Origin of the sequence: Cellulosimicrobium sp. E-16 (assembly GCF_049913115.1) — a bacterium.
Classification (GTDB): Bacteria; Actinomycetota; Actinomycetes; order Actinomycetales; family Cellulomonadaceae; genus Cellulosimicrobium.
Window position 1 is genome coordinate 1,250,603 of record NZ_CP183974.1, and the last position, 229,592, is coordinate 1,480,194.

202 protein-coding genes, 1 tRNA gene, 2 pseudogenes and 3 riboswitches (2 of these 208 running past the window's edge) are annotated in these 229,592 nt (G+C 73.9%); of the genes and pseudogenes, 135 read left to right on the forward strand and 70 right to left on the reverse strand.

Translation table 11 applies throughout. The annotated features are described in order from the left end of the window. Positions 1-332: the 3' end of a 50S ribosomal protein L1 gene (rplA, locus tag ACN9MS_RS05435; protein WP_389278957.1), read on the forward strand. The gene continues 385 nt to the left of window position 1, outside the view; 332 of the gene's 717 nt are visible here — the last part of the coding sequence; its start codon lies beyond the left edge, outside the window; it ends in the stop codon at positions 330-332. Between the two features lie 99 nt (positions 333-431). Here rplA and ACN9MS_RS05440 read toward each other — a convergent pair whose 3' ends face one another. Next, positions 432-1,709: a glycosyl hydrolase family 18 protein gene (locus ACN9MS_RS05440; protein WP_426311060.1), complete on the reverse strand. Its 1,278-nt coding sequence runs from the start codon at positions 1,707-1,709 to the stop codon at positions 432-434. A gap of 453 nt (positions 1,710-2,162) precedes the next feature. Between ACN9MS_RS05440 and ACN9MS_RS05445 the strand changes: the two genes are divergently transcribed. The 44 genes from ACN9MS_RS05445 (at position 2,163) to ACN9MS_RS05660 (ending at position 40,773) form a co-directional block, all read left to right on the forward strand. Then, positions 2,163-2,798 carry an RNA polymerase sigma factor gene (locus ACN9MS_RS05445; protein ID WP_047233802.1) on the forward strand — a complete coding sequence of 212 codons (636 nt, stop codon included), beginning with the start codon at positions 2,163-2,165 and terminating at the stop codon, positions 2,796-2,798. Continuing rightward, a complete protein-coding gene (locus tag ACN9MS_RS05450; protein WP_426311061.1) occupies positions 2,795-3,292 on the forward strand; it encodes a hypothetical protein in 498 nt (165 codons plus the stop codon). The genes ACN9MS_RS05445 and ACN9MS_RS05450 overlap by 4 nt, the downstream gene beginning before the upstream one ends. Before the next feature lie 147 nt (positions 3,293-3,439). Then, positions 3,440-5,260 (forward strand): S8/S53 family peptidase, encoded by a 1,821-nt coding sequence (locus tag ACN9MS_RS05455; RefSeq protein ID WP_426311062.1) that lies wholly within the window; start codon positions 3,440-3,442, stop codon positions 5,258-5,260. A 7-nt stretch (positions 5,261-5,267) separates the two neighbouring features. Beyond that, a complete protein-coding gene (locus ACN9MS_RS05460; protein ID WP_426311063.1) occupies positions 5,268-7,814 on the forward strand; it encodes a CHAT domain-containing protein in 2,547 nt (848 codons plus the stop codon). A gap of 152 nt (positions 7,815-7,966) precedes the next feature. Next, positions 7,967-8,290 carry a hypothetical protein gene (locus ACN9MS_RS05465; RefSeq protein ID WP_426311064.1) on the forward strand — a complete coding sequence of 108 codons (324 nt, stop codon included), beginning with the start codon at positions 7,967-7,969 and terminating at the stop codon, positions 8,288-8,290. Between the two features lie 319 nt (positions 8,291-8,609). Next, entirely contained in the window at positions 8,610-9,140 is a 531-nt protein-coding gene (rplJ, locus tag ACN9MS_RS05470; RefSeq protein ID WP_021483443.1) for a 50S ribosomal protein L10, read from the forward strand. A gap of 114 nt (positions 9,141-9,254) precedes the next feature. Then, positions 9,255-9,644, forward strand: coding sequence for a 50S ribosomal protein L7/L12 (gene rplL, locus ACN9MS_RS05475; protein WP_021483444.1), 390 nt, complete (start codon positions 9,255-9,257; stop codon positions 9,642-9,644). Between the two features lie 523 nt (positions 9,645-10,167). Continuing rightward, entirely contained in the window at positions 10,168-13,680 is a 3,513-nt protein-coding gene (gene rpoB, locus ACN9MS_RS05480) for a DNA-directed RNA polymerase subunit beta (protein WP_426311065.1), read from the forward strand. Between the two features lie 116 nt (positions 13,681-13,796). Beyond that, entirely contained in the window at positions 13,797-17,678 is a 3,882-nt protein-coding gene (locus tag ACN9MS_RS05485) for a DNA-directed RNA polymerase subunit beta' (protein ID WP_154799248.1), read from the forward strand. A 455-nt stretch (positions 17,679-18,133) separates the two neighbouring features. Continuing rightward, complete coding sequence (gene rpsL / locus ACN9MS_RS05490; protein WP_021479869.1) at positions 18,134-18,508, forward strand: 30S ribosomal protein S12; 375 nt, start codon at positions 18,134-18,136, stop codon at positions 18,506-18,508. Then, the gene (rpsG, locus tag ACN9MS_RS05495) at positions 18,508-18,978 is read left to right on the forward strand and encodes a 30S ribosomal protein S7 (RefSeq protein ID WP_047233808.1); all 471 of its coding nucleotides are present in this window, start codon (positions 18,508-18,510) and stop codon (positions 18,976-18,978) included. The genes rpsL and rpsG overlap by 1 nt, the downstream gene beginning before the upstream one ends. 117 nt (positions 18,979-19,095) lie before the next feature. Next, positions 19,096-21,198, forward strand: a complete 2,103-nt coding sequence (gene fusA, locus ACN9MS_RS05500) for an elongation factor G (RefSeq protein ID WP_141388476.1) — start codon at positions 19,096-19,098, stop codon at positions 21,196-21,198. Between the two features lie 128 nt (positions 21,199-21,326). Continuing rightward, positions 21,327-22,523 carry an elongation factor Tu gene (gene tuf / locus ACN9MS_RS05505; protein ID WP_053369624.1) on the forward strand — a complete coding sequence of 399 codons (1,197 nt, stop codon included), beginning with the start codon at positions 21,327-21,329 and terminating at the stop codon, positions 22,521-22,523. A gap of 490 nt (positions 22,524-23,013) precedes the next feature. Further along, entirely contained in the window at positions 23,014-23,322 is a 309-nt protein-coding gene (gene rpsJ / locus ACN9MS_RS05510; protein ID WP_012867945.1) for a 30S ribosomal protein S10, read from the forward strand. Positions 23,323-23,336: 14 nt separating this feature from the next. Continuing rightward, positions 23,337-23,999 carry a 50S ribosomal protein L3 gene (gene rplC / locus ACN9MS_RS05515; RefSeq protein WP_426311066.1) on the forward strand — a complete coding sequence of 221 codons (663 nt, stop codon included), beginning with the start codon at positions 23,337-23,339 and terminating at the stop codon, positions 23,997-23,999. A gap of 5 nt (positions 24,000-24,004) precedes the next feature. Then, positions 24,005-24,709 carry a 50S ribosomal protein L4 gene (rplD, locus tag ACN9MS_RS05520; protein ID WP_426311067.1) on the forward strand — a complete coding sequence of 235 codons (705 nt, stop codon included), beginning with the start codon at positions 24,005-24,007 and terminating at the stop codon, positions 24,707-24,709. Further along, complete coding sequence (rplW, locus tag ACN9MS_RS05525) at positions 24,706-24,996, forward strand: 50S ribosomal protein L23 (RefSeq protein ID WP_021479876.1); 291 nt, start codon at positions 24,706-24,708, stop codon at positions 24,994-24,996. Before rplD ends, rplW begins: the two co-directional genes overlap by 4 nt. A gap of 31 nt (positions 24,997-25,027) precedes the next feature. Continuing rightward, positions 25,028-25,864, forward strand: a complete 837-nt coding sequence (gene rplB / locus ACN9MS_RS05530) for a 50S ribosomal protein L2 (protein WP_047233812.1) — start codon at positions 25,028-25,030, stop codon at positions 25,862-25,864. A 15-nt stretch (positions 25,865-25,879) separates the two neighbouring features. Continuing rightward, positions 25,880-26,161 (forward strand): 30S ribosomal protein S19, encoded by a 282-nt coding sequence (rpsS, locus tag ACN9MS_RS05535; RefSeq protein WP_047233813.1) that lies wholly within the window; start codon positions 25,880-25,882, stop codon positions 26,159-26,161. A 58-nt stretch (positions 26,162-26,219) separates the two neighbouring features. Continuing rightward, positions 26,220-26,591 carry a 50S ribosomal protein L22 gene (rplV, locus tag ACN9MS_RS05540; protein WP_021479879.1) on the forward strand — a complete coding sequence of 124 codons (372 nt, stop codon included), beginning with the start codon at positions 26,220-26,222 and terminating at the stop codon, positions 26,589-26,591. Next, positions 26,591-27,436: a 30S ribosomal protein S3 gene (gene rpsC, locus ACN9MS_RS05545; RefSeq protein WP_087471314.1), complete on the forward strand. Its 846-nt coding sequence runs from the start codon at positions 26,591-26,593 to the stop codon at positions 27,434-27,436. Before rplV ends, rpsC begins: the two co-directional genes overlap by 1 nt. Before the next feature lie 3 nt (positions 27,437-27,439). Further along, positions 27,440-27,859 carry a 50S ribosomal protein L16 gene (gene rplP, locus ACN9MS_RS05550; protein WP_047233815.1) on the forward strand — a complete coding sequence of 140 codons (420 nt, stop codon included), beginning with the start codon at positions 27,440-27,442 and terminating at the stop codon, positions 27,857-27,859. Beyond that, positions 27,859-28,095 (forward strand): 50S ribosomal protein L29, encoded by a 237-nt coding sequence (gene rpmC, locus ACN9MS_RS05555; protein ID WP_021480429.1) that lies wholly within the window; start codon positions 27,859-27,861, stop codon positions 28,093-28,095. The genes rplP and rpmC overlap by 1 nt, the downstream gene beginning before the upstream one ends. Positions 28,096-28,106: 11 nt before the next feature. Then, positions 28,107-28,397 (forward strand): 30S ribosomal protein S17, encoded by a 291-nt coding sequence (gene rpsQ / locus ACN9MS_RS05560; RefSeq protein WP_047233816.1) that lies wholly within the window; start codon positions 28,107-28,109, stop codon positions 28,395-28,397. Positions 28,398-28,603: 206 nt separating this feature from the next. After that, positions 28,604-28,972 (forward strand): 50S ribosomal protein L14, encoded by a 369-nt coding sequence (gene rplN, locus ACN9MS_RS05565; protein ID WP_021480431.1) that lies wholly within the window; start codon positions 28,604-28,606, stop codon positions 28,970-28,972. Positions 28,973-28,974: 2 nt separating this feature from the next. Beyond that, positions 28,975-29,316: a 50S ribosomal protein L24 gene (gene rplX, locus ACN9MS_RS05570; protein WP_021480432.1), complete on the forward strand. Its 342-nt coding sequence runs from the start codon at positions 28,975-28,977 to the stop codon at positions 29,314-29,316. Continuing rightward, entirely contained in the window at positions 29,316-29,885 is a 570-nt protein-coding gene (gene rplE / locus ACN9MS_RS05575; protein ID WP_047233817.1) for a 50S ribosomal protein L5, read from the forward strand. The genes rplX and rplE overlap by 1 nt, the downstream gene beginning before the upstream one ends. Position 29,886: 1 nt before the next feature. After that, on the forward strand, positions 29,887-30,072 hold the full coding sequence (locus ACN9MS_RS05580; RefSeq protein ID WP_021480434.1) for a type Z 30S ribosomal protein S14: 186 nt from the start codon (positions 29,887-29,889) through the stop codon (positions 30,070-30,072). A gap of 82 nt (positions 30,073-30,154) precedes the next feature. Next, the gene (gene rpsH, locus ACN9MS_RS05585; RefSeq protein ID WP_021480435.1) at positions 30,155-30,553 is read left to right on the forward strand and encodes a 30S ribosomal protein S8; all 399 of its coding nucleotides are present in this window, start codon (positions 30,155-30,157) and stop codon (positions 30,551-30,553) included. Between the two features lie 18 nt (positions 30,554-30,571). After that, positions 30,572-31,108: a 50S ribosomal protein L6 gene (gene rplF, locus ACN9MS_RS05590; RefSeq protein WP_141388480.1), complete on the forward strand. Its 537-nt coding sequence runs from the start codon at positions 30,572-30,574 to the stop codon at positions 31,106-31,108. A 2-nt stretch (positions 31,109-31,110) separates the two neighbouring features. Next, positions 31,111-31,482 carry a 50S ribosomal protein L18 gene (gene rplR / locus ACN9MS_RS05595; RefSeq protein WP_047233819.1) on the forward strand — a complete coding sequence of 124 codons (372 nt, stop codon included), beginning with the start codon at positions 31,111-31,113 and terminating at the stop codon, positions 31,480-31,482. A gap of 40 nt (positions 31,483-31,522) precedes the next feature. Continuing rightward, complete coding sequence (rpsE, locus tag ACN9MS_RS05600; RefSeq protein WP_021480438.1) at positions 31,523-32,179, forward strand: 30S ribosomal protein S5; 657 nt, start codon at positions 31,523-31,525, stop codon at positions 32,177-32,179. After that, the gene (gene rpmD, locus ACN9MS_RS05605; RefSeq protein WP_021480439.1) at positions 32,179-32,361 is read left to right on the forward strand and encodes a 50S ribosomal protein L30; all 183 of its coding nucleotides are present in this window, start codon (positions 32,179-32,181) and stop codon (positions 32,359-32,361) included. Before rpsE ends, rpmD begins: the two co-directional genes overlap by 1 nt. 2 nt (positions 32,362-32,363) lie before the next feature. Continuing rightward, complete coding sequence (gene rplO / locus ACN9MS_RS05610) at positions 32,364-32,930, forward strand: 50S ribosomal protein L15 (RefSeq protein WP_426311068.1); 567 nt, start codon at positions 32,364-32,366, stop codon at positions 32,928-32,930. Positions 32,931-33,238: 308 nt separating this feature from the next. Further along, entirely contained in the window at positions 33,239-34,537 is a 1,299-nt protein-coding gene (gene secY, locus ACN9MS_RS05615; protein ID WP_426311069.1) for a preprotein translocase subunit SecY, read from the forward strand. 50 nt (positions 34,538-34,587) lie between these two features. Then, the gene (locus ACN9MS_RS05620; RefSeq protein ID WP_426311835.1) at positions 34,588-35,145 is read left to right on the forward strand and encodes an adenylate kinase; all 558 of its coding nucleotides are present in this window, start codon (positions 34,588-34,590) and stop codon (positions 35,143-35,145) included. Between the two features lie 40 nt (positions 35,146-35,185). After that, positions 35,186-36,022, forward strand: coding sequence for a type I methionyl aminopeptidase (map, locus tag ACN9MS_RS05625; protein ID WP_426311070.1), 837 nt, complete (start codon positions 35,186-35,188; stop codon positions 36,020-36,022). A gap of 275 nt (positions 36,023-36,297) precedes the next feature. Then, positions 36,298-36,519 (forward strand): translation initiation factor IF-1, encoded by a 222-nt coding sequence (infA, locus tag ACN9MS_RS05630; RefSeq protein ID WP_012867920.1) that lies wholly within the window; start codon positions 36,298-36,300, stop codon positions 36,517-36,519. A 95-nt stretch (positions 36,520-36,614) separates the two neighbouring features. Continuing rightward, positions 36,615-36,728, forward strand: coding sequence for a 50S ribosomal protein L36 (gene rpmJ, locus ACN9MS_RS05635; RefSeq protein WP_003956441.1), 114 nt, complete (start codon positions 36,615-36,617; stop codon positions 36,726-36,728). A gap of 237 nt (positions 36,729-36,965) precedes the next feature. Next, a complete protein-coding gene (gene rpsM, locus ACN9MS_RS05640) occupies positions 36,966-37,340 on the forward strand; it encodes a 30S ribosomal protein S13 (RefSeq protein WP_021479758.1) in 375 nt (124 codons plus the stop codon). Positions 37,341-37,453: 113 nt separating this feature from the next. After that, on the forward strand, positions 37,454-37,858 hold the full coding sequence (gene rpsK, locus ACN9MS_RS05645) for a 30S ribosomal protein S11 (protein ID WP_021479759.1): 405 nt from the start codon (positions 37,454-37,456) through the stop codon (positions 37,856-37,858). 217 nt (positions 37,859-38,075) lie between these two features. Then, the gene (locus ACN9MS_RS05650) at positions 38,076-39,095 is read left to right on the forward strand and encodes a DNA-directed RNA polymerase subunit alpha (RefSeq protein WP_021479760.1); all 1,020 of its coding nucleotides are present in this window, start codon (positions 38,076-38,078) and stop codon (positions 39,093-39,095) included. A gap of 74 nt (positions 39,096-39,169) precedes the next feature. Next, complete coding sequence (gene rplQ, locus ACN9MS_RS05655; protein ID WP_047233822.1) at positions 39,170-39,733, forward strand: 50S ribosomal protein L17; 564 nt, start codon at positions 39,170-39,172, stop codon at positions 39,731-39,733. 224 nt (positions 39,734-39,957) lie between these two features. Then, entirely contained in the window at positions 39,958-40,773 is an 816-nt protein-coding gene (locus ACN9MS_RS05660; protein ID WP_426311072.1) for an alpha/beta fold hydrolase, read from the forward strand. Between the two features lie 5 nt (positions 40,774-40,778). Here the strand turns inward: ACN9MS_RS05660 and ACN9MS_RS05665 are convergent, their stop codons facing one another. Beyond that, entirely contained in the window at positions 40,779-41,549 is a 771-nt protein-coding gene (locus ACN9MS_RS05665; RefSeq protein ID WP_426311073.1) for an ROK family protein, read from the reverse strand. Positions 41,550-41,731: 182 nt separating this feature from the next. Between ACN9MS_RS05665 and truA the strand changes: the two genes are divergently transcribed. Continuing rightward, on the forward strand, positions 41,732-42,610 hold the full coding sequence (gene truA, locus ACN9MS_RS05670) for a tRNA pseudouridine(38-40) synthase TruA (RefSeq protein ID WP_426311836.1): 879 nt from the start codon (positions 41,732-41,734) through the stop codon (positions 42,608-42,610). Positions 42,611-42,629: 19 nt separating this feature from the next. Here truA and ACN9MS_RS05675 read toward each other — a convergent pair whose 3' ends face one another. Further along, complete coding sequence (locus ACN9MS_RS05675) at positions 42,630-43,031, reverse strand: DUF5709 domain-containing protein (protein ID WP_237841961.1); 402 nt, start codon at positions 43,029-43,031, stop codon at positions 42,630-42,632. Between the two features lie 138 nt (positions 43,032-43,169). On the opposite strand from ACN9MS_RS05675, the gene ACN9MS_RS05680 reads away from it, so the two are divergent. From ACN9MS_RS05680 to ACN9MS_RS05720, 9 genes are all read left to right on the forward strand, one after another. Further along, a complete protein-coding gene (locus ACN9MS_RS05680; RefSeq protein WP_378234815.1) occupies positions 43,170-43,730 on the forward strand; it encodes a DUF937 domain-containing protein in 561 nt (186 codons plus the stop codon). Between the two features lie 109 nt (positions 43,731-43,839). After that, complete coding sequence (locus tag ACN9MS_RS05685) at positions 43,840-45,534, forward strand: ABC-F family ATP-binding cassette domain-containing protein (protein WP_426311074.1); 1,695 nt, start codon at positions 43,840-43,842, stop codon at positions 45,532-45,534. Between the two features lie 42 nt (positions 45,535-45,576). Continuing rightward, positions 45,577-46,521: a rhodanese-related sulfurtransferase gene (locus ACN9MS_RS05690; protein ID WP_426311075.1), complete on the forward strand. Its 945-nt coding sequence runs from the start codon at positions 45,577-45,579 to the stop codon at positions 46,519-46,521. A gap of 170 nt (positions 46,522-46,691) precedes the next feature. Further along, positions 46,692-47,135, forward strand: a complete 444-nt coding sequence (gene rplM, locus ACN9MS_RS05695) for a 50S ribosomal protein L13 (RefSeq protein ID WP_047234564.1) — start codon at positions 46,692-46,694, stop codon at positions 47,133-47,135. A 45-nt stretch (positions 47,136-47,180) separates the two neighbouring features. Next, positions 47,181-47,669 (forward strand): 30S ribosomal protein S9, encoded by a 489-nt coding sequence (rpsI, locus tag ACN9MS_RS05700; RefSeq protein ID WP_047234563.1) that lies wholly within the window; start codon positions 47,181-47,183, stop codon positions 47,667-47,669. 145 nt (positions 47,670-47,814) lie between these two features. Next, the gene (glmM, locus tag ACN9MS_RS05705) at positions 47,815-49,176 is read left to right on the forward strand and encodes a phosphoglucosamine mutase (RefSeq protein ID WP_053369630.1); all 1,362 of its coding nucleotides are present in this window, start codon (positions 47,815-47,817) and stop codon (positions 49,174-49,176) included. Next, entirely contained in the window at positions 49,173-49,808 is a 636-nt protein-coding gene (locus ACN9MS_RS05710; RefSeq protein ID WP_426311076.1) for a peptide deformylase, read from the forward strand. The genes glmM and ACN9MS_RS05710 overlap by 4 nt, the downstream gene beginning before the upstream one ends. 59 nt (positions 49,809-49,867) lie before the next feature. Next, positions 49,868-52,405: an ATP-dependent helicase HrpB gene (gene hrpB / locus ACN9MS_RS05715; protein ID WP_426311077.1), complete on the forward strand. Its 2,538-nt coding sequence runs from the start codon at positions 49,868-49,870 to the stop codon at positions 52,403-52,405. A gap of 251 nt (positions 52,406-52,656) precedes the next feature. Beyond that, complete coding sequence (locus tag ACN9MS_RS05720) at positions 52,657-53,409, forward strand: DedA family protein (RefSeq protein ID WP_426311078.1); 753 nt, start codon at positions 52,657-52,659, stop codon at positions 53,407-53,409. A 31-nt stretch (positions 53,410-53,440) separates the two neighbouring features. On the opposite strand, the gene coaA is transcribed toward ACN9MS_RS05720, so the two are convergent. Both coaA and ACN9MS_RS05730 read right to left on the reverse strand, forming a co-directional pair. Continuing rightward, positions 53,441-54,430, reverse strand: coding sequence for a type I pantothenate kinase (coaA, locus tag ACN9MS_RS05725; RefSeq protein ID WP_426311079.1), 990 nt, complete (start codon positions 54,428-54,430; stop codon positions 53,441-53,443). A 140-nt stretch (positions 54,431-54,570) separates the two neighbouring features. After that, complete coding sequence (locus tag ACN9MS_RS05730) at positions 54,571-55,479, reverse strand: DUF72 domain-containing protein (RefSeq protein WP_426311080.1); 909 nt, start codon at positions 55,477-55,479, stop codon at positions 54,571-54,573. Positions 55,480-55,604: 125 nt separating this feature from the next. Here ACN9MS_RS05730 and glmS point away from each other — a divergent pair, with 125 nt between their 5' ends. Both glmS and ACN9MS_RS05740 read left to right on the forward strand, forming a co-directional pair. After that, on the forward strand, positions 55,605-57,482 hold the full coding sequence (gene glmS, locus ACN9MS_RS05735; protein WP_389278873.1) for a glutamine--fructose-6-phosphate transaminase (isomerizing): 1,878 nt from the start codon (positions 55,605-55,607) through the stop codon (positions 57,480-57,482). A gap of 141 nt (positions 57,483-57,623) precedes the next feature. Then, positions 57,624-57,974 carry a holo-ACP synthase gene (locus ACN9MS_RS05740; protein WP_426311081.1) on the forward strand — a complete coding sequence of 117 codons (351 nt, stop codon included), beginning with the start codon at positions 57,624-57,626 and terminating at the stop codon, positions 57,972-57,974. 27 nt (positions 57,975-58,001) lie between these two features. Here the strand turns inward: ACN9MS_RS05740 and ACN9MS_RS05745 are convergent, their stop codons facing one another. Next, complete coding sequence (locus ACN9MS_RS05745) at positions 58,002-59,051, reverse strand: TIGR03560 family F420-dependent LLM class oxidoreductase (RefSeq protein WP_426311082.1); 1,050 nt, start codon at positions 59,049-59,051, stop codon at positions 58,002-58,004. Positions 59,052-59,162: 111 nt separating this feature from the next. Here ACN9MS_RS05745 and ACN9MS_RS05750 point away from each other — a divergent pair, with 111 nt between their 5' ends. Continuing rightward, positions 59,163-60,908, forward strand: a complete 1,746-nt coding sequence (locus tag ACN9MS_RS05750) for a bifunctional ADP-dependent NAD(P)H-hydrate dehydratase/NAD(P)H-hydrate epimerase (RefSeq protein WP_426311083.1) — start codon at positions 59,163-59,165, stop codon at positions 60,906-60,908. A gap of 103 nt (positions 60,909-61,011) precedes the next feature. Next, positions 61,012-61,920, forward strand: a complete 909-nt coding sequence (locus ACN9MS_RS05755) for a pseudouridine synthase (protein ID WP_426311084.1) — start codon at positions 61,012-61,014, stop codon at positions 61,918-61,920. A gap of 46 nt (positions 61,921-61,966) precedes the next feature. On the opposite strand, the gene ACN9MS_RS05760 is transcribed toward ACN9MS_RS05755, so the two are convergent. Together ACN9MS_RS05760 and ACN9MS_RS05765 are read right to left on the reverse strand one after the other, a co-directional pair. Continuing rightward, a complete protein-coding gene (locus ACN9MS_RS05760) occupies positions 61,967-62,413 on the reverse strand; it encodes an MBL fold metallo-hydrolase (protein ID WP_426311085.1) in 447 nt (148 codons plus the stop codon). 9 nt (positions 62,414-62,422) lie between these two features. Next, positions 62,423-62,809 carry a hypothetical protein gene (locus ACN9MS_RS05765; protein ID WP_426311086.1) on the reverse strand — a complete coding sequence of 129 codons (387 nt, stop codon included), beginning with the start codon at positions 62,807-62,809 and terminating at the stop codon, positions 62,423-62,425. A 70-nt stretch (positions 62,810-62,879) separates the two neighbouring features. Here ACN9MS_RS05765 and ACN9MS_RS05770 point away from each other — a divergent pair, with 70 nt between their 5' ends. The 6 genes from ACN9MS_RS05770 to ACN9MS_RS05795 all read left to right on the forward strand — a co-directional run bounded on the left by ACN9MS_RS05770 (position 62,880) and on the right by ACN9MS_RS05795 (position 68,190). Beyond that, complete coding sequence (locus tag ACN9MS_RS05770) at positions 62,880-63,965, forward strand: GlxA family transcriptional regulator (RefSeq protein ID WP_426311087.1); 1,086 nt, start codon at positions 62,880-62,882, stop codon at positions 63,963-63,965. A gap of 14 nt (positions 63,966-63,979) precedes the next feature. After that, positions 63,980-65,335, forward strand: a complete 1,356-nt coding sequence (alr, locus tag ACN9MS_RS05775) for an alanine racemase (protein WP_426311088.1) — start codon at positions 63,980-63,982, stop codon at positions 65,333-65,335. Beyond that, positions 65,332-65,904 (forward strand): tRNA (adenosine(37)-N6)-threonylcarbamoyltransferase complex ATPase subunit type 1 TsaE, encoded by a 573-nt coding sequence (gene tsaE / locus ACN9MS_RS05780; RefSeq protein ID WP_426311089.1) that lies wholly within the window; start codon positions 65,332-65,334, stop codon positions 65,902-65,904. The genes alr and tsaE overlap by 4 nt, the downstream gene beginning before the upstream one ends. Positions 65,905-65,996: 92 nt before the next feature. Beyond that, a complete protein-coding gene (tsaB, locus tag ACN9MS_RS05785) occupies positions 65,997-66,728 on the forward strand; it encodes a tRNA (adenosine(37)-N6)-threonylcarbamoyltransferase complex dimerization subunit type 1 TsaB (RefSeq protein ID WP_426311090.1) in 732 nt (243 codons plus the stop codon). Next, the gene (rimI, locus tag ACN9MS_RS05790; protein WP_426311091.1) at positions 66,725-67,276 is read left to right on the forward strand and encodes a ribosomal protein S18-alanine N-acetyltransferase; all 552 of its coding nucleotides are present in this window, start codon (positions 66,725-66,727) and stop codon (positions 67,274-67,276) included. The genes tsaB and rimI overlap by 4 nt, the downstream gene beginning before the upstream one ends. 71 nt (positions 67,277-67,347) lie before the next feature. Next, entirely contained in the window at positions 67,348-68,190 is an 843-nt protein-coding gene (locus ACN9MS_RS05795) for a sulfurtransferase (protein WP_426311837.1), read from the forward strand. A gap of 86 nt (positions 68,191-68,276) precedes the next feature. On the opposite strand, the gene ACN9MS_RS05800 is transcribed toward ACN9MS_RS05795, so the two are convergent. After that, positions 68,277-68,897 carry a malonic semialdehyde reductase gene (locus tag ACN9MS_RS05800; protein WP_426311092.1) on the reverse strand — a complete coding sequence of 207 codons (621 nt, stop codon included), beginning with the start codon at positions 68,895-68,897 and terminating at the stop codon, positions 68,277-68,279. A gap of 129 nt (positions 68,898-69,026) precedes the next feature. Between ACN9MS_RS05800 and tsaD the strand changes: the two genes are divergently transcribed. Both tsaD and ACN9MS_RS05810 read left to right on the forward strand, forming a co-directional pair. Beyond that, complete coding sequence (gene tsaD / locus ACN9MS_RS05805) at positions 69,027-70,076, forward strand: tRNA (adenosine(37)-N6)-threonylcarbamoyltransferase complex transferase subunit TsaD (protein WP_255365008.1); 1,050 nt, start codon at positions 69,027-69,029, stop codon at positions 70,074-70,076. Next, a complete protein-coding gene (locus tag ACN9MS_RS05810; RefSeq protein WP_426311093.1) occupies positions 70,073-71,149 on the forward strand; it encodes a hypothetical protein in 1,077 nt (358 codons plus the stop codon). The genes tsaD and ACN9MS_RS05810 overlap by 4 nt, the downstream gene beginning before the upstream one ends. 34 nt (positions 71,150-71,183) lie before the next feature. On the opposite strand, the gene ACN9MS_RS05815 is transcribed toward ACN9MS_RS05810, so the two are convergent. Both ACN9MS_RS05815 and ACN9MS_RS05820 read right to left on the reverse strand, forming a co-directional pair. Continuing rightward, positions 71,184-72,341: a glutamate--cysteine ligase gene (locus ACN9MS_RS05815; protein WP_426311094.1), complete on the reverse strand. Its 1,158-nt coding sequence runs from the start codon at positions 72,339-72,341 to the stop codon at positions 71,184-71,186. Then, complete coding sequence (locus tag ACN9MS_RS05820) at positions 72,338-73,645, reverse strand: THUMP-like domain-containing protein (RefSeq protein ID WP_426311095.1); 1,308 nt, start codon at positions 73,643-73,645, stop codon at positions 72,338-72,340. Before ACN9MS_RS05820 ends, ACN9MS_RS05815 begins: the two co-directional genes overlap by 4 nt. Positions 73,646-73,885: 240 nt before the next feature. Between ACN9MS_RS05820 and groES the strand changes: the two genes are divergently transcribed. Then, complete coding sequence (groES, locus tag ACN9MS_RS05825; RefSeq protein WP_047233053.1) at positions 73,886-74,182, forward strand: co-chaperone GroES; 297 nt, start codon at positions 73,886-73,888, stop codon at positions 74,180-74,182. Between the two features lie 164 nt (positions 74,183-74,346). Here groES and ACN9MS_RS05830 read toward each other — a convergent pair whose 3' ends face one another. Next, positions 74,347-74,637, reverse strand: coding sequence for a WhiB family transcriptional regulator (locus tag ACN9MS_RS05830; RefSeq protein WP_031316449.1), 291 nt, complete (start codon positions 74,635-74,637; stop codon positions 74,347-74,349). A 267-nt stretch (positions 74,638-74,904) separates the two neighbouring features. On the opposite strand from ACN9MS_RS05830, the gene ACN9MS_RS05835 reads away from it, so the two are divergent. After that, positions 74,905-76,038 carry a MerR family transcriptional regulator gene (locus ACN9MS_RS05835; protein ID WP_426311096.1) on the forward strand — a complete coding sequence of 378 codons (1,134 nt, stop codon included), beginning with the start codon at positions 74,905-74,907 and terminating at the stop codon, positions 76,036-76,038. Between the two features lie 82 nt (positions 76,039-76,120). Next, positions 76,121-77,650: an IMP dehydrogenase gene (gene guaB, locus ACN9MS_RS05840; RefSeq protein WP_426311097.1), complete on the forward strand. Its 1,530-nt coding sequence runs from the start codon at positions 76,121-76,123 to the stop codon at positions 77,648-77,650. A 112-nt stretch (positions 77,651-77,762) separates the two neighbouring features. On the opposite strand, the gene ACN9MS_RS05845 is transcribed toward guaB, so the two are convergent. Then, positions 77,763-79,376: an FAD-dependent oxidoreductase gene (locus ACN9MS_RS05845; RefSeq protein ID WP_426311098.1), complete on the reverse strand. Its 1,614-nt coding sequence runs from the start codon at positions 79,374-79,376 to the stop codon at positions 77,763-77,765. Positions 79,377-79,734: 358 nt separating this feature from the next. Between ACN9MS_RS05845 and ACN9MS_RS05850 the strand changes: the two genes are divergently transcribed. After that, complete coding sequence (locus tag ACN9MS_RS05850) at positions 79,735-80,373, forward strand: Rid family hydrolase (RefSeq protein ID WP_426311099.1); 639 nt, start codon at positions 79,735-79,737, stop codon at positions 80,371-80,373. Positions 80,374-80,425: 52 nt separating this feature from the next. Here ACN9MS_RS05850 and ACN9MS_RS05855 read toward each other — a convergent pair whose 3' ends face one another. Together ACN9MS_RS05855 and ACN9MS_RS05860 are read right to left on the reverse strand one after the other, a co-directional pair. Continuing rightward, positions 80,426-81,961, reverse strand: coding sequence for a helix-turn-helix domain-containing protein (locus ACN9MS_RS05855; RefSeq protein WP_426311100.1), 1,536 nt, complete (start codon positions 81,959-81,961; stop codon positions 80,426-80,428). 156 nt (positions 81,962-82,117) lie between these two features. Beyond that, entirely contained in the window at positions 82,118-82,819 is a 702-nt protein-coding gene (locus ACN9MS_RS05860; protein ID WP_426311101.1) for an exonuclease domain-containing protein, read from the reverse strand. A 146-nt stretch (positions 82,820-82,965) separates the two neighbouring features. Between ACN9MS_RS05860 and ACN9MS_RS05865 the strand changes: the two genes are divergently transcribed. Genes ACN9MS_RS05865 through ACN9MS_RS05880 form a run of 4 tightly spaced genes read left to right on the forward strand, consistent with a single transcriptional unit; the run spans position 82,966 to position 87,433 of the window. Then, positions 82,966-84,090 carry a GuaB3 family IMP dehydrogenase-related protein gene (locus ACN9MS_RS05865; protein ID WP_053369640.1) on the forward strand — a complete coding sequence of 375 codons (1,125 nt, stop codon included), beginning with the start codon at positions 82,966-82,968 and terminating at the stop codon, positions 84,088-84,090. Between the two features lie 8 nt (positions 84,091-84,098). After that, a complete protein-coding gene (locus ACN9MS_RS05870; protein WP_426311102.1) occupies positions 84,099-84,716 on the forward strand; it encodes a GNAT family acetyltransferase in 618 nt (205 codons plus the stop codon). Further along, complete coding sequence (locus tag ACN9MS_RS05875) at positions 84,713-85,780, forward strand: GNAT family N-acetyltransferase (RefSeq protein WP_426311103.1); 1,068 nt, start codon at positions 84,713-84,715, stop codon at positions 85,778-85,780. Before ACN9MS_RS05870 ends, ACN9MS_RS05875 begins: the two co-directional genes overlap by 4 nt. A gap of 9 nt (positions 85,781-85,789) precedes the next feature. Next, the gene (locus ACN9MS_RS05880; RefSeq protein WP_426311104.1) at positions 85,790-87,433 is read left to right on the forward strand and encodes a succinic semialdehyde dehydrogenase; all 1,644 of its coding nucleotides are present in this window, start codon (positions 85,790-85,792) and stop codon (positions 87,431-87,433) included. A 32-nt stretch (positions 87,434-87,465) separates the two neighbouring features. On the opposite strand, the gene ACN9MS_RS05885 is transcribed toward ACN9MS_RS05880, so the two are convergent. From ACN9MS_RS05885 to ACN9MS_RS05910, 6 genes are all read right to left on the reverse strand, one after another. Further along, positions 87,466-88,149, reverse strand: coding sequence for a SanA/YdcF family protein (locus tag ACN9MS_RS05885; RefSeq protein WP_426311105.1), 684 nt, complete (start codon positions 88,147-88,149; stop codon positions 87,466-87,468). A gap of 122 nt (positions 88,150-88,271) precedes the next feature. Further along, positions 88,272-89,222 carry a DUF4031 domain-containing protein gene (locus tag ACN9MS_RS05890; RefSeq protein ID WP_426311106.1) on the reverse strand — a complete coding sequence of 317 codons (951 nt, stop codon included), beginning with the start codon at positions 89,220-89,222 and terminating at the stop codon, positions 88,272-88,274. A gap of 75 nt (positions 89,223-89,297) precedes the next feature. Continuing rightward, a complete protein-coding gene (locus ACN9MS_RS05895) occupies positions 89,298-90,557 on the reverse strand; it encodes an acetate/propionate family kinase (RefSeq protein WP_426311107.1) in 1,260 nt (419 codons plus the stop codon). Beyond that, positions 90,554-92,755: a phosphate acetyltransferase gene (gene pta / locus ACN9MS_RS05900; RefSeq protein ID WP_426311108.1), complete on the reverse strand. Its 2,202-nt coding sequence runs from the start codon at positions 92,753-92,755 to the stop codon at positions 90,554-90,556. Before pta ends, ACN9MS_RS05895 begins: the two co-directional genes overlap by 4 nt. Then, on the reverse strand, positions 92,752-95,253 hold the full coding sequence (locus tag ACN9MS_RS05905) for a phosphoketolase family protein (protein ID WP_426311109.1): 2,502 nt from the start codon (positions 95,251-95,253) through the stop codon (positions 92,752-92,754). The genes pta and ACN9MS_RS05905 overlap by 4 nt, the downstream gene beginning before the upstream one ends. A gap of 142 nt (positions 95,254-95,395) precedes the next feature. Beyond that, positions 95,396-97,585, reverse strand: coding sequence for a hypothetical protein (locus ACN9MS_RS05910; RefSeq protein ID WP_426311110.1), 2,190 nt, complete (start codon positions 97,583-97,585; stop codon positions 95,396-95,398). Between the two features lie 149 nt (positions 97,586-97,734). On the opposite strand from ACN9MS_RS05910, the gene ACN9MS_RS05915 reads away from it, so the two are divergent. After that, positions 97,735-98,628, forward strand: a complete 894-nt coding sequence (locus tag ACN9MS_RS05915) for an SURF1 family protein (RefSeq protein WP_426311111.1) — start codon at positions 97,735-97,737, stop codon at positions 98,626-98,628. Positions 98,629-98,679: 51 nt separating this feature from the next. Here the strand turns inward: ACN9MS_RS05915 and ACN9MS_RS05920 are convergent, their stop codons facing one another. Then, positions 98,680-99,759: a hypothetical protein gene (locus ACN9MS_RS05920; protein WP_426311112.1), complete on the reverse strand. Its 1,080-nt coding sequence runs from the start codon at positions 99,757-99,759 to the stop codon at positions 98,680-98,682. Between the two features lie 278 nt (positions 99,760-100,037). Between ACN9MS_RS05920 and ACN9MS_RS05925 the strand changes: the two genes are divergently transcribed. Beyond that, positions 100,038-100,328 carry a hypothetical protein gene (locus tag ACN9MS_RS05925; protein ID WP_426311113.1) on the forward strand — a complete coding sequence of 97 codons (291 nt, stop codon included), beginning with the start codon at positions 100,038-100,040 and terminating at the stop codon, positions 100,326-100,328. 96 nt (positions 100,329-100,424) lie between these two features. Here ACN9MS_RS05925 and ACN9MS_RS05930 read toward each other — a convergent pair whose 3' ends face one another. Next, entirely contained in the window at positions 100,425-102,158 is a 1,734-nt protein-coding gene (locus ACN9MS_RS05930) for an ABC transporter ATP-binding protein (RefSeq protein WP_426311114.1), read from the reverse strand. Beyond that, a complete protein-coding gene (locus ACN9MS_RS05935; protein ID WP_426311115.1) occupies positions 102,155-103,951 on the reverse strand; it encodes an ABC transporter transmembrane domain-containing protein in 1,797 nt (598 codons plus the stop codon). The genes ACN9MS_RS05930 and ACN9MS_RS05935 overlap by 4 nt, the downstream gene beginning before the upstream one ends. 124 nt (positions 103,952-104,075) lie before the next feature. Between ACN9MS_RS05935 and ACN9MS_RS05940 the strand changes: the two genes are divergently transcribed. Next, a complete protein-coding gene (locus ACN9MS_RS05940) occupies positions 104,076-104,516 on the forward strand; it encodes a DUF3817 domain-containing protein (protein WP_426311116.1) in 441 nt (146 codons plus the stop codon). Next, positions 104,513-105,781: a ThiF family adenylyltransferase gene (locus ACN9MS_RS05945; RefSeq protein WP_426311117.1), complete on the forward strand. Its 1,269-nt coding sequence runs from the start codon at positions 104,513-104,515 to the stop codon at positions 105,779-105,781. The genes ACN9MS_RS05940 and ACN9MS_RS05945 overlap by 4 nt, the downstream gene beginning before the upstream one ends. A gap of 105 nt (positions 105,782-105,886) precedes the next feature. Here ACN9MS_RS05945 and ACN9MS_RS05950 read toward each other — a convergent pair whose 3' ends face one another. The 3 genes from ACN9MS_RS05950 to ACN9MS_RS05960 all read right to left on the reverse strand — a co-directional run bounded on the left by ACN9MS_RS05950 (position 105,887) and on the right by ACN9MS_RS05960 (position 108,363). Further along, positions 105,887-106,630 (reverse strand): thiazole synthase, encoded by a 744-nt coding sequence (locus tag ACN9MS_RS05950; protein ID WP_426311838.1) that lies wholly within the window; start codon positions 106,628-106,630, stop codon positions 105,887-105,889. 108 nt (positions 106,631-106,738) lie between these two features. Then, positions 106,739-106,972: a sulfur carrier protein ThiS gene (gene thiS / locus ACN9MS_RS05955; protein ID WP_264032044.1), complete on the reverse strand. Its 234-nt coding sequence runs from the start codon at positions 106,970-106,972 to the stop codon at positions 106,739-106,741. A gap of 5 nt (positions 106,973-106,977) precedes the next feature. Next, a complete protein-coding gene (locus tag ACN9MS_RS05960; RefSeq protein WP_426311118.1) occupies positions 106,978-108,363 on the reverse strand; it encodes an FAD-dependent oxidoreductase in 1,386 nt (461 codons plus the stop codon). Between the two features lie 4 nt (positions 108,364-108,367). Next, positions 108,368-108,447: riboswitch (TPP riboswitch) on the reverse strand. A gap of 52 nt (positions 108,448-108,499) precedes the next feature. On the opposite strand from ACN9MS_RS05960, the gene thiE reads away from it, so the two are divergent. Beyond that, the gene (thiE, locus tag ACN9MS_RS05965) at positions 108,500-109,228 is read left to right on the forward strand and encodes a thiamine phosphate synthase (protein ID WP_426311119.1); all 729 of its coding nucleotides are present in this window, start codon (positions 108,500-108,502) and stop codon (positions 109,226-109,228) included. 43 nt (positions 109,229-109,271) lie between these two features. Next, on the forward strand, positions 109,272-110,885 hold the full coding sequence (guaA, locus tag ACN9MS_RS05970) for a glutamine-hydrolyzing GMP synthase (protein WP_426311120.1): 1,614 nt from the start codon (positions 109,272-109,274) through the stop codon (positions 110,883-110,885). A gap of 3 nt (positions 110,886-110,888) precedes the next feature. Here guaA and ACN9MS_RS05975 read toward each other — a convergent pair whose 3' ends face one another. Beyond that, on the reverse strand, positions 110,889-112,049 hold the full coding sequence (locus ACN9MS_RS05975) for a glycosyltransferase family 4 protein (RefSeq protein WP_426311121.1): 1,161 nt from the start codon (positions 112,047-112,049) through the stop codon (positions 110,889-110,891). 243 nt (positions 112,050-112,292) lie between these two features. On the opposite strand from ACN9MS_RS05975, the gene ACN9MS_RS05980 reads away from it, so the two are divergent. Next, positions 112,293-113,066, forward strand: coding sequence for a hypothetical protein (locus ACN9MS_RS05980; RefSeq protein WP_426311122.1), 774 nt, complete (start codon positions 112,293-112,295; stop codon positions 113,064-113,066). Positions 113,067-113,248: 182 nt separating this feature from the next. On the opposite strand, the gene ACN9MS_RS05985 is transcribed toward ACN9MS_RS05980, so the two are convergent. Next, positions 113,249-113,818, reverse strand: a complete 570-nt coding sequence (locus ACN9MS_RS05985; RefSeq protein WP_426311123.1) for a hypothetical protein — start codon at positions 113,816-113,818, stop codon at positions 113,249-113,251. Further along, positions 113,818-115,614 carry a PspC domain-containing protein gene (locus ACN9MS_RS05990; RefSeq protein ID WP_426311124.1) on the reverse strand — a complete coding sequence of 599 codons (1,797 nt, stop codon included), beginning with the start codon at positions 115,612-115,614 and terminating at the stop codon, positions 113,818-113,820. Before ACN9MS_RS05990 ends, ACN9MS_RS05985 begins: the two co-directional genes overlap by 1 nt. 136 nt (positions 115,615-115,750) lie before the next feature. Here ACN9MS_RS05990 and ACN9MS_RS05995 point away from each other — a divergent pair, with 136 nt between their 5' ends. Both ACN9MS_RS05995 and ACN9MS_RS06000 read left to right on the forward strand, forming a co-directional pair. Then, positions 115,751-117,184, forward strand: coding sequence for a PspC domain-containing protein (locus tag ACN9MS_RS05995; RefSeq protein ID WP_426311125.1), 1,434 nt, complete (start codon positions 115,751-115,753; stop codon positions 117,182-117,184). A 77-nt stretch (positions 117,185-117,261) separates the two neighbouring features. Then, positions 117,262-117,879: a LuxR C-terminal-related transcriptional regulator gene (locus tag ACN9MS_RS06000; protein ID WP_426311839.1), complete on the forward strand. Its 618-nt coding sequence runs from the start codon at positions 117,262-117,264 to the stop codon at positions 117,877-117,879. A gap of 59 nt (positions 117,880-117,938) precedes the next feature. Here the strand turns inward: ACN9MS_RS06000 and cobA are convergent, their stop codons facing one another. The 5 genes from cobA to ACN9MS_RS06025 form a co-directional block, all read right to left on the reverse strand. Next, positions 117,939-119,354 carry a uroporphyrinogen-III C-methyltransferase gene (gene cobA / locus ACN9MS_RS06005; protein ID WP_426311126.1) on the reverse strand — a complete coding sequence of 472 codons (1,416 nt, stop codon included), beginning with the start codon at positions 119,352-119,354 and terminating at the stop codon, positions 117,939-117,941. A 10-nt stretch (positions 119,355-119,364) separates the two neighbouring features. Beyond that, the gene (locus ACN9MS_RS06010; RefSeq protein WP_426311127.1) at positions 119,365-120,750 is read right to left on the reverse strand and encodes a sulfate adenylyltransferase subunit 1; all 1,386 of its coding nucleotides are present in this window, start codon (positions 120,748-120,750) and stop codon (positions 119,365-119,367) included. Continuing rightward, positions 120,750-121,760 carry a sulfate adenylyltransferase subunit CysD gene (gene cysD, locus ACN9MS_RS06015; RefSeq protein WP_426311128.1) on the reverse strand — a complete coding sequence of 337 codons (1,011 nt, stop codon included), beginning with the start codon at positions 121,758-121,760 and terminating at the stop codon, positions 120,750-120,752. The genes ACN9MS_RS06010 and cysD overlap by 1 nt, the downstream gene beginning before the upstream one ends. 8 nt (positions 121,761-121,768) lie before the next feature. Further along, the gene (locus ACN9MS_RS06020; RefSeq protein WP_426311840.1) at positions 121,769-122,452 is read right to left on the reverse strand and encodes a phosphoadenylyl-sulfate reductase; all 684 of its coding nucleotides are present in this window, start codon (positions 122,450-122,452) and stop codon (positions 121,769-121,771) included. A 215-nt stretch (positions 122,453-122,667) separates the two neighbouring features. Continuing rightward, a complete protein-coding gene (locus ACN9MS_RS06025; RefSeq protein WP_426311129.1) occupies positions 122,668-124,416 on the reverse strand; it encodes a nitrite/sulfite reductase in 1,749 nt (582 codons plus the stop codon). 441 nt (positions 124,417-124,857) lie between these two features. On the opposite strand from ACN9MS_RS06025, the gene ACN9MS_RS06030 reads away from it, so the two are divergent. From ACN9MS_RS06030 to ACN9MS_RS06045, 4 genes are all read left to right on the forward strand, one after another. After that, positions 124,858-125,220: a hypothetical protein gene (locus tag ACN9MS_RS06030; protein ID WP_426311130.1), complete on the forward strand. Its 363-nt coding sequence runs from the start codon at positions 124,858-124,860 to the stop codon at positions 125,218-125,220. Positions 125,221-125,321: 101 nt separating this feature from the next. Beyond that, positions 125,322-125,882 carry a PadR family transcriptional regulator gene (locus tag ACN9MS_RS06035; RefSeq protein ID WP_426311131.1) on the forward strand — a complete coding sequence of 187 codons (561 nt, stop codon included), beginning with the start codon at positions 125,322-125,324 and terminating at the stop codon, positions 125,880-125,882. Beyond that, on the forward strand, positions 125,879-126,694 hold the full coding sequence (locus ACN9MS_RS06040; RefSeq protein ID WP_426311132.1) for an alpha/beta fold hydrolase: 816 nt from the start codon (positions 125,879-125,881) through the stop codon (positions 126,692-126,694). Before ACN9MS_RS06035 ends, ACN9MS_RS06040 begins: the two co-directional genes overlap by 4 nt. 18 nt (positions 126,695-126,712) lie before the next feature. After that, a complete protein-coding gene (locus ACN9MS_RS06045) occupies positions 126,713-127,195 on the forward strand; it encodes a DUF456 domain-containing protein (RefSeq protein WP_426311133.1) in 483 nt (160 codons plus the stop codon). A gap of 18 nt (positions 127,196-127,213) precedes the next feature. Here the strand turns inward: ACN9MS_RS06045 and ACN9MS_RS06050 are convergent, their stop codons facing one another. Then, positions 127,214-127,594 (reverse strand): VOC family protein, encoded by a 381-nt coding sequence (locus ACN9MS_RS06050; RefSeq protein WP_426311134.1) that lies wholly within the window; start codon positions 127,592-127,594, stop codon positions 127,214-127,216. Positions 127,595-127,713: 119 nt separating this feature from the next. On the opposite strand from ACN9MS_RS06050, the gene pcrA reads away from it, so the two are divergent. Further along, complete coding sequence (gene pcrA, locus ACN9MS_RS06055; protein WP_426311135.1) at positions 127,714-130,491, forward strand: DNA helicase PcrA; 2,778 nt, start codon at positions 127,714-127,716, stop codon at positions 130,489-130,491. A gap of 4 nt (positions 130,492-130,495) precedes the next feature. On the opposite strand, the gene ACN9MS_RS06060 is transcribed toward pcrA, so the two are convergent. Beyond that, positions 130,496-131,182 carry a DUF6518 family protein gene (locus tag ACN9MS_RS06060; protein ID WP_426311136.1) on the reverse strand — a complete coding sequence of 229 codons (687 nt, stop codon included), beginning with the start codon at positions 131,180-131,182 and terminating at the stop codon, positions 130,496-130,498. Positions 131,183-131,289: 107 nt separating this feature from the next. Here ACN9MS_RS06060 and ACN9MS_RS06065 point away from each other — a divergent pair, with 107 nt between their 5' ends. Further along, positions 131,290-132,204, forward strand: coding sequence for a DUF5996 family protein (locus ACN9MS_RS06065; RefSeq protein WP_426311137.1), 915 nt, complete (start codon positions 131,290-131,292; stop codon positions 132,202-132,204). Positions 132,205-132,252: 48 nt separating this feature from the next. Here ACN9MS_RS06065 and ACN9MS_RS06070 read toward each other — a convergent pair whose 3' ends face one another. Together ACN9MS_RS06070 and ACN9MS_RS06075 are read right to left on the reverse strand one after the other, a co-directional pair. Further along, complete coding sequence (locus ACN9MS_RS06070; protein WP_426311138.1) at positions 132,253-132,828, reverse strand: Clp protease N-terminal domain-containing protein; 576 nt, start codon at positions 132,826-132,828, stop codon at positions 132,253-132,255. A 1-nt stretch (position 132,829) separates the two neighbouring features. Continuing rightward, entirely contained in the window at positions 132,830-133,051 is a 222-nt protein-coding gene (locus ACN9MS_RS06075) for a helix-turn-helix domain-containing protein (protein ID WP_378234153.1), read from the reverse strand. A gap of 195 nt (positions 133,052-133,246) precedes the next feature. Here ACN9MS_RS06075 and ACN9MS_RS06080 point away from each other — a divergent pair, with 195 nt between their 5' ends. From ACN9MS_RS06080 to sucD, 3 genes are all read left to right on the forward strand, one after another. Continuing rightward, the gene (locus ACN9MS_RS06080) at positions 133,247-134,776 is read left to right on the forward strand and encodes an OmpA family protein (RefSeq protein ID WP_426311139.1); all 1,530 of its coding nucleotides are present in this window, start codon (positions 133,247-133,249) and stop codon (positions 134,774-134,776) included. Between the two features lie 175 nt (positions 134,777-134,951). After that, a complete protein-coding gene (sucC, locus tag ACN9MS_RS06085) occupies positions 134,952-136,121 on the forward strand; it encodes an ADP-forming succinate--CoA ligase subunit beta (RefSeq protein ID WP_087471387.1) in 1,170 nt (389 codons plus the stop codon). Between the two features lie 37 nt (positions 136,122-136,158). Then, entirely contained in the window at positions 136,159-137,049 is an 891-nt protein-coding gene (gene sucD, locus ACN9MS_RS06090; RefSeq protein ID WP_426311140.1) for a succinate--CoA ligase subunit alpha, read from the forward strand. A 103-nt stretch (positions 137,050-137,152) separates the two neighbouring features. On the opposite strand, the gene ACN9MS_RS06095 is transcribed toward sucD, so the two are convergent. Next, the gene (locus ACN9MS_RS06095) at positions 137,153-138,211 is read right to left on the reverse strand and encodes a 1-acyl-sn-glycerol-3-phosphate acyltransferase (protein ID WP_426311141.1); all 1,059 of its coding nucleotides are present in this window, start codon (positions 138,209-138,211) and stop codon (positions 137,153-137,155) included. Further along, positions 138,208-139,053, reverse strand: a complete 846-nt coding sequence (locus tag ACN9MS_RS06100; protein ID WP_264032065.1) for a patatin-like phospholipase family protein — start codon at positions 139,051-139,053, stop codon at positions 138,208-138,210. The genes ACN9MS_RS06095 and ACN9MS_RS06100 overlap by 4 nt, the downstream gene beginning before the upstream one ends. Positions 139,054-139,134: 81 nt before the next feature. Here ACN9MS_RS06100 and ACN9MS_RS06105 point away from each other — a divergent pair, with 81 nt between their 5' ends. After that, complete coding sequence (locus ACN9MS_RS06105) at positions 139,135-140,394, forward strand: DUF6350 family protein (RefSeq protein WP_426311142.1); 1,260 nt, start codon at positions 139,135-139,137, stop codon at positions 140,392-140,394. A 43-nt stretch (positions 140,395-140,437) separates the two neighbouring features. Here ACN9MS_RS06105 and ACN9MS_RS06110 read toward each other — a convergent pair whose 3' ends face one another. The 4 genes from ACN9MS_RS06110 to ACN9MS_RS06125 all read right to left on the reverse strand — a co-directional run bounded on the left by ACN9MS_RS06110 (position 140,438) and on the right by ACN9MS_RS06125 (position 144,616). Continuing rightward, positions 140,438-141,037, reverse strand: a complete 600-nt coding sequence (locus tag ACN9MS_RS06110; protein ID WP_426311143.1) for a hypothetical protein — start codon at positions 141,035-141,037, stop codon at positions 140,438-140,440. Then, positions 141,034-142,521, reverse strand: a complete 1,488-nt coding sequence (locus tag ACN9MS_RS06115; RefSeq protein WP_426311144.1) for an MFS transporter — start codon at positions 142,519-142,521, stop codon at positions 141,034-141,036. The genes ACN9MS_RS06110 and ACN9MS_RS06115 overlap by 4 nt, the downstream gene beginning before the upstream one ends. A 59-nt stretch (positions 142,522-142,580) precedes the next feature. Then, on the reverse strand, positions 142,581-143,921 hold the full coding sequence (locus ACN9MS_RS06120) for a M20/M25/M40 family metallo-hydrolase (RefSeq protein ID WP_426311145.1): 1,341 nt from the start codon (positions 143,919-143,921) through the stop codon (positions 142,581-142,583). A 71-nt stretch (positions 143,922-143,992) separates the two neighbouring features. Beyond that, positions 143,993-144,616 (reverse strand): hypothetical protein, encoded by a 624-nt coding sequence (locus ACN9MS_RS06125; RefSeq protein WP_426311146.1) that lies wholly within the window; start codon positions 144,614-144,616, stop codon positions 143,993-143,995. Positions 144,617-144,744: 128 nt separating this feature from the next. On the opposite strand from ACN9MS_RS06125, the gene purN reads away from it, so the two are divergent. Continuing rightward, complete coding sequence (gene purN, locus ACN9MS_RS06130; RefSeq protein ID WP_426311147.1) at positions 144,745-145,386, forward strand: phosphoribosylglycinamide formyltransferase; 642 nt, start codon at positions 144,745-144,747, stop codon at positions 145,384-145,386. On the opposite strand, the gene ACN9MS_RS06135 is transcribed toward purN, so the two are convergent. Next, positions 145,383-145,973: an ArsR/SmtB family transcription factor gene (locus ACN9MS_RS06135; RefSeq protein ID WP_426311148.1), complete on the reverse strand. Its 591-nt coding sequence runs from the start codon at positions 145,971-145,973 to the stop codon at positions 145,383-145,385. The genes purN and ACN9MS_RS06135 overlap by 4 nt on opposite strands. A gap of 102 nt (positions 145,974-146,075) precedes the next feature. Between ACN9MS_RS06135 and ACN9MS_RS06140 the strand changes: the two genes are divergently transcribed. Further along, a complete protein-coding gene (locus ACN9MS_RS06140) occupies positions 146,076-147,488 on the forward strand; it encodes an MFS transporter (protein WP_426311149.1) in 1,413 nt (470 codons plus the stop codon). Between the two features lie 3 nt (positions 147,489-147,491). Beyond that, positions 147,492-147,580: riboswitch (ZMP/ZTP riboswitch) on the forward strand. 62 nt (positions 147,581-147,642) lie between these two features. Beyond that, entirely contained in the window at positions 147,643-149,325 is a 1,683-nt protein-coding gene (purH, locus tag ACN9MS_RS06145; protein WP_426311150.1) for a bifunctional phosphoribosylaminoimidazolecarboxamide formyltransferase/IMP cyclohydrolase, read from the forward strand. A gap of 62 nt (positions 149,326-149,387) precedes the next feature. Here purH and ACN9MS_RS06150 read toward each other — a convergent pair whose 3' ends face one another. Then, positions 149,388-150,191: an FAD-dependent oxidoreductase gene (locus tag ACN9MS_RS06150; RefSeq protein WP_426311151.1), complete on the reverse strand. Its 804-nt coding sequence runs from the start codon at positions 150,189-150,191 to the stop codon at positions 149,388-149,390. Positions 150,192-150,243: 52 nt separating this feature from the next. Then, positions 150,244-150,735, reverse strand: a pseudogene (locus ACN9MS_RS06155) (FAD-dependent oxidoreductase); the annotation flags it as partial. 54 nt (positions 150,736-150,789) lie between these two features. On the opposite strand from ACN9MS_RS06155, the gene ACN9MS_RS06160 reads away from it, so the two are divergent. Then, on the forward strand, positions 150,790-151,218 hold the full coding sequence (locus tag ACN9MS_RS06160) for a DUF3017 domain-containing protein (protein ID WP_426311152.1): 429 nt from the start codon (positions 150,790-150,792) through the stop codon (positions 151,216-151,218). 70 nt (positions 151,219-151,288) lie between these two features. Here ACN9MS_RS06160 and ACN9MS_RS06165 read toward each other — a convergent pair whose 3' ends face one another. Further along, entirely contained in the window at positions 151,289-152,371 is a 1,083-nt protein-coding gene (locus tag ACN9MS_RS06165; RefSeq protein ID WP_426311153.1) for an MIP/aquaporin family protein, read from the reverse strand. 373 nt (positions 152,372-152,744) lie between these two features. Between ACN9MS_RS06165 and ACN9MS_RS06170 the strand changes: the two genes are divergently transcribed. The 8 genes from ACN9MS_RS06170 (at position 152,745) to ACN9MS_RS06205 (ending at position 170,362) form a co-directional block, all read left to right on the forward strand. Beyond that, a complete protein-coding gene (locus tag ACN9MS_RS06170; RefSeq protein WP_426311154.1) occupies positions 152,745-153,962 on the forward strand; it encodes an NADP-dependent isocitrate dehydrogenase in 1,218 nt (405 codons plus the stop codon). A gap of 111 nt (positions 153,963-154,073) precedes the next feature. Continuing rightward, complete coding sequence (locus tag ACN9MS_RS06175) at positions 154,074-155,060, forward strand: malate dehydrogenase (protein ID WP_426311155.1); 987 nt, start codon at positions 154,074-154,076, stop codon at positions 155,058-155,060. A gap of 136 nt (positions 155,061-155,196) precedes the next feature. Continuing rightward, positions 155,197-158,838 (forward strand): ATP-binding cassette domain-containing protein, encoded by a 3,642-nt coding sequence (locus ACN9MS_RS06180; RefSeq protein WP_426311156.1) that lies wholly within the window; start codon positions 155,197-155,199, stop codon positions 158,836-158,838. 279 nt (positions 158,839-159,117) lie between these two features. Then, on the forward strand, positions 159,118-165,309 hold the full coding sequence (gene pulA, locus ACN9MS_RS06185) for a pullulanase-type alpha-1,6-glucosidase (RefSeq protein WP_426311157.1): 6,192 nt from the start codon (positions 159,118-159,120) through the stop codon (positions 165,307-165,309). 153 nt (positions 165,310-165,462) lie between these two features. After that, entirely contained in the window at positions 165,463-165,945 is a 483-nt protein-coding gene (locus ACN9MS_RS06190; protein ID WP_426311841.1) for a GNAT family N-acetyltransferase, read from the forward strand. 323 nt (positions 165,946-166,268) lie between these two features. Beyond that, positions 166,269-167,828, forward strand: coding sequence for a multiple monosaccharide ABC transporter ATP-binding protein (gene mmsA, locus ACN9MS_RS06195; protein ID WP_426311158.1), 1,560 nt, complete (start codon positions 166,269-166,271; stop codon positions 167,826-167,828). A 51-nt stretch (positions 167,829-167,879) separates the two neighbouring features. Next, positions 167,880-169,169 carry a multiple monosaccharide ABC transporter permease gene (mmsB, locus tag ACN9MS_RS06200; RefSeq protein WP_047234069.1) on the forward strand — a complete coding sequence of 430 codons (1,290 nt, stop codon included), beginning with the start codon at positions 167,880-167,882 and terminating at the stop codon, positions 169,167-169,169. Positions 169,170-169,252: 83 nt separating this feature from the next. Beyond that, on the forward strand, positions 169,253-170,362 hold the full coding sequence (locus ACN9MS_RS06205) for a substrate-binding domain-containing protein (RefSeq protein WP_378234461.1): 1,110 nt from the start codon (positions 169,253-169,255) through the stop codon (positions 170,360-170,362). Between the two features lie 138 nt (positions 170,363-170,500). Here the strand turns inward: ACN9MS_RS06205 and purU are convergent, their stop codons facing one another. Continuing rightward, positions 170,501-171,421 (reverse strand): formyltetrahydrofolate deformylase, encoded by a 921-nt coding sequence (gene purU / locus ACN9MS_RS06210; protein WP_426311159.1) that lies wholly within the window; start codon positions 171,419-171,421, stop codon positions 170,501-170,503. Between the two features lie 107 nt (positions 171,422-171,528). Here purU and ACN9MS_RS06215 point away from each other — a divergent pair, with 107 nt between their 5' ends. From ACN9MS_RS06215 to ACN9MS_RS06235, 5 genes are all read left to right on the forward strand, one after another. Continuing rightward, the gene (locus tag ACN9MS_RS06215; RefSeq protein ID WP_378234459.1) at positions 171,529-172,047 is read left to right on the forward strand and encodes a GNAT family N-acetyltransferase; all 519 of its coding nucleotides are present in this window, start codon (positions 171,529-171,531) and stop codon (positions 172,045-172,047) included. Between the two features lie 69 nt (positions 172,048-172,116). Then, a riboswitch (ZMP/ZTP riboswitch) is annotated at positions 172,117-172,227 on the forward strand. An 81-nt stretch (positions 172,228-172,308) separates the two neighbouring features. Continuing rightward, entirely contained in the window at positions 172,309-173,598 is a 1,290-nt protein-coding gene (gene glyA, locus ACN9MS_RS06220; protein ID WP_426311160.1) for a serine hydroxymethyltransferase, read from the forward strand. Next, positions 173,595-174,476, forward strand: coding sequence for a bifunctional methylenetetrahydrofolate dehydrogenase/methenyltetrahydrofolate cyclohydrolase (locus ACN9MS_RS06225; RefSeq protein WP_426311161.1), 882 nt, complete (start codon positions 173,595-173,597; stop codon positions 174,474-174,476). The genes glyA and ACN9MS_RS06225 overlap by 4 nt, the downstream gene beginning before the upstream one ends. Positions 174,477-174,560: 84 nt before the next feature. Continuing rightward, positions 174,561-175,883 (forward strand): MFS transporter, encoded by a 1,323-nt coding sequence (locus tag ACN9MS_RS06230; RefSeq protein WP_426311162.1) that lies wholly within the window; start codon positions 174,561-174,563, stop codon positions 175,881-175,883. 101 nt (positions 175,884-175,984) lie between these two features. Next, positions 175,985-176,788, forward strand: coding sequence for an exodeoxyribonuclease III (locus ACN9MS_RS06235; RefSeq protein WP_426311163.1), 804 nt, complete (start codon positions 175,985-175,987; stop codon positions 176,786-176,788). 91 nt (positions 176,789-176,879) lie between these two features. On the opposite strand, the gene galK is transcribed toward ACN9MS_RS06235, so the two are convergent. The 7 genes and pseudogenes from galK to ACN9MS_RS06270 form a co-directional block, all read right to left on the reverse strand. Continuing rightward, complete coding sequence (gene galK, locus ACN9MS_RS06240; RefSeq protein ID WP_426311842.1) at positions 176,880-178,214, reverse strand: galactokinase; 1,335 nt, start codon at positions 178,212-178,214, stop codon at positions 176,880-176,882. Further along, positions 178,188-179,390 (reverse strand): annotated as a pseudogene (gene galT / locus ACN9MS_RS06245) (galactose-1-phosphate uridylyltransferase); the annotation flags it as partial. The gene galK and the pseudogene galT, both read right to left, overlap by 27 nt. A gap of 54 nt (positions 179,391-179,444) precedes the next feature. Further along, positions 179,445-180,218: a DeoR/GlpR family DNA-binding transcription regulator gene (locus ACN9MS_RS06250; protein WP_378234454.1), complete on the reverse strand. Its 774-nt coding sequence runs from the start codon at positions 180,216-180,218 to the stop codon at positions 179,445-179,447. Between the two features lie 103 nt (positions 180,219-180,321). Further along, positions 180,322-181,533 (reverse strand): ABC transporter permease, encoded by a 1,212-nt coding sequence (locus tag ACN9MS_RS06255; RefSeq protein WP_426311164.1) that lies wholly within the window; start codon positions 181,531-181,533, stop codon positions 180,322-180,324. After that, entirely contained in the window at positions 181,530-182,426 is an 897-nt protein-coding gene (locus ACN9MS_RS06260) for an ABC transporter ATP-binding protein (protein ID WP_426311165.1), read from the reverse strand. Before ACN9MS_RS06260 ends, ACN9MS_RS06255 begins: the two co-directional genes overlap by 4 nt. Continuing rightward, positions 182,426-183,454, reverse strand: a complete 1,029-nt coding sequence (locus ACN9MS_RS06265; RefSeq protein ID WP_426311166.1) for an efflux RND transporter periplasmic adaptor subunit — start codon at positions 183,452-183,454, stop codon at positions 182,426-182,428. The genes ACN9MS_RS06260 and ACN9MS_RS06265 overlap by 1 nt, the downstream gene beginning before the upstream one ends. A gap of 404 nt (positions 183,455-183,858) precedes the next feature. After that, positions 183,859-184,998, reverse strand: coding sequence for an Mrp/NBP35 family ATP-binding protein (locus ACN9MS_RS06270; RefSeq protein ID WP_426311167.1), 1,140 nt, complete (start codon positions 184,996-184,998; stop codon positions 183,859-183,861). Positions 184,999-185,107: 109 nt separating this feature from the next. Here ACN9MS_RS06270 and ACN9MS_RS06275 point away from each other — a divergent pair, with 109 nt between their 5' ends. Further along, positions 185,108-185,905 (forward strand): maleylpyruvate isomerase family mycothiol-dependent enzyme, encoded by a 798-nt coding sequence (locus ACN9MS_RS06275; protein WP_426311168.1) that lies wholly within the window; start codon positions 185,108-185,110, stop codon positions 185,903-185,905. 77 nt (positions 185,906-185,982) lie between these two features. Here ACN9MS_RS06275 and ACN9MS_RS06280 read toward each other — a convergent pair whose 3' ends face one another. Together ACN9MS_RS06280 and ACN9MS_RS06285 are read right to left on the reverse strand one after the other, a co-directional pair. After that, entirely contained in the window at positions 185,983-186,492 is a 510-nt protein-coding gene (locus ACN9MS_RS06280) for a DUF1003 domain-containing protein (protein ID WP_087471425.1), read from the reverse strand. After that, the gene (locus tag ACN9MS_RS06285) at positions 186,485-187,828 is read right to left on the reverse strand and encodes a magnesium transporter MgtE N-terminal domain-containing protein (RefSeq protein ID WP_426311169.1); all 1,344 of its coding nucleotides are present in this window, start codon (positions 187,826-187,828) and stop codon (positions 186,485-186,487) included. Before ACN9MS_RS06285 ends, ACN9MS_RS06280 begins: the two co-directional genes overlap by 8 nt. A gap of 132 nt (positions 187,829-187,960) precedes the next feature. On the opposite strand from ACN9MS_RS06285, the gene ACN9MS_RS06290 reads away from it, so the two are divergent. Next, positions 187,961-188,740, forward strand: coding sequence for a general stress protein (locus ACN9MS_RS06290; protein ID WP_426311170.1), 780 nt, complete (start codon positions 187,961-187,963; stop codon positions 188,738-188,740). Between the two features lie 10 nt (positions 188,741-188,750). Here the strand turns inward: ACN9MS_RS06290 and ACN9MS_RS06295 are convergent, their stop codons facing one another. Continuing rightward, positions 188,751-190,388 carry an aminopeptidase P family protein gene (locus tag ACN9MS_RS06295; RefSeq protein WP_426311171.1) on the reverse strand — a complete coding sequence of 546 codons (1,638 nt, stop codon included), beginning with the start codon at positions 190,386-190,388 and terminating at the stop codon, positions 188,751-188,753. Further along, complete coding sequence (locus ACN9MS_RS06300; protein ID WP_426311172.1) at positions 190,385-191,275, reverse strand: alpha/beta fold hydrolase; 891 nt, start codon at positions 191,273-191,275, stop codon at positions 190,385-190,387. The genes ACN9MS_RS06295 and ACN9MS_RS06300 overlap by 4 nt, the downstream gene beginning before the upstream one ends. A 118-nt stretch (positions 191,276-191,393) precedes the next feature. On the opposite strand from ACN9MS_RS06300, the gene ACN9MS_RS06305 reads away from it, so the two are divergent. From ACN9MS_RS06305 to ACN9MS_RS06315, 3 genes are all read left to right on the forward strand, one after another. Continuing rightward, positions 191,394-192,233 carry a PHP domain-containing protein gene (locus ACN9MS_RS06305; protein ID WP_264031786.1) on the forward strand — a complete coding sequence of 280 codons (840 nt, stop codon included), beginning with the start codon at positions 191,394-191,396 and terminating at the stop codon, positions 192,231-192,233. A 7-nt stretch (positions 192,234-192,240) separates the two neighbouring features. After that, positions 192,241-192,873, forward strand: a complete 633-nt coding sequence (locus tag ACN9MS_RS06310) for a MarC family protein (protein WP_426311173.1) — start codon at positions 192,241-192,243, stop codon at positions 192,871-192,873. A gap of 153 nt (positions 192,874-193,026) precedes the next feature. Further along, positions 193,027-194,826, forward strand: a complete 1,800-nt coding sequence (locus tag ACN9MS_RS06315; protein ID WP_426311174.1) for a beta-N-acetylhexosaminidase — start codon at positions 193,027-193,029, stop codon at positions 194,824-194,826. A 72-nt stretch (positions 194,827-194,898) separates the two neighbouring features. Here ACN9MS_RS06315 and ACN9MS_RS06320 read toward each other — a convergent pair whose 3' ends face one another. Next, positions 194,899-196,977 (reverse strand): carbohydrate binding domain-containing protein, encoded by a 2,079-nt coding sequence (locus ACN9MS_RS06320; protein ID WP_426311175.1) that lies wholly within the window; start codon positions 196,975-196,977, stop codon positions 194,899-194,901. Between the two features lie 139 nt (positions 196,978-197,116). On the opposite strand from ACN9MS_RS06320, the gene ACN9MS_RS06325 reads away from it, so the two are divergent. Together ACN9MS_RS06325 and ACN9MS_RS06330 are read left to right on the forward strand one after the other, a co-directional pair. After that, positions 197,117-197,836, forward strand: a complete 720-nt coding sequence (locus tag ACN9MS_RS06325; RefSeq protein ID WP_426311176.1) for a FadR/GntR family transcriptional regulator — start codon at positions 197,117-197,119, stop codon at positions 197,834-197,836. Further along, the gene (locus ACN9MS_RS06330) at positions 197,833-199,023 is read left to right on the forward strand and encodes a CynX/NimT family MFS transporter (RefSeq protein WP_426311177.1); all 1,191 of its coding nucleotides are present in this window, start codon (positions 197,833-197,835) and stop codon (positions 199,021-199,023) included. Before ACN9MS_RS06325 ends, ACN9MS_RS06330 begins: the two co-directional genes overlap by 4 nt. A gap of 102 nt (positions 199,024-199,125) precedes the next feature. Here ACN9MS_RS06330 and ACN9MS_RS06335 read toward each other — a convergent pair whose 3' ends face one another. After that, the gene (locus ACN9MS_RS06335; RefSeq protein WP_426311178.1) at positions 199,126-200,805 is read right to left on the reverse strand and encodes a DEAD/DEAH box helicase; all 1,680 of its coding nucleotides are present in this window, start codon (positions 200,803-200,805) and stop codon (positions 199,126-199,128) included. A gap of 243 nt (positions 200,806-201,048) precedes the next feature. Here ACN9MS_RS06335 and ACN9MS_RS06340 point away from each other — a divergent pair, with 243 nt between their 5' ends. Next, on the forward strand, positions 201,049-201,762 hold the full coding sequence (locus ACN9MS_RS06340; protein WP_426311179.1) for a ferritin-like fold-containing protein: 714 nt from the start codon (positions 201,049-201,051) through the stop codon (positions 201,760-201,762). Positions 201,763-201,823: 61 nt separating this feature from the next. Here ACN9MS_RS06340 and ACN9MS_RS06345 read toward each other — a convergent pair whose 3' ends face one another. Together ACN9MS_RS06345 and ACN9MS_RS06350 are read right to left on the reverse strand one after the other, a co-directional pair. Continuing rightward, the gene (locus tag ACN9MS_RS06345; RefSeq protein ID WP_047234756.1) at positions 201,824-202,048 is read right to left on the reverse strand and encodes a DUF3107 domain-containing protein; all 225 of its coding nucleotides are present in this window, start codon (positions 202,046-202,048) and stop codon (positions 201,824-201,826) included. A gap of 94 nt (positions 202,049-202,142) precedes the next feature. Beyond that, positions 202,143-202,928, reverse strand: coding sequence for a TetR/AcrR family transcriptional regulator (locus ACN9MS_RS06350; RefSeq protein ID WP_426311180.1), 786 nt, complete (start codon positions 202,926-202,928; stop codon positions 202,143-202,145). A gap of 111 nt (positions 202,929-203,039) precedes the next feature. On the opposite strand from ACN9MS_RS06350, the gene ACN9MS_RS06355 reads away from it, so the two are divergent. The 3 genes from ACN9MS_RS06355 to ACN9MS_RS06365 all read left to right on the forward strand — a co-directional run bounded on the left by ACN9MS_RS06355 (position 203,040) and on the right by ACN9MS_RS06365 (position 211,022). Continuing rightward, positions 203,040-203,954 (forward strand): DUF3152 domain-containing protein, encoded by a 915-nt coding sequence (locus tag ACN9MS_RS06355; protein WP_426311181.1) that lies wholly within the window; start codon positions 203,040-203,042, stop codon positions 203,952-203,954. 64 nt (positions 203,955-204,018) lie between these two features. Further along, the gene (locus tag ACN9MS_RS06360; protein WP_426311182.1) at positions 204,019-207,456 is read left to right on the forward strand and encodes a PD-(D/E)XK nuclease family protein; all 3,438 of its coding nucleotides are present in this window, start codon (positions 204,019-204,021) and stop codon (positions 207,454-207,456) included. Then, positions 207,453-211,022 carry a UvrD-helicase domain-containing protein gene (locus ACN9MS_RS06365; RefSeq protein ID WP_426311183.1) on the forward strand — a complete coding sequence of 1,190 codons (3,570 nt, stop codon included), beginning with the start codon at positions 207,453-207,455 and terminating at the stop codon, positions 211,020-211,022. The genes ACN9MS_RS06360 and ACN9MS_RS06365 overlap by 4 nt, the downstream gene beginning before the upstream one ends. A 52-nt stretch (positions 211,023-211,074) precedes the next feature. Here ACN9MS_RS06365 and ACN9MS_RS06370 read toward each other — a convergent pair whose 3' ends face one another. Next, positions 211,075-211,995, reverse strand: a complete 921-nt coding sequence (locus ACN9MS_RS06370) for a phosphotransferase (protein WP_426311184.1) — start codon at positions 211,993-211,995, stop codon at positions 211,075-211,077. Between the two features lie 71 nt (positions 211,996-212,066). On the opposite strand from ACN9MS_RS06370, the gene nudC reads away from it, so the two are divergent. After that, a complete protein-coding gene (gene nudC / locus ACN9MS_RS06375) occupies positions 212,067-213,101 on the forward strand; it encodes an NAD(+) diphosphatase (protein WP_426311185.1) in 1,035 nt (344 codons plus the stop codon). 35 nt (positions 213,102-213,136) lie between these two features. On the opposite strand, the gene ACN9MS_RS06380 is transcribed toward nudC, so the two are convergent. Beyond that, a complete protein-coding gene (locus ACN9MS_RS06380) occupies positions 213,137-213,403 on the reverse strand; it encodes a mycoredoxin (RefSeq protein ID WP_053369708.1) in 267 nt (88 codons plus the stop codon). Positions 213,404-213,608: 205 nt separating this feature from the next. Between ACN9MS_RS06380 and ACN9MS_RS06385 the strand changes: the two genes are divergently transcribed. The 3 genes from ACN9MS_RS06385 to ACN9MS_RS06395 all read left to right on the forward strand — a co-directional run bounded on the left by ACN9MS_RS06385 (position 213,609) and on the right by ACN9MS_RS06395 (position 216,602). Next, positions 213,609-215,663 (forward strand): ATP-dependent helicase, encoded by a 2,055-nt coding sequence (locus ACN9MS_RS06385; RefSeq protein ID WP_426311186.1) that lies wholly within the window; start codon positions 213,609-213,611, stop codon positions 215,661-215,663. Between the two features lie 166 nt (positions 215,664-215,829). Next, positions 215,830-215,985, forward strand: a complete 156-nt coding sequence (locus tag ACN9MS_RS06390; protein ID WP_156532979.1) for a hypothetical protein — start codon at positions 215,830-215,832, stop codon at positions 215,983-215,985. Between the two features lie 179 nt (positions 215,986-216,164). Continuing rightward, positions 216,165-216,602, forward strand: a complete 438-nt coding sequence (locus tag ACN9MS_RS06395) for a WhiB family transcriptional regulator (protein WP_082918948.1) — start codon at positions 216,165-216,167, stop codon at positions 216,600-216,602. Here the strand turns inward: ACN9MS_RS06395 and ACN9MS_RS06400 are convergent. Continuing rightward, positions 216,576-217,685, reverse strand: a complete 1,110-nt coding sequence (locus ACN9MS_RS06400; protein ID WP_426311187.1) for a ThiF family adenylyltransferase — start codon at positions 217,683-217,685, stop codon at positions 216,576-216,578. The genes ACN9MS_RS06395 and ACN9MS_RS06400 overlap by 27 nt on opposite strands. 250 nt (positions 217,686-217,935) lie before the next feature. Here ACN9MS_RS06400 and ACN9MS_RS06405 point away from each other — a divergent pair, with 250 nt between their 5' ends. Continuing rightward, positions 217,936-218,520 (forward strand): YgjP-like metallopeptidase domain-containing protein, encoded by a 585-nt coding sequence (locus tag ACN9MS_RS06405; protein WP_426311188.1) that lies wholly within the window; start codon positions 217,936-217,938, stop codon positions 218,518-218,520. Between the two features lie 19 nt (positions 218,521-218,539). Here the strand turns inward: ACN9MS_RS06405 and ACN9MS_RS06410 are convergent, their stop codons facing one another. Then, positions 218,540-220,072 (reverse strand): zinc-dependent metalloprotease, encoded by a 1,533-nt coding sequence (locus ACN9MS_RS06410; protein ID WP_426311189.1) that lies wholly within the window; start codon positions 220,070-220,072, stop codon positions 218,540-218,542. Between the two features lie 153 nt (positions 220,073-220,225). Here ACN9MS_RS06410 and ACN9MS_RS06415 point away from each other — a divergent pair, with 153 nt between their 5' ends. Together ACN9MS_RS06415 and ACN9MS_RS06420 are read left to right on the forward strand one after the other, a co-directional pair. Then, on the forward strand, positions 220,226-221,236 hold the full coding sequence (locus tag ACN9MS_RS06415) for an NAD-dependent epimerase/dehydratase family protein (RefSeq protein WP_426311190.1): 1,011 nt from the start codon (positions 220,226-220,228) through the stop codon (positions 221,234-221,236). Positions 221,237-221,316: 80 nt separating this feature from the next. Further along, the gene (locus tag ACN9MS_RS06420; RefSeq protein WP_426311191.1) at positions 221,317-222,423 is read left to right on the forward strand and encodes a YlbL family protein; all 1,107 of its coding nucleotides are present in this window, start codon (positions 221,317-221,319) and stop codon (positions 222,421-222,423) included. A gap of 15 nt (positions 222,424-222,438) precedes the next feature. On the opposite strand, the gene ACN9MS_RS06425 is transcribed toward ACN9MS_RS06420, so the two are convergent. Continuing rightward, on the reverse strand, positions 222,439-223,044 hold the full coding sequence (locus ACN9MS_RS06425) for a PPA1309 family protein (RefSeq protein WP_426311192.1): 606 nt from the start codon (positions 223,042-223,044) through the stop codon (positions 222,439-222,441). Positions 223,045-223,201: 157 nt separating this feature from the next. On the opposite strand from ACN9MS_RS06425, the gene ACN9MS_RS06430 reads away from it, so the two are divergent. Next, a complete protein-coding gene (locus ACN9MS_RS06430) occupies positions 223,202-226,261 on the forward strand; it encodes a UPF0182 family protein (protein ID WP_426311193.1) in 3,060 nt (1,019 codons plus the stop codon). Positions 226,262-226,414: 153 nt separating this feature from the next. Beyond that, complete coding sequence (locus ACN9MS_RS06435) at positions 226,415-227,422, forward strand: aldose 1-epimerase (protein ID WP_426311194.1); 1,008 nt, start codon at positions 226,415-226,417, stop codon at positions 227,420-227,422. Between the two features lie 62 nt (positions 227,423-227,484). Continuing rightward, positions 227,485-227,558, forward strand: a tRNA-Met gene (locus ACN9MS_RS06440). Positions 227,559-227,776: 218 nt separating this feature from the next. After that, complete coding sequence (locus ACN9MS_RS06445; RefSeq protein ID WP_426311195.1) at positions 227,777-228,655, forward strand: ABC transporter substrate-binding protein; 879 nt, start codon at positions 227,777-227,779, stop codon at positions 228,653-228,655. A gap of 7 nt (positions 228,656-228,662) precedes the next feature. After that, positions 228,663-229,592: an amino acid ABC transporter permease gene (locus ACN9MS_RS06450; protein WP_253691223.1), complete on the forward strand. Its 930-nt coding sequence runs from the start codon at positions 228,663-228,665 to the stop codon at positions 229,590-229,592. Then, positions 229,589-229,592 carry the beginning of an amino acid ABC transporter ATP-binding protein gene (locus ACN9MS_RS06455; RefSeq protein WP_426311196.1) on the forward strand. The gene runs 800 nt beyond the window's last position, so 4 of the gene's 804 nt are visible here — the first part of the coding sequence; its start codon is at positions 229,589-229,591; the stop codon falls past the right edge of the window. The genes ACN9MS_RS06450 and ACN9MS_RS06455 overlap by 4 nt, the downstream gene beginning before the upstream one ends.

The following is a 229,592-nucleotide window of genomic DNA, read 5'->3' on the forward strand; positions in this document are numbered from 1 at the left end:
AGGTGCTCGGTCCCCGTGGTCTCATGCCGAACCCGAAGACCGGCACCGTGACGATGGACGTGGCGAAGGCCGTGTCCGACATCAAGGGCGGCAAGATCGAGTTCCGCGTCGACAAGCACGCGAACCTGCACTTCATCATCGGCAAGGTCTCGTTCGACGAGAAGGCGCTCGTGGAGAACTACGCGGCGGCCCTCGAAGAGGTCCTGCGTCTCAAGCCGTCGTCCTCGAAGGGCCGCTACATCACCAAGGCCACGCTGACGACGACGATGGGCCCCGGCATCCCGCTGGACCAGTCCAAGACGACGAAGCTGCTCGAGGACGACGCCGCCTGACGGCAGTCCTCCCGCGGGTGGTCCACACCCGCACCACGCACGACGGCGCGGCACCCTGCGAGGGTGCCGCGCCGTCGTCGTCTCAGCGGGAGGACCGGGTCAGCAGGCGCCGAGGTCCTTCCAGACGCCCCACTGCCCGCTCTGCGTCGGGTTCTCGTTCGTCGTCCACCACTTCGCCTCGTAGGTGTGGCCCTGGAGGGAGACGCGGTTGCCGCCCGTGTACACGGCGGACGCGGACCACGCCGGGGCGGTGCAGGTGCCCGGGTCCGTGGGGTCGGTCGGGTCCGTGGGGTCGGTGGGGTCCGTCGGGTCCGTCGGCGTGGTCGGGCCGCTGGCCAGGCGCGAGCCGATGACGGACGCGACCTGGTAGCTGTTCGTCTTGTCCCAGTTGATCGACCAGGTCATGACGCCGCCGATCTTGCCGTACGGCTTCGCGGGCTTGAAGGCTCCGCAGCCGGTGCCGACCTCGAGGCAGTCGACGGCCTTCACGACGTTGGCGAGCGGCTGGTAGCCGCCCCCGGCGGCCTTCTGGACCGCGGGCACGCCGATGCCGACCTGGTCGGGGCGCAACCCCATCTCGAGCTGGATGCAGGTCAGCGCGGTGAGGAAGTCGACGGTGCCCTGCGAGTAGACCTGCTGGTTGCAGCCCATCATCGAGCCCGAGTTGTAGTACTGGGTGTTGACGATCGTGAGGATGTCCTTGATCGCCAGGGTGAGCTGGTAGTACCCCATGCTCGTCGCCTGGTAGTCGATCGTCTGCGGCGCCATCGTCAGGATGAGGTTCGGACCGACCTTCGCGGAGAGCTGGTGCAGCGCGCTCGACATGTACGTCGCGTTGATGCCGTGCTCGAGGTCGATGTCGACGCCGTCGAAGCCGTACTTCTGCATGAGCCCGTACGCGGTGTCCGCGAAGTTCTTGGCCTCCGTCGCGTTGGAGACGATGACGTTGCCCTTCTCGCCGCCGACGGAGAGCACGACCTTGCGGCCCTGCGAGCGGATCGTCGCGATGTCGGCCTTGAACTGGGCCTCCGTGTAGCCGCCAAGCTCCGCGCTGGAGAGGTTGAACGTGATGCCGCCCGGCGTGCCGGTCAGGTTGTCGGCGAAGGCGATCGCGACGAGGTTGTACGCCTGCGGGATCTCCGACAGGCGCATCGTCACCGAGCCGTTGTCGAAGTTGTGCCAGTAGCCGGTGAGCCACTGCGTGCTGCCCGCCGCCGCGGCGGCGGGCGCAGCGACGGCCGGCGCGGGCGCCGCGGTCGCGGGCGCGGCGGCGAGGGCACCGCCCGCGGCGACGGTCGCGGCGGCGGCGATGGTGGCGAGGGCGCGCAGCGCGCGCCCGGTGCGGCCGCGCGTGCGGCCGGAGAGGACTGTTCTCACGGAAGTGCTCCTCGTGCTCGGGCGGGCCGCGACGTCGCGCCCCGCCGGTCCGCACCCGCGGTGGGTGCAGGGGTCGTCTGCACGCTAGGAGCCCGCGCCGCGCCGCGGCATGAGGGATTCCCCGGCAGTTCCCGGGCCTCGCATACGGGGGAACACCTAGACGGCGACCCCGCCGGACGGCGATCCTGAGCCTGTAGGCGGCGTCGCGCAGACCCGTGGGCGACGGATGTATCAGACGGGCGGCCCGGCCCTCTTGTCCGGGTGGAGGAGTGTCGGCCCGACGCTCCGACTCGCGTGTCGAAGGAGCGAGATGGGACGCAGCCGCACGAGCCAGGAGGGGTGTGACCAGTGACGATGGTTGTCGACCCCACCGGCCCGGCCCTAGAATCAGGCGCTTCCGGGGACCCCCCGCTGATGCCTGACCGGACGAGCGCGCCGAGGACGGTGCCCCCCATGACGAGAACGACCGACGAGGTGGCCGACACCGACGAACCCGGCTTGAGCCTGGGGGACCGGGGTGCGTTCGCACTCCTCGAGTACCGGGACGGTCGCCCCCACGCCCTCGGCGAGTTCGTCCGCGAGGCGACGCCGCTGCTGTGGCACACGGTGCGCGCCCAGGGCGTCGAGCGCGAGCAGGCCGACGACATCGTCCAGACCGTGTGGGTCGCCCTCGTGCGCAACGCGATGACCATCAAGGAGCCGCACGCCGTCCTGAAGTGGCTGCTCATCACGGCCAAGCGCGCCGCGTGGGAGGCCGTGCGCAAGCACCGCGACGAGGCGAAGCGCCGCACCGAGCTCCCCGACGACACGGACGAGGGCGTGCCGGAGCTGCCCTCGGGAGACCCGACGCCTGACGTCGAGGTGCTCCGCAACGAGCGCGACCGCACGCTGTGGGCCGCGCTGGACCAGCTGCCGGACCGCTGCCGGCGGCTCCTGCGGCTCGTGTCGCTCGCCGACCGACCCGACTACAAGGCCATCTCGGCCGCGATCGGCATGCCCGTCGGGAGCATCGGCTCCACGCGCGGCCGCTGCCTCGCCAAGCTGCGCGACATCATCGACGACCAGGGGGAATCGTGGGAAGCATCATGAGCACCGAGCCGACGCACAGCCCCGACGAGCCGCTCGACGCCGTCGACCTCGCGCTGCTCGCGGAGCTGGCGCGCATCGCCGAGGAGATCGACCCCGTGCCCGACGGCCTCGTGGAGCGGTCGCTGTTCGCGATCACCCTCGCGGGTCTCGAGGCCGAGGTCATGGAGCTGGAGTACGTCCAGGTCCCCGAGATGTCCGTGCGGGGCGACGCGCCACCCGTCGAGGCGCGCACCATCACGTTCACCTCCGAGTCCGTCACGGTCATGATCTCGCTGTCGCCGACCGACGACGGCCGCATCCGCATCGACGGCTGGGCCGCCCCGGCGACGGCGCTGCGCGTCGAGCTGCACCGCCCCGGGTCCGTGAGCGAGACGACGAGCGACGGCGACGGCCGCTTCGTCTTCGACGCCGTGGACCGCGGCCCGGCGAGCCTCGTCGTGCGCCGTGCCGACGGTGCCGGCGGCGCCGTGAGCACCCCGGTCATCGAGCTGTAGCCGTCGTCGTGCCGCGGGCGACCTCTCTCGCCCGCGGCGCGACGACGTCCCGACCCCCATTCCTTCCGCGCCCCCGCGCGCGAGCCGCTGTCCGTCGACGACGACGCCCGCGGCACCGACTGAACGTCATCCCTCGAGGAGGAGCACGTGAGCGAGACCCCAGACCAGCCCACCGAACCGACGCCGGAGGGCGGTCGGTACTACGGCGACCGTCCGAGCCGGCTGCAGTGGCGCACCCGGACCATCGACCCCGTCTCGGCGCCTCGTCGCGCGGGGAAGCCGTCTCCCCACCCGACCTGGTACGTCGGTGACCGGATCCTCGTCCCGGAGTCCCCGTTCGACCGTGAGGGAAACCGCTCGCTCCGGTGGCTCGAGGCTGCCGCGGAGCGACGCGGCCTCCGGGTCGACGTCCAGGAGGAGAGCCTCCACGACGCGGAGCTGGTGCGCCGGGCAGGACTGGACCGGGAGACGACGGCGGACCTTCTTCGCGTCTTCGGATACTCGGTCCGCCTGACGTACCGGGACGACCGCCAGGGCGAACTGCCTGACGCGTGGTCGTTGATCGAGGAGCTCCAGGGCAGGCTGTGCCCTGACGACAGGTGCAGCCCTCGCCTCGCGCTGGACCACATGATCGCGCCGTCGCCGTTCATCGGCGGCCAGCCGTACGTGCAGCCCTTCCCCTACACGCAGGGGCTGCCGTACACCCAGGGTCTGCCGTACACGCAGGGTCTGCCCTACACCCAGGGTCTGCCGTACACGCAGGGTCTGCCCTACACCCAGGGCCTGCCCTTCGCGGGCACGGCCGAGTACGCGGCGGCGGGGTCCGGGGGCCGTACACCGGTCAACTGGGTCGGTCCCGTCCCGCGGCGCGCGCTCGGCCCGTCGGACGACCGCTTCGTCGGGTCTGACGGGACCCGCCGCCCCGTGGTCGCCGTCCTCGACACCGGTGTCGGAGCACACCCCTGGTTCGACAAGGACCTGGAGCGCCGTGGGCAGATCGTGGACCGCGAGCCGATGCTGCTCGGCGAGCCGCTCTCCGTGCTGCCGGAGACCGAGTACGCCTACGAGGACCCGGAGATCGGAGGCGTCTCGGTCGCGCCCCTGACCGGGCCGCTGGACCCGGTCGCGGGCCACGGGACCTTCATCGCGGGGCTCGTGCACCAGAAGTGCCCCGACGCGGTGATCCTCGCGCCGCGGCTCTACGGGGGGTCGGGGGTCGTCCCCGAGCGTGAGCTCCTGCGGTCGCTCCGCCGCCTGCTTCTCTGGCACGTGCTGGGGCTCGTCGGCCGACCGGACTACGCGCCCGTCGACGTGGTCGTCCTCTCGCTGGGCTACTACCACGAGCGCCCGGAGGACGCGGCGTTCGACGCTCCGTTCGGGGCCCTGCTGAAGGCCTTGCGGCGCTACGGTGTCCTGGTCGTCGTGTCCTCCGGCAACGACGGGCAGACCCGCCCGAGCTACCCTGCCGCCTTCGCTCCCCGTCTCGACCGCAAGCAGGTGCCGCCGGTGCCGCTGCCCGGCGAGAAGCTGCTCCGGGACGAGCCGCCCGTCCTGACCGTCGGTGCGACCAACCCTGACGGGACGGTGGCGCTCTTCAGCAACGACGGTCCGTGGGTCACCTGCACGCGACCCGGTGCCTCGCTCGTGTCCACCGCTCCGACGACGATCGACGGCGCCGTGGCACCGTCGCGCTCGGTCGACGAGCTCTGGGGGCCAGGACGCCGGGCCACGATCGATCCGGAGGGCTTCCAGGGAGGGTTCGCGGCATGGAGCGGTACGTCGTTCGCCGCGCCGGTCCTGGCCGGGGAGCTCGCGTCGCATCTGCTCGACGCCGCGTCGGGACGACCGGACCCGGACCCGGAGCTCTCCGCACCGGGCGCCGGAGACCCTGCGCGGTGCGCCTGGTTGTGGGGTGCCATTACCCTGTCGACGGGACTGGTCCCGACCGAGGAGCAACCGACGGGGTGAGGGTGACGTGGCCGGTGAGAGCGTTCTGAGAGACCGCCTCGCCGTCGCGGCCGCGCTCAACGCCCAGGGGCGGTTCGCGGTCGCGGCACGCCACTACCGAGCGCTCCTGCGCGAGGCCGCGGGCGACGCTCCGGACGTCTATGTCCAGGTGCGCTCGCTCGTCGGCCTCGCGCAGTGCGTCGCCGAGCACTCGGGGAGCATCGAGGAGGCCCTCGGGTACCTGTCGACCGCCGAGTCGGTCTCCGGTGCGCAGGCGCCGGGCCTGCTCGTGCTCGTGCACGGACAGCGTGGCCTGCTGCTCCACCGTGCGGGCCGAGCGGTCGAGGCGGTGCGTGCCATGGACCGCGGACTGACGGGGGTGGTCGACCTGAGCGCGCCCGAGGTCCCCGTCCTCCTGCTCAACCGCGGATCGCTCCGGCTCGAGCTCGGTGACATCCCGGGAGCCACGGACGACCTCTCGCGTGCCGTGGACCTGGCGCTGGCGCGTGACGACGTCCTGGTCGCCTCGAAGGCACGCCACAACCTCGGGTACGCCGAGTACCTGCACGGAGACCTCCCTGCCGCGCTGAGGGCGATGGACGAGGCGGCGGTGGAGGCGCCGGAACGGCACGCCGCGGTCGGGTTGATCGATCGGGCGCAGGTCCTGCTCGACGCCGGGCTCCTCACGGAGGCGGACGACGCACTCCGTGAGGCACGAGAGCATCTCGTGCGCTACCGCATGGTGCGCGACCTCGCGGAGGTGGATCTCGTGCGGTCGCGGGTCGTGCTCGGCCTGCGCCGGTACGCCGACGCCCGTCGGCTCGCGCGCTCGGCCTCGCGCCGGTTCGACCAGCTCGGAAACGCCCCGTGGATGCTGCGCGCCCGCGTCGCGGAGCTGCAGGCGGCGCTCACGGAGCACCGCGCGGACGACGTGACACCGACGACGGCACGGCGGCACGCGACCTGGGCGCTCGCCCTCGCGCGCGAGGGCGGCGCGCTCGGCAGCGTCGCGGGCCTTGGCGTGACGATCCCTGCGCGGCTCCTCGCCGCCGAGTGGCTCGTGTCCTCGGGCGACGTCCCGGCCGCTCAGGACGTTCTCGCGGAGGTCCCCGCGCGACTCGACCGCGCCCCGCTTCCCGTGCGGTTGCAGCACGAGGCCGTCCTCGCCCAGCTCGCGTTCGTGGCCGGGGACCGTCGCGGCGGTGTGCGGGCGGTTCGTCGCGGGCAGTCGGCCCTCGCCGAGCACCGCGCGCGGCTCGGCTCCGTCGATGCCGTGACGGCGTCTGCGGTGCACGGGGTCCGGCTCGGCAACGTCGACGTCGAGGCGGCGCTGCGGACGCGGCGACCGGGAACCATCTTCGACGCGGTCGAGCGCGGTCGTGCGGCGTTCGCGGGCACGGGCCGCGTGCGACCGCCGTCGGACCCGGTCCTCGCGGACCTCCTCGCCGCAGCACGTCGCGAGGTCGAGGTGGCACGTGCTCTCGGAGCTCCCTCGGACCCGGCGCACCTCGCCCGACGACAGGACCACCTGCGAGCGGCGCGTCGGTTGCAGGACGACGCGCGACGGCGCGCGTGGCAGCACGGGGGAGGTGCCACGACCCCGGTCGCCGCGACGGAGCGCCGGCTGCGCGCAGCGCTCGGCGCCTCCGGGTCGGCGGCGGTCGTCGCCGACCTGGTGCTCGACGGCGACGACGTGCTCGCGGTCCGCGTCTCCGCAGAGCGGACGCGGCTCGTGCGGCTCGCGTCGCGCACGGCGGTCTCGGAGCAGGTGCGCCGCGCCCGGGCCGACTTCGCGGTGCTCTCGAACGTGCTCATCCCCGTCCCGATGCGGGAGGCGGCGGTCGGGTCGCTCACGCGTACGCTCGCCGCGCTCGACGACGCCCTGGTCGTCCCCCTGGAGGCCGAGGGCGACCTGCACCTCGCCGCACGCGACCTCCTGCTCGCGCTCCCGTGGGCCTCGTTGCCCTCACGGCGGGGCCGGCGGACGTGGGCGAACTCCTGGGTCGACCTGCGCTGTGGGGAGCCCGTCCGCCGAGCGGACGACGCGCTCGTCGTCGCCGGCCCGGGGCTACGGTTCTCGGGCGCGGAGGCCAAGCTCGTCGCGTCCGTGTGGGAGGGTGCCGAGGCACTCGCGGGAGAGGGCGCCACGTGCGGGGCCGTGGTCGAGGGGCTCCGGTCGGTGGGGGTCGTGCACCTCGCTGCGCACGGGACGCACGAGACCGACAACCCGCTCTTCTCCTCGCTGCGCCTCGCCGACGGCCCGCTGTTCGCGCACGAGCTCGACGGCATCGACCTGCACGGCGTGGTGGTCGTCCTGTCGGCGTGCGAGGTGGGGCTCTCGACGCCACGCATCGGCGGCGAGTCGCTCGGCCTGACGAGCGTCCTGCTGCGGCTCGGCGCGCGCGCCGTGATCGCGAGCGTGGCCCCGCTGCGCGACGACGTCGCCGCGCGCGTCATGCCGTCGCTCCACGCCGAGCTGCGCGACGGCGCCATGCCCGGGACGGCGCTCGCTCGTGCGATCGCCGACGAGCCCGAGCCTGTCCCGCTCGTCTGCTTCGGCCCGCTCGTCGTCTGAAGTCACCGTGTAACAACCTCCCGGACTCCGAGACGACCGTGGACCTGGCGCACGTTTCGTCGATAGCGTCGGGACAGTCGCATCTGCGGCATCTATCCGTTCTTGCTGGGGGAATGATGAAGCGTTCGCTTGCTCGTCTCACGACCGTCCTGATGGCCTCGGCGCTGCTGACCGGCGGTCTCGCGACCGGGGCGTCGGCGCTCGGCGAGCTCCCGACGCCGTACACCACGCCGCTGCAGACGTCGGCGACCGGTGTGCTGCCGACGCCGTACAGCACGCCGCTGCAGACGTCGGCGACCGGTGTGCTGCCGACGCCGTACAGCACGCCGCTGCAGAAGTCGGCGACCGGTGTCCTGCCGACGCCGTACGGTCAGCCGCACGACTGGACGCTGGCGGCGGGTATCCTGCCGACGCCGTACACGCAGCCGCACGTGCAGAAGCCTGCGGGTCGCGGCTTCGCGCGCGTCGCGGTCTGACGTGTTCCCGAGGCCCCCGGCGCACCGCGCGCCGGGGGCCTCGTCGCGCGTCTGTCGCGTGCCGCGGTTTGGAGCACCCGCCGTCGTCCCGTACGATGGGCGTGTACCCAAGACCGCCGGTCGTCCGACGCTGCCTGCAGACTCCGTCTGCAGGACGTGACGGATCGAAGTCCCACCACGAGGTGGAGGCCAGCGCAGGTAGCGAATCGACGACGTCCGCCCGGCCCCGCCGTGCGTGCGACTGCGAGCCCCGCGCCTGCGCGGGGCTCTTTCTCGTTCCGGGACGGACGCCGGTGGTACCACCACCGGAAGGATTGCCATGGCGAGGCCGGACAAGGCAGCCGCAGTCGCCGAGATCTCGGACAAGTTCCGCGACTCGAACGCTGCCGTGCTGACCGAGTACCGCGGGCTCACCGTCGCGCAGCTCAAGCAGCTGCGTCGGTCGCTCAGCGGCAACGCAACCTACGCCGTGGTGAAGAACACGCTGACCGCTATCGCGGCCAAGGAGGCCGGTGTCGAGGGACTCGACGCCGACCTGCAGGGCCCGTCGGCAATCGCCTTCGTCACCGGGGACCCGGTCGAGGCTGCCAAGGGTCTGCGTGACTTCGCCAAGGCGAACCCCGCGCTGGTCATCAAGGGTGGTGTCCTCGACGGGCGCCCCCTGACCGCCGCGGAGGTCACGAAGCTCGCGGACCTCGAGTCCCGCGAGGTCCTGCTGGCCAAGGCGGCCGGCGCGATGAAGGCCAAGCTCTTCCAGGCTGCCTACGTCTTCACCGCGAACACCGCCCAGGCCGCCCGCGTCATCGATGCCCTGCGTCAGAAGCAGGAATCGGAGGGCGCTGCCGCCTGATCCCGCGCCCGGGGCTCGCCCCGGTCTCGTGATCCACGCAGCGCAAGCACACACCCCGCTTCTGGCAGGCCCGCACCGGGCCGCTGCCGAGCACCGACCGAAAGGAACGCCATCATGGCGAAGCTCAGCACCGACGAGCTCATCGAGCAGTTCAAGGAGCTCACCCTCATCGAGCTCAACGAGTTCGTGAAGGCCTTCGAGGAGACCTTCGAGGTCACCGCCGCCGCCCCCGCCGCCGTCGCGGTCGCTGCCCCCGCGGGTGGCTCGGGCGACGCCCCCGCCGAGGAGGAGAAGGACGAGTTCGACGTCATCCTCGAGGCTGCCGGCGACAAGAAGATCCAGGTCATCAAGGAGGTGCGCGCGCTCACGTCCCTCGGCCTGAAGGAGGCCAAGGACCTCGTGGACGGTGCCCCGAAGCCGGTCCTGGAGGGCGCGAACAAGGAGACGGCCGAGAAGGCCAAGGCTGCCCTCGAGGGCGCCGGCGCCACGGTCACCCTCAAGTGATCTCGCCGGTCCCGTCCTGACGGGACCGGTCAGCACGCCGCACGAGGCCCGCACCCCGCCCGGGGTGCGGGCCTCGTCGTCGTTCCTGCCGCCCGAGGGCGTGGGTGGGCGGGGGAGCGCGGCGCAGATGTGGGCGAGCACGTCGTCGGGCACCCGGACGGGCGCACCGGCTTCACGGAACGGCCACGAGTGTGCCACCATGTGCGGGTCGACGACGCAGGACAGCGAGGTCGACGGCAGCAGGTTCGCGACCCGCGAGACGGGTCGGAGGCGGGCGACGAGGCCCGCGCGAGTACCGGTGAGACGTGCAGGCGTCTGGTTCCGGGCGGGGTCGCACGCCCCGGGGTTGTGTTGCGATGCGTGTTGGGCTATGCTCACGCTTTGCGCTGTCCTGTGCCCCCGATCTCATATACCCCCGACCCCCTCGTCGACGTACGTGCGCGTCCGCGAGGTGTCGTGGCGGCGGTGATCGTGTCCAGCCCGGCGGTGCAGCGTTCTTTCGATCTGCAGGGAAGGACCCCTCTTGGCTGCCTCGCGCACCCCTTCTGCTCCGACCGCCGACGCCATCGCGAACCGCACCGCATCGCGTCGCCTCTCCTTCGCCAAGATCTACGAGCCCCTCGAGGTCCCTGACCTGCTGGGCCTCCAGACCGAGAGCTTCGACTGGCTCCTCGGCAACGAGGCGTGGCAGGCGCGTGTCGCCGCCGCGGCCGCGGCCGGCCGCCAGGACGTGCCCTCGACGTCGGGCCTCGAGGAGATCTTCGAGGAGATCTCCCCGATCGAGGACTTCGGGTCCTCGATGTCGCTGTCGTTCTCCAATCACCGTTTCGAGCCGCCGAAGTACACGGCCGACGAGTGCAAGGAGAAGGACTTCACGTACGCCGCGCCGCTCTTCGTCACCGCGGAGTTCGTCAACTACAACACCGGTGAGATCAAGAGCCAGACGGTCTTCATGGGCGACTTCCCGCTCATGACCGAGCGCGGCACCTTCATCATCAACGGCACCGAGCGCGTCGTCGTCTCCCAGCTCGTCCGCTCGCCCGGCGTCTACTTCGAGCGCGCGGCCGACAAGACGAGCGACAAGGACATCTTCTCCGCGAAGATCATCCCCTCGCGCGGCGCCTGGCTCGAGTTCGAGATCGACAAGCGCGACGCCGTCGGCGTGCGCGTCGACCGCAAGCGCAAGCAGTCCGTCACGGTGCTGCTCAAGGCGCTCGGCCTGACCGAGTCGGAGATCCGCGAGCAGTTCGCCGACTTCCCGTCGGTGCTCGACACGCTCGAGAAGGACCACGTCCACACGCAGGACGAGGCCCTCGTCGACCTGTACCGCAAGATCCGCCCGGGCGAGCCGCCGACCGTCGAGGCCGGCCGCGCGCTGCTCGAGAACTTCTACTTCAACCCGAAGCGCTACGACATGGCGAAGGTCGGCCGCTACAAGGCGAACAAGAAGCTCGGCATCGACGCGCCGCTCACGGACTCCACGCTCTCCGTCTCGGACGTCGTCGCGACGATCAAGTACCTCGCGGCCCTGCACGCCGACCACGCGTCCATCCCGGGCACCCGGAACGGCGAGGCCGTCGAGGTGCGCGTCGAGACGGACGACATCGACCACTTCGGCAACCGTCGCATCCGCGCGGTCGGCGAGCTCATCCAGAACCAGGTCCGCACGGGCCTGTCCCGGATGGAGCGCGTCGTGCGCGAGCGCATGACGACGCAGGACGTCGAGGCGATCACGCCGCAGACGCTCATCAACATCCGCCCGGTCGTGGCGTCCATCCGCGAGTTCTTCGGCACGTCGCAGCTCTCGCAGTTCATGGACCAGAACAACCCCCTCGCGGGCCTGACGCACAAGCGTCGTCTCTCGGCCCTCGGCCCGGGTGGTCTGTCGCGCGACCGCGCCGGCATGGAGGTCCGTGACGTCCACCCGTCGCACTACGGCCGCATGTGCCCGATCGAGACCCCTGAGGGCCCGAACATCGGTCTGATCGGCTCGCTCGCGTCGTACGGGCGCATCAACCCGTTCGGCTTCATCGAGACGCCGTACCGCAAGGTCGAGGCGGGCAAGGTCACCGACGAGGTCGTCTACCTCACGGCCGACGACGAGGACCGCCACGTCATCGCGCAGGCGAACCAGGTGCTCAACGTCGACGGCTCCTTCGCGGACGAGCGGGTGCTCGTGCGCACCAAGGGCGGCGAGGTCGAGATCGTGCCCGGCGCCCAGGTGGACTACATGGACGTCTCGCCGCGCCAGATGGTGTCGGTCGCGACCGCGCTCATCCCGTTCCTCGAGCACGACGACGCCAACCGCGCCCTCATGGGTGCCAACATGCAGCGCCAGGCCGTGCCGCTGGTCCGCTCCGAGGCCCCGCTCGTCGGGACCGGCATGGAGTGGCGCGCGGCGGTCGACGCGGGCGACGTCGTCGTCGCGTCGAAGCCCGGTGTCGTCACCGAGGTCTCGGCCGACCTCGTGCTCGTCGCGAACGACGACGGCACGACCGGCAGCTACCGCATCGCGAAGTTCCGCCGCTCCAACCAGGGCACGAGCTACAACCAGCGCGTGCTCGTCGACGAGGGCCAGCGCATCGAGCCCGGCTCCGTCCTCGCGGACGGCCCGGCGACGGACGAGGGCGAGCTCGCGCTCGGCCGCAACCTGCTCGTGGCGTTCATGTCGTGGGAGGGCCACAACTACGAGGACGCGATCATCCTCAGCCAGCGTCTCGTGCAGGACGACGTGCTCTCCTCGATCCACATCGAGGAGCACGAGGTCGACGCGCGCGACACCAAGCTCGGCCCCGAGGAGATCACGCGGGACATCCCGAACGTCTCCGAGGACGTCCTCGCGGACCTCGACGAGCGCGGCATCATCCGCATCGGCGCCGAGGTCGGCGCGGGCGACGTCCTGGTCGGCAAGGTCACCCCGAAGGGTGAGACCGAGCTGACCCCGGAGGAGCGCCTGCTCCGCGCGATCTTCGGCGAGAAGGCGCGCGAGGTGCGCGACACGTCCCTCAAGGTGCCCCACGGCGAGTCCGGCACGGTCATCGGCGTGCGCGAGTTCAACCGCGAGGACGGCGACGAGCTGCCCGCGGGCGTGAACCAGCTCGTGCGCGTCTACATCGCGCAGCGCCGCAAGATCACGGACGGCGACAAGCTCGCCGGCCGTCACGGCAACAAGGGCGTCATCTCCAAGATCCTGCCCGTCGAGGACATGCCGTTCCTCGCGGACGGGACGCCGGTCGACGTCGTCCTCAACCCGCTGGGCGTCCCCGGCCGCATGAACGTCGGCCAGGTCCTCGAGACGCACCTCGGGTGGGTCGCGAAGCAGGGCTGGGACATCTCGCTCGCCGAGGGCAAGGACCTCTCCTGGCGGGAGAACGTCCCCGAGATCGCCGCGACGTCTGAGCCCGGCCGCCCCGTGGCGACCCCGGTGTTCGACGGCGTCCACGAGGACGCGCTCACGGGCCTGCTCTCGACGACGATCCCGAACCGCGACGGCGACCGCATGGTCGGCGCCGACGGCAAGGCGCGCCTCTTCGACGGCCGCTCCGGCGAGCCGTTCCCCGAGGCCGTGTCGGTGGGCTACATGTACATCCTCAAGCTCCACCACCTGGTCGACGACAAGATCCACGCGCGCTCGACCGGCCCGTACTCGATGATCACGCAGCAGCCGCTGGGTGGTAAGGCGCAGTTCGGCGGCCAGCGCTTCGGCGAGATGGAGGTGTGGGCCCTCGAGGCGTACGGCGCGGCCTACACGCTGCAGGAGCTCCTCACGATCAAGTCGGACGACGTGCCCGGTCGCGTCAAGGTCTACGAGGCGATCGTCAAGGGCGAGAACATCCCCGACTCGGGCATCCCGGAGTCCTTCAAGGTCCTCCTCAAGGAGATGCAGTCGCTGTGCCTGAACGTCGAGGTGCTCTCGAGCGACGGCGTGTCCATCGAGATGCGGGAGTCGGACGACGACGTGTACCGCGCAGCCGAAGAGCTCGGCATCGACCTGTCGCGCCGCCCCAACGCGGCGTCCAGCATCGACGAGATCTGATCTCGGGCAGGTGGGAGCGGGTCACCCCGCTCCCACCGACGACCCCCACACCAACCGTCTTTTTGGCGTCGGGGCCGGCCACGGCCGGTCCCGGCAGGCGAAGGAAGTAGGACAACTTGCTCGACGTCAACGTCTTCGACGAGCTGCGTATCGGCCTGGCCACGGCCGACGACATCCGTGCGTGGTCGCACGGTGAGGTGAAGAAGCCCGAGACCATCAACTACCGCACCCTCAAGCCCGAGAAGGACGGACTCTTCTGCGAGAAGATCTTCGGCCCCACCCGGGACTGGGAGTGCTACTGCGGCAAGTACAAGCGCGTGCGCTTCAAGGGCATCATCTGCGAGCGCTGCGGCGTCGAGGTGACGCGCTCGAAGGTGCGTCGTGAGCGCATGGGCCACATCGAGCTCGCCGCCCCCGTCACGCACATCTGGTTCTTCAAGGGTGTGCCCTCGCGCCTCGGCTACCTGCTCGACCTCGCCCCGAAGGACCTCGAGAAGGTCATCTACTTCGCGGCGTACATGATCACGTCGGTCGACGACGAGGGTCGTCAGGAAGACCTCCCCAACCTCCAGAACGAGATCGACCTGGAGAAGAAGGAGATCGCGGACGCCCGCGACAACGACATCAACTCCCGTGCCCAGAAGCTCGAGGCCGACCTGGCCGAGCTCGAGGCCGAGGGTGCCAAGGCCGACGCGCGCCGCAAGGTCCGCGACTCGGCCGAGCGCGAGATGGCGCAGATCCGCAAGCGCGCGGACGCCCAGCTCGACCGCCTCGACCAGGTGTGGGACCGCTTCAAGAACCTCAAGGTCGCCGACCTCGAGGGCGACGAGATGCTCTACCGCGCTCTCCAGGACCGCTACGGCACCTACTTCGAGGGCTCGATGGGCGCCGCGGCGATCCAGAAGCGTCTCCAGGACTTCGACCTGGAGGCGGAGGCCGAGTCCCTGCGCGAGACCATCCGCTCGGGGAAGGGGCAGCGCAAGACGCGTGCCCTCAAGCGCCTCAAGGTCGTCAACGCGTTCCTCACGACGACGAACTCGCCCACCGGCATGGTGCTCGACGCCGTCCCGGTCATCCCGCCGGACCTGCGCCCGATGGTGCAGCTCGACGGTGGCCGCTTCGCGACGAGCGACCTCAACGACCTGTACCGCCGCGTGATCAACCGGAACAACCGCCTCAAGCGTCTGCTCGACCTGGGCGCCCCGGAGATCATCGTCAACAACGAGAAGCGGATGCTCCAGGAGGCCGTGGACTCGCTGTTCGACAACGGTCGCCGTGGTCGTCCGGTCACCGGTCCGGGCAACCGCCCGCTCAAGTCCATCTCGGACATGCTCAAGGGCAAGCAGGGTCGTTTCCGTCAGAACCTGCTCGGCAAGCGTGTCGACTACTCGGGCCGTTCGGTCATCGTCGTCGGCCCGCAGCTCAAGCTGCACCAGTGCGGCCTGCCGAAGCAGATGGCGCTCGAGCTGTTCAAGCCGTTCGTCATGAAGCGGCTCGTGGACCTCAACCACGCGCAGAACATCAAGAGCGCCAAGCGCATGGTCGAGCGTGCCCGCCCGGTCGTGTGGGACGTGCTCGAAGAGGTCATCACCGAGCACCCGGTGCTGCTCAACCGTGCGCCGACGCTGCACCGCCTGGGCATCCAGGCGTTCGAGCCGCAGCTCGTCGAGGGCAAGGCGATCCACCTGCACCCGCTCGTGTGCGCCGCGTTCAACGCGGACTTCGACGGTGACCAGATGGCCGTCCACCTGCCCCTGAGCGCGGAGGCGCAGGCCGAGGCCCGCATCCTCATGCTCTCGAGCAACAACATCCTCAAGCCGTCGGACGGCCGTCCGGTGACCATGCCCTCGCAGGACATGATCATCGGTCTGTACCACCTGACGAGCGACCGCAAGGGCGCCGAGGGCGAGGGCCGCGCGTTCGGCTCGGTGGCCGAGGCGATCATGGCGTTCGACCAGGGCACCCTGGACCTGAACGCCGAGGTGAAGATCCGCACGACGGACCTCGTCCCGCCGGTCTCCGGCTTCGAGGCGCCCGAGGGCTGGGAGGAGGGTCAGCCGATCCTCTTCGACACCACGCTCGGTCGCGCGCTGTTCAACGAGACGCTCCCCGTCGACTACCCGTACGTGAACTCGGTCGTCGACAAGAAGCGCCTCTCGGCGATCGTCAACGAGCTCGCGGAGCGCTACCCGAAGGTCGAGGTCGCGGCCTCGCTCGACGCGCTGAAGGCCGCCGGCTTCCGCTGGGCGACCCGCTCGGGCGTCACGATCGCGATCTCCGACGTGGCGACGCCCAAGGAGAAGGCCGTCATCCTCGAGCAGCACGAGGAGCGCGCGCTCAAGGTCCAGCAGCAGTACGACCGTGGTCTCATCACGGACGACGAGCGCCGTCAGGAGCTCATCGAGATCTGGACCCAGGCGACGGACAAGGTCGCCTCCGTCATGCGCGAGAACCTCGAGGCGAACGACCGCAACACCGTGTACCGGATGGTCGGCTCGGGTGCCCGTGGTAACTGGATGCAGGTCCGTCAGATCGCCGGTATGCGCGGTCTCGTGGCGAACCCGAAGGGCGAGATCATCCCGCGCCCGATCAAGTCCAACTACCGCGAGGGCCTGTCCGTCCTCGAGTACTTCATCGCGACGCACGGCGCCCGCAAGGGTCTGGCGGACACCGCGCTGCGGACCGCCGACTCGGGCTACCTCACGCGTCGTCTCGTGGACGTGTCGCAGGACGTCATCGTCCGCGAGGAGGACTGCGGCACCGAGCGCGGCCTGACCCTGCCGATCGCGGAGGAGCTCGCGGGCAAGCTCGTGCGCCACCCGAAGGTGGAGACGAGCGTCTACTCGCGCACCCTCGCGGCCGACCTGGTCGACCCCGACGGCAACGTCGTCGGCAAGGCCGGCGACGACGCGGGCGACGTCCTCATCGACGCCGCGGTGGCCGCGGGCGTCCGTGAGGCCAAGGTCCGCTCGGTCCTCACGTGCGAGTCGCGCGTCGGCACGTGCGCCAAGTGCTACGGGCGGTCGCTCGCCACGGGCAAGCTCGTCGACATCGGCGAGGCGGTCGGCATCATCGCCGCCCAGTCGATCGGTGAGCCGGGCACCCAGCTGACGATGCGTACCTTCCACACCGGTGGTGTGGCCTCCGCGGACGACATCACGCAGGGTCTGCCGCGTGTCACGGAGCTCTTCGAGGCCCGCACCCCCAAGGGTGAGGCGCCCATCGCGGAGTTCTCGGGCCGCATCGCGATCGACGACTCGGAGCGCTCGCGCCGTCTGGTCCTCACGCCGGACGACGGCTCGGAGGAGATCGCGTACCCGGTGACGAAGCGTGCCCGCCTGCTCGTGCAGGACGGCGACCACGTGAACGTCGGCACGCAGCTCGTCCAGGGCGCGGTGGACCCCAAGAAGGTCCTGCGCATCCTCGGCCCGCGCGCCACGCAGAAGCACCTGGTGGACGAGGTCCAGGAGGTCTACCGCTCCCAGGGCGTGGACATCCACGACAAGCACATCGAGGTCATCGTGCGGCAGATGCTGCGTCGCGTGACCGTGCTCGACTCGGGCGACTCGCACCTCCTGCCGGGCGAGCTCGCCGAGCGCGGTCGCTTCGAGGACGCGAACCGTCGCGCGGTGGCGGAGGGCGGCCAGCCGGCCTCCGGCCGTCCCGAGCTGATGGGCATCACGAAGGCGTCGCTCGCGACGGACTCGTGGCTGTCGGCGGCCTCCTTCCAGGAGACGACGCGCGTGCTCACCGAGGCGTCGATGAGCGGTCGTCGCGACCCGCTCCTCGGCCTCAAGGAGAACGTCATCATCGGTAAGCTCATCCCGGCCGGTACCGGTCTGCCCCGGTACACCAAGGTCCAGGTCGAGCCGACCGAGCAGGCCAAGACGGAGCTCTACCCGAGCTTCGGCTACGACGAGATCGACTTCCCGGCGCTCGGCATGGGCTCCGGCGAGGCGATCCCGCTCGAGGACCTGGACTTCGGCGACTACCGCTGACGTTCCTCGACAGCCGGACGGGTGCCCGACGGCGTCCCGCACCTCGGGTGCGGGCGCCGCTGGGCACCCGTTCGGCGTCCCGGGGGAGCGCACCGCCCGCCGACGGCGGGCGGTGACCTGCTCCTTTGACTACCTGCCGGGCGGCAGGTAACCTGGTAAACCGTGCCCGCGCCGTCGGGCCCTCCGTGATGTCCCTGGCGGGGCGGTGTCAGCGAGCTGATCGCTCCCACCTCCGCGCAGCGGGCTCCGGACGGGCCGATGTGAGTGCCCGGGCACTCCGGATCCCGGTCCTGACGGCGCCTCGTGCCCGTGGGCGGGGGGCGGACCATCGAGCCGGTGGTAGGTGGCTGCTGCAGCGTGTCTCGCGCTGCGGGTGCCTCGTGCGATCGGCTCCAGCAGCCAGCACGACCACCATCGGGGATAGCCCCGGTAGCTCGAGAAGACACGGAGACGTAGTGCCTACGATCCAGCAGCTCGTCCGCAAGGGGCGGACCTCGAAGGTGGGGAAGTCGAAGACCCCCGCCCTCAAGGGCTCCCCGCAGCGGCGCGGTGTGTGCACGCGCGTGTACACCACCACCCCGAAGAAGCCGAACTCCGCGCTGCGCAAGGTCGCTCGCGTGAAGCTCTCCTCCCAGGTCGAGGTCACGGCCTACATCCCCGGCGTCGGCCACAACCTCCAGGAGCACTCCATCGTGCTCGTGCGCGGCGGTCGTGTGAAGGACCTCCCGGGTGTGCGCTACAAGATCGTGCGCGGCGCGCTCGACACGCAGGGCGTGAAGAACCGCAAGCAGGCCCGCAGCCGCTACGGCGCCAAGAAGGAGAAGAGCTGATGCCTCGCAAGGGCCCGGCCCCGAAGCGGCCGCTCATCGTCGACCCCGTCTACGGGTCGCCCGTCGTCACGCAGCTCATCAACAAGGTGCTGCTCGACGGCAAGAAGTCCACCGCCGAGTCGATCGTCTACGGCGCCCTCGAGGGCGTCCGTGCGAAGACCGACGGCGACCCGGTCGTCGTCCTCAAGCGTGCGCTCGAGAACGTCCGCCCCGCGCTCGAGGTCCGCTCGCGCCGCGTCGGTGGCGCGACCTACCAGGTCCCCGTCGAGGTGCGTCCCGCGCGTGCCACGACGCTCGCGCTGCGCTGGCTCACGGACTACTCGCGCGCGCGTCGTGAGAAGTCGATGACGGAGCGCCTCATGAACGAGATCCTCGACGCGAGCAACGGCCTCGGCGCCGCGGTCAAGCGTCGCGAGGACATGCACAAGATGGCGGAGTCCAACAAGGCCTTCGCCCACTACCGCTGGTAGTCCGCCCGACCGGCCTCGGGGACCTCATGGTCCCCGAGGCCGTCGGCGGGTCTCCGGCCGGCCACCCCGGTCCGAGCAGCGCCCCCGACTCAACCCACCTAGCGAGGGAAACAGACCGTGGCACTTGACGTGCTGACCGACCTGAACAAGGTCCGCAACATCGGCATCATGGCCCACATCGATGCCGGGAAGACCACGACCACCGAGCGCATCCTGTTCTACACGGGTGTGAACTACAAGATCGGTGAGACGCACGACGGCGCGTCGACGATGGACTGGATGGAGCAGGAGCAGGAGCGCGGCATCACGATCACGTCGGCCGCGACGACCTGCTACTGGAAGAACAACCAGATCAACATCATCGACACGCCCGGCCACGTCGACTTCACGGTCGAGGTCGAGCGCTCCCTGCGCGTGCTCGACGGCGCCGTCGCCGTCTTCGACGGCAAGGAGGGCGTGGAGCCGCAGTCGGAGACGGTGTGGCGCCAGGCGGACAAGTACAACGTGCCGCGCATCTGCTTCGTCAACAAGATGGACAAGCTCGGCGCGGACTTCTACTTCACCGTCGACACCATCATCAACCGCCTCAAGGCGAAGCCGCTGGTCATCCAGCTCCCGATCGGCTCGGAGAACGACTTCACCGGCGTCGTCGACCTGCTCGAGATGAAGGCCCTCGTCTGGCACGGGGAGACCAAGCTCGGCGAGGCGTACGACACCGAGGAGATCCCGGCCGACCTTCTCGAGAAGGCCGAGCAGTACCGCAGCGACCTCATCGAGGCCGTCGCGGAGGCTGACGAGGAGCTGCTCGAGAAGTACCTCGGTGGCGAGGAGCTGACGATCGCGGAGATCAAGTCCGGGATCCGCAAGCTCGTCATCGCCGGCGAGGCCTTCCCGGTCCTGTGCGGGTCCGCGTTCAAGAACAAGGGCGTCCAGCCCATGCTCGACGCGGTCATCGACTACCTGCCGTCGCCCCTCGACGTCCCCGCGATCGAGGGCCACGACGTCAAGGACGAGGAGAAGATCGTCGAGCGTCACCCCGACGCCACCGAGCCCTTCTCCGCGCTCGCGTTCAAGGTCGCGTCGCACCCGTTCTTCGGCAAGCTCACCTACGTCCGCGTCTACTCGGGCAAGGTCGCGCAGGGCGCCCAGGTGCTCAACTCGACCAAGGGCAAGAAGGAGCGCATCGGGAAGCTCTTCCAGATGCACTCCAACAAGGAGAACCCGGTCGAGGAGGCGAGCGCGGGTCACATCTACGCGTTCATCGGCCTCAAGGACGTCACGACGGGTGACACGCTGAGCGCGCTCGACGCGCCCGTGATCCTCGAGTCGATGACCTTCCCCGAGCCCGTCATCGACGTGGCGATCGAGCCCAAGACGAAGGCCGACCAGGAGAAGCTCTCGACGGCGATCCAGAAGCTCGCCGAGGAGGACCCGACGTTCCGCGTCAAGCTGGACGACGAGACCGGCCAGACCGTCATCGGCGGCATGGGCGAGCTCCACCTCGACATCCTCGTCGACCGCATGCGCCGCGAGTTCAAGGTCGAGGCGAACGTCGGCAAGCCGCAGGTCGCGTACCGCGAGACGATCCGTCGCAAGGCGGAGAAGATCGACTACACGCACAAGAAGCAGACCGGTGGCTCCGGGCAGTTCGCGAAGGTCCAGGTGACCTTCGAGCCGCTCGACACGGCCGAGGGGGAGCTCTACGAGTTCGCCAACGCCGTCACCGGTGGTCGCATCCCGCGCGAGTACATCCCGAGCGTCGACGCCGGTATCCAGTCCGCGATGGAGCTCGGCGTGCTCGCCGGCTTCCCGCTGGTCGGGGTCAAGGCGACGCTGCTCGACGGCGCCTACCACGAGGTCGACTCCTCGGAGATGGCGTTCAAGATCGCCGGCTCGATGGTCCTCAAGGAGGGCGTCAAGCGGGCGGACCCGGTTCTGCTGGAGCCGGTGATGGCGGTCGAGGTGCGTACGCCCGAGGAGTACATGGGCGACGTCATCGGCGACCTGAACTCACGTCGTGGAATGATCCAGTCCATGGAGGACGCGACGGGTGTGAAGGTCGTCCGGGCCCAAGTACCGTTGTCAGAGATGTTCGGGTACATCGGCGACCTCCGGTCCAAGACCCAGGGTCGTGCCGTGTACTCGATGCAGTTCGACAGCTACGCCGAGGTTCCTCGGAACGTTGCCGAAGAGATCATCAAGAAGACCCGGGGCGAGTGAGTCCCCACAGGTCGAAGACCCGCACAACCATCAACCTGTAGGAAAACCGCAACGCCCCGCGGATGTAGGATCTCTCGGTCGACATTCGCAACGTTCGGCACATCTACCCAAGTCCCAGGAGGACCCCAGTGGCTAAGGCCAAGTTCGAGCGGACCAAGCCGCACGTCAACGTCGGCACCATCGGTCACGTCGACCACGGTAAGACGACGCTCACGGCGGCGATCTCGAAGACGCTCGCGGACACGTACCCGGACCTGCCGGCGAACACGCAGCGCAACTTCGACGAGATCGACGCGGCTCCCGAGGAGAAGCAGCGCGGTATCACGATCAACATCGCGCACATCGAGTACGAGACGCCGAAGCGCCACTACGCGCACGTCGACGCCCCGGGTCACGCCGACTACATCAAGAACATGATCACCGGTGCCGCCCAGATGGACGGCGCGATCCTGGTGGTCGCCGCGACCGACGGTCCGATGGCCCAGACGCGTGAGCACGTCCTGCTCGCCCGCCAGGTCGGCGTGCCGTACCTGCTCGTCGCGCTGAACAAGTCCGACATGGTCGACGACGAGGAGATCCTCGAGCTCGTCGAGATGGAGGTGCGCGAGCTCCTCTCCTCGCAGGAGTTCGACGGCGACAACGCGCCGGTCGTGCGCGTGTCGGGTCTCAAGGCGCTCGAGGGCGACCCCGAGTGGACCGCGAAGATCCTCGAGCTCATGGAGGCCGTGGACGAGAACGTCCCGGAGCCCGTCCGCGAGCTCGACAAGCCGTTCCTCATGCCCGTCGAGGACGTCTTCACGATCACCGGTCGTGGCACCGTCGTCACCGGCAAGGTGGAGCGTGGCACGCTCGACCTCAACTCGGACGTCGAGATCGTCGGCATCCGCGCGCCCCAGAAGACCACGGTCACGGGCATCGAGACGTTCCACAAGCAGATGGACCAGGCCCAGGCCGGCGACAACACCGGTCTGCTCCTGCGCGGCATCAAGCGCGAGGACGTCGAGCGCGGCCAGGTCGTCGTGAAGCCGGGCTCGATCACCCCGCACACGCAGTTCGAGGCGCAGGTCTACATCCTGGGCAAGGACGAGGGTGGCCGTCACAACCCGTTCTACTCGAACTACCGTCCGCAGTTCTACTTCCGTACGACGGACGTCACCGGCGTCATCACGCTGCCCGAGGGCACCGAGATGGTCATGCCCGGCGACAACACCGAGATGACGGTCGAGCTGATCCAGCCGATCGCCATGGAGGAGGGCCTCGGCTTCGCCATCCGTGAGGGTGGCCGCACCGTCGGCTCGGGCCGCGTCACCAAGATCCTCAAGTGATCTGACGCTGCCTCCGCAGCACTCGTCGAAGGCCCGGTCCCGTCCGCGGGGCCGGGCCTTCGGCCTGCACCACCGCCCCTGCGGTCACCGTCACAGTGCCCGTCCCGGTCTCGACTTGGCCGGGGCGGCCTTCGTGTGGCAGACTGTTCAGGTTGCCTGTTACGGGTGCGCTCTTTCACGTGTCGAACAGTGTGTTGAACCGGTCCTCTCGAGGAGGACCAGGACCCCGGGACCTCGTCCCGGGTCTGCGGGTTGAGCTCTCTGTCGCCATGGATCGAGTACCCCGCGGAACACACGTTCCGACCAGGCTCGCACAAACGTTGTGGTCCGCTCCGCGGAGCCGTGCGTCAGCACGGTGCGGACGCCGGTCCACATATCCAACGGCCCTGCGCCTCTCGGCGTGTGCGCCCAGGTGCGTCGCGACTACGCGACACGCCCGAGCGCGGGGGTCGGACAGCTAGCGGTTCGAGAGAGAGAGTCAGACGACGCCATGGCGGGACAGAAGATCCGCATCCGGCTCAAGTCCTACGACCACGAGGTCATCGACAGCTCGGCGCGCAAGATCGTCGACACGGTGACGCGCGCTGGTGCAACGGTCGTGGGTCCGGTGCCGCTGCCGACGGAGAAGAACGTCTTCTGCGTCATCCGGTCGCCTCACAAGTACAAGGACAGCCGCGAGCACTTCGAGATGCGCACGCACAAGCGGCTGATCGACATCATCGATCCCACGCCGAAGGCCGTCGACTCGCTCATGCGTCTCGACCTGCCTGCCGACGTGAACATCGAGATCAAGCTCTGAGGCTGGAGGACATCATGACTATTCCCCAGCAGAACGCGCGTCCGGTCACCGCGGTGCTCGGCACGAAGCTCGGGATGACGCAGCTCTGGGACGAGGCCGGTCGCCTCGTGCCCGTGACCGTCGTCGCCATCGGCACGAACGTCGTGACGCAGGTGCGCACGGCCGACGCCGACGGTTACGCCGCCGTGCAGCTCGCCTACGGGCAGATCGACCCGCGCAAGGTCACGAAGCCGCTCAAGGGCCACTTCGAGAAGGCCGGCGTCACGCCGCGCCGTCACGTCGCCGAGGTCCGCACCACCGACGCCGCCGAGTACTCGCTCGGCCAGGAGATCACCGCGGAGGCCTTCGAGGCCGGCGCCGTGGTCGACGTCGTGGGCACGACCAAGGGCAAGGGCACCGCCGGTGTCATGAAGCGCCACGGCTTCTCCGGCGTGGGCGCCTCGCACGGCGCGCACCGCAACCACCGCAAGCCGGGCTCGATCGGTGGGGCTTCGACCCCGTCGCGCGTGTTCAAGGGCCTGCGGATGGCCGGTCGCATGGGCAACGCCCGCCAGACCACCCAGAACCTGACCGTCCACGCGGTCGACGCCGAGAAGGGTCTGCTGCTCGTCAAGGGCGCGGTTCCCGGCCCCAAGGGCGGCGTCGTCCTCGTGCGCAGCGCCGCGAAGGGAGCGTGAACACCATGTCCGCTCTGACCGTTGACGTGCTGGACCCCAAGGGCAAGAAGGCCGGCACCGCCGAGCTCCCCGCCGAGGTGTTCGACGTCGAGCTCAACGTCCCGCTGATCCACCAGGTCGTCGTCGCCCAGCGTGCTGCTGCACGCCAGGGCACCCACGACACCAAGAGCCGCGGCGAGGTCCGCGGTGGTGGTCGCAAGCCGTACAAGCAGAAGGGCACCGGCCGCGCCCGCCAGGGTTCGACCCGTGCGCCGCAGTTCGCCGGCGGTGGCATCGTCCACGGCCCGACGCCGCGCTCGTACGACCAGCGGACGCCCAAGAAGATGAAGGCCGCCGCGCTCCGCGGTGCCCTCTCGGACCGCGCCCGCAACGGCCGTGTCCACGTCGTGACCGGCTTCGGCGTCGACGGCCTGCCGTCGACCAAGACCGCCGTCTCGACGCTCGCCAAGCTCTCCGAGCGCAAGCACGTCCTCGTCGTCACCGAGCGTGGCGACGAGCTGACGATCAAGTCGCTGCGGAACGTCGAGCAGGTCCACCTCCTGGTGGCCGACCAGCTCAACACCTACGACGTGCTCGTCTCCGACGACGTCGTCTTCACGCAGGGCGCGCTCGACGCGTTCCTGGCGGGCCCGTCCACGGGTCGCTCCGCGAAGGCCGTCGCCACCTCCACCGAGGCGGACGAGACTGCTGCCGAGGAGGCCGCGAAGTGACCACCGTGACCAAGGACCCCCGTGACGTGATCCTCGCGCCGGTCGTCTCCGAGAAGAGCTACGGCCTGCTCGACGAGGGCAAGTACACGTTCGTCGTCGACCCGCGGGCCAACAAGACCGAGATCAAGATCGCCGTCGAGCAGATCTTCTCGGTCAAGGTCGCCTCGGTGAACACGATCAACCGCAAGGGCAAGACGCGTCGCACGCGTTTCGGCCTGGGCAAGCGCAAGGACACCAAGCGTGCGATCGTCACCCTCCGCGAGGGCACGATCGACATCTTCGGCTGAGCCGACGAGAGCAGATTGAGGACAGATCCCCATGGGAATCCGTAAGTACAAGCCGACGACGCCCGGCCGCCGCGGCGCGAGCGTCGCCGACTTCGCCGAGATCACGCGCTCGCAGCCGGAGAAGTCTCTGGTCCGCCCGCTCTCGAAGAGCGGCGGCCGCAACAGCTCCGGCCGGATCACCACCCGTCACAAGGGTGGTGGCCACAAGCGTGCGTACCGCGTGATCGACTTCCGTCGCCACGACAAGGACGGCGTGCCCGCCAAGGTCGCGCACATCGAGTACGACCCCAACCGCACGGCGCGCATCGCGCTCCTGCACTACGCGGACGGCGAGAAGCGCTACATCATCGCGCCGGCCAAGCTCAAGCAGGGCGACGTCGTCGAGAACGGTGCGGGCGCGGACATCAAGCCCGGCAACAACCTGCCGCTGCGCAACATCCCGACCGGTACGGTCATCCACGCCATCGAGCTCAAGCCCGGTGGCGGCGCGAAGATCGCCCGCTCGGCCGGTGCGTCCGTGCAGCTCGTCGCCAAGGACGGGCCGTACGCGCAGCTGCGCATGCCCTCCGGCGAGATCCGCAACGTCGACCTGCGCTGCCGCGCGACGGTCGGCGAGGTGGGCAACGCCGAGCAGTCGAACATCAACTGGGGCAAGGCCGGCCGCATGCGCTGGAAGGGCAAGCGCCCGACCGTCCGTGGTGTCGCCATGAACCCGATCGACCACCCGCACGGTGGTGGTGAGGGCAAGACGTCCGGTGGTCGCCACCCGGTGAGCCCGTGGGGCCAGCCGGAGGGTCGTACCCGCCGTCCGAACAAGCCGAGCGACAAGCTGATCGTGCGTCGTCGCCGTACCGGCAAGAAGCGCTGATAGGAGCCTGGAGACATGCCTCGTAGCCTGAAGAAGGGCCCCTTCGTCGACGGCCACCTGCAGAAGAAGGTGGACGCTCAGAACGAGAAGGGGACCAAGAACGTCATCAAGACCTGGTCCCGTCGGTCGGTCATCACGCCCGACTTCCTCGGTCACACGTTCGCCGTGCACGACGGTCGCAAGCACACGCCGGTGTTCGTCACCGAGTCGATGGTCGGCCACAAGCTCGGCGAGTTCGCTCCCACGCGGACCTTCCGCGGCCACGTGAAGGACGACAAGAAGGGTCGTCGCCGCTGACCCCCGGGTCAGTCTGGTGACGACCTGGACGGTCAAGAGACAAGAAGGCAGGACAGCAATGGAAGCCAAGGCGCAGGCGCGGTTCGTCCGTGTCACGCCCCAGAAGGCCCGGCGCGTCGTGGACCTCATCCGTGGCAAGCAGGCCTCCGAGGCCGTCGCGGTGCTGAAGTTCGCACCGCAGGCGGCGAGCGAGCCCGTCCGCAAGGTCGTGGAGAGCGCGATCGCCAACGCCCGGGTGAAGGCAGACCGTGCGAGCGAGGCGTTCGAGGAGCAGGAGCTCGTCGTGCGTGAGGCGTTCGTCGACGAGGGCCCGACCCTCAAGCGTTTCCGCCCGCGGGCCCAGGGCCGTGCGAACCGCATCCTCAAGCGCACCAGCCACATCACCGTGGTCGTCGCTCCGCGTGAGAACACGAAGGGAAGTGCCCGATAGTGGGACAGAAGGTTCACCCGCACGGGTACCGCCTCGGCATCACCACCGACCACCGGTCGCGCTGGTTCGCCGACAGCACCAAGCCCGGACAGCGGTACCGCGACTACGTCCGCGAGGACGTCCAGATCCGCAAGCTCATGAGCACCGGTCTCGAGCGCGCAGGCATCTCCAAGGTCGAGATCGAGCGCACCCGTGACCGCGTCCGCGTGGACATCCACACGGCGCGCCCCGGCATCGTCATCGGTCGCCGTGGCGCCGAGGCGGACCGCATCCGCGGCGAGCTGGAGAAGCTCACCGGCAAGCAGGTGCAGCTCAACATCCTCGAGGTGAAGAACGCCGAGACGGACGCGCAGCTCGTCGCTCAGGGCATCGCCGAGCAGCTCGCGAGCCGCGTCTCGTTCCGTCGTGCGATGCGCAAGGGCATCCAGTCGGCCCAGCGCGCCGGTGCCAAGGGCATCCGCGTGCAGGTCGCCGGCCGCCTCGGCGGCGCCGAGATGAGCCGGTCGGAGTTCTACCGCGAGGGTCGTGTGCCGCTGCACACGCTCCGTGCGTACATCGACTACGGCTTCTTCGAGGCCCGCACGACCTTCGGCCGCATCGGCGTGAAGGTCTGGATCTACAAGGGCGACGTCACCGAGAAGGAGTTCGCCGCGCAGCAGGCCACGGCCGCTCCGCGCCAGGGCCGTGGCGGCCCGCGCGGTGAGCGTGGCGGCGACCGTCGTGGTGGTGGCCGTCGTCCCGAGCGTTCGGGCGAGCGGACCTCCGGGTCCGAGGCGCCTGCCGCGGCTGAGCAGTCCGCTCCTGCCGCGGAGGCGAAGGCCCCTGAGACCGGAACGGAGGCCTGAGTCATGCTGATCCCGCGCAGGCTCAAGCACCGCAAGCAGCACCACCCGTCGCGCTCCGGCGCGGCGAAGGGTGGCACGCAGATCGCGTTCGGCGAGTACGGCATCCAGGCTCTCGAGCCGGCGTACGTGACGAACCGCCAGATCGAGGCTGCTCGTATCGCGATGACCCGCCACATCAAGCGTGGCGGCAAGGTCTGGATCAACATCTACCCGGACCGTCCCCTGACCAAGAAGCCTGCCGAGACCCGCATGGGTTCCGGTAAGGGTTCGCCCGAGTGGTGGGTCGCCAATGTCAAGCCCGGCCGGATCGTCTTCGAGCTGGCGGGTGTCCCGGAGGACCTGGCTCGCGAGGCGATGCGCCGCGCGATCCACAAGCTCCCGATGAAGTGCCGTTTCGTGGTGCGCGAGGGTGGTGGCAACTGATGGCAATCGGAACGAAGGGGCTCGCCCCCGTCGACCTCGACGCCATGGACGACGAGACGCTCGTCGCCGAGCTCAAGAAGGTCAAGGAGGAGCTCTTCAACCTCCGCTTCCAGTCGGCCACCGGCCAGCTGGAGAGCCACGGGCGCCTCAAGGCCGTCCGCCGCGACATCGCGCGGATCTACACGATCCTGCGTGAGCGCGAGCTCGGCATCCGTACCGCGCCGAGTGCCGAGTGAGTGAGGCTGGAATGAGCGAGAACGCAACGAACGCGCCCGAGGCGGCCGAGGAGCGCGCGAACCGCAAGACGCGCCGCGGCTACGTCGTGAGCGACAAGATGGACAAGACCGTGGTGGTCGAGGTCGAGGACCGGGTCAAGCACCCGCTCTACGGCAAGGTCATCCGCCGCACGAGCAAGGTCAAGGCGCACGACGAGCAGAACTCTGCCGGCGTGGGCGACCTGGTGCTCATCATGGAGACCCGCCCGCTGTCCGCGACCAAGCGGTGGCGCCTCGCGGAGATCCTCGAGAAGGCCAAGTGATCCACCGGTCGTGACGGGCGGGCCCCGGCTCGCTCGTCACGACCGCTCTCGTGCCGCACCGCGGTGCGGCAACCAGTGAGGACAGGTCGGGCGGGTCCACCGCCCGGTCCTGGCCGGTTCACCCGCGAGGGACCCGGCACTGACAGCTATCCGTTCGGCAAGGCTCGCCTCGCGCGAGAACCGGCTCGACGACAGGAGTTCATTACATGATCCAGCAGGAGTCGCGACTTCGTGTCGCCGACAACACGGGTGCCAAGGAGATTCTCTGCATCCGTGTTCTCGGTGGCTCGGGCCGTCGCTACGCCGGAATCGGCGACGTCATCGTCGCAACCGTCAAGGACGCGATCCCGGGCGGCAACGTGAAGAAGGGCGACGTGGTCAAGGCCGTCGTCGTCCGCACCGCCAAGGAGCGCCGTCGTCCGGACGGTTCCTACATCAAGTTCGACGAGAACGCCGCCGTGATCCTCAAGAACGACGGCGAGCCGCGCGGGACGCGCATCTTCGGCCCGGTCGGGCGCGAGCTGCGCGACAAGCGGTTCATGAAGATCATCTCGCTGGCTCCGGAGGTGCTCTGACCATGGCCAAGATCAAGAAGGGCGACCTCGTCGTCGTCATCGCCGGCAAGGACAAGGGCAAGCAGGGCCGCGTCCTCGAGGTGCTCACCGACCGTGACCGCGTCATCGTCGAGGGCGTCCAGCGCGTCACCAAGCACACCAAGGTCGGCCAGTCGCAGCGCGGCACGCGGACCGGTGGGATCGAGACCGTCGAGGCCCCGATCCACATCAGCAACGTGATGGTCGTCGACCCGGAGACCAAGAAGGGCACCCGCGTCGGGTACCGCACCGAAGAGGTCGAGCGTGACGGCCGCAAGCGCACCGTGCGCGTGCGTGTCGCCAAGCGCTCCGGGAAGGACATCTGATGAGCACCGAGATCGTCGCCCCCGAGGTGCCCCGTCTGAAGCAGCGCTACCGCGAGGAGATCGTCTCCGGTCTGCGCGAGGAGTTCGGGCACGAGAACGTCAACCAGGTCGCCCGCGTCACGAAGATCGTCGTGAACATGGGTGTCGGTGACGCCGCCAAGGACTCGAAGCTCATCGAGGGCGCCATCCGCGACCTGTCCGCGATCACCGGCCAGAAGCCGCAGGTGACCAAGGCCCGCAAGTCCATCGCGCAGTTCAAGCTGCGCGAGGGCATGCCGATCGGCGCGCACGTCACGCTGCGCGGCGACCGCATGTGGGAGTTCCTGGACCGCCTCCTGTCGATCGCCCTGCCGCGCATCCGCGACTTCCGCGGCCTGTCGCCCAAGCAGTTCGACGGGCATGGCAACTACACGTTCGGCCTCACGGAGCAGTCGATGTTCCACGAGATCGACCAGGACAAGATCGACCGTGTCCGCGGTATGGACATCACGATCGTGACCACGGCGACGACCGATGACGAGGGCCGCTCCCTGCTGCGCCGTCTCGGCTTCCCCTTCAAGGAGAACTGACATGGCGAAGAAGGCCCTGATCAACAAGGCGGCCGCCAAGCCCAAGTTCGCGGTCCGCGCCTACACCCGGTGCCAGAAGTGCGGTCGCCCGCACTCGGTGTACCGCAAGTTCGGCCTGTGCCGCATCTGCGTGCGCGAGATGGCCCACCGTGGTGAGCTTCCCGGCGTCACCAAGAGCAGCTGGTAACAACTACGTCGTAGGTCCTGGCGGAGCGCGCCGCACGGCGCGCCTCCGCCCGGATACCACGTCGAGGAAGGGCTAGAGCCCGATGACGATGACCGACCCGATCGCAGACATGCTGACGCGTCTGCGGAACGCGAACTCGGCTTACCACGAGACGGTGACCATGCCGTACTCGAAGCTGAAGTCGCACATTGCCGAGATCCTCCAGGCCGAGGGCTACATCTCCGGCTGGAGCGTCGAGGACGCGACGGTGGGCAAGAACCTCACCATCCAGCTGAAGTTCGGCCCGAACCGTGAGCGCAGCCTCGCCGGCGTGCGCCGCGTGTCCAAGCCGGGCCTGCGCAAGTACGTCAAGTCCACCGAGCTGCCGAAGGTTCTCGGCGGCCTGGGCGTGGCGATCCTGTCCACGTCCTCCGGCCTGCTCACCGACAAGCAGGCCGCCACGAAGGGCGTGGGCGGCGAAGTCCTCGCCTACGTCTGGTAATCGGAAAGGAGATACGCCATGTCTCGAATCGGCAAGATCCCCGTTCCGGTTCCCGCCGGAGTGGACGTCACCATCAGCGGTGCGCTCGTGACCGTGAAGGGCCCCAAGGGCTCGCTCGAGCACAACGTGCCCGCCCCCATCCAGGTCGCCCAGGAGGACGCCACGCTCGTGGTGTCGCGCCCGGACGACGAGCGCGAGTCCCGCGCGCTGCACGGCCTCACGCGCACCCTCCTGGCGAACATCGTCCAGGGCGTCACGCAGGGCTACGAGAAGAAGCTCGAGATCGTCGGCACCGGTTACCGCGTGACGGCCAAGGGCTCGGACCTCGAGTTCGCCCTCGGCTTCAGCCACCCGGTCGTCGTGACGCCGCCCGCGGGCATCACGTTCGCGGTCGAGAGCCCGACGAAGTTCTCGGTCTCCGGCATCGACAAGCAGCAGGTCGGCGAGGTCGCAGCGAACATCCGCAAGATCCGCAAGCCCGAGCCGTACAAGGGCAAGGGTGTGCGTTACGCCGGCGAGGTCGTCCGCCGCAAGGTCGGAAAGGCTGGTAAGTAACGATGGCTCTGAAGGTTCTCGGCAAGGGCAAGGCCGTCGCGCGTCAGCGCCGCCACCTGCGCCTGCGCAAGAAGATCAAGGGGACCGCCGCTCGTCCGCGCCTCGTGGTGACGCGCTCCACGCGCCACATCACGGCCCAGGTCGTGGACGACACGATCGGTCAGACGGTTGCGTCGGCCTCGTCGCTCGAGGCGGACCTGCGTGCGCTCGACGGCGACAAGAGCGCCAAGGCCCGCAAGGTCGGCGAGCTCGTCGCCGAGCGTGCGAAGGCCAAGGGCGTCGACGCGGTCGTCTTCGACCGTGGTGGCAACAAGTACCACGGTCGGGTCGCTGCGGTCGCCGACGGCGCCCGCGAGGGCGGTCTGTCCCTGTGACGACGCCGACCATCCCCACACGGAAGCAAAGGATTCTCTGATGGCTGCAGGGCAGCGCAGCAACACCGGCGCCCCCACGGGTGCCGCCAACGAGTCGAGCGACCAGAACGCGCGCGGGGGGCGCCGCGACGACCGTCGCGGTGACCGTCGCGACGGTCGCCGTGGCGACGCAGCCGAGAAGAACGCCTTCGTCGAGCGCGTCGTCACCATCAACCGCGTCTCCAAGGTCGTCAAGGGCGGCCGCCGCTTCAGCTTCACCGCGCTGGTCGTGGTGGGCGACGGCGACGGCACCGTCGGTGTCGGCTACGGCAAGGCGAAGGAGGTGCCCGCGGCGATCGCCAAGGGTGTCGAGGAGGCCAAGAAGAACTTCTTCAAGGTCCCGCGCATCCAGGGCACCATCCCGCACCCCATCCAGGGTGAGGCCGCCGCCGGCGTCGTGTTCCTCCGTCCGGCCGCTCCCGGTACCGGTGTGATCGCCGGTGGTCCGGTGCGCGCCGTGCTGGAGTGCGCGGGCATCCACGACGTGCTGAGCAAGTCGCTCGGCTCGTCCAACGCGATCAACATCGTGCACGCGACCGTCGAGGCCCTGCGCAACCTGGAGCAGCCTGAGGCTGTCGCCGCGCGCCGTGGTCTCCCGCTCGAGGACGTGGCCCCGGCCGCGCTCCTGCGTGCCCGTGCTGCGGGGGTGAACGCCTGATGGCCAGGCTCAAGGTGACCCAGACGAAGTCCGCCATCGGCGGCAAGCAGAACCAGCGCGACACGCTGCGCACTCTGGGCCTCAAGCGGATCGGCGACACCGCCGTGAAGGAGGACCGCCCGGAGATCCGCGGCATGGTCGCGACGGTGGCGCACCTCGTCACCGTTGAGGAGGTCGAGTGACCATGGCTGAGAAGGCCACCAAGGAGACCGCCGAGGCTCCGAAGAAGAAGGCTGCTGCGAAGGCCCCCGCGAAGGCGGAGTCCACGACTGCTGCGAAGCAGTCGGGCAAGCAGACCGAGGGTGCCGGCGGCACGCTCAAGATCCATCACCTGCGTCCGGCTCCCGGCGCCAAGAAGGCCAAGACCCGCGTGGGTCGTGGTGAGGCGTCGAAGGGTAAGACGGCGGGCCGCGGTACCAAGGGTACGAAGGCTCGTTACCAGGTTCCCGAGCGCTTCGAGGGCGGGCAGATGCCTCTGCACATGCGCCTCCCGAAGCTGCGCGGCTTCAAGAACCCGTTCCGCACCGAGTACCAGGTCGTGAACCTGGACAAGCTCGCGGCGCTGTACCCCGAGGGTGGCCAGGTCACCGTCGAGGACCTCGTCGCGAAGGGCGCGGTCCGCAAGGGCCAGCTCGTCAAGGTGCTCGGCACGGGCGAGATCACCGTCAAGCTCGAGGTCGCGGTCGACGCCCTCTCGGGCGCCGCTCGCGAGAAGATCCTCGCGGCCGGCGGTTCGGTCTCGGAGGACTGACACCCCCGGACAGGGCCGGTGGCGCGCTCGCGCCGTCGGCCCTGTCCGCGTCTGGGGAGGCCCTCCCGCACGACCCGTGGTCCGTCCGGCAGCGCGCCACGGTTAGACTCTCCGACGGTTGTCTCCCCGCACCCCGGGGTGACCGCCGTCACTCGCAGGTCCGCGGTCGGTCCGTCCGGTCGTCGGGACCGACTTGCCGTTCGACGCGGCGCTACGGCTAGGGTGCCTCTTGGCGCCGGTGCCGTGCGTCACACCTCGCCGGGCCTCCCGGCGACACGACATCCCGCCTCGGCGGGCCAGGAGGATAGGTGCTCAGCGCATTCGCCCGGGCTTTCCGGACGCCCGACCTGCGGCGCAAGCTGCTGTTCACGATCGCGATCATGGCGATCTTCCGGGTGGGGTCGTTCATCCCCACGCCGGGTGTGGACTACCCCAACGTGCAGCAGTGCATCGCGGAGACCGCCGACGGCAACGACCTGCTCGGCCTCGTCAACCTCTTCAGCGGCGGCGCACTGCTCCAGCTGTCGATCTTCGCGCTCGGCATCATGCCGTACATCACCGCGAGCATCATCGTCCAGCTGCTGCGCGTCGTGATCCCTCGCTTCGAGGCGCTCCACAAGGAGGGCCAGTCGGGCCAGGCGAAGCTGACGCAGTACACGCGCTACCTGACGATCGCGCTCGCCATCCTCCAGTCGACGACCGTCATCACGACGGCGCGCAACGGCCTGCTCTTCCAGGGCTGCTCGGTGGACGTCATCCCCGACGGCAGCTTCGTCACGATGGCGCTCATGGTCATCACCATGACCGCGGGCACCGGCCTCATCATGTGGCTCGGCGAGCTCATCACGGAGCGCGGCGTCGGCAACGGCATGTCCCTCCTCATCTTCACGTCGATCGCCGCGAGCTTCCCGACCGCGCTGTGGTCGATCGCCGGTGGTGCGAACGGCGCGACGAACTTCATCATCATGATCGCGGTCATCGTGGTCGTCATCGGCCTGGTCGTGTTCGTCGAGCAGTCCCAGCGCCGCGTGCCGGTCCAGTACGCCAAGCGCATGGTCGGGCGCCGCATGTACGGCGGCTCGAGCACCTACATCCCGATCAAGATCAACATGGCCGGCGTCATCCCGGTGATCTTCGCGGCCTCGCTGCTCGCGGTCCCGGGACTCATCGCGCAGTTCGGCGACCAGAGCGCCGACTGGGTGGTCTGGGTCAGCACGAACCTCGCCGACCCGGCCGCGCCGCTGCACATCGTGCTGTACGTGCTGATGATCCTGTTCTTCTGCTTCTTCTACACGTCGATCACGTTCAACCCGGACGAGGTCGCGGACAACATGAAGAAGTACGGCGGCTTCATCCCCGGCATCCGTGCCGGCCGACCGACCGCCGAGTACCTCGACTACGTCATCACCCGCATCACGTCCGCGGGCTCCATCTACCTCGCGCTCGTCGCCCTGCTGCCGACGCTGGTCCTCATCGGGCTCGGCGTGAGCACGAACATCCCGTTCGGTGGCTCCTCGATCATCATCGTCGTCGGCGTCGGCCTGGAGACGGTCAAGCAGATCAACTCCCAGCTGCAGCAGCGCCACTACGAAGGGTTCCTCCGTTGAGCAACGCCACCGACGGCCAGTCCGCCTCGCGTCCCGCGCGCCTCGTCATCATGGGCCCGCAGGGCGCGGGCAAGGGGACGCAGGCCGCCCGGCTCGCCGAGCAGCTGGCCATCCCCGCGATCTCGACCGGAGACATCTTCCGGGCGAACATCAAGGGCGGCACGGAGCTCGGCCGGCTCGCGCAGGAGTACACCGCGAAGGGTGACCTGGTCCCCGACTCGGTGACGAACGCGATGGTCCGCGACCGCCTCGCCCAGGACGACGCGGCGCAGGGGTTCATCCTCGACGGCTACCCGCGCAACGCGGCCCAGGTCGTCGAGCTCGACGCGATCCTCACGGACCTGGGCGCTGCCCTGGACGGCGTCGTGGAGCTCACGGCGGACCGTGACGAGCTCCTCGCCCGCCTGGCGAAGCGCGCGGAGATCGAGGGCCGCGAGGACGACACCGAGGAGGCCATCGCTCGCCGCCTCGACATCTACGCCGAGCAGACGGCGCCGCTCACGGCCGCCTACGACGAGCGCGGCCTGCTCGTCCGCGTCGACGGCATCGGTGACGTCGACGAGATCACGGGACGCATCGTCTCGGCGCTGACCGCGCTCGTCGGCTGAGCGTCGGCAGTTCGTCCGTCAGGTTCTGGGGAGCAGCAGGGTGTTCGGTCGCGAGCGCATCGAGTACAAGACGCACGACCAGGTCCGGTCGATGCGCAGCGCCGGCCTCGTGGTCGCGCGGGCGCTCGAGACGGTCCGTGAGACGGTCCGCCCGGGCATGACGACGGCCGACCTGGACGCGCTCGCCGCGGCGGTGATCGCGGACGCGGGCGCGACGCCGTCGTTCCTCGGCTACGAGGGCTACCCGGCGTCGCTGTGCGTGTCGGTGAACGACGAGGTCGTGCACGGCATCCCCGGTCCGCGTGAGCTGCGCCTGGGAGACATCGTCTCCGTCGACTGCGGGGCGATCGTCGACGGCTGGCACGGCGACTCGGCCGTCTCGTTCGTCCTCGGCGAGGGCGAGCCGCGCGACGAGGCCCTCGTGGAGGCCACGCGGCGTGCGATGTGGGCGGGTATCGCCGCGCTCGCGACGAGCGAGAGGCTCTGCGACGTGGGTGCCGCGATCGAGGACTCGGTCCGGGTCTCGGGGGAGACCGACGGCGTCTCCTACGGGATCGTCGAGGAGTACGTCGGCCACGGGATCGGCTCCGCGATGCACCAGCCGCCCGACGTCCCGAACTACCGCACGCGCGAGAAGGGCCCGCGGCTGCGCCCGGGCATGTGCCTCGCGATCGAGCCGATGCTCACGCTCGGCGACCGGTTCACCGAGGTGTGCGAGGACGACTGGACGGTCGTGACCGACGACGGCGCTCGTGCTGCGCACTGGGAGCACAGCGTCGCGATCCTCGACGAGGGGATCTGGGTCCTCACCGCACCCGACGGCGGGGCGGCCGAGCTCGCGGAGCTCGGCGTCCGCGTCGCACCTCTCGCGGCCTGAGGTCGCGGTTCGCCCGACGCCTGGGCCCGCCGGGTCCGGCAGGGGAGTGACGCGTCGCACGGTTCCCGGCGCACGCCCCGGTTTCGCGACTCTTGTCGGATGCCGTAGGATGGTCCGTCGGGTGTAGTCCGTGCACGTCGTTCAACCGGCCCCCGTCCCTCGGGACCCGGGCGACCGACCCCGCACGCGGCTCCACGCACCTCTCACGAACGGACGACCCGCGGGTCGGGCGTGCGCGGGAGTACCAGCAGTTCAGACGAGAGTTAGCGGAGGACATGGCAAAGAAGGACGGTGTCATCGAGATCGAGGGCAGCGTGGTCGAGGCCCTGCCGAACGCGATGTTCCGCGTGGAGCTGGCCAACGGTCACAAGGTTCTCGCGCACATCTCGGGCAAGATGCGCCAGCACTACATCCGGATCCTCCCCGAGGACCGGGTCGTGGTCGAGCTGAGCCCGTACGACCTGTCCCGCGGCCGGATCGTCTACCGCTACAAGTAGTCGCCACGCGTCCACCCACTCACCCGCCTCGCCACCCGGATCCCGGGACCGCTCGTCGGTCGCGCCCGGAGCGGGGCACCACTGAGGGAACGAAGATGAAGGTCAAGCCCAGCGTCAAGAAGATCTGCGACAAGTGCAAGGTGATCCGCCGGCACGGTCGCGTCATGGTGATCTGCGACAACCTGCGGCACAAGCAGCGCCAGGGCTGAGCCCGCGCCTGCGCCACGGGTGACGGTCCCTCGGGACCGCGGTCACCAGGCCGCCCGTCACGACGACGGCCGGCCACCAGCGCACCACCACGAACCTGCTCGGCACCCCGGACGCGAGTCCGGGAGGAGAACGCCACAGGCAGGAGAACCCCCGGCTCGGAGGCCGGGGCCCACGGAGCTCCCCGTGGGAGGGCGGTGCGACAGACCTCCGACGAAGCACGAGGAGCCGAAAGGCACATGGCACGTCTCATCGGCGTCGACCTCCCCCGCGACAAGCGGCTCGAGGTCGCGCTCACCTACATCTACGGCGTCGGCCGTACCCGCGCCCAGCAGACGCTGGCCGCGACCGGCATCAGCCCGGACGCGCGCGTGAAGGACCTCGGCGACGCCGAGCTCGTCGCGCTCCGCGACTACCTCGAGGGCAACTACAAGCTCGAGGGTGACCTCCGTCGTGAGGTGGCCGCCGACATCCGCCGCAAGGTCGAGATCGGCACCTACCAGGGCCTGCGTCACCGCCGCGGCCTGCCCGTGCGCGGCCAGCGCACCAAGACCAACGCGCGTACGCGCAAGGGACCCAAGCGCACCGTGGCCGGCAAGAAGAAGGCCCGCTGAGCCAGTCCGCAGGGCGGGCCCCGCTCGGGTGCTGACGTCGGCCGCACGGTCCACGTCGTCCCGGTCGGAGATCCCCGCGGTCAGACCACCTCAGACCAGGAGAGAAACGAAAGATGCCTCCCAAGACTCGCGCCGCCGCTGGGCGCAAGCCTCGCCGCAAGGACAAGAAGAACGTCCCCGCCGGCCAGGCGCACATCAAGAGCACGTTCAACAACACGATCGTGTCGATCACGGACCCGTCGGGCGCCGTGATCGCGTGGGCCTCCGGCGGCGACGTCGGCTTCAAGGGCTCGCGCAAGTCGACCCCCTTCGCCGCGGGCCTCGCGGCCGAGGCTGCTGCCCGCAAGGCGCAGGAGCACGGCATGAAGAAGGTCGACGTCTTCGTCAAGGGCCCGGGCTCGGGTCGCGAGACCGCGATCCGCTCGCTGCAGTCGGCCGGCCTCGAGGTCGGCTCGATCCAGGACGTCACGCCGCAGGCGCACAACGGGTGCCGCCCGCCCAAGCGTCGTCGCGTCTGACCCTCGTCGTCGGCGTGCCGTCGACGGGCCGCCCGGTCACCGACCGGCCGAGCCCGTCGACGGCGCCCGTCACGGGGCGGACGCCTCCTGACGGGGCCGACGCACCCTTCCCGGCCGGGTGGACAGAGTCCCGGCCGGGGCCGCGTGCCGCAGGCACGCACCTCGCCTTGAACCGTGCAGCGTCATATGGCGGACGCTCGCCGAAAGGAAACCACCAGTGCTGATCGCACAGCGCCCCACCTTGACCGAAGAGGTCATCTCGGAGAACCGTTCGCGCTTCTCCATCGAGCCGCTGGAGCCGGGCTTCGGCTACACGCTCGGCAACTCGCTGCGTCGCACGCTGCTGTCGTCCATCCCGGGCGCGGCGGTCACCTCCATCCGCATCGACGGTGTGCTCCACGAGTTCACCACCGTGCCGGGTGTGAAGGAGGACGTGACCGAGGTCATCCTCAACATCAAGAACCTCGTCGTCTCCTCGGAGAACGACGAGCCCGTCGTGATGTACCTGCGCAAGCAGGGTGCTGGTGCGGTCACCGCGGCGGACATCGTCCCGCCCGCGGGTGTGGAGGTCCACAACCCCGAGCTGCACATCGCCACGCTCAACGACAAGGGCAAGCTCGAGATCGAGCTCACCGTCGAGCGCGGCCGTGGGTACGTCTCGGCCTCGCAGAACAAGTCGTTCGACGCCGAGATCGGGCGCATCCCGGTCGACTCGATCTACTCGCCGGTCCTCAAGGTGACCTACAAGGTCGAGGCGACGCGTGTCGAGCAGCGCACGGACTTCGACAAGCTGGTCGTGGACGTCGAGACGAAGCCGGCGATCTCGCCGCGCGACGCGCTCGCGTCGGCGGGCAAGACTCTGGTGGAGCTCTTCGGCCTTGCCCGTGAGCTCAACGTCGAGGCCGAGGGCATCGAGATCGGCCCGTCGCCGACGGACGCGGCTCTCGCCGCGGACCTGGCGCTGCCGATCGAGGAGCTCAACCTCACGATCCGCTCGTACAACTGCCTCAAGCGCGAGGGCATCCACCAGGTGGGCGAGCTCGTCGCACGCAGCGAGGCGGACCTGCTGGACATCCGCAACTTCGGTGCGAAGTCCATCAACGAGGTGAAGGAGAAGCTCGCCGAGCTCGGCCTGTCCCTCAAGGACTCGCCGCTCGACTTCGACCCGTCGGCCGCCGCGTACTACGACGGCGACGACGACGAGGCGACGTTCTCGGACACCGAGCAGCAGTACTGAGCCTGCGGCTCTAGACACCTCAGCGCGTCCGGGTCCGCACCTGCGGCGCGAACACTTCCCAAGGAGCACATCCCATGCCTACCCCCGCCAAGGGCCCCCGGCTCGGCAGCGGACCGGCTCACGAGCGTCTGATGCTCGCGAACCTGTCCACCCAGCTCTTCGAGCACGGCCGCATCACGACCACCGAGACCAAGGCGAAGCGCCTGCGTCCGGTGGCCGAGCGCCTCATCACGTTCGCGAAGCGTGGCGACCTGCACGCGCGTCGTCGCGTCCTGCGCGTCGTGCGCGACAAGTCCGTCGTGCACACGCTGTTCACCGAGATCGCCCCGCAGATGGCGGAGCGTGAGGGCGGCTACACCCGCATCACGAAGGTCGGCACGCGCAAGGGCGACAACGCGCCCCTCGCCGTGATCGAGCTCGTGACCGAGCCCGTCAGCCCCAAGCAGGCCGTCGTCCGCGAGGCGGAGAAGGCCGCGGAGAAGGCGAGCAAGAAGAAGGCTGACAAGCCGGCCAAGAAGGCCGACGCGGTCGAGGACGCGCCCGTCGAGGACGCTCCCGCCGCCGTCGAGGACGCTCCCGCCGAGGACGTCCAGGACGCGCCCGTCGAGGACGCGGCCGAGGAGAAGAAGGAGGCCTGAGCCTCCTCGATCGACTCTCGGGGTCCTCCGCGACCCCACGCCGCAGGGCCCGGGACCGTATGGTCCCGGGCCCTGCGGCTTTCTGCGTCCCGACGGGGTGGGCTTGCGTCGGGCCGCGAGGGTGGCCGCGCGAGATCGACCCGTACGGCCGAGATCGACCCTCAGAGGGCCGATCCCGCGACCTACGGGTCGATCTCGCGTCGGGGAGGGCCTACCGTCGAGACGTGACGGGTGTCGACTCCTCCCAGGTGGCGTGGCCGCCTGTCGTCCTCGTGCACGGCTCGCGCACGTCTCGGTCGATGTGGCGCGACCAGCTCGCGGCCCTGGGCCGTGCGGGCGTCGACGCGCTCGCCGTGGACCTGCCGGGGCACGGCACGCGGCGCGGCGAGGCGTTCACCCTGGACGGTGCCGTGGAGGCCGTCGCGGCCGGGATCGACGACGTGGGCGGCCGCGCGCTCGTCGTCGGCCTGTCGCTGGGCGGCTACGTCGCGATCGAGACGCGGGCGCGGCACCCCGAGCGCGTCGTCGGCCTCGTGGCCGCCGCCTGCTCGACCCCGCCCGCCACGCGGCTGCGCGGGGGCTGGCTCCTCGTCGCGCGCGGCATCGAGCGGCTGCCCGACGGCGGAGCGGGGCTCAACCAGGCGCTCGTCGACCGCGCGCTCACACCGCAGGGCGCGGCCGACCTCGCGGCGGGCGGCTTCGCGCTCGACGTGATGAGCGCGATCCTGCGCGAGGTCGAGGCGGTCGACCCCGTGACCGCCCTCGCCGCCACGGACTCGCCCGTGTGGCTGGTCAACGGCCGGTGGGACCACTTCCGGTTCGGCGAGCGCGGCTTCGTGGAGGCGGCCCGGCGCGGGGGAGCGCCCGCGCGGCTCGTGGTCGTCCCGGGCGCCCGGCACCTCGTGAGCCTCGACGCGCCCGTCGCGTTCAACCGGGTCCTGCTCGACGCCCACCGCGCGCTCGTGACGGACGGACCGACGGCCGGGGAGGGCGGGGCGGCACGGCCGCGCGTCGGTCCGCGCCGCACGGTCGCGCGCTGAGGCGGTCAGGCGGGCGTCAGGTCCCAGGCGCGGGCCCCGCCGACGAGTGCCGCCGAGTTGGGCACGACGACGACGTCGTCGCCGAGCCGGTCGAGGACGCTCGGCGTGATCTGCCGGGAGTTCCCGCCCCCCAGGTACAGCCGGTCCCACCAGAAGACGGGCCGCAGGCCCTCGACGACCGCGAGCACGCGCCGCGACCACAGCCCGTTGCCGAGCCGGCGCCGCTCGGGCTCGCCGACGTACTCGTCGTAGGTGGTGCCGCGGCGCACCGGCGCGCGCGACCACTCGAGGTGCGGCGCGAGCCGCCCGCCGTGGAACAGCGCCGAGCCCAGTCCCGTCCCGAGCGTCAGCACGAGCTCCAGCCCGGACGCCGCGACGACGCCGGCGCCGTGCACCTCGGCGTCGTTGAGCACGAGGGCGGGCACGCCGAGCCGCGCGGCCACCGCGGCCTGGACGTCGAAGCTCGTCCAGGCATCGACGAGGGCCGGGTCGACCCGTGATCGCGGGCCGCTGCGCGTGACGTAGTGCGGGGTGTGCACGACGACGCCGCGCCGGATCATGCCGGGCATGCCGACGGTGACCCGGTCCGCGGAGGGCAGCGTGGCCGAGATCTCCGCGATCGTCTCGACGAGCAGCTCGGGCGGCAGCGGGTAGGGCGTCGGCACGCGGACGGCGGCGGCGTGCGCGGTGCCCGACGCGTCGAGCACGTTCGCCTTGATCCCTCCGCCGCCGCAGTCGACGGCGAGGGTGCGGACGTCTGCGCGGTCGCCGGTCATGGGCGGCAGCGTAGGCACGACGGCGCGCGCGCCGCACCACCGGGCGACTACGGTGAACTCCCGTGAGCGACGCCCCACCCCCCGACGCCCTGCCTGCCACCCCCACCCGAGCTCCGGGCACCTCGTCGGGCACCGCACCGGACGCCGCGGCGACGGACCGGCACGAGCCGCCCGCCGGCGTCGTGCGCGTCCGCCTCGACCTCGCCTACCAGGGGACGGAGTTCGCCGGATGGGCCCGCCAGCCGGAGCTGCGGACCGTGCAGGGCGCGATCGAGGACGGGCTGGCGACGCTCCTGCGCGGCCCGGCGCCGCGCCTGACCGTCGCGGGACGCACCGACGCGGGGGTGCACGCGCGCGGCCAGGTCGCGCACGTCGACCTCACGCGGGACCAGTGGGCGGCCCTGCCCGGGCGCTCCGACCGCACGCCGGGTGACGCGCTCGTGGCGCGGCTCGGTGGGGTGCTCCCGGGCGACGTCGTCGTGCACCGCGCTGCGCCCGCACCCGCGGGCTTCGACGCGCGGTTCTCCGCGCTGCACCGCGCGTACACGTACCGGGTGGCGGACGACCCGGTGCAGCGCGACCCGCTGCGGCGGGCGTGGGTCCTGTGGAACCGGCGGCCGCTCGACGTCGCGGCGATGGACGCCGCCGTGCGGCCGCTCCTCGGGGTGCGCGACTTCGCCGCGTTCTGCAAGCCCCGCCCCGGGGCGACGACGATCCGCGAGCTCCAGCACCTGTCGTGGTCGCGGCCGGTGGACGGGCCCGACGCGGGCCTCGTCGTGGCGCGCGTCCGCGCGGACGCGTTCTGCCACAACATGGTGCGCGCGCTCGTCGGCGCGTCGCTCGCCGTGGGGGAGGGCCGGCGCGGGGCCGACTGGCCCGCGCAGCTCCTCGCGAGCCGCCGGCGCGACGCGGGGGCCGGCGTCGTCCCCGCCCACGGGCTCGTGCTCGAGGAGGTCACGTACCCGCCCGACGACGAGCTGGCTGCCCGCGCCGACCGGATCCGCGCCGTCCGGAACGAGGAGGACGTCTGGGACGAGGGCGCGTCGCGCGAACCGGGCTGACCCCCGTGGGGCTACGCCGTCACGGCTCCTCGACGACGTGCACGGCGGCCTCCTCGGCGCCCGCGGCGCCCCCGGAGATGCCCTCGTCGTCCGCGTAGGTGTCGTTCTGGCGACCGTCCAGCGCGTCGGGGTCCGCCACGAGGCGGCCCGAGCGGGTCGCGTCCGGACGGTCGAGCGGGTCGCGGTCCCACTCCTCCGGCTCCTCCTCGGCGAGCCGCTGGTCGAGCGTCTCGCCGTGCACCTCCTCCCACGGCGTCTCGCCGTAGTGGTTCTTCCGCGGGCGGTCGGGCGGGGAGTAACCCTCGTCGAGGACGTCGTCGACGCCGCGGTCGAGCAGCGTGTCCTCGGCCTGGAGCTGGTCGTTGTCGCCCTCGGCGCCGGTCTCCGGGTCCGGGCTGGTGCCGGTGGTGTCTTCGCTCATGCGTCCACAGTGGCACCTCGGGCGGTCGGACGCAGCATCTGCGCCCCGACCTGCACCGACGTGCCGCCGGCGATACCGTGGGACGGGTCGCGTGCGCCGCGGCCGCCCCGTGAACGAGCCCGAGAACCGAGGACCACCATGGCCGGCATCGACGACATCCTGTCCACCATCCCGCTCGACCAGCTCGCCGGTCGGCTCGGCGTCGACGAGGCGACGGCGCAGCAGGCCGTGGGCGCGGCGCTCCCCGCGCTGCTCGGCGGGCTCCAGGCGAACGCGCAGGACCCGGCGGGCGCGGCCTCGCTCGGCAAGGCCCTCACGCAGCACGACCCGTCGCTCGTGGAGGGCGGGGTGAACCTCGACGACGTGGACACCGCCGACGGCGAGAAGATCGTCCGCCACGTGTTCGGGTCGAACGAGGAGGCCGTCGTCGCGCAGCTCGCGGACTCGACGGGCACGCAGCAGGGGCTGCTGTCGAAGGTCCTGCCCGCGCTCGCGCCGATCGCGCTGGCGTTCCTCGCGAAGCAGCTCGGGGGCAAGGACTCCGGCGCGGGGTCCTCCCCGGCCGCGCAGGAGAGCGCGGGCGGCGGCCTGGGCGACCTGCTCGGCGGTCTCCTGGGCGGCGGTTCCGGTGGCTCCGGCGGCGGCCTCGGGGACCTCCTGGGGGGCCTGGGCGGTCTCCTCGGGGGCGGCCGGCGCTGAGCCCGGGGCCGACGACGGCCGTCCCGCTCGGGGCGGGTCGACGCCGGAGCGGTCGGGGGTGCGCGGAATCCGCGTGACCTGGCGGGTCCGCCCGGGGGACGATGGCCTCGTGGGACACCTCGACCTCAGCGACGTCACGTATCACCTGCCCGACGGGCGCACGCTCCTCGACGGTGTGAGCCTGCGCGTCGCGGACGGCGCGCGGGTCGCTCTCGTCGGGCCGAACGGCGTCGGCAAGTCGACGTTGCTGCGCATCGTCACGGGCGACGTCGCGCCGCACGGGGGGGCGGTCGTGCGCAGCGGCGGCCTCGGCGTCATGCGGCAGGACGTGGGCCGCATCGACGACGACCGCTCGGTGAGGGACCTGCTCGTCGAGCTCGCGCCCCCGGCGGTGCGGGAGGCCGCGCTCGAGCTCGCCGCGGCGGAGCACGACATCATGACGATCGACGACGAGCCCGCCCAGCTCCGGTACGCCCAGGCGCTCGTCGACTGGGCCGACGTCGGGGGCTACGACGCCGAGGCGGCGTGGGACGAGGTGACCGACGAGGTCCTGTCCGTCCCGTTCGACAAGGCGCAGTGGCGCGACGTGCGCACGCTGTCCGGCGGCGAGCAGAAGCGCCTGGCGCTCACGGCGCTGCTCCGCGGGCCCGAGGAGGTCCTGCTGCTCGACGAGCCGGACAACCACCTCGACGTGCCGACCAAGCGCTGGCTCGAGGAGCGGCTGGTCGCGTCGCCCAAGACGGTCCTCTACGTCTCGCACGACCGCGAGCTGCTGTCCCGCACGGCGACGCAGGTCGCGACGCTCGAGCCGACGCCGGGCGGCGGGACGGTCTGGGTGCACGGCGGCGGCTTCGCGACCTACGCGCAGGCGCGCGCCGACCGGCGGGAGCGCCTGGCGGAGCTCGCGCGGCGGTGGGACGAGGAGCACGCCAAGCTGCGCGAGCTCGTGCAGACGCTCAAGACCAAGGCCGCCTACAACGACGGGCTCGCGAGCCGGTACCAGGCGGCGAAGACGCGCCTGCGCAAGTTCGAGGAGGCGGGCCCCCCGGAGGTGCTCGCGCGCGAGCAGCGCGTCACCGTGCGCCTCGCGGGAGGGCGCACGGCGAAGCGTGCCGTGACGTGCCAGTCGCTCGAGCTCACGGGTCTCATGCGGACGTTCGACCTCGAGGTCTTCTTCGGGGAGCGCGTCGCGGTGCTGGGCTCGAACGGGTCGGGCAAGTCGCACTTCCTGCGGCTCCTCGCCGCCGGCGGGAGCGACCCCGAGCCCGGGGTGGTGCCCGACCCCGCGACGTCCGACGCCGTCCAGCCGGACCCCGTGGCGCACACGGGTCGCGCGGTGCTCGGCTCGCGCGTGCGGCCGGGATGGTTCGCCCAGAACCACGACCACCCGGAGCTGCGCGGGAGGACGCTCCTGGAGATCCTGCACCGCGGCGACGGGCACCGGGCCGGGATGGGCCGCGAGGGCGCGAGCCGCGCGCTCGACCGCTACGAGCTGGTCGGCCAGGCGGAGCAGCGCTTCGAGACCCTCTCGGGCGGGCAGCAGGCGCGGTTCCAGATCCTCCTGCTCGAGCTCGACGGCGCGACCCTCCTGCTGCTCGACGAGCCGACGGACAACCTCGACCTCCACTCGGCCGAGGCCCTCGAGGCTGGCCTCGCGGCGTTCCAGGGCACGGTGCTCGCCGTGACGCACGACCGGTGGTTCGCGCGCGGGTTCGACCGCTACCTCGTGTTCCGGGGTGACGGGGAGGTCGTCGAGGCGCCGGAGCCGGTCTGGGACGTCGAGCGGGTGCAGCGGGCACGATAGCCGGGTGCGAGGGCGGGTGCCGCCGTCCCTATCCTGGTGGGCATGGCCGTCCACAAGATCGTGCTCTTCTACGCCTTCACGCCGTTGCCGGACCCCCGCGCGGTGCAGCTCTGGCAGCGGGCGCTGGGGGAGCGCTGGAACCTCACGGGACGTGTGATCGTCGCGGAGCACGGGATCAACGCGACGCTCGGCGGGACGGTCGAGGACCTCAAGCAGTACGTGAAGACGACCCGGCAGTACCCCGGGTTCGAGGGCATCGACGTCAAGTGGTCCGACGGCACGGGTCGGGACTTCCCGCGCCTGTCCGTGAAGGTGCGCCCCGAGCTGGTGGCGTTCGGCGTCCCCGACGAGGTCGTGGTCGCCGAGAGCGGTGTCGTGGGGGGCGGCACGCGGCTGAGCCCGCAGGCCCTGCACGACCTCGTCGCCGAGCGGGGCGACGACGTCGTGATGCTCGACGGCCGGAACGCGTTCGAGGCGGCGATCGGGCGGTTCCGCGGGGCCGTCGTGCCGGAAGTCGCCACGACGCGCGACTTCGTCGCCGAGATCGACTCGGGCCGCTACGACGACCTCAAGCAGCGGCCGGTCGTCACGTACTGCACCGGCGGCGTGCGGTGCGAGGTGCTGTCCGCGCTCCTGACCGCCCGCGGCTTCGAGGAGGTGTACCAGCTCGACGGCGGCGTCGTGCGGTACGGCGAGGCGTTCGGGTCGCAGGGGCTGTGGGAGGGCTCGCTCTACGTGTTCGACGAGCGCATGCACGTCGACCTCGGCCCGGGGTCGACCCCGCTCGGCGCGTGCACGGGGTGCGGCGCGGCGACGGCGAAGTACGAGAACTGCGCCGACCCGAGCTGCCGGACGCTGCGCCTGTACTGCCCCGACTGCGTGCACGTCGCACGCTCGACCCGCTGCGCGACGTGCGTGGGCGAGCGCCCGGCCGCCGGCCTGCCCACCAGCCCCGCCGCTTTGACCGGTGGCCTGCCCCGCGGGTAGTCTGGTGAGTCGTTGTGCTCATCTCACGACGCCCGTGTCGCTAGCGCGCCCACTCGCTGCCGGCCAAGGAGCGGGTGTCGACCGAGCCCGCCGCGCAACGACCTGCCCTCTCGGCCGCACGCTTCAGCGGCCGAAGAAGACATTCTGAGACAGAAACGAAGGCTACGACCGTGCGTACGTACACCCCGAAGCCCGGCGACGTCCAGCGCGACTGGTACGTCATCGACGCGACCGACGTCGTCCTGGGCCGCCTGGCCACCCACGTGGCCACCCTGCTGCGCGGCAAGCACAAGCCGACCTTCGCTCCGCACGTCGACGGCGGTGACTTCGTCATCGTCATCAACGCCGGCAAGGTCGCCCTGAGCGGCAACAAGCGCGAGCAGAAGATGGCCTACAACCACTCCGGGTACCCGGGTGGTCTGCGTGCCGTCGCCTATGGCGACCTGCTCGACAAGCACCCTGAGCGTGCTGTGGAGCGGGCCGTGCGCGGCATGCTCCCCAAGACCACCCTCGGTCGCGCCCAGTTCGGCAAGCTCAAGGTCTACGCGGGTGCCGAGCACCCGCACGCCGCGCAGCAGCCGAAGCCGTTCGAGATCACCCAGGTCGCGCAGTAATCGCCGCCCAGGCGTAGCGCACAGAGAGACGCGAGGACACCACCCGTGGCCGAGACCACCGTCGACACCGACACCCTGGGCGACGAGACGCCCAGCACCTACACCTCTGAGTCCGCCGCCCCCACGGGCCGCGGTCAGAGCATCACCGCCCCCGGCCAGGCCCTGGGCCGCCGCAAGGAGGCCGTGGCGCGCGTGCGCCTCGTCCCCGGGACCGGGCAGTGGAAGATCAACGGGCGCTCGCTCGAGGACTACTTCCCGAACAAGGTTCACCAGCAGCTCGTGAACTCCCCGCTGAAGCTGGTCGACGTCGAGGGTCGCTTCGACGTCGTCGCCCGCATCAGCGGCGGCGGCACCTCCGGCCAGGCCGGTGCGCTGCGCCTCGGCATCGCGCGTGCGCTCAACGCGATCGACGCCGAGCACAACCGCCCCGCGCTGAAGAAGGCCGGCTTCCTCACTCGCGACGCCCGCGTCGTCGAGCGCAAGAAGGCCGGTCTCAAGAAGGCCCGTAAGGCACCGCAGTACTCCAAGCGCTGATCCGCGCTGTGCGCTCGTCGGCCCCGGTGGACCTCGTCCACCGGGGCCGACGTCGTTTGTGAGGGACGGTGACCAAGCCCGTCGAGGGCGTGGCAGGGCAGGCGGTCGTACGGTCGACGTACGGCCGGTCGAGGAAGGACTTTCCATGGGACGGCTTTTCGGCACCGACGGGGTGCGCGGGCTGGCGAACGGCAACGTGACGGGCGAGCTCGCGCTCGACCTCGGCGTGGCGGCGGCTCGCGTGCTCGCGAGCGGGCAGGAGGAGGGGCACCGTCCGCGCGCGGTGGTGGGGCGTGACACGCGGGTCTCGGGCGAGTTCCTGGGCGCGGCGCTCATCGCCGGGCTCGCGAGCGCGGGCGTCGACGTGAAGGACGTGGGCGTGCTGCCGACCCCCGCCGTCGCGTACCTGACGAGCACCATGGACGTCGACTTCGGTGTCGTGATCTCGGCCTCGCACAACCCGATGCAGGACAACGGGATCAAGTTCCTCGCACGCGGCGGCGTCAAGCTCGACGACGCGGTCGAGGACCGGATCGAGAGCCTGCTCGGGCAGGAGTGGCAGCGTCCGACGCACGGCACGGTCGGCCGCATCTCGCCCGACCGCGGCCGCGCGGGCGGCGCGTACGTCGAGCACCTCATGGCGAGCATCGGCGCCGACGAGGACCACAAGCCGCTCGCCGGCCTGCGCATCGCGGTCGACTGCGCGAACGGCGCGGCGAGCGACGTCGGCCCCGCGGCGCTGCGTGCGGCCGGCGCGGACGTCGTCGTCATCAACGCGAGCCCTGACGGCCGCAACATCAACGCCGCGTGCGGCTCGAACCACCCGGAGCAGCTCCAGGCCGTCGTCGTGGCGTCCGAGGCGGACTTCGGCGTCGCGTTCGACGGCGACGCCGACCGCTGCATCGCGGTCGACCACGGCGGCACCGTCGTCGACGGCGACCAGATCATGGGCGTCCTCGCGCTCGCGCTCAAGGACGAGGGCGAGCTCCCGCACGACACGCTCGTCGTGACGGTGATGAGCAACCTGGGCCTCCTGCTCGCGATGCGCGACGCGGGGATCACCACCGTCCAGACGGCGGTCGGCGACCGGTACGTGCTCGAGGAGATGCGGGCCCACGGGTACGGGCTCGGGGGCGAGCAGTCGGGGCACATCGTGCTGTCGCGCTACGCGACCACGGGGGACGGCGTGCTCACGGCCCTCCAGCTCGCGGCACGCGTCCGGGCGACCGGCCAGAAGCTTGCCGACCTGGCGAGCGTCGTCCAGCGCCTCCCGCAGACGCTCCTCAACGTCTCCGGCGTGGACAAGGCGCGCGCGTCGAGCGACGAGGCGCTGCTCGCCGCCGTGGCGGACGCGGAGCGGACGCTCGGCGAGACGGGTCGCGTGCTGCTCCGGCCGTCGGGCACCGAGCCGCTCGTGCGCGTCATGGTCGAGGCCGCGACGCAGCAGCAGGCCGACGCCGTCGCCGCCCGGCTCGCGGGCGTCGTGCGGGACCGGCTCGCGCTGTGAGCGCGACGGGGCGGACGGCGGGCGTGCGGCAGGGGGTCGACGAGGCGCTGCGCGAGCACGTGGTCGCGCTCCTCGACGCGTTCGACGACGGCGTCCTGCCGATCGTGCAGGCGGGTCAGCCCGTGCTGCGCACGCCGGCGGTGCCGTACGCCGGGCAGCTCGGCGACGTGCTGCCGCGGTTCCTCGACGCGATGCGCGCGACGATGCACGCGGCGCCCGGGGTGGGCCTCGCGGCGCCGCAGGTCGGGATCGGCCTCGCGGTCGCCGTCGTGGAGGACCCGGGCACCCCCGACGCGGACGACGAGCGCGAGCGCCCGCCGCTCGCGTTCCGGGTGCTCGTCAACCCGCGGTACGAGGCCGTCGGCGACGAGACCAGGACCTTCTTCGAGGGCTGCCTCTCCGTGCACGGCTGGCAGGCGGAGCGGACGCGCGCCCGCTCGGTGCGCCTCACCGGGCAGGACGAGAAGGGCGAGCCGTTCGACGACGTGCTGACGGGATGGGCGGCGCGGATCGTCCAGCACGAGACCGACCACCTGCGCGGCGAGCTGTACGTCGACGGGGCCGACCTGCGCACCCTCTCGTCCACGCTCGGGGTCGCGCGGCTCCCGGGCGCCTCGCGCGAGGCGGGCTGACCGGACCACGCGGTCCTGAGCGGCGGGGCAGGGGAGCGTCGGCGCGGGAGACTACGGGGGTGGACCCGCTGACCCGACTCCTCGCCGCGCCGCCCGACCTGCCGGTGGGGCACCACCTCCCCGAGGTGGTCGCCGCGGTGCGGGCGGTGGGGGCCGTCGTCGTGCAGGCACCGCCCGGCACGGGCAAGACGACGCTCGTGCCACCGGCCCTCGCCGACGCCCTGGGAGACGCCCCGGACCGGCGCGTCGTCGTGACGCAGCCCCGGCGGCTCGCGGCCCGGGCGGCGGCCCGGCGGCTCGCGACGCTGCTCGGCGAGGACCTCGGCGGCACCGTCGGCTACACCGTGCGGGGCGAGTCGCGGACGTCGCGACGCACCCGGGTCGAGGTCGTCACGACGGGCACGCTCGTCCGCCGGCTCCAGCGCGACCCCGAGCTGCCGGGCGTGGCGGGCGTCGTGCTCGACGAGGTGCACGAGCGCCACCTCGAGGACGACCTCGCGCTCGCGCTCCTGGCGGACGTGCGCGAGAACCTGCGCGACGACCTCGCGCTCGTCGCGATGTCCGCGACGGTCGAGGCCGGGCGGACCGCCCGGGCGCTCGGCACGGGCACGCGGGCGGTGCCGGTCGTCGAGGTCGAGGGCGGGCTCCACCCGGTCGACGTCGTCTGGTGCCCGGGGCGCGGTCCGCGCACCGACGCGCGGGGCACCGCGCCCGCGCTGCTCGACCACGTCGTCGCGACCACGCACCGCGCGCTGCGCGAGCGGACGGGCGACGTCCTCGTGTTCGTCCCCGGCGCGCGCGAGGTGGACACCGTGGCGGGCCTGCTGGCACGAGGGCTGTCGGACGTGGACGTGCGCCCGCTGCACGGCCGCCTGCCCCCGCGCGAGCAGGACCGGGCGCTCGAGCCCGGGCCACGGCGCCGGGTCGTGGTCTCGACGGCGGTCGCGGAGTCGTCCCTCACCGTGCCGGGCGTGCGGGTGGTCGTGGACGCCGGGCTCGCGCGCGAGCCGCGCACGGACGTGCGGCGAGGACTGCCCGGCCTCGTGACGGTGGCGGTGAGCCGGGCGGGCGCCGAGCAGCGCGCAGGGCGTGCCGGTCGCGAAGGACCGGGTGCGGTGTACCGGTGCTGGTCGGAGGGTGACCACGCGCGCCTCGCGCGCCACCCGGAGCCCGAGATCCGCACGGCCGACCTCACCGGGTTCGCGCTCGAGCTCGCGTGCTGGGGCAGCCCCGACGGCGCGGGGCTCGCGCTGCTGGACCCGCCGCCCGCGGCCGCCTGGGCCGCCGCGCGCGACGTGCTGCACGGGCTGGGGGCCGTGGGGCCGGACGGGGTGACGCCGCTCGGGCGCCGCATCGCCGCCGTCCCCGCCGACCCGCGGCGCGCGCGGGCGCTGCTCGACGCCGTCCCCGAGGTGGGGGCGGGGCTCGCCGCGGAGGTCGTGGCGCTGCTCTCGGAGGACGTGCGCGTGCCCGGGGCCGACCTGCCGGCCGCGCTGCGCGCGCTGCGCCGCGGCGGCCCGGGCTCCGGCGCGTGGGCGGCGCAGCGGGACCGGCTCGAGCGGGTGGCGCGCGCCGCGGACACGACCGCCGGGGGATCGCACCCGGCCGCACCGCGCAGGCAGGCCGACGACGCCGCCGTCGGGCACGTCGTCGCGCTCGCGCACCCCGACCGGTTGGCCCGCCTGCGGCCGGGCGGTGAGACGTACCTCCTGGTCTCGGGCGCCGGCGCACGGCTGCCCGCAGGCTCTCCCTTGCAGGGCGCGCCGTGGCTCGCGGTGGCGGACGTGGACCGCGCCGCGGGCCGGGCGGACGCCGTCGTGCGGTCCGCCGCGCCGGTCGACGAGGCGACGGCGCGGTCCGCCGCCGCGCCCGAGCTGCGGTCGACCGGCGTCGCGGAGTGGTCGGGCGGGCGCGTGCGCGCCACCCGGGCCACCTCGCTCGGCGCGATCGAGCTCGCGCGCGAGCCGTGGCGGGACCCGCCCACGGACCTCCTCGTGGCGACCGTGCGCGACGGGCTGCGTCGGGACGGTCTGTCGAGCCTCCCGTGGACCGACGGCGCGCGCCGGCTGCGCGACCGCCTGCGGTTCCTGCACCGCGTCCTGGGAGACCCCTGGCCCGACGTCGGCGACGAGGCGCTCCTGGAGGGCCTGGACGACTGGCTCGGGCCCGACCTCCCCGCCGTCGCCCGGGGGAAGCGCCCGGATCTCGCGGGCGCGCTGCGCCGCCTGCTGCCGTGGCCGCAGGCAGCGCGCCTCGACGCGCTCGCGCCCGAGCGGCTCGAGGTCCCGAGCGGCTCGCGCGTCGCCGTGGCCTACGACCAGGACCAGCCGGTGCTCGCGGTCCGGCTCCAGGAGACGTTCGGCTGGGCGAGCACGCCGCGCGTCGCGGACGGGCGCGTGCCCGTGCTGCTGCACCTGCTCTCCCCGGCGGGTCGCCCGGCCGCGGTCACGGCGGACCTGGCCTCGTTCTGGGTGCAGGGCTATCCCCAGGTGCGCGCCGAGCTGCGCGGCCGCTACCCCAAGCACGCGTGGCCGCAGGACCCGGGCACCGCCCAGCCGCTGCGGGGGACGCCACGCCCGCGCCGGCGCGACGCCTGAGCAGGGCCCTGGTCCTCACGACGTACGGGCTCGTCGCGAGAAGTCGTTCGTCGGGATGACGCGTCGGCGGCCGCGGCACGGAAGACTCGTCACCGGGCGCGGCGCTGCCGGGCGGGAATCCTCAGGGGCCAACCGGGGGTTTCCCTGATGGTCGACGTCGTCGCGCTCCGTAGGCTTGTCGTGGCGCAGGACGCCCGACCTGCCGCCGCCGCCCGCCTGGCCTCCCCGCCAGCCGACGAACGAGGACGCCGTTGCCCGACGCCGTGTCGACCTTCCTGGAGAATCTGGAGACCTGGATTCTCGCCCTCGCGGCGTCCGCGTGGATCTATCCCGCGCTGTTCGGCTTCGCGACGATCGACGGGTTCTTCCCGCCCATCCCGAGCGAGTCCGTCGTCATCACGCTCGCCGTGTCCGCGCACGCGACCGGCGAGCCCAACCTGCTGCTCGTGCTCCTGGTCGCCGCAGCCGGCGCGTGGACGGGCGACCAGATCGCGTTCTCGATCGGCCGCGCGATCGGCACCGACCGTGTCCGGTTCCTGCGCTCACCGCGGGGCCGCAAGGCCGTGGCCTGGGCGGAGCGGGCCCTCGCGCACCGCGGGGCGTCGTTCATCCTCGCCGCGCGCTACATCCCCGTCGGCCGCGTCGCGGTGAACATGACGGCCGGCGCCGTGGGGTACCCGCGCCGCCGCTTCATGGCGTTCTCCGGGATCGCGGCCGTCACGTGGGCGGTGTACTCGGTCCTCATCGGTCTCGTCGCGGCCCAGTGGCTGGGCCACGAGCCGCTCCTCGCGATGGTCGTCGGCGTCGTCCTCGGGGTGGCCACCGGCTTCGTCATCGACCGCGTGCTCATGATGCGCGCGCGGCACCGGGGCGAGCTCCCGGTGGTGGTCCCCGTGCCCGCGGCGCCGGCGAGCGGCGACCCGGCCCTGCCGGCTGCCAGCGGGGACGCGACCGGCACGAGGGGAGCCGGTGCGGAGGCGTCCGGCGACGACGGATCCCGGTGACGGCTCCCGCCCGCCACGTCGTCGCGCGGGCTCAGAGCTTGCGCAGCCGCACGCGCTGGACGGAGTGGTCCGACCCCTTGGTGAGGACGAGCGTCGCGCGGCCACGCGTCGGCAGGATGTTCTGCTCGAGGTTCGGGGCGTTGATCGCGTCCCAGATCGACCTCGCCTTCTCGACCGCCTGCTCGTCCGTGAGGTCGGCGTAGCGGCGGAAGTACGACTCGGGCCGGGCGAACGCCGTGCGGCGCAGGGCGAGGAAACGGTCGACGTACCACTGCCGGATGTTGCGCGTGCGGGCGTCGACGTAGATCGAGAAGTCGAAGAAGTCGGAGACCGCGACCGTGGACTCGTCGTGCGCGCTCGGCCGGGCCGGCTGGAGGACGTTCAGCCCCTCGACGACGAGCACGTCGGGCTTGCGCACGACCGCCTCCGCCCCCGGCACGATGTCGTACGTGAGGTGGTCGTACACCGGTGCCTTGACCTCGGCGTGGCCCGCCTTGACCTTGGACAGGAAGCGGATGAGCGCGCGGCGGTCGTAGGACTCCGGGAACCCCTTGCGGTCCATGAGACCGCGGCGGGCCAGCTCCGCGTTGGGGTAGAGGAAGCCGTCGGTCGTGATGAGCTCCACGCGCGGCGTCTCGGGCCAGCGGGCCAGCATCTCGCGCAGGACGCGTGCCGTCGTCGACTTGCCCACCGCGACCGAGCCCGCGACGCCGATGACGTACGGCGTGTTGCCCGTCTCCTCCCGGAGGAACGTCGACGTCGCCTCGTGGAGCCCCGACGTCGCGGTCACGTAGAGGTTGAGCAGGCGCGACAGCGGGCGGTAGACGGCGTCGACCTCCGCGAGGTCGATGGGGTCGCCGAGGCCGCGCAGCCGGGAGACGTCGTCGTCCGTCAGGGGGAGCGGCGTCGACTCCGACAGGCGGCTCCACACCGCGCGGTCGAGGTCGACGTACGGCGAGGACGACGGCGCCGCGAGATGGGCCGGCAGGAGGTCGGACGGGTCGTCGAAGGGGAAGGACACCCGCCCGATTCTGCCGGATCCGCGGCGGTGCCGGTGCACGAGGGCCTTCGACGCTGGTACTTGTCGCCCCGGAGGGGCGCGAGCGGTCGACCTCGGACGCATCTTCGGGGGGCCGCCTCGCGAACGTCCCGGGACGGTGCTCAGCGCGCACCGGCCCCCGCGCCGCGCTCCGGGTGCGTGGCACGACGACGACGCGGGGCGGGCTCGACGGCGGGGCCCGGACCGGGGAGCACGAGGTCGGGCAGCCGCCCCATGAGGGCGAGCGCGTCGGCCGGGGCGTGCGCGTGGACGTCGTTGTCGAGGTAGACCTCGGCGTCATGACCGGTCTCGCACCAGCGCCGGACGCGCTCGGCCCGCGCGTCGAGGACGCGTGGCCGGTAGCCGCTCGTGTACAGCGTGCGGTCGCCGTGGAGCCGTACGTACACGAGGTCGCTCGTGACCGCCTCCACGAGCGGCCAGTGGCCCGCACCGTCCGAGATCGCGAAGGCCACCCGGTGCCGTCGCAGCAGGTCGAGCGCCTCGGCGCTCGCGAACGACTCGTGGCGCGGCTCGAGCGCGTGGACCAGCGGACGGTCGGCGTCCACGTCGGTCCAGGCGGGTGCGCGCAGGCGGTCGTCGTGGTCGCCGGCGAGGCGGGCGGCCTCGGCCGTCGTCCGGGGCAGGAGGGCGAGGAACCGCTCGAGCAGCGCGGCGTCGAAGGTCGTGCGCGCCGGGAGCTGCCACAGCACGGGCCCCAGCCGCTCGCCGAGGGCGAGGACGCCGCTCGCGAAGAAGTTGGCGAGGGGCGTGCGCACGTCCCGCAGCCGCTTCATGTGGGTGACGAAGCGCGGCCCCTTGACCGCGAACGTGAACCCCTCGGGCGTCTGCTCGCGCCACGCGACGAACGACGACGGACGTTGCAGGGAGTAGAACGACCCGTTGAGCTCGACCGCGGGGAACACGGACGCGACGTGCTCGAGCTCACGGCGCCGAGGGAGGCCGGCCGGGTAGAACGGGCCGCGCCAGTCGGCGTACCGCCATCCAGAGAGGCCGATCCGTACGGTGGGCACGAGGTCCACCCTCACCGGCCCGGGCGCCGTTCGCCCGCGGGACGGTTTTGGCAGCGGACCTCACGAAAAACCGCGTGATCGTGCGGCTCCGGAGTGGCGCACGTCCGTGGCTAGACTCGATCACCATGTGCGGAATCGTGGGCTACGTAGGCCCTGGAACCATGGTCGGAGAGGCCTCGGGGCGACCCCTCGACGTCGCTCTCGAAGGACTCGGCAGGCTCGAGTACCGCGGCTACGACTCGGCCGGGGTCGCGCTCGTCGCACCCGGGATCGACGCCGTCGCGTTCGCGAAGAAGTCGGGCAAGCTCGCGAACCTCGTCGAGGAGATCGACCTGCACCCGCTCCCCGCGGCGACCGCGTCGATCGGTCACACCCGGTGGGCGACGCACGGCGGCCCGACCGACACCAACGCCCACCCGCACCTCGCGGACGACGACCGCCTCGCGGTCATCCACAACGGGATCGTCGAGAACTTCGCGACGCTCAAGTCCGAGCTGCTGGCCGAGGGCGTGCGGTTCCGGTCGGAGACGGACACCGAGGTCGCGGCGCAGCTCCTGGCCCGTGCCTACCGCGAGACCAAGGACCTCACGCTCGCGATGGGGCAGGTCGCCCGCCGCCTGGAGGGCACGTTCACGCTGCTCGCCGTCCATGCCGACTCCCCGGACACGGTCGTGGGCGCGCGGCACGACTCGCCGCTCGTCGTCGGGATCGGCGAGGGCGAGAACTTCCTCGGCTCGGACGTCGCGGCGTTCATCTCCCACACCAAGGAGGCGCTCGAGCTCGGCCAGGACCAGATCGTCACGATCACCCCGACGTCGGTCGAGGTGACCGACTTCGACGGCAACCCGGCCGAGGCCAAGCGCTACACGGTCGACTGGGACGCCGCCGCGGCGGAGAAGGGCGGCTTCTCGTCCTTCATGGACAAGGAGATCCACGACCAGCCGCACGCCGTCGCGGACACGCTGCTCGGCCGGACGGACCCGTCGGGCAAGCTCGTGCTCGACGACCTGCGCATCGACGAGGCCGTGCTCCGGTCGGTCGACAAGATCATCGTCGTCGCGTGCGGGACCGCCGCGTACTCGGGCCACGTCGCGAAGTACGCGATCGAGCACTGGTGCCGCATCCCGGTCGAGGTCGAGCTCGCGCACGAGTTCCGCTACCGCGACCCGATCGTCGACGAGAAGACGCTGGTCGTGGCCGTGACGCAGTCCGGCGAGACGATGGACACGCTCATGGCGGTGCGCCACGCGCGCGAGCAGGGCGCCAAGGTCATCTCGATCGTCAACACCCACGGGTCGACCATCCCGCGCGAGTCCGACGCCGTGCTCTACACGCACGCCGGGCCGGAGATCGCGGTCGCCTCGACCAAGGCGTTCCTGTCGCAGATCACCGCCGCGTACCTGCTGGGCCTCTACCTCGCGCAACTGCGCGGGAACAAGTTCCCGGACGAGATCTCGGCGATCCTCGAGGACCTGCGCGACATGCCGCGCAAGATCCAGACCGTCATCGAGCGCGGCGAGTACGTGCGCGCGACCGCCCGGTCGATGAAGGACGCGAAGTCGGTGCTGTTCCTGGGCCGGCACGTCGGGTTCCCGGTCGCGCTCGAGGGTGCGCTCAAGCTCAAGGAGCTCGCGTACATCCACGCCGAGGGCTTCGCGGCGGGCGAGCTCAAGCACGGACCGATCGCGCTCATCGACGAGGGCCAGCCGGTGTTCGTCGTCGTGCCGTCGCCGAAGGGCCGCGAGGGCCTGCACTCGAAGGTCATCTCGAACATCCAGGAGATCCGGGCCCGCGGTGCGCGGACGCTCGTCATCGCCGAGGACGGGGACGACGCCGTGCGCCCCTACGCGGACGAGATCTTCTGGATCCCCGAGTCGCCCACGTTGCTCTCGCCGCTGCTGGCCGTCGTGCCGCTGCAGATCTTCGCGATGGCGCTCGCGACGGCCAAGGGCCTCGACGTCGACCAGCCGCGCAACCTCGCGAAGTCGGTCACGGTCGAGTAGCCGTCTCCCGACCCCGCCGCTCGCCGACCAGGCGGTCCTGGTTCGTCCGGTCTCCCGGACGAGCCAGGACCACCTGCTCGTGGTGGCGGGATCGCCTGGTCCGGGGACGGTGGGGCGGGCGTCCGGCCGTAGGGTGGGCGCATGATCAAGGGCGTGGGGATCGACGTCGTGGACGTCGCCCGGTTCATGGAGACCCTCGAGCGGACGCCCCGGCTCCGCGAGAAGCTGTTCACGCCCGCCGAGCGCGACCTCCCGCCGGCGTCGCTCGCCGCGCGGTTCGCCGCGAAGGAGGCCATCGCCAAGGCGCTGGGGGCTCCCGCGGGCATGCGCTGGCACGACGCGACGGTGCACCGGGTCGTCGGCGGCCCGCCGGAGGTCGAGATCACGGGCACGGTCGCGGCGCGCGCGGACGCGCTCGGCATCACGGCCTGGCACCTGAGCATCTCCCACGACGCGGGCATCGCGTCGGCCATGGTCGTCGCCGAGGGCTGACCGGCTGCCGCCCACACGGTACGGCGGTCAGGACTGGAGGGCCGGGATGACCTGGCGCTGGAAGAGCTCGAGCTGGTCGCGGTCGGTCGCGGCGAACGGGAAGTAGCCGATCGCGTAGCCGAGGCCCTGGTCGCGCAGGCCCGCGAGCGTCTCGACGATCTGCTCCGGCGTGCCGACCAGAGGGCCCTTCCGCCACGACGCCACGTTGTCGTCCGCCTTCTCCGGGAACCAGCGCCGCGCGTGCTCCTCGATCCGGTCCAGCCGGTCCGCGACGTCCTGCTCGGTCTCGCCGATGACGACGTTGTAGTTGGCCGAGCGCGTGATCTCGCCGAAGTCGCGACCGAGGTCGCGGCAGTGCTGCTCGAGCACCGCGGACTTGTGCGCGAAGCCCTCGGGCGAGCCGTCGAAGTTCGTGTACTGCGCGTGCCGCGCGGCGATGCGCAGCGTCTTCTTCTCGCCGCCGCCCGCGATCCACAGGGGGATGCTCGGCCGGGCACCCTCGCCGTCCACGACGACCCGCTGGAGGGGCTGCGGGTAGCACAGCGCGCCGTCCACCTGGTAGCGCTGGCCCTCGAACGTGCCCGACGATCCCGTGCGCCACATGCGCGCCATGATCTCGACGCCCTCGTCGAGCGCGCGCAGGCGCTCGCCCGCGCTGGGGAAGCCGTACCCGTACGCGCGCCACTCGTGCTCGTACCAGCCCGCGCCGATGCCCATCTCGAGCCGGCCGCCGGAGACGTGGTCGACGGTCGCGGCGACCTTCGCCAGGTACGTCGGGTCCCGGTACGCCATGCACGTGCACATCTGGCCGAGGCGCACGCGCTGCGACGCCGCCGCGAACGCGGCCATGAGCGTCCACGCCTCGTGGGTCGCCTCGGTGCTCGGGGTCGGGGTGGTGTGGAAGTGGTCGTAGACCCACACGCCGTCCCACGCGAACTCGCCGCCCGGCAGGGGCTCGCCCGCCGCGGCGTTGTCGGCGTAGTGCAGGAGGGAGAGCATCGTCTTCCAGTGGTCCTCGGGCGCGACGTCGACGAGGTCGTAGCGCCAGCCCTGGGGGATGAAGAGTCCGAATCGCATGGTCGTCACCCTATGCGGGGGCGTGCGGCGACCCGCCCCTCCGGCGTCCGTCGTCTCACCCTGCGGCGGTCCGCGCAGGCGCCCTGGGCACGGGGTCGGCAGGATGAGGTCATGATCGAAGCCTGGTCCGCGGCCGACGTGCGTGCCGCCGAGGAGCCCCTGCTCGCGGCGGGCGTCCCGCTCATGGAGCGTGCCTCGTTCGCGCTCGCGACCGTCGTCGCGCGCGACCTGGCGCGACGTCGGTCTGTCGCCCTGCCCGACGGCGGGCGTCGGGACGGGCGCGTGACGGGGGCCCGGGCGGTCCTGCTCGTGGGGTCGGGCAACAACGGCGGGGACGCGCTCCACGCGGGCGCGTACCTGGCGCGCCGGGGCGTCGACGTGCTGGCCGTCCTGACCGGCGAGCACGCGCACGCGGGCGGGCTCGCCGCGCTCCGGGACGCGGGCGGGCGCGTGGAGGTGCTCGTCGGCAGCCCCGACGACACGACGCGCGCCGACCGGCGCCACGACCACCTGGACCCGCACGTCGCCGACCGGGTCGCCGCGCAGGTCGCGCGCGCCGACGTCGTGCTGGACGGCCTCGTCGGCATCGGCGCCCGTGGACCGCTGCGCGGCGTCGCGGCGGACCTCGTGCGGCACGTCTCCGCGGTGCTCGACGGCGACGCCCGCGCGGGCGGGGAGCCCGGCGGCGAGCCCGGGGCGGGCGGCGGGCGCTCTCCCGGGTCCGTGTCCGGGTCCGGGGCGCGTGGGCGCCCCTGGGTCGTCGGGGTCGACGTGCCGAGCGGGGTCGGCGTCGACGACGGCACGGTCGCCGGACCGGTGCTGCGGGCCGACCGCACGGTGACGTTCGGCGCGGCCAAGCCCGGGCTCCTCCTGCCGCCCGCGACGCACCTCGCCGGGCACGGCGCGGTCGTGGACATCGGGCTGCGCCTGGGCGCTCCTGCCGAGGACGGTGGGGCGCCGAGGCCCGTCGTGCGACGCCTCGAGCCCGCCGACGTCGCGGCGCGGTGGGTCGTGCCGGGGCCGACGGACCACAAGTACACGCGCGGCGTCGTCGGCGTCGTCGCGGGCACGCCGACCTTCCCGGGCGCGGCGGTGCTCGTCGCGAGCGCCGCGGTCCGCTCCGGCCCGGGGATGGTCCGGTACCGCGGGCCCGACGACGTCGCGCGCGCGGTGCTCGCGGCCCGGCCCGAGGTGGTGCCCGCCGCGGGCCGCGTGCAGTCCTGGGTGCTCGGGCCCGGTGTGCCGCCGGCCCCGGGACCGGACGACGACCCCGTGGACGACGGCGGCCAGCACGAGCGGGTCCGGTACGCGCTCGCGGCCGCGACGGGCGAGCTCGCCGCGGACGTCGTGGGGGAGCGGGTGCCTGTGGTGGTCGACGCCGGGGCGCTGTCCCTGCTGCCGGAGCGCTGCCCGCCGTCGGTCGTCCTCACCCCGCACGCGGGGGAGCTCGCGACGTTGCTCCGGTCGCGCGGCGACGACGTGACGCGCGCCGACGTCGAGGCCGAGCCGCTGCGGTGGGCGCGGCGCGCGCACGAGGTCACCGGGGCGACGGTGCTGCTCAAGGGGTCGGCGACCGTCGTCGTCGGGCCGGAGGGCGCGTGGTCCCAGGCGGACGCGCCGGCCTGGCTCGCGACGGCGGGGGCGGGTGACGTGCTCGCGGGGATCCTCGGCACCGTGCTGGCGGCGCACTCCGCGCGGGTGGTCCGGGAGCCGAGGCTGGCCGCGGAGCTCGCTGCCGCGGCCGCTGTCGTGCACGGCCTCGCCGCGGAGCGGGCGAACCCCGGGGGACCGGTCGCGGCGCTGGACGTCGCCGACGCGGTCCCTGCCGTCGTCGCCGAGCTCCTCGCGGCGCACTGAGCAGAGCCCGGCCTTGCCGGGCCTCGACCTGGCAGCACCCCACGGGTCCCGGAGCAGCGCGCGGCTGACAGGTCCGGGCGGGCGCGCCGGTACCGTGGAGGTCGTGGTCCCCCTCCCGGTGCGCGACGGTCTCAACCCGACGCGCCTCGTGCTGCCGCACGACGCCGAGAGCGTCGCGCGGTACACGCGCACGCTCGACTACGTGCGCCACCGCTTCCCCGACGACGCGACCCGCCTGGCCGAGAAGGTCGCGGCGGGCGAGGTCGTCGACGGGCGCGGGCGGCCGGTCGACGCGACCACGCCGTACGAGCCGCGCGGCTTCGTGTTCCTCTACCGGGACCCGCCGGTGGAGCCCGACGTGCCGTTCGAGGTCCGCGTGCTGCACCGCGACCGGGACCTGCTCGTGGTGGACAAGCCGCACTTCCTCGCGACGATCCCGCGCGGGTCGTACGTGGCGCGCTCGGTGCTCGTGCGGCTGCGCCGCGACCTCGAGCTGCCCGACCTCAGTCCCGCGCACCGGCTCGACCGCGTGACGGCGGGCGTCCTGCTGCTCACGCTGCGGCCCCAGGTGCGCGGCGCGTACCAGGAGCTCTTCGCGCGGCGCGAGGTGCGCAAGACGTACGAGGCGGTCGCGCCGTGGGACCCGGCGCTGGAGCTGCCGGCGACCGTGCGCAGCCGCATCGTCAAGCGACGCGGCGTCATGCGCGCCGAGGAGGTCGACGGCGAGCCCAACGCGGAGAGCCGCGTCGACGTGCTCGAGGCCGACCCGGCGCGCGGGCTCGCGCGGTACCGGCTCGAGCCGCACAGCGGCAAGACGCACCAGCTCCGGCTGCACATGGCGCGCCTCGGAGTGCCCATCGTGCACGACAACTTCTACCCCGAGCCGTACGACGTCGCACCGGACGACTACTCCCGACCGCTCCAGCTCGTGTCGCGCTCGCTCGCGTTCGTCGACCCGCTCACCGGGCGCGAGCGGCGCTTCGGGACGGACCGGACGCTCAGCGCCTGGTGAGGACGGGCCGGAGCGCGGGGCCGGGGCGAGCCCGGCCCGCCGACGGTCACACCACCAGGGGCACGCCCGGCGTCGGGACGCGCAGGACGCCGGACAGCCCGGTGGCCGCGAACGCCCGCTCGACGTCGGCGACCGACTCGCTGAAGTGCGCCCACCCCTCGGCGTGCACGGGGACGACGACGGGCGCCCGCAGGAGCCGCGCGACCTCGGCCACGCCCGCGCCGCCGAGCGTGAGTGCCGCCCCGTCGAGGATCGTGGGGACGCGCGCGGCGCCGGCGTGGACGATCGCGACGTCGACGGGCCCGAGGCGCTCGGGCACGTCGGCGACGAGCCCCGGGGCGGCGTTGTCCCCGGACAGGTAGACGCGGGGGAGCCCGTCGCCGTCGAGCACGAACCCGGTGACGTCGCCGAGCACGCGCTCCGCGCCCTCCGGCCCGTGGCGCGCGGGGACGCCGCTCACGCGCAGCGCGCCGCCGTCGGGCCGCGGCAGCACGGTCGCCTCCTAGGGAGCGAGCCCGACGACGCCGGGGACGTCGGGCGCGAGCCGCGCCGCGCCCGCAGGGGTCGTGAGGACATGGGCCACGCCCGGCAGGAGCGCCCGCCCGCTGAGGTCGAGGTTGTCGACGTGCTGGTCGTGCGAGACGAGCGCGACGTCGAGTTGGCCGAGCGCGTCGGGGCCGACGGCCGGGCCGCGCAGGCGCGTGCTCGTGCCGCCGCCGGGGCGCGGGTAGTCGCGGGGCGCGTCGAACCCCGGGTCGGAGACGATCGTCAGCCCGCCGAGCCGGAGCAGGAGCGCCGGGCCGCCGACGTGGAGCAGGGTGAGCCTGCTGCCGTCGGGCGTCGTGCGCGGGGTCTCGGGCCGAGGGCCGGGGTGCGGTGCGGTGGTCATGGCTCGAGCCTCGCGTGCGCGTCCGCGACGCGACAGTGGCCCGCAGGACGATGATCGGTAGGATCAGGCCATGACCGTCATGGCAGCCTCCGCCGCCGTCGTGGAGGCGCCGCGGGACCGCGTGCCCGCCCGCGAGTCCTCCGGACGACCCGAGCGCGTCGTGGTCGTGGCGTTCGACGGCATCAGCCCGTTCCACCTCGCCGTCCCCGGCCTCGTCCTGGGCTCCGACGCGCTCGCCGGGGACGCGGGACCCGCGTACGACGTCGTGGTGTGCGCGCCGACGCCCGGTCGCCTCGCGACGTCGGCCGGCTTCGCTCTCCACGTCGACCACGGGCTCGAGGCGATCGAGGACGCGGCGACCGTCGTGCTGCCGAGCTGGCACCCCGACGTCGAGCCGCCGCCCGCGCTCCTGGCCGCGGTGCGGGCCGCGCACGCACGAGGCGCCCGCGTGGTCGGGCTGTGCCTGGGCGCGTTCCTCGTGGCGGCGAGCGGTGTGGCGGACGGGCGGGAGGTCGTGACGCACTGGCGCGCGGCCGAGCGGCTCGGCCGGGACCACCCGGCCGTCACGGTCCGCAGCGACGTCCTGTGGGTGGACCACGGGGACGTCGTGACGTCCGCCGGCACCGCGGCTGCGCTCGACTGCTGCCTCCACCTGGTGCGCCGCGACCACGGGGCACGAGTCGCGGCCCGGGTCGCGCGGGCGCTCGTGCTCGCGCCACACCGCACGGGCGGGCAGGCGCAGTTCGTCCCCGCCCCGGTGCCACCGGAGGACACCGCCGACCCCGTCGAGCTCGCGATGGTCTGGGCGCGGTCGCACCTCGACGAGCCGATCTCGCTGGACTCGTGGGCGCGCGCGGCCGGGACGTCACGGCGCACCTTCACGCGCCGGTTCGCCGCACGCACGGGCCTCAGCCCGGTGCGGTGGCTGCTGGACCAGCGCGTCGACCGGGCGCGCGAGCTCCTCGAGACGACCGACCTCGCCGTGGACCGGGTCGCGGACGCCGCGGGCCTCGGCTCGGCGGAGTCGCTGCGCCACCACTTCCGCGCACGCCTCGGGACCAGCCCGTCCCGGTACCGGGTCGAGTTCGGTAGCACCCCGCCGAGCGGCCCGGACGACCGCGACCCGGCGCGCCCGCTCGCCGGGCGACGACGGTGAGAGAATCGTCCACCGTGAGCGACACCCAGCGCACGACCCCGGCCGGCACACCCGCCGGCGCCCCCGGCCCCGCCGCGCACCCGGCCCCCGCGGACCCCGCCCTCGACTACCCGGCCCGCGCCGTCGTCGACCTGGCCGCGATCCGCGACAACGTCCGCGCCCTGGCGGGCTGCGCGCCGTCGGCCCAGGTGATGGCGGTCGTCAAGGCCGACGCCTACGGGCACGGCCTCGTCGCGAGCGCGCTGGGTGCGCTCGCGGGCGGCGCGACGTGGCTCGGGACCGCGCAGCCGAGCGAGGCGCTCGCGCTGCGCGCCGCCGGGATCGGGCTGGACCGCGCGCGCGTCCTCACGTGGCTCTACCCGCCCGGCGCCCCGCTGCGCGCGCTCGTGGAGGCGGACGTCGACGTCTCGCTCGCCGCGCGCTGGGCGGTCGACGAGGTCGTCGCCGCGGCCCGGGCCTCGGGCCGGACGGCGCGCGTGCACCTCGCGGTCGACACCGGCCTGGGGCGCAACGGGATCATGCCCGCCGACCTGCCCGACGTGCTCGACGCCGTCGCGCGCGCCCAGGCCGAGGGCGCGGTCCGCGTCGTCGGGCTCTGGTCGCACCTCGCGTTCGCGGACGAGCCCGGGCACCCGAGCGTCGTCGCGCAGGCCGACGTGCTCGACGAGGCGGTCCGCCTCGCCGAGCGCGCGGGCGTCGCGCCCGAGCTGCGCCATCTCGCGAACTCCGCCGCGACGCTGACCGCTCCGCGCACGCACTACGACCTCGTCCGGCCCGGCCTCGCGGTGTGGGGGATGACGCCCGTGCCGCAGCTCGGGCCGCCGTCCCGGTACGGGCTGCGCCCCGCGATGACGCTCGAGGCGCGGCTCGCGACGGTCAAGCGCGTGCCCGGCGGTCACGGCGTCTCCTACTCGCACCACTACACGACCCCGCAGGACACGACGCTCGGCGTCGTCCCCCTCGGCTACGGCGACGGGATCCCGAGGCACGCCTCGGGCGGCGGGCCCGCGGGGGCGCCCGGCGGTCCGGTCCTCGTCGGCGCTCGTCCCGGGGACGGCGGTCGGGTCCTGCGCGTCGCGGGACGCGTGTGCATGGACCAGCTCGTGCTCGACCTCGGCCCGGACGCGGCCGAGCGCGCGGGCGACGTCGTCACGCTGTTCGGCGCGGGTGACGGGGTCGAGCACGACGGCGTCCCCACCGCCGAGGACTGGGCCCGGGCCGCCGGGACCATCAGCTACGAGATCACGACGCGCCTCGGCGCGCGCGTGCCGCGCGAGCACGTGGGGACCCACGTGCTCGACGACGGCGCGCGGGCGCTGCTCGCGCACGACCCGAGCCAGCAGAGCACGGAAAGGACGGTCCGCGCATGAGCGACGACCCGACCCCCTCGACCTCCACCGACGCGGCCGCCGGGCACGGCGTCGTCGTGCTGCCCGACGCCGACGCGACCCGCGCGTTCGGCCGCGCCCTCGCGGGCGTCCTGCGCGCGGGCGACTTCGTGATCCTCACGGGCGACCTCGGCGCCGGGAAGACGACGCTCACGCAGGGCATCGGCGCCGGGCTCGGCGTGCGCGGCCAGGTCGCCTCGCCGACGTTCATCGTCGCGCGCGAGCACCCCTCGCTCGGAGACGGCCCGGCGCTCGTGCACGTGGACGCGTACCGCCTCGGCTCGCTCGACGAGGTCGACGCGCTCGACCTCGACTCGAGCCTGGACGAGTCGGTGACCGTCGTCGAGTGGGGCAGCGGGCTTGTGGAGGCGCTCGCGGGCGACCGGCTCGAGCTCGTGCTCGAGCGTCCGCGCGGCGAGGCGACCGCGGTCGTGCCCGGCGGTGCGGCCGACGAGGAGGACGCACCCGAGGCGGGCGCGCGCCGGGTGACCGTGCGCGGTGTCGGCCCCCGCTGGGCGGACCTCGACGTCGCCGCGCTGACCTCTCGGTAGCCCTCGAGGCCCGTCGGGTCCGAGGCACTCCACCCGGTGGAGCACCTCGTCCGTGGAGGAATACCCCACGATCTCGGCCGTAGGCTGGGGCCGTGGCAGTTCTCGCGCTCGACACCTCCGCCTCCGTCACCGTCGCCGTCGTCTCCGACGACGGCGCCCGTCTCGCCCGCCGCGACGCACCCGAGCGTCGTCGGCACGCCGAGGCGCTCGCCCCGCTCGTGGAGGAGGCGCTCGCCGAGGCCAGGGTCGACCGGCGCGACCTCACCGCCGTCGCCGTCGGCGCGGGCCCCGCACCGTTCACGGGCCTGCGGGTCGGGCTCGTCACGGCGCGGGCCCTGGGCTTCGCGCTCGGCATCCCGGTGCTCGGCGTCCCGAGCCTCGACGCGATCGCCGCCCAGGCCGTGAGCGACCTCGGTCTGGAGCCCGACGACGAGCTGCTCGTGGCGACCGACGCGCGCCGCCGCGAGGTGTACTGGGCGCGCTACCGCGTCGTCGCGCACGAGGGTCCGCACGCCGTGCCGGTGCTGGCGACCGTCGCGGGTCCCGACGTCGGTCCGGCGGCCGCGGTCGCCGAGCACGCCGCGGGCGCCGTCGTGGTGGGGGAGGGCGGCGAGCTCTACCCGGACGCCCTCGACGGCGCCGACGACGCGCCGCTGGTCCCGGACGCCGCCGTCCTCGCGCGGCTCGCGATCGCGCGCCGGGCCGACGGGACCGACCAGCCGACCGAGCCGCTGTACCTGCGCCGCCCGGACGTCCACGAGGCCGCCGCGCGCAAGCGCGTGAGCGACACCGCCCCCGCTCCGGCGCCCGAGGGGTCCCGATGAGCGCGCGCCGCTACGAGATCCGCCTGCGCCCGCTCAGGGCGGCCGACCTCGACCGCGTCGTCGAGCTCGAGCGCGAGCTGTTCGGGCGCGGCGCCTGGACGTACGGGATGCTCGCGGACGAGCTCGCGGGCCTCGGCCGCTGGTACGTCGCCGCGGAGCCCGTGCGGCTCTACGCCGCGGGCCCGCAGCCCGTCGTCGGCTACGCGGGCCTGTGGTTCGACGGCGACGTCACGCAGGTCATGACCCTCGGGGTCGACCCCGCGTTCCAGCACCAGGGCGTCGGCTCTACGCTCCTGGAGGCGCTGATCGCGCGTTCCCGCGACCTGGGCGCGAGCGCGGTGCTGCTCGAGGTGCGGGTCGACAACGACCCGGCGCTCGCGCTCTACGCGAAGTACGGGTTCGAGCAGCTCGGCATCCGCAAGCGCTACTACCAGCCCGAGGACGTGGACGCGTACACGATGCGGCTCGAGCTCGGCGCGACCGGGGCGCCCGGCGGGCCTGACGCGCCGGACTACGGCACGGCGCCCGACACCGGCGTCCTCGCGTGAGCGCGCCCGTGCCGCGGGGCCTTCGCACCGGCACGGTCGGGCCCGGGCTCGACGCGCCGCGTCGAGACCGGGTGCTCGTCGCCGCGCCCGACCTGGCGGAAGCGCTCGCGGGGGACCGCCCGCCCGTCGTGCTCGACGTGCGCTGGGCGCTCGGCGTCACCGACGGGCGCGAGCAGCACCTCGCGGGGCACGTCCCGGGCGCGGTCTACGTCGACCTCGAGGCCGAGCTCGCGGCGCCGCCGACGCCCGCTGCCGGCCGGCACCCGCTGCCCGACCCCGCCGACCTCCAGGCCGCGGCGCGGCGCTGGGGCGTGCGCGCGGACCGGCCGGTCGTCGTCTACGACGCCGTGGGCGGCACGTCCGCCGCGCGCGCCTGGTGGCTGCTGCGCTGGGCGGGTCACGACGACGTGCGGATCCTCGACGGCGGGCTCGCCGCCTGGGAGGGGGCCGGGCACGCGCTCGACGAGGGCGACGTGCGGCCCGAGCCGGGCGACGTGGTGGTCAGGCCGGGTGGGATGCCCGTGCTCGACGCCGACGGCGCGGCCGACCTCGCGGTGTCGGGCGTCCTGCTGGACGCGCGCGCGGGCGAGCGCTACCGCGGCGAGGTCGAGCCGGTCGACCCGCGAGCGGGCCACGTCCCCGGCGCGGTGAGCGCGCCGACGACGGACAACCTCGCCGCCGACGGGACGTTCCTGGCCGACGACGCGCTGCGGGAGCGGTTCGCGGGCGTGGGCGTCGTGGACACCGAGCAGGGGCCGGACGCGGTCCGGACCCCCGTCGGTGTGTACTGCGGCTCCGGCGTGACCGCCGCGCACGAGGTCGCGGCCCTCGCGACCCTCGGCGTCGTCGCCGCGCTCTACGCGGGCTCGTGGTCGCAGTGGTCGAGCGACCCGGCGCGACCCGCCGCGACCTGAGGGACCGGGGCACGCAGACGCCGCGAGGCGGCGCCCGGGTGGGGCGCCGCCTCGGCGGGTGCTGCCTGCGGCGCGGGCCGCGCTGCTCAGACGGTCTCGATGGCCTGCGCGGGTGCCAGGCGCGGGGAGCGGGGGTACGGCGTGCCGACGCCGTCGGCCACGCCGACGTTGATGACGAGCATCGACTTCCAGCCGCTGTCGGCGAAGAACTCGGCGTCGATCGCGGCGCGGTCCATGCCGTTCATCGGGCCCGCGGCGAGGCCGGCGGCGCGCAGGCCGACGACGAGGTAGCCCGCCTGGATGTGCGCGTTGTCGCGCGCCATGCCGTCGCGGACCTCGGGGACGCCGTCGAGGTTCTCGCGGACGCCGGGGGCGTGCGGGAAGAGCGTGTCGAGGTGCTGGTGGAACGCGGGGTCGTACGCGACGACGAGCGACAGCGGCGCGTTCGCGACGCGCTCCTTGTTGCCGTCGTTCATGTGCGCGACCAGGCGCTCGCGGGCCTCGGGCGTGCGGACCGCGAGGATGCGCAGCGGGACGGTGTTCATGGCCGTCGGGCCCCACTTGACGAGGTCGTAGACCGCGGCGAGCTGCTCGTCGGTCACCTCGGCATCGGTGAACTGCGCGGTGGTGCGCGCCTCGCGGAAGAGGCGGTCGGCCGTGGTGTCGTCGATCTGCAGGCTCGCGGGGGCGAGGGTGTCGGTGCTCATGCCCGGACCAACGGTTGAGAGTTGAACCATCTTCCCGGCAGACGGTGTGACGTGTGCGACACGGCACGGGCGGAGCCCGCGCGCGACTACCCTGGACGCCATGGTCCCCTCTGTGTCAGTGACGTGCCGGTGAGCGCCGGCGAGCCCCTGGTGCTCGGCATCGAGACGTCCTGCGACGAGACCGGCGTCGCGCTGGTCCGCGGTCGCGAGCTGCTCGTCGACACGGTCGCGAGCTCGATGGACGAGCACGCGCGGTACGGCGGCATCATCCCCGAGGTCGCGTCGCGCGCCCACCTCGAGGCGATGATCCCGACCATCGAGCGCAGTCTCGGCACGGCCGACGTCGACCTGTCCGAGGTCGACGCGATCGCCGTCACCGCCGGGCCGGGCCTCGTCGGCCCGCTGACGATCGGCGCGTCGGCCGCCAAGGCGCTCGCGCTCGCGCTTGGCAAGCCGCTGTACGGCGTCAACCACGTCATCGGCCACGCGGCCGTCGACGAGCTCGTGCACGGCGCGTTCCCGGAGCGTGTCATGGCGCTCGTCGTGTCCGGCGGGCACAGCTCGCTCCTCCTGGTCGACGACGTCGCGACGTCCGTCACCGAGCTCGGCTCGACGCTCGACGACGCGGCCGGGGAGGCGTTCGACAAGGTCGGGCGCCTGCTCGGCCTGCCCTACCCCGGCGGCCCGCACATCGACCGCCTCGCGCGCGAGGGCGACCCCACGGCGATCCGCTTCCCGCGCGGCCTCACGGCGCGCAAGGACCAGGAGAAGCACGCGTACGACTTCTCGTTCTCGGGCCTCAAGACGGCCGTCGCGCGCTGGGTCGAGGCCCGGCAGGACGCGGGGGAGGAGATCCCCGTGCACGACGTCGCGGCCTCCTTCGCGGAGTCCGTCGCCGACGTGCTCACCGCCAAGACCATCGCGGCGTGCGAGCGGCACGGCGTGTCGACGCTCGTCGTCGGCGGCGGGTTCAGCGCGAACTCGCAGCTGCGCGACATGGCCGCGAAGCGCTGCGCGGAGGCCGGGATCGAGCTGCGCATCCCGCCGATCCGCTACTGCACCGACAACGGGGCGATGATCGCCGCGCTCGGGTCCGCCGTCGTGCGGGCCGGCGTGGCGCCGTCGAGCCTCGACATCGGCGTGGACTCGTCGATGCCGCTGACCGTGACCCACGTGTGACCCCGGAGCCCGGTCTCACGCCCGACGAGGCGCTGCGTCGCGCCCACGCCTGGGCGCGTGCGGCGGCGTCGACGGCACCTGGGCCCGGGCGCGCCCAGGCCGAGCACGCCGCGGCGTACTGGGCGGCGCAGCACCAGGCGCTCCTCGCGTCCGTGCCTGTGCCCGTGCCCGCCTACGGGGTCGCCACGGCGCCCGCGGGAGCGCCGCGCGGCCTCTCCTCCGGGACGGCCGACGCCCCTGCCTACGGGGCACCGACGGCGACCGCACCCGCGTACGGGGCGTCGACCGTCTCGTGGGAGGTGCCGCGCCGCCGTCGGGGTCGTGCCGGTCGGGTCGTGATGTTCGTCCTCGTGCTCGCGGTGTCGGTCGTCGCCTACCTCGTCAGCTCCCTCGGCGGGGCGCAGGGCGACGGCGCGGTCCTGCCCACCGAGCAGGACGGGGCGGTGCCGCCCCCCACCGTGTGGGAGGACCAGAGCCCCGACGCGACCGCGTCGGCCACGGGCGTTGAGACCGCCTGGAAGGCCGGCGAGTACGCCGAGCCGCTGCCCGACCCCGTGCCGGGCGAGGCGCAGACGACGCCCTTCCTGCCCGAGCACCCCGACCCCACGGCGTGGCTGCTCGCCCTCAACCCCGCCAACGAGGGCGTGCAGGTCGTGTTCACCGACGACCCGACGCTCAACTGCGGCATGGAACACGTCGCGGAGCACGACGCGTACGCGACGGGCTCGGCGGGCTGCTTCCAGCCCTCCCACCCGACCGTGCTGTTCGTGTGGTGGGGCGAGGACTCCGACCCGGCCACCAAGCAGGTGCTCCTCGCGCACGAGCTGTCGCACATGCTCCAGTGGTGGTACGAGTTCGACCTGATGCAGTCCGCCGTCGACTCGGGGCTCGCGGAGGACGAGGAGTGGCAGCACGCGGTCGAGACCGACGCGACGTGCCGTGTCCTGTCGTGGGGCGGCTACTCGGAGGCGGCGGCCGACCGCACGTCGTCGCCCTGCGACACCGACGACTGGTCGCCGACGTGGCTCGCCGACCGGGCCACCGACCTCGGGGTGGCCCTGCGCGACTACTGACCGTCGCGCGGGACGGCGGGTCGGTGCCCCTGGGTCAGAGCGGGCGGCCCGCCCGCATCTCGGCGACGAGCGAGCGCACGACGGCGTCCAGCTCGCCCCCGTTGCGGCGCGCGACCGCGCGCTGGCGCTGGTAGGACGCGCCACGCCGCACGATCGTGCGCACCCCGTCGAGCTCGTCCAGGCACCCGAGGCGCGCGGCGACGGGCTCGAGCTCCACGAGCAGGCGCCCGACGGCGTCGGTCACGAGCTCCTCGTTGCCCTCGCGGTCGAGGATGATGATCGCGTCCATGCCGTAGCGCGCGGAGCGCCACTTGTTCTCCTGCGCGAACCACGGCGGGATGCTCGGGAGCTCGCGGCCCTCGTCGAGCAGCGTGGAGAAGTGCTCGACCAGGCAGTGCGTGAGCGCGGCGAGAGCGAGCAGCTCGGAGATGTTCGTGACGCCGTCGCAGATGCGCGTCTCGAGCGTGCCGAACTGCGGGGCGGGCCGCAGGTCCCAGCGGATCTCGTCGAACGCGTCGATGACGCCGGTGTGCAGCATGTCGGCGACGTAGCCCTCGAGCTCCTCCCAGGTCCCGAACTGGAACGGCAGGCCGGCGGTGGGGAGCTGCTGGAACATGAGCGCGCGGTTCGACGCGTACCCCGTGTCCTTGCCGCCCCAGAACGGCGAGCTGGCCGAGAGCGACTGGAGGTGCGCGAACGTCGTGAGCATCGCGCGCTGGATCGGGAGGACCTTCGCGCGGTCCTCGATGCCGACGTGCACGTGCACGCCGTAGATGAGCATCTGCCGCCCCCACCACTGCGTGCGGTCGATGAGGGTGTTGTAGCGCTGCTTGTCGGTGACCTTCTGCTGCGCCCAGCGCGCGAACGGGTGCGTGCCCGCGCTCATGAGCTCCACGCGCAGCGGGTCGGTCACGGCCCGGAGCTCCTCGACGGAGCGCTCGAGGTCGCGACCCGCCTCGCCGACGGTGCGGCACACGCCGCTCACGACCTCGACCGTGTTGAGCAGCAGCTCCTGCTTGATCGACGGGTGCGTGCCCCCGCCCTCCGGGCGCACGGCGTCGAGGACCGTCTGGGCGACCTGGCGCAGGTCGCCCGAGTCGGCGTCGACGAGCGCGAGCTCCCACTCCAGCCCGACGGTCGAGCGCTCCGACCGCGCGAACGGGATCGCGGTGCGCCGCGGCAGGGCGCTCATCGCGGACCGTCCTGCGGGGCGTCGGACCGGCCGCTGCCGGCCTGCGGGGTGTTCGCCGGGGGGACGGCGAGCGGCTCGACGACCAGCACCTGCTGGGACCCGCCCCCGCGCGTCAGGACGATCGTGGCGGTCGCGTCGCCCGTGAGGGCGAGCTGGCGGCGGAGCTGCTCCGGCGTGACGGCGGTGCCCCGCTTCTTGATCGTCAGACGCCCCACGCCGCGCTCGCGCAGGTAGGAGCGCAGGCGCTTGAGGCCGAACGGCATGGTGTCGAGCACGCGGTACCCGCGCGCGAGCCCGTCGGCGAGCCCCGTCGCGTCGAGCGGCGCGGGGGAGTCGGTCGTCACGTACGCGATGGTCCGGTCGAGCAGCCGCCCGCCGAGCCCGCGCGCCGCGTGGGCGACGAGCCCCGCCCGGATGACCGCGCCGTCGGGCTCGTAGAGGTACTGCCCGACGCCGCCCACGTCGGGCACGACGTCCTCGTCGCCGGGGCGGTGGGCGACCCGGCGCGTCGTGGTGCGCTCGGTCCCGTCCGGGCCGGTCCACGTCGTGAGGACGAGCGCGGAGCGACCCGGTCCCTCGGGCGCGAGCGGGCCGAACCAGAGGCCTGCCTCCACGACGTCGCCGTCGACCGAGACCCACTCGGTCTCGGCGTCCTCGGGCAGGCCGTCGTGCGGGATCCCGGGGCCGACCTTGATGCCGACCGCGGGGACCCGCTCGCGCAGCCCCCACACCGCGTCGAGCGGCGGGGCGTACGCCTTCGGGTCGAACACGCGCTTGCCGCCCCGTGTCCGCCGGGCCGGGTCCGCGTACACGCCCTCGACCCGCTCGCCCTCGAGGTCGAGCGCGAGCCCGTCGCCGTGCCGCACCTCGGCCTCGGGGAAGTGGCGCAGGTTCACGGTCGCGATCGCCGCGGTGAGCTCGTCGACGTCGGTCGCGAGCACCTCGAGCTCCGCGGCCGCGAAGGCGAGCGCGTCGACACCGATCCCGCTCGTGAGGTCGGCGACGCGCCGGATCCCCGCGTCCTGGTACCGCCGCGCGTGCAGGCCCGCGACGACGAGCCGGCTCGCCTGCTCCAGCCCCGCCTGCGTGAAGAGCATGCCGTCGGCGAACGCGCCGAGCTTGCCGCGGGCGGCCGCGCGCAGCCGCGACTGCGTGAGCGCCGCGGCGGCCAGGTCCGGGTCGACGCCCTTCGCGCGCAGCCCCGCCGAGAGCACCAGCGCCTGCTGCTCGTCGTACGGCGGGAGCGCGCCGAGCAGCGCCCAGCCCTCGGGGCTGAGCAGCTTGGTCAGCGTGGCGGCGTCCATGGCGTCGATCCTTCCACGGGGGGCGGGGACCACGCGCAGCCGGGACCCGGATCGTCCCGAGGGGCGGACGTTGGCACTCGCCTTGACCGAGTGCTAACGGCGACCTAGATTTGAGGGCGTGCCGCCACCGCTCGCGGAGGCGGCACCACGTGCGACCAGGCTGTCCGGCACCCGCGACGACGGCCAGCCGGTGCGCTCGACCCATCCGTTGCAGTTCTCATGCGAAAGGGGAGGTCCGACGTGTCGGTCCCCATCAAGCCGCTCGAGGACCGGATCGTCGTGAAGGCCCTCGAGGCCGAGACCACGACCGCATCCGGCCTGGTCATCCCGGACACCGCCAAGGAGAAGCCCCAGGAGGGCGAGGTCCTGGCCGTCGGTCCGGGCCGTGTCGACGACAACGGCAACCGCGTCCCGCTCGACGTGACCGTCGGCGACAAGGTCATCTACAGCAAGTACGGCGGCACCGAGGTCAAGTACGGCGGCGTGGACTACCTGGTCCTGTCCGCGCGCGACATCCTCGCCGTGGTGGTCGGCTGACGCCGACCCCGTTCCACCAGCAGGGCCCGCGACCGTCCGGTCGCGGGCCCTGCTGCGTTCCGTGGCCGGTCGCCCCACCGTTCCCACGGGCCGTGCGCACGCGCTCCCGGTACGACGTCGGACCGGTGCCGTGCAGGTCTGCTGGTGGTGCCGCGGCGGGCTGGTCAGCCGGTGCGGCGAGCGCCGCCGGCGAGGATCGCCGCCCGCTCGTCCTCGCTCAGGCCGCCCCACACCCCGTACGGCTCGCGCACGCGGAGCGACTGCTCGCGGCACTGCATCATGACGGGGCACGAGTGGCAGATCGCCTTCGCGGCCTCCGCGCGACGGCGGCGCGTCGAGCCGCGTTCGCCCTCGGGGTGGAAGAACAACGTGTCGTCCGCATCGCGGCACGAACCCTGGTACTGCCATTCCCACAGTTCCATCACGGGCCCGGGGAGCCTGGAGATCTCAGCCATGGCGAACAACCTACAAGCGTTGCAGAAGTTGTTCAAGCCCCCTGTGCGAGAAAAGTGAAGGAGCAGGTCACGGGGGCTCCGCAGGGCGAAGCGGCGCTCGAGGGTGGCCAAACCGATGCAGCCACGAGGTCTAGGCTGACGCGATGCCGACCTCCTGGCGCGTTTGCGCGAACGGTGAACAAACTCTGCACAAGCCTGGCGCGAAGGGTGCACGACTGTGACCTGGACGAGGTGGCGAGACGCCGGAGTGGTCGGCAGAATCGATCCATGACCTCCGTCCGGTCCGCCCCCGACCCCGAGGGAGCCCGACCGAGCATGTCCACGAACCCCGGCCTCGCCGTCGCCGCCGTCGCGCGTCGGCTCGGCGTCGCGCCCGCGACCCTGCGGACCTGGGACCGCCGCTACGGCCTCGGACCCTCGCAGCACCGTGCGGGCTCCCACCGGCGCTACACCGACGACGACGTCGCGCGCCTCGTCGTCATGCGGCGCCTCACGCTCGACGGCGTCGCGCCCGCCGACGCGGCCCGCGCGGCCCTGGCGGCCGACGGCGACGAGCTCGACGCGCACCGCGGTGCGGTCTCGTTCGACGATCACGGTGCCGAGGGCGGCCAGGATCTCGACGACGATCTCGACGCGGACGACGCGGCCCCCGAGCCCGCTCCGCCGGCGCGCCCGTTCCTGCGCGCGGTGCCCGGCGGCGAGCCTGCGCGAGCGACGGGGCCGCGCGCCCTCGGAGTGCGGGAGGCTCCGCGCCCCACCCGCGTGTCCGACGTCGTCGACGCCGCGATCGCCTACGACCAGCGCACGTGCGACCGGCTCCTGCGCATCCCCGCGGGCGGCGACCCCGCGGCCTGGTGGTCGGACCTCGTCGAGCCGGCGCTCGAGCGGCTCGCCGAGCGCACGGTGCTCGCCGGTCCGGGGGAGGTCCCCGAGGTCGTGCTCGCCAACGCGACGCTGGGCGCGCTGCGCGAGTACACGCAGGCGAGCGAGGACGCGATCGTCGCGGCGGGCGGCCCGCCGCGCAACCACCCGAGCCGCATGCGCCGGATCGTCCTCGTCTTCGCGGCGCCCGACGAGCCGTTGCCGCTGGCCGCGCACGCCCTCGCCGCGTCGCTCGCGTCCCACGGCGCGATGGCCCGCATCGTCACGGGGCCGGCGAACGTCCACCGCACGCTCGAGATCGTCACGATGGTGCGGCCCTCCGCCGTCGCCATGGTGACGACCCAGGCGCGTCCCGACCTGGGGATCGTCCACGCCGCGCACGAGGCGAACCCGAGCCTGCCGTTCTTCGTCGGCCTGCCGAGCGACGAGGCCGCCGGCGACCTCCCGCTCGCCGCGACGGTGCACCGCGTGCGCAGCTTTCCCGGGCTCCTGCACGAGCTCCTCGCGGTCGTGCGCTGAGGTCTCGGGCGGGCGGCTCACGGGGTGCCGGGCAAGGATCGCGGCGGGAATACCGGAGAGCCCCGCGGCGTAGAATCCTGGTGTGACCGCCTCGCCCGTCCCCGCCGCCGCTCCCGACCGCGACCCCTTCGGTTTCCTGGGTCTCACCTATGACGACGTCCTGCTGCAGCCCGGCTACTCGGACCTGGCGCCGTCGGACATCGACACCACGACGCGCCTGACCCGCGAGATCTCGATCCGCGTGCCGCTCGTCTCGGCGGCGATGGACACCGTCACCGAGTCGCGCATGGCGATCGCGATGGCGCGCCAGGGCGGCATCGGCGTCCTGCACCGCAACCTCTCCATCGAGGACCAGGCGCTCCAGGTGGACCTGGTCAAGCGCACGCAGACGGGGATCATCGACAACCCGGTGACGATCGGCCCGGACGCGACGCTCGAGGAGCTCGACAAGACGGCAGGCGAGTACCGCATCTCCGGCTTCCCCGTCCTCGACGCGGAGCGCCGCCTCATCGGCATGGTCACCAACCGCGACCTCCGCTTCACGCCCGTCGCGGAGTGGGCCACGACCAAGGTCGACGAGGTCATGACGCCGCAGCCGCTCATCACGGGCCCGGCCGGCATCTCGCGCGAGGAGGCCACCGCGCTCCTGCGCAAGCACAAGCTCGAGCGCCTCCCGCTCGTCGACGCCGACGGCCGCCTCACGGGCCTCATCACCGTCAAGGACTTCGTCAAGTCCGAGCAGTTCCCGCAGGCGTCCAAGGACGGCCAGGGCCGGCTGCTCGTGGGTGCCGCGATCGGCTACTTCGGCGACGCGTGGCAGCGTGCCACGACCCTGATCGACGCGGGTGTCGACGTGCTCGTCGCGGACACCGCGCACGGGAACGTCCGCATGCTCATCGAGATGGTCGCGCGGCTGAAGTCCGACCCGGCGACGCGCGACGTCCAGGTCATCGGCGGCAACGTCGCGACGCGCGAGGGCGCCCAGGCGTTCGTCGACGCGGGCGCGGACGCGGTCAAGGTCGGCGTCGGCCCGGGCTCCATCTGCACGACGCGCATCGTCACCGGCGTGGGCGTCCCGCAGGTCACGGCGGTCTACGAGGCGTCGCTCGCCGCGCGCCCGGCGGGCGTGCCCGTCATCGCGGACGGCGGCATGCGCCACTCCGGCGAGATCGGCAAGGCGATCGTCGCGGGCGCGGAGTCGGTGATGCTGGGCTCGATGCTCGCGGGGACCGAGGAGTCGCCCGGCGACACGATCCTCGTGAACGGCAAGCAGTACAAGGCGTACCGCGGCATGGGCTCGATGGGCGCCATGTCGTCGCGCGGCAAGAAGTCCTACTCCAAGGACCGCTACTTCCAGGCCGAGGTCACGAGCGACGACATGATCGTCCCCGAGGGCATCGAGGGCCAGGTGGCGTACAAGGGCTCTCTCGGCACCGTCGCGCACCAGCTCGTCGGCGGTCTGCACCAGACGATGTTCTACGTCGGCGCGCGGACGGTCCCGGAGCTCCAGGAGAAGGGCCGCTTCATCCGCATCACGTCGGCGTCGCTCAAGGAGAGCCACCCGCACGACGTCCAGATGACCGTCGAGGCGCCGAACTACTCCGGCTTCTGAGGCGTTCGCCGCGACCGCGACGACGGCCCGGCACCCCGTCACGGGGCCGGGTGCCGGGCCGTCGTCGCGCCACGGGCGTGCCGTCAGGCCGGCGTCGGTGCGTCGGCGGCGCTCACGAGGCCATGACGCGCGTGTGCAGGGCCTGCACCGCGTACCGGGCCGCCCAGAACGCACCGTGCTGCCACGCCGAGATCTCGGACATCCAGTCGCCCGCGAAGTACACGTTCCCCGCGCCCTGCTGGAGCTGCTTGAAGCGCGACGACTGCGTGTTCGGGTAGGCCCACGCGCCCTCGATGTAGGGCACCTTGTGCCACGCGATGGAGAACGAGCTCTCGAGCTCGGTCCGGTACTTCTCGCCGTGGATCTTCACGCCCTGCTCGACGGCGCGCATCTCGCGCTGCCGTGGCGTCATGTCCGCGTAGGAGCGCGCGTTGGCACCGGTGTTGTAGTACCCGACGACGAGGCCGCGACGCTCGCCGTACCCGTAGGAGGGGTACCAGACGTGGGCGAGGTCCATGTCGGTCTCCGTGATGCCGCCGTAGATCCGGTGGTCGTCCTCCCAGAACCGCGAGCGGTACTCGAGCCCGATCTTGCCCGCCGGGGACCCGACGGCGAACTCGCCGAGCGCGGCGTCGACGTCCGCGCCCCAGTTCGTGTCCCACCGCCGCATGAGCCCCGCGGGCGCGGCGACGATCGCGAAGTCGGCGTCGACCTGGCGGGCCTTGCCGTTGTGCGCCGTGTAGGTGACGGTGACGCCGCGCGTGGTGTTCCGCACCCCGGTGACCGGTGAGCTGAACAGGACGTTCTGCTTGCCGATGGCCCGCACGAAGTAGTCGTAGGTCGTGTCCATGCCGCCCTTCGGCTGGAACATGAGCATCGACTGCTCCCAGTTGATCTCGAACGGGAAGTACTGCCCCACCTTCGACGCGAGCACCTCCGACACCGTGCCGGGGCCGGGTAGCGGCGTGCCGTGCTCGTTCCAGGCGGACGGGTACACGGAGTAGCCCCGGTTGTCCCCGCCGCGGTAGCTGCCGTCGGACTGCAGCGACCCCCAGGACCGCAGGAACGCGCGCAGGTTCTCCTTGTCCGCGGCCGTGAGCTTCTGGTCGAGCGCACCCTGGTCGGTCGCGTAGCTCAGCAGCTCGGACGTGTAGCCGAAGACGTCCGCCTTGGCCGTGCGGTACCGGACCGGGTTGCCGGGGGTGGCGCCCGAGCGCTCGTTGTAGAGGTAGGCGTCCGCGTTCGCGTTGGTGAAGACCTCGTAGGGAACGCCCAGCTCGCGCAGGTAGTCCATGGTGACCATCCACTGGGCGATGCGGCCGGCTCCCGCGTTCATGTACACGCCGTCGGAGAACCGGGCCTTCTGGGTGACGCCGTTGATGTCCGTCTCGGAGTCGCCTCCGCGTATCGTCAGCGTCCGTCCGCCGGGCCGGTGCCGCGCCTCGAGCACCGTCACCCGGTACCCCGCCTTCTGGAGCTCGTACGCCGAGGCGAGGCCCGCAGGCCCGGCGCCCACGACGACGACCTTCTTGGCGGAGCGTCCCGTCAGGCTGAAGTCGCTGCCCCGCGGCGGTGTCCACGACTCGTTCCGCGGCTGGGCGGCGGCCGTCGGCGCGAGCCCGACAGCGCCCATCGTGGCGAACATGACGCCGGCGCTGGAGCCGACCCCGACGGCCTGGAGGAAGTTGCGGCGCGAGACGCCGGACGTCTTCTCGTCAGTGACCATGTGGCTGGAGCCCTCTCGTCCACGGCCCGACGGGCGGACTGCCCGGCCCACGATGCCGGGTGCCGCCGTCAGCACCGCGGCCGACGCTAGGCACGCGTCGTCGCGAACGTGGGTCCGGGGCGTTTCGCGTCCGTCAACGCGCGACGGCTCGCGTAAACGTCTCGTGTCGTCCCCGTCGTGCCTGGTCGCCCGGTCGTGCGGCGCGGGCAGCGGGGCGCCCGACGGCGCGGCGACGAGCCGACACGCGCCCGTCACGACCCGGAAACGGTCGGCGTCTAGCGTCGCCGCTCCGGCGGCCGTCGTGGCCCGCCGGAGCGGGTGTCAGGGTGGCGCCCGTCGTCACCGCCTGGAGGCCTGCATGAAGAACCGCACCAAGGTCGTCGTCGCCGTCGCCGTCACCGCCGCCGTGGCCGTCCCCGGCACCGCCGTCGCCGCAGGGAAGCTCTTCGAGCCGAAGCCCACGGAGTCCTTCTCGTTCGTCACCGGCGACACCCCGTCGATCGCCGACGGCGTCGCGTTCGGCAAGAACGTCGCCTGGTACAAGTCCTCGGGCCTCGGGCCCTCCGCGATGAACACGGCGCTGGGGGCGGGTGCCGAGGAGCGCTACATCCCCACCGACGTGTTCCCCGGCGGGGTGCTGCCGGCGGGCGTCACGATCACCGAGGCGCAGGGGATCAACGTCCTCATGCGGATCGGCGAGAACCTCGAGCGGGCCGGGCTGTCCTACGACGACGTCGTGTCCATGCGCGTGTTCCTCCAGAACCCCGCAGGGCAGGAGAAGATGGACTTTGCCGGCTGGAACCGCGCCTACCGGCAGTTCTTCGCCAACACGAACCTCGCGACCGGCAAGCCGATCGACGTCCAGCTCGGCTCGGCGACGACCGCGCCGATGGTCGTCAACGCCGCGCGCCCGTCGCGGTTCGCGCTCGAGATCGAGAACCTCCCCGTGAACGGCTGGCTCGTCGAGGTCGAGGTCGACGCGGTCTACCCGAAGTGACGCACGACGGGCCGGCGCCCCGGAGGGCGCCGGCCCGTCGCGGCTCGTCGGCTCAGTCGCGGAAGGTCTCGATGTGGGCGCCGAGCTCGCGCAGGCGCTCCGTCAGGCCCTCGTAGCCGCGCGCGATGATGTCCACGCCGCGCAGGACGGACGTGCCCTTCGCCGCGAGCATCGCGAGCAGGATGACGACGGCGGGGCGCAGGGCCGGCGGGCAGCTCACCTCGGCGCCGGACCAGCGCGTCGGGCCGGTGACCTGGAGGCGGTGGGCGTCCAGGAGCCGCACGTCGGCGCCGAGGCGCGTGAGGTCGGTGAGGTGGATGGCGCGGCCCTCGTAGACCCAGTCGTGGATGAGCGTCGTGCCCTGCGCGTTCGCCGCGATGACGGCGAAGAACGGCAGGTTGTCGATGTTGAGCCCCGGGAACGGCATGGGGTGGATCTTGTCGATCGGCGCGCGGAGCTCGCTCGGGTGCACGGTGACGTCCACGAGGCGCGTCCGGCCGTTGCGAGCCAGGTACTCGGGGCTCAGCGTGTAGCGCAGCCCCATCTCGGACAGGGTCGCGAGCTCGATCTCCATGAACTCGATCGGGACGCGGGCCACCGTGATCTCGGAGCCGGTGACGATGCCCGCGGTGAGCAGGCTCATCGCCTCGACCGGGTCCTCCGAGACGGCGTACTCCACGTCCACGTCGATGTCGGTGCGGCCGTGGACGCGCAGCGTCGTCGTGCCGATGCCCTCCACCCGGACGCCGAGCAGCTCGAGGTAGAAGCACAGGTCCTGGACCATGTAGTTGGGGCTCGCGTTGCGGATCGTCGTGACGCCGTCGCGCCGGGCCGCGGCCATGAGCGCGTTCTCCGTGACGGTGTCGCCGCGCTCGGTGAGCACGACCGACAGGTCGGTGCCCGACGCCGGGGCCACCGTCGCGTGGTAGTTACCGCCCGTCGCGGTGACCGCGAGGCCGAACGGCCGCAGGGCGATCATGTGGGGCTCCACGGTGCGCGTGCCGAGGTCGCAGCCGCCGGCGTACGGGAGCTCGAACGTGTCGCGGAGCCCGAGCAGCGGGCCGAGGAACATGATGATCGAGCGCGTGCGGCGCGCGGCGTCGACGTCGATCGCCGCGAGGTCGAGCTGGTCCGGCACGACGATCTCGAGGTCGCGCCCGCCGGTCGTCCAGGTCGCCCGGACGCCGATCGAGCGGAGCACGTCGACGATGCGGTCGACCTCGACGATGCGGGCGACGCCGCGCAGGGTGGTGCGACCCCGGTTGAGGAGCGACGCGCACAGGAGCGCGACCGCGCCGTTCTTGGAGGAGTTGACCTCGATACGCCCGGACAGCGTGTGGCCGCCCTGGACGCGCAGGTGCGCGTGCTTGGGCCCGCCGAGGCTGATGATCTCGGAGTCGAGCGCGAGGCTGATGCGGTTGAGCATCTCGAGGCTGAGGTTCTGGGCGCCCTGCTCGATGCGGTGCACGGCGCTCTGGCTCGTGCCGAGCCGCTCGGCGAGCTGGGTCTGCGTGAGGCCCCGGTTCTGGCGGGCGCCGCGGATGAGCGCGCCGACCTGCGTCAGAGGGGCGTCGTCGATCACTGTCATGCGAGCGACGATAACTCATGGATGAGATATTCACTCGACGACGCTACCCAGCCGTGGGGGTATCACGGGTTCGTCACACGATCTCCATCCGTGTCGTGAGATAGGAGTCGGTCGGGTGGGCTCGGGGCCTCGTGCCGGGTCGGTCGGTGGGCCGTCTCACGAGGGCCAGCGACCGTCGGCGCCGGCCCCGACGTAAGGAGGCTCGCGCTCGGGGTCCAGCGCGTCGACCCAGCGTCGGTGCGCCACGACCTGAAGGTCGTGGAGGGCGTCGGGGCCCAGGGCGCCGAGGTCCGGGAAGGCGCGCGCGAGGGCGTCGAGGAGGTCGAGCGTGGCGAGCACGTCCGCGTCCGCGGTGTGCAGGGGGCCGACGTCGAGCACCTCGTAGCGCGCGCACAGGTCGACGAGGCGCCGCTTGCCCTCACGGGTCGGGTCCCACGCGCGGTCCAGCACGAGCGGGTCCAGCACCGGGCGCACGGGCCGCCCGAGCCGGGCGGCGAGCGTCGGCAGGCCGTGGCGGACGAGCTCCGCGTCGAGGAGCGACAGGTCGAACGCGGCGTTGTACGCGACGAGCGGCACCCCGTCGCGCTGGGCGTCGACGACGAGCGTCGCGATCTCCTCCAGCGCCGTCACGGGTGCGACCCCGTAGGCGGCCGCGTGCGCCGTCGTGACGCCGTGGATCGCCGTCGCCTCGGCGGGGATCTCGACGCCCGGGTCGAGGAGCCAGGTACGCACGTGCGTCGAGCCGGGCTCGCGCAGCACGAGCGCGGCGGTGACGATCCGGTCGACGTCCACGTCGACGCCCGTGGTCTCGGTGTCGAGACCGAGGAGCGGTCCCGCCGTCCAGGGCGTCGTCGTCATGGTCCACCTCGCGGTCTCGCTCAGGTCCAGGTGCTCGTCGCGCCCGGTGCCGCCGGACCTCCCGGCGACGAGCGTCACCCTGCCAGCGCCCACCCACACGGCGGTCGTTGCAGGTGGCGGGTACGGCCCGCCGGTAGGCTGGCCCGGTGAGCAACGAGATCGAGATCGGACGTGGCAAGCGCGGTCGGCGCGCGTTCTCCTTCGACGACGTCGCGGTCGTGCCCTCCCGGCGCACGCGCGACCCGAAGGAGGTGTCGGTCGGCTGGCAGATCGATGCGTACCACTTCGAGCTGCCGATCCTCGCGGCGCCCATGGACTCGGTGATGAGCCCGGCCACGGCCGTCGCGCTCGGCAACCACGGCGGCCTCGGCGTGCTCGACCTCGAGGGCCTGTGGACCCGCTACGACGACCCCACCGCCCTGCTCGAGGAGATCGCGACCCTCGAGCCGCTCGAGGCCACGCGACGCATGCAGGAGATCTACGCGGAGCCCATCAAGCCCGACCTCATCACGCAGCGCCTCAAGGAGATCCGCGCCGCGGGCGTCACGGTCGCCGGCGCCCTCTCCCCGCAGCGCACCCAGGAGCACTACCAGACGGTCGTCGACGCGGGCGTCGACCTCTTCGTCATCCGGGGCACGACCGTCTCGGCCGAGCACGTCTCGGGCGTCGCCGAGCCGCTGAACCTCAAGCGGTTCATCTACGAGCTCGACGTCCCGGTGGTCGTCGGCGGCGCGTCCACGTACACCGCGGCGCTGCACCTCATGCGCACGGGCGCCGCCGGCGTCCTCGTCGGGTTCGGGGGCGGTGCGGCGCACACCACGCGTGTCTCGCTCGGGATCCACGCGCCCATGGCGACGGCGGTCGCGGACGTCGCGGCCGCGCGCCGCGACTACCTCGACGAGTCGGGCGGCCGCTACGTGCACGTCATCGCCGACGGCGGCGTCGGCCGCTCGGGCGACCTCGTCAAGGCCGTCGCGTGCGGCGCGGACGCCGTGATGATCGGCGCCGCGCTCGCGCGGGCCGAGGAGGCGCCGGGCCGGGGCTGGCACTGGGGCTCGGAGGCGCACCACGCGCAGCTCCCGCGCGGCGAGCGCGTGCGCGTCGGCACCGCGGGCACGCTGGAGGAGATCCTCTTCGGCCCGGGCCGCCAGGCCGACGGCACGCTGAACCTCGTCGGTGCGCTGCGCCGCGCGATGGCGACGACCGGCTACTCCGACCTCAAGGAGTTCCAGCGCGTCGAGGTCGTCGTCTCGCCCTACCAGCCCCGCTGACCCGCGCCGTGACGGGACGCGTCGCGGACGGACCCCGGCTGACCCGCGCGGGCGACGGCGTACCTGACCCGGTACCCGGCCCGGTACCGGACGAGGTGCCCGACGACGGCCGTGCCGGGACGGGCACGGACGTGGTGTTCGCGGACGTCGCGGACGACGACGTCGAGGCCGTCGTCGCGCTGTGGCGCACGTGCGGGCTCACCCGACCGTGGAACGACCCGTACCGCGACCTCGCGGACGCGCGCCTGGGGGAGACGTCCACGGTGCTCGTGGGCCGGGCGACGCGCGACCTCCCGGGAGGGGCGTCCGACGACGGCGAGGGCGGCGGTGCGGTCCACGCGGGCGAGGTCGTCGCGTCGGCGATGGCCGGCGTCGACGGGCACCGCGGCTGGCTCTACTACGTGGCGGTCGACCCGCGCCTCCAGGGCCACGGCACGGGGCGCGCCACCGTCGTCGCGGCGGAGGCGTGGCTCGCCGCCCAGGGCGCGCGGGCCGTGCGCCTCATGGTGCGCTCGACCAACGATTCCGTCCGCGGTTTCTACGAGCGCCTCGGCTACACCGACCAGGAGTGCGTCGTGCTCGGCCGACCTCTCGGCGCGCCGGACGCGCGCGACGCCGGGCGATGACGCACGGCCCCGCCTGGGCGCCGGACGCCGACGACCTGGCCGCGCTGGAGGCCGAGCACTGCGCGCGGGTCGGCGCGCTCGACCCGCTCGTCGCGGTCCCCGACCTGGGCGCCGCGCCGGGCGACGAGCGCCTGCTCGCCGTCCGGCTCGCCGACGGGTCGAGGGCGGCGGGCCTCGTCACGGTCGGCGACGTCGGCGCCGACTCCTCGGCCGCGCTGTTCCGCCCGCTGCGCGAGCACCGGCTGCGTGCCCGGGCGGCGGGGCCGGACGTCCCGGGTGCGGTGGCGGCGCTCCTCTCGGCGTGGTCCGAGCGCGTCGCGCAGGACCCTGGTACCCCGCCCGACGGCGACGGCGTGCCCCAGGTGGGCCCCGCTCCCCGCGACCACGGGACGGTGCTGCTGTGGCCGAGCCGGGACGTCGGGGCGGTCGCGGCGCTCGCCGCGCACGGCATGCGTCCGACCGTGCACCTCGCCGCCCGTCGTGGCACGGCCCCCGGCGCCGCCGGGCGTGTCCCGGCGGGCGTCGTCGTCCGCGACGCGACGCCCGACGACGTCCCGGCGCTCGTGGAGCACCAGCTCGCCGAGCTCGCGTACGACGAGCTCGTGGGCGCCGCCCGGGTGCGCCCGGGGTCCCGTGCGCTCCTCGCGACGCAGGTCGCAGGCGCGGTGGCGAACCCGGCCACGACGTTCCTCGTCGCGACGGCGGCCCCGGCGGACGAGCGCGGGGACGCCCCCGCAGGCCGGGCCGAGGAGGTCTTGGGCGTCGTCGCGGTCGAGCCGCCGGAACGGTCCGGGGCGGTCGCCGGGACAGTCACGACCGGACCGGTCGCCTACCTCGTGCTGCTGCACGTGACGGGCGCCGCGCGCGGCGCCGGGGTCGGCGGCACGCTCGTCGACGCGGCGCTCGCGCGCGTCAGGGAGCAGGTCGGGGAGGACGCGGTCGTGCTCCTGCACCACGGCGTCCTCAACCCGCTCTCGGCACCCTTCTGGGCGCGGCAGGGGTTCCGCCCCGTGCTCACGACCTGGGAGCTCCCCGTCTCGGGTCCTGTCGGTCCGACGACGTAGCCTGTCCCCATGACGAGCTCATCCGGCACCCCCGGCACCGGACCCGGCGAGGGCGCCGCGCTGGACGGCCCGATCGACCCCGAGAACCCTGCGGCGACCTATGTGCTCGAGCCCGACGTCGTCGCACCGCTCGCGCAGCGCGTCGTCACCAGCAACGAGGCGGGCATGCACCGCTCGGTCCTGCCCTTCACGGGCGCGCCGCTCGCCGCGTTCCCCGTCTCCTCCGTGGACGACGTGGCGCGCGCGGTCGAGCGGGCACGCGCGGCGCAGCCGGCGTGGGCGGCGCTCCCCGTCCGGGAGCGCGCGGCCGTGCTGCGCCGGTTCGGCGAGCTCGTGCTCGCGCGGCAGTCCGACGGCCTCGACCTCATCCAGATGGAGTCCGGCAAGTCGCGCCGCAGCGCGTTCGAGGAGGTCGCGGACGTCGCGATCGTCACGCGCCACTACGCCCAGCGCGGGCCCCGCTACCTCGCCGACCGCCGCGCGCCGGGCATGCTGCCGGTGCTGACGGGCACGCGCGTGCACCGCCGCCCGGTGGGGGTCGTCGGCGTGATCGCGCCCTGGAACTACCCGCTGACGCTCGCCTTCGCGGAGGCCGTGCCGGCGCTCGTCGCCGGGAACGCCGTCGTGCTCAAGCCGGACCCGCAGACGACGCTCAGCGCGCTGTGGGGCGCCGAGCTGCTCGAGGAGGCGGGGCTGCCCGCCGACCTGTTCCTCGTCGTCGCGGGCGGCGGCGACGTCGGCGCGGCGGTGACCGACCACGTGGACCACATCGCGTTCACCGGCTCGACGGCCACGGGCCGCAAGGTCGCCGCGCGCGCGGGCGAGAGGCTCATCGGGGCGACCCTGGAGCTCGGTGGCAAGAACCCCCTCTACGTCGCGGCCGACGCCGACGTGCGCGCTGCGGCGCGCGGCGCGGTCCGCGCGTGCTTCTCCAACTCGGGGCAGCTCTGCGTCTCGATCGAGCGGATCGTGCTGCACGAGGACGTCGCCGACGCCTTCCTCGACGAGTTCGTGCCGCTCGTCCGCGAGATGCGCCTCGGGGCCGGGCTCGACTACTCCGCCGACATGGGGTCGCTCACGTCGCAGGCGCAGCTCGACCGCGTCGTCGCGCACGTGGAGGACGCCATCGCGCGCGGCGCGCGCGTCCTCGCGGGCGGTGTGCACCGCGCGGACATCGGCCCGTGGTTCTACGCGCCCACGGTGCTGGACGACGTGCCCGACGACGCGGCGTGCGCCCGGGAGGAGACCTTCGGCCCGGTCGTGTCCGTGCGCCGGGTCGCGAGCGACGACGAGGCCGTCCGCGTCATGAACGACTCGGAGTTCGGGCTCAACGCGAGCGTGTGGACGCGCGACGTCGCGCGCGGCCGCCGGATCGCGGCGCGCGTGGAGGCAGGGACCGTCAACGTCAACGACGGGTACTCCGCCGCCTGGGGCTCGGTCGGTGCGCCGATGGGCGGGTTCAAGGCGTCCGGCCTGGGGCGTCGGCACGGCCGCGAGGGGATCGAGGCGCTCACGGAGGCGCAGACGATCTCCGTGCAGCGCGGCGCCAACCAGGGCCTCACGCTCGACACGCTCTACGGGATCGGCGGCGAGCTCCCCAGCAGGGTGCTCACGACCGCGCTCGACGTCATGCGCCGCCTGCGCCTGCCCTGACCGCACCGCCCCGTGCCCGGCGCGGTGCGTCCTCAGCGGCGCAGGGCGTCGAGCACGGCCTTCGTCGCCGCGGGGACCTCGCGCACGCGGTAGAGCACGGCCTTCCACGGCTCCACGCTCGCCGCGCTGACCCCGACCCCGACGGCGTCGAGGCCCGCGACGCGGCACGAGAAGAGGGTGCGCGGCAGGTGGTAGCCCTGCGTCACGACCACTGCCGTGCCGACGCCGAACTCGGACACCGCGCGCGTGCACGTCGCGTGCGTGTCGAAGCCCTCGCGGTCGAGCAGGATCGCGTCGTCCGGCACGCCCCGGTCGAGCAGCCACGCGCGCATGGACCCGGGCTCGTCGTAGTCGTCGTGCGCGTCGCCGCTCACGAGGACGACGGGCGCGACGCCCCGGCCGTAGAGCTCCGCGGCCGCGTCGAGCCGGCGCCGCAGGTACGTGGACGGCGACCCGTCGGGCCGCAGCCCCGCCCCCGGCACGACGATCGCGTCGCTCGGCGGCACGTCCGCCGGGTCGGCGACGTGAGCCCGCCCGACGCCCTGCACCACGACGAACGGCGCCAGCACGAGCACCGCGAGTCCGACGGCGACCCCGACGGTCGTGCGCCGACGGCGCGACCGGCGCGGGCGACGCCGTCGCGATCGACCGGAGGACGGCGCCGACGCGTCGGGCAGGAGAGAAGCGGGGGCAGGCGGCGCCGGATCGTCGGTCACGGCCCGACCTTAGCGCCGCCGGAGCGCCGAGCAGGCGATCGTGGCCCGCCGAGCAGGCGTTCCGGGTCCGTCCGTCGCGCGGGACGGACCTGGACCACCCGCTCGGCGGGATCGACAATGGGTCAGGCGGGGTCGAGGGCCGCGAGCTCTGCCGCGAGGTTCGCGCGGGCCCGGTCTTCCCACAGCGTGGCGCCCTGCGGGGTGCGGAACAGCGTGCCGCCCGCGAGCAGCGCTCGCAGGACGGCGGCGCGACCGGTGCGGAAGGCGTCGTCGGGCACGTGGGCGTACTCGGCACGCACCTGCCGCACGTACCGCGCGTACCGGTCCGGCGCGGAGCCGAGGATCGCGAGGTCGGCGTCGGACACGAGCGCACCCGAGTCGTCGCCCGCCGCGGGGGCGTGGTCGGTCGTCACGAGCACGAGCCGGACGACCTCGTCGACGGCGTCCGGGTCGACATGACCTGCGAGCCGGACGCCCGCCAGCTCGGCCGACCGCTCCTCGTCACGGCCCGCCTCGCCGTCGTGCACGGCGTCGTGGAACCACAGGGCGAGCTGCGTCACCCCGACCGCCGCGTCACCGCGGGCCGACGACGCCGGGGCACCGCCGCGCCAGGGCGAGCCCGCGGCGTCGGGCACGCCGGGCGGCCGCCCCTCCAGGAGCGCGAGCGAGTCGAGCGCGTGCACCAGGTGCTCGGGGCCGTGGTAGACCCGGTGCGGCTCGTGCCAGCGCTCGACGAGCTCCACCCCCACCTCGCGCGCGTCCGGCAGCAGCACGTCCCACCGGGCGAGCAGCGCGTCGGCCTTCGCCGCCCGTCGCGCCCGGCCGGGGACCCGCAGCCCGGACGCCGTCAGCCGCCGGGCGAGCTCGCGACCGCCGACGGGGACCGCCCCGGTCGCGACCGCGAGGTCGTACCGCTCCGCGGCGACGTCGTAGTGGTCGAGGTCGAACGCGCGGCGGCTCACGCCGATCGACGCCGCGAACGCGTGCAGCTCCTCCAGGGAGGAGTCCGACACGAGGTGGCTGAACAGCGTCCCGTGCGCGGGCCACGCCGGCGGGTCGATGAGAACGGTCACCGCCCGAGCATGCCACCGACCGGCGAGCGGGCGCGCGTGCGTCGGCTCGCCGGTCGGAGCTCCGTCGTCAGGTGCTCAGCCGACGCGCGATGCCGCCTCGACGACCTCGACCGACTGGCGCGCGATCGCGAGCTCCTCCATCGTCGGGACGACCATGACGAGCGTGCTCGTCCAGTCCGGTGAGATGACGCGCGGCTCGCCGGAGTCGACGGCGTTGCGGTCCGGGTCGACGGCGAGGCCGAGGGGTTCGAGGCCGTCGACGACCGCGGCGCGGACCTCGGCGTCGTGCTCGCCGACGCCCGCGGTGAAGGCGACGACGTCGACGCGGCCCAGGACCGCCGCGTAGGCGCCGATGTACTTGCGCAGCCGGTGGATGTAGACGTCGAACGCCAGCCGGGCGCCCTCGTGGCCCTCGTCCATGAGCCGGTGCAGCTCCCGGAAGTCGTTGACCCCGGAGAGGCCCTTGACCCCGGACCGCTTGTTGAACAGGTCGTCGATCTCGTCGATGGTCATCCCGGCGTTGCGCGCGAGGTGGAACACCACGGCCGCGTCGATGTCGCCCGTGCGGGTGCCCATGACGAGACCCTCGAGCGGGGTGAGGCCCATCGACGTCTCGACCGGGACCCCGCCCTTCACGGCCGAGGCCGAGGCGCCGTTCCCGAGGTGCAGCACGATCGTGTTGAGCCCCTCGATCCGCCGGCCGAGGACGCGCGCGACCTTGCCCGAGACGTACTGGTGGCTCGTCCCGTGGGCGCCGTAGCGCCGGATCGCGTACTGCTGCGCGACCTCGGCGTCCAGGGCGTACGTGGCGACGTGCTGCGGAAGGCGCTGGAAGAAGGCGGTGTCGAACACGGCTACGTGCGGGACGTCCCCGAGGAGCGACCGGGCGACCTCGATGCCCTTGACGTTCGCGGGGTTGTGCAGGGGCGCGAGCGGGGAGAGCGACCGGATCCGCTCCAGGACGCCGTCGTCGACGAGGACGGGGTCGGCGAACAACGAACCGCCCTGGACGACGCGGTGCCCGACCGCGTACACGTCCGCGTCGGCGAGCGTCGGGCCGACCTCGTCGAACAGGCTCAGCGCGATGCGCAGGGCGACGCCGTGGTCGGCGACCGGCTCCTCGCGCGTCGTCGTGTTCCCCGCGAACCGGTGCTTGATGATCCCGGTGTCCTCGCCGATGCGCTCGATCGTGCCCGCGGCGATGGCCTCGCCGCCGACGGGGTTGACGAGCTGGTACTTGAGCGAGGACGACCCCGAGTTCATGACGAGCACGGACCCGTGCGCCCCGTAGGCGCTGTAGGGGTTGGGGCGCTCGCCCTCGGGCAGGATCGTCATGAGGTGGCTCCCTGGGAGGCGTGGCCGGTGTCGGCGGGCGTGAGGTCGGCGGCGCCGGCCGGGGCCTGCGCCTGGATCGCGGTGATGGCGACGGTGTTGACGATGTCCTGCACGAGCGCGCCGCGCGACAGGTCGTTCACCGGCTTGTTGAGACCCTGGAGCACGGGGCCGACCGCGACGGCGCCCGCGGAGCGCTGCACGGCCTTGTAGGTGTTGTTGCCCGTGTTGAGGTCCGGGAAGATGAACACCGTCGCGCGACCCGCCACGTCCGAGCCCGGCATCTTCGACGCCGCGACGGACGCGTCCACGGCGGCGTCGTACTGGATCGGGCCCTCGACGAACAGGTCGGGGCGGCGCTCGCGGACGAGCGCCGTGCCCCGGCGCACCTTGTCCACGTCGGCACCCGAGCCGGACTCGCCCGTCGAGTAGGACAGCATCGCGACCCGCTGGTCGACGCCGAACTGCTGCGCCGTCGCGGCGGAGGAGATCGCGATGTCCGCGAGCTGCTCCGCCGTCGGGTCGGGGATGACCGCGCAGTCGCCGTACACCAGCACGCGGTCGTCGAGGCACATGAGGAACACCGACGACACCACGGACACGCCCGGCTGCGTCTTGATGATCTCGAACGACGGCTTGATGGTGTGCGCCGTCGTGTGCTTCGCGCCCGAGACCATGCCGTCGGCGAGGCCGAGGTGGACCATCATCGTGCCGAAGTACGACACGTCCTGGACGCGCTCGCGCGCCTCCTCGAGCCGGATGCCCTTGTGGGCGCGCAGGCGCGCGTACTCCGTCGCGAACCGCTCGACGAGCTCCGGGTCGTGCGGGCTGACGACGTGCGCCGCGTCGATGTCGAGGCCGAGCTCGGCCGCGCGGGCGCGGACCTTCTGCTCCTCGCCGAGGATCGTCAGCTCCGCGACCTGGCGGCCGAGCAGCGTGGACGCGGCGCGCAGGATGCGGTCGTCGTCGCCCTCGGGCAGCACGACGTGCTTGCGGTCCGCGCGGGCGCGGGAGAGCAGCTCGTACTCGAACATGAGCGGCGTGACGACCTCGGGCCGGGGGACGTCGAGCCCCGCGAGGAGCGCCGCGCCGTCGACGCTCTGCTCGAACAGCGCGAGCGCCGTGTCGACCTTGCGCTGCGACTCCTTGGTCACGCGTCCCCGGGCGCTCGCGGCCGCGCTCGCCGAGCGGAACGTCCCGAGGTCGGTGCGGATGATCGGCAGGCTGGGGTCGAGGTCAGCGACGAGGCGCGCGGTCGACTCGGGCGGGAAGAACCCGCCGTTGAGGATGACGCCCGCGAGCGACGGGAAGCCCGACGCCGAGTGCGCGGCGAGCAGACCGATGAGGATGTCGACGCGGTCGCCGGGCGTGATGACGACCGCACCGTCCGTCAACCGGTCGAGCAGGTGCTCGAACGACATGGCGCCGACGAGCAGGTCCGTCGCCTCGCGCGCGAGGAGCTCCTCCTCGCCGAACGCGAGCGACCCGCCGACGGCCTCCATGAGGACCCGCACGGTCGGGGCGTCGAGGAACGGGTCCTCGGGCACCGCCCAGCCGGGCAGCAGGGCGCCCGAGGCAGGCTCGGTTGTGGTGCCCGACGGTGCACCCGCGAGCGGCTCGCCGTCCGGGCCGAGGGCGCCGAGCAGCGCGCGCACGGCGTCGAGATCGTCCGGCTGCACGCGGTTCGCGACGACGCCGATGGGCTGCGCGTGCTGGGAGCGCAGCTCGGCGACGCTCACCTCGATGAGGTTGCCCACGGCGTCGGGCGTGCGGCCCTTGCCGGAGACGACGAGGAGGACCGGCGCGCCGAGGTTCGCCGCGACGCGCGCGTTGAACGACAGCTCGGTCGGCCCCGCGACGTCGGTGTAGTCCGTCCCGACGACCACGACGAAGTCGCACTGGCGCGCGACCTCGTGGTAGCGCGCCACGATCTGCGACAGCGCGCCCTCGGGATCGGCGTGGACGTCCTCGTACGTGACGCCGATCGCCTGCTCGGCGGTGACGTCCACGCCGTCGTGCGCGAGCAGGAGCTCGAGCACGTAGTCCTGCACGTCCGGGCCCGCGGCCCGGGTGACCGGCCGGAAGACCCCGACCCGCTGGACCTTGCGGACCAGCAGGTCGAGGACCCCCAGCGCGATCGTGGACTTGCCCGTCTCGCCCTCGGGCGAGGTGATGTAGATGCTGCGAGCGGTGTCGCTCACTCGTTGTCTCCTCCGGTGTCCTGCACGGCGGCGCTCGCGCCGTTGTACTGCGGGCCACCCTCCTCGGTCGCCGTCTCGCCGACGTCCGGCCACACCCAGTCGCGCACCTCGGGGATGTCCTCCCCGTGCGCGCGGGTGTACTGCCGGGCCGTCAGCCGCGCGTCGACCATCTCCTGGCGCAGACCCGCGTAGGTCGAGCGCAGGGACGGCACGCGGTCGATGACGTCGATCACCAGGTGGTAGCGGTCGATGTCGTTGAGCATGGCCATGTCGAACGGGGTGGTGGTGGTGCCCTCCTCCTTGTAGCCGCGCACGTGGATGTTCGCGTGGTTCGTGCGGCGGTACGTGAGGCGGTGGATCAGCCACGGGTAGCCGTGGTAGTTGAAGATGACGGGCTTGTCCGACGTGAAGAGCGTGTCGAAGTCCTTGTCCGACAGCCCGTGCGGGTGCTCGTTCTCGTCCTGGAGCCGCATGAGGTCCACGACGTTGACGACCCGGACCTTGAGGTCGGGGATGCGGCGGCGCAGGATGTCCGCCGCGGCGAGCACCTCGAGCGTCGGCACGTCGCCCGCGGAGCCCAGGACCACGTCGGGGTCCTCGCCCTCGACCTCGGTGCCGGCCCACTCCCAGATGCCGAGCCCGCGCGTGCAGTGCGCGATCGCCTGCTCCATGGACAGGAACTGCGGCGCCGGCTGCTTGCCCGCCACGACGACGTTCACGTACTGGCGCGAGCGCAGGCAGTGGTCGTAGGTCGAGAGCAGGGTGTTGGCGTCCGGCGGCAGGTACACGCGGACGATCTCGGCCTTCTTGTTCACGACGTGGTCGATGAAGCCCGGGTCCTGGTGGCTGAAGCCGTTGTGGTCCTGGCGCCACACGTGGCTCGAGAGCAGGTAGTTGAGGCTCGCGATCGGCCGGCGCCACGGGATGTGGTTGGTGACCTTGAGCCACTTCGCGTGCTGGTTGAACATCGAGTCGACGATGTGGATGAAGGCCTCGTAGCTCGTGAACAGGCCGTGGCGCCCCGTGAGCAGGTAGCCCTCGAGCCAGCCCTGGCACTGGTGCTCCGAGAGCATCTCCATGACCCGGCCCGCGCGGGCGAGGTGCTCGTCGACGTCGGGGCCGAAGAAGTCGGCGTTCCACTGCTTGTCCGTGACCTCGTAGACCGCCTGGAGCCGGTTCGACGCGGTCTCGTCGGGACCGAAGATCCGGAAGTTGTCCGGGTTCAGCCGCACGACGTCGGTGAGCCACTGCCCGAGGACGCGCGTCGACTCGGCGACGTTGCCGCCCGGGCCCGAGACGTCGACCGCGTAGTCGCGGAAGTCCGGGAGCCGCAGGTCCTTGAGGAGGAGCCCGCCGTTGGCGTGCGGGTTGTCGCTCATGCGCAGCGTGCCCTCGGGGGCGAGCGCGGCGATGTCCTTTCGCAGGCGGCCGTCCTCGTCGAACAGCTCGTCGGCCCGGTACGACTCGAGCCAGCCCTTCAGCACGTCGAGGTGCTCCGGGGTGTCCCGCGCGCTCGCGAGCGGCACCTGGTGCGCGCGCCACGAGTCCTCGGTCTTCTTGCCGTCGATGACGGGCGGGCACGTCCAGCCCTTGGGCGTGCGGAAGACGATCATGGGCCACGCGGGACGCTCGTCGTTCCCTGCCGCGGCGTCGGCCTTGATCTGCGCGATGTGGTTGAGCACCTCGTCGAGGAGCGTCGCGAAGCGCTGGTGCACCTCGAAGTGGTCCTCGCCGTCGAACCCGCCGGTGAAGAAGTAGGGCGTGTGGCCGTAGCCGATCATGAGGTCGCGCAGCTCGTCGTCGCTGATGCGCGCGAGCACCGTGGGGTTGGCGATCTTGTACCCGTTGAGGTGCAGGATCGGCAGCACGACGCCGTCGTTGCGCGCGTTGACGAACTTGTTCGAGTGCCAGCTCGTCGCGAGCGGGCCGGTCTCCGCCTCGCCGTCGCCGACGACCGCGGCGACGAGCAGGTCGGGGTTGTCGAACGCCGCGCCGTACGCGTGGGAGAGCGCGTAGCCGAGCTCGCCGCCCTCGTGGATCGACCCCGGCGTCTCCGGCGCGACGTGGCTCGGGATGCCGCCCGGGAAGGAGAACTGGCGGAACAACCGGCGCAGGCCCTCGGTGTCCTGGGTGATGTCCGTGTACGTCTCGGAGTACGTGCCCTCGAGGTAGGCGTTCGCGACGAGCCCGGGGCCGCCGTGACCGGGGCCCGCGACGTAGATCGTCGACTGGCGCCGCTCGGCGATCGCACGGTTGAGGTGCGCGTAGAGGAAGTTCAGGCCGGGGGTCGTGCCCCAGTGGCCCAGCAGGCGCGGCTTGACGTCGTCACGCACCAGCGGGGTGCGCAGCAGCGGGTTGGCCAGGAGGTAGATCTGGCCGACGGACAGGTAGTTCGCCGCACGCCACCACGCGTCGACGCGACGCAGGGTGTCGTCGTCGAGCGGTGCGACCTCGGCGGGTCGCCAGGCGGTGGACTCGGTGGCGGTGGTCGTGCTCATCTCACGCTCCTGCAGGGGGAAGGGTTCGTGAACGACTACGGCTTCATACAACCGCATCGACCGAGGCCCTGCACGGTTCGTGACGGCCCCGGGCGGTGTGACGTCCGCCCGGGACCGCAGAAAAGGTCCTAGGTCCCGGGACTCAGGTCCGGCGGCGCGCCCGGGTGCCCTGGAGCAGGAGCCCCGCACCGAGCGCGACGGCGAGCAGCGCCGCGGCGCTCGCCGCGACGAGGTCCACGCCGGTCGTCGCGAGGCCTGGCCCGGACGTGCCGGGCTGCTCCGGACCGGGGTCGGGCCCGGGGCCCGGCGCGGGGACGACCGTGGTCGTCGCGGTCGCCTCGTACGGGCCGTCGCCGTCGTCGACGCAGGCCGCGCAGGGCTCGACCGTCGCGGTGTTGGTGACGGTGCCCCCCGCCGGGGGTGCGGTGCCCGTCACGACGACGGTCGCCGTCCCGCCCGCGGGGACGGTGGCCGTCGTCGAGACGTCGTTCCCGGTGCCCGACGGCGCGTCGCACGCCGACCCGTCCGAGACGCTGCACGTCCACGAGACGCCCGTGACGGCGTCGGGCACGGCGTCCTGGACGACCGTGCCGGGCGCCGCGGCCGGGCCGTCGTTGGTCACGACGACCTCCCACCGGAGCGACTCGCCCCCGGTCACCTGCGCGGGGCCCGTCTTCGTGACGGACAGCGCGACCGGGACGACGCACGGGGTCGCGACCTCGGCGACGTCGTTCGACGGGTCCGGGTCCCCGGACGACGAGGTCACGCGGGCGCGCTGCACGACGTCACCCGCCGAGCACGTCGCGGGGTCCGGGCCGACCGTGCCGGTGATCGTGAACGACGCGTCCGCGCCGACGGCGAGGGGGCCCACCGGGCACACGAGGGTCGTGCCCTCCAGCGTGCAGCCGTCGGCGACGACGCTCGCCGGGTCGAGGGCGGGCGGGAGGGCGTCCGCGACGACGACGCCGCGCGCGCTCCCGGGACCCTCGTTCGTCACGTCGACGACGTACTCGACGGGCTCTCCGAGCACGAGCGGCGCCGGGCTGGTGAGCTCCTTCGTGACCGCGAGGTCGGCGGCCGGCAGGACGGTGACGTCCACGGACGAGGTGTTGTCGGTGAGGTCCTCGCGGTCGGGTGGGGCGACCACCTCGGCGGTGTTCGTCAGGACCGTCTCGGCGTCGACGAACGGCGCGGTCCCGGTCACGGTGAGGACCGCCGACGCCGTGGGCGTCGGGCCGGTGAGCCGCGGCAGGTCGACCGTCGTGTCGATCGCGTTGCCCGACCCCGAGGCCGTGCCGCAGGCCGCGCCGCCCGTCGCGGTGCACGTCCACGTGACGTCGGTGAGCCCGGCCGGGACGGTGTCGACCACGCGGGCGCCGACCACGTCGTTGACGTACCCGTTCGTCACCTCGAGCTGGTAGGACACCTGGCCGCCGGACTCCACGACCGGTGTGCTCGTCGTCTTCTCGACGGTGAGGACGGTCGGGACCACGACGCGCAGGTTCCGGATCTCGTGGTAGTTCGTCGCGCCACCGGTGGACGCGCCGAAGCCGAGCTTGAACGTGGCCGGGAGCGCGGGCTGTCCCGCCGCGCCGCCGATGTCGAACTGGCTGATGAGCGGCTCGAGCGGGGTACCGGGTCCGCTGTCGCTCCACACGGACAGGAGGTCGGTGCTCGGCGCCGGGGTGACGACGGCGCGGACGGTGCGGACGAACGCACGGCTCGGGTCGCCGCCACCCGGCGGCACGGTCTCGACGGTCCCGCCGGGGCCGGGCACTCCCGTGAGGTAGCCCCACGGCGTGTCCGCGGCGTAGGAGCCGCGCACCGACACGAACCCGGGCTGCGGGCCAGGGCCGCCGACGCCGGCCGAGAAGTTGCCGAACTCGTCGAACCCGACGCCCGCGTACCCGCCCTGGAGGAACGTGTACCCGAGCGACCCGCCGTCCCCGCCGACTGCGGCGGGGAACGAGCCGTCCATGAGGAAGAACGAGAACCCGTCGCCGCGGTTGCCGCCGAGCTCCTGGCCGCCCCACGTCGCGTACTCGAACTCGACCGCCACCCCGAGGTCCGTCGGGAACGCGCTGTCGAGCACGTAGCCACCGAACCCGCCGTTGGTCTGGTCGAGGTCGGTGAGCCGGAGCCATCCGTCGCCCTCGCCCGTCAGCGTCGCCTCGCCGAACGGGACCCAGGCCGGGTCGTTGGGCGACGTGCTCCCGAAGGGCTCCTCGATCGGGAAGTCCGCGGCGGCGGCGGGCGCGGCGACCGCACCCGCCGCGAGCGCGAGGACGGCGGTCGCGGCGAGCCGCAGGCGGGGGCGGGGGCGGTGCGTCACGGGTGCTCCTCTCGCGCGCCGGCCTCGTCGCCGACGTGTCGTCCCGTCTCTTCCCCCATGGCTCCCTATCGGATCACACCGGTGTGAGGTTCGCCCGGTATCACGCCCGCGATGCGGGTTCTCGCAGGTGGCCCGGCTACCGTGGGGTCGTGCCCGAGCCCACCGCCCCGCGTTCGTTCTGGGCGGTCGCCCGCCAGCCCCGCGTGGTCGGCCTGCTCGTGCTCTTCCTCCTGGCCGCGGCGGTGTGCGCACGGCTCGGCGTCTGGCAGCTCGACCGCGCGCAGCAGCGCGCCGAGCTCGCCGCGCAGCAGGAGGCCGCGGAGCTCGAGGCCGCCGGACCCGAGGGCGTGGGGGTGCTGCTCCCGCCGCAGTCCTCCTTCCCGGGCGAGCTCGTCGGCCGGCAGGCGTGGGTCGAGGGGGAGTACGACCCGGAGGGCCAGCTCCTCGTGGAGAACCGTGCCCTCGACGGCCGGGTGGGCTACCTCGTCCTCACGCCGCTGCACGTGACCGACGACGGCACGCAGGGCGCGTCGTGGGCGGACCTCTCCGGCGCGCCCGTGCTGCCCGTGGTCCGCGGCTGGGTCGCGACGCCCGAGGAGAGCGCCGCGCTCGACCCGCCGGACGGCGTCGTGCGGCTCACCGGCTACCTCCAGGCCTCGGAGGCCGCGGGCCAGGGCGGCTCCGCTCCGGGGCTCACGGACGCGATCTCGACCGGGGCGCTCGTCAACGAGTGGGGCGGACCGATGTACTCGGGGTACCTCGTGCTCCTCTCGTCCGACCCGGAGCAGCCGTCGGCGGCCGAGGGCGGTCCGGCGCAGCTCCCGCGCCCGACGATCGAGGGTGGTACGGGCCTCAACCTGCAGAACCTCTTCTACGCGCTGCAATGGTGGGTGTTCGGCGGCTTCGCCGTGCTGCTCTGGATCCGGCTCGTCCGCGACGAGGCGACGGGCGGCAAGCGCCGTGGCCGGGGCGACGACGCCGGCATCGCCGGCCTGCCCGAACCCACCGAGATCGACCCGCCCGGCTCGACGTCGACCTCCTGAGGGTCGATCTCGGACGCACGGGTCGATCTCGCGCGCACGTCGCGGGGCCGGTCACCGACGAAGAGCCCGCTCGACGCGACGCACGATCGTCGCCGGGTCGGCCAGGTCCGCCCACACCACGCGCAGCACGACCCATCCCGCCTCCACGAGCGCGTCGTGCCGCGCCTTCTCCTGCACCAGGCGTGACCGAGGGTCCCCGAAGTCGCCGCCCGAGTACTTGACCGCGCCGTCGAACTCGACCGCGACCCGGTGCTCCGGCCATCCGAGGTCCACCCACAGGCTCCCGCGCCACGTCGGGACCTCGAGCCCGGGCACGGCAGCGGGCAGCCCGGCCTCGTGCAGGATCCAGCGCACGACAGACTCGCCCGGAGACTCCGCGCGCGCGTCCGCGAGCCCGACGACGGCCCGTGCGCCCCGTACACCGCGCCCTCCCGCCGCCTCCGCCAGCAGGACGGCGAGCACCGCCGGGTCGGCGCCGGCACGCAGGGCCGAGTCGGCGACGACCAGGCCCTGCGCGCCCGGCAGGGAGCGGGCGCAGTCCACGACCGTGCGCTCCAGCGTCGTGACCGGGAGGCCCCCGACGAGGGTGCGGTCGCGGACCGGGAGCGGGGTCCAGTGCCGCCGCAGCGCCGGCTCGCGGGTCTGCGCCGCCTTGGGTGGGCGGAGCTGGGTGACGTGGACGACGTCGGCCAGCCGCCAGGTGCAGCAGCCGTGCAGCAGCGCGGCGCTCGTGTGGCTGAACCAGTACGCGCTCGACAACCGCTCGGAGACGGCGCTGACGCGGCGGAGCACGAGCTCGCGGCGGAGCTGGGCGGGGCTCAGGTCGGCAGCGGCCGGAGGGAGGTACACGCCGCGCCGGACGCGGTCGAGCGTTCCGGCCCGGGTCCGGCGCGCGAGCTCCGTGCGTCGCTCCTCGGTGAAGCGGATCGCCGTCGGCGGGGCGGGGCGCTCGGTCCGCCGTTCGTCGCCGGGACGCCGGGGTGCCTCGTCGGGGGACGAGGCGGTCGCAGGGTGGTGCGACGGCGTGCGCCCCGGGACGGTGTCGCGGACGGGGGACTCTCGGGCCGGCGTCTCGCGGAGCACCGAGCTCGTACGGGGCAGGCCGGCCTGCGGAGCGAGGTCGCTGGGCATGGTGCCGAGCGTGCTCGACGCGGACGTGGGTTGGAGCGCGCTGCCGAGGTCTGTGGACAACCGGCCCTCGAGATCGACCCGAGCGTCTGAGACCGGCCCTCGGAGGGTCGACCTGCGGACGCGCGGGTCGATCTCGCGAGAGGTTGTCCGTCTCAGCAGGTGACACGGGCCTTGCCGGGAGTATGTACGGACTGCAGTCTTATCGCGATCCGGGCAGTGTGCCCGGATCGGCCGCCGGTCGAGGTCGCCCGGCGGTCCGAGAGACACGGGGGTACTCCATGAAGAAGCGTCTTGCACCGCTGGCAGCAGCCGTCACGCTGGGCCTCGTCCTGGTCCCGGCGGCCGGCGCGAGCGCGGCGACCCGGACCACGCCGTACAACTGCGGGACCCGCGACGCGAAGGTCACCGCGAGCGCGCCGACGAACGTGACCCTCACCGTCAGCGGGACGACGCGGAGCGCCACCAACAGCGCGGGCGCGTCGGTCACCCTGTACGACTACGACGGCCAGGGCACCGCGTACGCGTCGTCGAGCAACGCCTCGGTCTCGATCCACGTCACGTGCTTCTGACCCTGGCGCGGTCGTCCCGTCGGGTCGCCTGACCCCGCACGGCACCGGTGCCCGGTCGTCGCCTCCGCGACGGTCGGGCACCGGTGCGTCCGGCCACTACTCCTGCTGCCAGGAGTGCCAGAGACGCGCGTAGTCGCCGCCTGCCGCGACGAGCTCGTCGTGCGGGCCGATCTCGCTGATGCGGCCGCCGTCGACCACCGCGACGCGGTCGGCGTCGTGCGCGGTGTGCAGGCGGTGCGCGATCGCGACGACGGTCCGGCCGGCGAGCACGGCGTCGAGCGAGCGCTCGAGGTGCCGGGCCGCGCGCGGGTCGAGGAGCGACGTCGCCTCGTCGAGCACGAGCGTGTGCGGGTCGAGGAGCACGAGCCGCGCGAGCGCGACCTGCTGCGCCTGCGCGGGCGTGAGCACGTGCCCGCCCGACCCGACGGTCGTCTCCAGGCCGTCGGGCAGGGACTCGGCCCAGCCGCGCGCGTCCACGGCGTCGAGCGCGTCGCGGAGCTCGGTGTCGCTCGCGTCGACCTTCGCCAGCCGCAGGTTGTCGGCGAGCGTGCCGACGAACACGTGGTGCTCCTGCGTGACGAGCGCGACCTCGCCCCGCAGGTCCTCGAGCGGCAGGTCGACGAGCCGCACCCCGCCGGAGCGGACGGAACCCGCCGTCGGGGGGTGGATCCCCGCGAGCATGCGCCCGAGGGTCGACTTCCCCGCGCCCGACGGCCCGACGACGGCGAGCCGCTCGCCCGGCTCGAGGTCGAGCGAGACGCCGTGCAGCACGGGGTGGCCCTCGCGGTAGGCGTACTCGACGTCGCGCGCGACGAGCCGGTCGCCGTCGGGCACGTCGCCCGTCGCGGTGCGGTCGCCCGGCACCTGCGCGACGCCGACGATGCGCGCGTAGGACGCCGCGGCGACCTGGATCTCGTCGAGCCAGAAGATGAGGTTCCACACCGGCCCGGCGAGCTGGAACGCGTAGGTCGTCACCGTGGCGACCGCGCCGAGCGTCGTCTGGCCCTGCGAGAGCAGCCACGCGCCCCACACGAGCGCGGCGACCGGCGCGATCGCGATCGCGAGGTCGATGCCCGGGAAGAGCACCGTGCGCAGCCCGAGCGTGTACTTCTCGGACTCGAACGCCTCGGTGAGGTCGGCACGGACGCGGGCCTTGCGCCGCTCGGTGAGCGAGAGCGCGTCGACGGTGCGAGCACCCTCCACGTTCTCCGTGATGGTCCCGTTGAGCGTCGCGTACGCGGCGGCCTCGCGCTGGTAGCCCGCCGACGCGCGCTTGAGGTACCAGCGCGAGACGACGACGAGCAGCGGGACGCCGACGAACAGCGCGATCGCGACGAGCGGCGCGACGACGACCGACGCCACGACCGTGAGGACGAGCGTCACGACCGCCACGAGGAGCTGCGGCACGCCGAAGCGCACCGCGTGCTGGATGCGGTCGACGTCGTTGGTCGTGCGCGCGACGAGGTCGCCCGTGCCCGCGCGCTCGACGGTCGACAGGGGGAGCGAGGTCACCGTCTCGACGAGGTCCTCGCGGAGCTCGGCGAACACCGTCTCGCCGAACACCATGGACAGGCGCTGCGCGTACCGGCGCAGCACGGCCTGCGCGACGACGGCCCCCGCGCCGACGGCGACGACGGTCGTCACGTAGGACGAGGTCGTGCCCTCGGTGACGGCGTCGACGAGGCGGCCGAGCAGCCATGGGCCCACGAGCCCGGCGACGGCGGCCAGGGTGTGCAGCACGGCGATCAGGACGAACGTGCCGCGGTGGCGGGCGAAGAGCCGCCCGGCGGCGGCGCGGACGGCGGGGCCGTCGGCGACGGGGAGCTTCACGACTCTCCTCCTTCAGGTGCGGTGCGGGCGAGGACGGGCGACTCGTCGAGCGAGCGCCCGACGACGCGCAGGTAGCGGGCCGCGTCGTCGTCCGGCGTCGTACCGGGCGCGTGGGCGCGGTCCACGAGGTCGCGGTGCGTGCCGCGCGCGGTCACGCGACCACCCTCGAGGAGCAGGACCTCGTCGACGTGCTCGAGCACGAGCGGGGACGCGGTGACGACGAGCGTCGTGCGCCCGCGGCGGGCGTCGGCGAGGCTCGCGGCGATCCGGGCCTCCGTGTGGGCGTCGACGGCGCTCGTCGGCTCGACGAGCACGAGGACCTCGGGCTCGGTGAGCAGCGCGCGCGCGAGCGCGACGCGCTGGCGCTGACCGCCCGAGAGCGAGCGGCCCTTCTCGGGCAGCTCGCCCGCGAGGCCGTCCGGGACGGAGTCGAGCACGTCGTGGGCGTCGGCGACGGCGACCGCGGCGAGCACGTCGGCCTCGGTCGCGGCGCCCCGCGGGTCGAGCTCGTCGCGCAGCGCCCCCGAGAAGAGCTGCGGCGTCGCCTCGGCGACCACGACCCGGTGCCGGAGCGCGTGCTTGTCCAGGTCGGCGAGGAGCGTCCCGCCGAGCCGCACGGGCGTGGCGGCCTCCGCGGCGTCGTCGAAGCGGCCCAGGCGGGTTGCCACGGCCGCCGACGCGTCGGGGTCCGCGGAGACGAGCGCGACGACGCGGCCCGGCTCGAGGACGAGGCCGCTCGTCTCGTCGACGAGAGGGCTGCCCTCGGGCGGCATGGGCGCGGTCGCCGGGGTCGCGCCCGCGGCGGGCTCGACCGCGAGGACGCGCACGATCTTGCGCGACGCGACGTGGGCGCGTGTCGCGATGTTGAGCATCTGGGTCGCGACCTGGAGCGGCCAGCCGAGGAACGCCGCGTACCCGTAGAACGCGACGAGCTGGCCGGGCGTGATGTCGCCCGCCAGCGCCGCCGTCGCGCCCAGGTAGACGACGAGCACGACGAGGAGGCCGGGCAGGAGCACCTGGAGCGCGTCGAGCGTGGCCTGCGTGTGCGCGACCTTCACGCCGGCCTCGCGCACCTTCTGCGACTGCCGCGCGTAGCGGCCGACGAACACGCCCTCGCCGCCGATGCCGCGCAGGATGCGCAGGCCGGAGACGGTGTCCGCGCCCAGCGTCGTCAGGCGGCCCTGGGCCTCGCGCTGCGCGGCCTGGCGCTGCTGGAGCGGCTTGACGAGCAGCGCGAGCACGGCCGCGACCACGGGCAGGCCCAGCACGACGACGAGCCCGAGCTGGAGCGACGTCGAGAGCATGATCACGGCGACCACGACGTACGCGCCGAGGGCACCGAGGAACTGGCCCATCATCGAGAAGAGCTGACCCACGCGCATGGCGTCGCTCGCCACGGTCGAGACGACCTCGCCCGTGGGCAGCTCCTCCGTGATCGCGTCGCCGGAGCGCGCGGTGACGTCGCCCACGAGCTGGGACGTGGTGAGCGCGGAGCGGAGCCAGTTCGCGATGTCGAACCGGTGCTGCGTCACGCCCGTGACGACGATCCCGAGGCCCAGCGCGAGCAGGAGGCCCGCCCAGCGCCACAGCTCCGGTCCGAACCCCTCCGCGAGCCCCTCGTCGAGCGCGCGGCCGAGCATGTACGGCTGGAACGCCTGGCACGCGAAGTTCGCGAGGCCCAGCAGCACGGAGACGGTGAGCACGGTCCGCTGGCGCCGGGCCAGCCAGAGCAGGTAGCGCGTCGGTCCGCGCAGGTCGGGGGTCCCCGGGTCGGGGAGGGGGAGGGGTCGCACGGTGTTCTACCCTAGGTTCGGCGTCCGACACGCGGCGACGCTTTAACCGCTGCGACCGCGTCGCACGCCACCGCGCGCGGCAGGGACCGCGGCGGCCGTCTCGCCCGGAACGAGGACCTCCCCCATGACCACGCAGGACCCGGCTACGTCCACCCCGACCGACGCGCCCGCCGACGTGGCGACGCCGAGCACGGAGGCCGCGCGCACCGCGATCCGCAAGGCGCGCGGCGCGCTCGCCCGCTACCGGGTCCTCGCGATCATCACCGGTGTGATGCTGCTCATCCTGTGCGTCGAGATGCTCGTCAAGTACGGGGTCGGTCAGTTCGTCGACGTCGACGGGATCATGCGGTACGTGTCCTGGATCCCCTTCGCGCACGGCTGGATCTACGTCGTCTACCTCGTCACGGTCCTCGACCTGTGGACCAAGATGCGCTGGGGATGGGGCCGGCTCGCGACCATGGTGTTCGCGGGCGTCGTGCCGGTCATGTCGTTCATCCTCGAGAAGAAGGTGCACGCCGAGGCCGAGGCCAAGCTCGCCGGCCTGGAGGAGCAGTACGCGTCATGACGGCGGCTCTCGCGCCCCTCGTCGCGCCCGGTCCCGAGCTGACCACCGCCGAGCTCGAGCGGTACGCGCGCCACCTCGCGCTGCCCGGCGTCGGCCCCGAGGGCCAGCGTCGCCTCGCTGCCGCGCGCGTGCTCGTCGTCGGGGCGGGCGGCCTCGGCAGCCCCGCGCTGCTCTACCTCGCCGCCGCGGGCGTGGGCACGATCGGCATCGTCGACGACGACGTCGTCGACACGTCCAACCTCCAGCGCCAGGTCATCCACGGAGGGCCCGACGTCGGGCGCCGCAAGGTCGACTCCGCGCGCGACGCGATCGCCGACGTCAACCCGCACGTGCGCGTCGTCGAGCACGCGATGCGCCTCGACGCCGACACCGCGCTCGACGTGCTGCGCGGCTACGACGTCGTGCTCGACGGCGCCGACAACTTCCCCACGCGCTACCTCGTCTCCGACGCGGCCGAGGTCCTCGGGCTGCCCGTGGTCTGGGGCTCGATCTACCGCTTCCAGGGCCAGGTCAGCGTCTTCTGGAGCGCACCGCGGTTCGCGGTGCCCGACGACGTCCCGCTCCCGGGCGGCGCGGCTCCCGCCGGTGCCGGGGACGGCGAGGCGCGCGGCGTCACGTACCGCGACGTGTTCCCCGTGCCGCCGCCGCCCGGCGCCGCGCCCGACTGCGCGACCGGCGGGGTGCTCGGCGCGATGTGCGGCACTGTCGGCTCCGTCCTGGCGACCGAGGCGATCAAGCTCGTCACCGGCGCCGGCACGACGCTGCTCGGCCGTCTCGCGGTCTACGACGCCCTCGACCTCTCGTGGCGCCAGCTCACCGTGCGCGCCGACCCGACGCGCGACCCCGTCACCGCGCTCCTGCCGGGCGACGACGCCTACGCCGCGTTCTGCGGGCTCGCCCCGGCGGCGTCGGACGCGCAGCCGGTCGCGGGGGAGCGCGACGTCACCGCGCACGACGCCGCGGCCCTGCTGGGCGACGACGGCCGGGTGCCGTACCTGCTCGACGTGCGCGAGGACTGGGAGGCGCAGGTGCGCCCCCTCCCCGGCGCGACCCTCGTGCCGAGCGGGACATTCCTCACGGGCGACCCCGCCGGGGCGCTCGCGGACCTCCCGACGGACCGGACGGTGCTCGTCCTGTGCGCGGTCGGCGCCCGCTCGGCCCGCGTCGCCGACGTCGCCCGCGCCGCGGGGATCGACGCCCGCTCCGTGGTCGGCGGCGTCCCCGCTCTTCTCGACGCCCTCGCGGCCGCCTCCCCGGTCACCTAGGCCGCGCGCCCCCAACGCGCCGAACAGGTGGTGGTGGCGCGTCCCGGCCGGCTGACGAGCCAGGACGGCCTGTTCGGCAAGCCCGGGGTGGCCTGGTCGCCGGCGTCAGAGGGCGAGGTCCAGGCGGCCGTCCGGCGACGAGCTCGCGAGGGCGCCCTCGCGGCGGGGGATGCGGCCGGCGCCTGCGGCGAGGCGGCCCGACTCGACGGCGAGGCGCATCGCGTGCGCCATGCGGACGGGGTCGGCGGCGCGCGTGACGGCGGTGGCGAGCAGGACGCCGTCGCACCCGAGCTCCATCGCCTGCGCGGCGTCGGACGCCGTCCCGATCCCCGCGTCGAGGATCACCGGCACGCGGGCGGCGGCCGCGATCGCCTCGATGTTGCGGGGGTTGAGGATGCCGAGCCCGGTGCCGATCGGCGCGCCGAGGGGCATGACGGCGGCGCACCCCACGTCCTCGAGCCGGCGCGCGAGGATCGGGTCGTCGTTCGTGTAGGGCAGCACGACGAACCCGTCGCGCACGAGCTGCTCGGCGGCTTCGACGAGGCCGACGGGGTCGGGCAGGAGCGTGACGTCGTCGGCGATCACCTCGAGCTTGACCCACTCGGTGCCGCACGCCTCGCGCGCGAGGTGCGCCGTGAGCACGGCCTCGCGCACGGAGAAGCACCCGGCCGTGTTGGGCAGCGCGCGGATGCCGAGGCGCGCGAGGAGCGCCCAGATCCCGGCGTCGGGGCTCGCCTCGCCGCCGGCGCGCACGGCGACGCGGCGCATCGCGACGGTCGTCAACGCGGTGCCGGACGCGACGAGCGCGTCCTCGAGCGTGAGCAGGTTCGCCGCCCCGCCGGTGCCCATGACGAGGCGCGACCCGATGGCCGTGCCGGCGACGACGAGCGGGTCGTCGCCGTCCGACGGTCGGCTCGCGGGGGCGCGGGAGATGTCGGTCGTGGTCACGGGTCCTCCTCAGCCGCCCTGGACGGCGGTGACGATCTCGATGCGGTCGCCGGGCGCGACGACGGTCGTCGCCCACGAGCCGCGCGGCACGACGGCGTCGTCCACGGCGACGGCGACGCCTTGCGGCGTCCCGTCGGCGACGTACGCGGGCACGAGCGCCGCGACGAGCTGCTCGAGGTGCACGGGGGCGGCGAGCGGGTACGGCTCGCCGTTGACGAGCGCGGTCGGAGCAGGTGCGGTCACGGGGATCACCTCGGTGTCGTCGTGGAGAAGGCGGCCGACCGGCCGACGTCGAACCCGGGGTTGTTCCCCGGATCCGACGCGAACCGGGGGACAACCCCGGGTTCGGCGAAGCGGTCGGTGCGGGTCGGGGAGAGGGCGGTGGCGGCGTCGGCCGGGAGCGCGGCACCGGTGAGGCCGGCGACGACCGCGTCGGCGGTGAGCGGCGCCAGCAGGATGCCGTTGCGTCCGTGACCCGCCGCGACGTGCAGGCCGGGCACCACGGTCGCCCCGACGAGCGGCAGGTTGTCCGGGGTCGCGGGGCGTGCCCGGGGCGTGACGTCGACGAGCTCGGCCTCGTCGATCCCGGGCAGGAGGGCGCGTGCGTCGCGCAGCAGGGCAAAGACGCCGCCCGCGGTCGCGCGGCGGTCGTCGGGGTTCTCCTCGGTGGTCGCGCCGACGACGACCTCCCGGTGCCCGGCGCGCGGTCCGTCCGGGACCGGGTCGCGCGGCACGACGTACACCGGCCGCCCCTGCACGACCCCGCGCACCACGTGCTCGAGCGCGAGGTCAGGCCCGGCGTCGAGGCGCAGGGTCTGCCCCTTGACCGGCCGCGTCGGCACGACGACGCCCGGAACGTCCGCGAGCAGCGCGCCGGACCTCCAGCCCGCCGCGACGACGACCGCACCCGCCGCGTGGAGCCGGCCCGCGTCGTCGTGCACGCCCACGACCCGCCCGGCCGGGTCGAGCGCGAGCCGCGTCGCCGATGCCCGCACGACGACGGCACGTACCCCGGAACCGGTGGTCCCCGTGAGCGTCCCCGGTCGGGAGCCCGCGCCGGGGACGCCACCGGGCGCGCCGAGCAGCGCTCTCAGCAGCGCGGCGTGCGTCGCGCGCGGGTCGACCGCGTGGTCGGCCGGGGCCCAGGCCGCGCCCGCGACCCGCGGGCCGAGATAGGGCTCGCGCCTGCGGGCGTCGGCCACGGTGAGCTCGCGCGACGCGAGGCCGTGCGCCGCGTGGAGGGCGAGGACGCGCCGGAGCAGCGCGAGGTCGTCGGCGTCGTACGCGAGGGTGAGGGTGCCCGCGGTGCGCAGCCCGACGTCGGCGCCGGTCGCGGCGCGCAGGTCCCCCGCGAAGCCGGGCCACGCCGCGGCGGCCGCGAGGTGCAGGCGGAGTGCGTCGTCCTCGCCGAAGTCGGCCTCCGTGACCGGGGCGAGCATCCCGGCGGCGGCGTGCGTCGCGCCGTCGCCCGGCGACGGGTCCAGCACCGTGACGCTCAGCCCTGCGCGCGCGGCGCGCCACGCGACGGCGAGCCCCACGATCCCGCCGCCCACGACGACGAGGTCGCGCGCGCCGTCGGGCACGGCAGGACCGGGTCCCGGCGGGCGGGCCCCAGGACGGACAGGGGTGTGCATGCGCGCTCCCTTCGCTGGCATGACCCAGATCAGGTTCGACGGTCGGCTCCGACGCCCTCTCAGCCCCGTGCGGGGCTCCCGTGCTGTCGGCCACAGTACCGCCTGCCCGGGACGCGCCGCCGCTAGGCTCCGGCGGGTGAGCACCGAGACCTTCGCCACTCCTCCCGCCACCCCCGCCCCGCCGGCTCCGGACGCCGCACGCGCCCGCCTCGCCGACGCGCGCCTCTACCTGTGCACCGACGCGCGCGAGGAGCGCGGCGACCTCGAGGACTTCCTGCGGGCGGCGCTCGCGGGCGGGGTCGACGCGGTCCAGCTCCGCGACAAGACGCTCGACGTCGCGCGCGAGCTCGAGCTCCAGGAGCTCGTCGCACGGGTCGCGACGGAGCACGGCGCGCTGTGGGCCGTCAACGACCGGGCCGACGTCGCACGGCTGGCCGCCGCGCCCGTGGTGCACATGGGCCAGGGGGACCTTCCCGTCCCCGCGGTGCGCTCCCTGCTCGGCGCCGCGCCGGTGCTCGGCCGGTCCACGCACTCGGCCGACCAGGCGGCCGCCGCCGAGGCCGACCCGGACGTCGACTACTTCTGCGTCGGCCCCCTGTGGGCGACGCCGACGAAGCCGGGGCGCGCCGCCGTCGGGCTCGACCTGCTGCGCGCGGTCGCCGCGACGCGGCCGCGCACCCCGTGGTTCGCCATCGGCGGGATCGACGCGGACCGGCTCGACGCGGTGCTCGACGCCGGGGCGACGCGCGTCGTGGTCGTGCGGGCGATCACGCAGGCGAGCGACCCCGAGGCCGCGGCGCGGGCGCTGCGCGACCGGATCGTCGAGCGCGTCACCGAGCGAGCCACGGAGCGCACCGGCGCCTGAGACGCGGGACGGGACCGCGCCGGGCGGCGACTATCCTGGACCGGTGACGTCACCCGCCACCGCTCCCGACACCCCCACCACCGCCGAGGTCGCCGCGACCCCGCGGCCCGTGCTCGTCGTCGACTTCGGCGCCCAGTACGCGCAGCTCATCGCGCGCCGCGTGCGCGAGGCCAAGGTCTACTCCGAGATCGTGCCGCACACCTTCACGGTCGAGCAGATGCTCGCGAAGGACCCGGTCGCGATCATCCTCTCCGGCGGGCCGTCGTCGGTGTACGCGACCGGCGCCCCGTTCGTGGACCCGGCCCTGTTCGCGGCCGGCGTGCCCGTCATGGGCATCTGCTACGGCTTCCAGGCCATGGCCAAGGCGCTCGGCGGCGAGGTCGCCCAGACGGGCCTGCGCGAGTACGGCGGCACCGAGGTCGAGGTGTGCGCCGCGGGCGTGCTGCTCGACGGCACGCCGGAGAACCAGACCACGTGGATGAGCCACGGCGACGCGGTCCACCGTGCGCCCGAGGGCTTCGAGGTCCTCGCGACGTCGGCGGGCTCGCCCGTCGCGGCGTTCGAGGACACGTCGCGCCGCCTCTATGGCGTGCAGTGGCACCCCGAGGTCAAGCACTCCGCGCACGGCCAGACCGTGCTGGAGCACTTCCTCTACGAGGGCGCGGGGCTCGCCCCGGACTGGACGCCCGGCAACGTCATCACGGACCAGGTCGCGGCGATCCGCGCCCAGGTCGGCGACGCGCGCGTCATCTGCGCGCTCTCCGGTGGCGTCGACTCCGCGGTCGCGGCGGCCCTCGTCCAGCGCGCGGTGGGCGACCAGCTCACGTGCGTGCACGTCGACCACGGGCTCATGCGCGCGGGCGAGGTCGAGCAGATCGAGCGCGACTTCGTCGCGGCGACCGGTGTGAACCTCGTGATCCGCGACGAGAAGGAGCGGTTCCTCACCGCGCTCGCGGGGCACAGCGACCCCGAGACCAAGCGCAAGATCATCGGCCGCGAGTTCATCCGCGTGTTCGAGGACTCCGCGCGCCAGATCGTCGAGGACGCGGGCGAGCACGGGGCCGAGGTGAAGTTCCTCGTCCAGGGCACGCTGTACCCGGACGTCGTCGAGTCCGGCGGCGGCGAGGGCGCGGCGAACATCAAGAGCCACCACAACGTCGGCGGGCTGCCCGACGACCTGCAGTTCTCGCTCGTCGAGCCGCTGCGGACGCTGTTCAAGGACGAGGTCCGGGCCGTCGGCCGCGAGCTCGGGGTGCCCGAGGAGATCGTCGCCCGCCAGCCGTTCCCCGGCCCGGGCCTCGGCATCCGCATCGTCGGCGAGGTCACGGCGGACCGCCTGGAGACGCTGCGCGCCGCGGACGCGATCGCGCGCGAGGAGCTGACCAAGGCGGGGCTGGACAACGAGATCTGGCAGTGCCCCGTCGTGCTGCTCGCCGACGTGCGCTCGGTCGGCGTCCAGGGCGACGGCCGCACCTACGGTCACCCGATCGTGCTGCGCCCCGTCTCGTCCGAGGACGCGATGACGGCCGACTGGACGCGCCTGCCCTACGACGTGCTCTCCGTCATCTCGACGCGCATCACCAACGAGGTGGCAGAGGTCAACCGGGTCGTGCTCGACGTGACGAGCAAGCCCCCGGGCACCATCGAGTGGGAGTGACCCCTAGCGGGACGGACGGGCCCGACGATCCACGGCGATCGTCGCGGCCCGTTCGTATGCTGCCTCCACGTCGGCGAGCACGCGCGGCCAGCCCGCCGACGACGGCACGTCGCGGTTGTGCGCGACGATCCGGTCGAGCAGGCCGTCCTCGGTCGCGAGCCGCACGAGCGCGTCGGTGAGCCCGGCGTCGTCGTCCGCGACGAGCGCGTCGACGCCGTCCGTGAGGCGTTCCGCGACGCCCGACTGCGAGCGGGTGAGGACGGCGAGCCCGGCCGCCTGGCCCTCGAGCGCCGCGATGCCGAACGCCTCCTCGACGGCGGGCGCGGCGAACACGTCGGCGCGCGCGTAGAGCCGCTTGAGCCCCGTCGCGTCGAGGCGGCCGGGGAGCGACACGACCGACCCCAGCCCGTGCTCGGCGACGAAGCGCCGTGCGTCGGCCAGCTCGGGGCCGTCCCCCGCGAGCGTCACGTGGAGCGCGCCCTCGGGGAGGCGTGCGACGGCGTCGCGCACGACCTCGAGGAGCGGCAGCACGCGCTTGCGCGGCGCGAACCGCGTCGCCGCCACGACGTGGACGGCGGCGCCCTCCATGCGCTCGGCGCGCTCGGTGCGCGGCACGCGCCACGCGTCGAGGTCGAGGCCGTTGTGCAGCACCACGACCTCGCCGTGGTCGCCGACGATGCGGCGCAGCGGAGCCGCCGTCAGCTCGCTCACGGCCGACCACAGGACGGGCCAGCGCGACCACCGCACGACGCGGTCGAGCCCGGCGAACGCCCTCTCCGCCCCGCCCCAGACGCTGTGCACCGTGAGCACGGCGGGCAGTCCCGCGCGCACGACGGTGCGCAGGGACGCCTGCGTCGAGGGCGTGAGGACGCCCATGTGGAGGTGCACGACGTCGGGGCGGTCCGCGCGCAGGATCCGCGCCACGTGGTGCGGCGCCCGCGGGTGCACGGGGTAGCCGCCCGGGACGCGCGCGGCGAGGCGGTGGACCGTGACGTCCCCGTCGCGCTCGGCGCTGACGCCGTGCGCGCCCGGGCGGGCGGGGGTCGTGCAGACGACCGCGACGTCGTGCCCGGCAGCCGCCTGCTGCTGCGCGAGGCGCGCGACCTGGGTCTCGATCCCGCCGAGCAGGGGCAGGTAGCAGTCGGTCAGGTGGGTGATGCGCACGGACGGCATCCTCCCATCCCGGCGTGGGCGGGCAGCGGCCGGTCCGATCGCGCACCGGTCCCGCGGCCGGACCGGGGACGCGGCGCGGCGCCCTGAGGTGGGCGTTCGCCGCGCGGTCCGTCGTCGTCGTCGCTACCGTGGGTCCCGTATGGGTGGTTCGACCGCCCTGCGGCGGTCCCGCGCCCGCGGGTCACCGCCCGCGGAGCGGCAGCAGGTGGGTCCTGACGAAGGGGAGAACGCGCCATGTCGAGCACCGTCACCGTCACTCCGGCCAAGGGGGCGCGGGGCATTGGCCTCGTGTCGATCATCGCCGGCATCGTCCTCCTCCTCGCGGGCATCGGCACCTGGATCGTCGTGGCGAACCAGCTGTCCGCCGAGGAGATCACCGTCTCGGACGACGCGTCGTTCCTGGCGGGCCGCCACGTCAACGGGCCGCTCACCGCGTACGCGCAGGCCGAGGTCATCAACAAGCACGCGCTCGAGGCGAGCGGCGGCCAGACGTACGCCGAGCTCGACCAGGACGACCCGACCCGGCAGACCGTCATGACGGCGTCGTTCCTGCGGGCGTCGCTGTTCACGTCCGTCGTCGCGTTCGGGGTGTGCCTGCTCGTCATGGGGCTCGGCGTCCTGTTCATCCTCGTCGGGATCGCCCTCCGGCGGCTCGCGGGCGGCCCCAGCGTCGCGGTCGAGACGCCGGGGGCGTACACGTCGTCGGGCGACCTGTCGGACGCCGGGCGCCACGTCGCGCCCGCGCACGCGGAACCCTCGCCGACGGCTCCGCCCGTCCGTCCGGAGCCGGCACGCCCGGTCGAGGCGCCGGGCCGCACGTCCGCGCTCTCGACGCCCGGTGCCGAGGCCCGCGCGGCCGCGACGCCGGTCGAGCCGACCGGCGCGCCGGGGACGGGCACCCCGTCCGCACCGGGCGTGTCGCCGGCCGCGTCGCCCGACACCACGACGCCCACGACCGGCCCCACGGGCACCCCGCCCGAGCGTCGGGGTGACGAGCCCACCCCCTGACCGTCCCGGCCGTCCGTCCGGACGTCGAGGACCCGTTCCCGCCGGGTCGCACCGGGGAGAGCGTGCGGGGCGGCGTCGCTCGGACACGACGAGGGGCCGTGGCACACGTGCCACGGCCCCTCGCCGTGTCTCGGCCCGCCGTCTCTCGGCCTGCGGTCGCCCACGCGGGGGCCGGACCGGGCTCAGCCTCGCCGGCGCCGGGCCCCCGAGACGATGGACCCGACCACGAGCGTGAGCCCCGCCGCGGCGAGCACGACGATCGTGGCCAGCCCGAGGTCGACCCGCGCGCCGAGCGCGGCGGCGAGGACGACGACGCCGAACGCGACGATGACGAAGCCCCAGACGATCGTGGAGACGCGGGGGCCGCGCCGGACGGGCGACGGGGGTTCGGCGGGAGCCGCGGGCGTCGTGGGCGCCGCCGGCAGGGACGGTCCGGCGGACGGGACCGCGTCGGAGGTCGGGCCGGTCGTCGTCGGGCCACCGGGAGCGGCGAGCGGGTGCGCGGGGGCTGCCGTTCCGGGCACGTCCAGGACGGACGTCTCCCCGTCCCGCGCCGCCCGCGCGCCGGGCAGGGGTTCCGTGGTTCGCGGATCGGGTACCGACGGCCCGGCGAGCGGCTCCGTGGCCGGAGGGTCGGTGGACAGCGGCACCGTCGGGTGGGCGTCCGCCTCCGCGGCGCCGGCCTGCGGGGTGTCGAACAGCTCGTCGCCGAGCGGCCGCGTGTCGTCGTCGCGGCGTGCTGAGTCGTTCATCAGTCCTCCTCGATCGTGATCTGGCCGGCCCCGACCTCGACCCGCAGCACGAGCAGCGGGTCCTCGCCGGACTGGACCTCGTCGTTGTCGAACGTGACCGGCTGCGTGCTGACGCCGCCGATCTCCTGCCGGTCGCCGTCGACGTGCCACCGGGCGTTCCCCGCGAGCACCTGGACCTCCGCGCGGACCGGGACGCCGTCGGGCACGACGACGGTCACGTCCCCGGCGCCGAGCTGGACCGGGACCTCGACGGGAGAGGCGCCCGTCGCGTCGGACAGGTCGAGCCCGGAGAGGTCGATCGTCGGGTCGCCGAACGTGACGCCGAACCCCTCCTCGGCCACGTCCGGGTCGGTGACGCGGTGCGTGCCGTCCGTGACGGTCCGCACCGAGTCGTCGAGGAAGAACGTGAACGGTGCGGACCGCCACGCCGACGCGGGGAGCGCGACGACCAGCAGGAGCACCGCGAGCCACCCGAGGCCGCCGCTCGTCCGCCCGCGCAGGCCGCTCACGACGATCGCGAGACCCGCGAGGATGCCCGACAGGCCGGCCCAGGTGAGGAACACGGGCCACGGCAGCTCGCCCTGGCGCTCGACGACGAGGAGGAGCGCGCCGAGCAGGAGGCTCAGCCCGACCACGATGCCCGTCGTGGTCGCCCCTGGCCCTCGCGGGCGTGGGGGCTTCGGCGGCTGGGGCGCGCGCGGAGGCCTCGGGGGCTGCTGGGCGGACGGGTTCCGCGGTCCTTGGTGCGCCCGCTGCGGAGCCGTGGTCGCGCCGAGCGGTGCGCCCGGGGCGTACGGAGGAAGGGGCGCGGTGACGCCCGGCGCGGTCGAGGCGTACGGGCTCGCCTCGGCGGACCAGCTCACCCGGTCCTGGGGTCCTGACGGCGCGGCGCCCGACGGCGTCCCGGGGGAGCCCCACGGGGCGTCGGTCGGCGCGGGGCCGCCACCGGCTGCGCCCGGACCGTAACCCGGTTCGCCAGGGCCGTAGCCAGGTCCGCCGGGACCGTAGCCAGGTCCGCCGGGGCCGTAGCCAGGCCCGGCAGGACCGGTGCCCGGTCCGCCGGGGCTGTACCCGGGGGTCCCGGGACCACCGGCGCCGGGAGCCGCCGGGCCGCCCGCCCACGGGGTTGCCTGCGGCGGCGCGCCCTGAGGTCCCCGCGGGCCGCGCTGCGTGAGCGCGGAGACCACGACGACCGCCACGGTGACGAACGCTGCGACCCAGAACAGGCCGGTCAGCCACCCCAGGTGGAGCGCGTCCCACCACGACCACCAGCCGCCGCCCCAGGAGAACCCGACGACGACGAACGCGGCCGCGCCGAGCAGCGCGACGTCCACGTTGCCGCGGAACGCCTCCTGGAGGTGGATGCGCCCGTCGCGGCGCTCCGGCAGCAGGGCCCAGGCCGCGCCGTAGAGCACCAGCCCGGCGCCCGACAGGAAGAACGTCACGAAGAGGAGCCCGCGCACGATGAGCGGGTCGATCCCGAACCGCTCGGCGACGCCGGACGCGACACCGCCGATCCACCGGTCGTCCCCGCGGTAGATGCCCACGCGCCGGACGGCGTCGAAGAAGCCGTCGGTGCCGTTCGGGCGGGTGCCGCCCGGGGCCTGCGGAGGGCCCTGCGAGGCCCCCTGGGGAGGTCGCTGGCCGGGGTCGGTCGGGCCGGCGGGCCCGGCCCACGCGGGCTCGGGTCCGCCCGCACCGGGAGGGACGGTGCCCGGCTGCGCGCCGGACGTGTCGGCGGCGCCGCCGGAGGGCCCGGGCTGGGTGCCGGGTCCGGGAAGGTCGGGAGTGCTCATGACCACCATGCTGGCCCGCGAGCCGCGCCGCCGGTATCGGGTGCCACCCTGACCCGACCCTGAACCGCCCGCCGCGCGACCCTGGTTTCCCCGTCCGGGGGCGCTCCCGGCGCCCGGGACGTGTGACGATCGGGGGGTGACGACTCCTGCCCGCCCCGGCCCGCGGCCCGGCGCACCGACCGGTGCCGGGTCCGGTTCCCGACCGCGCGACCTGCCGCTGCGCCGCCCCGAGCGCGGCCGGTGGGTGGCCGGCGTGTGCGCGGGGCTCGCGGCGCACCTGGGCGTGAGCGTCGGGGTCGTGCGCCTCGTGATGGCGTTCCTCGGGCTCGCGGGCGGCGCCGGCGTCGCGCTCTACGTGTTCTGGTGGCTCACGGTGCCCTCCGGGGACCCGGCGGCGGCGCGCGACGAGCAGCGCCCGGCGTCGCTGTCGCGCCTCGCGCCGCGGCTCCAGGGCAGCGTCCGTCGGCTCCCCGTGCGCGACGTCGCGATCGGCGTCGTCCTGCTGGGCGGCGCCGCGCTGCTCGTGGCGCTGCGCACGGGCATCGACGTCGAGGTGTCGTGGGTGATCCCGGTCCTCATCGCGCTCGCGGGCGCGGCGCTCGCGTGGAGCCAGCTCGACGCCGTCGAGCGCGGCCGGCTGCTCACGCGGGCCGGCGGGCGCACGCCCGCCGGGGTCCTCCGCATCGCCGGCGGCGTCGTGCTCGTGCTCGTGGGCATCGTGCTCCTCGTGGGGCAGGACGCACGGCCCACGCAGATCGTCCGCGCGGCGGTCGCGGCGGTCGCGGTGCTCGCCGGCGTCGCGATCGTGCTCGCCCCGTGGTGGCTCAAGCTCGTGCGCGAGCTGGGCGACGAGCGCGCCGCGCGCGCCCGCGAGGCCGAGCGCGCCGACATCGCCGCGCACCTGCACGACTCCGTGCTGCAGACGCTCGCGCTCATCCGCGCCCGGTCGTCCGATGCGGACACCGTGGCGCGCCTCGCGCGTGCGCAGGAGCGCGAGCTGCGCGAGTGGCTCTACGACGACCGCCCCTCGCCCGGGACGTCGCTCGCCGCCGAGCTGCGCGGGCTCGTCGCGGAGGTCGAGGACGGGCGCGTGGGCCGCCGCGCCGAGCCCATCGGGGCACCCGTCGGGACGGCCGGCGCGACGGTGCCCGGCGAGACCGAACCCGGGCCGGTCGTGGTGGACGTCGTCGTGGTGGGCGACTGCACCCCCACGCAGGAGACCGCGGCGCTGCTCCAGGCGACGCGCGAGGCGCTCGTCAACGCCGTCGCGCACGGCGGGCCGCCCTACTCGGTCTACCTGGAGGTGAGCGACGCGGCCGTCGAGGTGTTCGTGCGCGACCGCGGGGACGGGTTCGACATGGACGACGTCGCTCCTGACCGGTTCGGCGTGCGGGAGTCGATCCTCGGCCGGGTCCAGCGGCGCGGCGGCAAGGCCGAGATCATCAGCAGGCCGGGGTGGGGCACGGAGGTACGGTTGCGCGTGCCGCGGGCCGTGACGGCAGAGCCCGAGCCCGCCCGCCCGCCGTCGAGCACGCCGTCGAGCGCACCGTCGAACCAGGAGGACCCGTGACGACCATCCCCAGCACGCCCGCCGACGGCGTCCCTGCGACCGGCCCCGTCCCGGTGGTGCTCGTCGACGACCACCACATGTTCCGGGCGGGCGTGCGCGCGAGCCTCGACCCGGCGCTCGTCGCCGTGGTGGGGGAGGCGGACGACGTCGAGTCCGCGGTCGCGCGCGTGCACGAGCTGCGCCCGCCGGTCGTCCTGCTCGACGTGCACCTGCCCGGCGGTGACGGGGGCGGCGGCGCGGAGGTCATCCAGCGCTGCACCGACCTGCTCGGCGACGTGCGGTTCCTCGCCCTGTCGGTGTCCGACGCCGCGGAGGACGTCGTCGCGGTCATCCGCGCCGGGGCGCGCGGGTACGTGACCAAGGCGATCTCCGGCCCGGACCTGTCGGCCGCCGTCGGGCAGGTCGCGGGCGGCGACGCGGTGTTCTCCCCGCGCCTCGCGGGCTTCGTGCTCGACGCGTTCGGCACGGGTGCGGGGGACGTCGCGGTGCGCGACGACGAGCTCGACCGGCTCTCCGCGCGCGAGCAGGAGGTCATGCGCCTCATCGCGCGCGGTTACACGTACCGCGAGGTCGCTTCGGAGCTGTTCATCTCGATCAAGACCGTCGAGACCCACGTCTCCGCCGTGCTGCGCAAGCTCCAGCTCTCGTCCCGCCACGAGCTCACCCGCTGGGCGGCCCAGCGCCGACTCCTCTGATCGCTGAGTGCATGAAATAGTCGCCCTCGAACCGATTCGAGAGCGACTATTTCATGCACTCAGCGGGGGGTGGCGGGGGTGGCCCAGGCGGGGGAGAGGGTGACGACGTCGCCCACGACCGTGACCGCCGGGGGACGGACGCCCGCGTCGCGGGCGCGGTCGGCGATGGTCGCGAGGGTGCCGACCGTCGTCCGCTGGCGCGGGCCGTAGCCGTCCTCGACGACCGCGACGGGCGTCTCGGGCGAGCGGCCCTGTGCGACGAGCGCGTCCGCCGTCTCCGCGAGCCGCGAGACGCCCATGAGCAGGACGACGGTGTGGTCGCTCGCGGCGGGGACCTTGCCCACGTCCTCGTGCCCCGTGAGCACCGTGAACCCGCGCGACAGGCCGCGGTGCGTCACCGGGATGCCCGCCGCGGCGGGGACGGAGACGGCGCTCGTCACGCCCGGCACGACCTCCACCGGGATGCCGTGCTCGCGGCACGCGTCGAGCTCCTCCCCGCCGCGCCCGAACACGTAGGGGTCGCCGCCCTTGAGCCGCACGACCCGCCGCCCGACGAGCGCGTGGTGCACGAGGATCCGGTTGATCTCCGCCTGCGGCACCGGGTGGTGGCCCGGCGTCTTGCCGACGTCCACGACCTCGACGTCGTCGCCGAGCTCGTCGAGCAGACCGCGTGGCCCGAGCCGGTCGACCACGACGACGTCCGCCTCCGCGAGCAGGCGTCGCCCGCGCACCGAGATCAGACCCGTGTCGCCGGGGCCGCCCCCGACGAGCGCGACCGATCCCACGGGCCGCACGAGCGGCCCGGAGACCGCGCCCGCGTGGCGAGCGGCGTCGTCGGCCGCGGCGCGCGCGCCCACCGGACGCACCGCCCGGAGCGGGAGCTCGCCCGCCTCGAGCAGCGCGGCGACGGCGTCGCGAACACGCTGGGCGCGGCGCGGGTCCCGGCCCGCGTTGACCGACACCGTGACCTCTGCGGCCCGGCCGGGCGAGGCATCGCGAGCCGGACCGCGCGCAACGTCACCCGGAGCCGTGCTCGGGACGCGGGTGCGCGCCACGGCGGGCACCCACGCGGTCGCGAGGTCCGCGTCGCCCGCGGCCACGCAGAAGATCCGGTCGGCCTCGGCGTCCGCTGCGACCTCGGCGTCCACGTGCGGGTCGCCGGTCGCGGTGTGGACGAGCCACGCGCCGTCGAGGTCCCCCGTGAGGTAGTCGCGCCGCACCCACGACAACCGCGCGCCGCGGCCCCGGGGCGCGGCCGCGTGACCGTGGGCGCCCCCCGCGTCCTCGGTCCCGTGGACCGCGAGCAGCTCCGCGAGGTCCTCGCACACGAACGGCGCGACGACCGTCACGACGGCGCCCGCGTCGAGGAGCCCGCGCGCACGGCGCGCGGCGACGGGACCGCCGCCGACCACGACGGTCCGGCGGCCGTCGAGACGCAGGCCCAGGGGGTACGTCTCGTGCTCGGGTGCGGTCACGGTTGCCAGCCTAGATCGCGTACGAGCCGGGCCGGGACGCCGGACGGCGCGCGGCGGCGAGCGCGTCGCCGACCATGCCGGCGGCCAGCGTGCCGCCGTCCTGGCCGTCGACGAGCAGGAACGCGCCCGTGCGCCGGGCGACGACGTACTCCTCGGCGGCGACGGGCGACGCGAGCCGCAGCGTCACGCGACCGATGTCGTTGAGGTCGAGGCGCTCGGCGGGCTCGAGCTCGGCGGTGTCGAGGTCGAGCCGCCCGACGACGTCGCGCACGACGGCCTGCACCGTGCGCGTCGTGTGCTTGAGCAGCACGCGGGCGCCGGGCAGGAGCGGGCGGTCGCTGAGCCACGCGACGGTGCCCTCGACGTCCTGCGTGACCTCGGGCGCCTCACCCGCCGACGCGACGAGGTCGCCGCGCGCGACGTCCACGTCGTCGGCGAGGCGGATCGTCACGGACTGCGGCGCGAACGCCTCCGTGAGCTCCTCGCCGGACGCGAGCGAGTCCGCCGTGTCGATCCCGACGACGGTCGTGCGCCGACCGGACGGCAGCACCACGACCTCGTCCCCGACCGTCACGACGCCCGACGCCACCTGGCCGGCGTAGCCGCGGTAGTCGCGGTAGCGCTCGTCGGCCGCGGCCTGCGGGCGGATGACGACCTGGACGGGGAAGCGGAACGCCTCGGTCTCCGGGTCGTCGCCCGTCGGGAGCTCCTCGAGCAGCTCGAGCAGGCTCGGGCCGTCGTACCAGGGCGTGCTGGCGCTCGCCCGGTCCACCACGTTGTCGCCCACCAGCGCGGACACGGGGAGCGTGTGCACGTCGCCGACGCCGAGCGACGTCGCGGCCGCGCGGATGTCCGCCGCGAGCTCCTCGTACCGGGCCTCGCTGTAGTCGACGAGGTCGATCTTGTTGACCGCCACGACCACGTGCGGCACGCGCAGGAGGCTCGCGACCGCGAGGTGGCGGCGCGTCTGCTCGAGCAGGCCCTTGCGCGCGTCGATGAGCAGCACGACGACGTCCGCCGTCGACGCGCCGGTCACCGTGTTGCGCGTGTACTGCACGTGGCCGGGGCAGTCGGCGAGGATGAACGACCGGCGCGCCGTGGCGAAGTACCGGTACGCCACGTCGATCGTGATGCCCTGCTCGCGCTCGGCGCGCAGGCCGTCGGTGAGCAGCGCGAGGTCTGCCGACTCGAGGCCGCGGTCGCGCGAGACGCGCTCGACCGCGTCGAGCTGGTCGGCGAGCACGGACTTCGAGTCGAAGAGCAGGCGGCCCACGAGCGTGGACTTGCCGTCGTCGACGGAACCCGCCGTCGCGAGGCGCAGCAGCGTCCCGCGGCGCGCATCGTCGAGCGGCGGCGCGTCCTCGGCGATGGTGCCGGTGCTGGTCTGGGTGCCCATCAGAAGTACCCCTCCTTCTTGCGGTCCTCCATGGCGGCCTCGGAGAGGCGGTCGTCGGCGCGGGTCGCGCCGCGCTCGGTGATGCGCGTCGCGGCGACCTCGGCGATGACGTCCTCGACGCCCGTCGCGTCCGAGCGCACGGCGCCGGTGCACGACATGTCGCCGACGGTCCGGTACCGCACCGTCTCCGTCCGCAGGGACGCGGCCTCGGCGTCCGTGCGGGGCTCGGAGTACGGCCCGACGGCGAGCAGCATGCCGTCGCGGTCGAACACCTCGCGTTCGTGCGCGTAGTAGAGCTCGGGGAGCTCGATCCGCTCGCGCGCGATGTAGCGCCAGACGTCGAGCTCGGTCCAGTTCGACAGCGGGAACACGCGCACGTGCTCGCCCGGCCGGTGGCGCCCGTTGTAGAGGTTCCACAGCTCCGGGCGCTGGTTGCGCGGGTCCCACTGGCCGAACTCGTCGCGCAGCGAGAACACGCGCTCCTTGGCGCGCGCCTTCTCCTCGTCGCGACGGCCGCCCCCGAACACGGCGTCGAACCGGTGGCCCGAGATCGCGTCGAGCAGCGGCTGCGTCTGCAGGGGGTTGCGCGTCCCGTCGGCGCGCTCGCGCAGGCGGCCGTCGTCGAGGTAGTCCTGCACGCTCGCGACCTCGAGGCGCAGGCCGAGGCGCTGCGCGGTCGCGTCGCGGTAGGCGAGCACCTCCGGGAAGTTGTGGCCCGTGTCCACGTGGAGCACGGGGAACGGCACCGGGCCGGGCGCGAACGCCTTGACCGCGAGGTGCAGCATCACCACGGAGTCCTTGCCGCCGCTGAACAGCAGCACGGGCCGCTCGAACTCGGCGACGACCTCGCGGATGATGTGGATGCCCTCGCTCTCGAGCGCGTCGAGCTGCGCGAGGCGGCGCCCGCCCGGCAGCGCCGTGGCGGGGGCCGGCGCAGCCTCTGCGGAGGCGCCGGCGGGAGCACCGGCGGGGGAGCCCGGTGCGTCGGTCGTCAGGTCGATGGTCGTCATGCCCGTCCTCATACGTGGAGTCCGCACTCTGTCTTGTCGAGCCCCGCCCAGCGGCCGGCCCTCGGGTCCTCGCCCGGCGCGACGCGCCGGGTGCACGGCTGGCAGCCGATCGACGGGTAGCCGTCGTTCAGCAGGGGGTTGAGGATCACCTGGTGCCGCGCGGCGTACGCGAGCAGGTCGTCGAACGACCAGGCCGCGAGCGGGTTGATCTTCACGAGCCCGTTCTTCTCGTCGAACGTCACGAGCGGGGTGCTCGTCCGGGTCGGCGCCTCGTCGCGGCGCACGCCCGTGACCCACACCTCGTAGCCCGCGAGCGTGCGGTGCAGCGGCTCGACCTTGCGCATCTGGCAGCACAGCGCCGGGTCGCGCCCGAACAGGTCCTTGCCGTGCGCCGCGTCCTGCTGGGCGACCGTGAGCTCGGGCCGGACGTCGACGATCGTCACGTCCATCTGCTGCTCGACGGCGTCGCGCGTCCCGACGGTCTCGGCGAAGTGGTAGCCCGTGTCGAGGAACAGCACGTCGACCCACGGGATCTGCGCTGCCACGACGTGCGGGAGCACGGCGTCGGCCATGGAGCAGGCCACGGCGACGGACGTCCCGAACTCGCGCGCCGCCCAGGCGATGACCTCCTCGGCCGTCGCCTCCGGGCGGGACGACCCCTCGACGCCGGGCGTGCCGGCGCCGTGCAACAGCTCCGCGCCGCGCCGCGCGATCTCGCGCAGCTCGTCGAGAGACCGCTTCTCGCGGCCCTGTTCGACCTGCCGGGCGCGCTCCGCGTGGTGCGCCGCCTTCGCGCGCTCGCGCTGCTCGGCCTTCGCCCTCGCCGCGGCGCGCAGCGCGGCCAGCGGGTCGGCCGTGCCCGACGACGGGGTGGCCGCGGTGGTGGTCGTCACGCCCTGGTCCTCGCTCACTGGAGCGCCTCCTCGTCGGCTCGGTGCGCCCACTCCGCGAAGGTCTCGGTCCCGTCCTTGTCGGCCTCGTACCGACGCACGACCCGCTCGACGTAGTCGGGCAGGTCGGTCGCGGTGACCTTGAGCCCGCGGACGGTGCGGCCCATCCCCGCGACCTCGCGGTCGTCGGACGCCAGCCCGCCGCCCAGGTGGACCTGGAAGCCCGGGACCTGCTCGCCGTCGTCGTCCATCACGAGCTGGCCCTTGAGACCGATGTCCGCCGTCTGGATGCGCGCGCACGAGTTGGGGCAGCCGTTGACGTGCAGCGAGAGCGGCTTCATGTGCGACAGGTCCCCGAGCCGCTTCTCGAGCTCGTCGATCGTGGCGCTGGCGGTGTCCTTGGTGTCGACGATGGCGAGCTTGCAGTACTCGATGCCGGTGCACGCGATGGTGCTGCGGCGGAACGGGCTCGGGGCGGCGTCGAGCCCGTTGGCCTTGAGCGTCGAGACGACGTGCTCGACGTGCTCGTCCGGGACGTCGAGCACGAGCAGCTTCTGGTGCGGCGTGAGGCGCACGCGGTGGGACCCGACGCTTTCGGCCAGGTCGGCGACGTTCGCGAGGATCGTCCCGGACACGCGCCCCACGTACGGTGCCGCGCCGACGTAGTTGAGCCCGTCCTTCTGCTTGTGCACGCCCACGTGGTCGCCGGGCACCGGCGGCTTGGGGGCGGGCGGGCCGTCAGGCAGCGCGTACCCGAGGTACTCGGTCTCGAGGACCTCGCGGAACTTCTCCGGTCCCCAGTCGGCGAGCAGGAACTTCAGCCGCGCCTTGTTGCGCAGGCGGCGGTAGCCGTAGTCGCGGAAGATCTGCACGACGCCGTGCCAGACGTCGGGCACCTGCTCCTCGGTGACGAACGCCCCGAGGCGCTCGCCGAGGCGCGGGTTCGCGGACAGCCCGCCGCCCACCCACAGGTCGAACCCGATGCCGAGCTCGGGGTGGCGGAGCGCGACGAACGCGACGTCGTTGATCTCGTGCACGACGTCCTGGCTCGGGTGACCCGTGAGCGCGGTCTTGAACTTGCGGGGGAGGTTCGCCAGCTCCGGGACGCCGATGTACTTCTCGGTGATCCCCGCGACGGCCGGGCCGATGTCGACGAGCTCGTCGGCGGCGATCCCCGCGACCGGGCTGCCGAGCACGACGCGCGGGACGTCGCCGCACGCCTCCGTGGTCTGGAGGCCGACGGCCTCCAGGCGGCGCCAGATCTCCGGGACGTTCTCGACCTCGACCCAGTGGAGCTGGATGTTCTGGCGGTCGGTGATGTCGGCGCTGTCGCGGCCGAAGTCCTTCGAGATGTCCGCGATGACGCGGAGCTGCTCGGTCGTCAGGGCGCCGCCGTCGATGCGGACCCGGAGCATGAAGTACCGGTCCTCGAGCTCGTGCGGCTCGAGCGTCGCCGTCTTGCCGCCGTCGATCCCGGGCTTGCGCTGGGTGTACAGGCCCCACCAGCGGAAACGCCCGTGCAGGTCGTCGTCGGTGATGGAGTCGAAGCCCTCGCGGGCGTAGATCGTCTCGATCCGCTCGCGGACGGACAGCCCGCCGTCCTCCTGCTTCCACTTCTCGTTGCCGTTGAGCGGCTCGGTGCCGTCGACCTTCCACTGCCCGTTCGGCCGGGCGGCTCGCGCCGGGCGGGCGGGCCGCTCACCGGTGCGGGCCGGGCGCTCAGGTCGGGCCGGGGTGGCGTCCGGCACCGTCGTGACCTGCGTCATCGGGTTCCTCGTGTCCTCGTGCGGGGGCGGGGACGCGCGACGGCGAGCGCTCAGCGAGGGTGCGAGTGGCTGAGGACCGACGGCGCGCGCCGGTTCTCAGGGGTTCTCGGGGAGAGAGGCGAGCCAGGGCTCGCGCTGAGTCGGGCGCGGTTCAGCGACAACAGCTGAGACACGTGTGCGCGCACGCCGGCATCCCGTGACGCGAGGTCACGAGGAGGGTGCGGGCTGCCGTGGTCATGCCCTGAACGATAGCGGGGGTCCAGCGACGTGGACAGCCCCGGTCCGCATGGTGGGAAACCGGAAATACTAGACCGTTCTAGTCTGGTTTGTCGAGCCCGCGGCGCTCGCTATGGCCCGCGCGGTGCGCACCGCGCGCGACCTGGACGCATCTCACTTTGTGCAAACTTTCACGACACGGTCGTCAGCAAATAGGATGGCGCCATGGAGTTCCTCTACAACGTCTTCGTCGCGCTGCACTTCATCGGGTGGGCCATCGTCCTCGGCGGCTACCTCGCGTCCCTGCGCTCGCCGGGCCTGTACAAGGGCGTCTTCCACGGCGCGCTCACCGCGCTCGTCGCGGGGATCGTCATGGTCGGCATTAAGGAGATGGGCGACTTCGGGCGAGAGCTCGACATGGCCAAGATCGGCGTCAAGCTGGTCATCGCGCTCGTCATCGCCGTACTCGCGTTCGTCGCCAAGCGCCAGGGGGCCAAGTCGGCCGACGGCGCCGTCGCGCCGGGCGTCAAGCACGCCATCGGTGGTCTGACCCTCGTGAACATCCTCGTCGCGGTCTTCTGGAACTGACCGCAGCGACCCGACCGGGGCCCGTCGACGGATCGTCCGTCGGCGGGCCTTCGTCGTCCACGGGCGTTGACGGCTCGATAGGTGCATGGTCCACTAGTCGCATGGTCCTTCGCTATCTCGTCCTCGGGCTCCTCACCGTCCGCCCCATGACCGGCTACGACCTCAAGCGTGCGTTCGACTCCTCCGTGCGCCACTTCTGGGCGGCCGACCGCTCGCAGCTCTACCGCACGCTCACCGCGATCGTCGACGCCGGTCTCGCGGAGGTCGAGGTCGTGCCCCAGGAGAGCTACCCCGACCGGAAGGTCCACACGATCACCGACGCCGGCCGGGAGGCGCTGCGCGACTGGCTCGCCTCGCCGCTCGGGCCCGAGGACTCGCGCGAGCCCTTCCTCGGGCGGCTGTTCTTCGCCGACCAGCTCGACGACGCGGGCGTCGCGGCGCTCCTCGCGTCCCGGCGCGCCCTGGCCGAGGAGACGGTCGCGACGCTCACCGCCGAGGAGGAGCGGGTCGCGGCGGTCCTCGCGGGCGGCGGCCCCGACGCGGACCGCGTCCGCGGCACGCGCGGCCTCGCCCTGCGCCTCGCGACGCTGCGCCACGGGCTCGCGCACGCCCGCACCGAGCTCGCGTGGCTCGACGAGACCGAGCGGGAGGTGCTCGCGTGACCCCGCCGGACGTCGTCGTGCACCACCCCGCCACGCGACCCGCAACGACGGGTGCGGACGCGATCTCCGTCGTCCTGCTGCACGGCGGCAACGTGGCGTCGTGGATGTGGGAGCCGCAGGTCGAGCACCTCGCCGACCTCGACCTGTGGACGCCCGACCTGCCGGGCTTCGGGTCCCGTGCGGCCGAGGACGTGGTGTCGCTCGACGCCACCGCCGACGACGTGGCGGCCCTCGTCGCGGCGCTGCCCGCGGGCCGGTCCGTGCACCTCGTCGGGCTGTCGTACGGCGGGGTCGTCGCCCTGCACGTCGCGGCCCGGCACCCCGGGCTGGTCCGCTCGGTCCTCGCGTCCGGCGCGGCGGTCGACGGCGTGCGCGGGCTCACCGGGGCGTTCGGGCGTGCGCAGCTCCGGGTGTGGGACCGGCGCTGGTACTGGGAGGCGCAGGCGCGGTCCTTCGGCCTCCCCACGGACGCGCGCGACCTCTTCGTGCGTTCCGGCCTCGCGATCCGGCGCGACAACATGGCCCGGACGGTGCGCGAGGTCTACGACGGGTGCTTTCCGACGGGGCTCGAGGGCTCGGGTGCGCGCGTCCTCGCGGTCGCGGGCTCGCGGGACCTGCGCGCCGCCCGCTCCGCGCTCGGGACGATCGCCCGGCGGGTCCCGGACGCCGTCGTGCGCCTCGCGCCGGGGATGCACCACCAGTGGAGCGCGGAGGACCCGGACCTGTTCAGCGCGATGATCCGGTCCTGGGTGGTCGACGGCGTCGCGCACCCGCGGCTGGCACCGCTTCCGGGGCGTGCGCGTCGGCAGTGACGTGCGAGGGTTTCCCCCGTGAGCATCGGTGGAGAGGTCCTCGTCGGGCTGGCGATCCTGGTCGGGCTGGTCGGGATCGTCGTGCAGGTCCTGCCCGGGAACGTGCTCGTGCTCGGCGCGGTCCTCGTGTGGGCGATCGTCACGGGCGGCACCGCCGCGTGGGTCGTCTTCGCGGTCGCCGCGGTGCTCGTGGTCGCCGCCGAGGTGTCGCAGTACGTCCTCGCCGGCCGCCACATGCGCCGGGCGGACGTCCCGTGGTCGACCCTCGTCTGGGGCGGGATCGCGGGCGTCGTCGGGTTCTTCGTCATCCCGGTGATCGGGCTCTTCATCGGCTTCGTGCTCGCGGTGTTCGTCGCCGAGCTCCTGCGCCGCCGCGACCGTCGCGCCGCGTGGCGCGCGACCGTCGCCGCGATGCAGGCCACCGGCATCACGATCCTCGTCCAGCTCCTGGGCGGCCTCCTCGCGGCGGCGACGTGGGGCGTGGGGCTCGCGATCACCTGACCGGTGGGGAGTCCCTGGTCAGCCGGGGACCTCCATCACGTAGAGCGTGTTCCCGTCGACGTCTCGGAGCGAGAACATCGGTGGGACGCCCTCCCAGCGCAGGAGCTCGCTGGTGCTCGCACCGGCGTCCGTGAGCGCCGCGTGGTCGGCGGCCGCGTCGGAGGTCGTGAGGCGGATGCCGGTGTCGACGCCCGCGGGGAGGCCGTCACCCGCCGTGACGAGGGCGACGGACGTCGTGGAGCCCGGGGGAGCGACCTCGACCCAGCGGAACCCCTCCTGGAGCTCGCCGTCCATGCGGACCTCGAAGCCGAGCGTCCCGGTGTAGTAGGCGAGCGCGCGGTCCTGGTCGGTGACCGGGACCGCGACGGTGTGCACGCCCGTGAGGTGGGTCGTCGCCATGGTGGGCTCCTTCCTGGTGCGGCAGGTGGTGCGGACGAACGGGGAGACCGTCGCGGACGACAGGACTCATCGGCGGGGCGGCACCGGGTGTGGGCGCGGGCGCCTAGGCTGGAGGGGCTATGGCTTCGCTCTTCGAGAACCTCCCGCTGCCCGGCCTCGACACGCTGTTCGACGGCCCGCGCGTCGACCACGGCGGCGAGTCCCGCCTCCCGCGGACCGCCCCGCGCTGGACCGACGACCCGGCCGTGCCCGACGGCGCCGGGTCGCCCGCCGGGGACGGCACCGCGGGCGGGGCAGGGACGCGAGGCGACGGCGCGCCGTCGGGCTCCGCACCGGGCGAGCGCCGCGGCCGGTACGCCCACCTCGACCCCGAGGCGCTGCTCGACGGGCTCAACCCGCAGCAGCGCGAGGCCGTCGTGCACGCGGGCGGGCCGCTGCTCATCGTGGCGGGCGCCGGGTCGGGCAAGACGCGCGTGCTCACGCACCGCATCGCGTACCTGCTCGCCACGCGCCGGTCCAACGCCGGGCAGATCCTCGCGATCACGTTCACCAACAAGGCCGCGGCGGAGATGCGCGAGCGCGTGGAGGCCCTCGTCGGTCCGGGCGCGCGGAACATGTGGGTCTCGACGTTCCACTCGGCGTGCGTGCGCATCCTGCGGCGCGAGGCCAAGACGCTCGGGCTGCGGTCGAGCTTCTCGATCTACGACGCCGCGGACTCGCAGCGCCTGATCACGCTCGTCACGCGCGAGCTGGACCTCGACCCCAAGAAATACCCCGCGCGGTCGCTCGCGAACAAGATCTCGGACCTCAAGAACGAGCTCGTCGACCCCGAGACGTACGCGCGCGACTCGGGCGCGCACGCGACCGACGACGGCCTCGCGGCGCGCGGCGGCCAGCACGGCGCGAGCGTGCCCGAGTTCGACCAGGTGCTCGCCGACGTCTACACGCGCTACCAGGCCCGGCTCGTCGCCGCGAGCGCGCTCGACTTCGACGACATCATCATGACCACGGTCAACCTGCTGCAGGCGTTCCCGGCCGTCGCGGAGCACTACCGCCGCCGGTTCCGGCACGTGCTCGTCGACGAGTACCAGGACACCAACCACGCGCAGTACGTGCTCGTGCGCGAGCTCGCGGGCGTCGGCGAGGACTCCGCCGCGACCGACGCGGCGACGAGCGGCACGGGCGAGGCGCAGGTCCCGGCGCTCGACCCGGCCGAGCTCACCGTCGTCGGTGACGCCGACCAGTCGATCTACGCGTTCCGCGGCGCGACGATCCGCAACATCCTCGAGTTCGAGGCCGACTACCCGGACGCCCGCACCATCCTGCTCGAGCAGAACTACCGCTCGACCCAGAACATCCTCTCGGCCGCCAACGCCGTGATCTCGCGCAACCCCGACCGCAAGCCCAAGCGCCTGTGGACCGACTCGGGCGCGGGCGCCAAGGTCATCGGCTACGTCGCGGACAACGAGCACGAGGAGGCGCGGTTCGTCGCCGAGGAGATCGACCGTCTCGGCGACTCCGACGGCGTGCGCCCCGGCGACGTCGCGGTGTTCTACCGGACCAACGCGCAGTCCCGCGCGCTGGAGGAGGTGCTCATCCGCGTCGGCCTGCCGTACAAGGTCGTCGGCGGCACGCGCTTCTACGAGCGGCGCGAGGTCAAGGACGCCGTCGCGTACCTGCGCGCGATCGACAACCTCGACGACGACGTCAACCTGCGCCGCGTGCTCAACACGCCCAAGCGCGGGCTGGGCGACCGGGCCGAGGGCGCGGTCGCGGCGCTCGCGGACCGCGAGCGCATCTCGTTCGGCGCGGCGCTCGCCCGCATCGACGAGATCCCCGGCCTGACCAACCGCACGCTCAACCCGCTGCGCGCGTTCGTCGAGCTCATGACGGGGCTGCGCGAGCTCGCGGACTCCGGCGCGACGCCGTCGGACATCCTCGGCGCCGTCCTCGACCGGACCGGGTACCTCGCCGAGCTGCGCGCGAGCGACGACCCGCAGGACGCGACGCGCGTCGAGAACCTCGCCGAGCTGCACGCCGTCGCGACGGAGTTCACGGAGCTCGACCCCGAGGGCACGCTGTCCGACTTCCTCGAGCGCGTCTCGCTCGTCGCGGACGCCGACCAGATCCCCGCGGACGACGGCGCCGACGAGGACGCCGAGGGCGAGGAGAAGGAGGACCCGGGCGTCGTCACGCTCATGACGCTCCACACGGCCAAGGGCCTCGAGTTCCCCGTCGTCTTCCTCACCGGCATGGAGGACGGGACGTTCCCGCACATGCGGTCCCTGCACGACGACGCCGAGCTCGCCGAGGAGCGCCGCCTCGCCTACGTGGGCATCACCCGTGCGCGCGAGCGGCTCTACGTCTCGCGGTCCGCGGTGCGGTCCGCGTGGGGCATGGCGAACGAGTTCCCGCCGAGCCGGTTCCTCGAGGAGATCCCGGAGGAGCTGTGGGACTGGCGGCGCCGCGAGTCGTCGATGGCGACCTTGCGCGCGGGCGGGTCGGTCTGGGGCCGCGGCTCGGGCTCGTGGTCCGGTTCGCGGTCCGGGTTCGGGTCGGGGGCGCGGTCAGGGGCCGACGACGACGGGTCTACCATCCGCGGCCCTCGTTCCTCGGGCCGCTCCCGCCAGACCCGCCACGACCCGTCGTCGTCGGCCCCTGCCCGCGCCGCGTTCGGCTCGCCGTCCGGTGGGGCGAAGTTCGGGTCGGCGACGCCGCGGGCCGACGGGGACGTGCCGACCCTCTCCGTGGGGGACAAGGTCACGCACGACGCGTACGGGCTCGGGACGGTCGTCGCGCTCGAGGGGGCGGGGCCGAACGCCGTCGCGAAGATCGACTTCGGCGCCGACGGGACCAAGCGCCTCCTGCTGCGCTACTCGCCGGTGACCAAGCTCTGACGGATCAGCCGATCGTGCCCAGGGCGCGGTAGGCGAGGACGAACGCTCCTGCGATCGCAGCGGTGCCAGCGACCGCGACCGTGACGGGCACGGCGCCGCGGACGCGACGCGCGAGCATGGCGGCGAGGAGCACGAGCGCGACGACGTCGATCACGACCCAGTAGGTGGCGCCCGTCGTCTCGACGACCGTCGTGAGCCCGTACACCGACTCGCCGACGCCGATGCCCGCGAGCACCGCGGTGCCGAGGGCGGCGTGGACGCCCGAGCGCCACAGCCACGCCGCCGCGACCCCCACGAACGGGCCGACGACGAGGCCGACGAGGCCGAACATCGTCGGGTCGTAGACGTACCCACGGAGGTCGGCGACGACAGTGTAGCCCAGGGTGAGCAGCACGAAGCTCGCGGCGCCGAGCACGGCGGCGTGCCACGTCCGGGCGTGCTCGGCGCGCGCGTACCAGGCGACCAGGAGCGCCGTGAGCAGCGTCCAGCCGGTCGCCGAGTTCGCGAAGGGGGCTGCGACGTCGGGCAGGAACCCCTGGGCGTACGAGGTGAGGCCGCCGAGCACGAAGCTCGCGACGAGCACGACGGCAGCGCGTCGCCAGGGGCGGGGCGGCGACGACGTCACCCCGGCGGGTCGGTTCGGTGTCGACGTACGGTCGCCGGCGCGGTCGGGGAGAGATGTCTCGGGCACGCCACGACGCTAGGCGTCACGGGGCCGCCCGGCGTCACCCCGTCGTCGGGCACAGGGACGCGAGGCGTCCTACCGTGGCAGGACGACCGAGCCCCGAGGAGCCTCCTGTGACCCAGCCGGCCGCCCGCCCCGCCCCGTGGCCCGACCTCGACGTGCGACGGTGGGAGCCGACGCGCCGGCCGCTCCACCTGTTCACGCAGGTAGTCGGCAAGGTCGTGCTCGACCTCACGCCGTTCGTCAACCACTGGTGGAACGTCGCGTTCCACGTGACGTCGCGCGGGTTCGTCACGCCCGTGATGCAGGTCGGCGACCGCGCGCTCGACGTCGAGATCGACCTGGTGGCGGCGCACGTCGCGTTCCGCACGTCCGACGGGCGCACCGAGACCATCGGGCTGGGGCCGATGTCCGTCGCCGACTTCTACGCCCGCACCCTCGCGTGCCTCGACCGCCTCGCCGTGGTCGTGCGCGTGTGGTCGACCCCGCGCGAGATCCCCGATCCGGTGCCGTTCGAGCAGGACACCACGGTCGGGGAGTGGGACGGCGAGCTCACGCGCACGTGGCTCGCGACCGTCCAGCGGGTCGTCGCGGTGATGGAGCGGTTCCGCTCCGGGTTCTACGGCAAGTCGAGCGGGCCGCGCTTCTACTGGGGCGCCTTCGACCTGGGGCTCACGCTGTTCAACGGGCGGCCCTTCCACCAGCCGGACGACGTCGAGCCCATCTACCGCTACGCGGAGAACGCCGAGAACCTCGCCGTCGGCTACTGGCCCGGCGACCCGACGACGCACGCGGACCAGGTCTACGCGTACGCGTACCCGCAGCCGCCGGGGGTGGCCGACCTCGACCTCACCCCGGGGTACTGGGACCCCGGCCTGCGCGAGGCGGTGCTCCCGTGCGGGGTGCTGCGCGACGCGGCCGACCCCGACGCCGTCCTCCTCGCGTTCTTCGAGCGCTCCTACCGCGAGCTAGCGACGGCCGCGGGGTGGGACCTCGACGCGTTCACCGGCCCGGTCCCGTCGGGCTGACGGGACCGGGCCTGCCGACCGACGGGAGCCGCACGGCTGGCGGGCGCCTCAGGAGGCCTGGCGGTGCTGCGTGGTGAGCGCGGCGCGCAGGCCCGCGACGTCCGACCCCGCCTCGGCGAGCGCGTCGACCAGCGCGCGGTGCGCCGTCGAGCCCTTCGCGCGCGCGAGCGCGGCGAGGACGTGACCCGAGTCGATGGTGCGCGAGCCCTCGTGCACGGCCTCGCGCAGCGACAGCTCGAGCGCCTTCTTCGCCTCGGGTGTGAACGGGATGTGCGAGCGCCGGTTGCGTCGCCCGCGACGGCGCTCGTCGTCGCCCGCGCGGTCGAGCGCCCCCGGCCCGAAGGCCGCGTCCGTGCGCGCACGGATCTCGTCGAGGTCGATCCCGAGGGCGGCGAGCGCCGGGCCGTCGAGCGCGTCGTGACGACTCGCGGAGTCGACGTGGCGTTCGAGGTCGGCGGTCGCGACGCCGACGGAGGCGAGCGCGGTGGCGCCCGCGCCGCCGTCCTGGCCGGCGAGGGAGAGGAGCAGGTGCACGGCGTCGATGGCGTCGTCACCGCGGGACCGAGCGACCTCCTGGGCGCCGACCACCGTGTCGCGGGCGTCGGCGGCGAAGCGTTCGAACATGTCATGACCTCCTGGTGGTACGGGACGCGCCGTACTTCTTGTGCACGGCCTGACGGGAGACGCCGAGCCGGTCGGCGATCTCCTGCCACGACCAGCCGAGCGCTCGGGCGTGCTCGACCTGGAGCGCCTCGAGCCGCTCGGCGAGCACGCGCAGCGAGCGCACGGCGCGCAGCCCCGTGTCAGGGTCGGTGCTGCTCGCGGCGTCCATGTCGACGGGTTCCATGGCTGTCAATCTAGGTTGACGCACGCTCGGTGTCAACACACGTTGACGCCAGTGGTCGTCGGCCCTGCGGCCGAAACCGGTCGACTACTGTCGTGCCGCCGCGCGGCACGAGCCCGCGGGACGTCGATCGACAGGGGAGATCTCGCGATGCAGCACCGGTACGGAACGCGGAGTGCGACGCGTGTCGCTCCTGTCGTGGCGGTCGTCGCCCTGGCCCTCGCGGGCTGCGGCGTCGACGCCCCGGACCCCGGTCCCGCGGCGACCGCCACGGAGGCGCCCGCGCTCTCCACCGACCCGACGCCCGTCGCCGTCCAGGGCAACGTCCTGGGTCTCGACCTCGAGGGCACGGTCGGACCTCTGGTGGTCGACGGAGACCTCGCCGTCCTGCGCATCGAGGTCGGCGCGAGCGGCGGGGAGGGGTCTTTGCTGACCGGGGGCGTGTTTGGGAACCGGGCGATCGCCGACCAGGAGGACTCGTTCGACGGGGTGCGGCTGGTCGACCTCGACGCCGGCGTCGTCCGCGAGGCCGCGCGATCGGGTTCCGGGCGGGCGCTCGCCGAGCTGGGCGAGCAGTACATGATCGCGCCGGGTCGGGAGCCCGTCGTGGGCTTCGTCGCGTTCGACGCGCCGACCACGCCGACCACCGCGGTCCTCGTGCCGTCCCTCGGTCTCGTCGAGGACGTCCCCGTGGTGGCCGCCGCCGACGCCGACGGTCTCACCGTGCCCGTGGCCGACCTCGCCCGGGCCGGCGTCGACGACGTCGTGGCGCCGACCGCCGTCCTCGAGACGTACAGCGCCACGGCCGACGACGCCGTCCGCACGCGCGACACGGGCGAGAAGGTCAGCGTCAACGTGAGCTCCGACGTGCTGTTCGGCGTCGACTCCGCCGACCTCGGGCCGGAGGCGGACACCGCGCTCGAGGCCGTGGCGGGCGAGCTCGCGCTCGCGGCCGACGGCGAGCTCGTGGTCGTCGGGCACACGGACGACGTGGGCGAGGACGCCGCGAACCAGGACCTGTCGGAGCGCCGGGCGCAGGCCGTGGCGGACCGGCTGGGGCAGGTTGCCGACCTCGGCCGGTTCGACGTGCGCGTCGAGGGCCGCGGCGAGCGCGAGCCGGTCACGACCGAGCTCACCGACGAGGCGCGCTCCCTCAACCGCCGGGTCACGGTCGAGTTCACCGCCGCCGACGAGCCCGTCGACGTCGAGGGACCGACCGGCGACGTCGCCGCAGCCGAAGGGCCGACGGTCGACGGTCTGGGGGGCGTCACGCTCGAGCACCGCGACACGGTGGGTGACGTCCAGAGCCTGCACGTCGAGCTCGTCGAGGTGCGACGCGCGGGCGGCTACCTCGTCGGCACCCTCGACGTGCGCAACGACGGGACGGACTACGCGACGTTCGTCAGCGTGCTCGGGTCCGTCCGCGACGGCCGCGGCGACCTCGGCAGCGGGCTCCTGGGCGCGAGCAACGCCACGTTGCTCGACGGCGGGGTGCGCGTCTACCCGGTCGACTACCTCGTGGAGCCCACGTTCTACGACCTCAACGAGCGCAACGTCCTCGCGGACCTGCAGGTCGGCTCCCTGAACCCGGGCGTCACGTCCCGCGTGACCGTCGTCTGGCCGGACACGGGTTCCGACTCCGTCGTCGTCGACGTGCCCGACGGCTCGACGACCGTCTCGGACGGCAGCACGCCGGTGCGGTTCGTGGACGTGCCGGTCGCGGACTGACCTCCCACCGCCCGCGCGGGACGCAGCGTGACGAACGGAACACGCGGCGGCCACGGTCGGGTGCCACCGCGCGATAGGAGCCGCCGCCTTCCCGGGCTACCCTGTACGGGGATGTCTTGATGTCGAGACATCGGTCATGCCGCACACGGCGCATCAGACGGAAGGACGCAGCAGGGTGGACCTGTTCGAATACCAGGCGCGCGACATCTTCGAGAAGCACGGCGTGCCCGTGCTGGGCGGGGTCGTCGCGACGACGCCCGAGGAGGCCCGCGCAGGCGCTGAGAAGCTCGGCGGCGGCACCGTGGTCGTCAAGGCCCAGGTGAAGACCGGCGGCCGCGGCAAGGCCGGCGGCGTCAAGCTCGCCCACTCGCCCGAGGAGACCGCCGAGAAGGCGTCCGAGATCCTCGGCATGGACATCAAGGGCCACACGGTCCACCGCGTCATGGTCGCCCAGGGCGCCAAGATCGCCGAGGAGTTCTACTTCTCGGTGCTCCTCGACCGGTCGAACCGCAACTACCTCGCCATGTGCTCCGTCGAGGGCGGCATGGAGATCGAGCAGCTCGCGGTCGAGCGCCCCGAGGCGCTCGCCAAGGTCGCGGTCGACCCGATCGTCGGCATCGACGAGGCCAAGGCGCGCGAGATCGTCGACGCGGCAGGCTTCGCCGAGGAGCTCAAGGCGCCTGTCGCCGCGGTCATCCAGAAGCTCTGGACCGTCTTCACGGCGGAGGACGCGACGCTCGTCGAGGTGAACCCGCTCGTCCGCACCGAGGACGGCTCGATCATCGCGCTCGACGGCAAGGTCACGCTGGACGACAACGCGTCGGAGGTCCGTCACCCGGACCACGAGGCGCTGGAGGACAAGGAGTCGACCGACCCGCTCGAGGCCAAGGCGAAGGCGAACGGCCTCAACTACGTCAAGCTCGACGGCGAGGTCGGCATCATCGGCAACGGCGCGGGGCTCGTCATGAGCACGCTCGACGTCGTCGCGTACGCGGGCGAGGCCCACGGCGGCGTGAAGCCGGCCAACTTCCTCGACATCGGCGGCGGCGCCAACGCGCAGGTCATGGCGAACGGCCTCGACGTCATCCTCAACGACCCGCAGGTCAAGTCGGTGTTCGTCAACGTCTTCGGCGGCATCACCGCGTGCGACGAGGTCGCCAAGGGCATCGTCGGCGCGCTCGAGATCCTCGGCGACGAGGCGTCCAAGCCGCTCGTCGTGCGGCTCGACGGCAACAACGTGGACCTCGGCCGCGCGATCCTGCGCGAGGCGAACCACCCGCTCGTGACCCTCGCCGAGACCATGGACGGCGGGGCCGACAAGGCTGCCGAGCTGGCCAACGCCTGATCGCCCGAAGACGCGGAAAGCTGAGACAGAGAACACCATGTCGATCTACCTGAACTCCGACTCCAAGATCATCGTCCAGGGCATCACCGGCGGGATGGGTGCCAAGCACACCGCCCTCATGCTCGACTCGGGCGCGCAGATCGTCGGCGGCGTCAACGCCCGCAAGGCCGGCACGACCGTCACGCACAAGAACCACGAGGGCAACGACGTCACGCTCCCCGTGTTCGGCACCGTGGCCGAGGCCATGGCCGAGACCGGTGCGAACGTGTCCGTCCTCTTCGTCCCGCCGGCGTTCACCAAGGACGCCGCGATCGAGGCCGTCGACGCCGAGATGCCCCTCATCGTCGTCATCACCGAGGGCGTCCCCGTCCAGGACACGGCCGAGGTCTGGGCCTACCTCCAGGGCAAGAAGACGCGCATGATCGGCCCGAACTGCCCCGGCATCATCACGCCGGGCGAGTCGCTCGCCGGCATCACCCCGCACACCATCACGGGCAAGGGCCCGGTCGGTCTCGTGTCGAAGTCGGGCACGCTGACCTACCAGATGATGTACGAGCTCAAGGACCTCGGGTTCTCGACCGCCATCGGCATCGGCGGCGACCCGATCGTCGGCACCACGCACATCGACGCGCTCGAGGCGTTCGAGAACGACCCCGAGACCCAGGCGATCGTCATGATCGGCGAGATCGGCGGCGACGCCGAGGAGCGTGCCGCGGCGTACATCAAGGAGCACGTCACGAAGCCGGTCGTCGGCTACGTCGCGGGCTTCACCGCCCCCGAGGGCAAGACGATGGGCCACGCCGGCGCGATCGTCTCCGGCTCCGCGGGCACCGCGCAGGCCAAGAAGGAGGCCCTCGAGGCCGTCGGCGTCAAGGTCGGCAAGACGCCGTCCGAGACCGCTGCGCTCCTGCGCGAGGTCCTCGCCTGACCCTGGCTCCACCGCAGGACCCACGGCCCGGGTCCACGCACCCGACGCCCCGCGACCGCTCCGCCGGTCGCGGGGCGTCGTGCGTCCGGGCCGGCGCCCGACGTCAGGGAGCCGGGTCGCGGTCGCCGCTCGGGACCGTCGGCGCGCCCGAGGCGGCCAGCCACGCGTCGAGCCGCACCCACTGCGCGTAGAGCCACGCGGCGCGCTCCTCGTCGCCCGCCGGGAGCGCCTCGCGGGGCGTCGCCCAGATCTTGAGCGTGAGGCGCTTGTCCATCGGCAGCTCGCGCCAGATGTCCCGCACCGTGACCAGGCGCTCGAGGCCCGTGTGCGCGACGACCGCCACGCCCGTCGTCGGCGTCGCGTCGAGCGCGGCGAGGAACCCGCCGACGTGCGGCGCCATGACGTGCGGCATCCCCTCGGCGAGGAGGGCGAGGTCGTCCTCGCCGGAGGATCGCAGCGCCGCGATGCGCGCGTCGCGGCGGCGCGGCGTGACGTTCCCGCCCTCGGGGAAGAGCAGCACGGCGGAGTCCGGCGCCAGGTCGGTGGCGAGCTCGGCGACCGCCTCGCTGCCGGACGGCGCGCCGTGCGGTCGCCGGGAGCGCGGCACCACGAAGTACGCCGGCACGCGGTGCAGCAGGACGTCGATCGCCGGGTCCCACTGGAGCGTGTCCTTGAGCACGACGCGCGGCTCCCGCCCCGCCGCGTTGACGATACGGTCCATGAGGACGAACGAGTCGCCTGGCCCTGCGTGGCGGCTCACCACGAGCACCGGGGCCCCGTCGAGCCCGTCGGCCTCGCTGAGGTCGACGTCGATCCGCAGCCGCAGCGTCCAGCGCACCTGCCAGAAGAGCACCGAGAGCATCGTGCCCGCGAGGCGGACGTGCGCGCGCCGGAACGCCGGACGGTCCAGGGCCCGTCCGAAGCCGGAGCCCACCCAGAGGCCGAACAGCGCGACGAGGGCAGCGGCGTCCCACACGACGTAGAAGCTCGCGAGCCACAGCACGCGCGGCGCGCGCAGGCGGCCGGGCAGCGCCCAGCTCACGATGCCGCCGACGAGCAGGACGAGCATGATGCTCGTCGGGACGAGCAGGACCGCGAGGACGACGACGGCCGGCGCGAGGAGTAGCCGACGGACCCAGCGGGGCGGGGGCGGGACGTTCACGCGTCGCCGCCCAGCTCGTCCAGGTAGCGGCGCGACGCCGCGTACGACGAGGCCGCGCGCGCTCGGGTCGTGTCGAGCCGGCGCGACGACGAGAGCCGGTCGTCGCCGGGGAGCGGCCCGCCGCTCGGGAGGACGTGGACCGTCACGTCGTCGGGGACCTCGGCGAGCTCGCGCGCGAACCGGTGCCGCCGGGAGATCTCGAACGTCACCTTCGCGACCTCGACCGCGGTCCGCGGCGGTCGCAGCGGCTCCTCGATCCGGCCGACCTGGAGCACCCAGACCGTCCGTGCGCCGCGGCGCACGGCCTCGCCCAGCGGGATCGAGGAGACCACGCCGCCGTCGACGTAGTGCTCGTCCCCGATGCGCGTGGGCGGCAGCGCGCCCGGCACGGACGCCGAGGCGAGCACGGCCTCGACGAGCGGGCCGTCGCTGAACCAGCGCTCGGCCGCCCGCTCGATCGACGCCGCCGCGACGACGAGCGGCACGGCGAGGTCGGCGAACGTCGTGCGCTCCCCGAGCACCTGGCGCAGGAGCGCGCGCAGGGGTGCGGGGCTGGCGAGGTGGGTGCGCGTCGTCGCGAGCCGGTGCACCTGCCGGTACCACGCCTCGCCGTAGACCTGCGCGGCCGCGGGCGACGACCAGGCGGACTCGAGGCGGGGGACGACGGCGGGCGTCGGGTCCGCCGCGAGCGCCGCCCCGTTGATCGCGCCGATCGACGTCCCGACCACGAGGTCGGGCGTGATGCCGCGTTCCAGCAGCGCACGCAGCATGCCGATCTGGACCGCGCCGCGCACGCCACCGCCACCCAGGACGAACGCGGTGGGGGCGGGCGCCGTCGTCATGGACCGATCGTAGGCGCGGGTAGGCTGGCGCGCCGGGGCGAATGCCACGTACCGACCACTCGATCGACGACGATGGGCACCATGAGCACCACCAGCACGACGCGTGGTGCGCGCACGCGCACCGTGGACGGCAGCCCGGCCCCCGCACCGGTCGTGGTCCGGCGCGGGCCGTCGGGCGTGCTCGCCGCGCTCCAGGCGCTCGCGCTGTCTCTCGCGGTCGTCGTCCTGCCGGGCGTGGTGGCCTTCCTCGCCTCGTCCACCGGGTCCTCCGAGGGCAGCGGGTGGGGGCAGTCGGTGACGATCGCCGCGGGCTTCTGGCTCCTCGGCCACGGGGTCCCGCTCGTCGCGAGCGGGACGACCGTCACGCTGGTCCCGCTGGGGCTCACCGCGCTCGCGCTGTTCTGCTGCTTCGCGTCCGCGCGCCGCTCGGCGCACACGACCCTGTCCGCCTGGGTCGCGGGCACCGTGACCTACGCGCTCGCGACGCTCGGCGTCGCGCTCCTCGCGGGGTCCGCCCCGCCCTGGGGCCTCGCGGTCGCGGTCGTCGGGGGAGCGCTCGTCGGCGGGCTCGGCCTCGGCGCCGGGATCCTCGCGCGACCGGACGCACCCCTCGTCGGCGACCTCACGCAGCGGCTCGACGGGTGGCTCCCGCCGTCGGTGCGGCTGGGACTGCGCGGCGGGTTGCTCGGCACGAGCCTGCTGGCCGGCGTCTCGGCCGTCGTCGTCGGGGCGTGGCTCGTCGCCGGCCGCGCGACGTCGGGCGACATCGTCGCCGGGCTCGTGCCCGGGACCGTCGGCGGCATCGTGCTCGCGCTCGCGCAGCTCGCCGTCCTGCCGAACGTCGTGGCCTGGGCGGGAGCCTGGCTCGTCGGGCCGGGCTTCGCCGTGGGCGAGGGCAGCACGTTCGCCCCGACCGGCTCCGAGCCCGGCGCGCTGCCGGCGATCCCGCTGCTCGGCGCGCTGCCCGGCGACGACTGGACCAACCCGTTGACGCCCTGGGTGCCGGCCGTCGTCGTCGCGCTCGGCGTGGTGGCCGGGGCCTTCGTGTGGCGCCGCCTGCGCGACGTGACGGGCACCCACCCGGACGACGACGTCCCGTGGCTCGACGTCGGCCTCGCCCTGGGCGGGGTCGCGCTCGGCGCGGGCCTCCTCGTCGGGCTCGTGAGCTGGCTCGCTGGCGGCGCGGTCGGGCCCGGTCGGCTCGAGGTCGTCGGCGCCGACGCGCTCGTCGTCGGCGCGCTCGCCGCGGCCGAGATCGGCGGCGGCGCCGCGCTCGCCGTCCTGTGGGCGCGGCTCGACGTGCTGGGCCGCCGCCACGGCGATCCCGTCGACGAGGGCTGACGCCGGGACGCTTCCGCGGGGGAGCCGTGGACGGTGCTTCTCGTCAGTCGAGCGGCGGCGTGGGGGGCGGAGTCGTGTCGAGGTCGACCACCGACGTCGGGACGGGGCAGTCGGGCGAGGCCGCGAGGTCCATCCGCGTCACCACGGACCAGCCGTCCTCGGTGAGCGGGAGCTCGAAGCGGGCGTCCTCGCCGGCGGCGACGCTCGCCGACCAGGTCTCGAGGCGGTCTGCGAGAACCGCCCAGTCGTCGGCCCACGACCGCGCCGGTCTGTCGGCGTCGAGGACGTCCGTGGGCACCGCGCCGACGGCGGTCGCGAGCCGTCGGGCCGCCTGTGCGACGTCGAGCGCAGCGGTGGCGCGCTCCTCGGGCGTCGTCGCGACCGCGAGCGTCGCACCCGCCTCCCCGACCTGCGCGCAGGGGTCCGCCGCGGCGGCCAGGATCCGGTCGTCCTCGACGAGCTCGAGCCTGTCGTGGTTGGCGAAGGGCACGATCGCCCAGACGACGAGGGCCACGGCGGCGAGAAGGACCGCGGCAGGGACCACGAGCCACCACCACGGGGACCCCCTGCGGCGCAGTCCCTCCCGGTCCACGGGCGGGAGCGACGGGGGAGGGCCGGCGAGCGGCGGGGTCGGGGCGGTCATGCCGCGGACCGCGCGGCTGTTGCCGCCTCGACGGGGGCCGCGGCGGCGGGGTCGGTGAAGGCCTGGCGCGGCACGACGGCGAGCAGGAGGACGGCGGCGACGAGCGCCGTCGTGCCGCACACGACCCAGACGGTGACGTACCCGCCGAACGAGCCGGCCGTGCTCTCTGTCGCGCCGCCCTGGAGTGCGGCGGCCGCGAGCGCGATGCCGAAGACGCACGACGCGACCGCCCCGCCGACGGTCTTCACGGAGTTCGTCAGGCCGGTCGCGACGCCGGTGAGCGTCGGGGGTGCGGCGGCGGCCGCTGCGGCAGGCAGCGCGGCGACGAGCGCGCCGGACCCGAGGCCGACGATCACCATGTTGGTGAGCACGTTCGCGTACGTCGCGTGGAGCGGCAGGAAGAGCAGGAAGCCGACGCCCACGAGGGTGGACGCGCCCACGAGGGTGAGACGCGGCGTCGCGCGCCGGGCGACGCGCGGGTACGAGAGCGCGCCGACGATCATGCCGATCAGGTAGACGCCGATGAGCAGGGACGTCTGGAAGCCGGTCGTGCCGAGCCCGTACCCGTGCTCGGCGGGGTCGGTGCGCGCGAACGTGGACAGCGGTGCCTGGGCGCCGAGCACGGAGACGCCGAACAGACCGGCCGTGAGGAACACCGGGCCCAGCGTGGGGGACCGGAACATGCGCACGTCGACGAGCGGGTCGTCCTGGCGCAGCTCCCACCGGGCGAACGGCCACAGCAGCGCGGCGCCGAGCACGACGAGCGCCCACGGCGCGAACGCGACGACGCCCTCGAGGCGCAGCAGGCTGAGGCCGCCCGTGAGCGCGAGGAGCGCGAGCGAGACGAGCACGAGGCCCACGGTGTCGAAGCGCCCGCCCGCAGGGTCGGGCGACTCCTTCACGCCGAGCAGCACGACGACGAAGCACACGACGACCAGGAGCGCGGGGACGAGGAGCACGACGCGCAGCGGGAGCGCGTCGACGAGCGCACCGCCCGCGAGGGCGCCGAGGATCGCGCCGGTCTCGAGCGCCGCGACGAGGACGCCCGCGGCGCGCGCGGTGACGGCGGCGGGGTTCGCGAGGCGCCGGGCGCGCGACCAGACGAGCGCGATCTCCAGCGGCAGCCACACGACGTAGAACCCCTGCACGGCCCACGCCACGAGGAACACCGCGAACGAGTCCGTGAACGGCAGGACGAGCGACGCGGCCGCCGTGACCGCCGTCGACCACAGGAGGATGCGCCGGTGGCCGACCATGTCGCCGAGCTTGGCCAGCGCGGGGACGACGAGCGCCGACAGCATGAGCTGGGAGCCCTCGAGCCAGTTCACGTCGGCGTCGTGCACGCCGAGGTGCCGCGCGATGTCCGTGAGCATCGGCGTGTAGTAGCCCTGGAGGACGCCGCTCGTCAGCTCGACGAAGGCGAGGAACCCGACGACGCCGGCGAGGGTCGAACCCGCGAGGCGCCCGGTGAGCGAGCGAGCCATCGCTGCTCCTTCTGCGTGGGGAGGCGCGCGTCGTCGCGCGCCCCGGAGGTGGGGGAGCGTCAGGGTAGCCGCTCGAGGAGCGCGCGGTGGAACCGCTCGCCCCGCTCGAGCTCGGCGACCTCGACGCGCTCGTCGAGGCCGTGGATGGTGGCGCGCAGCTCGGCGGACATCGCGAGCGGCGCGAACCGGTACACGGCCGGGGAGAACCGGTGGAAGTGCCGCGCGTCGGTCGCCTGCATCGTGATGTACGGGGCGGGCAGCGCGTCGGGGTGCGAGACGCCGACGCACGCGGCGAGGAGGGCGAACCGCTCGTCGTCGACGGGGGACTCGGGGGAGGGCTCGCTGCCCTCGACGACCTCGATCTGGACCTGCGGGTCGTCGACGCGCCGCCGGACGCGCTCGACGGTGCCCGCGACGGTCTCGCCGAGCGCGATCCGCAGGTTGACGGTCGCGGACGCCTGCGACGGCAGCACGTTCGCGGCCGTGCCGCCGGAGAGCATCGTCGGCGCGACGGTCGTGCGGACGATCGCCGCGGCCTCGCCGCCCATCGCGGCGAAGGTCTGCGCGGCCACGGGCGGCGCGGCGGCCAGGGCGCGCAGCGCGGTGCGCGCCGGTCCGGTCGCGCGGTCGGAGAAGAGCCGGAGCATGCGCGAGATCGCGACGGGCGTGCGTGCGGGGAAGGTGCGCGGGCCGAGGCGCTCGACGGCGCGCGCGACGCGCCGGACCGCCGTCGTCGTGGGCGGGGCGGACGCGTGCCCGCCCTCGCCGCGCGCGGTGAGGCGCAGCGTGAGCACGCCCTTCTCGCCGACGCCGATCATCGCGGCGCTCCCGGGGACGAGGGGGAGCGGGGAGTCCGTGACCGCCCCGCCCTCGTCGAGCACGAGCCACGGGACCACGCCGCGGTCGCGCAACGTCGTCGCGATCGCGGCCGCGGCCGCGCCGTGCGACTCCTCGTTGCCGCCGAACGACAGGTAGACGTCCCGCGCGGGCGTGAACCCCGCCGCGAGCAGGTTCTCGACCGCCTCGAGCACGACGACGAGCGGCCCCTTGTCGTCGAGCGCGCCGCGCCCGTGGACCCAGCCGTCGGCGACACGCCCCTCGAAGGGTGGGTAGGTCCAGTCGTCGCTCTCGTCGACCGGGACGACGTCGTAGTGCGCCATGAGCACCACCGGAGGCTCGTCGGAGCGCCCGCGCCAGCGGTAGAGCAGACCGAGGTCGGTGATGCGCTCGCGCTCGAGGTGTTCGTGGACGAGTGGGTACAGCTCGCCCAGCAGGTCGACGAGCTCGTCGAAGGGCGCGAGCCCTCGCTGCTCGAGCTCGGCGGACACCGTGGGGATCCGGATGAGCCGGGCGAGCCGCTCGTCGGCGCCCGGTCGAGGGGTCACGGTCGTGGTCGTCATGGGCACACCCTAGAGACTGGATGTCACGAGCGGGTGACGGAGTCTCAGGCGGGCGGCACGAACTCGGACGGTCAGGACGACGCGGGGGCCGGTGTGGGGAACCAGCGGGCGAACTTCTCCTCGAGCGCCTGGGTCCGCTCGACGTCGCAGCGCTTCTCCGCCGAAACGGTGATCGCGCCGTCGAGGCACTGCTGGTGCGCCAGCGCGACGTCCCAGGTGACGAGCGTCGAGACCATCTGGAGCGCAAGCATGGCGGAGAGGCCGACCCCGATGCCCAGCGCCGGGACGAGCGCCCCGCGCACGCGCGCACGCCAGACGGCCATGAGCGCCCGGATGCCCACGACGATCGCCCCGAGCGCGAGCGCGAGGCTCACGGCCTGCCACGGGAACGGCATCGTGCTCACGACGATCACCGCGAGCAGGAGCAGTCCGAAGTGCAGCACGCGTCGCGTCGCCTGCCGCGCGAGCTCGGGGTCCGGCTCCGGAGGCTCGGGCGGCGCCGGCGGTCGGGCGTCGGCGGGCGCGTGCAGGTCCGGCCACCCCGGCGGCGGAGGGGGGAGCGGGGCACCCGTGCCAGGCCCGGCACCGGGCGGGACCGGTGCGTCCGGACGCGCACCCTCCTCCGGCGGCTGCTGCGGCTCGGGACGAGGCTGCTGCGGCGCGTCGGGACGGGGCGGTGCGTACGGGTTGCCCACGGGCAGCTCCTCGGTCGGTCGGGCGGCTCGCGGTACATTCTCCCATCGGAGGCCGGGTGCCCTGGAGGGCGCCCCGCCCCTCCCGCCGAGCCCGACACCCGAGCCACCCCGACACCCGCAGGAGCACCGTGCAGACGCCGTCCGGCCACCCCGTCGAGTCCACCTCCGCCGCCCGCGTCGTCGTCCTCGTCTCGGGCGCCGGCTCCAACCTCGCCGCGATCCTCGCCGCGCACGACGACGCCGCCTACGGAGCGCGCGTCGTCGGCGTCGTGTCGGACAAGGCCGACGCGGGGGGCCTCGACCTCGCCCGCGAGGCCGGGGTCGCCGCCGTCGTCGTGGCTCCGGGGGACTTCGACGACCGGGCCGCGTGGAACGAGGCGGTCGCGCAGGCGGTCGACGTCTTCCGGCCCGACCTCGTGGTGCTCGCCGGCTTCATGCGCATCCTCGGCCCGGCGTTCGTCGGGCGCTTCGCGGGCCGGACGATCAACACGCACCCGGCGCTCCTGCCGTCCTTCCCCGGGGCGCACGGCGTGCGGGACGCGCTCGCGTACGGGGTCCGCGTGACCGGGTGCACCGTCCACGTGGTCGACGACGGCGTCGACACCGGCCCGATCATCGCCCAGGTCGCCGTCCCGGTCGAGGACGGAGACGACGAGTTGTCGCTGCACGAGCGCATCAAGGTCGCGGAGCGCGCGCTGCTCGTCGAGACGGTCGGCCGCGTCGCGCGCGAGGGGCTGCGCGTCGAGGGCCGCCGGGCCCTGCTGGGCTAGGCGCCGGGCTCCTCCGCGTCCTCGCCGGTGGCCTCGTCCGCGGGCGGGAGGTCGCGCGGCGCGAGGACGGCGAGAGCCTGGTAGGTCTCGCGACCCTCCTGGGGCGCCGCCCGTCCCTCCTCGAGCGAGCGCGCGGTCCAGCGCTCGAGCAGCTCCGCGATCTCGTGGGACATCGTCGCCGCCTGCTCGGCGGTGAGCACGAGCGTGCTGAGCGCGAGGATCCGGTCCTCGCGCGCCCCGGTCTCGCTCCCGCGCCGGAACGTCTCCTCGGCCCAGGCCAGGGCCGGTCGCACCACGTGGCGCACCGCGTCGGGCGTCCCCGGCTCGACAGCGTAGCTCTGCGCGACGTTCTTCCACACCCGGTCGCGGCGGTCGCGCGCGTGCTCGGGCGCCTCGACGATCATCCCGGCCTTGGCGAGCACGCGGAGGTGGAAGCTCACGGAGTTCGCGGGCTCTCCCGTCGCCTGGGCGAGGTCCGCGGCGCGCGCGTGCCCGAGGACGGCGAGCTCTATGAGGATGCGCTGCCGCAGCGGGTGCGCGATCGCCCGCAGCGCCGCGGGGTCCTGGACGCGGAAGGTCTCGAGCACAGGCCGAGGCTAGCAACGCCTGGGGTCGTGCACGAGGAGGTGCGCAGGAACAAGTGCGCAACGACCATTGCGCAATGGGAGTTGCGCACCTAGGTTCGTGCCATGACGAACCCGCCTGCCGCCGCCTCGGTCGAGGACCACCCGCCCACCGGCCCGTCGTCGACGGCGCGTGCTCCCGGCCCCGCCGTCCAGGACGCCGTGGCGCCGGTCGCCGCCCCCGGCGGCGCCGTCCCGCCGTCGCTCCTGCGCAACCGGTCGTACATGCTGCTCATGACGGGGATGACCGCGGAGTCGCTCGGCGCGGGCGTCGCGCTCTTCGCCGTGCCGCTCGTCGCCTACGGGATCACGGGGTCGGTCGTGCAGGCGGGCGTCGTCGCCGCCGTCGGCCAGCTCGGGGCGCTCCTCGCGACCCTGCCCGCCGGCGTCGTGGCGGACCGGGTCGACCGGCGCCGGCTCATCACGGTCTCCGCGGGCGTCGGTGCCGCGCTGTGGGGGACCGTCGCGCTCGCCGCGGGGCTCGGGTCGCTCACCGCCTGGCACCTCGCGGCCGTGCTCTTCGGGGCGTCGGTCGTCGGGGCGCTCGTCGACCCGGCCACGAGCGGGGCGTTCCGGTCGGTCGTGCCCGTGCCCCAGCTGCCGACGGCGCTGGCAGCCGTGCAGGGCCGGGACGCCGTCGCGAGCCTCCTCGCCGGGCCCCTCGGCGGCGTCCTCTACGCCGTCGCGCACGCCGTCCCGCTCGCCGGCGCCGCGATCGGGCACCTGGCGACCGCCGTCTGCACGTGGTTCGTGCGCGAGCCGCTCAACGGCGACGTCGCCGCGGCGCGCGCGACCCGCCCCACGGAGGCGCTGCGCGAAGGGCTCCGGTTCGTGTGGTCCGTGCCGCTGTTCCGCGCTCTCCTCGGCCTGTTCGTCGTCATCAACGTCGCGTTCGGCGGCCTCATGGTCGGCATCAACCTCGAGCTCGTGCGCACGGGCACGGCGCCGCTCCTCATCGGCCTGGTCGACCTCGCGGTCGGCCTGGGCGTGCTCGTCGGCGCGGTCCTCGCGCCCCGGCTCGTCGCGCGGTTCCGCGCGGGCGTCCTCGTCGTCGGCGCGCTCGGCACGCTGGCGGCGGGCGCCGCCGCGATGGCGGCCCTGAACTCGTACGTCGGGTACGTCCTCCTGCTCCCGCCGGCGCTCCTGCTGGTCCCCGCGGCGAACGCCTGCCTGTCCGGGTACGCGGCCGCGATCACGCCGCCGCAGCTCCAGGGGAGGCTCTCGTCCGTCCTGGGGCTGACCGGCCTCGCCGCCGGACCCCTCGTGCCGCTCGTCGGGAGCGGGCTCCTCGAACGGTTCGGGCTCGGGACGGCGCTCGTGGTGCTCGCGGGGCTCCTCGTCGTCACCGTCGCGGTCCTCAGCACGGTCCGGTCGCTGTGGCGGGTCGGCACCCCGGACACCTGGGCCGACGACGCGGCCGCTCTCGTCGCGTCGGGCGTCGTGCCGGGCGAGCCGGTGCCCGCCGGGCCGGGCCGGTAGACTCGTCCCGGCCGCGACTGGCGAGGGTGGGAACGACCACCGGGGAGCGGCCGGATCAACCTGCTGGTGCGTCGACCGCCTGGGCGCCTGGGTTCAGCCACTCGGTACCGGTGCACCGCCGGACCGCGACCGCGACCCAGAGGAGCCCCTCGTCATGTCCCACCCGGCCCCGCACGTGCCCGCCGCCCCCGACGTCCAGCTCGCCGACGACTCCCGGCGCCCCGTGCGGCGCGCGCTCCTGAGCGTCTACGACAAGACCGGCCTCGTCGAGCTCGCCACGGCGCTCCACGCGGCGGGCGTCGAGCTCGTCTCCACCGGCTCCACCGCGGCGACGATCGCCGGCGCGGGCGTCCCCGTGACGAAGGTCGAGGACCTCACCGGGTTCCCCGAGTGCCTCGAGGGCCGGGTCAAGACGCTGCACCCGCGCGTGCACGCCGGCATCCTCGCGGACTCGCGCAAGGCCGACCACCTCGCGCAGCTCGACGAGCTCGGCATCGCGCCGTTCGAGCTCGTCGTCGTCAACCTGTACCCGTTCGCCGCCACCGTCGCGTCGGGCGCCGGGCCGGACGAGGTCGTCGAGCAGATCGACATCGGTGGACCCTCGATGGTCCGCGCGGCCGCGAAGAACCACCCGAGCGTCGCCGTCGTCGTCGACCCGGCCCGGTACGAGGACGTCGTGGCGGCCGTGCAGGCGGGCGGCTTCACCTACGCGCAGCGCAAGGCGCTCGCGGCCGCCGCGTTCGTGCACACCGCGACGTACGACGTCGCCGTCGCGTCGTGGATGGGCAACGTCGTGGCACCGACGGACGCGGTCGAGACCGACGGCGAGACCGTGAGCACCGGGTTCCCCGCCTGGATCGGTGCGACGTGGGACCGCGCCGACGTGCTGCGCTACGGCGAGAACCCGCACCAGCGTGCCGCGCTCTACACCCACGGCCACGGTGCGAACGGCCTCGCCCAGGCGACGCAGCTCCACGGCAAGGCCATGAGCTACAACAACTACGTCGACGCCGACGCCGCGTGGCGCGCCGCGCACGACCACGACGCGCCCGCCGTCGCGATCATCAAGCACGCCAACCCGTGCGGCATCGCGGTCGGCACCGACATCGCCGAGGCGCACGCCCGCGCCCACGCGACCGACCCCGTCTCGGCCTACGGCGGCGTCATCGCGGCGAACCGCGTCGTCACCAAGGCGGCCGCAGAGCAGATCGCGCCCGTGTTCACCGAGGTCGTCGTCGCGCCCGGCTTCGAGCCCGAGGCGCTGGAGGTCCTCCAGGCGAAGAAGAACATCCGCCTCCTCGTCGTCGACACCCCGCCGACGACCTCCGTCGAGACCCGCCCGGTGAGCGGCGGGCTGCTCGTGCAGAGCACCGACCGGGTCGACGCCGTCGTGACGGACGCCGACGGGAACGTCACCGGCGGGGACGACCCGCAGCACTGGAACCTCGTCACCGGCGAGGCCGCCGACGACGCGACGATCGCCGACCTCGCGTTCGCGTGGCGCGCGATCCGCGCCGCGAAGTCGAACGCGATCCTCCTCGCGAACGACGGCGCCGCCGTCGGCGTCGGGATGGGGCAGGTCAACCGCGTCGACTCGTGCCGCCTCGCGGTCGAGCGCGCCAACACGCTCGCCGAGGGCGAGGAGCGGGCACGCGGCGCCGTCGCGGCGTCCGACGCGTTCTTCCCCTTCGCCGACGGCCTCCAGATCCTGCTCGACGCGGGCGTGCGCGCCGTCGTCGCGCCGGGAGGGTCGATCCGCGACGCCGAGGTGATCGAGGCCGCGCAGGCGGCGGGCGTGACGATGTACTTCACGGGGACGCGCCACTTCGCGCACTGAGACGCCCCACGCTCGACGGCCCCGCCGGTCCTCGGACCCGCGGGGCCGTCGCGTGCCGGGCGTCAGGCGAGCGCGTCTCGCAGGCGGCGGGTCGGGTCGAGCGCCACGTCGAGGTCGACGCGGAGACGGCCGGTGCGGTTCATCGCCTTGCGGACCGGGCCGACGTCGCGCGGCGAGTCGACCAGGAGGACCGCCCGGACCTCGGCGACCCGACCGTCCGGCGTCGTGCCGACGCGCGACCCCGGGGCGAGGTAGAACGCGGCCCAGCCCTCGTGGCCGGTGGCCCCGCCCGACGGGTCGCCGCGGAAGAGCACGTCGTCGGCCTCGTCGGGCACGCCGAACAGGGCGAGGTCGTGGCCGAGCTGCTGGGAGAACACGTACGGAGCGTGCGCCGGGCCGGTGTCCTCGTCGCCGAGCATCGCGGCGACCGTCGCGTCGGGGTCGTGGAGCGCAGCCGACCAGTGGCCGCCGGGGACGGCACCGAGCACGGGATGCTCGCGCGTCGCGCAGTCGCCGACGGCCCAGAGCCCGTCCAGGCCGCGCACGGCCCCGGTCGCGTCGACGGGGACGCTGCCCCGCACGTCGCGCGGGACGGCGCCGTCGAGCCAGTCCGTCGCGGGGCGAGAGCCCACCGCGGCCAGCACGAGGTCGGCCGGGAGCTCGCGACCGTCGGCGAGCCGGATGCCGTCGGGGCGGACCTCCGCGACCGCGGCGCCGGTCACGAGCTCCGCGCCGACGGCGGCGTACCAGGGCGCGAGGTGCGCGCCGACGCCCGGCCCGAGCTGTCGCCGGAGCGGGGTCGGCGCCGCCTCGAGGACCGTGACGCGCGCGCCCCCGCCGGTCGCGACCCCCGCCAGGCTCGGCACCGATCCAGCCCGCGCCGACGATCACGAGGCGGAGCCCCGGCCGCAGCGCACCGCGCAGGTCCTCGGCGTCGCGCGCGGTGTGCAGGAGGCGGGCGTGCTCCCAGCCGACGGGCCGGACGGGCGTGGAACCGACCGCGAGCACGACGGCGGCGGCGGCCTGGCGCTCGCCCGACCGGGTCGTGACCACCCAAGCGTCACCCTCGGGCGCGGAGCGACGCTCCAGCCGTACCGCCGGGTCGGCGAGGCGGACCTCGTCGGCGAGAGCCTCGACGTCAACGCCGAGGTCCTCGGCCAGCCACGCCGGGCTCGGGCGGCTCAGGAGCTCCTTCGACAGCGGGGGCCGGTCGTAGGGAGGCACACCCTCGGCGCCGAGGAGCGTCACCCGCCCGGTGTACCCCCGACGGCGGAGCGCGCCGACGGTCTGGGCGCCGGCGAGGCCGCCGCCCACGACGACGACCGACGAGGGGGGCTCGGAGGTCGCCGCGGGGCGGTCCCCGCGGTGCGGAGACGAGGGCGGGAGGACCGGCGGCTCGGCGGACGACATGCACGTCACGCTAGGCCACGACGGTAGGATTCCGGGCGTGGAAGGTGCAGCAGCGTGACCGACGTCACCGCAGACGGAGGGACGCGCCACCGGCCGCCGCCGACGCTCGTGCCGGCGTGGCACCACGTCGAGGACGAGCCGGACGGCGGAGAGCCCCCTGCGGGTGCTCGGCCAGACGGCGAGGCCCGGCCGCCGGTCCCGGAGCCTCCCGCGAGCCTCGCACCGTCACGCCAGCCCGCGATGTGGCTCGTGCTCGCGGGCGTCGCGGTCTCGACGCTCGTCGCGGTGCTCGTCGGTGCGCGCGCAGGCTGCTTCACGCTCGCCGTGCTGCTCGCCGTGGCCGGGGTGTGCCGCGCGGCCATCCCGGGCCCCGGCCCCGTCGGGATCACCGTGCGCTCGCGCGGCCTGGACGTCTTCTTCTTCCTCGCGCCCGCCGTCGCCATGGCGTTCCTCGCGCTGAGCCTCGACCAGGGCGAGATCTGACTCGTCGCCACGGCAGACGACGACGGGCCCGGACCGCGGTCGCGGTCCGGGCCCGTCGGGCGTCGAGACGTCAGGCCTTGGGGGCCTCGTCCGTACCGGGCTCCTCGCCCGCCGCGGGCGCCTCGGGCTCGTCCACCTCGACGACCTCGACGACCTCCTCGACCGCGACGACGTCGCCGTTCTCGTCCGTGACGACGACCTCCTCCTCGACCACGGCCGCGACGGCGCCCGCGCCGGCGGCGCCCGCGGCGCCGGCTGCCGCGGAGTAGGCCGGGGCCTCGGCCTCGGTCAGCGTGACGACCTGGTCCTCGCCGAGGAGGTCGTCCTGCTTCGGGGCGAACGCGAACGCGCGGTAGAAGAGGCCGGCGATCGCGGCACCGAGGAGCGGTGCGACCCAGAAGACCCACTGCTGCTTCCACAGGTCGCCGTCGCCGGCGAAGACCGCCGAGGCCATCGAGCGGGCCGGGTTGAGCGACGCGTTGGTGATCGGCGCGGCGACGAGGATGAGCGCGGTGAGCGTGAGGCCGATGACGACCGGCGCGTACTGGACGCTCGCGCGCTTGTCGGTGACGCCGAGGATCACGCCCACGAACACGGCGGTGACGATGGTCTCGACGAGCAGCGCCTGGACGAGGCCGAACTCCGTGCCGCCCTGCGACGCCGTCGCGAGCGAGGAGAAGCTGCCGTACCCGTTCGCGGTGGCGACGAACACGCCGCCGCGGCCCTCCTGCCCGAGGAGCTCGGGCAGCGACGACGGGACGGTCGCGAGCAGCACGAGCCCGGCGAGGATCGCGCCCACGAGCTGGGCGACCCAGTACGGCAGGACGTCGCGCCACGCGGTGCGACCGCCGATCGCGGCGCCGAGCGTCACGGCCGGGTTGAAGTGGCCGCCGGACACGTTGCCCACGGCAGCGGCGCCCGCGATCACCGCGATGCCGCCGGCGAGGCCGACGGCCAGGGCGTTCTGCTGGCTGACGAACGTGTAGAGCGCCACACCCACGATCGCGAGGACGAGGAAGAACGTGCCGAAGACCTCGGCGCCGAGACGCGCGAGGAGGCTCGGCTGGACGACGGCGACGGTCTCCGTCGGCGCGGGGCGCGGGTCGTCGACGAAGCCCTCCGGTGCGCCGGGAGCGGTGGTGTCCTGGGACATGATGATCCTGTCTGGTTCGGTGGGTACTTCGGGCAGTCCCGGCCCGGCCGCCACGGTGCGGCACCGGGAGGCGGTCGGGACGACGGCACGATGCCTGACCGAGTGCCCGGCCATTCCGGCATCTGGGGGCATCTTGCCACCACCACCCGGGAGATGCGTGGAAATCAGCGGTGCTCCACCTGAGAACGGACGTCCCGTCTCACGATGCGGTCGGTTCACCGAGCACCGCGAAAGTATCTTGACGTCGAGAAGTCGAGTACCCTGGACCGCGGTCAGCAACGCCCCTGTGTGCGACGGACCGGGCCCCACGGGCCGCACGGTCGCCGTCCGGCTCCCGGGGGCACCAGTCCCCGACAGTTGGAGCGATCTGCGCATGGGCAAGATCAAGGTCGTCAACCCGGTCGTCGAGCTCGACGGCGACGAGATGACGCGCATCATCTGGCAGTTCATCAAGGACCGCCTCATCCACCCGTACCTCGACGTGGACCTCAAGTACTACGACCTGTCGATCCAGAACCGCGACGCGACGGACGACCAGGTCACGATCGACGCCGCCAACGCGATCAAGCAGTACAACGTGGGCGTCAAGTGCGCGACGATCACGCCCGACGAGGCGCGCGTCGAGGAGTTCGGCCTCAAGAAGATGTGGGTCTCGCCCAACGGCACGATCCGCAACATCCTCGGCGGCGTCGTCTTCCGCGAGCCCATCATCATCTCGAACATCCCGCGCCTCGTGCCTGGTTGGAACAAGCCGATCATCATCGGCCGTCACGCCCACGGCGACCAGTACAAGTCGACGAACTTCAAGGTCCCGGGCCCCGGCAAGATCACGATGACGTTCGAGCCGGCCGACGGCTCCGAGCCGCAGAAGTTCGAGGTCGTGACCATGCCCGAGGAGGGCGGCGTCGCGATGGGCATGTACAACTTCAACGAGTCGATCCGCGACTTCGCGCGCGCCTCGTTCGCGTACGGCCTGCAGCGCGAGTACCCCGTGTACCTCTCGACGAAGAACACGATCCTCAAGGCCTACGACGGCGCCTTCAAGGACATCTTCCAGGAGGTGTTCGACGCCGAGTTCGCCGAGGCGTTCGCCGCGAAGGGCCTCACCTACGAGCACCGCCTCATCGACGACATGGTCGCCTCGGCCATGAAGTGGGAGGGCGGCTACGTCTGGGCGTGCAAGAACTACGACGGCGACGTCCAGTCCGACACCGTCGCGCAGGGCTTCGGCTCGCTCGGCCTCATGACGTCCGTCCTCATGACCCCGGACGGCCAGACCGTCGAGGCCGAGGCCGCGCACGGTACCGTGACGCGCCACTACCGCCAGCACCAGCAGGGCAAGCCGACGTCGACCAACCCGATCGCGTCGATCTTCGCCTGGACCCGCGGCCTCATGCACCGCGGCAAGCTGGACGGCACGCCCGAGGTCACCGAGTTCGCGCAGACCCTCGAGGACGTCGTCATCAAGACCGTCGAGGCCGGCCAGATGACGAAGGACCTCGCGCTCCTCGTCGGCCCGGACCAGGAGTGGCTGACGACCGAGGACTTCCTCGCTGCGCTCGACGAGAACCTCAAGGCGCGCCTGGGCTGATCGCCCTCCCGCACGCCCCACGGCGGCGTCCCTCTTCGCAGGGGCGTCGCCGTCGTCGTCTCCGGTCGCCGTCGGGCTTCCGAGCGGTTCGCGTTGTGGGAGAGTGAGCGCATGACTTCCCCCGTGAACGTGACGGTGACCGGCGCTGCCGGTCAGATCGGCTACGCACTGCTCTTCCGTATCGCGTCGGGCCAGATGCTCGGCACCGACACCCCCGTGCGCCTGCGCCTCCTGGAGATCCCGCAGGGCGTCAAGGCCGCGGAGGGCACCGCGATGGAGCTCGACGACTGCGCCTTCCCGCTGCTCGCGGGCATCGACATCTTCGACGACCCGACGGCCGCGTTCGAGGGGACGAACGTCGCGCTGCTCGTGGGCGCGCGACCGCGCGGGCCGGGCATGGAGCGTGGCGACCTGCTCGAGGCGAACGGCGGCATCTTCAAGCCTCAGGGCCAGGCGATCAACGCGGGCGCGGCGGACGACGTCCGCGTCCTGGTCGTCGGCAACCCGGCGAACACGAACGCGCTCATCGCGGCGTCGAACGCGCCGGACGTGCCGAAGGACCGGTTCACCGCGATGACGCGCCTGGACCACAACCGCGCGCTGACGCAGGTGGCCAAGAAGGCGGGCGTGCCGGTCTCGGAGGTGCGCAAGGTGACGATCTGGGGCAACCACTCGGCGACGCAGTACCCGGACATCTTCCAGGCGGACGTCGCGGGGACCCCGGGCACGCGGCTCGCGGAGGACCGCGAGTGGCTCGAGGGCACGTTCATCCCGACGGTCGCCAAGCGCGGCGCGGCGATCATCGACGCGCGCGGCGCGTCGTCGGCGGCGTCGGCCGCGAACGCGGCGATCGACCACGTGCGCGACTGGGTCCACGGCACGCCGGAGGGCGACTGGACGAGCGCCGGAGTCGTGTCCGACGGGTCGTACGGCGTCCCGACGGGCCTCATCTCGTCGTTCCCGGTGGTCTCGCGCGACGGGTCGTGGGAGATCGTTCAGGGCCTCGAGCTGTCGGAGTTCTCGCGCGGGCGCGTCGACGCGTCGGTCGCGGAGCTTCAGGAGGAGCGGCAGGCCGTGGAGCAGCTCGGGCTCGTCTGAGTCCTGTCCCGGTCCCGCGGTCTGACCGCGGGACCGGGACGGTGCGGGGGGCAGCGGTGCAGGGTGTTCGCGGGTGGCGACCACGGTGGAAAAACCCTGCGTCGGCGTGGGTGACGCGCCGTAGGGTCGACGGGCCATGATCGACGCCACCCTGCCGACCGAGCAGCCCCCGAACCCCCCGACCGCCCCGGACACCACCACGACGGCGCGTGCGTCGCGCGCGCCCGTCGACCCCGCCCGTCGTCTGGACTGGCGGCGGCTGCGCGGGCCGCTGGCCGTCGTCGCGCTCGTCGCGCTCACGCTCGGTGCGGTCGGTGCCGCGCTCGGGACCGTCATCGCGGGCTGGCTCGCCGACGACCCGACGACGGCGACGCTCCAGCTCCTCGCTGCCTGCGTCGTCGGCGCGGCGCTGCTCGACACCGTGGGCCAGGTCGTGTGGGCCGGGGTCGTGGACCGCGCCGAGGGCCGGCTGCGCGGCGACCTGCTCACGGCGGCCCTGCACCAGCCGCTCGCCACGCTCACGGAGCAGGCGGTCGGCGAGGTGCTCGACCGCGTCGACGACGACACGCACGCGGTCGGCACGCTGGTGCGCCGCCAGCTCTGGGGCGCGGGGCGCACGGTCGTCGGCGTCCTGCCGATGTGGGTCGTCGCGGGCCTCACGTGGTGGCCCGCCTGGATCCTCTTCCCGGTGCTCGGCGCCCTGGCCGCCGTGATCGTGCGGCCCATGCTCGGAGAGATCGCGCGCCGCAAGGTGATCGAGGAGGCGGCCTGGACGGACCACGCCGCCGCGTTCGAGGAGTCGGTCGCCGCGCGCGACGACCTGCGCACGAGCCTCGGCCAGTCGTTCGCGGTGCGGCGCCTCGCCGAGCGCTCGGCCGCCGTCCACCGGAAGTTCGAGGCCGTGCTCGTCGTCGAGTCGCGCATGCTCCGGCGCGCGGGCCTCGTGCTCGCGTCGCTGCTCGCCGGTGTCGCCGTCGCGGGCGCCGCGCTCGCCGCGGACGGCGACCTGGGCGTCGACCGCCTCGTCACCCTGTTCCTCGTGACGGCGATGTTCGTCGGGCAGGTCGACAACCTGGTCCACCACCTCCCGGACATCCAGGAGGGCATCGGGGCGCTCACGCGCATCCGGCAGATGCTCGCGGTCGAGCCCGAGCCGACGGGCGGGCGCACGCTGCCGACCGGACCGGTCGGGATCGAGCTGCGCGACCTCCACTTCTCCTACGCCGAGGGCACGTTCGCGCTCGACGGCGTGAGCCTGCGGGTGCCCGCGGGCGAGACGGTCGCGCTCGTGGGGCGGACGGGGTCGGGCAAGTCGACCCTGGCGTCGCTGCTGTCGCGCGCGGTCGAGCCGCCCCGCGGCACGGTGCTCGTCGGCGGCGTGGACGTGCGCGACCTGGACCTCCAGGCGCTGCGTGCCGCGGTGGGGGTCGTGACGCAGCGGACCGAGATCCTCGCGGGCACGCTCGCCGAGAACGTCGCGCTCTTCGCCGACGTGCCGCGCGCCGACGTCGAGGCCGCCGTGCGCGAGCTCCGGCTCGACGACTGGGTCGCGGGACTCCCCGACGGGCTGGACACGCTGCTGGGCCCGGGCGGGACGTCGCTCTCGGCGGGGGAGGAGCAGCTCGTCGCGTTCGCGCGGCTGCTCGTCCGCGACGTGCAGGTCGTCGTGCTCGACGAGGCGACCGCGCGCATGGACCCGCTCACGGAGGCGCGCGTCGTCGCGGCCTCGGAGCGGCTGCTCGCCGGGCGCACGGGCGTGCTCGTCGCGCACCGCCTGACGACGATCGAGCGCGCCGGGCTGCTCGCGGTCCTCGACCACGGGCGGGTCGTGCAGCAGGGTGAGCGGGCGGCGCTCGCCCGCGTCGCGGGCCCGTACCGCGACCTCCTCGCGGCGAGCGTCGCCGAGGAGGCCGCGACCGACGCCATCGGCACGCGCGCCGGTACGGGCGCCGACCTGCTCGACGGTGCCGACGCATCCGGCGGACCCGACGGGTCAGGTGTCCCGGAGGGCGTCGAGACCTCGGGCCAGGACCGTGCCGCGGAGGCGGTCGGGGGTCGCCGACGGCGGGGCGAACCGCCGGCCCTCGCGGACCCCGGTGACGGGCCCAGCCTCGCGCGCGGGGTGCTGCACGCGCTGTTCGTGCGCCCCGCGTGGGGCGTCGTGGGCGCCCTGCTGTTCCTGGCGACGAGCCTCGTGTCGGCGCAGGGTGCCGTCACGGGCTTCCTCTGGGGCCGCGCGGTGCAGGACCTGGACGAGGGCTTCCCGGCGCGGCTGCTCGTGCCGCTCGCCGTGCTCCTCGTCCTCGCGCCGCTGTGCCTCGCCTGGGCGCTGTACGTCTACCCGCGCTGGTGGGTCGAGGTGCTGCTGCGCGTGCGCATGGCCGTCATGGCCGGCCAGACGCGCCAGCACCGGCTCACGGCGACGCCCCCGGGCGAGGTGGTCGCGCGCGCCATGGACGCCGACCGCTTCGTCCGGTACGCGGACCGGTGGGTCGACTTCGTCAACGGCCTCGTCATCGCGGGGGTCACGGCGCTGCTCAGCGGGTCGTGGCTCGCGGGCGCGGTGCTGCTCGCGGTGATGGTCGTGTCCGCGGCGGCCTCGGCGCTCGGGCGCCCGATCGCCGGCCGGTCGGCCACGCGGTCGTCCGCGGCGCGTGCTCGGTTCGGGCGTGCGCTGGTCTCGGCGCTCGACTCGGCGCGCACGGTCAAGCTCGCCGCGCGGACGCCGCAGGTGCACGCGCACCTGCGCGACGTCGACGGGGGCCGCGTGCGGGCCGCGATCTTCGAGCACCGGGTGCAGGCCGCGCTCGACGGTGTCCCGCTCGTCATGATCCAGCTCGGCGTCGTCGCGGCGTGGGCGGGGCTGCTGACCGGCACGTGGGACCTCGCGACGGCGCTCCTGGTCGCCAACGCGGTGACCGGCTTCGGCTGGTTCGGCGTGGTCGCGGGGGCGGTCGTGACGGAGGCGCCCGGCACGCGCTCGTGGCAGCGGGCCACGAGCCGGTTCGCCGCGGGCACGGACCTCATGGACCTGCCGCCCGGCGTCGACCTCCTCACGGGCGAGGCACCCGTGCCCGACCCGGGCCCGCGCCGGCCGCTCGAGCGGCTCGAGCTGGCCGACGTCACCGCGCTGCACGACGACGGCACGATCGGCGTCCAGGGCGTCGATCTCGCGGTGCGCCGCGGTGAGCTCGTCCTCCTGCTCGGGCAGGTCGGGGCGGGCAAGTCGAGCCTGCTCTCGGCGTTGTCGGGCCTCATGGAGCACACGGGCCACATCCGGTGGAACGGGACCGACGTCGTCGACGCCCAGACGTTCCTGCGGCCGGGGCAGGTCGCCCACGTGGCGCAGGTCCCACGCGTGCTCTCGGGGTCGTTCGCGGACAACGTGCGGCTCGGGCACGAGCGCGACGTGCACGGACCGGTCGCGGCCGCGCGCCTGGAGCGCGACGTCGTCGAGGCCGGGGGCCACGAGGCCCTGGTGGGGCACCGCGGCGTCCGGCTCTCGGGCGGCCAGGTGCAGCGGCTCGCCCTCGCGCGGGCGCTCGCGACCGACGCCGAGCTCCTCCTCGCCGACGACGTCTCGAGCGCGCTCGACGCGGCGACGGAGATCGAGCTGTGGACCTCGCTCCGGGAGCGCGGGACCACGGTGATCGGCGCGACGTCGAAGCGGGCCGCGCTCGCGCGCGCGGACCGCGTCGTCGTGCTCGACGAGGGCCGGGTCGCCGAGGTCGGGCCGTGGCGCGACCTCGCGCCACGGTGGGGTCACCTCGCGGGCTGACCTCCTTCTCCCGCCGAACCCGGGGCCTCTCCTCACCGGACACGTTCCGTGAGGAGCGACCCCGGGTTCGGCGTCTTCAGGAGGCGGTGCAGCAGAGGTGCGCGCGGACTGGTTACCGAACCTTGCTGCAACTTTCTGCAAGCAGTACAGTTCGGCTCAGCCGTACGCTGAGAAGCCGCGGTCGACGTCGCCCGCTGTCGGTCTCCGTCGTCCGCGTCCACCGGTTCGTGCCAGCTCATGCCTGCGGCCCCGCACCAGCCACCGGACGAGGGAGTCCTCATGACCTCCACGCCGCGACGTCGCCGCGTCCCGCGCACACCGTCGCCCCACCCATCCGACCCTCCGGCCCGTCGCTCGCGCGGGTCCCGTACGACGGCGTCGGTCACCGCCGTCGCGCTCGCCACCTCCGGCCTGGCGGGCGTCACGCTCGCCGCGCTCGCCACCCCCGCGGCGGGGGCCGACGAGCGCACGCTCGCTCTCGTGGGCGACCTCCAGTCCGAGCTCGGCTGCTCGGCCGACTGGGACCCCGCGTGCGACGCGACCGAGCTCGCGCCCACCGACGCCGCGGGCGTGTGGTCCGCCGACTTCGACCTACCCGCCGGGACGTACCAGTACAAGGTCGCGTTCGACGACGCCTGGGACGAGGCGTACGGCCGCGACGGCGGCCAGGACGACGCGCCGCTCGTGCTCGGCGGCGACGCGACCGTCCGCGTCACGTTCGACGAGGCGACGCACCGCATCGCCCTCACGCCGCTCGGGCTCGCCGGCGGCTACGACGAGGCCCAGGACGCCGACCTCGTGGTGCCGCCCGTGCGCCAGCCCGGGTCGGACGAGCGCTTCTACTTCGTCATGACGGACCGGTTCGCCAACGGCGACCCGTCGAACGACACCGCCGGGCTCGGCGACGACCCCCTCGCCTCCGGGTACGACCCGACGAACAAGGGCTTCTACCAGGGCGGCGACATCGCGGGTCTGCGGCAGAACCTCGACTACGTCGAGGGCCTGGGCACGACGGCGATCTGGCTCACGCCGTCGTTCAAGAACCAGCCGGTCCAGGGCACCGGCGCCGACGCCTCCGCGGGCTACCACGGCTACTGGATCACCGACTTCACGCAGATCGACCCGCACCTCGGCACCAACGCCGAGCTCGAGGCGCTCATCGACGAGGCGCACGACCGCGGCATCAAGGTCTACTTCGACATCATCACGAACCACACGGCCGACGTGATCGACTACGAGGAGAAGCAGTACTCGTACGTCGACCAGGCCACGTCGCCGTACCGCGACGCCGAGGGCACCGTGTTCGACCCGGCGGACCACGCGGGCACCGGCGACTTCCCGGCGCTGGACGCCGCGACGTCGTTCCCGTACACGCCGGTGGTCCCCGCGGGCAAGGAGGACCTCAAGGTCCCGGCCTGGCTCAACGACCCGACGCTCTACCACAACCGGGGCAACTCGACGTGGACCGGGGAGTCGGTGACGTACGGGGACTTCGACGGCCTCGACGACCTCATGACGGAGCACCCGACGGTCGTCGACGGGTTCGTCGACGTCTACCAGGACTGGATCGACCTCGGCATCGACGGCTTCCGCATCGACACCGTCAAGCACGTGAACTTCGAGTTCTGGGAGACGTGGACCACCGAGGTCCTCGACTACGCGCACGCGCAGGGCAAGGACGACTTCTTCATGTTCGGCGAGGTGTACGACGCCGACGCGGCGAAGCTCTCGCCCTACGTGCGCAAGACCGACATGAGCTCGACGCTCGACTTCACGTTCCAGTCCGCCGCGACGAGCTTCGCGAGCGGCAACAGCGCCAAGGGCCTCGCGTCGCTCTTCGCGAGCGACGACATGTACACGACGCCCACGACGAACGCGCAGGCGCTGCCCACGTTCCTCGGCAACCACGACATGGGCCGCGTGGGGTACATGCTCGCGAGCACCGACGACCCGCTCGCGCGCGACGAGCTCGCGCACGACCTCATGTACCTGACCCGCGGGCAGCCGGTCGTGTACTACGGCGACGAGCAGGGCTTCGCCGGGAAGGGCGGCGACAAGGACGCGCGCCAGACCCTGTTCGCGACGCAGGTCGACGAGTACGCCGACCAGCCGCTCGTCACGGGCGAGCAGGCCGGCAGCGTCGACCGCTTCGGCACCGACGCGCCGCTCTACGGCCACATCGCCGAGCTCGCCGCGCTGCGCGAGGCGCACCCGGCGCTCGCCGACGGCGCCCAGGTGGAGCGCTACGTCGAGAACGGCGCGGGTGTGTACGCCTTCAGCCGCGTGGACCGTACCGAGAGGGTCGAGTACCTCGTCGCGCTGAACAACGCGGCCGAGGAGCGCTCGGCGACGTTCACGACCCTCACGCCGGGAGCCTCGTACGAGGCGCTCTACGGCGGCTCGGCCCAGCCCGTCACGGCGGACGCCGAGGGCACCGTCACGCTGGCCGTTCCGGCGACGGGCACGGTCGTGCTGCGGGCCGACCGCGAGGTCGGCGCGGACTCGTCGGGCGAGATCGCCCTCACCGTGCCGCGCGCCGGGGGAGCGGTCACCGGGGTCGCGCCCGTGACGGCCACGGTCGACGCCGACGCGTGGGCCGAGACGTCGTTCGCGTGGCGCGAGGTCGGGAGCGCCGAGTGGCACCCGCTCGGCACCGCGGAGGACACGGCGCCGCGCGTCTTCCACGACGTCGCGGGCCTGGCCGAGGGCACCCTGGTCGAGTACCGCGCCGTGACGACCGACGCCGACGGCGACCGCGCCGCCGCGTCGACGTTCGCGAGCGTCGGGCTCGACGTCAGCGGGGCCGTGGGCGAGGAGCCCGAGCCCGAGATCGACCTCGTGACCGTGCCCGGGAGCCACAACGCGGCCATGGGCTGCGCGGGCGACTGGGCCCCGGCGTGCGAGGCCGCGGAGCTCACCCAGCGCGCTGACGGCGTCTACGCGGGCACGTTCGACGTCCCGGCCGGGACGTACGAGTACAAGGTCGCGCTCAACGGGTCGTGGACCGTCAACTACGGCGTCGGCGGCGTACAGGACGGTGGCAACGCGACGTACACGACGACCGGCGGCCCGGTCACGTTCTACTGGGACCCGGTGAGCAAGGACTTCTCGAGCACCGCTCAGGGCCCGATCGTCACGCTGCCGGGCTCCTTCCAGGACCAGGTCGGCTGCCCCGCCTCGTGGGCGCCCGACTGCCTCGCGTCCTGGCTCAAGGACCCCGACGGCGACGGCACCTACACCTGGTCGACCGACCGACTCGCGGCCGGCGCGTACGAGGGCAAGGTCGCGCACGGCCTGAGCTGGGCCGAGAACTACGGGGTGGGCGGCGCGCCCGACGGCGCGAACTACCAGTTCTCCGTGGGCGACGGCGAGAACGTCACGTTCTCCTACGACCTCGCGACCCACGTCCTGACCATCGAGGTGGCGAACCCACCGCTGCCGGGGACCGGTCAGCAGGCGGCGCACTGGGTGCGCGAGGGCGTCGTCGCGTGGCCGGGCGACCTCGGCACGGGCGAGGAGTGGACCCTGTGGTCCGCCCCCGAGGGCGGGCTCTCGGTCACCCCGGGCGCCGCCGACGGCGAGGTGCAGGCTCCGGAGGGCACGGCGTCGTACACGCTCGAGGTGGACCCGGCGGGCCTGCCCGACGACGTCGCCGCCGAGTTCCCGGCGCTCGCCGGGCACACGGCGCTGCGCGTGCTCGACGACGGCGAGCCGCTCGACCGCGCCGCGGCCGAGGCTGCGCTCACCGGCCAGCTCCTCGTGACCCGGGCCGACGACGGCGTCCTTACGGCCGCGACCGGCGTCCAGGTGCCGGGCGTCGTCGACGACCTGTTCGCGCAGGACGCGGCCGAGCGCGAGCTCGGCGTCTCGTGGCACGCCAACGGCAAGTGGGCGTCGTTCGCGCTGTGGGCGCCGACGGCGAAGGCCGTCTCGGTGCTCGCCTGGCCCGCGGGGGCGTCGCTCGACGACGACCCGCGCCGGTTCGAGGCCGCGCGCCGGTCCGACGGCACGTGGACGCTCGACGGTAAGGCAGCCGACAAGAAGCTCGGCGGCGCGGACGTCGGCTGGAAGGGCACGCGCTACCTCTACGAGGTGCGGGTCTACGTCCCGAGCACGGGGAAGGTCGAGACGAACGTCGTCACCGACCCGTACTCGGTGGGGCTCACCCTCGACTCCACGCACTCGGTGGCCGTCGACCTCGACGACCCCGCGTTCCGCCCGAGCGCCTGGGAAGGCACGCCCGCCCCGGTCGTCGAGCGCGCGGTGGACCAGACGATCTACGAGCTGCACGTGCGCGACTTCTCGATCTCCGACGAGACGGTCCCCGCCGAGCGGCGCGGCACCTACCTCGCGTTCGCCGAGAAGGACTCGGCCGGGATGACGCACCTGCGCGAGCTCGCGGACGCGGGCCTCACCACGGTGCACCTCCTCCCGACGTTCGACATCGCGTCGATCCCCGAGGACCGTGCCGCCCAGAAGACGACGGGCGACCTCTCCGGGCTCGCTCCCGACTCGACCGAGCAGCAGGCCGCGGTCGCGGCGGTGCAGGCGCAGGACGGTTTCAACTGGGGCTACGACCCGTGGCACTTCAGCACCCCGGAGGGGTCGTACGCCGTCGACGCGGACGGCGGCGCGCGCGTCGCGGAGTTCCGCACCATGGTCGGGTCGCTCCACGGGGCGGGGCTCCAGGTCGTGCTCGACCAGGTGTTCAACCACACCGCGGCGAGCGGCCAGGACGCGAAGTCGGTCCTCGACAAGGTCGTACCGGGCTACTACCACCGGCAGAACCCGACCACCGGCTCCGTCGAGACGAGCACGTGCTGCGAGAACGTCGCGACCGAGCACGCGATGGCGGGCAAGCTCATGGTCGACTCGGTCGTCACGTGGGCGAAGGACTACCGTGTCGACGGGTTCCGCTTCGACCTCATGGGTCACCACTCGAAGCAGAACATGCTCGACGTCCGGGCCGCGCTCGACGAGCTCACGCTCGCCGAGGACGGCGTCGACGGGAAGTCCGTCTACCTGTACGGCGAGGGCTGGGACTTCGGCGAGGTCGCGGGCAACGCGCTGTTCGAGCAGGCCACGCAGGGTCAGCTCGGCGGCACGGGCATCGGGACGTTCTCCGACCGGCTGCGGGACGCCGTGCACGGCGGCTCGCCCGTCGACGGCGCGTCCACGTTCACCCAGGGCTTCGGCACCGGGCTCGCGACGGACCCGAACGGGCAGCCCGCCCGGGCGGGGGAGCCGGGGACCGTGAACGACGGCTCCGCGGACGAGCTCGCCGACCTCGGCCACCAGACCGACCTCGTGCGCCTCGGGCTCGCCGGCAACCTGCGCGACTACACGCTCGTCACGTCGACGGGCGAGGAGAAGCGCGGCGACGAGATCGACTACCGCGGGGCACCGGCCGGCTACGCCGACTCGCCCGAGGAGGTCGTGACGTACGTCGACGCGCACGACAACGAGACATTGTTCGACCTGCTCACGCTCAAGCTCCCGGCCGACACGCCGATGGACGAGCGCGTGCGGATGAACACGGTCTCGCTCGCGACCGCGGCGCTCTCCCAGACGCCGTCGTTCTGGCACGCGGGCACGGACCTGCTGCGGTCGAAGTCGCTCGACCGCAACAGCTACGACTCGGGCGACTGGTTCAACGCGATCGACTGGACCGGCCAGGACAACGGGTTCGGCAACGGACTGCCGATGGCCGCCGACAACGAGGACAAGTGGCCGCTCATGGCCCCGCTCCTCGCGGACCCGGCGCTCGAGCCGTCGCCCGACGACATCGCCACCGCGTCGGCACAGGCGGAGGACCTCCTGCGGCTGCGGCACTCGACCGAGCTCTTCCGGCTCGGCGACGCGGACCTCATCCGGGAGAAGGTCACCTTCCCGGGCGCCGGTCCGGAGCAGGCGCCGGGCGTCGTCGCGATGTCGGTGGACGACACCGTCGGTGCCGACGTCGACCCCGCGCTCGACGGGCTGCTCGCCGTCTTCAACGCCTCGCCGGACGAGGTCACCGTCCCGCTGTCCGCGTTGGCGGGCCGCGAGTACGTGCTCTCGCCGGTCCAGGCCGAGGGGAGCGACGCCGTCGTGCGGGGCACCACGTGGGACGCGGCCTCCGGGACCGTCACGGTCCCGGCGCGCACCGTCGCGGTGCTCGTCGAGCCGCAGGGGGGCGGCGAGCTGCCCGTCTCCGTCGAGGTGCAGCCCCGCTGCCTCGCGGGCAAGGCCTACGTCGCCGTCCGCGCGACGAACGACGGCGCCGTCCCCGTGGACCTGACGCTCTCCACGCCGTTCGGCGAGAAGGCGTTCACGAAGGTCGCGGCCGGGAAGAACGCCTACCAGTCGTTCGCGACGCGGGCGAAGACCGTCGCGGCGGGGGAGGCCGTCGTCACGGCCACCGCGGTGGTCGACGGCGAGGAGGTCACCTCGACCTTCACCGTCGAGCACGAGGGGGTCACCTGCTCCTGAACGGGGGAGCGTCGTCCTGATCCTCCACCCGCCGACCATGCGGTCGTCGCCCGTCCTGGCCTCAGGACGGGCGACGACCGCATGCTCGTCCGGCCTCGGGCCAGGCCGCGATGGCTCGTCCCGCGGCTGGTACGGTCACGGACCGTGAGCAGCATGTCCTGGACCGGCCCCGGCCCGATTGCGGGTCTCTCGTTCCGTACGGCCGTGGCGGCCGACCTGCCGCGGGTGGTCGCGCTCATCGCGGACGACGCCATAGCCCGCGCCCGGACGGGGGAGGTCGGTCCCGAGCACGAGGCGGCGTTCGCGGCGATCGACGCCGACGCGAACAACGAGCTGGTCGTGGTCGAGCTCGACGGAGAGGTCGTCGGCACGATGCAGCTCACCGTGATCCCGGGGATCTCCCGGCGCGGGGCGTCTCGGCTCCTCGTCGAGGCGGTCCGCGTCGACCGCGGTCTCCGCGGGCAGGGCGTCGGCCGCGCGATGATGACGTGGGCGCACGCCTGGGGCGTCGCGCGAGGCTGCACGCTGGCCCAGCTCACGTCCGACAAGCAGCGGGCCGACGCCCACCGGTTCTACCGGTCGCTCGGCTACGAGCAGTCGCACGAGGGCTTCAAGCTCCCTCTGCTCCGCGCGTAGCGCGGGCGGGACTCGCACCCCTTTCGACTTCCACCGCCGGAGCGTGCTGTTAGCGCTGTCACACCGCGGGAGCGCTCTCGCGACTTCATAGCCTGACTTCATGGGAGCGCTATCGCGATGTTTGCGCTCACATCGCCACGAAACAGACAGCGCTGTCAGGACTTAGGTCGCTGTTTGGTCACGGTTCTGGCGATCCTTGCGTTCAGGAGTTGACGCCAAGAACGTGACCGGCATAGCGTCAGGCCCGCTCGGGCGGCGCTGAGGGTGTCCGGGTACGCGGCGCGTCGGTGCGCGGCGAGCTGTCCTCGGCAGGAGGAGGTCCGATGACGGACGAGCGCGTGATCCTCGAGATGCGAGGCATCACCAAGGAGTTCCCGGGCGTGCGCGCCCTCGACGACGTGAACCTGCGGGTGCGAGCCGGCGAGATCCACGCGATCTGCGGCGAGAACGGCGCCGGCAAGTCGACGCTCATGAAGGTGCTCTCGGGCGTGTACCCGCACGGGACGTACTCGGGCGACATCTACTACGACGGCGCGGAGGTCCAGTTCAAGGACATCCGGTCGAGCGAGCACGCGGGGATCGTCATCATCCACCAGGAGCTCGCCCTCATCCCTGAGCTCTCGATCACCGAGAACATCTTCCTCGGGAACGAGGTCAAGGGTGCGTTCGGCATCGACTGGGGCGCGGCCCGCCAGCGCGCCGAGGAGCTCATGGCGCGCGTCGGGCTCCAGGAGTCGCCCGACGCCCAGATCAAGAGCATCGGCGTCGGCAAGCAGCAGCTCGTCGAGATCGCCCGCGCGCTCGCCAAGGACGTGCGCCTGCTCATCCTCGACGAGCCGACGTCCGCGCTCAACGAGGAGGACTCGGAGCACCTGCTCGACCTGCTGCGCGGACTGCGGTCCAAGGGCCTGACGAGCATCATGATCTCCCACAAGCTCAACGAGATCGAGGAGGTCGCCGACTCGATCACGATCATCCGCGACGGCCGCTCGATCGAGACGCTCGACGTGGAGAACGACGCCGTCGACGAGGACCGCATCATCCGCGGCATGGTCGGCCGCTCGCTCGAGTCGCGCTTCCCGGCCCACACGCCCTCGATCGGCGAGACGTTCTTCGAGGTCGAGGGCTGGACCGTGGAGCACCCCGAGGTGCCGGGCCGCTACGTGTGCAAGGGCTCGACGTTCCACGTCCGCCGCGGCGAGATCGTCGGTTTCGCCGGGATCATGGGCGCCGGCCGCACCGAGCTCGCGCGGTCGCTCTTCGGGCGGTCGTACGGGCGCTACAAGTCCGGCGTCGTGCGCATCGACGGCCGCGAGGTGTCCATGCCCACGGTGCTCTCGGCCATCGAGAACCGGATCGCCTACGTCCCCGAGGACCGCAAGGCGCTGGGGCTGAACCTGCTCGACACGATCCTCGGCACGATCCAGGCGGCGAACCTGCCGCGCATCGCGAAGGCGGGCGTCATCGACCAGGACGCGGCGTTCGTCGCGGCCGAGTCGTACCGCAAGGCGTTCTCCATCAAGGCGCCGAGCGTGCACGAGGGCGTCGCCAAGCTCTCGGGCGGCAACCAGCAGAAGGTCCTGCTCGCCAAGTGGATGTACACCGAGCCGGAGCTCCTCATCCTCGACGAGCCGACACGCGGCATCGACGTGGGCGCCAAGTACGAGATCTACGGCCTGGTCCAGAAGCTCGCCGACGCGGGCCGCGGCGTGGTGGTCATCTCGTCCGAGCTGCCCGAGCTCCTCGGTCTGTGCGACCGCATCTACACCGTCTTCGAGGGGCGGATCACGGGCGAGGTCCCCGGATCGGAGGCGACCCAGGAGGGGCTCATGCGCCTCATGACCGGGACGCCCGGCGACGCACCCTCCGACGCCGCCGCCTGAGCGCGTCCCCCAACCAGCCACCGCATCGCAACCGAGAAGGAACCACCGACGATGTCGTCCATCAAGCAGCTGCTGAGCGGGGGAGCGCGCCAGTTCGGCATGCTCTTCGCGCTCCTCGCCCTGGTCATCTACTTCCAGATCGCCACGGGCGGGCGGGTCCTCACGCCGAGCAACGCGCAGAACCTGCTCAACGGCAACTCCTACATCCTCATCCTCGCGATCGGCATGGTCCTCGTGATCATCGCGGGCCACATCGACCTGTCGGTCGGGTCGGTGGCCGCCGTGACCGGCATCATCGTGGCCATCGCCATCCGGGACTGGGGCATCCCGTGGTGGCTAGGCATCCTCCTCGGGCTGTGCGTGGGCGCGGTCATCGGCGCCTGGCAGGGGTGGTGGGTGGCCTACGTCGGCATCCCGGGGTTCATCACGACCCTCGCCGGCATGATGCTCTTCCGCGGCCTCAACCAGTTCATCGGCAAGTCGAACACGGTGCCCGTGCCGCAGGAGCTCCAGACCCTCGGTGGCGGCTACCTGCCCGAGTGGGGGCCGAACACCGGCCTCAACAACTCGACGCTCCTGCTCGGCGTCCTGGCGATCGCGGCCGTCGTCTGGTCGGAGTTCCGCCGCCGCGCGAGCGCCCGCAAGCTCGGCGCCGAGCCGGTCCCGACCTCGGTCGCCGTGACGCGCGTCGTCCTCTTCAGCGCCGTGATCGCCTACCTCACGTACCTCTACGGCTCGGGCCGCGTCGGCACCTCGTTCCCGGTCCCGGCGCTCGTGCTGGTCCTGCTCGTCGTCGTGTACCAGTTCGTGGCGTCGCGGACCATCACCGGTCGCCACGTCTACGCGGTGGGCGGCAACCGGGCGGCGGCGGCGCTGTCCGGCGTGAACATCAAGCGCACCAACTTCTTCGTCATGATGAACATGTCGATCCTCGCGTCGCTGGCCGGGATGATCTTCATCGGCCGCTCGACGGCCTCCGGCCCGTTCGACGGAAACATGTGGGAGCTCGACGCGATCGCGGCCGTCTTCATCGGCGGGGCCGCGGTCTCCGGCGGCGTGGGCACCGTCGTCGGCTCGGTCATCGGTGGCCTCGTCATGGCCGTCCTCAACAACGGTCTCCAGCTCATGGGCGTCGGCTCCGACATGACCCAGATCATCAAGGGCCTCGTGCTCCTCATCGCGGTCGCGTTCGACGTCTACAACAAGGTGCAGGGGCGGCCGTCGATCATCGCGCTGATCTTCCCGTCGCGGCGCGACAAGGGCACCGGAGCCGTCACGGGCGCCGACGACGCCCAGCCGGAGGTGCCGGTCGAGGCCGGGGCCACCGCCGCCAAGGGCTGACCTGACCTGCCCCTCACGTCCCACCCACCGCACGACCCCCTGACCGCATCCGACGACGGATGCCCGACAAGAAAGTGGTACCCATGAAGAAGCTCACCACGACGCTCCTGGCGCTCACCGCCGCGAGCGCGCTCGTGCTCAGCGGCTGCTCCTCCGACCGCGGGGGCGACGCCGGTGGCGACTCCACCGGCGGCGGCGAGTCCGCGGCCGCCGGCTTCGAGGAGGGCGCGACCATCGGTGTCGCCCTCCCGCAGAAGACCTCGGAGAACTGGGTGCTCGCCGAGCAGCTGTTCAACGACGGGCTCACCGAGGCCGGCTTCAAGCCGATCGTCCAGTTCGCCAACGGCGGCGTCTCGGAGCAGCAGAGCCAGATCGACGCCATGGTCGAGCAGGGCGCGAAGGTCATCATCGTCGGCGCCATCGACGGGTCGCAGCTCGGGACCCAGCTCAAGAACGCGAAGGACAACGGCGCGACCGTCATCGCCTACGACCGTCTCGTGAAGAACACGGACGCCGTCGACGAGTACATCGCGTTCGACAACTACCAGGTCGGCGTGCTCCAGGGCGAGGCGCTGCTGCAGGGCCTCGCCGAGCGCAAGGGTGAGGGCCCGTACAACATCGAGCTCATCGCCGGCTCGCCCGACGACGCGAACTCGACGCCGTTCTTCGAGGGCGCCATGAGCGTGCTCGACCCGAAGATCGAGGACGGGACGCTCGTCGTCCCGTCCGGCCAGACGTCGTTCGAGCAGGTCGCGACGCAGGGCTGGAAGGCCGAGAACGCGCAGAAGCGCATGGACACCGTGCTCTCGGGTAGCTACTCCGACAAGGAGATCGACGGCGTCCTGTCGCCGAACGACACGCTCGCCCGCGCGGCGCTCACGTCGGCCAAGCAGGCCGGCAAGGAGACCCCGGTCATCACCGGCCAGGACTCCGAGGTCGAGTCGGTCAAGTCGATCGTCGCGGGTGAGCAGTACTCGACGATCTACAAGGACACGCGCAAGCTCGTCGAGGAGTCGATCAACGCGGTGAAGGCGCTCCAGGCGGGCGAGGAGCCGGAGATCAACGACACGGAGTCCTACGACAACGGCGTCAAGGTCGTCCCGGCCTTCCTGCTCGAGCCGGTCATCGTCACGCAGGAGAACGCGGCCGAGGTCTACGCGGGTGACCCCACCCTCGAGGAGCTCACCAAGTGACCCGTTCGCGCTGAGCGACCGGGAGGCGACGGCGTACCGGCACGCCGCCGCGCGACGACCCCCGTCACGTCCTCGGACGTGGCGGGGGTCGCCGTCGTGCAGGGGGAGGTGCCGGTGAGCCCGGCGTGAGCCCGCGGCTCAGCGGAAGACGACGGTGCGGTGCCCGTCGAGGAGAACACGGTGCTCCGCGTGCCAGCGCACGGCCCGCGCGAGCGTCTGGCGCTCGACGTCCTCGCCGATCGCGACGAGGTCCTCGACGCGGCGCGAGTGGTCGACGCGCTCGACGTCCTGCTCGATGATCGGGCCCTCGTCGAGGTCGCCCGTCACGTAGTGCGACGTGGCCCCGATGAGCTTGACGCCGCGGTCGTGCGCCTGGGCGTACGGGCGTGCGCCCTTGAAGCTCGGCAGGAACGAGTGGTGGATGTTGATGATGCGACCGGGCATCTCGCGGCACAGCTCGTCCGAGAGGATCTGCATGTAGCGCGCGAGGACGACGAGCTCGACGTCGAGCTCGGCGACGAGCCCGCGCAGGCGTGCCTCGGCGTCGGCCTTGGTGTCGCGCGTGACGGGCACGTGGTGGAACGGCTTGCCGTAGAACGTCGCGATGTCCTCGAGGTCCCGATGGTTGCCGACGACGCCGACGACCTCGATCGGCATGCCCTGGGAGCGCTCGCGGTACAGCAGGTCGACGAGGCAGTGCGGTGCCTTGGAGACCATGAGCAGCGTGCGGATGCGGCGCCCGACGACGTCGAGCTGCCACGTCATGGCGAACCGGGCAGCGACCTCCTCGACCGCGCGCTCCAGCTCGGCGCGCTCCGCGGCCGCCGTGACCTGCACGCGCATGAAGAACAGCCCCGAGAGCGGGTCGCCGAACTGCTGCGACTCCGTGATGTTGCCGCCGAGCCGAGCGAGGGCCCCGGCGACGGCGTGCACGATCCCCGGCCCGTCCGGGCACGAGAGCGTGAGGACCCAGTGCGTGGGGTCGCCGGTCGGGGGCTGCGCGGTGCGGAGCGCCGAGGTGTCGGGGACGTCGGCGCCACGGGGATCTGTCGTGGACACCCCTCAGAGGGTAGCCGCGTCCCGGCGGTGCCGGGGCCGCCGTCCGGCAGCCTGACATCACCCGGACACGCGCGGTCGCGCCGCGCGATGTCTGACACGATGTCTTCATGAACGACGCGCAGATCACGACCCGCCTCGTCGACGACGCCGAGGCCGGTGAGCTCCTGACCCTGCGGCGGGCGGCGTTCGTCACCGAGGCGCAGCTCTACCAGGACCCCAACATCCCCCCGCTGACCCAGACCCTCCACGAGCTGCGCGAGGACCTCGCGCGCGAGGACGTCGTGACGATCGGGGCGTGGCTCGGCCCGCGCCTGGTCGGCTCGGTCCGCGTCGAGATCGAGGACAGCAAGGCGACGCTCGGCCGGCTCGCGGTCGCGCCGGACATGCAGGGCCGCGGCATCGGGACGCAGATGCTCTTCGAGGTGCTGCCCTACCTGCCCGAGCAGACGTCGGAGATCTGGGTCTTCACGGGCAAGGACTCCAAGCAGAACCTCGCGATGTACACCAAGCACGGGTACGAGGAGCAGTACGACAAGGCCGCCGGCGACCTCACCTACACCTACCTGCGCCGCATCCTCGGCGAGGCCGAGGCGCGCAACGAGTCCGACGCCGTCGGCCAGGAGTAGCCGGGCAGGAGCAGGCGAGGCCGGACCCGGGCGAGAGCCCGGGACCCGGCGACGGGCCGTGCGCTAGGATCGACGCGTCGCGACTGGCGCCGCCCGGTGGAACTCCGCCCGGGCAGGGTGGATCACCACCGGGGAGCGACACGCTGTGCAGACGACGGGTCGTTCGCCTGGGCCCCGGGTCACCCCCTGGTGGGGCGTACCCGGCGAGCCGGGAACGTGACCACCGACGACACACTGCCAAGCACCCGCGGAGGAGACGCCATGAGCGCCCAGCCAGCCGACAACGTCCTCGACACCCCGCTCGCCGAGCTCGACCCCGAGATCGCGGCCGTCCTCGACGGGGAGCTCGCGCGCCAGCGCGACACCCTCGAGATGATCGCGTCCGAGAACTTCGTCCCGCGCGCCGTCCTGCAGGCGCAGGGCTCCGTGCTCACCAACAAGTACGCCGAGGGCTACCCGGGCCGCCGCTACTACGGCGGCTGCGAGCAGGTCGACGTCGCGGAGAACCTCGCGATCGCCCGCGCCAAGGACCTGTTCGGTGCCGAGCACGCCAACGTCCAGCCGCACTCGGGCGCCACGGCCAACGCCGCCGTGCTGCACGCGCTCATCAACAAGGGCGACAAGATCCTCGGCCTCGAGCTGGCCCACGGCGGCCACCTCACGCACGGCATGAAGATCAACTTCTCCGGCAAGCTCTACGACGTCGCGGCGTACGGCGTGGACCCGCAGTCGTACCGCATCGAGATGGACGAGGTGCGCAAGCAGGCCCTCGAGACGCGCCCCGACGTCATCATCGGCGGCTGGTCCGCCTACCCGCGCCACCTCGACTTCGCGGCGTTCCGCGAGATCGCCGACGAGGTCGGCGCCAAGCTCTGGGTGGACATGGCGCACTTCGCGGGCCTCGTGGCCGCGGGTCTGCACCCGTCCCCGGTGCCGTACGCGGACGTCGTCTCCTCCACGGTGCACAAGACGATCGGCGGCCCGCGCTCCGGCTTCATCCTGAGCAAGGAGGAGTACGCCAAGAAGATCGACTCCGCCGTGTTCCCGGGCCAGCAGGGTGGCCCGCTCATGCACGTCGTCGCCGCCAAGGCCGTGTCGTTCAAGATCGCCGGCACGGACGACTTCCGCGACCGCCAGGAGCGCACGCTGCGCGGCGCGAGCATCATCGCCGACCGCCTCGCCCAGGCCGACGTGGCCCAGGCCGGCGTCTCCGTCCTCACGGGCGGCACCGACGTCCACCTCGTGCTCGTCGACCTGCGCCACTCCGCGCTCGACGGCCAGCAGGCCGAGGACCTCCTGCACGAGGTCGGCATCACCGTGAACCGCAACGCGGTGCCGTTCGACCCGCGCCCCCCGCGCGTCACGTCCGGCCTGCGCATCGGCACGCCCGCGCTCGCGACGCGCGGCTTCGGCGACGCCGAGTTCACCGAGGTCGCCGAGATCATCGCGACCGCACTCCGCGAGGGTGCCGCGACCGACGCCGACGCCCTGCGCGCCCGCGTGCAGAAGCTCACGGCCGACTTCCCGCTCTACCCGGGCCTCCACCAGTGAGCGCACAGCTCCTCGACGGCAAGGCGACGGCCGCCACCATCAAGGCCGAGCTCAAGGACCGCCTCGCGGTCCTCGCCGGGAAGGGCGTCGTGCCCGGCCTGGGCACGCTCCTGGTCGGCGACGACCCGGGCTCGCAGTGGTACGTCGCGGGCAAGCACCGCGACTGCGCCGAGGTCGGCCTGTCCTCGATCCGCGAGGACCTGCCCGGCGACGCGACGCAGGAGGAGATCGAGGCCGCCGTCCGCCGCCTCAACGAGGACCCCGCCTGCACGGGGTACATCGTGCAGCTCCCGCTCCCGAAGGGCATCGACACCAACCGCGTGCTCGAGCTCATCGACCCGGCCAAGGACGCGGACGGGCTGCACCCGACCAACCTCGGGCGCCTCGTCCTGCGCGTCAACGAGGAGGTCACCTCGCCGCTCCCGTGCACGCCGCGCGGGATCATCGAGCTCATCGAGCGGCACGGGATCTCCCTCGCGGGCAAGGAGGTCGTGGTCGTGGGGCGCGGCGTGACCGTCGGCCGCTCGATCGGCCTGCTGCTCACGCGCCGCGCCGTCAACGCGACCGTGACGCTCACGCACACCGGGACGACGGACCTCGCGGACCTCGTCCGCCGCGCCGACGTCGTCGTCGCGGCCGCGGGCGTCCAGGGCATCGTCACGCGCGACATGGTCAAGCCGGGAGCCGTCGTCATCGACGTCGGCGTCTCGCGCGAGGTCGACCCCGAGACCGGCAAGAGCCGCGTCGTCGGGGACGCAGCGCCCGACGTCGCCGAGGTCGCGGGCTGGATCTCGCCGAACCCCGGCGGGGTCGGGCCCATGACGCGCGCGATGCTCCTCGCGAACGTCGTCGACGCGGCGGAGCGCGCCTCCGCCTGACCTCCTCCCAGGGCGCGGCCGTGGACCACCACGGCCGCGCCCTGCGGCATTCCCGGGGCGACCCGCAGGCGCTAGTCTGCGCGGGTGACGAGGGCGCGCATCGCGACGACGGCGGCGTACGCCGTGCAGGGCTTCGGGTTCGCCGTGGTGCTCACCAGCATCCCCGGGTACAAGGAACGGCTCGGCATGGGCGACGACGTCGTCACGCTCGTCGTGCTGGGCGTGTGCGTCTTCGCCGGGCTGGGCAGCGCGCTGTCGGGCGTGGTCGCGGCCGTCCGCGGTGCGCGCGCCGTGGTCGTGGGCGGTCTGCTGCTCGCCGCCGTCGCGGTCGCGGGCGTCGGGCTCGCGCCGTCCTGGCCCCTGTTCTTCGTGGCGATCGGGCTGTACGGGCTCGCGCTCGGAGCGGTCGACGCGGCGATGAACATGCTCGGGATCGACGTCGAGCGCGCGCACGGCCGCAGCCTGCTCGCGTCGTTCTACGCGGCCAACGCCGCCGGGGGCGTGCTGGGCGCGCTCGCCGTCTCGGGCAGCGCGCTCGTCGGGCTCGACCAGCCGGTCGCGCTCCCGCTCGTGGCGCTCCTCGTGGCCGCGGGCGCCGTCTGGCTCGCGCTGCGTCTGCCTGACGGCGCCACGACCGTCCCGGGTGCGGTGGCCCCGGGCGGGACTCCGGGCCCGGAGCGGCCGACCGAGGCGGGCCCGGCGGCGGTCGGAGTGGTGGGCGACGGTCGCGGCACGGCGCCGCTCGGGACCGTGACATGGGTCGCGGCGGGCACGATCGCGCTGCTCGGCGCGGGGATGCTCGCGTTCCCTGTCGCCGACTCGGCCGTGTCCAGCTGGAGCGCGACGTTCCTGCGCGACGTCCTCGCGGCGAGCGCAGCCGCCGCACCCCTGGGGTACGCGGCGTACCAGGCAGCGCTCATCGTGTCGCGGCTCGTGGGAGACGGCCTCGTCGAGCGTCTCGGCCGGGTGCGGGTCGTGCGCCTGGGCGGCGCACTGGGCGCCCTGGGCTTCGTCGCGGTGGCAGCGGCACCCGCCTGGCCCGTCGCGGTGCTCGGGCTGGCGGCGACCGGGCTCGGGCTCGGCGTCGTCGCGCCGCTCGCGTTCTCCGCGATCGGGGACCGCGCCCGCGAGGCGGTGGCGGCCGGCACGGGCACGGAGTCGGCGGAGCCGCCGGCCGGGATCGTCGCGACCGTCACGGACCGCGCGGTCGCGCGCCTCAACGTCTTCACCTACGCGGGCGCCGTGCTCGGCGGCGTGCTCACGGGCGTCTTCGCGACCGCCCATCATCTCCGGGTCGGGTTCGTCGTCCTCGCCGTGCTCGCCGCCGTGTCGGCGGTGCTCGCCGGCGCGTTCCGGCCCGCCCGCGTCGCCCCCGTGAGCGTGAGCGAGGCCACGCCGCCCGCGTGACGCCGGGGACCCGTCCTGTCGGTGGCGTGTGATGGGATGGCCGGCGTGCCGCGACCGTCTGGCGGCCGCGCGCCACCGTCATCGAGGGAGGACGAGCCCACTTGCTCACCATCGCCACCGCCAACGTCAACGGGATCCGCGCCGCGTATCGCCGCGGGATGGACACCTGGATCGCGTCCCGCACGCCCGACGTCCTGCTGCTCCAGGAGGTCCGCGCCCCCGACTCGGTCGTGAACGACCTCCTCGACGGGTGGCACGTCGCGCACCAGGCGTGCGACCTCAAGGGCCGGGCCGGCGTCGCCGTCGCGTCACGGCTGCCCGTGTCCGCCGTGCGCGTCGGGCTGGGCGCCGGGGAGCCGGAGCCGCCCGTCGACACGGGCCGCTGGGTCGAGGCGGACCTCGAGCTGCCCGACGGCGGTCGCCTCACCGTGGTCTCCGCGTACATCCACTCCGGCACCGTGAGCCAGCCGGAGACGATGGTCGCGAAGTACGCCTACCTCGAGAAGGTCACGGCACGCCTCCGCGAGCTCGCGGCCACGGGGGAGAAGGTCCTGCTCGCGGGCGACCTCAACATCGCCCACCACAACGTCGACATCAAGAACTGGAAGGGCAACCTCAAGAGCGCGGGCTTCCTCCCGGAGGAGCGCGCATACGTCGACGTCTGGCTCGACCAGGTCGGCCTCGTCGACCTCGGCCGCGTCCACGGCGGCGAGGGCCCCGGCCCGTTCACGTGGTGGTCGTGGCGCGGGCGCGCGTTCGACAACGACTCGGGCTGGCGCATCGACTACCAGCTCGCGACGCCGTCGCTCGCCGAGCGCGCAGTCAAGGTCGAGGTCGACCGTGCGCCGACGCACGACGAGCGCTGGAGCGACCACGCGCCGCTGGTCGTCACCTACGACGTCTGAGACGTTCCGCCCCGTCGACCACGACACGAGGGTCGTCATGTGCCGCACAGCGACCCTCATGTCGTGTTCGGCGGCGTGCGAGGGGCTCGGGTCAGGCGACGCGCTCGGCCGGTGCGGACGGTGTCGCGAGGAGGAAGCCGGGGGCGCCGATGCCCTCGCGCTCGAACGCCCCGCGGACGGCGTCGGCGACGGCCTCCACCTGGTCGGCGCGGACGAGAGCGATCGCGGAGCCGCCGAACCCGCCGCCGGTCATGCGCGCGCCGAGGGCGCCGGCGACGCGTGCGGCGTCCACGGCGACGTCGAGCTCGACGCTCGAGACCTCGTAGTCGTCGCGCAGCGACGCGTGCGACGCGTTCATGAGCGGCCCGACCGCGTCGGGCCGGCCGTCGCGCAGCAGCGCGACGAGGTCGCGCACCCGGCCGATCTCCGTGACGACGTGACGCACGCGGCGGCGCGCGACGTCGTCGGGCAGCTTCTCCAGGGCGACGGCGAGCGCCCCGGCGGGGTCGTCGCTCGCGGCGACGTCGTCGGCGAGCTCGCGCAGGGAGTCCAGCCCGAGAGTGCGGGCGGCGTCCTCGCACGTGGCGCGCCGCGCCGCGTACTGGCCGTCGACGAGCTGGTGCTCGGCGCGCGTGTCGACGACGAGCAGGGCCAGCCCCGCGGCGTCCAGGTCGAACGGCACCTGCTCGGCGGAGTCGACGGGGTCGAGACCGGGCCGGCAGTCGAGGAGCAGCGCGTGCCCGGCGTGCGCTCGCAGCGACACGGACTGGTCCATCCCGCCCGTCGGGGCGCCGGCGATCTCGTTCTCGGCACGGATGCTCGCGGCGGCCAGGGCGGCGCGGCCGGCGTCGGTCGAGGCCAGGCCCAGCCCGGCGACGTCGTCGAGAGCGACCGCGACCGCGCACTCGAGCGCAGCCGACGAGGAGAGCCCGGCGCCGAACGGGACGCTCGAGTCGACCGCCGCGTCGAAGCCCGTGATGGCGCCCGGGTCGGCGCCCTGCGCGACGAGGTGCTCCCGCAGGGCCCAGGCGACGCCCGCGACGTACGACCCCCACCCGGAGACCGCGCCCGGGGCGACGTCCTCCAGCGTCGTCGTCCACGTCTCGCCGGGCGCCTGGGCCGACGCGAGCCGGACGACCGAGTCCGGGCGCGGGCGCAGCGCGACGTACGTGCGGTGGGGGAGCGCGATCGGCAGGCACAGGCCCGCGTTGTAGTCGGTGTGCTCGCCGATGAGGTTGACGCGGCCGGGCGCCGCCCAGACGCCGACGTCGCCCTGGCGGTCGTCGCCGGACCCGTCGCCGGACCCGTCACCGAACACGGCGGCGAAGACCGCGCGCGCCCGGGTCGCGCCGTCGTCGTCCGACCACGATCGGACCCACCCGCGCGCGGCGCTCGACGGGGCGAGCTCCTGGAGGCGAGCCGCGATCCGCTCGGGCGTCGTGTCGCTGATCCACGCGCCCATGCCCGACTCCGAGCCGGCGAGGTACTTGAGCTTGCCCGGTGCGCGCAGGACGGAGAAGACCTGGAGATGGAGCCGGGCGAGCGTCACGTCGTCCGTGCCGCCGTCCGCGACGGAGCGACCCTCGTGCGCCGGGGCCTGGTGCCACGCGGCGATGTACGGGAGCGGGATGGGGTCGCCGTCGGCCGTCTCGAAGAACCGGTCGAGGCGGCGCAGGAGCTCGAGGTAGGCGGTGGCGAGGTCGTCGCGCTCGGCGTCGGTGAGCGCGGGGAGGTCGGGCACGTCGCGCCGCGGGGCGACGTGGACCTCGACGGGCCAGCGCGCCGCGAACGGCACGTACGCGACCCAGTGCTCCGTCTCGAGCACGACGCGACGCCCGTCCGCGAGCTCGGAGTCGAGCACGTCGCGCAGCAGGTTGCGGCCCGTGCGGCGGTGGTGCTCGCGCGCCTCGTCGAGCAGGGCGCGGGTGCGCGGCGTGACGTACGGGTAGCCGTAGATCTGCCCGTGCGGGTGGTGCAGCGTGACGCCGATCTCCTGGCCGCGGTTCTCGAAGCAGAAGACCTGCTCGACGCCCGGCTCGGCGCCGAGGGCGGCGGTGCGGTCGGCCCACGCGTCGATGATCGTGCGCACACGCTGCGGCGAGAGCGCGCCGAACGAGGTGCGGTGGTCGCTCGAGAAGCACACGACCTCGCACCGGCCCGCGGCCGGGGCGTGAAGCTGGAGCGGCGCGTCCTCGACGACGGCGTCGGCGACGCCGGGCACGCGCTGGAGCGACGGGAAACGGTTCTCGAAGACGACGACGTCGTAGTCCGTGTCGGGGACCTCGCCGTCGGAGTAGGCGGCGCCGGGACGGGCGGGGCACAGCGGGCACGAGTCGGCGGCGGGGAGGAAAGTGCGGTTCATCCGGTGCGCGGCGAGGGGGACCCAGTCGCCCGTGAGCGGGTCCCGGCGCATCTCGGGGCCGACGTACGTGCGCGGAGCCCCGTCCGGGCCCGGGACCGGGGCGAACCGGTCCGGCAGCGGCCGCGGGTCGTCGAGCCGACGTGAGCGCTCACCCGAGACGTACGCGGGCGAGTCGTCGAAGTAGACGAGCTCGCGGCCGTCGGCGAGGCGGGTCGAGGTGCGGCGCAGGTGCGGGTTCATGCGTGCGGGTCCGATCGCGGTGCGGGGAGGGGAGAGGCGGCTACGGGACCGTCGTCAGGCGACGACGAGCTGCTCGACGAGGTCCTGGACCCGGGCACGCTCGTCCTCCGCGAGCCCGGCGTCGGTGACGAGGACGTCCACGTCGGCGAACGTCGCGAAGACGCGCAGACCGGTCGTGTGCCACTTCGTGTGGTCGGCGAGGACGACGGTGCGACCCGCGGACTCGATGAGCGCGCGGTTGGTCGCGGCCTCGTCCAGGTTCGGGGTCGTGAGCCCGATCTCCGGGTCCACGCCGTGCGCGCCGACGAACGCGAGGTCGACGCGCAGGCCCGCGAGCGCTGCCTCCGCGAGCGGGCCGACGAGCGCGTCGGACGGGGTGCGGCTGCCGCCCGTGAGGATCGTCTCCAGGCGCGGGTCGTTCGCGCGGTGCAGGATCTCGGCGACCGGGAGGGAGTTCGTGACGACCGTCAGGGGGCGCAGCGCGGGATCCGCGGCGATGCGGGCGGCGAGCAGGTGGGTCGTCGTGCCGGCGCTCAGCGCGACCGACGCGTTCGCGGTGATGAGGCGGGCGGCGGCCGTCGCGATGGCCTCCTTCTCCGCGGCCTCGCGCGAGCTCTTGGCGGCGAAGCCCGGCTCGTGCGCGGTGGTGTGCGGGGCGACGGCGCCCCCGTGGACCTTGCGGACGAGGCCCTGGTCGGCGAGCTCGACGAGGTCGCGCCGGATCGTCATGTCCGACACCCCGAGCTCCCGGGTCAGGTCGCCGATGCGGACCGCGCCGTGGTCCCGGATCTCCGCGAGGATGCGCTCCTGGCGCTGTGAGGCGAGCATGCGAACAGTATTGTCCACATCGCCGAGAAATCCAACATGATCGAACACGACCGAACATCGACGGTGGTGACCGGCCCGACGGGTGCCGGACAGGCCACCAGGGTCAGTAGCGGATCGCGTCGATCACCTTGACCCGGACGGCGACGAGCGCCGGGAGGAGGCCGGCGAGCGCTCCGATCCCGACGGCGGCGAGCATGCCCGTCACCGCGGCGGAGAACGGGAAGCCCGGGGCGTCCTGGACCGCAGAGCCCATGAGCGCGTCGAGCGGGACGTTGTGCAGGGCGACGACCGCGACGGTCACGCCCAGCACGCCCGCGACGGTCGTCGCCACGACGCTCTCCATCATCACGGAGAAGAAGACGCGCCCCGAGCTCGCGCCGAAGCTCCTGCGGATCCCGATCTCGCGGATGCGGTACCGCACGGTGACGAGCGCGATGTTGACGAGACCGAGCCCGCCGAGCAGGAGCGCGATCACGCTGACGCCGAGCACGACCCAGCGGATCGCGCCGTCGACGACGGCGTAGCCCGCCGAGTCCGACCGGTAGACGTCGGCCTGCGTGCCGCTGAGCGCCCCGGCGACGTCGCGCTGGATCGCCTCGACGAGCCCGTCGGCGAGGTCGTCGGGAACCCACAGCTCGAGTCGTGGAGGGCCGGTCATCTCCAGCGTCTCCGGTGTGACCCAGGCCGACTGGGCGTCCACGAGGACGTAGGCCTGTGGCTCGGCCTGCGGCCAGTCGTCCGGGAACGCGCCGACGACGGTGGCGACCACCGGGTTGTCACCGCCGATCGTCACGGTCGGGTGCTCGGCCACGGTCACGCCGCCGAGCGCGTCGAGGAACGCCTGGTTGACGACGAGCGCGGGCGCGAGGCGGTCGGAGTCGGCGTCGGTGAACCAGCGGCCCGACGTCACCTCGAAGCGGTGCATCGTGGCCCAGTCGGCCTCGACGCCGGTCGTGTAGACCTCGCGCGTGCCGTCGGGGAAACGGACGGGCGCGGGCGCGTCGCGCAGCATCGACGAGTAGCCGATCGCGTAGCGCTCGACGACCTCGTCGAACACGCGCTCGTACTCCTCGGGCGCGGGCATGACGCTCCCGCCCTCGCCCGTCGGCCAGGCCGACACCTGGAGCGTCGCAGCGCGCCCGTTCCACCGGTCGTTCTGCTCGGCGGAGACCTGGCGCAGCATCTCTCCGGCCGCGGAGATCGCGGTGATCGCGCAGACCGCGACCGCGACGCCGACGAGCGCGAGCAGGACGCGCACCTTGTGGACGCGGAGCTCGTCCCACGCCTCGAGGACGGCGCCGACGATCCCGGTCACGCGGCGTCCCCCGACCGCGGGGAGGCGCCGTGCGAGGCGACGAGCGGGCGGGCGACGTGCTCCGACTGGTCGTCGCCGGCCTCGAGCGCGTGCGGCGCGGTGTCGTCGTGCGCGGCCGGACCGTAGGGGCCGACGCCGTCGGTGGCCGCGCTCGCGCCGTCCCCGCTCGTCGCCTCGAGCGCGGCGAGCGACCCCGCACTGCGCGCACTGATGGCGATCGGGGCGAGCACGCCGTCGGCGAGACGGAACTGCCGGGCCGCGCGCGACGCGACGGCGAGGTCGTGCGTGATGGCGATGAGCGCCGACCCGTTCTCGCGTGCGATCGTGTCGAGCAGGTCCATGACCTCGCTGCCGGTGTCGACGTCGAGCGCGCCCGTCGGCTCGTCGGCGAGGATCACGCGGGGGACGCGCACGAGCGCGCGGGCGATGGCGACGCGCTGCTGCTCCCCGCCCGAGAGCTTCTCCGGGCGCGTGTCGAGGCGGTCGCCGAGGCCGACCCGTTCGAGCATCTCCGCGGCGAGCGTCCTGCGCTGCCAGAACTGCCGTCCGCGCGCGTACAGCAGCGGCGCGACGACGTTCTCGAGCGCCGTGCGGCCCTGGAGGAGGTTGAACTGCTGGAACACGAACCCGAAGTCCGTGCCGCGGCGCCGCGCCCGGGCGCGGCCGGAGAGCCGGCCGATGGGGACGCCGTCGAGCAGGTACTCCCCGCCCGTCGGGGTGTCGAGGAGCCCGAGGATGTTGAGGAGGGTGGACTTGCCGGTGCCCGAGCGCCCGACGATCGAGACGTGCTCGCCCGCGGCGACGGTGAGGTCGATGCCGCGCAGGATCTCCAGCTCCCGGTCGTCGGGCAGCAGCACCGAGCGAGCGACCCCGTTGAGCTCCAGCAGGCTCATCAGTAGCCGGCCTCTCCGCTGTCGTCGGTGCCCACCATGCCGTCCATGACCGGGACGACGTCCTGGCCCGGCACGAACTCGAGGACCTCGTCGCCCTCGGCGAGCCCTTCGGTGACCTGCACGACGCTGCCGTCCGTGAGGCCGAGCGTGACGGCGCGCTCCTCGGGCTCGCCGTCCGCGCCGACGACCCACACCTTGCCCTGCTCGACACGGCCCAGGACCGCGGTCACGGGGACGACGAGGGCGCCCTCGACCGAGCCTGCGGTGATCTCGAGCTCGGCGGCGAGGCCGGCGAAGACGGTGACGTCGCCCGGCACCGCGCACGTGACGCTCGCGGACGAGGCTCCGGCGGGGTCGGGCGCGCCCTCCTCGGGCGTGCCGGAGGGAGCGGCGGCCGTGCCCATGCGCAGGTTCGTGCAGGTGAACGGGGCCGGCCCTCCGGTCACGGTGACGGTCGCCTCGGTCGGGATCTGGAGCAGGCGGAACTGCTGCTCGGCGACCATGCTGCCCGTGACGGAGAGCGTCCCGGGGGAGATCGACGCGAAGTCCTCCCCGACAGCCACCTCCTGGTCCTTGAGAGCCGTGAACGTGGCGATCGTGCCGGCGGTGGTGGCCTCCACCGTCTCCCTCGTCACCTTCGGCCGGCGCTCCGTGACCGTGACCTCGCCCGTCTCCGGGTCGGTCTCGGTCAGGGGCTCGCGGGGTTCCTCGAGGGTGACCTCGAGGAGAGGCGCACCCGCCTTGACGACGTCGCCCGGCGTGGCGTGCACCGCCGTGACGACGCCGCGCTGCGTGACCTTCTGCGGCGCCGCCGGGTCGGCCACGATCTGCCCGGTCAGGGTCACGGTGTTCGTGACGTCGCCCGTGGTCACGGCCACGCGGGGCTCGACGAGCTCGGCGGAGGGGACCGCCGGGTCGGCGGGGGGCTCGGGAGCGGCGCGGAAGGCGATCACGGCGAGCGCGGTGGCGATGACCCCCCAGACGACGATGCGGAGGGCGGGGAAGACGATCCGGCGGGTGATACCCACGTGCGGGCTCCTGGGACGGTGGCGGACGGCGCGCGAGCGCTGCTCGGCGGGCGGGTGGACGCCCGGCCCGAGGCTAGGGGTCGGGGCGTGCGGGCGTCGTCATCCCTGGGGAGGAGTTCTGTCGCGATCTCTCCACCGTGGGGTCACCGTCTGGTAACGGGCGGAGACGCCCCGGCGCGAGGGCCGGGCGCGCACGAGGCGTGCGAGGGCGCACGCGGGCAGGGCGGAGCAGCGACGACGCCACGGCTGGATCCCCCTCACCGGCCCGACGGCCGTCCCCCTGACGAGATGCGGGCGAGACTATACCGTGGCACGAAGAAAAGACAGGGGTGCTTCCCAAGGCCCCGCGGGAGCATGGCGCCGCCACGTCGACGGCTCCGTGGGGTCGGTCGGACAGGCCTCGGTCAGACCACGGTGACGCCGAGCGAGCGGCCCGCGAGACCGCGCGGTCGACGCGCGAGGCCGAGCGCGACGTCGTGCAGCGCGACCGCTGCGGGCGAGCCGGGGTCGGCGAGGACCACCGGGGTACCGCCGTCGCCGGCCTCGCGCAGCGAGACGTCCAGCGGGACCTGGCCGAGCAGCGGGACGGTCGTGCCCGTGGCGCGCGACAGGTTCGCGGCGACGCGCTCGCCGCCGCCCGACCCGAAGACCTCCAGCCGTGACCCGTCGGGCTGCTCGAGCCACGACATGTTCTCGACGACGCCCACGACACCCTGCTGCGTCTGCGTGGCGACCGATCCCGCGCGCTCCGCGACCTCCGCGGCCGCGACCTGTGGTGTCGTGACCACGACGATCTCGCTGCCCGGCAGGAGCTGCGCCACGGAGATCGCGATGTCGCCCGTCCCGGGCGGCAGGTCGAGGAGCAGCACGTCGAGGTCGCCCCAGAAGACGTCCGCGAGGAACTGCTGGAGGGCGCGGTGCAGCATCGGTCCGCGCCACACGACCGGCTGGCCGGGCGGGACGAACATGCCGATCGAGACGACCTTCACGCCGTGCGCGATCGGCGGCAGCAGCATGTTGTCGACGCGCGTGGGCTGCCGGTCGACGCCGAGCATGCGCGGGATGGAGAACCCGTAGATGTCCGCGTCGACGACGCCGACCTCGAGACCCTGGGCCGCGAGCGCGACCGCGAGGTTCGCGGTGACGGAGGACTTGCCCACCCCGCCCTTGCCCGACGCGATCGCGTAGACCCTCGTCAGCGACTCCGGCTTCGCGAAGGGGATCTCGGGCTCGCCCACGCCGCCGCGCAGCATCGTGCGCAGCTCCGCGCGCTGCTCCGCGCTCATGACGCCCAGCTCGACGCGCACGTCCGCCACGCCGTCGACCGCGCGGACGGCGGCGTCGACGTCACGCGTGAGGGTGTCGCGCATGGGGCACGTCGCGACCGTGAGGTCCACGCCCACCGTCACGACCGCGCCGGGCGCGACCGCGACCGAGCGGATCATGCCGAGGTCCGTGACGGGGCGACGGATCTCCGGGTCGAGGACCGCGGTGAGGGCCTGCCGGACGGCGTGCTCGAGCTGGTCTGCGGCGGGGTCGGGCATGCACCCATCGTAGGCGTGCACGCGGCACCGTCCGCCGGGCCCTAGGTCCCGGGACGGACGTGAGCCGCATCGCACGCCGTGGCGCGCCGAACGGGTCTACCGTGCACGGATGGACGCCCTGGCCTCCCTCGCACGGGACAGCGAGCTGTTCGGCGACGCCGTGCGGAGCGCGCCCCCGGACGCGCGCGTGCCGTCGTGCCCCGAGTGGACGGGCGCCGACCTGCTCTACCACCTCGCGGAGGTGCAGGACTTCTGGGCGCGCGTCGTCGGTCCCTCGCCCGGGCACGGGCGCGACGGCGACGACGTCGCCCCGCTCGCCCGGCCGTCGTCGGACGCCGAGCTGCCCACGCTGCTCCAGCGCTCGACGAGCCGCCTCGTCGCCGCGCTCACCCGTCGCGACCCCGGGGAGCCCTGCTGGTCGTGGCACGAGGAGGGTCGCCACGTCGGCTGGGTCCTGCGCCGGCAGGCGCACGAGGCGCTGATCCACCGCGCGGACGCGGAGCTCACGGCCGGACGGGACGTGACGCCCGCCGACCCGGACGTCGCGGCGGACGGCGTCGACGAGGTGCTGTCGGTCATGGTCGACGGCGTGCCCGGCTGGGGCGTCTTCACGCCCGACGGCGCGACGGTGTCGGTCGTCGTGGACGGGTTCGGGGAGCGGCCCCGGAGCTGGGAGCTCGCGTTCGGGCGCTTCACCGGGACGGGCCCGGAGTCGGGCACCGCGTACGACCTCGACGTCGCGCAGCTCGTCGACCTGCCCGGTTCGACCACGACGCAGGTCGCCGGCCCCGCGTGGGCGCTCGACCTGTGGTTGTGGGGCCGCGGCCCGGCCGACGGCCTGGCCGTCGAAGGTGACCCGGCCCTCGCCGAGCGCCTGCGCCGCGTGGCGGCTGAGGGCACGCAGTAGCGGCTCCCGAGATCGGCCCGAGCGCCCGAGATCGACCCTCGGGAGGCCGATCTGGAGCCGTGCGGGTCGATCTCGGGTCAGCGGTCGGCGGCCTCGTCGTCGGCCGGGCGGGCCGACTTCTCCTCCAGCTCCTCCAGCAGGTTGCGGATCTCCGAGCGGACGAAGTCGCGCGTGGCCACCTCGCTCAGCGCGATGCGCAGGGCAGCCATCTCGCGCGCGAGGTACTCGGTGTCGGCAAGGTTGCGCTCGGCGCGCTGCCGGTCCTGCTCGGCGGTGACGCGGTCGCGGTCGTCCTGGCGGTTCTGCGCGAGCAGGATGAGGGGCGCCGCGTACGACGCCTGGAGCGAGAGCATGAGCGTGAGCGCCGTGAACCCGAACTCCGCGGAGTCGAACCGCAGGCCCTCCGGGCCCCACGAGTTCCAGATGATCCACACCGCGCAGAACACGGTGAGGTAGACGAGGAACCGGGGCGTGCCGAGGAACCGGGCGATGCCCTCGGTCGCGCGGCCGACCGCGTCCTGGTCGACCTTGACCCGCGGGATGAGGGAGCGCCGCGCGCTCTTCGGCGTGTCGAGGCGGTCAGCCACGGGTCACCCCCGTCGCGCCGCCGCGGTTGGCCGGACGCGACGGCAGCGACCCGGGCGCGAGCGTGGCGCGCGCGTAGTCCGTGTCGACGTCGTCGTCGGTCTCGCGCCAGTCGTCGGGAAGCATGTGGTCGAGCACGTCGTCCACGCTGATCGCGCCGAGCAGGCGCTTCTCCGCGTCGAGGACCGGCACGCACAGGAGGTCATAGGTCGCGAGGATGCGCGTGACGCGCCCCAGCGGGGCGTCGGGAGCGACGCCCTCGACGTCGGAGTCGAGCACCGAGCCCACGGCGGCGTGCGGCGGCTCGCGCAGCAGCCGCTGGAAGTGCGCGACGCCGAGGAACCGGCCCGTCGGCGTCTCGAGCGGGGGGCGCGCGACGAACACCATCGACGCGAGCGCGGGGGCGAGGTCCTTGCGCCGGATCTGCGCGAGCGCCGTGGCGATCGTCGTCTCGGGGCCGAGGACGACCGGCTCGGAGGTCATGAGACCGCCCGCGGTGTCCTCCGCGTAGGCGAGCAGGCGGCGCACGTCGCGCGCCTCCTCCGGCTCCATGAGCTCGAGGAGCTGGGCGGCCTGCGCCTCGGGGAGCTCGTGCAGCAGGTCGGCCGCGTCGTCGGGCTGCATCGCCTCGAGGACGTCCGCGGCGCGGTCGGTGTCGAGGCCGGAGAGGATCGCGACCTGGTCGTCCTCCGGCAGCTCCTCGAGGACGTCGGCGAGGCGCTCGTTGTCGAGCGCGCCCGCGACCTCGAGCCGGCGCGTGTCGCCCAGGTCGTGGATGACGTCGGCGAGGTCGGCGGGCTTGAGGTCGTCGTAGGCGGCGAGGAGCATCGCCGCGCCCTGCGCCTCGGTGCCGCCCGCGAGGCCCGTGACCGCACCCACGTCCACGACGATCGCGTCGCCCCGCCGGCGCAGGCCGAGCGTGCCCTTGTGCTGGGACCTGCGCCGCACGTACAGCTTGGTGACGAGCCAGTCCCCGGTGCGCTGCCGCTCGATCGCGAGGTCCTCGATCGTCGCCGAGCCCGACCCGTCCACGAGCTCGACCGTGCGCTCCAGCAGCTCGCTCACCGCGAGCGTCTCCATCGCGCGCTGCTCGAACCGGCGCATGTTCACGAGGCCGGTCGAGATGACCTGGCCCGCGTCGATGCTCGTCACGCGCGTGAGGGGGAGGAAGACCCGCCGGCGGCCCGGCACCTCGACGACGAGGCCCACGGCGCGGGGCGCGCCCTTCGGCCGGATGAGCACGACGACGTCCCGCACCCGCCCGACCTGGTCGCCGATGGGGTCGAACACGCTGGTCCCGGCCAGGCGCGCGACGAAGACGGTGGTGGCTGCGCTCACGCGGCCAGCCTACGCACGCGCCCCGGTCGCCGCGCGTTCCTCCGGTGGGTGGCGCCGCCGGACGGTCCGGAGCCGCGGACGCGCGGGGGCGCGGGCCTCGCGCCCGCAGCACGAGTAGGACAGACTGGGCGAATGAGCATGTCACGCCCGGGTGCCGTCCCCCGTGTCCCCACCCCGCCCCGTGGTGAGGAGATCGCGTCGTACGCGACCTACCTCGAGGCGCAGAAGGCGGTCGACTTCCTCTCCGACAACAAGTTCGCGGTCGAGCTCGTGACGATCGTCGGCACCGACCTCAAGATGGTCGAGCGCGTGACGGGCCGGCTCACCTACGGTCGCGTCGCGATCGCGGGTGCGGCGTCCGGCGCGTGGTTCGGCCTGTTCGTCGGCCTGCTGCTCTTCATGTTCTCCGGGCAGGGGGGTTTCGTCCTCACGGCCATCGGGATCGGCGCCGGGTTCGGGCTGCTCTTCTCGGTGCTGTCGTACGCGCTCACGCAGGGCAAGCGCGACTTCACGTCGCAGAGCCAGATCGTCGCGTCGTCGTACGGGATCCTCTGTGCACCCGAGCGTGCGGGCGACGCGCGCCAGCTCCTGTCGCGGATGCCGGAGGGCGCGGGCGGGGTCCGCGCACCGGCCGCACCCGCGAACCCGACGTGGGGCACGCCCGGGGCGACCCCGCCGCCCGCGCCGACGGCGCCGGCGCCCGAGCCGCCGGCGGGCGTCGCTCCCGCTCCCGCGCCCACGCCTCCGGTCGCGCCGCCGGCCCGGACCCCCGACCCCCGCTGGACCACGCCGACCGGTGAGCCGCGCTACGGCGCCATGCGCCCGACGTCGGACCAGCCCGCCGACGCGCAGCCCGACGCCCAGCCCGCACCCGGGGCGCAGCAGCCCGACCAGCCCGAGCGCCCCGCCTGACCGACGGGGCTCAGCCGCGCAGGCGCGCCATCCAGGCCTCGACGTCCTCGGGGCGGCGGGGGAGCGCGGCCGAGAGGTTCTCGTTGCCGTCGGCCGTCACGAGCACGTCGTCCTCGATGCGGACGCCGATGCCCCGGTACTCCTCCGGGACCGCGAGGTCGTCCGCCTTGAAGTACAGACCCGGCTCGATCGTGAAGACCATGCCGGGCTCCAGGACCCCGTCGAGGTAGAGCTCGCGGCGCGCCTGGGCGCAGTCGTGCACGTCCAGGCCGAGGTGGTGGCTCGTGCCGTGCACCATCCAGCGGCGGTGCTGCTGCCCGTCCGGCGACAGCGACTCGGCCGCGCTCACGGGGAGCAGGCCCCACTCCTCGAGGCGCGCGGCGATGACCTCCATCGCGGCGGTGTGCACGTCGCGGAAGCGCGCGCCCGGCACGGCGACGGCGAACGCGGCGTCCGCGGCGTCGAGCACCGCCTGGTACACGCGGCGCTGGACCTCGGTGTACTCGCCGTCCACGGGCAGCGTGCGCGTGACGTCCGCGGTGTAGAGCGAGTCGACCTCGACGCCCGCGTCGAGCAGCACGAGCTCGCCCGTGCGCACGACGCCGTCGTTGCGGATCCAGTGCAGCGTCGTCGCGTGCTCGCCCGCCGCGGCGATCGTCTCGTAGCCGACCGTGTTGCCCTCGAGCCGCGCGTGCGCGTCGAACGTCGTCTCGATGACGCGCTCGCCGCGCCGGTGCTCGACGGCGCGCGCCAAGGTCCGGACGACCTCCTCGAAGCCCGCGATCGTCGCGGCGACGGCCTCGCGCATCTGCTCGACCTCGTGGGCGTCCTTGACGAGCCGCAGCTCGGAGACGGCCTCGACGAGCGCGGCGTCCGTGCGGCGGTACGCGGCCTCCGCGCGCGCGAGCCACTCGGCCTCGGTGAGCTGCTCCTCCTGGGCGGCCTCGACGTCGTCCAGCCCGGCCTCGGCGCGGATCGCCTCGACGAGCGCCTCGACGGCCTCGTCAGCGCCCGCGACGACGAGCAGCGTCACCCCGCCCGGGCCGACGTCCTTCGCGAGCGCGTCGCGCAGCTCGTCCACGTGGCGGGCCTCGACACCGGTGGCGGTCGTGACGTCGTCGAGCGACGGCCGCGCGCCCACCCAGAACTCGCCGTAGCGCGAGTCGGCGTAGAACTCCTCGGTGTCGCGCGCGGCCAGCGGGCGCACGTAGAGCACGGCGTGGTGGTCCGAGCCGCCGTCGCCGGTCCCGGGATCCACCGGGTGCAGCACGAGCACCGCGTCGGGCTCCTGGTCCGTGCCGTAGCCGGTGAGGTGCGCGAACGCCGAGTGCGGGCGGAACCGGTAGTCGGTGTCGTTCGAGCGCGTCTTCAGCGGGCCGGCGGGCACCACGAGGCGTGCGCCCGGGAACCGGGCGGACAGCGCGGCGCGGCGGGCGACGGTGTACGGGGCGGCCGGGAGGGGCTCGACGTCGAGCTCGGCGCGCGGCGCCCAGCCGCTCGTGATGAAGGCCTTGAACGCGTCGGAGTCCGGGCGCTGCGAGCGGTTGCTCCCGCGCGCGGCCAGGTCCTGGCCCTCGCCGGCGTTCTGGGGGGCCTGGTCGGGCGTCTCGGACGTGGGCTCGGGCGTGACGGGGGTGGCGTCGGTCATGCCCCCAGTCTCGCACCGCGCACGCGGCCGAAGTCCGCGAGCGCGCGCCCGAGCACGCGGTTGAACGCCTCGGGAGCCTCGCTGTTGACGTCGTGGCCGGCGCGCGGCACGACGACGAGCGCGGCGTCCGCGGCCGCGGCGAGGTAGCGCTGCTCGTCGAGCCGCATGTGGTCGCGGGCGCCGTTGACGAGCCAGACCGGCACGTCGACGTCGCGCACGTGGGCGAGCCACGAGCGGCCCGCGAGCTGGGTGAGGGCGTCGGTGACGACGTGCCAGCCGGGCGCGACCGGGGTCGGCGTGCCCGCGTCGGCAGGGCCGGTGAGCGTGTAGGACGACGCCGCGCCGCCCGGGAGCGAGCGCCCGCTCCGGGCGATCGTGCCCCACGCGTCCGCGCTCGTGCGCGCGACCCAGCGGGCACCGCGCCCCACGGCGCCCCCGCCCGCGACGACGAGGCGCGCGACGTCGCGGTAGAGCGCGACGGGCTTGCCCTTGGGGTCGGACGTGCACGCCGCGGCGACGACGCCCGCGAGGTTCGCGGGGCGGCGGGCCGCCCAGGCGAGCGACGTGTAGCCGCCGAGCGAGAGCCCGACCAGGACGACCCGGCGGTCGGGGCCGAACGAGGCGGCGGCCTCGTCGATCACCTCGAAGGACCGGTCGAGCGTGAAGCGCTCGTGCGCGCGGGTGCCGTGCGCGGGCAGGTCGACCGCGACGGCGTCGTGGCCCAGCGACCGCACGTGCTCGACCTGGTGGTCCCAGATCGCGCCGGACGTGCGCATGCCGTGCACGAAGACCACGCCGGGGGGTGCCTGCGGGGCGCTCGCGGGTGCGTCGGCGGGACCGTGGACGGAGCGGGCTGGGGCGGCGGCGGAGAGCGTCGTGGGGGTCATCGCGGTCGACTGTGGCACCCCAGCCTGGGACGGCCGTGGTGAGGGGCCGCGCCCCGTGTGCACATCGTGTGCGGGTCCCGTGCCGCCGACCCGGTGTCCCGTCACTATCCTGGGTCCCGTGCGCATCGACCTCCACACCCACTCGACCGCGTCGGACGGCACGGACGCGCCGGGGGAGGTCGTCGAGGCCGCGGCCGCGGCCGGGCTCGACGTCGTCGCGCTCACGGACCACGACACGACCGCCGGCTGGGCGCAGGCGACGGACGCCGCGCTGCGCCACGGCGTCGCGCTCGTGCGCGGCGCGGAGATCTCCGCCCGCTCGGGCGGCATCAGCGTGCACCTGCTCTCCTACCTGCACGACCCGGCGCACGCGGCGCTCCTCGCGGAGCTCGACCGTACGCGCGACGCGCGCACGAGCCGGGCGCGCCGGATGGTCGACCTGATCGCCGAGGACTACCCGATCACGTGGGATGATGTGCTCGCGCAGACCGTCGAGGGCACGACGATCGGGCGGCCGCACATCGCGGACGCGCTCGTCGCCGCAGGGCTGTCGCCCGACCGCTCGGCGGCGTTCGCGACGATCCTCGCCACCGACACCCCGTACTACGTGCCCCACTACGCGCCCGACGCCGTCGCGGCGGTGCGGGGGATCCGTGCCGCGGGCGGTGTGCCCGTCTTCGCCCACCCGGGCGCGGACGGTCGAGGGCGCGTCGTGTCCGACGCGGTGATCGAGGAGATGACCGCGGCGGGCCTCGCCGGGCTCGAGGTGTTCCACCGCGACCACGACGAGCGTCAGCGCGCACGGCTCGAGGACCTGGCCCGCACCCTGGGCCTGTTCGTCACCGGGTCGAGCGACTACCACGGGGCCGGCAAACCGAACCGGCTCGGGGAGAACACGACAGCACCGACCGTGCTGGAGCAGATCGAGGAGCTGGGACAGTTGGACGTGATCCGATGATCGGACGATGAGCGAGCTCTTCGACGTCCGGCTCTTCACGGAGGTCTTCGTCACCCTGTTCGTCATCATGGACCCGCCCGGCACCGTGCCGGTGTTCCTGGGCCTGACGAGCGCGATGGGTGCCAAGCAGCGCAACCAGGCGGCGCGCACCGCGATCCTCGTCGCGTTCGGCGTGATCGTGGCGTTCGCGGCGTTCGGCCAGCAGATCCTCAGCTACATGCACATCTCGCTGCCCGCGCTCCAGACCGCGGGTGGCCTGCTGCTGCTCCTCGTCGCGATGGAGCTCCTCACGGGCAAGATGGAGGAGCCGCAGCCGTCGGGCAACAAGGGCGTCAACGTCGCGCTCGTGCCGCTCGGGACGCCGCTGCTCGCGGGCCCGGGCGCGATCGTCGCGACCATGGTGTTCGTCCAGCGCGCGGGGGAGCGCGGGGGCGGCGTCGCGGAGTGGGTCGCGATCGTCGCCGGCGTCGTCGCGGTGCACGTGTGCCTCTGGCTCTCCATGCGCTTCGCGAACGTCATCAACCGCGTGCTCGGCGACTCCGGGACCATCCTCGTCACGCGCATCGCCGGTCTCCTGCTCGCGGCCATCGCGGTCCAGCTCGTCGCCGACGCCGTCACGCAGTTCGTCCAGGCGGCCTGACGCCCGCTGCGCCGCGGGTCGTGCCGGGGTGCGGCTCCTGACTCGGCGCCTCGGGGCGCCGCGCAAGGCCTCGCGGAGGCCGGCGGGAGAGCGCTAGGGTCGGCAGCGGTGCGGACGACGGCCGTCCGCGCGACGAGTTCGGCAGGGGTCCTCATGAATACTGTCAGGCACTCGGCGCGACGCACGCTCGGCGTTCTCACCGTGATCGGGGTGAGCGGGGTCGTGACCCTCTCCGGCTGCACAGCCGCCCCCGGAGGGGGACCGACGGCGCAGGAGCTCGGGCTCGTCCCCCTCCCGGCGTCGGTCGAGGTCTCGGACTCCGCGTCCTTCGTGCTCGACGACGCGACCCGGGTCGTCGTCGACGCGGCGGCGGGCAGCGCCGTCGGGCAGGAGGGCGTGGTCCACGTGGGCGAGCTGCTCGCCGAGGAGCTGCGGACGCCCACGGCGCTCGACCTCCCGGTCGTCCGGGACGCCGGCGACGAGCCTGCCGCAGAGGCCGGGGCCGTGGTGCTCCGGCTCGAGCCGGGCGGCGAGTCCTGGGACCCCCACGGCCTGCTCGACGACCCCGCGGCCGAGGCGTACACCCTGGAGGCCGGGGAGGACGGCGTCGTGCTCGCCAGCACGACGCCCGCGGGCCTGTACCGCGGCACGCGCACGCTGCTCCAGCTCCTGCCCCCCGAGGTCGAGGCGCCCGCCCCCGTCGACGGCGTCGCCTGGGAGGTGCCGGCGGTCGAGATCGCGGACGAGCCGCGCTACGCGTACCGCGGCGCGATGCTCGACGTCGCCCGGCGTTTCGCCCCGGTCGAGGACGTCCAGCGGTTCGTCGACCACCTCGCGGACTACCGCCTCAACGTGCTGCACCTGCACCTGTCCGACGACCAGGGCTGGCGGCTCACGGTCGACGGCCTGCCCGAGCTGACCCAGGTGGGCGGCCGGACGCAGGAGGGCTGGCCGCCGGGCACGGGCGGGCCGTGGTTCTACACGCCCGAGGAGTACGCGGAGATCGTCGAGTACGCGGCCGACCGCTTCGTCACCGTCGTCCCCGAGATCGACGGGCCCGGGCACACGCTCGCCGCGCAGTCCGTCCTGGGCTCGCTGCGCTGCGACGGGACGCCCGGCGAGCCGTACTGGGGTCCGGAGGTGAACAACCCCATGATCTGCTCGAGCGACGAGAACATGCCGGCGGTCCGGGAGTACCTCGACACCGTCCTCGCGGCCGTGGTCGCGCAGAACCCGGGCCCGTACGTCCACCTGGGCGGGGACGAGGCCCCGAGCCCCGCCGAGGGGTGGTACGAGAACTACACCGCGGCGGCGAACGAGATCGTGGCGGAGGAGCACGGGCGCACGGTCATGGGCTGGCACCAGTGGGCGCAGGGGACGACCCTGCCGGAGGGCAGCCTCATCCAGTACTGGGGCGTGGGCGAGCGCAACCAGGGGCTCATCGGGACCGCGCGGGAGACCGCGGACGTCCAGGAGGTCCGCGCGGCGCTCGCCGCGGGTGCCGACCTCGTCATGTCGCCCGCGGACCGGACGTACCTCGACATGAAGTACGACGACCTCACCCCGTACGGGCTGGAGTGGGCCGCGCGGATCGACCTCGAGCGCGCGTACTCGTGGGACCCCGAGACGGAGCTGACGTCGACCCTCGACCCGGAGCGGAAGGTCGACGTCGCCGGACGTGTCGCGGGGGTCGAGGCACCCCTGTGGTCGGACCGCTCCTACCCGGACAGCCTCACGCACCTGCCGACGAGCACCGACGAGTTCGTCGACGTCGACGTCTACGTGCACTACATGACCTTCCCCCGCCTGCCCGCGCTCGCCGAGGTGGCGTGGACCGCCCAGGCCGACCGCGACTACGAGGACTTCGAGGCACGGATCGTGCGGCTGGCCCCCCGCTGGGACGCCGCGGGCATCGGGTGGAACCGCGTGCACGACGTGCGCTGGGACGACTGAGGCGGACGGCCGGCGTCCGGGGTCGCGGCCCCCGGACGCCGGCTGTCACGGCCGGTTCGTCGCGGCGGGTCGTCAGGGCCAGTAGGCGTCGAAGTTCCGGGAGAACTCCCAGCCGTTGTAGCGGTCCCAGTTGATCGACCACGTCATGAGGCCGCGCAACGCGGGCCAGCGCCCGTGGGTCTGGTAGGACCCGCAGCCCGTGCCCTTCGTGAGGCAGTCCAGGGCCTGGTTGACCTGGGCGGGCGCGGTGTGACCGTTGCCCGCGTGCGTGCTCGCCGGCAGGCCGATCGCGACCTGGTCCGGGCGCAGCGCGGGGAACACCTTGGACGTGTCGCGCGCGACCGGGAAGCCGGTGAGCAGCATGTCCGTCATGGCGATGTGGAAGTCCGCGCCGCCCATGGTGTGGTACTGGTCGTCGAGCCCCATGATCGGGCCCGAGTTGTAGTCCTGGACGTGCAGGAGCGTCAGGTCGTCGCGCAGCGCGTGGATGACCGGCAGGTATGCGCCGCACCGCGGGTCCTGACCGCCCCACGGGCCGGAGCCGTAGAACTGGTAGCCGTTCTGGACGAAGAACGTCTCCGGGGCCATGGTCAGCACGAAGTCGTCGCCGTAGCGCGCCGCGAGCGACTTGAGCGCGGAGATGAGGTTGACGATCACCGGCGTGGTCGGGTTGCGGAAGTCCGTGTCGCCCGTGTTCAGGTACAGCGAGTGGCCCTCGAAGTCGATGTCGACCCCGTCCAGCCCGTAGGTGTCGATGATCGAGCTCACGGAGGCGACGAACGCGTCGCGCGCGGCGGTCGTCGTGAGCTGCACCTGCCCGTTCTGCCCGCCGATCGACAGGAGCACCTTCTTGCCCGCCGCACGCTTCGCGGCGACGGCGGCCTTGAACTCCGCGACCGACTCGACGTTCGGGCACTCGGTCTGCGGGCACAGGCTGAACCGGATGTCCCCGGACGTGACGGACGTCGGCTCGCCGAACGCGAGGTTGATGACGTCCCACGAGTCCGGGACGTCCGCCATGCGGGTGTAGCCCGAGCCGTTGGCGAACGACGTGTGCAGGTAGCCCACGAGCGCGTGCGGCGGGAGGTCGCCCCCGGTGCCGCCGCCGTCGGCCGTCGTGACGGTGACGGCGGTGGAGCGGGCGGACTCGCCGGAGCCGTTGCTGGCGGTGACCTGGAAGGAGTAGGCGGTGGCAGCGGCGAGCCCGGTGACGGTGGTGGACGGGGTCGTGGTGGTCGCGACCTTCGTGCCGTCGCGGTAGACGGCGTAGCCGGTGGCGCCGGTCACGGCGCCCCACGTGAGGGGCACGCTGCTGGCGGTGGGGCTGCCGGCGGTGAGGCCGGTCGGGGTGGCCGGCGGCTGCGTCGTGCCGCCGGTCGTGGTCGCGGTGACGGCGGTGGAGCGGGCGGACTCGCCGGCGCTGTTGGTCGCCGTGACCTGGAAGGAGTAGGCGGTGGAGGCGGCGAGCCCGGTGACGGTCGTGGACGGGGTCGTGGTGGTCGCGACCTTCGTGCCGTCGCGGTAGACGGCGTAGCCGGTGGCGCCGGTCACGGCGCCCCACGTGAGGGGCACGCTGCTGGCCGTCGGGGTGCCGGCGGTGAGGCCGGTGGGTGTGGGCGGCTGCGTCGTGCCGCCGCCCGGGCCGACGAGGCTGACGTCGTCGACGACGTAGGCCGGCTGGCCGTACCAGCCGTGCAGGTAGATCGTCGCCGCCGTGGCCGTCGCCGAGGTGGTGAACGTCAGGCTGAGGCGCTGCCAGGTCGAAGCCGAGGGCGTCCAGGTGGAGACGTCCTGCGCGGTCGCGCCGCTCGCCCCGAGGTACACGTACGCACCCTGGACCCACGCGCTGAGCGTGTAGGTCGAGGAGGGCCGCACGGTCACGGGCTGCGAGCAGCGTGCGTTGTCCGCGCCCGCGGGCGTGGCCCGCAGCGCACCGCTGCCGGTGCGGACCGGGCTCGTGGTCGCCTGACCGGTCGAGCCCGAGCAGGTCCAGCCGGACAGCCCCGACTCGAACCCGCCGTTGACGGCGAGCTCGGTGTCCGCGGCGGTGGCGGTGGTGGTCCCGGTGAGCAGCGTCCCGACGAGCGTCGCCGAGGCGACGAGCGCGAGGAGCCTGCGCAGCCGTCGGCGTCGTGGGGTGATGGGGTCCATGGCGGTCTCGCTTTCGTCGTCGAGGAGCGGTCCCGCGCAAGGTCCTCCTGGCGCCGCCTGCTGGTCAATCCCCGTACGAGAGACCCCGTACGGCCCGCCCTCGTCGCCCCGATCAAACAGGGGATGTTAGGTTCTTTCCGTGAGTCAGCCGATCGTCCCGCCCCGCAAGGTGTCCGAGCTCGTCGTCGAACGGCTCAGCGAGCGCGTCGCACGGGGTGAGTGGCCCGTCGGCACGCGGATCCCGCCCGAGCCGGAGCTCGTCGCCGAGCTCGGCGTGGGTCGTAACACCGTGCGCGAGGCGGTGCGCGCGCTCGAGCACGCGGGCGTGCTCGAGCCCCGGCGCGGCGACGGCACCTACGTCCGCGCGGCCGACGGCCTCGACGCCGCCCTGGCCCGCCGCGCGCGGACCACCGACGCCTTCCACGTGCTCGACGTGCGCGGCATCCTCGAGCGGGGTGCGGCGCGGGCGGCGGCGGGACGGCGCGACGCGGGCGCGCTCGCCCGGCTCGACGCCGCGCTCGCGGCCCAGGCCGCGGCCCGCGACGCGGACGAGGACGCGTTCCAGGCCGCCGACGTCGCGTTCCACGCCGAGGTCGTGCGGGCCGCCGGCAACCCGCTGCTCGCCGACCTGTACGACGGCCTCGACCACGCGCTCGTCCGGACCTTCCCGACGGGGGAGCGGCGCCGCCACCACCGCGACGTCCCCGGCCACGAGGAGGTCGTGGCCGCGATCCGGGCGGGCGACGCCGACGCGGCCGAGCGCGCGGTGACCGCGACGATCGACGCCGTGCGCGCGCAGCTCGTGGAGGCTGCCGCGGAAGGCCCCGGTCGTGCGGGAGCCGGGGAGGTCGACGCGTGAGCGGGCTGCGCCGTCCGCTGGGGGTGGGGGCGGTCGTCGCGATCGTCCTCGCCTCGCTCAACCTGCGCCCCGCCGTCGTCTCGATCTCGCCCGTGCTCGGCGAGATCCGCGCCGACCTGGGGCTCAGCGCGGCGGCGGCGGGCGTGCTCACGACGCTGCCCGTCCTCTGCTTCGGGCTCCTCGCCCCGCTCGCGCCCGTGCTCGCGCGGCGCTGGGGGCTCGAGCGCGCGCTCTTCGTGAGCCTCGTCGTGCTGTGCGTCGGCTTCGCGCTCCGGCTCGTCCCCGAGACGTGGGGGCTCTTCGCCGGGACCGTGGTCGCCGGGTGCGCGATCGGCCTGGGGAACGTCCTGCTGCCCGCGCTCATCAAGCGCGACTTCGCCGACCGCATCGGCCTCATGACCGGGCTGTACTCGATGGCGCTGTCCGGTGGCGCGGCGCTCGCCGCCGGGCTGACGCTCCCGGTCGCGGCTGCGGCCGGTCTCGACTGGCGCGGGGCGCTCGCGACCTGGGGCGTGCTCGCCGTCCTCGGCGTGCTCGTGTGGGTGCCGCGCGCGTTGCGGCCCGACCCGGCCGGGGCGACGGCGTTCGGCGCGGGCGCCGGCGCAGGGGTCGCCCGTTCCGCGGTGTGGCGGAGCCCGCTCGCCTGGGCGGTCACGGTCGTCATGGGCATGCAGTCGTTGTCGTTCTACGCCGTCAACGCCTGGCTCCCGGAGATCATGGTCGCGCTCGGCCGGACGCCGGAGGCAGGCGGCTGGCTCCTCGCGCTGTGCAACCTGGCGGGCATCCTCGGGTCGTTCGTGACCCCGGTGCTGGCCGGACGCATGCGCCGCCAGCGGGGCATCGGGATCGTGCTCGTCGTGCTCGTCGGGTCCGGCCTGCTCGGGCTGGCCCTCGCCCCCGGCGCCGCGGCGCTCTGGGTCGTGCTCGTGGGCCTCGGCCAGGGCGGCGGCATCAGCCTCGCGCTCACCCTCATGGCCCTGCGGGCCCGAGACGCCGCCCACACGTCCGAGCTCTCCGGCATGGCGCAGAGCGCGGGCTACCTGCTCGCCGCGACCGGGCCCCTCGGCCTCGGCCTCGCGCACGACGCGACCGGCGCGTGGACGCTGCCGATCCTCCTGCTCGTCGCCGCGGCCGCCGTCCAGGGCGTCGCCGTGTGGTTCGCGGGTCGGGACGCGCACGTGCACTGACCGGCCCCCCGACGCGACGAACCCCGGATCGCTCCCCACGGCACGGTGACCGTGAGGAGAGACCCGGGGTTCGTCGTCGGGCTCCGGACTGCTCGGCCCGGGCTACTCCGCGGGCTGGGCGGCCGACTCGGCGCCGCCCTGCTGCTCGACGGGGCGACCGCCGCGCGTGCGGCGACGGTTCCGGGACCGACGACGGCGCTCGCCGCCCTCGGACGGCGCGTTCCCGGACGGCGCGCCCGCGGTGGCGTCGGTCGGCTCGCCCTCGGGACGGCCGCCCGAGCGCTCGCCCTCTGCGCGACGCCCGCCCGAACGGCCCTGGCCGCCCGAGCGGCCGCGGTCGCCCTGCTCGCCCCGGCGGTGCCCACCGTCGGACCGGCCGCCCTGGCGCCCGCGGGACCCGCCGGCCGGCGTGTGCCGCTTGCCGGTCTCGCCGAGGTCCTCGATCTCCTCCGCGTCGAGCCCGGCGAGGGTGCGCCGGTCCTGGGGGAGACGACCCTTGGTGCCCTCGGGGATGTGCAGGTCCGTGTACAGGTGCGGTGAGCTCGAGTACGTCTCGACCGGCTCGGGGATGCCGAGGTCGAGGGCCTTGTCGATGAGCGACCAGCGGGGGATGTCGTCCCAGTCGACGAACGTGACCGCGGTGCCCTTGTTGCCCGCGCGGCCGGTGCGGCCGGTGCGGTGCAGGTAGGTCTTCTCGTCCTCGGGGCACTGGTAGTTGACGACGTGGGTGACGTCCTCGACGTCGATGCCGCGCGCCGCGACGTCGGTCGCGACGAGCACGTCGATCTTGCCGTTGCGGAACGCGCGCAGCGCCTGCTCGCGCGCGCCCTGACCGAGGTCGCCGTGGATCGAGCCGGCCGCGAAGCCGCGGTCGACGAGCTCGTCGGCGACCTTCGCCGCGGTGCGCTTGGTCCGCGCGAACACGATGGTGCGGCCGCGGCCGTCGGCCTGGAGGATGCGCGCGAGCATCTCGACCTTGTCGAGCGCGTGCGCGCGGTAGACGACCTGCTCGATGTTCTTGACCGTCTGGCCGCCGTCGTCCGGGTCGTTCGCCCGGATGTGCGTCGGCTGCTTCATGTAGCGGCGCGCCATCGAGACGACGGCGCCCGGCATGGTCGCCGAGAAGAGCATCGTGTGCCGCTGCGCGGGCGTGCGGGCCAGGATCTTCTCGACGTCCGGGAGGAAGCCGAGGTCGAGCATCTCGTCCGCCTCGTCGAGGACCACGGTCGCGGCGCGCGTGAGGTTGAGGTGGCCCTGGTTCATGAGGTCGATCATGCGGCCGGGGGTGCCGACGACGACCTCGACGCCGCGCGTCAGCGCCTCGACCTGGGGCTCGTACGCGCGGCCGCCGTAGAGCTGGACGATGCGCACCGAGCGGCGCTTGGAGGCCGTGGTGAGGTCGTTCGCGACCTGGACGGCGAGCTCGCGCGTCGGGACGACGACGAGCGCCTGCGGCTTGCCGGGGGAGGGGAGCTCGTCGAACCCGGGCTCGCCCGGGGCGACGACGCGGTGCAGCAGCGGCACGCCGAAGCCGAGGGTCTTGCCCGTACCGGTCTTGGCCTGGCCGATGATGTCGTGGCCGGACATGGCGACGGGCAGCGTCATCGCCTGGATGGGGAAGGGCTGGACGATCCCCGCGTCGGAGAGCGCGTCGACGATCTCCTGACGCACGCCGAAGTCGGCGAAGGTGGTGTTGTCCGCGTGGACGCTGGCGGCGACGGTGGTCGCGTCCGCGCTCACGTCAGGAGTCGCGTCGGTGCTGGTCGCGTCTGTGGTGGTCACTGGTGCCTCTGTCTCGTTCGGGCACGCGCGACCGTCCGCGGGCCCGCCGTGGGCCCGGCACCGGGAGGGACTCCCGGTCGCGGTCGTACGCGCCTCGTGGCCGGCAGCCGATCGTGAATGTCGTGGCCCGGTCCGCGCTGCGGACCGTGCCGTGCCGTCGTCGTTCGCGTGACGAGCGTGAGGTCTGGACGACCGGGCAACCGATGTACGCCCGCCATGATATCGGAGAACTATCCTGGCCCGATGAGCGACGCCGAGCACGCGAGCCCCACGACCCTGTCCACGGCGGACCACGCCGACGCGGTGGAGCTGCTCGGGCTCGTCGCGTACACCGAGCTCGCGAGCTTCGGCCGCCTCGCGGGCGATGCCGCGCACGCGCCGACGCTGCGTCAGCGGCAGGCGCTCTCGCGGCTCGCGGCGGCGATGCTCGACCGGCAGGAGCGCGTCCTCGTCCGCGTGGACGAGCTGGGCGGGGACCCCGCCGACTGCATGACCGCCTTCGACGGCCTGTTCGACGACTTCGACGCGCGCACCCGCCCCAGCACGTGGTGGGAGGGGATCCTCAAGGGGTACGTGGGCCAGGGCGTCGCCGACGACTTCTGCCTGCTCGCCGCGCAGGGACTCGACGAGCGCTCGCGCGACGTCGTCGTGGAGGCGCTCACGCAGGACACGCCGTCGCAGCGCTACGCCCCGGTCATCGCGGACGCCGCCGCCGCGGACCCGGTGCTCGCGTCCCGGCTCGCGCTGTGGGGCCGGCGCCTCGTCGGCGAGGCGCTGGGCGTCGTCGGCGTCGTCCTCGCCCAGCGGCCCGCGCTCGCACGCCTCGTCGCCGCGGGGATCGACGCGACGGCCGAGCCCGCGTCGACCGGCCCGGCGCCGGCGACCCAGTCGTGGGTCTTCTCGCGCCTCACGGCGGAGCACTCCCGGCGCATGGACCGCCTGGGTCTGGCGGCATGACGAGGCCGCCGTCGCGCCCGGGGGCGCGACGGCGGCCTCGTCGACGGTCAGGCCGTGGCGGTCAGAGCGAGCCGAAACCGACCTTGCGCTGCTCCTCGGTACCGATCTCGACGTAGCCGAGCGACGCCGTCGGGATGATCACGCGGCGACCGCGCGAGTCGGTGAGCTCGAGGGCGGGGGCGCCGCCGAGCGCGTCCGCGACGGCGGTCGCCACGGCCTCGGCGGACAGGTCCGTGTCGACGACGAGCTCACGGGCCAGGTTCTGCACACCGATCGTGACTTCCACTCACATCTCCTCACAGCGGCTGCGCCAGGCGCAGCGACGACGGGCCTCGGTCCGCCGGTGGGCGTCCCACCGGCGACAACGCGTTCGATAGTAGTCAGATTCCCGCGGTCGAGCCGTCGAGCGCCGCGCCCGGTCCGGAGGCGACGTCGGCGGACGGGGCCCCCGAGGCATCCGGGGCTCCGGTCCGCGGACGGCGCAGCATCCCGTGCACGCCGCGCCAGACCAGGCGCGGGACGAGCCGGGTGACGTCGTCGGCCGACGCCGTCCCGTCCGGACGGACGGCCTCGGTCGCGGCCGCGCGGCCGACGGCCGTGCACGTCCGCGAGACGACGAGCGCCTCGTCGGCGTCGAGGTCGGTGATCCGGACGAGCACGTCGGCGAACGCCCCCGCGATGCGGGCGTCGGGGGCGAGCACGCGCGCCCGCACCACCGGGTCGCGCATGACGTCGGACTCGAAGAGCAGCGCCGCGGACCTGCCGGCCGTGCGCGCGTAGGCGACGTACGCCCGGACGATGCCCTCGATGACGGCGAGACCGTCGACCGCGAGGGCGTCGAGGTCGCTCGCGGAGATCCCGGGGGCCGGCTCGCGGAACGGGTCGAGCGTGACGTGGACGGCGCGGACGAGGCGGTCGCCCTGGTCGTCGATGAGCGCGAGGTAGAGGTCGAGCTTCGAGGGGAAGTGCCGATAGAGCACGGGCTTGCCGACCCCGGCGCGGTCCGCGATGTCGTCCATCGAGATGTGGTGGTAGCCGTGGGAGGCGAAGAGCTCCTCGGCGATCGTCAGGAGCTGCGTCCGCCGCTCGTCCCGGGGCATCCGGGTGCGCGCGGCGACGGGCGGCCCGGCCGTGCCGCGCGTGCGTCCCTCGCTGGCTCCCGTCATGGGGGGAGGATACGGAAACGGCGCCCGGTGTCGACCGGGCGTCGCGAGGAGTGGGACGATGGGCGGGTGCCCGACAGACATACCCCCCCGAACCGGCCGTCGTCAGCTCGCGTGCAGCGCTCCTCGCGGGGCGTGCGGCACGGTGCGGCGGTCGCCGCCTGCCTCGTGGTCGGGTTCGGCGGCGGCGCCGCGACGGCGGAGGTGTGGGACGTCCCGAGCGTGACCGCGCCCGTCTCGGCGGACCGCGAGGACCCGCCCGCTCCGGTCCGCGACGAGGCCGACACGGCGAGCCGGTCCGGCGCGGAGCGCGCGGGCGACGTGGTGCAGGGGCCGGAGCTCCGCGAGCGTGTCGCGCCGCGCCCGGACGTGGTCGTGCCGCTCGCTCCTGCGGAGCCGCCGCCGGCGGCCGAGGCGGAGCCGGTGCCCGAACCCACGCCGACGACGCCCGCGGAGCCGGTCGCGGAGCCGGGCTCCGGGCTCGTGGGCGAGGTCGTCGTCGCGCCCGACCTCGGGGGCACGCTCGACGTCGTCCCGGGCGAGGCCCCGGCCCCCGGGACGGGCACCGTGCGGTCCGTGCGGGTCGAGGTCGAGCAGGGCCTGCCCGTGGACGGCGAGGTCCTCGCGACGGCGGTGCTCGCCACGCTCAACGACCCGCGCGGGTGGTCCGGCCCCGACGGCGTGACGTTCTCCCGGACGGCGGCCGACGACGCGTCGATCCGCGTCGTGCTCGCGAGCCCCGCGACGACCGACCGGTTGTGCGCGCCGCTCGCGACGGAGGGGACGTACTCGTGCGGCAACTCCGTGACCGGGGTCGCGGTGCTCAACTTCGAGCGCTGGGTGCTCGGCGCCCCCGACTTCGGTGACGACGTCGCGACGTACCGCCAGTACCTGGTGAACCACGAGGTGGGTCACGTGCTCGGGCACGGCCACGAGGACTGCCCGGCCCCGGGCGCCGTCGCGCCGGTGATGGTGCAGCAGTCGATCTCGGCACAGGGATGCCTGACCAACGGGTGGCCCGTGCCGTAGCGGCGGCCTCGCCGCGCCGTCGGCGATGCCCGCGGTGTGGGTGGCACGTGATGGGATCGGGTCCGTGCCCCGGACGACCGCCCCTCGCCTCGTCGCGCGGCCTCGCGACCACGAGGCCGACGTCACGCTCGACGACTCCCAGCGGGCGGCGCTCGCCGCGGCCGCGGGCCCGGGGGCCACGCTCGTCGTCGGGGCGCCCGGCACCGGGAAGACGCTCGTCGCGCAGGAGGTCGTGCTCGCGGCGCTCGCCGACGGCCTCGCCCCCGAGCGTGTCCTGCTCCTCGCCTCGTCGCGCCGCGCGGCGGCGGCGCTCCGCGACCGCCTGTCGGCCCGCGCGCGGCGCACCGTCGGGGCACCGATGGTGCGCACCGCGGCGTCGGCGGCCTTCGCCGTGCTGCGCGAACGTGCGGCCGCGCTGGGGGAGCCCGTCCCGACGCTCATCTCCGGACCGGAGCAGGACCTCGTGCTCTCCGAGCTGCTGGAGGGCCACCTCGAGGGCGACCTCGCGCACCTGGGCTCGCCGCTGGTCCTGCCGCCCGGCCTGCCGGAGGAGGCGCTCGGGCTCCGGGGCCTGCGCCAGGAGCTCCGCGACCTCCTCATGCGTGCCGCCGAGCGCGGCCTGACGCCCGCGGACCTCGCCGCGCTGGGCGACCGCTACGAGCGGCCGGAGTGGTCGCTGGGCGCCCAGCTCTTCGCGGAGTACCTCGACGTGACCGCGCTGCGCTCGGGGACGCCGGACGCGGGCGCCCGGTTCGACCCGGCGATCGTGGTCGACGAGGCGGCCGAGGCCCTCCTCGCGTGGGACGACGAGGTGCCCGACGCCGCCCGGCCGCGCTGGGACCTCGTCGTCGTCGACGACTACCAGGAGGCCACGGTCGCGACGGCGCGCCTCCTGCACGTGCTGGCCGACGACGGCGCACGGCTCGTGCTGCTCGGCGACCCCGACTCCGCGGTGCAGACGTTCCGCGGCGCGAGCCCGGGACTCGTCGGTCGCGCCTCGGCCCCCGCGCGCCGGGACGGGGCCCGGCGGGGCGAGCTCGGCGCGCGCGTGGCCGTGCTCGGCACGGCGTGGCGGCAGGATGCCGCGCTGCGGGACGTGACGCGCCGGGTCGCCGCGCAGGTCGGCACCGTCGCCGGTGCTGTGCACCGCGGCGCTGCGCCCCGGGGCGTGCCGGTCGACGTGGCGGGCGGCGCCGCCGACGCGTCCGGTCAGGTGGGCGCACCCCGGGAGACCGGGTCGGGCGGCGAGCCCGGCGCTGCCGCGCCCGTCCAGGTCGTCGTGCTCTCCGCCGTCGCGCAGGAGGCCGCGTTCGTGGCGCGCGAGCTGCGGGCCGAGCACCTGCTGCACGGCACCCCGTGGCACCGGATGGCGGTCGTCTCCCGCACCGGGACCCGCCTCGCGGCGCTGCGCCGCGAGCTCGTCGCCGCCTCGGTGCCGGTCACGCTGCTCGGCTCCGACGTCCCGCTGCGGGACGAGCCGGCCGTCGCGCCGCTGCTCGCCGCGGTCCGCGTGTGCGTCGCGGACGCGGATGACGTCGGTGCCCTGGACCCGTTCACCGCTGCGGCGCTGCTCACGTCGCCGGTCGGCGCCCTGGACGTCGTCGCGCTCCGTCGGCTGCGGCGTGCGCTGCGCGCGGAGGAGCTCGAGGGCGGGGGCGGGCGCTCGTCGGACGCGCTGCTCGTCGAGCTGCTGCTGGACCCGGCACGCGCGGCGACGCTCCCGCCCACCGTGCGTCGCGGGCCGGCCGCCGTCGCGCGCGCGCTCGCGGCGGGCCGGGCGGCGGCGGCCGAGCCCGGCGCGACAGCGCAGACCGTGCTGTGGGCGGTGTGGGCGGCGACCGGTCTGGCGGAGCGGTGGCGGTCGGCGGCGCTCGACGGCGGACCGGCCGGGGCGCGCGCGGACCGCGACCTCGACGCGGTGCTCGCGCTCTTCCGCGCGGCGGAGACGTTCGTGGACCGCATGCCCGGCGCGCCGGCCGAGGCGTTCGTCGAGTACCTCGCGTCGCAGGACCTGCCCGCGGACTCGCTCGCGGCGAGCGCGAGCGGTGCCGACGCCGTGGCGGCGCTGACGCCCGCGGGCGCCGCGGGGCGCGAGTGGGACGTCGTCGTGGTCGCGGGCGTGCAGGACGGCGTCTGGCCCGACCTGCGCCTGCGCGACTCGCTGCTCGGGTCGCAGGCGCTCGTCGAGCTCCTCGCGGGCCGTGCGCACGACGCGCACGGCGTCGGGTCCCAGGCGCGCGCCCAGGTGCTCGCGGACGAGCTGCGCGCGTTCGTCGTCGCGACGTCGCGCGCGACCCGGCGGCTCGTGGTGACGGCGGTCGAGGACGCGGAGGAGGCGCCGTCGGTGTTCTGCGACCTCGTCGTCCCGCCCGCCGCTCCCGAGGGGCCGGGCGCGGGCCCGGACGGCACCGACGGGCCCGACGGCGGGTCCCCGCGGCCGGCGGCGACGGGTGGGCCGGGCGCCGCCCCGGCACCCGGCGAGGACCCGGACGCGCGCCGTCACGTGCGCGTCGGTGCCCCGCTGGACCTGCGAGGGCTCGTCGCCGTCGCGCGCGGCGTGCTCGTCGAGGCGGCGGCTCGCGAGGCCGGCCCGGGCGGGTTCGCCGAGGACGGCGCGCTGGACGCGCGCGCGGTCGCCGCGGCCACGCTCCTGGCCGACCTGGGCGAGCTCGGTGTCGCGGAGGCCCGCCCCGAGACCTGGTACGGCGTCGCGGGCGTGTCGAGCGCCGCACCCCTGCGCGGTGCGGAGGAGATGGTCACGGTGTCGCCGTCGAAGGTCGAGACCGTCTCGACCTGTCCGTTGCGGTGGTCGCTCGAGGCCGCGGGCGGCACGGCGCCGGACGCGACGCACCAGAGCCTCGGTACGCTCGTGCACTCGATCGCGGAGACCCACCCGTCGGGCTCGCTCGCCGAGCTGCGCGCGGAGCTCGACCGCCGCTGGGCGGAGCTGGCGCTGCCGGAGGGCTGGCCGACGCGCCAGCTCCGCCGTCGTGCGGAGCGCATGATCGAGAAGCTCGCGGCCTACGTGGCGCAGGCGGGCGAGCCGCTCCTCGTCGAGCCGACGTTCGACGTGACCGTGGGGCGGGCGCGCCTGCGCGGGACGATCGACCGGGTCGAGGCCGCGGGGGAGGGCAAGGTCCGCGTCGTCGACCTCAAGACGGGACGGCGTACCGCGACCAAGGCGGAGGGCGCCGAGCACCCGCAGCTCGGCGCGTACCAGCTCGCGGTCGAGGCGGGCGCGCTCGACGTGCCGGAGGGGACGCGGAGCGCGGGGGCGCAGCTCGTCTACGTGGGCAGCACGCACGTCGGCCCTGCCGTCGTCCCGCAGCCCGCGCTCGACCCGGCACCCGACGGCTCGAGCTGGGCGCGCGACCTCGTCGAGGAGGCCGCGGGGACGATGTCGGCGGCGACGTTCACGGCCCGCCAGAACGGGCTGTGCGAGATGTGCCCGGTGCGGCGCGCGTGCCCGGTGCAGCCCGAGGGCAGGAGGGTGGTCGCGTGAGCAGCGAGCTGTTCGAGCTCCCGGAGCCGACGCCGTCGGTCCGGCTGGTCGCCGCCGACGGCGTCGTGGTCGCGCCCGAGGTCACGACGGCCGGCACGGCCGAGCCGTCGCGCCCGACGCTGTCCGCGACGCGGATCGCGGACCTGCTGGGCCGGCCCCGCCCGACGCCGGAGCAGGTCGAGGTGATCGAGGCACCGCTCGAGCCGACGCTCGTCGTCGCCGGGGCAGGCTCGGGCAAGACGGAGACCATGGCGGCGCGCGTCGTCTGGCTCATCGCGAACGAGCTCGTCGCGCCGGACGCGGTGCTCGGCCTGACCTTCACGCGCAAGGCGGCGGGCGAGCTGTCCGAGCGCGTCCAGGTGCGGCTCGCGCAGCTCGCGCGCGCCCGGGGCGGCGCGTCGTCCGCCCTCTCGCTGCTCGACCGGCCCACGGTCGCCACCTACAACGCGTACGCCGCCTCGCTCGTCGGCGACCATGGCCTGCGCGTGGGCGTCGAGCCCGGCGCGCGGCTCCTCGGCGAGGCGCAGCAGTGGCAGCTCGCGTCCGAGGTCGTGGAGGGGTGGGACGACGACCTCGGCACCGACCGCGCGCTGAGCACGGTCGTCGCCGCGGTGCTCGGGCTGTCCGGCGCGCTCGGCGAGCACCTCCTCGAGCCGGGCGAGGCCCGGGACCGTCTCGCCGACATCGTCGAGCAGCTCGACGCGCTGCCGCTCGGGCCGCGGCAGAAGGCCCGGACCAAGGAGGTCGAGAAGCTCGTCGGCGACGTCGCCGAGCGCGTCCGGCTGCTCGACGTCGTCGCGGAGTACCGGCGGCGCAAGCGCGCCACGGACTCCCTCGACTTCGGCGACCAGGTGGCGCTCGCGGCCCGCCTCGCGCGCGAGGTCCCGGTCGTGGGGGAGACGGAGCGGGCGCGGTTCCGCGTCGTCCTGCTCGACGAGTACCAGGACACGTCGCACGCGCAGGTCGAGCTCCTCGCGGGCCTGTTCGGCGGCGGGCACCCGGTGACGGCCGTCGGCGACCCGCACCAGTCGATCTACGGCTGGCGCGGCGCGAGCGCGGGCGGCCTCGCGCGGTTCCCCGAGCGGTTCCCGCGGGTGACGGGCGACCGGTCGACGGTGCGCTTCCTGTCGACGTCGTGGCGCAACGACGCCGCGGTGCTCGCGGCGGCGAACGTCACCGCGGGCCCGCTGCGCAGCGCAGCGGGGGCGGGACGCGACCGGGTCGAGGTCCCGGCGCTCGCGCTGCGCCCGGGCGCCGGCACAGGCACGGTGTCGGCGCACGTGGCGGCGACGGCCGAGGAGGAGGCCGCGGCCGTCGCCGAGCTCGTCGCGGCACGCTGGCGGCCCGCGGGCGCCCCGGGCGGGCGCGTCACCGCGGCGGTCCTGTGCCGCAAGCGCAGCCAGTTCGCCGCGGTCGAGGTCGCGCTGCGCCGCCGGGGACTGCCCGTCGAGGTCGTCGGCCTCGGTGGTCTGCTCACGACGCCGGAGGTCGTCGACGTCGTCGCGCTCCTCGAGGCCGTGCACGACCCGTCGCGCGGCGACGCGCTCGTCCGGCTCCTCACGGGGCCCCGGCTCAACCTCGGGTCGGCGGACCTGCACGCCCTGGGGAGCCGCGCCGCGGACCTCGCGCGGCACGAGGGCGCGCTCGGGTCGCGCCGGCGCGCGGTTGCGGCGGACGGCGAGGGCGCGGACCTCGTGGTCGTCGAGGGCGACGTCGCCGACCACCGTTCGATCGTGGACGCCCTGGACGACCTGCCGGACCCGGGCGAGCCCGCCGGCGACGGTCGCACGCTCACGGCGCCGGGGCGCGCTCGCCTCGCGGCGCTGTCGCGCACCCTGCGGGCGCTGCGCGGGCTCACCTACCTGTCGCTGCCGGAGCTCGTCGTCGAGGCGGAGCGCGCGCTCGGTCTCGACGTCGAGGCCGTGACGAACGAGGCGCTGCTCGCGTCGCGCCGGCTCGCCGACCCGGAGGCCGTGAGCGACCGGGCGCGCGAGCACCTCGACGCCTTCCGCGACGTCGCCGCGACGTTCACCCAGACGGCGGACGTCGTGACGCTCGGTGCGTTCCTCGCGTGGCTCGGCGTCGCCTCGACGCGCGAGAACGGGCTGGACCTGCCGGTGCGCGAGCCGGACCCGGACGCCGTGCAGGTCATCACCGCGCACGCCGCGAAGGGTCTCGAGTGGGACGTCGTCGTCGTCCCCGGCCTCGTCGACGGCGTGTTCCCGACGACGGCGCAGTCGTCCTCGGGGGTGCGCGCGGACAGCGGGTGGCTCACCGACGTGAGCCAGCTCCCGTACCCGCTGCGCGGCGACGCCGCCGACCTGCCGGAGTTCCGCTTCGACCTCGCGTCGGACACCAAGGAGCTCGTGGCGCGGCGCGACGAGTTCCGGGCGGCGAGCGGCGAGCACCAGCTCGCGGAGGAGCGCCGGCTCGCCTACGTCGCGTTCACCCGGGCGCGCCGTGAGCTGTACCTCACGGCGTCGTGGTGGCAGACGGGCTCGCGCCCGCGCGTGCTCTCGCCGTTCCTCCTCGAGCTCGTGGAGTCCGGGGTCGTGGCGGCGGACGGCTGGTCGGCCCCGCCCGGGCCCGACGACACCAACCCGCTCGAGGACGCCGAGGTGACCGGCGAGTGGCCGGTGCCTGACGACGCCCCCGTCGGGTCGGCACGCGCGGTCCTGCGCCGGACCGCGGCAGCCGTCGAGCGGGCTGCCCTCGACCGCGCGGCCCGCACCCGAGGGGGCACGACGTCCGGTGCCGGCGCCCGTGACGCGGCGCCCACCGGGGTCGCCGTGGACGACGACGAGGCGCACCCCGCGGAGTCCCGCGGGGGCGGGGGCGGCCCCGCGGGTCTCACCGCGCCCGTGGGCGTGCTCATGGACGCCGAGGGCCGCGACCTCGTCGCGCTCGCCCGGGTCCTGCTCGCGGAGCGGGCCGAGCGCTCCGGCCGCGAGGTCGAGCTCCCGGCGCACGTGTCGGCGTCGAGCCTGGTGCGGCTCGCGGCCGACCGCGACGAGTACGCGCTGCACCTGCGGCGCCCCGTCCCGGTCGAGCCCACCGTGCACGCGCGCCGGGGCACGCGGTTCCACCTGTGGGCCGAGCGCTACTTCACGACGTCGTCGCTCCTGGACGTCGAGGACCTCCCCGGCGCGGACGACGACGACCTCGACCCGGACGCGGACCTCGAGACCCTGCAGCGGACGTTCCTCGCCTCCGAGTGGGCCACCCGGACCCCCGTCGCGGTGGAGGTCGACGTCGAGACCCCGGTCGGCGACACGGTGCTGCGCTCGCGCATCGACGCGGTGTTCCCCGAGCGGCCGGAGCACGCCGGAGGCGCGCGCGACGCCGTCGTGGTCGTCGACTGGAAGACGGGACGGGCGCCCACGGATGTCGCCGCGCGCAGCGTGCGCGAGGTGCAGCTCGCGGTCTACCGGCTCGCGTGGTCGCGGTGGACGGGGCTGCCGCTCGAGAAGGTGAACGCCGCGTTCTACTACGTCGCGTCCGACGAGACCGTGCGCCCGCGGCGGCTCCTCGGCGAGGAGGAGATCGAGGCGCTGCTCGCGGGCTGACCCACGGAGGACCCGCGGGCGCGGGCGTCGTGCGCCGGGACGCCGGGCCGGGTCAGTCGTCGGCGTCCTGCGTGGCGTCGTCGAGGTCGGCCAGCATGTCGAGCGCGTCGGCGACGACGTCGTCGAGCCCGTGCCGCACGCCGTGCAGGAGCCAGCGCGCGAGCGCGAGCTCGCCGACGAGGAGCGCGCGGTCCACGAGGTGCTTGTCGGTGAGCTCGGTGCGGCGCAGCTGGTACGCCTCCATGATCGAGTCGATCGCCTCGGGCGGCGCGGAGACGAGCAGCCACGCGAGGTCGTCCGCGGGGTCCGCGACGCGAGCGCCGGCCCAGTCCGTCACGGCGACGACGCGGCCGCGTGCGACGAGGACCTGCTCCGGGCCGAGGTCACCGTGCACGACGACCGGCTGGAACCGCCACAGGGACACGTCCTCGAGCGCCGTCTCCCAGCGGCGCAGGAGGGCCGTCGGCACCTTCCCGGTCGCCGCCGCCTCGTCGAGCTCCGCCATCCGCCGGGCGCGGTACTCCTCGACGTCGTACCCGGGCAGCCCGGCGTCGTCGACGATCGTGCGGGGCAGCTCGTGGATCGACGCGAGCACGCGGCCGAGGTCGGCGGCGAGCCCGGGCCCGGGGCGCAGCACGTCGACGTCGAGCGTCGTGCCGTCGAGCGCGGGGTGCACGACGGCGCGCCCACCCTCCGGCAGGAGCGCGGTCCCGCTGATGCGGGGCACCGCGAAGGACAGCACGCCGGTGTCGGCGTAGAGCTGGAGCGAGGTGAGGAGCTCCGCCTCGGCCTCGAGCGCTGCCCCCGCCTGGAGGCTGCGCGGGGCGCGCACGGTCCACCGGGCGCCGTCGGCGTCGGTCACGACGGCGGTGTCGTAGTCGCCCGGGTCCTCGACGGCCAGCGCGCTGCGGGCGTCGAGACCCGGCACGGCGGCGGTCGCGAGCGCGGCGAGGGTCAACGGTGAGCGAGGCACCCGACCACGGTAGTCGCTCCCCGCCCGCCCCCCGGGGCACCCACGCCGGTCGCGTGGCCTACGGTCGGAGGGTGACCACCCCCGCCTCCCGACCGTCGTCGGGCACGCTCCCCAGGACCACCCTCCGCGACCTCCCGCTGCCGCTCGACGCGGCGGTCCTGGACCGCGCGGCCCACCGCCGCGGCGAGCCGGACCTCGTGCGGACCCTGCGCGGCGAGGCCACGACCCGCGTCGTCCTCGTCCACCGCGGCCGCCTCGCGCTCGCCGGGCCGGCCCCGACGGACGGCGTCGCGCTGCTCGACCCGGCGGCACTGGCCGACGTCGGTGCCGCCGCCGACGAGGACCAGGCACGCTGGCTCTTCCTCGGTGAGGGGGACGGCGTCGCGTACGTGGCGCTCGTCCTGCCCGACGACGCCGACGCGGAGGAGGTCGACATCGAGGGCGTCGACGCCTCCGACCCGTTCGCCGTGCTCGCGCGCGAGCGGTCGTGGTCGGGCCTGCGCGAGCTCGTCGGCGGGCTCGAGGGGCCGCTGGCGGGGCTCGCGACCGAGGCCGTCGCCCTCGCGGCGTGGCACGCGAGCCACACCCGGTGCCCGCGCTGCGGGGGGCGGACGACGGTCGAGAACGGGGGCTGGACGCGGCGCTGCGTCGCGCAGGGCGTGGAGCTGTACCCGCGCACGGACCCCGCGGTCATCATGACGGTCGTGCACGGCGAGGGTGACGACGAGCGGCTGCTGCTCGGCCACGCCGCGCACTGGCCCGAGCGGCGCTTCTCGACGCTCGCCGGGTACGTCGAGCCGGGCGAGTCCCTCGAGAGCGCGGTCCGGCGCGAGGTGGCGGAGGAGGCGGGCGTCGTCGTCGGCGAGGTCGCCTACCGCGGGAGCCAGCCGTGGCCGTTCCCGGCGTCGCTCATGCTCGGGTTCGCCGCGCGGGCGCTGACGACCGAGCTGCACGTCGACGGCGTCGAGCTCACCGACGCGCGGTGGTTCACCCGCCCCGAGCTCGCTGCCGCCGTCCGCACGGGAGACGTGCTGCTCCCGGGCCGCGCGTCCATCGCGCGCTCGCTCGTCGAGGACTGGTTCGGCGACCGCCTCCCCGGCACCTGAGCCCCCCGAGATGTCATGCCCACAACCGGGAAGGGTCAGGCGGCGAGGCGCTGCTTGACCTCGGCGAGCGAGGGGTTGGTCGCGGCGGAGCCGTCGGGGAAGACGACGGTCGGGACCGTCTGGTTGCCGCCGTTGACCGACTCCACGAACTCCGCGGTCCCCGGGGTCTCTTCGATGTTCACCTCGGTGTAGCCGATGCCCTCGGAGTCGAGCTGCGTCTTGAGGCGGCGGCAGTACCCGCACCAGCTCGTCGAGTACATGACGATCGAGCCGGCGTCGGGAAGGGTCGGGGCGGTGCTCATCGAGGGCTCTCCAGGTGCTGGTCCGGGCGGCGCGTGCCGCGGGCAATCGGTCGTGACCGTAACACCGGCGGCCGGCGCGCTGTTCCCGCCGGGGCTCCCGGCCCGCAAACCTTCCGCGCCACCTCCGTGCCCGGGCCTGCTGCCCCGGACGCGTCCGGGACGGCGAGCACCCGCGTGTCACCGGCGCCTGCGAGAATCGCGGGTGATGTCCACGCCACCGGCCTCACGTCCGCCGTCCCTGCGCACCGCCGACGAGATCCTCGACGCGCTCGACCCCGACCAGCGCGACGTCGCGGTCGCGCTGCGCGGTCCGGTGTGCGTGCTCGCCGGTGCGGGGACGGGCAAGACGCGCGCGATCACGCACCGCATCGCCTACGGCGTCCGCACCGGCGTGTACGCCCCCACGAGCGTGCTCGCCGTGACCTTCACGGCGCGGGCCGCGGGCGAGATGCGGACGCGCCTGCGCGAGCTCGGCGCGACGGGCGTCCAGGCGCGGACGTTCCACGCCGCGGCGCTGCGGCAGCTCGGCTACTTCTGGCCCAAGGTGGTCGGCGGGGCGCCGCCGCGCATCCTCGAGCACAAGGCCCCGGTCATCGCCGAGTCCGCGCGCCGCCTCGGGGTCGGCGTCGACCGTGTCGCGGTGCGCGACCTGTCGTCCGAGGTCGAGTGGGCCAAGGTCTCGCTCGTCACCGCCGACGACTACGTCCGGGCGTGCGAGGCGATCGACCGCGAGCCTCCCGCGGGCTACGACCACCAGACGGTCGCGCGCCTCATCACGGCGTACGAGGACGTGAAGACCGAGAGGTCGGTCATCGACTTCGAGGACGTGCTCCTCATGCTGGGGGACATGCTCTCGACGCAGGGCGGGGTCGCGGACGAGGTGCGGCGCCAGTACCGCCACTTCGTCGTCGACGAGTACCAGGACGTCTCCCCGCTCCAGCAGTTCGTCCTCGACCAGTGGCTCGGAGGGCGTGAGGAGCTGTGCGTCGTCGGGGACCCGTCGCAGACGATCTACTCGTTCACGGGCGCGACGCCGCACCACCTCCTCACGTTCTCGCGCACGCACCCGGGCGCCCAGGTCATCCGGCTCGTGCGCGACTACCGCTCGACGCCGCAGGTCGTGAACCTCGCGAACCAGCTCCTCGCGCGCGCCGGGCGCGCGGGCGGTGCGCACCAGGCGCTCGAGCTCGTCGCCCAGCGGCCCGCCGGCCCGCCGGTCGCGTTCACCGCGTACGACGACGACGAGGCGGAGGCCACCGGCATCGCCCGGCGGATCGCGCGGCTCCTCGCGACCGGGACGCGCGCGAGCGAGATCGCGGTCCTGTACCGGACCAACGCGCAGTCGGAGGCGTTCGAGTCGGCGCTCGCGGACGCGGGCATCGGCTACCTCGTCCGGGGCGGCGAGCGCTTCTTCCAGCGCAAGGAGGTGCGCGACGCGATCGTGCTCCTGCGCGGCGCCGCCCGGTCTGCGGACCCGGACGTCGCGATGCCGGAGACGGTGCGCGACGTCCTCGCCGCCGCCGGGTGGGCCCCCGAGCCTCCCGCCGCACGCGGTGCGGCCCGTGAGCGGTGGGAGTCCACGCAGGCGCTCGTCGCGCTCGCCGACGACGTCGCGGCGCTCGCGCGGGCGGCCGAGGGGCCGGCCCCGACGGTCGCGACGTTCGTGGCCGAGCTCGACGAGCGCGCCGCCGCGCAGCACGCACCGACCGTGGAGGGCGTGACCCTGGCGTCGCTGCACGCGGCCAAGGGCCTCGAGTGGGACGCGGTGTTCCTCGCGGGCACGAGCGAGGGGCTCATGCCGATCTCCCTCGCCGAGACGGACGAGGCGATCGCGGAGGAGCGGCGGCTGCTCTACGTGGGCATCACACGCGCTCGCGAGCACCTCGAGCTGTCGTTCGCACGGTCGCGCAACCCGGGTGGTCGTGCGACACGCCGCCGGACCCGCTTCCTCGACGGGCTGTGGCCCGACGAGCCGGGTGCCCACGGGGCGCGCCGTCCGCGGGCCGGGCAGGCGAAGCTGCGGCTGACGGGGGAGTACGACCGCGAGCTGTTCGAGAGCCTGCGCGAGTGGCGGCGCCAGGTCGCGCAGGAGACCGACAAGCCCGCGTTCACGGTGGTCGTGGACACCACGCTCGCGGCGATCGCGGAGACGCGGCCCACCAGCACGGCGGCGCTCGCCCGCATCAACGGGCTCGGGCCGGCGAAGATCGAGCGGTACGGCGAGACGATCCTCGAGATCGTGAGCCGCGCGGAGCGTTGACGTGGAGCCGTTCCGGCGGGTCCGGGACGGCCGTCAGAACTCGTCGAAGAAATTCTCGTAAATAAGTTGTGCGTCCTGCGACGCGCGTCATATGGTCGACGAGTCCTGTTGGAGAGGGGCGCGCCGGGAGGCGGGCCTCGAACGGAGAGAGGGGGTGGGAAAGCTGATGAAGAACCAGATCGCCATGGCGAACCTGCTGGATAACGCGTCCGTCTACACGGGCACGCCAGGAGGACTCCGTCCGCGTGCAACCGCGCACCGCGGCGGCACCTTCGTCACCCGCCCCGCTCCCGACTCCGCCTCCAGGACACGTCTGGTCTGACCGACCAGAGCCTTCCAGGCCGCGGAGTCCGTCTCGGACCCGTGGCCTTCGTGTTCTCCAGAGCACGTCTGCCGATGAGGATCACCGGTCTCTCCCGTCTCCCATGACGGGGACCGCTGTCCTCGGGGTCCTGTGACGACGACGTTCACACCCACGACAGGACATCACTGGAGGACATCGTGCGGCTCACCGCGCTGCTCGACAACATCACTGCCCAGGGCGGATCCGGCCCCTGGGTTCCCCACCAACCGCTGGCCACGCCCCTCGGCGAGAAGGACTCCGCGGAGTTCGACCGTCTCCTCGCGGGTCTGCTGCCCTGCCGCACCAACGACCCGGAGCTCTGGTTCGCCGAGCGGTCCGCCGAGGTCGAGGAGGCCAAGGCCCTGTGCCGCACGTGCCCCCTCGTCGAGGGCTGCCTCGCCGGCGCGATCGAGCGTCGCGAGCCCTGGGGCGTCTGGGGTGGCGAGGTCTTCGTGGACGGCGTCGTCGTCGCGCGCAAGCGCGGCCGCGGCCGTCCGAGCAAGGCCGAGGTGCTCGCCCGCGAGGCCGAGCGCCAGGCGCAGGAGGCCGGGCGCGTCGAGGCCGGGGCGTCAGTCGGCGCCTCGACGGCGGCCTGACATGGTGAGCGGCGCCCCGTCCGGGGGCGTACGCGCCAGCTCGTCGCACCCGCACCGCGGGTGGCGACCCGTCTCGCGCAGCCGCGGCACCGCATCGGGAGCAGGAATCTCGATGCGGGCCGTGGCTGTGCGGGGCACCAGCCCGTCCAGGGCTGCCAGGACCTGACCGAGCGCGACCGCGGCCGCCGACGCCGCGAGCGACGACTCCTCGACCGCGCGCACGGCACGGGCGCGCAGCTGCCGCGCGAGCTGAGGCCAGCACGGGTCGGCGTCCGCGTGGTGCAGGTCCACGCACGTCAGGCACGGGTCGAGGCCCGGCCGGACGAACGGTCCGACGACGACGTCGGCCTCGCGCACCACGACCGACAGGTGCGCCACTCCCTCTCCCACGATCCTCCCGACCCGTTCCGGGTCCGCCGCGCCGTGCTCGACCACGACCACGACGTCCGGCAGCAGCCCCGGTGCCCCCAACGCCGCGGCGACGTCGGCCGACGGGCGGCGCGCGTCCGCGCCCGAGGTGACGACCATGCCGGGGGCCACCTCCTCGACGAGCCGCCGGACCGCGGCGTGGCGGGGCGCCCCGACGTCGCGCAGCCGGTACGCGCCCACCCCGACATCCGTGGTGAGGACCGTGCCACGGTCCTCCAGGACGAGCGTGCCCACGCCGGCCGTCGCCAGGTGCACGGCGAGAGAGGCCCCGACCCGCCCCAGCCCGACGACGGCGACGGTCGCCCGGGCGCGGGCCGCGAGCACGCGGTGCCCGGCGCCGTCGGGCCGCAGCGCCGAGAGCACGCCCACGTCCGCCTCGCCGTGGCCGGGGGCGGGCGAGACCGGGCGTCGTCGGCGGGCGGGCACGAGCAGGTGCGCCTCGTCGAGGAGCCGGACGAGCGCGGCCCGTCGACCGGGCGACGGCGGCCCGGTCTCGACGCCCTCACCGCGCCGGCCCGACGGCGCCGCGAGCACGCGCAGCCACTCCTCCTCAGCGGGCTCGAGCCCGGTGAGCCGGACCGACCAGCGTGGGTCGGTGCCGACCTGCACCTCGCCCGGGGCGCGCCGGAGCAGCGGGGCCTCGGGTCGCAGCACGCGTCGTCGCTGCACGTGTCCTCCGCAGGTCGTGGGGCGGGCGGCGCGGTCGGCCGCCCGCGACGAGCCTGGCACGCCGGCGCCCTTCGACCGGAGTTGTCCACAGGCAGACCTCGACGGCGGTTCACGGGCGGTTCCTTGACCGGGAGCACAGCTCCTCGCGACGTCCGGTCGACCCGGTGGCGCGGAAATCCCCACCGCGCGGCGTGGGGCCCTGCCCTTTCGTGGCCAGAACCACTACGGTCTGAGCGTGGTCCGGGAGACGATCGTGGAGGTTCGGCGCAGCCGCCGACGCAAGAGCACGGTGAGCGCCTACCGCGACGGCGAGCGCACCATCGTGGCGATCCCGGCGCGCTTCACCCGCGCCCAGGAGCGCGAGTGGGTCCAGCGCATGCTCGACCGCCTGGCCGACTCCGAGCGGCGGCGGCGCCCCTCCGACGACGAGCTCGAGCGTCGCGCCCTCGAGCTGTCCGAGAAGTACCTCGACGGCCGCGCGCACCCGACGAGCGTGCGCTGGTCCGGGAACCAGGACCGGCGGTGGGGGTCGTGCACCCTCATCGACGGGACGATCCGCATCTCGACCCGGGTGCGCGGGATGCCCCCGTGGGTGCTCGACTACGTGCTCCTCCACGAGCTCGCCCACCTGCTCCACGCCGGCCACGGCCCCGGGTTCTGGAAGCTGCTCGAGTCCTACCCGCGGACGGACCGGGCGCGCGGCTTCCTGGAGGGCGTCTCGTTCGCGCGCGACGCGGACCTCGAGCCGGACGGCGACGAGCCCGGCGCCCCCGTGGAGGACGCCGGGCTCGCGGCCGACGCGACGTCGGAAGGTCCCTGAGCGGCAGGACGCCCAGGGCTCAGCGCGCGGTGCCGCCCGCGTCCGTCGGCCCGTCGTCGGTCGCGTCGTCCGTCGTCCCGGTCGGGGGCTCCGCGCTGCCCGCCCCCTCGGCGGCGCGGAAGATCTCCTCGAGCGCGCGGTCGACGTCGGCCTCCTCGATGCGGGTCACGGCCCGCCGGCTCTCGTAGCCCGCGGGGTCGTCGAGGTCCGTCGCGTCGGGCAGCAGGTCGGGGTGGTCCCAGACGCCGTCGCGCGCGCTCGCGCCGGACTGCGCGGCGATGAGCGCCCACAGCGCCGCCGCGTCGCGCGAGCGTCGGGGACGCAGCTCCAGGCCGACCAGGGTGGCGAAGGTGTGCTCGGCGGGACCGCCCGCGGCGCGCCGGCGCCGCAGCATCTCGCGCAGCGGGACCGCGTGGGGCAGGTGGGGAAGGGCGGCGGTGGCCGTGACCTCGTCCACCCAGCCCTCGACGAGCGCGAGCGTCGTCTCGAGCCGCAGGAGCGTGGCCTGCTGCTCGGGAGTGTTCTGGAGCCCGAAGACGCCGCCGGACAGGGCGCGCTGGAGGGCGTCCGTGTCGGTGAGGTCGACGTCGGAGAGCTGGGACTCGAGCGCCGACAGGTCGATGGTGATGCCGCGTGCGTACGCGTCGACGAGGCCGCGCAGGTGGCCGCGCAGCCACGCCACGTGCGTGAAGAGGCGCGCGTGGGCCGCCTCGCGGAGCGCGAGGAACAGGCGGACCTCGTCGGCGGGGGCGTCCAGACCCTCGGCGAACGCCTCGACGTTCGTGGGCAGGAGGACCGTCCCGGGCTGGTCGAGCAGGGGCAGCCCCACGTCGGTGGCACCGAAGACCTCGCGCGACAGCGTGCCCGCCGCCTGGCCCACCTGCATGCCGAAGACCGCCGCGCCGAGGCGCCGCATGAGCGCCGCGGGGTCGCCCGGCAGCCCGAGCGCGCCGGCGGGGAGCCCGGGGACCTGGCCGGGGAGCGTGAACCCGACCCCGGGCAGCGCGGACGGGTCGTCGCCGAGGCCCTCCGGGAGCTGGTCGCGCAGGACCGTCGCGAGCGCGTCGGCGACGGAGGCCGCGACGGGCGCGACGAGCTCGTTCCACGCGGGGAGCGTGTGCTCGACCCACTCGGACCGGCTCCAGGCCTGGGCGCGCCCGCCCGAGGGTGGGAGGTCGGTGACGGCGTCGAGCCACAGCTCGGCGACGGACAGCGCCTCGGTCACGGCCCGCTGCTGCGCCGTCGTGACGGAGGGGTCGCCCTCGGCGACGGCGACCTGGCGCGCGACGTCGTGCGAGACGTCCGTGTTCACCGGGCCGTCGCTCGGCGTCGACAGCAGCCGCTGGACCTGCGCGAGGACGTGCTGGAAGAGCTGGGGGTCCGCTGCGCCCCCGGCCGCGAGCGCCTGGGGGTCGAGGCCGCGGGCACGGAGCTCGCGCAGCGCCTCGTCCGCGTCGGGTCCGAGCATCGAGCGGAGCAGCTCCTCGAACCGCGGGTCGAAGGGCGTGTCGTCGTCCGGTCCGGGCGTGCGGTCGGGGGGAAGGCTGCTCATGGCGACTCCTCACGGTAGCGTCGGTGATCACCGTAACCACGATCGACCGCCGAGAACGGGGGCTGGGCCATGTCCGAGGGCCGGGTTCGCTCACGGCGCAGCGACGCGGTCCCCGCCGGGGGACAGCCCCCGGGCGAGCCGGGGGAGGACCCTGTGGTCGGGCCCGTCACGCCTCCGCGCGACCCCGTCGTGGTCGTCGGGGTCGGTCAGGTCGCGGACGCGGTCCGCCGGGGGCTGGGCGCCGCCGAGGCGTCTCCCGTGGACGCGGACGGGTGGCCCGACGGCGCGCGCCGGCTCGTCGTGGTCGCTCCGGCGGGGGAGTTCGGGGCGCCGCGCGCGAAGACCGACGCCGAGCAGCGCGCACGGCTCGCGCTCCTCGGCCGGCGCGCGGGCGAGGCCGCGGTCGCCGCGGGGATCGAGCACGTCGTCGCGGTGACCTCGGCCGCCGTGCACGGGGCGACGCCGGGTCGCGCGGTGATCGAGGACGACGACCCGGTCGCCGTCGACGACGGACCCGGCTTCGCGGGGGACGTGGCCGCGTTCGAGGACGCGCTGCGCGAGGCGCTCCACGGGGTGCCGCTCGGGCTCGTGCGGCCGGTGGTCGTCGTCGGGCCCGGGATCGACACGCTCCTCACGCGGCACTTCGAGGCCCCGCGCCTGCTCACGGTCCGCGGCGGGGAGCGGACGTGGCACCTCGTGCACGTCGAGGACGTCGTCGCGGCGGTCCGTGTCGCGCTCGACGGCGGCCTCGTCGGCGGGCTGACGGCCGGTCCGCTGCGGGACGCGCTGCCCGACGCGCTCGACTCCGAGACGGTGGCCGCGGCGGCCGGGCTGCGCACGGTCCAGCTCCCGTCGGCGACCGCGTTCGGCGCGGCCGAGCGGCTGCACCGGGTCGGGGTGCTGCCGTCCCCGGCGAGCGACCTGGCGTTCGTCGTGCACCCGTGGTCGGTCTCGGCCGGGCGCCTGCACGACGCCGGGTGGTCGCCGACGTGGTCGGGCGCCGCGGCGCTGGAGGTGCTGCTCGCGGAGGTGCGCGGCCGGGTGGGCGTCGCGGGACTGCGGTTCGGCGGTCGTGACGCCGCGGCCCTCGGTGCCGCGGGAGCGGCCGTGGCGGTGCTCGGGACCGCGGCCGTGTGGCGGCAGGCGCGGTCGCGACGCCCCTGACCGCCGGCCGACGCCGGCAGGTCGGGGAACGCGGGCGCGGTCGGCAGGGAGATCCCAGCATCCTCGGGGATGATGTCCCGGTGAGCGACGCCCCCTCCTTCGACGCCCTCCTCGCCGAGGACGAGCACGACCCGCCGCCCGTGACCCGCCGGTCCCTGACGTTCGGCATCTCGCTGCTCGCGACGACGCTGCTCGTCGCGGGCCTGGCGATCCTGCCCGCGCCCTACGCGGTGCGGTCGCCGGGGCCGACGGAGGACACGCTCGGCGAGCAGGGCGGCACGCCGCTGATCTCCATCACGGGCGCCGAGACCTTCGACTCGACGGGCGAGCTGCGCCTGACCACCGTCTCCGTCGCGGGCGGCCCGGGCTACCCCGTGAACCTCGCCCAGGTCGTGCAGGGCTGGTTCGACCGCTCGCGCAGCGTGCGCCCCGTCGAGGAGGTGTTCCCGACCGGCCGCACCAAGGAGGAGACCGAGCAGCAGGGCCAGGCCGAGATGATCTCCTCGCAGGAGAACGCCACGGTCGCGGCGCTCACCGAGCTCGGGTACGAGGTGCCGGCCACGCTCACGGTGGAGGCCGCGGTCCCGGGCAGCGGGTCGGACGGTGTCGTCCAGCCGGGCGACGTCATCGTCGCGCTCGACGGCGCACCGGTCCCGACGTACCAGGACCTCATCGACGGCCTCGAGGCGGTCGACCCCGGCGCCGACGTGACGCTCGGCGTCCTGCGGGACGGCGCGGAGACCGATCTCACGGTGACGACGACGGACGGCGGCGACACCGCGCTGCTCGGCGTCTTCATCGACCCGACGTTCGACTTCCCCGTCGACGTGTCGATCCAGATCGAGGACATCGGTGGCCCGAGCGCGGGCACGATGTTCGCGCTCGGCATCGTCGACCAGCTCACGCCCGAGGACGAGGCGAACGGCGTCGTCATCGCGGGGACGGGCACCATGAGCGTCGAGGGCGACGTGGGCCCGATCGGCGGCATCCAGCAGAAGCTGTACGGCGCCCTGCGCGACGGCGCGACGTGGTTCCTCGCGCCGCAGGCCAACTGCCCGGAGGTCGTGGGCAACGTCCCCGACGGCCTCCACGTCGCCGCGGTCTCGACGCTGGCCGACGCCCGCGCGGCCATGGAGGCGATCGGCGCGGGCGAGGGCGACTCGCTCGCGACGTGCGAGGCGCGCTGACGACGGCCGCTCGCGTCAGTCCTCGAGCGTCGCGCGCAGCGCGGTGACGAGGCCGGGGACGAGGTCGGGTCCGCCCGCGACGTCGGTGGCCGTGTCGTGCGCGCGCGACCGGACGGCGCACCAGGTGGGGCCGTCGCGCAGCACGCCGACGGCGAGGCGCACGTCCTGCCGGTCGGGGTGCGACGTGAGGTAGTCGAGCGCCGCGTCGGGGTCGTCGGGCACGCCCTCCTCGGCGGCCGGGGGCAGGACGATCCGCTCGACGACGAGCGCGGTGCCGTCGACCGTCGCGGGCCAGGCGACGCGCGCGAGCCCGTCCTCGAGGTCGCCGTCCACGGCGAAGCCCTCCTGCTCGATCGAGAGCAGGTGGTGCGGGTCGGCGGCGGCCGCGGCGACGACGTCGGGCGGCAGCCGGTCCGCGAGCGTGGGGTCCGCGGCGAGCGCACCCGCCGTCGCCACGAGGGCGAAGAGCCGCGGCGGCGCGTCCCAGCCCGCGTCCGCCGCGTGCGCCTCGATCTCGTGGACGGCGAGCGCGAGGGCGTGCTGCGGCGTCGGGCCGCCGGGCGCGACGGGCTCGGCGCCGGGCGCGGGGGTGGAGGGGGAGGCGTCGTCAGGCTGGGACATGCCCCCATGGTCCCCCATCGCGCGCCGACCGGCGGTGGACGGGCGGTGCCCCGGTCGTGACGTCCCCCACGAGGCCGCGGACCGTGGGAACCTTGGGGGAGGACCGGGCGTTGACCCCGGTGCACGCCCGAGCCACGACCGAAGAGGTATACCCACCGTGTCATTCGCCGCAGCGCCCCGCCGGCCGTCCTCCGGGGCGCGGCCCGCCCGGCGCCGGAGCCCGATCGGGATCGCGATCGCCGTCGTCGGCGCCCTCGTTGTCCTCCTGCTCCTGCTCGCCCAGTTCTGGACCGAGGTGCTGTGGTTCCGGCAGCTCGACTTCGCGAACGTCCTGTGGACGCAGTGGGGCGCGCGCATCGCCCTGTTCGTCGGCGGGTTCCTCGTGATGGGCGGCCTCGTCTTCCTGTCGTTCTCGCTCGCGTACCGGTCGCGGCCGATCTACGCGCCGTCGACGCCCGAGCAGGCGACGCTCGACCAGTACCGCGAGGCGATCGAGCCGCTGCGCAAGGTCGTCATGATCGTCGCGCCCGCCCTCGTCGGCTTCTTCGCCGGCGCGGCCGCGGCGTCGCAGTGGCAGACCGTCCTGCTGGCGCTGAACTCGGTGCCGTTCGGCACGACGGACCCGCAGTGGGGCATCGACCTGTCGTTCTACGTCTTCACGCTGCCCGCGCTGCGCTTCGTCGTGAGCTTCCTCATGGCCGTCGTCATCATCGCGGGCATCGCCGCGGTCGCGACGCACTACCTGTACGGCGGGCTGCGCATCGGCGGCGGCTCCGACGCGGGCCCGCGCACGACGACGGCCGCGCGCGTCCAGCTCTCGGTGACCGCCGCGCTCCTCCTGATCCTCATCGGGGCCAACTACTGGCTCGACCGGTACTCGATCCTCACCTCGGGCGGCGCCAAGTTCGACGGCGCGTCCTACGCGGACGTGCACGCCGTCATCCCGTCCAAGGCGATCCTCACGGTCGTCGCGCTGTTCGTGGCGGCGCTGTTCGTCGTGACGGCGGTGCGGGGCAACTGGCGCCTCCCGGCGATCGGCGTCGGCCTCATGGTCGTGTCGGCCATCGCGATCGGCGGCATCTACCCGAGCGTCGTCCAGCGCTTCCAGGTCACGCCGAACGCGCAGGAGTTCGAGGAGGAGTACATCCAGCGCAACATCGACGCGACGAAGTCGGCGTACGGGATCGACGACGTCCAGACCGAGGCCTACAACGCCAAGACGGAGGCGGAGGCGGGCGCGCTGCGCGAGGACGCCGACACGACGGCGTCGATCCGCCTGCTCGACCCGGAGATCGTCAGCCCGTCGTTCAGCCAGCTCCAGCAGAACAAGCAGTACTACCAGTTCTCGCCGTCGCTGTCGGTCGACCGGTACACGATCGACGACGAGAGCCGCGACACCGTCATCGCGGTGCGCGAGCTCAACCAGGAGGGCCTGGGCGCGGACGCCCGCAACTGGGTCAACGACCACACGGTCTACACGCACGGCTTCGGCGTCGTCGCCGCGTACGGCAACCAGATCGGTCCGGACGGCCGGCCGGCGTTCTACGAGGGCTCGATCCCGTCGACCGGCGCGTTCACCGACGCCGGCGGCTACGAGCCGCGCATCTACTTCTCGCCCGAGGCGCCGCAGTACTCGATCGTCGGCGCGCCCGAGGGCACCGACCCGTGGGAGCTCGACTACCCGGTCGACGACGACGCCGGTCAGGTCAGCAACACCTTCCCGACGCAGGAGATCGCGGCGGGCCCGAGCGTCGGGTCGTTCATGAACAAGGTGCTGTACGCGCTGAAGTTCGGGTCCGAGCAGATCCTCTTCTCCGACCGCGTCACCGAGGAGTCGCAGATCCTCTACGACCGCAGCCCCCGCGACCGCGTCGCGAAGGTCGCGCCGTACCTCACGCTCGACGGGCGCGTGTACCCGGCGGTCGTGGACGGCCGCGTGAAGTGGATCGTGGACGGCTACACGACGTCGAACGCCTACCCGTACTCGACGTCCGAGTCGCTCGAGGACTCGACGCGCGACTCGCTCGTCGCGGCGAACTCGGTCGAGGCGCTCGCACCGCAGCAGGTGAACTACATCCGCAACTCGGTCAAGGCGACGGTCGACGCGTACGACGGCTCCGTCGACCTGTACGCGTGGGACGTCGAGGACCCGGTCCTCCAGGCGTGGAGCCAGGTGTTCCCGAGCACCGTCCAGCCGCTCTCGGACATCTCGGGCGACCTCATGAGCCACCTGCGCTACCCCGAGGACCTGTTCAAGGTGCAGCGCACGCTGCTCGCGAGCTACCACGTGGACGACGCGAACGAGTTCTACACGCAGCAGGACTTCTGGCGCATCCCGGAGGACCCGACGGTCGGCGGGACGGTCAAGCCCGCCCAGCCGCCGTACTACCTCACGCTGCAGATGCCGAGCCAGGAGGCGCCGACGTTCTCGCTCATGTCGACGTACATCCCGGGTGGTGGCTCGGACCGCAACATCCTCACCGGGTTCCTCGCGGTCGACGCGGAGCCGGGCAACGAGGCGGGTGTGCGGTCGGAGGACTACGGCACGCTGCGGCTCCTGGAGCTGCCGCGCAACGCGACGGTGCCCGGACCGGGGCAGGTGCAGAACAACTTCAACACCGACCCGACCGCCGCGGACGGCCTCCTCGCGCTGCGGCGCGGTGACTCGACGGTCATCAACGGCAACCTCCTGACGCTGCCCGTGGGCGGCGGCCTGCTGTACGTCCAGCCGGTCTACGTGCAGTCGACCGAGGGCACGCGGTTCCCGCTGCTGCGCAAGGTGCTCGTGTCGTTCGGTGACGAGATCGGCTTCGCCGACACGCTCGACGAGGCGCTGGACCAGGTGTTCGGCGGGGACTCGGGCGCGAACGCGGGCGACGCCGACGGCGGGGTCGAGACCGAGGTCCCGGACCAGCCGGCCGAGGGGGAGACCGCCGACCCGGGCACGACCGACCCCGGGACGACGGACCCCGGCACCGAGCCGCCGGCCACCGAGGAGCCGGCGCCGCCGGCCGACGGCGGCACCGTGGACGGCGGCGCGCGCGCCGAGCTCGACCAGGCGCTGCGCCAGGCGCAGCAGGCGATCGAGGACGGCCAGGCGGCACTCGCCGAGGGCGACTTCGCCGCCTACGGCGAGGCGCAGGACCGGCTCCAGCAGGCGCTCGAGGCGGCGCTGGCGGCCGAGCAGTCGCTCGACACGGAGTCCTCGGCCGGCTGACCGCCGCGGCAGGACCAGCGCACGCCACGGACGGGCGGGGACACCGGCAGGTGTCCCCGCCCGTCGGCGTCGTGCCGGAGTTGTCTTTTCGTCCGCCGGGCGGGAGGATCGCTCCTCGTGACATCTGCAACGGTTTGCAGCAACGCTTTCAGCGTGGCGAGCGACACGACCCCGGCCGTCCCCGCGGTGCGCCTGCACCACCCGTCCGGGGCCGAGCTCGTCGTGGCGCTGCGAGGTGCGGCCGTGCTCGCCTGGCGTGCGCCGTGGCGCGGGGCGGACGGGGTCGAGCGCGTCGAGGACCTCGTCGACGGGTACGCCGACGAGGCCGAGGTCGCCGCGCACGACGCCGCGCGGTCGGCGCTCATGGCTCCGTTCGTCAACCGCCTCTCCGGCGGGGAGTACGTGTTCGACGGTGTGCAGCACGAGGTGCCCCCCGTCCTGCCGTGGGAGCCCCTCACCATGCACGGGTTCGCCCGCACGCTCGACTGGACGGTCGTCGACCGGGACGACGAGGACCCCGTGCGCCCCGCGGACGGGGACCCGGTGCGACCGGTGTCCGTCACGCTCCGCGCGTCCGTGGCCCCTGACGCGCACGCGGGCTACCCCTTCGCGCTCGCCCTCGAGGTCGAGTACGTGCTCGACGCGGGCTCGCTGGGCGTCACGCTGCGGGCCCGCAACGACGGAGCGACCGCCGCGCCCGTCGCTCTGGGCTGGCACCCCTACCTGCGCGTCCCAGGGCACGCCACGATCGACCGGCTCGAGCTCACGGTCCCGGCGCGGCACGCCGTCGTGACCGACGCCGGGCTGCTCCCGCTCGCGGGGGCGGAGGCGTTCGGCGCGATCGACGGCGTCGGGCCGCTGCCGCTCGCCGGCGTGCGGCTCGACCACGCGTTCGCCGACCTGCGCACCGACGCCGACGGCCGCGCGCGGACGCTCGTGCGCGACCCCGCGACCGGGCAGGGGCTCGCCGTGTGGCAGGACCGCGGGCTCGTCCACGTGTACACGGGCGACGGCCTGGCGCGGCGCGAGCGGGCCGCCGTCGCGGTCGAGCCCGTCGAGACGCTGACCGACGCGTTCAACCGCGCCGACTGCGCCGCGGACGTGCGGCTGGAGCCCGGGGCCGTGCGCGAGTTCGCGTTCGGGGTCGAGGTCCTGGCGTGACCCACGTCTCGTCCACCCGATTTGGCCTGGTCCGGAACCTCACGTAGAGTAGTGATCACCGACGCGGGGTGGAGCAGCTCGGTAGCTCGCTGGGCTCATAACCCAGAGGTCGCAGGTTCAAATCCTGCCCCCGCTACTCAGAAGGCGAAGGCCCTCGATCTGATGATCGAGGGCCTTCGTCGTGTCCGGGGTCGTCCGCCCCGGTGGCGTCGTGGTGCAGGAGCCGGACGTCCCCTGTGACGCGCCCCACCCGGCCGAGGTGCGGCCGGGGGAAGCCACGGCCCACGGCCCGGCGTTATCGTCAGTGGCCGGCGCCCACCACTCCCGCGGGCGCCCGACACCCGGAAGGTCACCATGCGCCGTCTGCGTCCCCGTCCCGCCGTCCTCACCGCCGTCACGGCGGTCGCCGCGCTCACGCTGACGGCCTGCTCGTCGGGAGGCGACGGCGACGACGCCGCCAGCCCGAGCGGCAGCGCCTCGGGCGACGCGGCGCAGTGCGAGCCCGGCGCGCTCCCCACGCTCACGGACGGCGTGCTGACCGTCGGCGCGGGCGAGGCGTACGCGCCGTGGTACATCGGCGAGCACGACTCGGGCGAGGGCTTCGAGTCGGCGCTGATCTACGCCGTCGCGGACCGCCTCGGCTACGCGGCCGACGACGTCGTCTGGGAGACCGTGACCTTCGAGCAGATCATCAGCCCGGCGGTGAAGCCGTTCGACGTCGCCGCCTACCAGACGTCGATCACCGACGAGCGCAAGCAGGCCGTCGACTTCTCCAGCCCGTACCTCACGACGCGCCAGGGTGTCATCGTCATGGAGGACGGCCCCTACGCGGGCGCGACGACGCTCGCCGAGCTCGACGGCGCGCGCATCGGCGTCACGGCCGCACAGACGAGCCTCACGCTCGCGGAGGGCGCGTGGGGCGAGGACGCGGACATCTCGCCGTACAACGCGGCGGGCGACGGCATGCAGGCGCTCCAGTCCGGGACGATCGACGCGATGGTCATGGACGTCGACCAGGGCGTCGCCGCGTCGACCGAGTACTTCCCCGACTCCGTCGTCATCGGGACGCTGCCCGACCAGGGCGTCGTCGAGCAGTACGGGCTCGTGCTCGACCTGGACTCCGCGCTGACCGGCTGCGTGACCCAGGCCGTGGACGAGCTCGAGGCCGACGGCACGCTCGCCGAGCTCCGCACGACGTGGCTCAAGTCGGACGACATCCCCGTCCTCGAGTGACCCGGCCGTGACCGTGCCCGACGACGCGCGCCCGCCCGGGCGCAGCGAGGTGCCCGGCGGAGCCCCGACCACCGCGTGGTCGCCGTCGCCGCTCGCGCTCGACCGGGCGGCGTTCCGGCGCACCCAGCGCCGCCGCTCGCTCCTCGTGGCGCTCGTGAGCACGGTGCTCGTCGTCGCGGCGGTCGTGCTCGTCGTCGTCAACGCGCCCGGCTGGGAGCGTGCGCGGACCGCGTTCTTCGACCCCGCGATGGCGTGGGAGTCGCTGCCCGCGATCCTCGAGGGGCTGTGGCTCAACCTGCGCGTGTGGGTCGTGGCGGGAGTCGTCGGGACGCTGCTCGGGCTCGGGCTGGCGATCGCCCGCACGAGCCGCATCCCGGCGCTCTTCCCGCTGCGCGCGTTCGCGACCGCGTACGTCGACCTGTTCCGCGGGGTGCCGCTCCTGCTCGTCCTGCTGCTCGTCGGCTTCGGGCTGCCGGCGCTGCGCCTGGAGTGGCTGCCGACGTCGGGCGCCTTCCTCGGGGCGCTCGCGATCGTCCTCACCTACACCGCCTACCTGGCCGAGGTGTTCCGCGCGGGCATCGAGTCGGTGCACCCGTCGCAGGTGGCGGCCGCGCGCTCGCTCGGGCTCACGCGTGCCCAGACCACCCGCCGCGTCGTGCTGCCGCAGGCCGTGCGCAACGTCACCGCACCGCTCGCGAACAACCTCGTGTCGCTCCAGAAGGACTCGGGCCTCATCTCGGTGCTCGGCGCGGTCGACGCGATCCGCGCCGCGCAGATCGCGACCACGGGCAGCTACAACTTCACGCCGTACGTCGTCGCGGGGATCCTGTTCTTCCTCGTGTCGTTCCCGCTGACGCGCGCGGTCGACGCGTACCAGGCGCGCCGCGGCTGGGGGCGGTCGCTCGCGACCGTGAGCGGGGCGGGGGACATCCGATGA

Bases quoted from the DNA above. Each gene is read 5' to 3' on its own strand.
- ACN9MS_RS06350 (WP_426311180.1), bottom strand. From the start codon at position 202,928: ATGACGGGAGCCAGCGAGGGACGCACGCGCGGCACGGCCGGGCCGCCC.
- ACN9MS_RS06035 (WP_426311131.1), top strand. From the start codon at position 125,322: ATGGTCCTTCGCTATCTCGTCCTCGGGCTCCTCACCGTCCGCCCCATG.
- rimI (WP_426311091.1), top strand. From the start codon at position 66,725: ATGAGCGCGCGCCGCTACGAGATCCGCCTGCGCCCGCTCAGGGCGGCC.
- ACN9MS_RS05675 (WP_237841961.1), bottom strand. From the start codon at position 43,031: ATGAGCGAAGACACCACCGGCACCAGCCCGGACCCGGAGACCGGCGCC.
- ACN9MS_RS05940 (WP_426311116.1), top strand. From the start codon at position 104,076: ATGACCACGCAGGACCCGGCTACGTCCACCCCGACCGACGCGCCCGCC.
- rplO (WP_426311068.1), top strand. From the start codon at position 32,364: ATGGCTGAGAAGGCCACCAAGGAGACCGCCGAGGCTCCGAAGAAGAAG.
- tsaE (WP_426311089.1), top strand. From the start codon at position 65,332: ATGAGCGACGACCCGACCCCCTCGACCTCCACCGACGCGGCCGCCGGG.
- rpmC (WP_021480429.1), top strand. From the start codon at position 27,859: ATGGCAATCGGAACGAAGGGGCTCGCCCCCGTCGACCTCGACGCCATG.
- ACN9MS_RS06110 (WP_426311143.1), bottom strand. From the start codon at position 141,037: ATGACCGCCCCGACCCCGCCGCTCGCCGGCCCTCCCCCGTCGCTCCCG.
- rplD (WP_426311067.1), top strand. From the start codon at position 24,005: ATGTCCGCTCTGACCGTTGACGTGCTGGACCCCAAGGGCAAGAAGGCC.
- ACN9MS_RS05875 (WP_426311103.1), top strand. From the start codon at position 84,713: ATGACGCACGGCCCCGCCTGGGCGCCGGACGCCGACGACCTGGCCGCG.
- ACN9MS_RS06100 (WP_264032065.1), bottom strand. From the start codon at position 139,053: ATGACGACGGCGCCCGCCCCCACCGCGTTCGTCCTGGGTGGCGGTGGC.
- ACN9MS_RS05800 (WP_426311092.1), bottom strand. From the start codon at position 68,897: ATGAGCACCGACACCCTCGCCCCCGCGAGCCTGCAGATCGACGACACC.
- ACN9MS_RS05690 (WP_426311075.1), top strand. From the start codon at position 45,577: ATGGCCGTCCACAAGATCGTGCTCTTCTACGCCTTCACGCCGTTGCCG.
- ACN9MS_RS06075 (WP_378234153.1), bottom strand. From the start codon at position 133,051: ATGGAACCCGTCGACATGGACGCCGCGAGCAGCACCGACCCTGACACG.
- ACN9MS_RS06010 (WP_426311127.1), bottom strand. From the start codon at position 120,750: ATGGGCACCCAGACCAGCACCGGCACCATCGCCGAGGACGCGCCGCCG.
- rplE (WP_047233817.1), top strand. From the start codon at position 29,316: ATGAGCACCGAGATCGTCGCCCCCGAGGTGCCCCGTCTGAAGCAGCGC.
- rpsQ (WP_047233816.1), top strand. From the start codon at position 28,107: ATGAGCGAGAACGCAACGAACGCGCCCGAGGCGGCCGAGGAGCGCGCG.
- ACN9MS_RS06425 (WP_426311192.1), bottom strand. From the start codon at position 223,044: ATGTCCCAGCCTGACGACGCCTCCCCCTCCACCCCCGCGCCCGGCGCC.
- ACN9MS_RS05750 (WP_426311083.1), top strand. From the start codon at position 59,163: ATGATCGAAGCCTGGTCCGCGGCCGACGTGCGTGCCGCCGAGGAGCCC.
- rplX (WP_021480432.1), top strand. From the start codon at position 28,975: ATGGCCAAGATCAAGAAGGGCGACCTCGTCGTCGTCATCGCCGGCAAG.
- ACN9MS_RS05845 (WP_426311098.1), bottom strand. From the start codon at position 79,376: ATGGTCACTGACGAGAAGACGTCCGGCGTCTCGCGCCGCAACTTCCTC.
- ACN9MS_RS06320 (WP_426311175.1), bottom strand. From the start codon at position 196,977: ATGGACCCCATCACCCCACGACGCCGACGGCTGCGCAGGCTCCTCGCG.
- ACN9MS_RS06385 (WP_426311186.1), top strand. From the start codon at position 213,609: ATGTCCACGCCACCGGCCTCACGTCCGCCGTCCCTGCGCACCGCCGAC.
- rpsM (WP_021479758.1), top strand. From the start codon at position 36,966: ATGGCACGTCTCATCGGCGTCGACCTCCCCCGCGACAAGCGGCTCGAG.
- rpsK (WP_021479759.1), top strand. From the start codon at position 37,454: ATGCCTCCCAAGACTCGCGCCGCCGCTGGGCGCAAGCCTCGCCGCAAG.
- ACN9MS_RS06300 (WP_426311172.1), bottom strand. From the start codon at position 191,275: ATGACCCCCACGACGCTCTCCGCCGCCGCCCCAGCCCGCTCCGTCCAC.
- glmM (WP_053369630.1), top strand. From the start codon at position 47,815: ATGGGACGGCTTTTCGGCACCGACGGGGTGCGCGGGCTGGCGAACGGC.
- ACN9MS_RS06180 (WP_426311156.1), top strand. From the start codon at position 155,197: ATGATCGACGCCACCCTGCCGACCGAGCAGCCCCCGAACCCCCCGACC.
- ACN9MS_RS06105 (WP_426311142.1), top strand. From the start codon at position 139,135: ATGAGCACCACCAGCACGACGCGTGGTGCGCGCACGCGCACCGTGGAC.
- rplF (WP_141388480.1), top strand. From the start codon at position 30,572: ATGTCTCGAATCGGCAAGATCCCCGTTCCGGTTCCCGCCGGAGTGGAC.
- ACN9MS_RS06295 (WP_426311171.1), bottom strand. From the start codon at position 190,388: ATGACCGACGCCACCCCCGTCACGCCCGAGCCCACGTCCGAGACGCCC.
- ACN9MS_RS06165 (WP_426311153.1), bottom strand. From the start codon at position 152,371: ATGTCCCAGGACACCACCGCTCCCGGCGCACCGGAGGGCTTCGTCGAC.
- ACN9MS_RS05445 (WP_047233802.1), top strand. From the start codon at position 2,163: ATGACGAGAACGACCGACGAGGTGGCCGACACCGACGAACCCGGCTTG.
- ACN9MS_RS05855 (WP_426311100.1), bottom strand. From the start codon at position 81,961: ATGACAGTGATCGACGACGCCCCTCTGACGCAGGTCGGCGCGCTCATC.
- mmsA (WP_426311158.1), top strand. From the start codon at position 166,269: ATGACGGACGAGCGCGTGATCCTCGAGATGCGAGGCATCACCAAGGAG.
- ACN9MS_RS05850 (WP_426311099.1), top strand. From the start codon at position 79,735: ATGAAGAACCGCACCAAGGTCGTCGTCGCCGTCGCCGTCACCGCCGCC.
- purH (WP_426311150.1), top strand. From the start codon at position 147,643: ATGTCCCACCCGGCCCCGCACGTGCCCGCCGCCCCCGACGTCCAGCTC.
- ACN9MS_RS05860 (WP_426311101.1), bottom strand. From the start codon at position 82,819: ATGACGACGACGCCCTGGACGGCGGGACCGCTCCTCGGTCTCGACACC.
- ACN9MS_RS05985 (WP_426311123.1), bottom strand. From the start codon at position 113,818: ATGAACGACTCAGCACGCCGCGACGACGACACGCGGCCGCTCGGCGAC.
- rplR (WP_047233819.1), top strand. From the start codon at position 31,111: ATGGCTCTGAAGGTTCTCGGCAAGGGCAAGGCCGTCGCGCGTCAGCGC.
- ACN9MS_RS05680 (WP_378234815.1), top strand. From the start codon at position 43,170: ATGGCCGGCATCGACGACATCCTGTCCACCATCCCGCTCGACCAGCTC.
- ACN9MS_RS06025 (WP_426311129.1), bottom strand. From the start codon at position 124,416: ATGACGCAGGTCACGACGGTGCCGGACGCCACCCCGGCCCGACCTGAG.
- ACN9MS_RS05830 (WP_031316449.1), bottom strand. From the start codon at position 74,637: ATGGCTGAGATCTCCAGGCTCCCCGGGCCCGTGATGGAACTGTGGGAA.
- ACN9MS_RS06315 (WP_426311174.1), top strand. From the start codon at position 193,027: ATGAATACTGTCAGGCACTCGGCGCGACGCACGCTCGGCGTTCTCACC.
- ACN9MS_RS05815 (WP_426311094.1), bottom strand. From the start codon at position 72,341: ATGAGCGCCCTGCCGCGGCGCACCGCGATCCCGTTCGCGCGGTCGGAG.
- rplL (WP_021483444.1), top strand. From the start codon at position 9,255: ATGGCGAAGCTCAGCACCGACGAGCTCATCGAGCAGTTCAAGGAGCTC.
- ACN9MS_RS06030 (WP_426311130.1), top strand. From the start codon at position 124,858: ATGGAGTTCCTCTACAACGTCTTCGTCGCGCTGCACTTCATCGGGTGG.
- rplN (WP_021480431.1), top strand. From the start codon at position 28,604: ATGATCCAGCAGGAGTCGCGACTTCGTGTCGCCGACAACACGGGTGCC.
- ACN9MS_RS05945 (WP_426311117.1), top strand. From the start codon at position 104,513: ATGACGGCGGCTCTCGCGCCCCTCGTCGCGCCCGGTCCCGAGCTGACC.
- ACN9MS_RS06270 (WP_426311167.1), bottom strand. From the start codon at position 184,998: ATGCCCGACCCCGCCGCAGACCAGCTCGAGCACGCCGTCCGGCAGGCC.
- ACN9MS_RS05895 (WP_426311107.1), bottom strand. From the start codon at position 90,557: ATGACGATCCTGCCCGAGGGCGAGCGCCCCAACCCCTACAGCGCCTAC.
- ACN9MS_RS05580 (WP_021480434.1), top strand. From the start codon at position 29,887: ATGGCGAAGAAGGCCCTGATCAACAAGGCGGCCGCCAAGCCCAAGTTC.
- sucD (WP_426311140.1), top strand. From the start codon at position 136,159: ATGTCGATCTACCTGAACTCCGACTCCAAGATCATCGTCCAGGGCATC.
- ACN9MS_RS05950 (WP_426311838.1), bottom strand. From the start codon at position 106,630: ATGGGCACCGGCGGGGCGGCGAACCTGCTCACGCTCGAGGACGCGCTC.
- rplQ (WP_047233822.1), top strand. From the start codon at position 39,170: ATGCCTACCCCCGCCAAGGGCCCCCGGCTCGGCAGCGGACCGGCTCAC.
- rpsS (WP_047233813.1), top strand. From the start codon at position 25,880: ATGCCTCGTAGCCTGAAGAAGGGCCCCTTCGTCGACGGCCACCTGCAG.
- glyA (WP_426311160.1), top strand. From the start codon at position 172,309: ATGAGCGCCCAGCCAGCCGACAACGTCCTCGACACCCCGCTCGCCGAG.
- ACN9MS_RS06115 (WP_426311144.1), bottom strand. From the start codon at position 142,521: ATGGCTCGCTCGCTCACCGGGCGCCTCGCGGGTTCGACCCTCGCCGGC.
- ACN9MS_RS05745 (WP_426311082.1), bottom strand. From the start codon at position 59,051: ATGCGATTCGGACTCTTCATCCCCCAGGGCTGGCGCTACGACCTCGTC.
- ACN9MS_RS05835 (WP_426311096.1), top strand. From the start codon at position 74,905: ATGACCTCCGTCCGGTCCGCCCCCGACCCCGAGGGAGCCCGACCGAGC.
- ACN9MS_RS06215 (WP_378234459.1), top strand. From the start codon at position 171,529: ATGAACGACGCGCAGATCACGACCCGCCTCGTCGACGACGCCGAGGCC.
- ACN9MS_RS06290 (WP_426311170.1), top strand. From the start codon at position 187,961: ATGAGCATGTCACGCCCGGGTGCCGTCCCCCGTGTCCCCACCCCGCCC.
- ACN9MS_RS05925 (WP_426311113.1), top strand. From the start codon at position 100,038: ATGAAGAAGCGTCTTGCACCGCTGGCAGCAGCCGTCACGCTGGGCCTC.
- ACN9MS_RS05765 (WP_426311086.1), bottom strand. From the start codon at position 62,809: ATGACCACCGCACCGCACCCCGGCCCTCGGCCCGAGACCCCGCGCACG.
- ACN9MS_RS06310 (WP_426311173.1), top strand. From the start codon at position 192,241: ATGAGCGAGCTCTTCGACGTCCGGCTCTTCACGGAGGTCTTCGTCACC.
- rpsH (WP_021480435.1), top strand. From the start codon at position 30,155: ATGACGATGACCGACCCGATCGCAGACATGCTGACGCGTCTGCGGAAC.
- ACN9MS_RS06000 (WP_426311839.1), top strand. From the start codon at position 117,262: ATGTTCCGGGCGGGCGTGCGCGCGAGCCTCGACCCGGCGCTCGTCGCC.
- ACN9MS_RS06445 (WP_426311195.1), top strand. From the start codon at position 227,777: ATGCGCCGTCTGCGTCCCCGTCCCGCCGTCCTCACCGCCGTCACGGCG.
- ACN9MS_RS05960 (WP_426311118.1), bottom strand. From the start codon at position 108,363: ATGCACACCCCTGTCCGTCCTGGGGCCCGCCCGCCGGGACCCGGTCCT.
- ACN9MS_RS06170 (WP_426311154.1), top strand. From the start codon at position 152,745: ATGGGCAAGATCAAGGTCGTCAACCCGGTCGTCGAGCTCGACGGCGAC.
- ACN9MS_RS05740 (WP_426311081.1), top strand. From the start codon at position 57,624: ATGATCAAGGGCGTGGGGATCGACGTCGTGGACGTCGCCCGGTTCATG.
- mmsB (WP_047234069.1), top strand. From the start codon at position 167,880: ATGTCGTCCATCAAGCAGCTGCTGAGCGGGGGAGCGCGCCAGTTCGGC.
- ACN9MS_RS05920 (WP_426311112.1), bottom strand. From the start codon at position 99,759: ATGCCCAGCGACCTCGCTCCGCAGGCCGGCCTGCCCCGTACGAGCTCG.
- ACN9MS_RS06275 (WP_426311168.1), top strand. From the start codon at position 185,108: ATGGACGCCCTGGCCTCCCTCGCACGGGACAGCGAGCTGTTCGGCGAC.
- ACN9MS_RS05980 (WP_426311122.1), top strand. From the start codon at position 112,293: ATGTCGAGCACCGTCACCGTCACTCCGGCCAAGGGGGCGCGGGGCATT.
- glmS (WP_389278873.1), top strand. From the start codon at position 55,605: ATGTGCGGAATCGTGGGCTACGTAGGCCCTGGAACCATGGTCGGAGAG.
- ACN9MS_RS06050 (WP_426311134.1), bottom strand. From the start codon at position 127,594: ATGGCGACGACCCACCTCACGGGCGTGCACACCGTCGCGGTCCCGGTC.
- ACN9MS_RS05620 (WP_426311835.1), top strand. From the start codon at position 34,588: ATGGGCCCGCAGGGCGCGGGCAAGGGGACGCAGGCCGCCCGGCTCGCC.
- rplV (WP_021479879.1), top strand. From the start codon at position 26,220: ATGGAAGCCAAGGCGCAGGCGCGGTTCGTCCGTGTCACGCCCCAGAAG.
- rplC (WP_426311066.1), top strand. From the start codon at position 23,337: ATGACTATTCCCCAGCAGAACGCGCGTCCGGTCACCGCGGTGCTCGGC.
- rpmD (WP_021480439.1), top strand. From the start codon at position 32,179: ATGGCCAGGCTCAAGGTGACCCAGACGAAGTCCGCCATCGGCGGCAAG.
- ACN9MS_RS06410 (WP_426311189.1), bottom strand. From the start codon at position 220,072: ATGAGCAGCCTTCCCCCCGACCGCACGCCCGGACCGGACGACGACACG.
- ACN9MS_RS05990 (WP_426311124.1), bottom strand. From the start codon at position 115,614: ATGAGCACTCCCGACCTTCCCGGACCCGGCACCCAGCCCGGGCCCTCC.
- ACN9MS_RS05770 (WP_426311087.1), top strand. From the start codon at position 62,880: ATGACCGTCATGGCAGCCTCCGCCGCCGTCGTGGAGGCGCCGCGGGAC.
- ACN9MS_RS06380 (WP_053369708.1), bottom strand. From the start codon at position 213,403: ATGAGCACCGCCCCGACCCTTCCCGACGCCGGCTCGATCGTCATGTAC.
- rplP (WP_047233815.1), top strand. From the start codon at position 27,440: ATGCTGATCCCGCGCAGGCTCAAGCACCGCAAGCAGCACCACCCGTCG.
- cysD (WP_426311128.1), bottom strand. From the start codon at position 121,760: ATGACGACCATCGACCTGACGACCGACGCACCGGGCTCCCCCGCCGGT.
- infA (WP_012867920.1), top strand. From the start codon at position 36,298: ATGGCAAAGAAGGACGGTGTCATCGAGATCGAGGGCAGCGTGGTCGAG.
- pcrA (WP_426311135.1), top strand. From the start codon at position 127,714: ATGGCTTCGCTCTTCGAGAACCTCCCGCTGCCCGGCCTCGACACGCTG.
- ACN9MS_RS05880 (WP_426311104.1), top strand. From the start codon at position 85,790: ATGACGAGCTCATCCGGCACCCCCGGCACCGGACCCGGCGAGGGCGCC.
- ACN9MS_RS06140 (WP_426311149.1), top strand. From the start codon at position 146,076: ATGACGAACCCGCCTGCCGCCGCCTCGGTCGAGGACCACCCGCCCACC.
- ACN9MS_RS06120 (WP_426311145.1), bottom strand. From the start codon at position 143,921: ATGACGACCACGACCGTGACCCCTCGACCGGGCGCCGACGAGCGGCTC.
- ACN9MS_RS06390 (WP_156532979.1), top strand. From the start codon at position 215,830: ATGAAGAACCAGATCGCCATGGCGAACCTGCTGGATAACGCGTCCGTC.
- ACN9MS_RS06340 (WP_426311179.1), top strand. From the start codon at position 201,049: ATGAGCGACGCCGAGCACGCGAGCCCCACGACCCTGTCCACGGCGGAC.
- rpsE (WP_021480438.1), top strand. From the start codon at position 31,523: ATGGCTGCAGGGCAGCGCAGCAACACCGGCGCCCCCACGGGTGCCGCC.
- rplJ (WP_021483443.1), top strand. From the start codon at position 8,610: ATGGCGAGGCCGGACAAGGCAGCCGCAGTCGCCGAGATCTCGGACAAG.
- ACN9MS_RS06190 (WP_426311841.1), top strand. From the start codon at position 165,463: ATGTCCTGGACCGGCCCCGGCCCGATTGCGGGTCTCTCGTTCCGTACG.
- ACN9MS_RS06175 (WP_426311155.1), top strand. From the start codon at position 154,074: ATGACTTCCCCCGTGAACGTGACGGTGACCGGCGCTGCCGGTCAGATC.
- ACN9MS_RS06250 (WP_378234454.1), bottom strand. From the start codon at position 180,218: ATGCTCGCCTCACAGCGCCAGGAGCGCATCCTCGCGGAGATCCGGGAC.
- ACN9MS_RS06205 (WP_378234461.1), top strand. From the start codon at position 169,253: ATGAAGAAGCTCACCACGACGCTCCTGGCGCTCACCGCCGCGAGCGCG.
- ACN9MS_RS05465 (WP_426311064.1), top strand. From the start codon at position 7,967: ATGGCCTCGGCGCTGCTGACCGGCGGTCTCGCGACCGGGGCGTCGGCG.
- ACN9MS_RS06070 (WP_426311138.1), bottom strand. From the start codon at position 132,828: ATGTTCGAACGCTTCGCCGCCGACGCCCGCGACACGGTGGTCGGCGCC.
- ACN9MS_RS06260 (WP_426311165.1), bottom strand. From the start codon at position 182,426: ATGAGCCTGCTGGAGCTCAACGGGGTCGCTCGCTCGGTGCTGCTGCCC.
- rpsJ (WP_012867945.1), top strand. From the start codon at position 23,014: ATGGCGGGACAGAAGATCCGCATCCGGCTCAAGTCCTACGACCACGAG.
- pulA (WP_426311157.1), top strand. From the start codon at position 159,118: ATGACCTCCACGCCGCGACGTCGCCGCGTCCCGCGCACACCGTCGCCC.
- rpmJ (WP_003956441.1), top strand. From the start codon at position 36,615: ATGAAGGTCAAGCCCAGCGTCAAGAAGATCTGCGACAAGTGCAAGGTG.
- ACN9MS_RS05905 (WP_426311109.1), bottom strand. From the start codon at position 95,253: ATGAGCACGACCACCGCCACCGAGTCCACCGCCTGGCGACCCGCCGAG.
- rplB (WP_047233812.1), top strand. From the start codon at position 25,028: ATGGGAATCCGTAAGTACAAGCCGACGACGCCCGGCCGCCGCGGCGCG.
- ACN9MS_RS05665 (WP_426311073.1), bottom strand. From the start codon at position 41,549: ATGACCGGCGACCGCGCAGACGTCCGCACCCTCGCCGTCGACTGCGGC.
- ACN9MS_RS05820 (WP_426311095.1), bottom strand. From the start codon at position 73,645: ATGGACGCCGCCACGCTGACCAAGCTGCTCAGCCCCGAGGGCTGGGCG.
- rpsG (WP_047233808.1), top strand. From the start codon at position 18,508: ATGCCTCGCAAGGGCCCGGCCCCGAAGCGGCCGCTCATCGTCGACCCC.
- ACN9MS_RS05450 (WP_426311061.1), top strand. From the start codon at position 2,795: ATGAGCACCGAGCCGACGCACAGCCCCGACGAGCCGCTCGACGCCGTC.